The sequence below is a fragment of the Paracoccus aestuarii genome, assembly GCF_028553885.1.
GTDB lineage: Bacteria > Pseudomonadota > Alphaproteobacteria > Rhodobacterales > Rhodobacteraceae > Paracoccus > Paracoccus aestuarii.
In genome coordinates this window covers 887,501-1,110,620 of record NZ_CP067169.1, presented here as the reverse complement: position 1 = coordinate 1,110,620, position 223,120 = coordinate 887,501, and the positions used below count along the sequence as shown (strand labels likewise).

General features: G+C 66.4%; 225 protein-coding genes, 6 tRNA genes, 2 rRNA genes and 4 pseudogenes (2 of these 237 cut by a window edge). 134 read left to right on the top strand and 103 right to left on the bottom strand.

Annotated features, from left to right (window positions below):
* The 3 genes from JHW48_RS05720 to JHW48_RS05710 all read right to left on the bottom strand — a co-directional run.
* On the bottom strand, window positions 1-46 hold the 5' portion of the coding sequence (locus JHW48_RS05720; RefSeq protein ID WP_205961957.1) for an ATP-binding cassette domain-containing protein. Its footprint begins 728 nt before the window's first position; the window shows 46 of its 774 coding nt (coding positions 1-46); it begins with the start codon at window positions 44-46; its stop codon lies off the left edge, out of view.
* The gene (locus JHW48_RS05715; protein ID WP_119887160.1) at window positions 43-1,098 is read right to left on the bottom strand and encodes an ABC transporter permease; all 1,056 of its coding nucleotides are present in this window, start codon (window positions 1,096-1,098) and stop codon (window positions 43-45) included. The genes JHW48_RS05720 and JHW48_RS05715 overlap by 4 nt, the downstream gene beginning before the upstream one ends.
* A 77-nt stretch (window positions 1,099-1,175) precedes the next feature.
* Window positions 1,176-2,249 carry a sugar ABC transporter substrate-binding protein gene (locus JHW48_RS05710; RefSeq protein WP_119887161.1) on the bottom strand — a complete coding sequence of 358 codons (1,074 nt, stop codon included), beginning with the start codon at window positions 2,247-2,249 and terminating at the stop codon, window positions 1,176-1,178.
* A 74-nt stretch (window positions 2,250-2,323) separates the two neighbouring features.
* Between JHW48_RS05710 and JHW48_RS05705 the strand changes: the two genes are divergently transcribed.
* From JHW48_RS05705 to JHW48_RS05690, 4 genes are all read left to right on the top strand, one after another.
* A complete protein-coding gene (locus tag JHW48_RS05705; protein WP_119887162.1) occupies window positions 2,324-3,448 on the top strand; it encodes an ROK family transcriptional regulator in 1,125 nt (374 codons plus the stop codon).
* Window positions 3,449-3,569: 121 nt separating this feature from the next.
* On the top strand, window positions 3,570-4,190 hold the full coding sequence (rpsD, locus tag JHW48_RS05700; RefSeq protein ID WP_119887163.1) for a 30S ribosomal protein S4: 621 nt from the start codon (window positions 3,570-3,572) through the stop codon (window positions 4,188-4,190).
* Between the two features lie 196 nt (window positions 4,191-4,386).
* The gene (hisC, locus tag JHW48_RS05695) at window positions 4,387-5,472 is read left to right on the top strand and encodes a histidinol-phosphate transaminase (RefSeq protein ID WP_119887164.1); all 1,086 of its coding nucleotides are present in this window, start codon (window positions 4,387-4,389) and stop codon (window positions 5,470-5,472) included.
* A complete protein-coding gene (locus JHW48_RS05690) occupies window positions 5,469-6,395 on the top strand; it encodes a prephenate/arogenate dehydrogenase family protein (protein WP_119887165.1) in 927 nt (308 codons plus the stop codon). The genes hisC and JHW48_RS05690 overlap by 4 nt, the downstream gene beginning before the upstream one ends.
* A 26-nt stretch (window positions 6,396-6,421) precedes the next feature.
* On the opposite strand, the gene JHW48_RS05685 is transcribed toward JHW48_RS05690, so the two are convergent.
* A complete protein-coding gene (locus JHW48_RS05685) occupies window positions 6,422-7,435 on the bottom strand; it encodes a DUF2125 domain-containing protein (RefSeq protein ID WP_170152336.1) in 1,014 nt (337 codons plus the stop codon).
* 64 nt (window positions 7,436-7,499) lie between these two features.
* Here JHW48_RS05685 and JHW48_RS05680 point away from each other — a divergent pair, with 64 nt between their 5' ends.
* The 3 genes from JHW48_RS05680 (at window position 7,500) to JHW48_RS05670 (ending at window position 11,158) form a co-directional block, all read left to right on the top strand.
* Window positions 7,500-8,045 carry a gamma-glutamylcyclotransferase gene (locus JHW48_RS05680; RefSeq protein WP_119887172.1) on the top strand — a complete coding sequence of 182 codons (546 nt, stop codon included), beginning with the start codon at window positions 7,500-7,502 and terminating at the stop codon, window positions 8,043-8,045.
* Window positions 8,046-8,268: 223 nt separating this feature from the next.
* The gene (locus tag JHW48_RS05675; RefSeq protein ID WP_170152337.1) at window positions 8,269-9,432 is read left to right on the top strand and encodes a biopolymer transporter ExbB; all 1,164 of its coding nucleotides are present in this window, start codon (window positions 8,269-8,271) and stop codon (window positions 9,430-9,432) included.
* A 4-nt stretch (window positions 9,433-9,436) separates the two neighbouring features.
* Window positions 9,437-11,158, top strand: coding sequence for a peptidoglycan -binding protein (locus JHW48_RS05670; protein WP_119887168.1), 1,722 nt, complete (start codon window positions 9,437-9,439; stop codon window positions 11,156-11,158).
* Here JHW48_RS05670 and JHW48_RS05665 read toward each other — a convergent pair.
* From JHW48_RS05665 to JHW48_RS05655, 3 genes are read right to left on the bottom strand one after another with little or no spacing between them, the layout of a single operon-like run.
* The gene (locus JHW48_RS05665) at window positions 11,155-11,487 is read right to left on the bottom strand and encodes an SMR family transporter (RefSeq protein ID WP_119887169.1); all 333 of its coding nucleotides are present in this window, start codon (window positions 11,485-11,487) and stop codon (window positions 11,155-11,157) included. The two genes, JHW48_RS05670 and JHW48_RS05665, sit on opposite strands and share 4 nt — an antisense overlap.
* Before the next feature lies 1 nt (window position 11,488).
* A complete protein-coding gene (locus JHW48_RS05660; protein WP_119887170.1) occupies window positions 11,489-12,520 on the bottom strand; it encodes a YihY/virulence factor BrkB family protein in 1,032 nt (343 codons plus the stop codon).
* A 16-nt stretch (window positions 12,521-12,536) separates the two neighbouring features.
* Entirely contained in the window at window positions 12,537-13,220 is a 684-nt protein-coding gene (locus tag JHW48_RS05655; protein ID WP_119887171.1) for a hypothetical protein, read from the bottom strand.
* 146 nt (window positions 13,221-13,366) lie between these two features.
* On the opposite strand from JHW48_RS05655, the gene purB reads away from it, so the two are divergent.
* The 4 genes from purB (at window position 13,367) to gap (ending at window position 17,061) form a co-directional block, all read left to right on the top strand.
* Entirely contained in the window at window positions 13,367-14,680 is a 1,314-nt protein-coding gene (gene purB / locus JHW48_RS05650) for an adenylosuccinate lyase (protein ID WP_119887104.1), read from the top strand.
* A 73-nt stretch (window positions 14,681-14,753) separates the two neighbouring features.
* Window positions 14,754-15,755, top strand: a complete 1,002-nt coding sequence (locus tag JHW48_RS05645) for a FliG C-terminal domain-containing protein (protein ID WP_119887105.1) — start codon at window positions 14,754-14,756, stop codon at window positions 15,753-15,755.
* A gap of 67 nt (window positions 15,756-15,822) precedes the next feature.
* Entirely contained in the window at window positions 15,823-15,966 is a 144-nt protein-coding gene (locus JHW48_RS05640; protein ID WP_170152335.1) for a hypothetical protein, read from the top strand.
* 93 nt (window positions 15,967-16,059) lie between these two features.
* Window positions 16,060-17,061, top strand: coding sequence for a type I glyceraldehyde-3-phosphate dehydrogenase (gene gap / locus JHW48_RS05635; protein WP_119887106.1), 1,002 nt, complete (start codon window positions 16,060-16,062; stop codon window positions 17,059-17,061).
* Between the two features lie 54 nt (window positions 17,062-17,115).
* On the opposite strand, the gene JHW48_RS05630 is transcribed toward gap, so the two are convergent.
* On the bottom strand, window positions 17,116-17,868 hold the full coding sequence (locus JHW48_RS05630) for an SDR family NAD(P)-dependent oxidoreductase (RefSeq protein ID WP_119887107.1): 753 nt from the start codon (window positions 17,866-17,868) through the stop codon (window positions 17,116-17,118).
* 64 nt (window positions 17,869-17,932) lie between these two features.
* Window positions 17,933-18,253, bottom strand: a complete 321-nt coding sequence (locus tag JHW48_RS05625; protein WP_240637916.1) for an antibiotic ABC transporter — start codon at window positions 18,251-18,253, stop codon at window positions 17,933-17,935.
* Window positions 18,254-18,400: 147 nt separating this feature from the next.
* On the opposite strand from JHW48_RS05625, the gene pyrC reads away from it, so the two are divergent.
* From pyrC to JHW48_RS05605, 4 genes are all read left to right on the top strand, one after another.
* The gene (gene pyrC / locus JHW48_RS05620) at window positions 18,401-19,444 is read left to right on the top strand and encodes a dihydroorotase (RefSeq protein ID WP_119887108.1); all 1,044 of its coding nucleotides are present in this window, start codon (window positions 18,401-18,403) and stop codon (window positions 19,442-19,444) included.
* A complete protein-coding gene (locus JHW48_RS05615; RefSeq protein ID WP_119887109.1) occupies window positions 19,441-20,112 on the top strand; it encodes an orotate phosphoribosyltransferase in 672 nt (223 codons plus the stop codon). Before pyrC ends, JHW48_RS05615 begins: the two co-directional genes overlap by 4 nt.
* 134 nt (window positions 20,113-20,246) lie before the next feature.
* A complete protein-coding gene (locus tag JHW48_RS05610) occupies window positions 20,247-21,734 on the top strand; it encodes a replicative DNA helicase (RefSeq protein ID WP_119887110.1) in 1,488 nt (495 codons plus the stop codon).
* A 4-nt stretch (window positions 21,735-21,738) separates the two neighbouring features.
* On the top strand, window positions 21,739-22,092 hold the full coding sequence (locus JHW48_RS05605; protein WP_119887111.1) for a DMT family protein: 354 nt from the start codon (window positions 21,739-21,741) through the stop codon (window positions 22,090-22,092).
* A 256-nt stretch (window positions 22,093-22,348) separates the two neighbouring features.
* Here the strand turns inward: JHW48_RS05605 and JHW48_RS05600 are convergent.
* Window positions 22,349-23,825: pseudogene (locus tag JHW48_RS05600) on the bottom strand (IS1182 family transposase).
* A 151-nt stretch (window positions 23,826-23,976) separates the two neighbouring features.
* Here JHW48_RS05600 and JHW48_RS05595 point away from each other — a divergent pair.
* From JHW48_RS05595 to JHW48_RS05575, 5 genes are all read left to right on the top strand, one after another.
* Entirely contained in the window at window positions 23,977-25,161 is a 1,185-nt protein-coding gene (locus JHW48_RS05595; protein WP_119887112.1) for a multidrug effflux MFS transporter, read from the top strand.
* A 61-nt stretch (window positions 25,162-25,222) separates the two neighbouring features.
* Entirely contained in the window at window positions 25,223-26,620 is a 1,398-nt protein-coding gene (locus JHW48_RS05590; protein WP_119887113.1) for a helix-turn-helix domain-containing protein, read from the top strand.
* A 192-nt stretch (window positions 26,621-26,812) separates the two neighbouring features.
* Window positions 26,813-28,096, top strand: a complete 1,284-nt coding sequence (locus JHW48_RS05585) for a DUF5930 domain-containing protein (protein ID WP_336390901.1) — start codon at window positions 26,813-26,815, stop codon at window positions 28,094-28,096.
* On the top strand, window positions 28,086-28,589 hold the full coding sequence (locus JHW48_RS05580; protein ID WP_272835808.1) for a bactofilin family protein: 504 nt from the start codon (window positions 28,086-28,088) through the stop codon (window positions 28,587-28,589). The genes JHW48_RS05585 and JHW48_RS05580 overlap by 11 nt, the downstream gene beginning before the upstream one ends.
* 127 nt (window positions 28,590-28,716) lie before the next feature.
* Window positions 28,717-29,568 (top strand): fumarylacetoacetate hydrolase family protein, encoded by an 852-nt coding sequence (locus JHW48_RS05575; RefSeq protein WP_119887876.1) that lies wholly within the window; start codon window positions 28,717-28,719, stop codon window positions 29,566-29,568.
* On the opposite strand, the gene JHW48_RS05570 is transcribed toward JHW48_RS05575, so the two are convergent.
* The 5 genes from JHW48_RS05570 to JHW48_RS05550 form a co-directional block, all read right to left on the bottom strand.
* Entirely contained in the window at window positions 29,558-29,689 is a 132-nt protein-coding gene (locus tag JHW48_RS05570) for a hypothetical protein (protein ID WP_272835807.1), read from the bottom strand. The two genes, JHW48_RS05575 and JHW48_RS05570, sit on opposite strands and share 11 nt — an antisense overlap.
* The gene (locus tag JHW48_RS05565; protein WP_272835806.1) at window positions 29,689-30,192 is read right to left on the bottom strand and encodes a DUF2189 domain-containing protein; all 504 of its coding nucleotides are present in this window, start codon (window positions 30,190-30,192) and stop codon (window positions 29,689-29,691) included. The genes JHW48_RS05570 and JHW48_RS05565 overlap by 1 nt, the downstream gene beginning before the upstream one ends.
* On the bottom strand, window positions 30,185-30,676 hold the full coding sequence (gene coaD / locus JHW48_RS05560) for a pantetheine-phosphate adenylyltransferase (protein WP_119887874.1): 492 nt from the start codon (window positions 30,674-30,676) through the stop codon (window positions 30,185-30,187). Before coaD ends, JHW48_RS05565 begins: the two co-directional genes overlap by 8 nt.
* A gap of 91 nt (window positions 30,677-30,767) precedes the next feature.
* The gene (locus tag JHW48_RS05555; RefSeq protein WP_119887873.1) at window positions 30,768-31,229 is read right to left on the bottom strand and encodes a CBS domain-containing protein; all 462 of its coding nucleotides are present in this window, start codon (window positions 31,227-31,229) and stop codon (window positions 30,768-30,770) included.
* 54 nt (window positions 31,230-31,283) lie between these two features.
* Window positions 31,284-32,195: a LysR family transcriptional regulator gene (locus JHW48_RS05550; protein WP_272835804.1), complete on the bottom strand. Its 912-nt coding sequence runs from the start codon at window positions 32,193-32,195 to the stop codon at window positions 31,284-31,286.
* A 100-nt stretch (window positions 32,196-32,295) separates the two neighbouring features.
* Between JHW48_RS05550 and JHW48_RS05545 the strand changes: the two genes are divergently transcribed.
* The 7 genes from JHW48_RS05545 (at window position 32,296) to JHW48_RS05515 (ending at window position 38,888) form a co-directional block, all read left to right on the top strand.
* On the top strand, window positions 32,296-33,795 hold the full coding sequence (locus tag JHW48_RS05545) for a CoA-acylating methylmalonate-semialdehyde dehydrogenase (protein ID WP_119887943.1): 1,500 nt from the start codon (window positions 32,296-32,298) through the stop codon (window positions 33,793-33,795).
* A gap of 90 nt (window positions 33,796-33,885) precedes the next feature.
* Window positions 33,886-34,998, top strand: a complete 1,113-nt coding sequence (locus JHW48_RS05540) for a carboxylate-amine ligase (RefSeq protein WP_119885344.1) — start codon at window positions 33,886-33,888, stop codon at window positions 34,996-34,998.
* Between the two features lie 74 nt (window positions 34,999-35,072).
* The gene (locus tag JHW48_RS05535) at window positions 35,073-36,218 is read left to right on the top strand and encodes an acyl-CoA dehydrogenase family protein (protein ID WP_119885343.1); all 1,146 of its coding nucleotides are present in this window, start codon (window positions 35,073-35,075) and stop codon (window positions 36,216-36,218) included.
* 3 nt (window positions 36,219-36,221) lie between these two features.
* Entirely contained in the window at window positions 36,222-37,220 is a 999-nt protein-coding gene (locus tag JHW48_RS05530) for an enoyl-CoA hydratase/isomerase family protein (protein ID WP_119885342.1), read from the top strand.
* Entirely contained in the window at window positions 37,217-38,086 is an 870-nt protein-coding gene (mmsB, locus tag JHW48_RS05525; protein WP_119885341.1) for a 3-hydroxyisobutyrate dehydrogenase, read from the top strand. The genes JHW48_RS05530 and mmsB overlap by 4 nt, the downstream gene beginning before the upstream one ends.
* 81 nt (window positions 38,087-38,167) lie before the next feature.
* Complete coding sequence (locus tag JHW48_RS05520; RefSeq protein ID WP_119885340.1) at window positions 38,168-38,467, top strand: hypothetical protein; 300 nt, start codon at window positions 38,168-38,170, stop codon at window positions 38,465-38,467.
* Between the two features lie 97 nt (window positions 38,468-38,564).
* The gene (locus JHW48_RS05515; protein ID WP_119885339.1) at window positions 38,565-38,888 is read left to right on the top strand and encodes a hypothetical protein; all 324 of its coding nucleotides are present in this window, start codon (window positions 38,565-38,567) and stop codon (window positions 38,886-38,888) included.
* On the opposite strand, the gene recN is transcribed toward JHW48_RS05515, so the two are convergent.
* From recN to JHW48_RS05435, 16 genes are all read right to left on the bottom strand, one after another.
* Complete coding sequence (gene recN, locus JHW48_RS05510) at window positions 38,885-40,531, bottom strand: DNA repair protein RecN (RefSeq protein WP_119885338.1); 1,647 nt, start codon at window positions 40,529-40,531, stop codon at window positions 38,885-38,887. The genes JHW48_RS05515 and recN overlap by 4 nt on opposite strands.
* 13 nt (window positions 40,532-40,544) lie before the next feature.
* The gene (locus JHW48_RS05505; RefSeq protein WP_170152234.1) at window positions 40,545-41,396 is read right to left on the bottom strand and encodes an outer membrane protein assembly factor BamD; all 852 of its coding nucleotides are present in this window, start codon (window positions 41,394-41,396) and stop codon (window positions 40,545-40,547) included.
* 133 nt (window positions 41,397-41,529) lie between these two features.
* Window positions 41,530-42,465, bottom strand: coding sequence for a UDP-3-O-acyl-N-acetylglucosamine deacetylase (gene lpxC / locus JHW48_RS05500; RefSeq protein WP_119885337.1), 936 nt, complete (start codon window positions 42,463-42,465; stop codon window positions 41,530-41,532).
* Window positions 42,466-42,697: 232 nt separating this feature from the next.
* On the bottom strand, window positions 42,698-44,281 hold the full coding sequence (gene ftsZ, locus JHW48_RS05495; RefSeq protein WP_119885336.1) for a cell division protein FtsZ: 1,584 nt from the start codon (window positions 44,279-44,281) through the stop codon (window positions 42,698-42,700).
* Between the two features lie 226 nt (window positions 44,282-44,507).
* A complete protein-coding gene (gene ftsA / locus JHW48_RS05490) occupies window positions 44,508-45,842 on the bottom strand; it encodes a cell division protein FtsA (protein WP_119885335.1) in 1,335 nt (444 codons plus the stop codon).
* A gap of 25 nt (window positions 45,843-45,867) precedes the next feature.
* Window positions 45,868-46,812 (bottom strand): cell division protein FtsQ/DivIB, encoded by a 945-nt coding sequence (locus JHW48_RS05485; RefSeq protein WP_240637722.1) that lies wholly within the window; start codon window positions 46,810-46,812, stop codon window positions 45,868-45,870.
* A complete protein-coding gene (locus JHW48_RS05480; RefSeq protein WP_240637720.1) occupies window positions 46,800-47,690 on the bottom strand; it encodes a D-alanine--D-alanine ligase in 891 nt (296 codons plus the stop codon). Before JHW48_RS05480 ends, JHW48_RS05485 begins: the two co-directional genes overlap by 13 nt.
* A gap of 186 nt (window positions 47,691-47,876) precedes the next feature.
* On the bottom strand, window positions 47,877-48,812 hold the full coding sequence (gene murB / locus JHW48_RS05475; protein ID WP_119885333.1) for a UDP-N-acetylmuramate dehydrogenase: 936 nt from the start codon (window positions 48,810-48,812) through the stop codon (window positions 47,877-47,879).
* Window positions 48,813-48,880: 68 nt separating this feature from the next.
* Window positions 48,881-49,228 (bottom strand): hypothetical protein, encoded by a 348-nt coding sequence (locus tag JHW48_RS05470; RefSeq protein ID WP_119885332.1) that lies wholly within the window; start codon window positions 49,226-49,228, stop codon window positions 48,881-48,883.
* Window positions 49,225-49,491: a DUF2484 family protein gene (locus JHW48_RS05465; RefSeq protein WP_119885331.1), complete on the bottom strand. Its 267-nt coding sequence runs from the start codon at window positions 49,489-49,491 to the stop codon at window positions 49,225-49,227. The genes JHW48_RS05470 and JHW48_RS05465 overlap by 4 nt, the downstream gene beginning before the upstream one ends.
* Window positions 49,488-50,909 carry a UDP-N-acetylmuramate--L-alanine ligase gene (murC, locus tag JHW48_RS05460; RefSeq protein WP_119885330.1) on the bottom strand — a complete coding sequence of 474 codons (1,422 nt, stop codon included), beginning with the start codon at window positions 50,907-50,909 and terminating at the stop codon, window positions 49,488-49,490. The genes JHW48_RS05465 and murC overlap by 4 nt, the downstream gene beginning before the upstream one ends.
* Window positions 50,906-51,991, bottom strand: a complete 1,086-nt coding sequence (gene murG / locus JHW48_RS05455) for an undecaprenyldiphospho-muramoylpentapeptide beta-N-acetylglucosaminyltransferase (protein ID WP_119885329.1) — start codon at window positions 51,989-51,991, stop codon at window positions 50,906-50,908. Before murG ends, murC begins: the two co-directional genes overlap by 4 nt.
* Window positions 51,991-53,154: an FtsW/RodA/SpoVE family cell cycle protein gene (locus JHW48_RS05450; RefSeq protein ID WP_119885328.1), complete on the bottom strand. Its 1,164-nt coding sequence runs from the start codon at window positions 53,152-53,154 to the stop codon at window positions 51,991-51,993. Before JHW48_RS05450 ends, murG begins: the two co-directional genes overlap by 1 nt.
* Before the next feature lie 120 nt (window positions 53,155-53,274).
* Window positions 53,275-54,138 (bottom strand): urea carboxylase-associated family protein, encoded by an 864-nt coding sequence (locus tag JHW48_RS05445; protein ID WP_119885327.1) that lies wholly within the window; start codon window positions 54,136-54,138, stop codon window positions 53,275-53,277.
* A 62-nt stretch (window positions 54,139-54,200) separates the two neighbouring features.
* Window positions 54,201-54,944: a cytochrome c biogenesis CcdA family protein gene (locus tag JHW48_RS05440; protein ID WP_119885326.1), complete on the bottom strand. Its 744-nt coding sequence runs from the start codon at window positions 54,942-54,944 to the stop codon at window positions 54,201-54,203.
* Window positions 54,945-55,061: 117 nt separating this feature from the next.
* The gene (locus tag JHW48_RS05435; RefSeq protein WP_119885325.1) at window positions 55,062-57,593 is read right to left on the bottom strand and encodes a ribonuclease E/G; all 2,532 of its coding nucleotides are present in this window, start codon (window positions 57,591-57,593) and stop codon (window positions 55,062-55,064) included.
* A gap of 551 nt (window positions 57,594-58,144) precedes the next feature.
* Between JHW48_RS05435 and JHW48_RS05430 the strand changes: the two genes are divergently transcribed.
* Complete coding sequence (locus JHW48_RS05430; protein ID WP_170152233.1) at window positions 58,145-59,029, top strand: alpha/beta fold hydrolase; 885 nt, start codon at window positions 58,145-58,147, stop codon at window positions 59,027-59,029.
* Here the strand turns inward: JHW48_RS05430 and JHW48_RS05425 are convergent.
* The 3 genes from JHW48_RS05425 to JHW48_RS05415 form a co-directional block, all read right to left on the bottom strand.
* A complete protein-coding gene (locus JHW48_RS05425) occupies window positions 58,988-59,821 on the bottom strand; it encodes a glycosyltransferase family 25 protein (protein ID WP_119885323.1) in 834 nt (277 codons plus the stop codon). The two genes, JHW48_RS05430 and JHW48_RS05425, sit on opposite strands and share 42 nt — an antisense overlap.
* Window positions 59,802-60,419 carry an inner membrane-spanning protein YciB gene (locus JHW48_RS05420; protein ID WP_119885322.1) on the bottom strand — a complete coding sequence of 206 codons (618 nt, stop codon included), beginning with the start codon at window positions 60,417-60,419 and terminating at the stop codon, window positions 59,802-59,804. The genes JHW48_RS05425 and JHW48_RS05420 overlap by 20 nt, the downstream gene beginning before the upstream one ends.
* 85 nt (window positions 60,420-60,504) lie before the next feature.
* The gene (locus JHW48_RS05415; protein ID WP_119885321.1) at window positions 60,505-61,440 is read right to left on the bottom strand and encodes a DUF1223 domain-containing protein; all 936 of its coding nucleotides are present in this window, start codon (window positions 61,438-61,440) and stop codon (window positions 60,505-60,507) included.
* A 246-nt stretch (window positions 61,441-61,686) separates the two neighbouring features.
* Between JHW48_RS05415 and acnA the strand changes: the two genes are divergently transcribed.
* Window positions 61,687-64,467, top strand: coding sequence for an aconitate hydratase AcnA (acnA, locus tag JHW48_RS05410; RefSeq protein ID WP_119885320.1), 2,781 nt, complete (start codon window positions 61,687-61,689; stop codon window positions 64,465-64,467).
* Window positions 64,468-64,653: 186 nt separating this feature from the next.
* Here acnA and ggt read toward each other — a convergent pair whose 3' ends face one another.
* The 11 genes from ggt to JHW48_RS05355 form a co-directional block, all read right to left on the bottom strand.
* Complete coding sequence (gene ggt / locus JHW48_RS05405) at window positions 64,654-66,459, bottom strand: gamma-glutamyltransferase (RefSeq protein ID WP_119885319.1); 1,806 nt, start codon at window positions 66,457-66,459, stop codon at window positions 64,654-64,656.
* Window positions 66,460-66,520: 61 nt separating this feature from the next.
* Entirely contained in the window at window positions 66,521-67,042 is a 522-nt protein-coding gene (locus JHW48_RS05400; protein WP_119885318.1) for a DsbE family thiol:disulfide interchange protein, read from the bottom strand.
* A gap of 13 nt (window positions 67,043-67,055) precedes the next feature.
* Window positions 67,056-67,199, bottom strand: coding sequence for a heme exporter protein CcmD (gene ccmD / locus JHW48_RS05395; RefSeq protein WP_119885317.1), 144 nt, complete (start codon window positions 67,197-67,199; stop codon window positions 67,056-67,058).
* Window positions 67,196-67,921: a heme ABC transporter permease CcmC gene (gene ccmC, locus JHW48_RS05390; protein WP_119885316.1), complete on the bottom strand. Its 726-nt coding sequence runs from the start codon at window positions 67,919-67,921 to the stop codon at window positions 67,196-67,198. Before ccmC ends, ccmD begins: the two co-directional genes overlap by 4 nt.
* Before the next feature lie 52 nt (window positions 67,922-67,973).
* Window positions 67,974-68,630 (bottom strand): heme exporter protein CcmB, encoded by a 657-nt coding sequence (gene ccmB, locus JHW48_RS05385; protein ID WP_119885315.1) that lies wholly within the window; start codon window positions 68,628-68,630, stop codon window positions 67,974-67,976.
* Window positions 68,627-69,259 (bottom strand): heme ABC exporter ATP-binding protein CcmA, encoded by a 633-nt coding sequence (gene ccmA / locus JHW48_RS05380; RefSeq protein WP_119885314.1) that lies wholly within the window; start codon window positions 69,257-69,259, stop codon window positions 68,627-68,629. The genes ccmB and ccmA overlap by 4 nt, the downstream gene beginning before the upstream one ends.
* Window positions 69,256-69,606, bottom strand: a complete 351-nt coding sequence (locus JHW48_RS05375; protein WP_119885313.1) for an Mth938-like domain-containing protein — start codon at window positions 69,604-69,606, stop codon at window positions 69,256-69,258. The genes ccmA and JHW48_RS05375 overlap by 4 nt, the downstream gene beginning before the upstream one ends.
* Window positions 69,606-70,604, bottom strand: coding sequence for a protein translocase subunit SecF (gene secF, locus JHW48_RS05370; RefSeq protein ID WP_119885312.1), 999 nt, complete (start codon window positions 70,602-70,604; stop codon window positions 69,606-69,608). Before secF ends, JHW48_RS05375 begins: the two co-directional genes overlap by 1 nt.
* 1 nt (window position 70,605) lies before the next feature.
* Window positions 70,606-72,270: a protein translocase subunit SecD gene (gene secD / locus JHW48_RS05365; RefSeq protein ID WP_119885311.1), complete on the bottom strand. Its 1,665-nt coding sequence runs from the start codon at window positions 72,268-72,270 to the stop codon at window positions 70,606-70,608.
* Between the two features lie 18 nt (window positions 72,271-72,288).
* Entirely contained in the window at window positions 72,289-72,621 is a 333-nt protein-coding gene (gene yajC, locus JHW48_RS05360) for a preprotein translocase subunit YajC (RefSeq protein ID WP_119885310.1), read from the bottom strand.
* A 160-nt stretch (window positions 72,622-72,781) separates the two neighbouring features.
* On the bottom strand, window positions 72,782-73,942 hold the full coding sequence (locus tag JHW48_RS05355; RefSeq protein WP_119885309.1) for a M20 aminoacylase family protein: 1,161 nt from the start codon (window positions 73,940-73,942) through the stop codon (window positions 72,782-72,784).
* 66 nt (window positions 73,943-74,008) lie between these two features.
* Here JHW48_RS05355 and mazG point away from each other — a divergent pair, with 66 nt between their 5' ends.
* Window positions 74,009-74,818: a nucleoside triphosphate pyrophosphohydrolase gene (gene mazG, locus JHW48_RS05350; RefSeq protein ID WP_119885308.1), complete on the top strand. Its 810-nt coding sequence runs from the start codon at window positions 74,009-74,011 to the stop codon at window positions 74,816-74,818.
* On the opposite strand, the gene dusA is transcribed toward mazG, so the two are convergent.
* Window positions 74,815-75,801 (bottom strand): tRNA dihydrouridine(20/20a) synthase DusA, encoded by a 987-nt coding sequence (dusA, locus tag JHW48_RS05345; protein ID WP_272835799.1) that lies wholly within the window; start codon window positions 75,799-75,801, stop codon window positions 74,815-74,817. The genes mazG and dusA overlap by 4 nt on opposite strands.
* Window positions 75,802-76,149: 348 nt before the next feature.
* Here dusA and JHW48_RS05340 point away from each other — a divergent pair, with 348 nt between their 5' ends.
* Window positions 76,150-76,356 carry a hypothetical protein gene (locus JHW48_RS05340; RefSeq protein WP_147388053.1) on the top strand — a complete coding sequence of 69 codons (207 nt, stop codon included), beginning with the start codon at window positions 76,150-76,152 and terminating at the stop codon, window positions 76,354-76,356.
* 21 nt (window positions 76,357-76,377) lie between these two features.
* On the opposite strand, the gene JHW48_RS05335 is transcribed toward JHW48_RS05340, so the two are convergent.
* The 4 genes from JHW48_RS05335 to rlmB form a co-directional block, all read right to left on the bottom strand.
* Window positions 76,378-76,453, bottom strand: a tRNA-Trp gene (locus JHW48_RS05335).
* A 67-nt stretch (window positions 76,454-76,520) separates the two neighbouring features.
* A complete protein-coding gene (locus tag JHW48_RS05330; RefSeq protein ID WP_119885305.1) occupies window positions 76,521-76,952 on the bottom strand; it encodes a CoA-binding protein in 432 nt (143 codons plus the stop codon).
* Window positions 76,953-77,151: 199 nt separating this feature from the next.
* The gene (locus JHW48_RS05325) at window positions 77,152-77,559 is read right to left on the bottom strand and encodes a YHS domain-containing (seleno)protein (RefSeq protein WP_119885304.1); all 408 of its coding nucleotides are present in this window, start codon (window positions 77,557-77,559) and stop codon (window positions 77,152-77,154) included.
* Between the two features lie 92 nt (window positions 77,560-77,651).
* Window positions 77,652-78,455, bottom strand: a complete 804-nt coding sequence (gene rlmB / locus JHW48_RS05320; RefSeq protein WP_119885303.1) for a 23S rRNA (guanosine(2251)-2'-O)-methyltransferase RlmB — start codon at window positions 78,453-78,455, stop codon at window positions 77,652-77,654.
* Between the two features lie 122 nt (window positions 78,456-78,577).
* On the opposite strand from rlmB, the gene JHW48_RS05315 reads away from it, so the two are divergent.
* Both JHW48_RS05315 and JHW48_RS05310 read left to right on the top strand, forming a co-directional pair.
* Window positions 78,578-78,661, top strand: a tRNA-Tyr gene (locus JHW48_RS05315).
* A 146-nt stretch (window positions 78,662-78,807) separates the two neighbouring features.
* A complete protein-coding gene (locus JHW48_RS05310; RefSeq protein WP_336390900.1) occupies window positions 78,808-79,773 on the top strand; it encodes a hypothetical protein in 966 nt (321 codons plus the stop codon).
* On the opposite strand, the gene JHW48_RS05305 is transcribed toward JHW48_RS05310, so the two are convergent.
* The 3 genes from JHW48_RS05305 to queF form a co-directional block, all read right to left on the bottom strand.
* Window positions 79,770-80,006 (bottom strand): DUF3253 domain-containing protein, encoded by a 237-nt coding sequence (locus tag JHW48_RS05305; RefSeq protein WP_240637717.1) that lies wholly within the window; start codon window positions 80,004-80,006, stop codon window positions 79,770-79,772. The genes JHW48_RS05310 and JHW48_RS05305 overlap by 4 nt on opposite strands.
* A complete protein-coding gene (ileS, locus tag JHW48_RS05300; protein ID WP_119885300.1) occupies window positions 80,003-82,909 on the bottom strand; it encodes an isoleucine--tRNA ligase in 2,907 nt (968 codons plus the stop codon). The genes JHW48_RS05305 and ileS overlap by 4 nt, the downstream gene beginning before the upstream one ends.
* A 143-nt stretch (window positions 82,910-83,052) precedes the next feature.
* A complete protein-coding gene (gene queF, locus JHW48_RS05295) occupies window positions 83,053-83,514 on the bottom strand; it encodes a preQ(1) synthase (protein ID WP_119885299.1) in 462 nt (153 codons plus the stop codon).
* A gap of 102 nt (window positions 83,515-83,616) precedes the next feature.
* Here queF and JHW48_RS05290 point away from each other — a divergent pair, with 102 nt between their 5' ends.
* Window positions 83,617-84,015 carry a group III truncated hemoglobin gene (locus JHW48_RS05290; protein ID WP_119885298.1) on the top strand — a complete coding sequence of 133 codons (399 nt, stop codon included), beginning with the start codon at window positions 83,617-83,619 and terminating at the stop codon, window positions 84,013-84,015.
* Here JHW48_RS05290 and JHW48_RS05285 read toward each other — a convergent pair.
* From JHW48_RS05285 to JHW48_RS05265, 5 genes are all read right to left on the bottom strand, one after another.
* Window positions 84,012-84,644, bottom strand: coding sequence for a trimeric intracellular cation channel family protein (locus JHW48_RS05285; RefSeq protein WP_119885297.1), 633 nt, complete (start codon window positions 84,642-84,644; stop codon window positions 84,012-84,014). The two genes, JHW48_RS05290 and JHW48_RS05285, sit on opposite strands and share 4 nt — an antisense overlap.
* A complete protein-coding gene (gene rnhA / locus JHW48_RS05280) occupies window positions 84,641-85,090 on the bottom strand; it encodes a ribonuclease HI (RefSeq protein WP_119885296.1) in 450 nt (149 codons plus the stop codon). The genes JHW48_RS05285 and rnhA overlap by 4 nt, the downstream gene beginning before the upstream one ends.
* Window positions 85,083-85,688: a glutathione S-transferase family protein gene (locus JHW48_RS05275; RefSeq protein WP_119885295.1), complete on the bottom strand. Its 606-nt coding sequence runs from the start codon at window positions 85,686-85,688 to the stop codon at window positions 85,083-85,085. Before JHW48_RS05275 ends, rnhA begins: the two co-directional genes overlap by 8 nt.
* A gap of 57 nt (window positions 85,689-85,745) precedes the next feature.
* Window positions 85,746-86,702 carry a 4-hydroxy-3-methylbut-2-enyl diphosphate reductase gene (gene ispH, locus JHW48_RS05270; protein WP_119885294.1) on the bottom strand — a complete coding sequence of 319 codons (957 nt, stop codon included), beginning with the start codon at window positions 86,700-86,702 and terminating at the stop codon, window positions 85,746-85,748.
* A gap of 75 nt (window positions 86,703-86,777) precedes the next feature.
* The gene (locus tag JHW48_RS05265) at window positions 86,778-88,208 is read right to left on the bottom strand and encodes a cobyric acid synthase (protein ID WP_119885293.1); all 1,431 of its coding nucleotides are present in this window, start codon (window positions 88,206-88,208) and stop codon (window positions 86,778-86,780) included.
* A 72-nt stretch (window positions 88,209-88,280) separates the two neighbouring features.
* On the opposite strand from JHW48_RS05265, the gene secG reads away from it, so the two are divergent.
* From secG to katG, 4 genes are all read left to right on the top strand, one after another.
* Window positions 88,281-88,871: a preprotein translocase subunit SecG gene (secG, locus tag JHW48_RS05260; RefSeq protein WP_272835797.1), complete on the top strand. Its 591-nt coding sequence runs from the start codon at window positions 88,281-88,283 to the stop codon at window positions 88,869-88,871.
* Between the two features lie 153 nt (window positions 88,872-89,024).
* Window positions 89,025-90,668 (top strand): CTP synthase, encoded by a 1,644-nt coding sequence (locus JHW48_RS05255; RefSeq protein WP_119887454.1) that lies wholly within the window; start codon window positions 89,025-89,027, stop codon window positions 90,666-90,668.
* A 14-nt stretch (window positions 90,669-90,682) separates the two neighbouring features.
* The gene (locus JHW48_RS05250) at window positions 90,683-91,228 is read left to right on the top strand and encodes an MrcB family domain-containing protein (RefSeq protein ID WP_170152355.1); all 546 of its coding nucleotides are present in this window, start codon (window positions 90,683-90,685) and stop codon (window positions 91,226-91,228) included.
* A 115-nt stretch (window positions 91,229-91,343) separates the two neighbouring features.
* Entirely contained in the window at window positions 91,344-93,524 is a 2,181-nt protein-coding gene (katG, locus tag JHW48_RS05245) for a catalase/peroxidase HPI (protein WP_119887452.1), read from the top strand.
* Between the two features lie 112 nt (window positions 93,525-93,636).
* Here the strand turns inward: katG and JHW48_RS05240 are convergent, their stop codons facing one another.
* The 4 genes from JHW48_RS05240 to JHW48_RS05225 all read right to left on the bottom strand — a co-directional run bounded on the left by JHW48_RS05240 (window position 93,637) and on the right by JHW48_RS05225 (window position 96,367).
* Entirely contained in the window at window positions 93,637-93,765 is a 129-nt protein-coding gene (locus tag JHW48_RS05240) for a hypothetical protein (RefSeq protein WP_272835796.1), read from the bottom strand.
* A 123-nt stretch (window positions 93,766-93,888) separates the two neighbouring features.
* The gene (locus JHW48_RS05235; protein ID WP_119887451.1) at window positions 93,889-94,287 is read right to left on the bottom strand and encodes a (deoxy)nucleoside triphosphate pyrophosphohydrolase; all 399 of its coding nucleotides are present in this window, start codon (window positions 94,285-94,287) and stop codon (window positions 93,889-93,891) included.
* Complete coding sequence (gene argJ / locus JHW48_RS05230) at window positions 94,284-95,525, bottom strand: bifunctional glutamate N-acetyltransferase/amino-acid acetyltransferase ArgJ (protein WP_119887450.1); 1,242 nt, start codon at window positions 95,523-95,525, stop codon at window positions 94,284-94,286. Before argJ ends, JHW48_RS05235 begins: the two co-directional genes overlap by 4 nt.
* Window positions 95,525-96,367, bottom strand: a complete 843-nt coding sequence (locus tag JHW48_RS05225; protein ID WP_119887449.1) for a peptidylprolyl isomerase — start codon at window positions 96,365-96,367, stop codon at window positions 95,525-95,527. Before JHW48_RS05225 ends, argJ begins: the two co-directional genes overlap by 1 nt.
* Before the next feature lie 202 nt (window positions 96,368-96,569).
* Here JHW48_RS05225 and secA point away from each other — a divergent pair, with 202 nt between their 5' ends.
* A complete protein-coding gene (gene secA / locus JHW48_RS05220) occupies window positions 96,570-99,344 on the top strand; it encodes a preprotein translocase subunit SecA (RefSeq protein ID WP_473093026.1) in 2,775 nt (924 codons plus the stop codon).
* A 172-nt stretch (window positions 99,345-99,516) separates the two neighbouring features.
* Here the strand turns inward: secA and JHW48_RS18645 are convergent, their stop codons facing one another.
* A complete protein-coding gene (locus tag JHW48_RS18645) occupies window positions 99,517-99,960 on the bottom strand; it encodes a tetratricopeptide repeat protein (protein WP_119887969.1) in 444 nt (147 codons plus the stop codon).
* A 49-nt stretch (window positions 99,961-100,009) separates the two neighbouring features.
* Between JHW48_RS18645 and JHW48_RS05215 the strand changes: the two genes are divergently transcribed.
* Both JHW48_RS05215 and JHW48_RS05210 read left to right on the top strand, forming a co-directional pair.
* A protein-coding gene (locus JHW48_RS05215; RefSeq protein ID WP_119887976.1) for an IS5-like element ISPaes2 family transposase occupies window positions 100,010-100,767 on the top strand; the annotation gives its coding sequence in 2 pieces (ribosomal slippage) (window positions 100,010-100,334 and window positions 100,334-100,767; 759 coding nt in all).
* A gap of 522 nt (window positions 100,768-101,289) precedes the next feature.
* On the top strand, window positions 101,290-101,553 hold the full coding sequence (locus tag JHW48_RS05210) for a hypothetical protein (protein WP_119887750.1): 264 nt from the start codon (window positions 101,290-101,292) through the stop codon (window positions 101,551-101,553).
* Between the two features lie 561 nt (window positions 101,554-102,114).
* Here the strand turns inward: JHW48_RS05210 and JHW48_RS05205 are convergent.
* Window positions 102,115-102,189: transfer RNA gene (locus JHW48_RS05205), tRNA-Val, on the bottom strand.
* A gap of 86 nt (window positions 102,190-102,275) precedes the next feature.
* Window positions 102,276-103,631 carry an ATP-binding protein gene (locus JHW48_RS05200; RefSeq protein ID WP_119887752.1) on the bottom strand — a complete coding sequence of 452 codons (1,356 nt, stop codon included), beginning with the start codon at window positions 103,629-103,631 and terminating at the stop codon, window positions 102,276-102,278.
* A 34-nt stretch (window positions 103,632-103,665) separates the two neighbouring features.
* Between JHW48_RS05200 and JHW48_RS05195 the strand changes: the two genes are divergently transcribed.
* From JHW48_RS05195 to JHW48_RS05180, 4 genes are all read left to right on the top strand, one after another.
* Window positions 103,666-104,523 carry an MBL fold metallo-hydrolase gene (locus tag JHW48_RS05195; RefSeq protein WP_119887753.1) on the top strand — a complete coding sequence of 286 codons (858 nt, stop codon included), beginning with the start codon at window positions 103,666-103,668 and terminating at the stop codon, window positions 104,521-104,523.
* 60 nt (window positions 104,524-104,583) lie between these two features.
* Window positions 104,584-104,658, top strand: a tRNA-Asn gene (locus JHW48_RS05190).
* Window positions 104,659-105,306: 648 nt separating this feature from the next.
* Entirely contained in the window at window positions 105,307-105,525 is a 219-nt protein-coding gene (locus tag JHW48_RS05185) for a hypothetical protein (RefSeq protein ID WP_119887754.1), read from the top strand.
* Window positions 105,526-105,598: 73 nt separating this feature from the next.
* Window positions 105,599-105,985 carry a hypothetical protein gene (locus tag JHW48_RS05180; RefSeq protein WP_119887755.1) on the top strand — a complete coding sequence of 129 codons (387 nt, stop codon included), beginning with the start codon at window positions 105,599-105,601 and terminating at the stop codon, window positions 105,983-105,985.
* Here JHW48_RS05180 and JHW48_RS05175 read toward each other — a convergent pair.
* On the bottom strand, window positions 105,968-106,366 hold the full coding sequence (locus JHW48_RS05175; protein WP_272835795.1) for a hypothetical protein: 399 nt from the start codon (window positions 106,364-106,366) through the stop codon (window positions 105,968-105,970). The genes JHW48_RS05180 and JHW48_RS05175 overlap by 18 nt on opposite strands.
* A 111-nt stretch (window positions 106,367-106,477) precedes the next feature.
* Here JHW48_RS05175 and JHW48_RS05170 point away from each other — a divergent pair, with 111 nt between their 5' ends.
* On the top strand, window positions 106,478-107,437 hold the full coding sequence (locus tag JHW48_RS05170) for an IS481 family transposase (protein WP_272835848.1): 960 nt from the start codon (window positions 106,478-106,480) through the stop codon (window positions 107,435-107,437).
* Window positions 107,438-107,719: 282 nt separating this feature from the next.
* Here JHW48_RS05170 and JHW48_RS05165 read toward each other — a convergent pair whose 3' ends face one another.
* Window positions 107,720-108,946: an IS256-like element ISPaes3 family transposase gene (locus tag JHW48_RS05165; RefSeq protein WP_076611693.1), complete on the bottom strand. Its 1,227-nt coding sequence runs from the start codon at window positions 108,944-108,946 to the stop codon at window positions 107,720-107,722.
* A 200-nt stretch (window positions 108,947-109,146) separates the two neighbouring features.
* Between JHW48_RS05165 and JHW48_RS05160 the strand changes: the two genes are divergently transcribed.
* Both JHW48_RS05160 and JHW48_RS05155 read left to right on the top strand, forming a co-directional pair.
* On the top strand, window positions 109,147-109,584 hold the full coding sequence (locus tag JHW48_RS05160; protein WP_119884690.1) for a hypothetical protein: 438 nt from the start codon (window positions 109,147-109,149) through the stop codon (window positions 109,582-109,584).
* A gap of 226 nt (window positions 109,585-109,810) precedes the next feature.
* Window positions 109,811-109,900, top strand: a tRNA-Ser gene (locus JHW48_RS05155).
* A gap of 516 nt (window positions 109,901-110,416) precedes the next feature.
* Here the strand turns inward: JHW48_RS05155 and JHW48_RS05150 are convergent.
* Both JHW48_RS05150 and JHW48_RS05145 read right to left on the bottom strand, forming a co-directional pair.
* On the bottom strand, window positions 110,417-110,842 hold the full coding sequence (locus JHW48_RS05150; protein WP_119884691.1) for a hypothetical protein: 426 nt from the start codon (window positions 110,840-110,842) through the stop codon (window positions 110,417-110,419).
* Window positions 110,839-110,976: pseudogene (locus tag JHW48_RS05145) on the bottom strand (recombinase family protein); the annotation flags it as partial. The pseudogene JHW48_RS05145 and the gene JHW48_RS05150, both read right to left, overlap by 4 nt.
* A 222-nt stretch (window positions 110,977-111,198) precedes the next feature.
* On the opposite strand from JHW48_RS05145, the gene JHW48_RS05140 reads away from it, so the two are divergent.
* The 5 genes from JHW48_RS05140 to JHW48_RS05120 all read left to right on the top strand — a co-directional run bounded on the left by JHW48_RS05140 (window position 111,199) and on the right by JHW48_RS05120 (window position 122,975).
* Window positions 111,199-112,533, top strand: a complete 1,335-nt coding sequence (locus JHW48_RS05140) for a toll/interleukin-1 receptor domain-containing protein (protein WP_119884692.1) — start codon at window positions 111,199-111,201, stop codon at window positions 112,531-112,533.
* Between the two features lie 19 nt (window positions 112,534-112,552).
* Window positions 112,553-114,334 carry a tetratricopeptide repeat protein gene (locus JHW48_RS05135; protein WP_170152197.1) on the top strand — a complete coding sequence of 594 codons (1,782 nt, stop codon included), beginning with the start codon at window positions 112,553-112,555 and terminating at the stop codon, window positions 114,332-114,334.
* Window positions 114,331-117,063, top strand: a complete 2,733-nt coding sequence (locus tag JHW48_RS05130; RefSeq protein WP_119884694.1) for an NAD-binding protein — start codon at window positions 114,331-114,333, stop codon at window positions 117,061-117,063. The genes JHW48_RS05135 and JHW48_RS05130 overlap by 4 nt, the downstream gene beginning before the upstream one ends.
* 174 nt (window positions 117,064-117,237) lie before the next feature.
* Entirely contained in the window at window positions 117,238-120,471 is a 3,234-nt protein-coding gene (locus tag JHW48_RS05125) for a toll/interleukin-1 receptor domain-containing protein (RefSeq protein WP_170152198.1), read from the top strand.
* Window positions 120,472-121,259: 788 nt separating this feature from the next.
* Window positions 121,260-122,975 (top strand): recombinase family protein, encoded by a 1,716-nt coding sequence (locus tag JHW48_RS05120; protein WP_240637656.1) that lies wholly within the window; start codon window positions 121,260-121,262, stop codon window positions 122,973-122,975.
* Between the two features lie 182 nt (window positions 122,976-123,157).
* Here the strand turns inward: JHW48_RS05120 and JHW48_RS05115 are convergent, their stop codons facing one another.
* The 6 genes from JHW48_RS05115 to JHW48_RS05090 all read right to left on the bottom strand — a co-directional run bounded on the left by JHW48_RS05115 (window position 123,158) and on the right by JHW48_RS05090 (window position 130,737).
* The gene (locus JHW48_RS05115) at window positions 123,158-126,220 is read right to left on the bottom strand and encodes a TrlF family AAA-like ATPase (protein ID WP_240637657.1); all 3,063 of its coding nucleotides are present in this window, start codon (window positions 126,218-126,220) and stop codon (window positions 123,158-123,160) included.
* A 36-nt stretch (window positions 126,221-126,256) separates the two neighbouring features.
* On the bottom strand, window positions 126,257-126,466 hold the full coding sequence (locus JHW48_RS05110) for a hypothetical protein (protein ID WP_170152196.1): 210 nt from the start codon (window positions 126,464-126,466) through the stop codon (window positions 126,257-126,259).
* Between the two features lie 29 nt (window positions 126,467-126,495).
* Window positions 126,496-128,259, bottom strand: a complete 1,764-nt coding sequence (locus JHW48_RS05105; protein WP_240637658.1) for a type II toxin-antitoxin system HipA family toxin — start codon at window positions 128,257-128,259, stop codon at window positions 126,496-126,498.
* A 180-nt stretch (window positions 128,260-128,439) separates the two neighbouring features.
* The gene (locus JHW48_RS05100; protein ID WP_119884699.1) at window positions 128,440-129,846 is read right to left on the bottom strand and encodes an exodeoxyribonuclease I; all 1,407 of its coding nucleotides are present in this window, start codon (window positions 129,844-129,846) and stop codon (window positions 128,440-128,442) included.
* A gap of 7 nt (window positions 129,847-129,853) precedes the next feature.
* Complete coding sequence (locus JHW48_RS05095; RefSeq protein WP_119884700.1) at window positions 129,854-130,375, bottom strand: ImmA/IrrE family metallo-endopeptidase; 522 nt, start codon at window positions 130,373-130,375, stop codon at window positions 129,854-129,856.
* A gap of 2 nt (window positions 130,376-130,377) precedes the next feature.
* On the bottom strand, window positions 130,378-130,737 hold the full coding sequence (locus tag JHW48_RS05090) for a helix-turn-helix transcriptional regulator (protein WP_119884701.1): 360 nt from the start codon (window positions 130,735-130,737) through the stop codon (window positions 130,378-130,380).
* A 156-nt stretch (window positions 130,738-130,893) separates the two neighbouring features.
* Between JHW48_RS05090 and JHW48_RS05085 the strand changes: the two genes are divergently transcribed.
* The 4 genes from JHW48_RS05085 (at window position 130,894) to JHW48_RS05070 (ending at window position 134,121) form a co-directional block, all read left to right on the top strand.
* Window positions 130,894-131,115 (top strand): DUF2188 domain-containing protein, encoded by a 222-nt coding sequence (locus JHW48_RS05085; protein WP_119884702.1) that lies wholly within the window; start codon window positions 130,894-130,896, stop codon window positions 131,113-131,115.
* An 83-nt stretch (window positions 131,116-131,198) separates the two neighbouring features.
* The gene (locus tag JHW48_RS05080; RefSeq protein WP_119884703.1) at window positions 131,199-132,347 is read left to right on the top strand and encodes a patatin-like phospholipase family protein; all 1,149 of its coding nucleotides are present in this window, start codon (window positions 131,199-131,201) and stop codon (window positions 132,345-132,347) included.
* 3 nt (window positions 132,348-132,350) lie between these two features.
* The gene (locus JHW48_RS05075) at window positions 132,351-132,716 is read left to right on the top strand and encodes a cyclic GMP-AMP synthase DncV-like nucleotidyltransferase (protein WP_205961841.1); all 366 of its coding nucleotides are present in this window, start codon (window positions 132,351-132,353) and stop codon (window positions 132,714-132,716) included.
* 53 nt (window positions 132,717-132,769) lie between these two features.
* A protein-coding gene (locus tag JHW48_RS05070) for an IS3 family transposase (RefSeq protein WP_119884704.1) occupies window positions 132,770-134,121 on the top strand; the annotation gives its coding sequence in 2 pieces (ribosomal slippage) (window positions 132,770-133,106 and window positions 133,106-134,121; 1,353 coding nt in all).
* Window positions 134,122-134,157: 36 nt separating this feature from the next.
* Here the strand turns inward: JHW48_RS05070 and JHW48_RS05065 are convergent.
* Complete coding sequence (locus JHW48_RS05065) at window positions 134,158-134,655, bottom strand: hypothetical protein (RefSeq protein WP_205961842.1); 498 nt, start codon at window positions 134,653-134,655, stop codon at window positions 134,158-134,160.
* Complete coding sequence (locus JHW48_RS05060; protein ID WP_119884705.1) at window positions 134,648-135,502, bottom strand: hypothetical protein; 855 nt, start codon at window positions 135,500-135,502, stop codon at window positions 134,648-134,650. The genes JHW48_RS05065 and JHW48_RS05060 overlap by 8 nt, the downstream gene beginning before the upstream one ends.
* 240 nt (window positions 135,503-135,742) lie before the next feature.
* Between JHW48_RS05060 and JHW48_RS05055 the strand changes: the two genes are divergently transcribed.
* From JHW48_RS05055 to JHW48_RS04995, 13 genes are all read left to right on the top strand, one after another.
* Window positions 135,743-136,711: an ArdC family protein gene (locus tag JHW48_RS05055; RefSeq protein ID WP_119884706.1), complete on the top strand. Its 969-nt coding sequence runs from the start codon at window positions 135,743-135,745 to the stop codon at window positions 136,709-136,711.
* Window positions 136,708-137,079 carry a DUF2958 domain-containing protein gene (locus JHW48_RS05050; RefSeq protein ID WP_119884707.1) on the top strand — a complete coding sequence of 124 codons (372 nt, stop codon included), beginning with the start codon at window positions 136,708-136,710 and terminating at the stop codon, window positions 137,077-137,079. The genes JHW48_RS05055 and JHW48_RS05050 overlap by 4 nt, the downstream gene beginning before the upstream one ends.
* Window positions 137,079-137,855 (top strand): hypothetical protein, encoded by a 777-nt coding sequence (locus tag JHW48_RS05045; RefSeq protein WP_119884708.1) that lies wholly within the window; start codon window positions 137,079-137,081, stop codon window positions 137,853-137,855. The genes JHW48_RS05050 and JHW48_RS05045 overlap by 1 nt, the downstream gene beginning before the upstream one ends.
* A complete protein-coding gene (locus JHW48_RS05040; protein ID WP_119884709.1) occupies window positions 137,852-138,265 on the top strand; it encodes a hypothetical protein in 414 nt (137 codons plus the stop codon). The genes JHW48_RS05045 and JHW48_RS05040 overlap by 4 nt, the downstream gene beginning before the upstream one ends.
* A 162-nt stretch (window positions 138,266-138,427) precedes the next feature.
* Complete coding sequence (locus JHW48_RS05035; protein ID WP_119884710.1) at window positions 138,428-140,581, top strand: ParB/RepB/Spo0J family partition protein; 2,154 nt, start codon at window positions 138,428-138,430, stop codon at window positions 140,579-140,581.
* Window positions 140,578-141,159: a hypothetical protein gene (locus JHW48_RS05030; RefSeq protein ID WP_240637659.1), complete on the top strand. Its 582-nt coding sequence runs from the start codon at window positions 140,578-140,580 to the stop codon at window positions 141,157-141,159. The genes JHW48_RS05035 and JHW48_RS05030 overlap by 4 nt, the downstream gene beginning before the upstream one ends.
* 73 nt (window positions 141,160-141,232) lie before the next feature.
* On the top strand, window positions 141,233-141,571 hold the full coding sequence (locus JHW48_RS05025; protein ID WP_119884712.1) for a hypothetical protein: 339 nt from the start codon (window positions 141,233-141,235) through the stop codon (window positions 141,569-141,571).
* A 124-nt stretch (window positions 141,572-141,695) separates the two neighbouring features.
* On the top strand, window positions 141,696-141,863 hold the full coding sequence (locus tag JHW48_RS18640; protein ID WP_240637660.1) for a hypothetical protein: 168 nt from the start codon (window positions 141,696-141,698) through the stop codon (window positions 141,861-141,863).
* Between the two features lie 423 nt (window positions 141,864-142,286).
* The gene (locus JHW48_RS05015; RefSeq protein WP_170152199.1) at window positions 142,287-142,451 is read left to right on the top strand and encodes a hypothetical protein; all 165 of its coding nucleotides are present in this window, start codon (window positions 142,287-142,289) and stop codon (window positions 142,449-142,451) included.
* A gap of 225 nt (window positions 142,452-142,676) precedes the next feature.
* Entirely contained in the window at window positions 142,677-143,447 is a 771-nt protein-coding gene (locus JHW48_RS05010; protein WP_119884714.1) for a DUF1281 family ferredoxin-like fold protein, read from the top strand.
* A 112-nt stretch (window positions 143,448-143,559) separates the two neighbouring features.
* Window positions 143,560-144,042 carry a DUF6878 family protein gene (locus JHW48_RS05005; protein WP_119884715.1) on the top strand — a complete coding sequence of 161 codons (483 nt, stop codon included), beginning with the start codon at window positions 143,560-143,562 and terminating at the stop codon, window positions 144,040-144,042.
* Between the two features lie 11 nt (window positions 144,043-144,053).
* Entirely contained in the window at window positions 144,054-144,434 is a 381-nt protein-coding gene (locus JHW48_RS05000) for a DUF6915 family protein (protein ID WP_119884716.1), read from the top strand.
* Between the two features lies 1 nt (window position 144,435).
* Entirely contained in the window at window positions 144,436-144,630 is a 195-nt protein-coding gene (locus JHW48_RS04995) for a hypothetical protein (RefSeq protein ID WP_119884717.1), read from the top strand.
* An 80-nt stretch (window positions 144,631-144,710) separates the two neighbouring features.
* Here JHW48_RS04995 and JHW48_RS04990 read toward each other — a convergent pair whose 3' ends face one another.
* Window positions 144,711-145,028 (bottom strand): H-NS histone family protein, encoded by a 318-nt coding sequence (locus JHW48_RS04990; protein ID WP_119884718.1) that lies wholly within the window; start codon window positions 145,026-145,028, stop codon window positions 144,711-144,713.
* A 229-nt stretch (window positions 145,029-145,257) separates the two neighbouring features.
* On the opposite strand from JHW48_RS04990, the gene JHW48_RS04985 reads away from it, so the two are divergent.
* The 6 genes from JHW48_RS04985 (at window position 145,258) to JHW48_RS04960 (ending at window position 148,401) form a co-directional block, all read left to right on the top strand.
* Entirely contained in the window at window positions 145,258-145,803 is a 546-nt protein-coding gene (locus JHW48_RS04985; RefSeq protein WP_147388032.1) for a hypothetical protein, read from the top strand.
* 8 nt (window positions 145,804-145,811) lie between these two features.
* Window positions 145,812-146,045: a hypothetical protein gene (locus tag JHW48_RS04980; protein ID WP_119884720.1), complete on the top strand. Its 234-nt coding sequence runs from the start codon at window positions 145,812-145,814 to the stop codon at window positions 146,043-146,045.
* Window positions 146,046-146,113: 68 nt separating this feature from the next.
* Window positions 146,114-146,770 (top strand): hypothetical protein, encoded by a 657-nt coding sequence (locus JHW48_RS04975; RefSeq protein WP_119884721.1) that lies wholly within the window; start codon window positions 146,114-146,116, stop codon window positions 146,768-146,770.
* 64 nt (window positions 146,771-146,834) lie between these two features.
* Window positions 146,835-147,254: a hypothetical protein gene (locus JHW48_RS04970; protein WP_119884722.1), complete on the top strand. Its 420-nt coding sequence runs from the start codon at window positions 146,835-146,837 to the stop codon at window positions 147,252-147,254.
* Between the two features lie 93 nt (window positions 147,255-147,347).
* Window positions 147,348-147,713: a hypothetical protein gene (locus JHW48_RS04965; RefSeq protein ID WP_119884723.1), complete on the top strand. Its 366-nt coding sequence runs from the start codon at window positions 147,348-147,350 to the stop codon at window positions 147,711-147,713.
* 43 nt (window positions 147,714-147,756) lie between these two features.
* A complete protein-coding gene (locus JHW48_RS04960) occupies window positions 147,757-148,401 on the top strand; it encodes an antitoxin of toxin-antitoxin stability system (RefSeq protein WP_119884724.1) in 645 nt (214 codons plus the stop codon).
* Between the two features lie 17 nt (window positions 148,402-148,418).
* On the opposite strand, the gene JHW48_RS04955 is transcribed toward JHW48_RS04960, so the two are convergent.
* Both JHW48_RS04955 and JHW48_RS04950 read right to left on the bottom strand, forming a co-directional pair.
* The gene (locus tag JHW48_RS04955) at window positions 148,419-148,802 is read right to left on the bottom strand and encodes a type II toxin-antitoxin system VapC family toxin (protein ID WP_119884725.1); all 384 of its coding nucleotides are present in this window, start codon (window positions 148,800-148,802) and stop codon (window positions 148,419-148,421) included.
* Window positions 148,799-149,104 carry a type II toxin-antitoxin system Phd/YefM family antitoxin gene (locus JHW48_RS04950; RefSeq protein WP_240637661.1) on the bottom strand — a complete coding sequence of 102 codons (306 nt, stop codon included), beginning with the start codon at window positions 149,102-149,104 and terminating at the stop codon, window positions 148,799-148,801. Before JHW48_RS04950 ends, JHW48_RS04955 begins: the two co-directional genes overlap by 4 nt.
* 116 nt (window positions 149,105-149,220) lie before the next feature.
* Here JHW48_RS04950 and JHW48_RS04945 point away from each other — a divergent pair, with 116 nt between their 5' ends.
* The 22 genes and pseudogenes from JHW48_RS04945 to JHW48_RS04845 all read left to right on the top strand — a co-directional run bounded on the left by JHW48_RS04945 (window position 149,221) and on the right by JHW48_RS04845 (window position 170,242).
* On the top strand, window positions 149,221-149,643 hold the full coding sequence (locus tag JHW48_RS04945; protein WP_119884727.1) for an antirestriction protein: 423 nt from the start codon (window positions 149,221-149,223) through the stop codon (window positions 149,641-149,643).
* A 154-nt stretch (window positions 149,644-149,797) separates the two neighbouring features.
* Entirely contained in the window at window positions 149,798-154,141 is a 4,344-nt protein-coding gene (locus JHW48_RS04940; protein ID WP_119884728.1) for a bifunctional class I SAM-dependent methyltransferase/DEAD/DEAH box helicase, read from the top strand.
* Window positions 154,141-155,178: a DUF7146 domain-containing protein gene (locus JHW48_RS04935; RefSeq protein ID WP_119884729.1), complete on the top strand. Its 1,038-nt coding sequence runs from the start codon at window positions 154,141-154,143 to the stop codon at window positions 155,176-155,178. The genes JHW48_RS04940 and JHW48_RS04935 overlap by 1 nt, the downstream gene beginning before the upstream one ends.
* A gap of 324 nt (window positions 155,179-155,502) precedes the next feature.
* Window positions 155,503-156,438, top strand: coding sequence for a DUF2493 domain-containing protein (locus tag JHW48_RS04930; protein WP_119884730.1), 936 nt, complete (start codon window positions 155,503-155,505; stop codon window positions 156,436-156,438).
* Window positions 156,439-156,604: 166 nt separating this feature from the next.
* A complete protein-coding gene (locus tag JHW48_RS04925; RefSeq protein ID WP_119884731.1) occupies window positions 156,605-157,021 on the top strand; it encodes a hypothetical protein in 417 nt (138 codons plus the stop codon).
* 566 nt (window positions 157,022-157,587) lie between these two features.
* Window positions 157,588-157,833 carry a helix-turn-helix domain-containing protein gene (locus JHW48_RS04920; protein WP_119884732.1) on the top strand — a complete coding sequence of 82 codons (246 nt, stop codon included), beginning with the start codon at window positions 157,588-157,590 and terminating at the stop codon, window positions 157,831-157,833.
* 47 nt (window positions 157,834-157,880) lie between these two features.
* The gene (locus JHW48_RS04915; RefSeq protein WP_119884733.1) at window positions 157,881-158,186 is read left to right on the top strand and encodes a DNA -binding domain-containing protein; all 306 of its coding nucleotides are present in this window, start codon (window positions 157,881-157,883) and stop codon (window positions 158,184-158,186) included.
* Between the two features lie 118 nt (window positions 158,187-158,304).
* Window positions 158,305-158,487 (top strand): annotated as a pseudogene (locus JHW48_RS18635) (transcriptional regulator domain-containing protein); the annotation flags it as partial.
* A gap of 34 nt (window positions 158,488-158,521) precedes the next feature.
* Window positions 158,522-159,073, top strand: coding sequence for a DUF2285 domain-containing protein (locus JHW48_RS04910; RefSeq protein WP_272835794.1), 552 nt, complete (start codon window positions 158,522-158,524; stop codon window positions 159,071-159,073).
* 666 nt (window positions 159,074-159,739) lie between these two features.
* On the top strand, window positions 159,740-160,144 hold the full coding sequence (locus JHW48_RS04905; RefSeq protein ID WP_119884734.1) for a single-stranded DNA-binding protein: 405 nt from the start codon (window positions 159,740-159,742) through the stop codon (window positions 160,142-160,144).
* 401 nt (window positions 160,145-160,545) lie between these two features.
* On the top strand, window positions 160,546-160,824 hold the full coding sequence (locus tag JHW48_RS04900; protein ID WP_119884735.1) for a helix-turn-helix transcriptional regulator: 279 nt from the start codon (window positions 160,546-160,548) through the stop codon (window positions 160,822-160,824).
* A 9-nt stretch (window positions 160,825-160,833) separates the two neighbouring features.
* Complete coding sequence (locus tag JHW48_RS04895) at window positions 160,834-161,955, top strand: replication initiator protein A (protein WP_119884736.1); 1,122 nt, start codon at window positions 160,834-160,836, stop codon at window positions 161,953-161,955.
* Window positions 161,952-162,605, top strand: a complete 654-nt coding sequence (parA, locus tag JHW48_RS04890; RefSeq protein WP_119884737.1) for a ParA family partition ATPase — start codon at window positions 161,952-161,954, stop codon at window positions 162,603-162,605. The genes JHW48_RS04895 and parA overlap by 4 nt, the downstream gene beginning before the upstream one ends.
* On the top strand, window positions 162,602-163,345 hold the full coding sequence (locus JHW48_RS04885; protein ID WP_119884738.1) for a DNA-methyltransferase: 744 nt from the start codon (window positions 162,602-162,604) through the stop codon (window positions 163,343-163,345). Before parA ends, JHW48_RS04885 begins: the two co-directional genes overlap by 4 nt.
* Window positions 163,342-163,596 carry a hypothetical protein gene (locus JHW48_RS04880; RefSeq protein WP_119884739.1) on the top strand — a complete coding sequence of 85 codons (255 nt, stop codon included), beginning with the start codon at window positions 163,342-163,344 and terminating at the stop codon, window positions 163,594-163,596. The genes JHW48_RS04885 and JHW48_RS04880 overlap by 4 nt, the downstream gene beginning before the upstream one ends.
* Window positions 163,593-164,111, top strand: coding sequence for a DUF2840 domain-containing protein (locus JHW48_RS04875; protein WP_240637662.1), 519 nt, complete (start codon window positions 163,593-163,595; stop codon window positions 164,109-164,111). Before JHW48_RS04880 ends, JHW48_RS04875 begins: the two co-directional genes overlap by 4 nt.
* On the top strand, window positions 164,108-164,665 hold the full coding sequence (locus JHW48_RS04870; protein ID WP_119884741.1) for a S26 family signal peptidase: 558 nt from the start codon (window positions 164,108-164,110) through the stop codon (window positions 164,663-164,665). Before JHW48_RS04875 ends, JHW48_RS04870 begins: the two co-directional genes overlap by 4 nt.
* 35 nt (window positions 164,666-164,700) lie before the next feature.
* Window positions 164,701-165,036: a DUF736 domain-containing protein gene (locus JHW48_RS04865; protein WP_119884742.1), complete on the top strand. Its 336-nt coding sequence runs from the start codon at window positions 164,701-164,703 to the stop codon at window positions 165,034-165,036.
* Between the two features lie 3 nt (window positions 165,037-165,039).
* Window positions 165,040-165,804, top strand: a complete 765-nt coding sequence (locus JHW48_RS04860; protein WP_119884743.1) for a lytic transglycosylase domain-containing protein — start codon at window positions 165,040-165,042, stop codon at window positions 165,802-165,804.
* 244 nt (window positions 165,805-166,048) lie between these two features.
* Window positions 166,049-167,794, top strand: a complete 1,746-nt coding sequence (locus tag JHW48_RS04855; protein WP_119884795.1) for a relaxase/mobilization nuclease domain-containing protein — start codon at window positions 166,049-166,051, stop codon at window positions 167,792-167,794.
* A gap of 21 nt (window positions 167,795-167,815) precedes the next feature.
* Window positions 167,816-169,630: a conjugal transfer protein TraG gene (locus tag JHW48_RS04850; protein ID WP_473093025.1), complete on the top strand. Its 1,815-nt coding sequence runs from the start codon at window positions 167,816-167,818 to the stop codon at window positions 169,628-169,630.
* Between the two features lie 183 nt (window positions 169,631-169,813).
* Window positions 169,814-170,242, top strand: a complete 429-nt coding sequence (locus JHW48_RS04845; protein WP_119884744.1) for a CopG family transcriptional regulator — start codon at window positions 169,814-169,816, stop codon at window positions 170,240-170,242.
* A 43-nt stretch (window positions 170,243-170,285) separates the two neighbouring features.
* On the opposite strand, the gene JHW48_RS04840 is transcribed toward JHW48_RS04845, so the two are convergent.
* Entirely contained in the window at window positions 170,286-170,678 is a 393-nt protein-coding gene (locus JHW48_RS04840; RefSeq protein WP_119884745.1) for a hypothetical protein, read from the bottom strand.
* Between the two features lie 318 nt (window positions 170,679-170,996).
* On the opposite strand from JHW48_RS04840, the gene trbB reads away from it, so the two are divergent.
* The 11 genes from trbB to JHW48_RS04785 are packed head-to-tail and all read left to right on the top strand — an operon-like array spanning window position 170,997 to window position 180,597.
* Entirely contained in the window at window positions 170,997-171,932 is a 936-nt protein-coding gene (gene trbB, locus JHW48_RS04835; protein ID WP_473093027.1) for a P-type conjugative transfer ATPase TrbB, read from the top strand.
* Window positions 171,929-172,261, top strand: coding sequence for a TrbC/VirB2 family type IV secretion system protein (locus tag JHW48_RS04830; RefSeq protein WP_119884747.1), 333 nt, complete (start codon window positions 171,929-171,931; stop codon window positions 172,259-172,261). Before trbB ends, JHW48_RS04830 begins: the two co-directional genes overlap by 4 nt.
* Entirely contained in the window at window positions 172,261-172,542 is a 282-nt protein-coding gene (locus JHW48_RS04825; RefSeq protein WP_119884748.1) for a VirB3 family type IV secretion system protein, read from the top strand. Before JHW48_RS04830 ends, JHW48_RS04825 begins: the two co-directional genes overlap by 1 nt.
* A 12-nt stretch (window positions 172,543-172,554) precedes the next feature.
* Window positions 172,555-175,062 carry a conjugal transfer protein TrbE gene (trbE, locus tag JHW48_RS04820; RefSeq protein WP_119884749.1) on the top strand — a complete coding sequence of 836 codons (2,508 nt, stop codon included), beginning with the start codon at window positions 172,555-172,557 and terminating at the stop codon, window positions 175,060-175,062.
* The gene (trbJ, locus tag JHW48_RS04815) at window positions 175,059-175,844 is read left to right on the top strand and encodes a P-type conjugative transfer protein TrbJ (protein ID WP_205961844.1); all 786 of its coding nucleotides are present in this window, start codon (window positions 175,059-175,061) and stop codon (window positions 175,842-175,844) included. The genes trbE and trbJ overlap by 4 nt, the downstream gene beginning before the upstream one ends.
* A 16-nt stretch (window positions 175,845-175,860) precedes the next feature.
* Window positions 175,861-176,139 carry a putative entry exclusion protein TrbK-alt gene (gene trbK-alt / locus JHW48_RS04810; RefSeq protein ID WP_119884751.1) on the top strand — a complete coding sequence of 93 codons (279 nt, stop codon included), beginning with the start codon at window positions 175,861-175,863 and terminating at the stop codon, window positions 176,137-176,139.
* 6 nt (window positions 176,140-176,145) lie between these two features.
* Complete coding sequence (gene trbL, locus JHW48_RS04805; protein WP_119884752.1) at window positions 176,146-177,492, top strand: P-type conjugative transfer protein TrbL; 1,347 nt, start codon at window positions 176,146-176,148, stop codon at window positions 177,490-177,492.
* 6 nt (window positions 177,493-177,498) lie between these two features.
* Entirely contained in the window at window positions 177,499-178,188 is a 690-nt protein-coding gene (gene trbF / locus JHW48_RS04800; protein ID WP_119884753.1) for a conjugal transfer protein TrbF, read from the top strand.
* Entirely contained in the window at window positions 178,185-179,204 is a 1,020-nt protein-coding gene (gene trbG, locus JHW48_RS04795; protein WP_119884754.1) for a P-type conjugative transfer protein TrbG, read from the top strand. Before trbF ends, trbG begins: the two co-directional genes overlap by 4 nt.
* Entirely contained in the window at window positions 179,201-180,349 is a 1,149-nt protein-coding gene (locus JHW48_RS04790) for a TraB/TrbI/VirB10 family type IV secretion system protein (RefSeq protein ID WP_119884755.1), read from the top strand. The genes trbG and JHW48_RS04790 overlap by 4 nt, the downstream gene beginning before the upstream one ends.
* A gap of 2 nt (window positions 180,350-180,351) precedes the next feature.
* Window positions 180,352-180,597, top strand: coding sequence for a DUF2274 domain-containing protein (locus JHW48_RS04785; RefSeq protein ID WP_119884756.1), 246 nt, complete (start codon window positions 180,352-180,354; stop codon window positions 180,595-180,597).
* 78 nt (window positions 180,598-180,675) lie between these two features.
* Here the strand turns inward: JHW48_RS04785 and JHW48_RS04780 are convergent, their stop codons facing one another.
* The 4 genes from JHW48_RS04780 to JHW48_RS04765 form a co-directional block, all read right to left on the bottom strand.
* Complete coding sequence (locus tag JHW48_RS04780; protein ID WP_119884757.1) at window positions 180,676-181,575, bottom strand: LysR family transcriptional regulator; 900 nt, start codon at window positions 181,573-181,575, stop codon at window positions 180,676-180,678.
* Window positions 181,568-181,807: a hypothetical protein gene (locus JHW48_RS04775; RefSeq protein WP_147388033.1), complete on the bottom strand. Its 240-nt coding sequence runs from the start codon at window positions 181,805-181,807 to the stop codon at window positions 181,568-181,570. The genes JHW48_RS04780 and JHW48_RS04775 overlap by 8 nt, the downstream gene beginning before the upstream one ends.
* Window positions 181,808-182,098: 291 nt before the next feature.
* On the bottom strand, window positions 182,099-182,752 hold the full coding sequence (locus tag JHW48_RS04770) for an RNA polymerase sigma factor (RefSeq protein WP_240637663.1): 654 nt from the start codon (window positions 182,750-182,752) through the stop codon (window positions 182,099-182,101).
* Between the two features lie 235 nt (window positions 182,753-182,987).
* Window positions 182,988-183,890: a Crp/Fnr family transcriptional regulator gene (locus JHW48_RS04765; RefSeq protein ID WP_205961845.1), complete on the bottom strand. Its 903-nt coding sequence runs from the start codon at window positions 183,888-183,890 to the stop codon at window positions 182,988-182,990.
* Between the two features lie 981 nt (window positions 183,891-184,871).
* Between JHW48_RS04765 and JHW48_RS04760 the strand changes: the two genes are divergently transcribed.
* Complete coding sequence (locus JHW48_RS04760; RefSeq protein WP_119884760.1) at window positions 184,872-185,219, top strand: hypothetical protein; 348 nt, start codon at window positions 184,872-184,874, stop codon at window positions 185,217-185,219.
* A 77-nt stretch (window positions 185,220-185,296) separates the two neighbouring features.
* Here the strand turns inward: JHW48_RS04760 and copM (JHW48_RS04755) are convergent, their stop codons facing one another.
* The 4 genes from copM (JHW48_RS04755) to JHW48_RS04740 all read right to left on the bottom strand — a co-directional run bounded on the left by copM (JHW48_RS04755) (window position 185,297) and on the right by JHW48_RS04740 (window position 189,687).
* Entirely contained in the window at window positions 185,297-185,665 is a 369-nt protein-coding gene (gene copM / locus JHW48_RS04755) for a CopM family metallochaperone (RefSeq protein ID WP_240637664.1), read from the bottom strand.
* 439 nt (window positions 185,666-186,104) lie between these two features.
* Complete coding sequence (locus JHW48_RS04750) at window positions 186,105-187,931, bottom strand: DUF3141 domain-containing protein (RefSeq protein ID WP_240637665.1); 1,827 nt, start codon at window positions 187,929-187,931, stop codon at window positions 186,105-186,107.
* Window positions 187,932-187,999: 68 nt separating this feature from the next.
* Window positions 188,000-188,428, bottom strand: coding sequence for a hypothetical protein (locus JHW48_RS04745; protein WP_147388034.1), 429 nt, complete (start codon window positions 188,426-188,428; stop codon window positions 188,000-188,002).
* 71 nt (window positions 188,429-188,499) lie between these two features.
* Entirely contained in the window at window positions 188,500-189,687 is a 1,188-nt protein-coding gene (locus JHW48_RS04740; RefSeq protein ID WP_119884764.1) for a thiolase family protein, read from the bottom strand.
* A gap of 373 nt (window positions 189,688-190,060) precedes the next feature.
* Between JHW48_RS04740 and JHW48_RS04735 the strand changes: the two genes are divergently transcribed.
* Together JHW48_RS04735 and JHW48_RS04730 are read left to right on the top strand one after the other, a co-directional pair.
* Complete coding sequence (locus JHW48_RS04735) at window positions 190,061-190,327, top strand: DUF2933 domain-containing protein (RefSeq protein ID WP_119884765.1); 267 nt, start codon at window positions 190,061-190,063, stop codon at window positions 190,325-190,327.
* A gap of 22 nt (window positions 190,328-190,349) precedes the next feature.
* On the top strand, window positions 190,350-190,994 hold the full coding sequence (locus tag JHW48_RS04730; protein WP_119884766.1) for a methyltransferase family protein: 645 nt from the start codon (window positions 190,350-190,352) through the stop codon (window positions 190,992-190,994).
* Window positions 190,995-191,289: 295 nt separating this feature from the next.
* On the opposite strand, the gene JHW48_RS04725 is transcribed toward JHW48_RS04730, so the two are convergent.
* Together JHW48_RS04725 and copM (JHW48_RS04720) are read right to left on the bottom strand one after the other, a co-directional pair.
* Window positions 191,290-191,781, bottom strand: coding sequence for a hypothetical protein (locus tag JHW48_RS04725; protein ID WP_119884767.1), 492 nt, complete (start codon window positions 191,779-191,781; stop codon window positions 191,290-191,292).
* 32 nt (window positions 191,782-191,813) lie between these two features.
* Window positions 191,814-192,293 carry a CopM family metallochaperone gene (gene copM, locus JHW48_RS04720; protein WP_240637666.1) on the bottom strand — a complete coding sequence of 160 codons (480 nt, stop codon included), beginning with the start codon at window positions 192,291-192,293 and terminating at the stop codon, window positions 191,814-191,816.
* A gap of 274 nt (window positions 192,294-192,567) precedes the next feature.
* On the opposite strand from copM (JHW48_RS04720), the gene JHW48_RS04715 reads away from it, so the two are divergent.
* The 6 genes from JHW48_RS04715 to JHW48_RS04690 all read left to right on the top strand — a co-directional run bounded on the left by JHW48_RS04715 (window position 192,568) and on the right by JHW48_RS04690 (window position 202,343).
* Window positions 192,568-194,670, top strand: a complete 2,103-nt coding sequence (locus JHW48_RS04715; RefSeq protein ID WP_205961846.1) for a heavy metal translocating P-type ATPase — start codon at window positions 192,568-192,570, stop codon at window positions 194,668-194,670.
* Window positions 194,667-195,683, top strand: coding sequence for a ribose-phosphate pyrophosphokinase (locus JHW48_RS04710; RefSeq protein WP_119884768.1), 1,017 nt, complete (start codon window positions 194,667-194,669; stop codon window positions 195,681-195,683). The genes JHW48_RS04715 and JHW48_RS04710 overlap by 4 nt, the downstream gene beginning before the upstream one ends.
* A 34-nt stretch (window positions 195,684-195,717) precedes the next feature.
* Window positions 195,718-198,087: a phosphoketolase family protein gene (locus tag JHW48_RS04705; RefSeq protein WP_119884769.1), complete on the top strand. Its 2,370-nt coding sequence runs from the start codon at window positions 195,718-195,720 to the stop codon at window positions 198,085-198,087.
* A gap of 8 nt (window positions 198,088-198,095) precedes the next feature.
* Window positions 198,096-199,454, top strand: a complete 1,359-nt coding sequence (locus tag JHW48_RS04700; protein ID WP_119884770.1) for an MBL fold metallo-hydrolase RNA specificity domain-containing protein — start codon at window positions 198,096-198,098, stop codon at window positions 199,452-199,454.
* On the top strand, window positions 199,451-200,980 hold the full coding sequence (locus JHW48_RS04695) for a thymidine phosphorylase family protein (RefSeq protein ID WP_119884771.1): 1,530 nt from the start codon (window positions 199,451-199,453) through the stop codon (window positions 200,978-200,980). Before JHW48_RS04700 ends, JHW48_RS04695 begins: the two co-directional genes overlap by 4 nt.
* A gap of 79 nt (window positions 200,981-201,059) precedes the next feature.
* Entirely contained in the window at window positions 201,060-202,343 is a 1,284-nt protein-coding gene (locus tag JHW48_RS04690; RefSeq protein ID WP_119884772.1) for an MgtC/SapB family protein, read from the top strand.
* A 24-nt stretch (window positions 202,344-202,367) separates the two neighbouring features.
* Here the strand turns inward: JHW48_RS04690 and JHW48_RS04685 are convergent, their stop codons facing one another.
* From JHW48_RS04685 to JHW48_RS04670, 4 genes are all read right to left on the bottom strand, one after another.
* Window positions 202,368-202,862: a DUF305 domain-containing protein gene (locus JHW48_RS04685; protein WP_119884773.1), complete on the bottom strand. Its 495-nt coding sequence runs from the start codon at window positions 202,860-202,862 to the stop codon at window positions 202,368-202,370.
* A 14-nt stretch (window positions 202,863-202,876) separates the two neighbouring features.
* Complete coding sequence (locus JHW48_RS04680) at window positions 202,877-203,644, bottom strand: MauE/DoxX family redox-associated membrane protein (RefSeq protein ID WP_119884774.1); 768 nt, start codon at window positions 203,642-203,644, stop codon at window positions 202,877-202,879.
* 118 nt (window positions 203,645-203,762) lie between these two features.
* Window positions 203,763-204,086, bottom strand: coding sequence for a CopM family metallochaperone (gene copM, locus JHW48_RS04675; protein ID WP_205961850.1), 324 nt, complete (start codon window positions 204,084-204,086; stop codon window positions 203,763-203,765).
* Between the two features lie 88 nt (window positions 204,087-204,174).
* Entirely contained in the window at window positions 204,175-204,369 is a 195-nt protein-coding gene (locus JHW48_RS04670) for a heavy-metal-associated domain-containing protein (RefSeq protein WP_119884776.1), read from the bottom strand.
* 433 nt (window positions 204,370-204,802) lie between these two features.
* Between JHW48_RS04670 and JHW48_RS04665 the strand changes: the two genes are divergently transcribed.
* From JHW48_RS04665 to JHW48_RS04655, 3 genes are read left to right on the top strand one after another with little or no spacing between them, the layout of a single operon-like run.
* The gene (locus JHW48_RS04665; RefSeq protein WP_119884777.1) at window positions 204,803-207,346 is read left to right on the top strand and encodes a heavy metal translocating P-type ATPase; all 2,544 of its coding nucleotides are present in this window, start codon (window positions 204,803-204,805) and stop codon (window positions 207,344-207,346) included.
* Window positions 207,343-207,831 carry a Cu(I)-responsive transcriptional regulator gene (gene cueR / locus JHW48_RS04660; protein ID WP_119884778.1) on the top strand — a complete coding sequence of 163 codons (489 nt, stop codon included), beginning with the start codon at window positions 207,343-207,345 and terminating at the stop codon, window positions 207,829-207,831. The genes JHW48_RS04665 and cueR overlap by 4 nt, the downstream gene beginning before the upstream one ends.
* Window positions 207,828-208,292 (top strand): DUF411 domain-containing protein, encoded by a 465-nt coding sequence (locus JHW48_RS04655; protein WP_240637667.1) that lies wholly within the window; start codon window positions 207,828-207,830, stop codon window positions 208,290-208,292. Before cueR ends, JHW48_RS04655 begins: the two co-directional genes overlap by 4 nt.
* 201 nt (window positions 208,293-208,493) lie before the next feature.
* Here JHW48_RS04655 and JHW48_RS04650 read toward each other — a convergent pair whose 3' ends face one another.
* The 4 genes from JHW48_RS04650 to JHW48_RS04635 form a co-directional block, all read right to left on the bottom strand.
* Window positions 208,494-208,667: a hypothetical protein gene (locus JHW48_RS04650; RefSeq protein ID WP_170152200.1), complete on the bottom strand. Its 174-nt coding sequence runs from the start codon at window positions 208,665-208,667 to the stop codon at window positions 208,494-208,496.
* A gap of 16 nt (window positions 208,668-208,683) precedes the next feature.
* Window positions 208,684-210,324 carry a cbb3-type cytochrome c oxidase subunit I gene (locus JHW48_RS04645; RefSeq protein ID WP_170152201.1) on the bottom strand — a complete coding sequence of 547 codons (1,641 nt, stop codon included), beginning with the start codon at window positions 210,322-210,324 and terminating at the stop codon, window positions 208,684-208,686.
* Window positions 210,325-210,350: 26 nt separating this feature from the next.
* Window positions 210,351-211,025 (bottom strand): cupredoxin domain-containing protein, encoded by a 675-nt coding sequence (locus tag JHW48_RS04640; RefSeq protein WP_119884780.1) that lies wholly within the window; start codon window positions 211,023-211,025, stop codon window positions 210,351-210,353.
* A gap of 124 nt (window positions 211,026-211,149) precedes the next feature.
* Entirely contained in the window at window positions 211,150-211,470 is a 321-nt protein-coding gene (locus JHW48_RS04635) for a hypothetical protein (RefSeq protein ID WP_147388035.1), read from the bottom strand.
* Between the two features lie 316 nt (window positions 211,471-211,786).
* On the opposite strand from JHW48_RS04635, the gene JHW48_RS04630 reads away from it, so the two are divergent.
* The 13 genes and pseudogenes from JHW48_RS04630 to JHW48_RS04570 form a co-directional block, all read left to right on the top strand.
* On the top strand, window positions 211,787-212,218 hold the full coding sequence (locus JHW48_RS04630; RefSeq protein ID WP_119884782.1) for a c-type cytochrome: 432 nt from the start codon (window positions 211,787-211,789) through the stop codon (window positions 212,216-212,218).
* Between the two features lie 61 nt (window positions 212,219-212,279).
* Window positions 212,280-212,939 carry a hypothetical protein gene (locus tag JHW48_RS04625; protein WP_119884783.1) on the top strand — a complete coding sequence of 220 codons (660 nt, stop codon included), beginning with the start codon at window positions 212,280-212,282 and terminating at the stop codon, window positions 212,937-212,939.
* Window positions 212,940-213,203: 264 nt separating this feature from the next.
* Window positions 213,204-213,638, top strand: coding sequence for a hypothetical protein (locus JHW48_RS04620; RefSeq protein WP_147388036.1), 435 nt, complete (start codon window positions 213,204-213,206; stop codon window positions 213,636-213,638).
* A 75-nt stretch (window positions 213,639-213,713) separates the two neighbouring features.
* Window positions 213,714-215,180 (top strand): multicopper oxidase family protein, encoded by a 1,467-nt coding sequence (locus JHW48_RS04615; protein WP_119884785.1) that lies wholly within the window; start codon window positions 213,714-213,716, stop codon window positions 215,178-215,180.
* 99 nt (window positions 215,181-215,279) lie between these two features.
* Entirely contained in the window at window positions 215,280-215,741 is a 462-nt protein-coding gene (locus tag JHW48_RS04610; RefSeq protein WP_119884786.1) for a c-type cytochrome, read from the top strand.
* A 46-nt stretch (window positions 215,742-215,787) separates the two neighbouring features.
* Window positions 215,788-216,381 (top strand): L,D-transpeptidase, encoded by a 594-nt coding sequence (locus JHW48_RS04605; protein ID WP_119884787.1) that lies wholly within the window; start codon window positions 215,788-215,790, stop codon window positions 216,379-216,381.
* 25 nt (window positions 216,382-216,406) lie between these two features.
* Window positions 216,407-216,814: a hypothetical protein gene (locus JHW48_RS04600; RefSeq protein WP_119884788.1), complete on the top strand. Its 408-nt coding sequence runs from the start codon at window positions 216,407-216,409 to the stop codon at window positions 216,812-216,814.
* Between the two features lie 48 nt (window positions 216,815-216,862).
* Window positions 216,863-217,261, top strand: a complete 399-nt coding sequence (locus JHW48_RS04595; protein ID WP_147388037.1) for a hypothetical protein — start codon at window positions 216,863-216,865, stop codon at window positions 217,259-217,261.
* A 157-nt stretch (window positions 217,262-217,418) separates the two neighbouring features.
* Window positions 217,419-218,012, top strand: coding sequence for a ferric reductase-like transmembrane domain-containing protein (locus tag JHW48_RS04590; protein ID WP_272835789.1), 594 nt, complete (start codon window positions 217,419-217,421; stop codon window positions 218,010-218,012).
* 268 nt (window positions 218,013-218,280) lie between these two features.
* Entirely contained in the window at window positions 218,281-218,487 is a 207-nt protein-coding gene (locus JHW48_RS04585) for a hypothetical protein (protein ID WP_119884790.1), read from the top strand.
* 65 nt (window positions 218,488-218,552) lie between these two features.
* The gene (locus JHW48_RS04580) at window positions 218,553-218,807 is read left to right on the top strand and encodes a type II toxin-antitoxin system prevent-host-death family antitoxin (RefSeq protein ID WP_119884791.1); all 255 of its coding nucleotides are present in this window, start codon (window positions 218,553-218,555) and stop codon (window positions 218,805-218,807) included.
* 9 nt (window positions 218,808-218,816) lie between these two features.
* Entirely contained in the window at window positions 218,817-219,242 is a 426-nt protein-coding gene (locus JHW48_RS04575; protein ID WP_119884792.1) for a hypothetical protein, read from the top strand.
* 16 nt (window positions 219,243-219,258) lie between these two features.
* Window positions 219,259-220,317, top strand: a pseudogene (locus JHW48_RS04570) (recombinase family protein); the annotation flags it as partial.
* Between the two features lie 342 nt (window positions 220,318-220,659).
* On the opposite strand, the gene JHW48_RS04565 reads toward JHW48_RS04570, so the two are convergent.
* The 4 genes from JHW48_RS04565 to JHW48_RS04550 all read right to left on the bottom strand — a co-directional run.
* Window positions 220,660-220,848 carry a hypothetical protein gene (locus JHW48_RS04565; protein WP_272835788.1) on the bottom strand — a complete coding sequence of 63 codons (189 nt, stop codon included), beginning with the start codon at window positions 220,846-220,848 and terminating at the stop codon, window positions 220,660-220,662.
* 64 nt (window positions 220,849-220,912) lie between these two features.
* Window positions 220,913-220,989 (bottom strand) — tRNA-Met (locus JHW48_RS04560).
* A gap of 59 nt (window positions 220,990-221,048) precedes the next feature.
* Window positions 221,049-221,163, bottom strand: a 5S ribosomal RNA gene (gene rrf / locus JHW48_RS04555).
* A gap of 96 nt (window positions 221,164-221,259) precedes the next feature.
* Window positions 221,260-223,120 (bottom strand): 23S ribosomal RNA (locus tag JHW48_RS04550); it runs 975 nt beyond the window's last position.

Sequence of the window (223,120 nt, the reverse complement as noted above, 5' to 3'; positions counted from 1 at the left end):
CATAGCGCTTGACCAGGTTGCGGGCGGAAAGCAGCGGCTCGGTCATGACGACACCTTTCTGATCCATTGGTCGATGGCCACGGCAAAGATGATCAGCCAGCCGGTCGCGAACAGCTGCCACAGCACGTCCACCCCCGCCAGCCGCAGGCCCGAATTGAAGACGCCCACGATCAGCGCCCCGATCAGCGGCCCGATGATGGATCCGCGCCCGCCGAACAGCGATATCCCCCCGATCACCACCGCGGTGATGGATTCCAGGTTCGCCTCGAAGAAGGATGTCGGGCTGATCGACCCCACGCGGCCGATCGACGACCATGCCGCCAACCCGCAGATCACCCCCGCCACCAGATAGACCGACAGCAGCACGCGCTTGGTCTGGATCCCGGCCAGCGCCGCCGATTCCGGGTCGTCGCCCACCGCATAGACCCGCCGCCCCCAGGCCGTGTAATAGAGCGCGTAATAGAGCACCGCAAAGACGACCAGCATCAGCACGACGCCATAGGTCAGCACCGCGCCGCCGATCTCGAACCGGGTGCCGAAGAATTTCAGCAGCGGCGCCTCGGCATCCAAGGTCTGGCTGCGGATCGTCTCGCGCCCCGACAAATAATAGTTCAGCGCCAGAAAGATGTTCCAGGTGCCCAATGTGGTGATGAAGGGCGGCAGCTTCAGCCGCGTCACCAGAAACCCGTTCAGCGCGCCGGTGGCCGCCCCGCAGGCCAGGCCCAGCAGGATCGCGATGGGCACGGGCACGCCCATGTTCACCGCCAGCTGTCCCATCACGACCGAGATCAGCACCATCACCGCGCCGACCGACAGGTCGATCCCCGCGGTCAGGATGACCAGCGACTGCGCCGCGGCCAGCGTGCCCACGACCGCGACCTGCTGCAGGATCAGCGACAGGTTGAAGGCCGAGAAGAAGTTCGGAGAGATCAGCCCGAAGGCGATCAGCGACAGGACCAGCACGATGACCGGCACCATGGTGGGATACTGGTGCAGGAAATGCTGCACCCGGTCCAGCGCGCTGCGGTGATGGCGGTCGAACTGGGCGACCGTCTCGGCAGGGTTTCGCTCGACCACGGGATCGGGGGTATCGGACATCGCACGCTCCGGCAAAAGGGGGCACGATGGCGGTCCTGCCGCCATCGGCCCGTCATGTCAGGACAGGTGGGGGGCGATCAGCCCCAGCACCGCTCCAAGCCTTCCTCGACGCTGATCGATTCGACCCCGTCCACGGCATCGCCCGTCACCAGGTTCACCCCGGTATTGGTGAATTCCAGCCCCTCGGAGGTCTCGGGCAGGGTGCCGTCGGCGGCAAAGGCGGCGATGGCCTCGATCCCCATCGACGCCATCAGCAGCGGATATTGCTGCGAGGTGGCGCCGATCACGCCCTCGGCCACGTTCTGCACGCCCGGGCAGCCGCCATCGACCGACACGATGGTCACGTCGCCCTCGCGCCCGAAGGAGCGCAGCGCCTCATAGGCGCCGGCCGCTGCGGGTTCGTTGATCGTATAGACCAGGTTGATGCCCGGATCGCGCTGCAGCAGCGATTCCATCGCCTGGCGGCCGCCCTCCTCGTTGCCCGAGGTCACGTCGCCGCCGACGATGCGGGGATCGGTCTCGTCACCCATCACGTCGGGATTGCCCACGTCGATGCCGAACCCCTCCAGGAAGCCCTGGTTGCGCAGCACGTCGACCGAGGGCGCGCTGGCCGACAGGTTCAGCAGCGCGATGCGCGCATCGGCCGCGGCATCGCCCATCTTGCCGGCGGCCCAGGCCCCGATCAGGCGGCCCGCCTCGCGGTTGTCGGTGGCGAAGGTCGCATCGGCCGCGTCGATCGGGTCCAGCGGCGTGTCCAGCGCGATGACCAGGATGCCCGCGTCGCGCGCCTGGCTCAGCGGATCGACGATGGCCTTGGTGTCGGATGCGGTGATCAGGATCCCCGAGACGCCCGCCGCGATGCAGCTTTCCACCGCCTGCTGCTGGGTCTCGTGATCGCCGTCCACGCGGCCGGCAAAGGTCATCAGCTCGATCCCCAGCTCATTGGCCTTGGCGGTCGCGCCCTCCTTCATCTTCACGAAGAAGGGGTTGATGTCGGTCTTGGTGATCAGGCAGGCGCGGGTGGTGTCCTGGGCCTGGGCGATGCCGGTCGTCAGAACCAGCGCGGACAGCGCGGCGGATGCGCGCAAAACGGTCTTGATCGTCACTTTACTTATCTCCCTCCGAATGGCGGTTCCTCGGCCGCCCTGCATCAAGAAAGCACTATCGAAAAGCACTTGTCAATAAATCAATCATGTTGATTAATACCGGACAGGAGGAGGACGCGATGCCCAATGACCACGCCGCGGCCGGGCTGAGCCGGAACGAAAGGCTGATCCTGTCGCTGATCCGGCGCCACGGGCCGATGCCGCGCGCGGCCCTGTCCCAGCCCACGGGGCTGTCGGCGCAATCCATCACCAACCTGACGCGCAAGCTGATCCAGGCGGGATATCTGGATGCGGGCGAGGTGGTGCGCGGCAAGGTCGGCCAACCCTCGACCCCGCTGGCCCTGGCCCCCGACGGCGCGCTGTTTCTGGGGCTGAAGATCGGGCGGCGGCTGGCCGAGCTGGCGCTGGTCGATTTCGCGGGCCGGGTGCGGATGCACCGCCAGGAGGTCCATGCCCATCCCGATCCCGACCGCATCCTGGCCTTCGCGCGCCAAGGCCTGGCCACGCTGACCGGCAGCCTGACGCCCGCCCATCGCGCCCGGATCGCGGGCTTGGGCGTCGCCACCCCCTATCGTCTGTGGGACTGGGGGGCCGAGATGGCCGACTGGCTGGGCCGCGACCTGCGCGGGGAATTGGCGCGCGATCTGCGCTATCCGGTCTTTCTGGACAATGACGCGACCACCGCCTGCGGGGCCGAGCTGATCTTTGGCCGGTCGGCCCTGCCGCGCGATTTCATCCATATCTATGTCGCGCATTTCGCGGGCGGGGGGATCGTGCTGGACGGGGCGCTGCGCCACGGGCCGTCGCGCAATGCCGGCGCGCTCGGCTCGATGCCCATTCCGGAGGGGGGGCAGCTGCTGGACCGGGCCTCGGTCTCGGCGCTGGAGCAGCGGATCGGGCGGTCGCTGCCGCCCGATGACGAGGGCTGGGACGTGCCCGAGGCGGTCGAGCGGGCCTGGGCGCGCGATGCGGGCCGGGCGCTGGCCTTCGTGGCGATGTCGGCGGTGGCGCTGGCGGACCTGCCCTTGGTGGTGATCGACGGGGCGGTGCCGACGGCCACGCGGGCGCGGCTGGCGGCGGCCACCCGCGCGGCCTTGGCCGACATGCCGGCGGCGGGCATCGACCGGCCGCAGGTGATCGAGGGCAGCATGGGCCGCATGGCGCGCATCCTGGGCGCGGCGGCCCTGCCGCTGTCGCATCACTTCCAGCCGGACGGGGCGCTGGATCAGGGCGTTTGTGCTTGACCGCGGGGCAAAGCGGCTGTATGCGGCGCCCTTCACTGGTGTTGGTGGGCCCCGCGAGGGGAACCCTGTCAGGCGCAAGCCAGAGGACAACGCCCTTCGAAACGTCAGAAGGAGATCAGCCGTGACCAAACGCACGTCTGCCAAGTACAAGATCGACCGCCGCATGGGCGAGAACATCTGGGGCCGCGCCAAATCGCCGGTCAACCGCCGCGAATACGGCCCGGGCCAGCACGGCCAGCGCCGCAAGAACAAGCTGTCGGATTTCGGCACCCAGCTGCGCGCCAAGCAGAAGCTCAAGGGCTACTATGGCGACCTGACCGAAAAGCAGTTCCGCCGCATCTATGCCGAGGCCGAGCGTCTGCGCGGCGATACCGGCGAGATGCTGGTCGGCCTGCTGGAGCGCCGCCTGGACGCGATCGTCTATCGCGCCAAGTTCGTGCCGACCATCTTTGCCGCCCGCCAGTTCGTGAACCACGGCCATGTGGAAGTGAACGGCAAGCGCGTCAACATCCCGTCCTACCGCGTCAAGGAAGGCGACGTCATCTCGATCCGCGAACGGTCGCGCCAGCTGGCCATCGTGCTGGAAGCGGTGTCGCTGACCGAGCGTGACGTGCCCGATTACCTGGACACGGACCACAACAAGATGACCGCGACCTTCGTGCGCACCCCGGCCCTGGGCGACATCCCCTATGCCGTGCAGATGGAACCGAACCTGGTCGTCGAATTCTACGCGAAGAACTGATCCTCGCATCAGGACCGACCGCCTTGGGGGCCGCATCATCCGATGCGGCCCTTTTGCGTCCCGCGATGCAGCGGGGGGCCGGCTGCCCCCCGCACCCCCCGCGCGCCGGCGGCGGGGCCCGGCCATGGGCATGGGCATGGGGGCTTTCCTATCGGCGCGGCGGGGCATAAACGGGGGCCGGACAAAGGATGGACCCATGACCCAGACACCCGTGCAGCCCGGCATCATGGATATCGCGCTTTATGTCAGCGGCGAAAGCGCGCTGGCGGGGCGCGAGGACGTGCTGAAACTGTCCTCGAACGAGAACCCGCTCGGCTCCAGTGCTGCGGCGCGGGCGGCCTTTGCCGCGGCGGCGGGGGATCTGCACCGCTATCCGGCGACGGACCATGCGGGGCTGCGCGCGGCCATCGGCGAGGTCCATGGCCTCGACCCCGACCGGATCATCTGCGGCGTCGGATCGGACGAGGTGCTGCAATTCGTCGTGCAGTGCTTTGCGGGGCCGGGTGACGAGGTCATCACGACCCAGCACGGATTCTCGATGTATCCGATCCTGGCGCGGATGGTCGGCGCCACCCCCGTCACCGTCCCCGAGGCCGGGCGCCGCGTCGACGTCGAGGCGATCCTGGCCGCCGTCACCGACCGCACCCGCGTGGTCTTCGTGGCCAATCCCGCGAACCCCACCGGCACCATGCTGACCGAGGCCGAGCTGGAGCGCCTGGCCTCCGGCCTGCCCGCGCATGTGCTGTTCGTCCATGACGGCGCCTATGCGGAATTCGTCGATGGCTTCGACGGCGGCGCGGGGCTGGTCGACCGCCATCCCAATGTCATCATGACGCGCACCTTCTCCAAGATCCACGGGCTGGGGGGGCTGCGGATCGGATGGGGCTATGCGGCGCGGTCGATCATCGACGTGCTGAACCGGGTGCGCCAGCCCTTCAACCTGTCCAACGCCCAGATGGCGGCGGCCGAGGCCGCGATCCGCGACCGCGACTTCACCCGTCATTGCGCCGATCTGAACGCCCGGCTGCGGGCACGGATGCGCGACACGCTGGTCCAGATCGGCATCGCCTGCGACGAGAGCTTCGCCAATTTCGTGCTGGCCCGGTTCGACAGCCCCGAGACCGCAGCCGCGGCCGATGCGGCCCTGCGCGCGGACGGCATCCTGGTGCGGCGCGTGGCGGGCTATGGCCTGCCCGAGGCGCTGCGCATCACCGTGGGCGACGAGGCGGGGGTGAACCGCGTCCTCGCCTGCCTGGGCCGGTTCATGGAGGGGCGGGCATGACGGCGATCTATCGCCAGGTCGCGCTGATCGGGCTGGGGCTGATCGCGGGGTCCATGGCCCATGCCATGCGCGAGGCGGGGCTAGCCGGGCGCATCACCGGCCATGCCCGCAGCGCCGCCACCCGCGACACCGCGCGCGAGATCGGCCTCTGCGAGGTCTTCGACACGGCGGCCGAGGCGGTCCGAGGCGCCGATCTGGTCGTGCTGGCGGTGCCCGTCGGCGCCATGGGCCCGGTGATGGAGGAGATCGCCCCCCATCTGGCGCCGGGCGCCACGATCACGGATGTCGGATCGGTCAAGCAATCGGTCATCGACGCGGTCATGCCGCATCTGCCGGAGGGCGCGCATTTCATCCCCGGCCACCCGCTGGCGGGGACCGAACATTCCGGGCCGCGCGCCGGATTCGCGACGCTCTTCCGCAACCGCTGGTGGCTGCTGACGCCGCTGCCCGACACGGATCCGCAGGCGCTGGCGCGGCTCGAATCGCTGATCACCGCGATGGGGGCCAAGACCGACCGGATGGGGGCGCCGCATCACGACCTGGTCCTGGCGGTCACCAGCCACGCGCCGCATCTGATCGCCTATACGATGGTGGGGGTGGCCGACCATCTGCGCCGCGTGTCCGGCGAGGAGGTGATCCAGTATTCCGCCGCCGGCTTCCGCGACTTCACCCGGATCGCGGCCAGCGATCCGACCATGTGGCGCGACGTGTTCCTGCACAACAAGGAGGCGACGCTGGACATCCTGGGCCGCTTCACCGAGGAGCTGTTCGTGCTGCAGCGCGCGATCCGCATGGGCGACGGCCAGCAGCTGCATGATTACTTCACCCGCACCCGCGCGATCCGCCGCGGCATCATCGAGGCGGGCCAGGATACCGGCGCCCCCGATTTCGGCCGCACCCCCGGCGCCAATCCGGCGGAATAGATCGCAGAGCCCCAGAGCACGGGGCCCTAGATCGCGGGCGCGGGCCCCACGGGCAGCCCGCCCAGGATCAGCTGGCCGTCGCGCATGATGACGGGCAGGCGCAGCTCGCCCGGCGCGGGTTCGGGAAAGGCGGGGCCGGGCAGGGTCGCGTCCAGCGGCGCCTGCGCCAGCTGCGCCAGCCCCGCGCGCAGCAGCAGCCGGCCCTGCGGCGGGATCAGGCCCAGCCCCGCGGCCAGCCCGATCATCGCATCCGCATCCGGGGAATAGAGCGCGACCTGCCCCTCGGCCCGGCCTTGGGCGTCGCGCGACAGCCGACCGACCAGCCGCAGGCCGATATCGCCGGCCTGCATGTCCAGCCCGGCGGTCTGCCAGCCGACGACTTGGGGACCGGGCGCCGCATCGGCCCCGAGCGAGGGCGTCGCATCCAGCCAGACCCGCAGCGGCCCCCGGACCGAGATCGGCCCCGGCAGCGGCCCGGCATCCAGCCCCAGCATGGCCAGGGCCTGGGTCTGCACCCCCTCCAGCGCGATCGCGATGTCATAGGCGGCGCGGGCCGGGCGCGGCGCATCCGACCCCAAGGCGCCCAGATCGGCCCGCAGGCTCAGCCCCTGTGCCAAGGGCAGGCCGTCCAGCGTCACCGCCCGGGCCTGCAGGTCCAGCGCATCGGGCGCCATGCGGTTCAGGGGCGCCAGCGCGACGCTGGCCCGCGGGTCCTGCCATGCCAGATCCATCGCCTGTCCGGCCTGGATCACGCGGACCGCATCCGGCAGGTCCAGCCGCGCGGTCAGCGGCGACAGGGGCGACAGCGACAGCCGCGCCCAAGGCATCGCGACCGACAGCGCCGGGTCGCGCAGCTGCGGCTCGCTCAGCCGGATGCCGATCTGGCGCGGATCGCGCAGCGGCGCGACCGATGCGGCCTCCAGCCCCGGATCGTCGCGGATCAGCGCCGCGACATGGCGCGCGGCCATCGTCTCGGCCCCCAGCCAGCCCCCGGCCAGCACCGCCGCCACCAGTCCCACCGCAATGATCGTCCCGCGCATGCCACCCGGCCCTTTTGCCCGCCCTGTCCCTGCCCTAACTTGTGTCGGGAAAGGATGGAACGCAATGGAACGCATCGACTGGATCTTTGGCTATGGATCGCTGATCTGGGACCCGGGCTTCACGCCGCGCGAACAGGTCCGCGCCCGGCTGAGCGGCTATGCCCGCAGTTTCTGCCTGCGGTCGATCCAGCATCGCGGCACCCGCGCCCTGCCCGGCCTGGTCCTGGGCCTGGACCCCCACCCGGAGGCCGAATGCGAGGGGCTGGCCCTGCGCATCCCCGATGGTAACCATGACCAGGTGCTGGCCCAGCTGCGCGCGCGCGAGCTGGTGACCGACGCCTATCGCGAGACGACCCTGGCTCTGGCCTTGGCGGATGGGCGGCGGGTGACGGCGCTGGCCTATGTGATGCGGCGCGACCATTGGCAATATGCGGGCGGCCTGCCCGCCGAGGAACAGGCCCGCATCATCGCCGCAGCCCAGGGCGGGCGCGGCCCGAATGCCGATTACCTGTTCAACACGGCCGCCCATCTGGCGCGCATGGGCATGCCGGATGCGGGCCTGGACGCGCTGTCGGACGCGGTGCGGGCGCTCCGCGACGGGGCGCGCTGAAACCGGGCCGTTCGAATGCTTGGCAAGACGGGGGCCGCGCCCTACAGTCGGGCAAAAGCATCGAAGGGACGGGGTGTTACCGGTGAGCGACCAGACCAACGGCGATCCGCAGGCGCCCTCGCGGCTGACGCTGACCAACCGACGCCTGTCGGCGACCCGCGACCAGGCCCTGATCGGCGCCGGCAGCCCGCCGCGCTTTTCCCAGCCCGTCCGCCAGATCCTGATGATGCTGACCGTGCTGGCGCTGGTGCTGGCGGGGGGCTGGTTCGCCTATGGGCGCATCCTGCCGATCTTCATGGCGAACCGCTGGCTGAACGGGCTGATCCTGGGGGTCTTTGCCTTGGGCGTGCTGGCCTGCTTCTGGCAGGTGGGCCAGCTGGTCCGGTCGGTCAGCTGGATCGAGCGTTTCGCCGCCCGCCGCCGCGACAGCGACAAGGCCGCATCCGCCGATGACATCGCGCCGCGCCTGCTGGCGCCCCTGGCTGCGATGCTGGGCGTGCGCGGCCCGGCCAGCGGCGCGATTAGCGCCAGCTCGGCCCGGTCGATCCTGGATTCCGTCGCGACCCGCATCGACGAGATCCGCGACATCACCCGTTACATCGCCAACCTGCTGATCTTTCTTGGCCTTCTGGGGACGTTCTATGGCCTGGCCACCACCGTCCCCGCCGTGGTCGAGACGATCCGCGCCCTGGCCCCCCAGGACGGCCAGACCGGGCTGGAGGTGTTCGACCAGCTGATGACCGGGCTGGAGGCGCAGCTGGGCGGCATGGCCACGGCCTTCTCCTCGTCGCTGCTGGGGCTGGCGGGGTCGCTGGTCGTGGGGCTGCTGGAGCTGTTCGTGACCCATGGCCAGAACCGCTTCTATCGCGAGCTGGAGGAATGGATGTCCGGCTTCACCCGCCTGTCCATTGCCTCGGGCGATCAGGACGGGGTGGATCAGGCGGCGCTGGCGGGGTTTTTGGAACAGATGGCGGGACAGATGGACCGGCTGCAGGCCTATCACACCGATCGCGACGCGATGCGGGACGAGGCCGCGGTCATGGCCGATGAACGCGTGGTCGTCATGGCCCAGGCCGTCGAGGCGCTGGTGTCCCGGGTCGAGGCCGCCCAGACCGCCGCCGACGGCCAGACCGTCCGGCTGACCCAGGCCCTGACGCGGCTGGCCGATGCCCAGGACCGGCATGTGCCCGCCGCCCCCGACCTGTCGCGGCTGGAATCCGCGCTGGACCGGCTGTCGGCGGAGCTGACCGAGGGCCGGGACGAGATGCTGGCCGAGCTGCGCTCCGACATCCTGGTCCTGACCCGCGCGGTCCGGGCGGCGCGCTTCGGCGACCGCTTCGACGATGCGGTCCTGGGGCGCGACCCCATCCTGCGCAACGAGGTCTGAGGCCATGCGGCTGGCGCGGGGATCATCGGCGCAACGCTTCTCCTCCACGATCTGGCCGGGATTCGTGGATGCGATGACGGCACTGCTGATGGTGCTGATGTTCGTGCTGACGATCTTCATGGTCGTCCAATCGGTGCTGCGCGAACAGATCACCGATCAGGACCAGACGATCACCAGCCAGACCGTCCGCATCAGCCGCCAGCAGCAGCAGCTGGACGAGCTGGGCCAGACCGTCTCGGCGCTGAACCGGGCGCTGAACGCCGCCGAGGCGCGCGAGACCGCCCTGGCCCGCGACCTGCAGACCGAGGCCGAACGCGCGGCCCAGGCCCAGGCCGAGGCGCGCGACCGCGCCGCGATGATCACCCGCCTGACCATCCAAATGGATCAGCGCGAGGCCGATCTGGACGCCGCCCGCAGCCGTCTGACCGATTTCGAGGCCGAGGTCGCGGCCCTGCTGGCCGGCCGCGCCCAGGACGGCGAGCGCATCGCCGGGCTGCAGGACGAGGTTGCCCGGGCCGAGGACCGCGCCTCCGCCGCCGAGCTGGCCGTGGCCGCGGCCCGCAGCGAGATCGACGCCCAGGCCGAGGAGGCCCGCCTGGCCGCCGCCCGGCGCGAGGCGCTGGAGGCGCTGACCGCCAGCCTGCGCGCCGATCTGGAGGCCGGCGCCGACCGCCTGGCCGAGGCCGAGGCGGCGCGTGCCGCCGATGCCCAGACCGCTGCCGATCGCCTGGCCCAGGCCGAATCGCGCCTGACCGAGGCCGAGGCCGCGCGCCTGGCCGATGCCGAGGCCGCCGCCCTGCTGCGCCAGCGGCTGGAGGCCGCCGATACCGAGCTGACCGCCATGACCTTGGCGCTGGAGGAACGCCGCCGCGAGGCCGAGGAGGTGCTGACCCTGCTGGCCGCCGCCGAGGCCGCCCGCGACGGCGCGATCCAGGAGGCCGACGCCACCCTGACCGAGGCCGAGCGCCAGGCCGCCCTGCTGGCCACCGCCCAGGCCGAGCTGACCCGCCAGCAGGAGCTGTCCCAGGACGGCCAGCGCCGCGTCGCGCTGCTGAATGAACAGGTGGCGCAGCTGACCGCCCAGCTGGGCAGCCTGCAGGCGCTGCTGGATGCTGCGGGCGAGGATCAGCAGGACGCCCAGCTGCGCGTGTCGGAACTGGGCCAGCAGTTGAACGCCGCCTTGGTCCGCGCCGCCGAGGAGACCCGCCGCCGCCTGGCCCTGGAGGAGGAGGCCCGCCTGCGCGCCGAGGCCGAGGCGCAGGACCTGACCCGCTATCGTTCGGAATTCTTCGGGCGGCTGTCCCAGATCCTGTCGGGGCGCGAGGGGGTGCAGGTGGTGGGCGACCGCTTCGTCTTTCAGTCCGAGGTGCTGTTCGCGCCGGGCGAGGCGGACCTGTCCCCCGCCGGCCGCGATCAGGTGGCGGGCCTCGCGCGCCTGCTGACCGAGATCGCCTCCGAGATCCCGCCCGAGATCGACTGGATCATCCGCGTGGACGGCCATACCGACAGCCTGCCCTTGTCGGGCCTGGGCCGGTATCGCGACAATTGGGAACTGAGCCAGGGCCGCGCCTTGGCGGTGGTGCGCCATCTGGCCGATGACCTGGGCTTTCCCGCGGCCCGGCTGGCCCCCACGGGCTTTGCCGATACCCGCCCCATCGCCCCCGAGGACAGCCCGGAAAGCCGCGCCCTGAACCGACGGATCGAGCTGAAGCTGACCGAGCGCTAATGCCCGACGCTGCGGGAAAAGACGTTGATGACGACCACCCCCGCCACGATCAGCCCCAGCCCCAGCACCGCGGGCAGGTCCAGCCGCTGGCCGAAGACGACCAGCCCGATCATCGCGACCAGGGCGACGCCGCAGGCGCTCCAGATCGCATAGGCGATGCCGAGCGGCAGGACCTTCAGGCTGACCGCCAGCAGATAGAAGCTGGCCAGATAGCAGACCGCCATGCCCAGGGTCGGGGCAAGGCGGGTGAACTGTTCGGACCGCTGCAACAGGGACGTGCCCACGACCTCCAGGACGATGGCGGCGCCCAAGGGGACAAAGGGCGACATCTCAGCGCTTTTCGCCCAAGGTGCGGGTGTCCTGCAGGCCGGCCATCTCCTTCAGCTGGCGTTCGACCTCGGAATTGATCTCGGCGCCGATCAGCACGATGGTCGCGTTCAGCCACAGCCAGGTCATCAGCGCCACGACCGCGCCGAGCGTGCCGTAGGTCTCGTTGTAATCGCCGAAATTCGCCGCATACCACGAGAACAGCATCGATGTGGCCAGCAGCGCGAAGGCCGCGATGATCGCCCCGGGCGACACCCACCGCCAGCGCGATTGCGGCGCGGCGGGGCCCCACCGATAGACCGCCGCCAGCCCGATGATCAGCAGGCCCATCATCAGGGGCCAGCGGATGATCGACAGGGCCGTCTCGACCCCCCAGCTTACGGGCAGCATGCGCAGCACGATGGGCACGACCGCGATCACCGCCAGCATCAGCGCGATCATCGCCAAGGCCCCCAAGGTGAAGCACATGGCGACCAAGTTCAGGCGGATGAAGCTGCGGGTCTCGCGCTGGAACTCGGCGACGTTCAGCGCGGAAAGCAGCGCCTTCATCCCGCCATTGGCCGACCAGAAGGCGATCATCAGCGCCATGATCCCTGCCAGGGACAGCACCCCGGTCGAGGCCGAGGCGATGGTGACCACCTGGCTTTCGACGATGGCCAGCGTGCCCTCGGGCAGGACCGGCTCCAGCATGTCCAGATGCCCCTGGATGGTCAGCGGATCCGCCCAGAGCCCATAGAGCGACACGAAGGCCGAGATCGCCGGAAACAGCGACAAGAGCCCGAAGAAGGTGACGCCCCCGGAAACCGAGGTGACCCGATCCTCGCCGATGGCGGTGAAGGTGCGGCGGGCCACCGTGATCAGGTCCTGGCGCGACATGTCGCGCAGGCCCGGCACCGGCACCGAGGGGGCGGGGTCGACGGCCTGGGCCTCCGGCCCCGGGGCGCGGGCCTCGGGGTCGGTCAGGCCGAAGCGCTGGCGGGTCTCGCCGTCCAGATCGCCGAAAAGGGCGTCGCTGATGCCGGTTGTTCGGGTCATGCCTTCGTCCGTCCGGTCACTGCGGGCGCCGGGGCGCGTCGGCGCGCGGCTCGGGCGCGCCGGGACGGGGGCCGGGCGTGCCGTGCAGGATCGACCGCAGCTGATCGGCCGCCGCCACGAATTCGCCCACGATCGAGGTCGCCTGATGCGACACGCCGCGGAAGGACTGGAAGGCGCTGACCAGCGACTGCGCGACGCCGTTCAGCCCTTGGGACAGGTCGGTGGCGGTGCGGGTCAGGTTCTGGGCGGTGTTGCCCTTGCGCCGCCCGCGCGAGGCGCGCGCGCGCAGCTGCGCGGCGTGGCGGGCATCGTCCTGGGCCTGTGCGCGGACGCGGCGGCGCATCGCCTCGCGGTCGTCATCGTCCATCTGGGCAAAGCGCGGCGCGGCGGCGGGGGTGGCGCGATGCGTGGGGCGCGGCTCGTCATCGTCGCCGGTCAGCTTGCGCACGACGACGGCGGTGGCCGCGGTCAGGCCCGCAAAGCCCAAGGCGACGCCGCCCCAGACGATGACCTTGGCGGTGGTCGACGGCTCGACGAAGGACTGGCGGCCATCGGTGATGATGCGACGGTCCGGCTGGCCCTTGGCATGCCGCACGACGCCTTTCGCATCGGGTTGGGGGACGGGCCGGGGACCAAAGCGGGTCTGGCTGGTGACATCTGCCGCGGTCGGGCGGGAATGGCGGTCATGGGGAGGGCGCATGGTCTTCTCCGGGTCGGTTTCGGGTCTCGTTGCGACCGAACCCGCTGATTGCGGGGAATGTTCCCCGGCGGCTGACCTGTTTGTGATGAAAACTTGCCCCCGCCCCCCTGCCCCGCTATGCCCCGGCCAAGCGAAAGGAGCCCGCCATGATCCCGCGTTACAGCCGCCCCGAAATGGTCGCCATCTGGTCGCCCGAGACCAAGTTCAAGATCTGGTTCGAGATCGAGGCCCATGCCTGCGACGCGCAGGCCGATCTGGGCGTCATCCCGCGCGAGAATGCCGAGGCCGTCTGGAAGGCCCGCGACGTCGAATTCGACGTGGCCCGCATCGACGAGATCGAGGCCGTCACCAAGCATGACGTGATCGCCTTCCTGACCCATCTGGCCGAACATGTGGGCGCCGATCAGGCCCGCTTCGTCCATCAGGGCATGACCAGCTCCGATGTGCTGGACACCACGCTGAACGTCCAGCTGGTCCGCGCATCCGATCTGCTGCTGGTGGGAATGGACCGCGTCCTGGCCGCACTGAAGGCCCGCGCCATGGAACACAAGGACACCGTCCGCATCGGCCGCAGCCACGGCATCCATGCGGAACCGACCACGATGGGCCTGACCTTCGCCCGCTTCCATGCCGAAATGGCCCGCGGCCGCGAGCGCCTGCTGCGCGCCCGCGACGAGATCGCCACCGGCGCGATCAGCGGCGCGGTCGGCACCTTCGCCAATATCGACCCCGCGGTCGAGGAGCATGTCTGCGCCAAGCTGGGCCTGCGCCCAGAACCGATCAGCACCCAGGTCATCCCGCGCGACCGCCATGCGATGTTCTTTGCGACCCTGGGCGTCATCGCGTCGTCGATCGAGAATGTCGCGACCGAGATCCGCCACATGCAGCGCACCGAGGTGCTGGAGGCCGAGGAATTCTTCAGCCCCGGCCAGAAGGGATCATCGGCGATGCCGCACAAGCGCAACCCCGTCCTGACCGAGAACCTGACCGGCCTGGCCCGCCTGGTGCGCATGTCCGTCACCCCCGCGCTGGAGAACGTGGCCCTGTGGCATGAACGCGACATCAGCCATTCCTCGGTCGAACGCGCGATCGGGCCGGACACCACGATCACGCTGGATTTCGCGCTGCACCGCCTGGCAGGCGTCGTCGAAAAGCTGGTGATCTATCCCGATACGATGCTGGCCAACATGAACAAGTTCCGCGGCCTCGTGATGTCGCAGCGGGTGCTTCTGGCACTGACCCAGGCGGGCGTGTCGCGCGAGGACAGCTATCGCCTGGTCCAGCGCAACGCGATGAAGGTCTGGGAACAGGGCGCGGATTTCAAAACCGAGCTCTTGGCCGACCCGGAGGTGACCGCCGCCCTGTCGCCCGCCGAGATCGAGGAGAAGTTCGATCTGGCCTATCACACCAAGCATGTGGACACGATCTTCGCCCGGGTCTTCGGCGCCGAACCGCGCTGAAATCCCGCGCCCGTCAACCTTCGGTTAGGGTTGTCATGCGACACTGCCCGCATCGAAGACGACGGAGGCGGGCATGACGGGGCTGAACCAGCGGCAGAAGGCGGCGGTGATCGTGCGGCTTCTGCTCGATGACGACGAGGTGGCGGGGCTGGACCGTCTGAACAGCGACGCCCAGACCCTGCTGGCGCAGGAAATGGCGGGGATGGAGGTGATCGACCGCCAGACCCGCGACGCCGTCATCACCGAATTCTGCGACCGGCTGGAATCGGTGGGCGTCACCTTTCCGGGCGGGCTGGACGGCACGCTGGCCATGCTGGGCCAGCGCCTGTCCGATGACAGCACCGAATCCCTGCGCCGCGCCGCCGCCATCAGCGGCCAGACCGACCCTTGGGCGCGGCTCTGCGCCCTGCCCCGCGAATCGCTGATCGCGCTGGCCAATGCGGAATCGGTCGAACTGGTCGCGCTGATGCTGTCCAAGCTGCCGGTCGAGGCCGCATCCGCCACCTTCATCGCCCTGCCGCGCGAACGGGCGCGGGTGGTGGCGCAGGCCATGTCGATGACCTCGGGCGTGACGCCCGCGGCGCTGCGGCGCGTGGGCCTGGTGCTGCTGCACGCGGCCGAGGCGCTGCCGAAACCCGCCATCCCCACCCCCGCCTGCGACCGGATGGGGGCGATCCTGAATTTCGCCGCCGCCGATCTGCGCGACGACGTGCTGGGCGCGCTGGACGAACGCGACGTGGAATTCGCCGACGGGGTGCGCAAGGCGATCTTCATCTTCGCCCATATCCCCACCCGGATCGAACCGCGCGAGGTGCCGCGCATCGTGCGCGAACTGGACCAGTCCACCTTGGTCCGCGCCTTGGCCGCCACGGCCGAAGGCGACGCGGCCGCCGCCGATTTCATCCTGACCAACCTGTCGCAGCGCATGGCCGACGGCCTGCGCGAGGAACGCGAGGCCTTGGGCAAGCCCCGCACCAAGGAGGTCGAGGAGGCCATGACCGAGGTCGTCAGCACCATCCGCCGCCTGCAGGAGGAAGGCCAGCTGACCCTGCTGATGCCCCAGGACGACGAATGACGCGCCCCGCCGCGCGGGCTTGCCGCGGCGCATCCGCCGCGCGATAAACCCGCGACCGGAGGCGCCGATGACCAACCAGATCGCCATTGCCCTGCTGCTGCTGATCGCCGCGGCCTTTGCCATCGACCTGATCTGGCTGGGCGGCAGCCTGCCGCTGCTGGCGGCGCGGACGCTGGATCAGTTCATCGAATATCTCAGCTTCTGGCGCTGAGCGACCGTTAGCGGCGGACAGCCCTTCGGCGTTTGCATCGCCGCCGGTGCCACGCTAGAGGAAGGCAACCGTCACCTGTTCAAGAGGGATATCATGGCAGTCAAGGTCGCCATCAACGGCTTCGGCCGGATCGGTCGCAACGTCCTGCGCGCAATCATCGAATCGGGCCGCACCGATATCGAGGTCGTCGCCATCAACGACCTGGGCCCGGTCGAGACGAACGCCCACCTGCTGCGCTATGACAGCGTGCATGGCCGCTTCCCGGCCAAGGTGACCGTCGACGGAGCGACCATCGACGTGGGCCGCGGCCCGATCAAGGTGACCGACATCCGCAACCCCGCCGACCTGCCTTGGGGCGATGTCGACGTGGTCATGGAATGCACCGGCATCTTCGCCAGCAAGGACAAGGTCCAGCCGCATCTGTCGACCGGCGCGAAGCGCGTGCTGATCTCGGCGCCCGGCGACAATGCCGACAAGACCATCGTCTATGGCGTGAACCACGACACGCTGACGGCCGATGACCTGGTCGTGTCCAATGCCAGCTGCACGACGAACTGCCTGTCGCCGGTGGCCAAGGTGCTGAACGACACGATCGGCATCACCCGCGGCTTCATGACCACCATCCACAGCTATACCGGCGATCAGCCGACGCTGGACACGATGCACAAGGACCTCTACCGCGCCCGCGCCGCGGCGCTGTCGATGATCCCGACCTCGACCGGCGCCGCCAAGGCCGTGGGCCTGGTCCTGCCGGAACTGAAGGGCAAGCTGGACGGCGTCGCGATCCGCGTGCCGACGCCCAATGTCTCGGTCGTGGACCTGGTCTTCGAGGCCGCCCGCGACACCTCGGTCGAGGAGATCAACGCCGCGATCAAGGCCGCGGCCGACGGCCCGCTGAAGGGCGTGCTGGGCTATACCGAGGAGCCGCTGGTCTCGACCGACTTCAACCACGACCCGCATTCGTCGATCTTCCATATGGACCAGACCAAGGTCATGGAGGGGCGCATGGTCCGCATCCTGACCTGGTACGACAATGAATGGGGCTTCTCGAACCGCATGGCCGACACGGCCGTGGCGATGGGCAAGCTGATCTGATCCGACCCGCGCCCGACGGATGACGCGGCGGGGCCAAAGCCCCGCCGTTTTCCGTCAGTCCTGATAGATCATCCGGACGCCCATCCCGCCATCGACGACGAAGCGCTGGCCGGTGACGAACCCCGCATCATCCGAGGCGAGCCAGGCGACGGTCCCTGCGATATCCTCAGGCCGGCCGACGCGGCCCACCGGGTGCTGGTCGCGGTCGCTATCGGAATGCTGGGCTTCCCGCCGGGCCGAGGCCTTCTGCCACGGGCCGGTCTCGATCCAGCCGGGCAGAACGCAGTTCACCCGGATTGCCGGGCCCAGGCTGACCGCCAGCGCATGGGTCATCGCGACCAGCGCGCCCTTGGCCGCGGCATAGGCCTCAGTCTGCGGTTCCGATTGCAGCGCGCGGGTCGATGCCATCAGCACGATGCCGCCCCCCGACCGCCGCAGCAGCGGCACCGCGCCCCTGACCGACAGGAAGGCCCCGGTCACATGGCTGTCCTGCCAGCGCCGCCAATCGGCCAGGGACAGGTCCTCGATCGGGCCGCTGACCGGATCGGCGATGCCCGCATTCGACACCAGAAGGTCCAGCCCCGCATCGCCCGCCCAGTCGCGCAGCGCATCAAAGCCGCGCTGCACCTGCGATTCCACGCCCATGTCGACGGGCATGCACAGCATCGCGGGATCGGCCTCGCGCATCTCCTCCAAGGCCTCGGGGTCGATGTCGAAGATCGCCACCCGCCAGCCGTCATGGCGCAGCCGTTGCGCGACGGCACGGCCGATGCCCTGCGCGCCGCCGGTGATCAATGCGGTTTTCATGCTTGCCTCATGTCCCGTTGAACGCGGGATCAACGGGTCGGAGCGGCGCTTGTTCCGCCGCGAATCAGCGGGATTTCTTGACCGTGGTCAGGCGGCGCGAATTGGCACGGGTGCGGCGGCCATAGGGGCGCAGCCCCGCGGCCAGCAGCCGTTCGGTCGAATGGCCGCGCATCCCGGCGCTGGCCATGGCCATCATGGATTCCGACAGGGCGGCCTGCTTTTCGGCAACCATTCGAAAGGGTTCCCCGGGGGCCTGGGTCATCAGGCCCATCATCCCGGCCATGCGCAAGCCGATGACCATGTTCGCCTCGATCGCCATGCGGGCGAATTGCGACATCAGGCGCATCTGCGCGGCGGGAAGGATCATCGGCGTCATCGGGGTCATGGGTCGTCCTTTCGGGGTGTCGGTGGTCCGACCATGCGACACTGCGCCTTGCGGGCCAGGCTTACAACCAAGACTTTGGGACAGGGTTCCCGGATTATGAACGCGCCCGCTTGGCAAGGCCCCCCTGCCGTGGTTAGAGGCAGCCTCATGACACAGACGCTGACCCTTCGCCGCCCGGACGACTGGCACCTGCATCTGCGCGACGGCGCGATGCTGGCCGCGGTCGCGCCGCATTCCGCAGGCTTCGGCCGCGCGATCATCATGCCCAACCTGGTGCCGCCGGTCACGACCGGCGCGCAGGCCGCCGCCTATCGCGACCGCATCCGCGCGGCCCTGCCGCCGGGTGCCGCGCTGGACCCGCAGATGGTGCTCTATCTGACCGACACGACGGATGCCGCCGATGTGGTGGCCGCGTTTCGGGACGGGATCATCCGGGCGGTCAAGCTCTATCCGGCGGGGGCCACGACGAACAGCGCCTCGGGGGTCACCGATTTCGACCGCGTCCAGCCCGTGCTGGAGGCGATGGCCGAGGCGGGCGTGACCCTGTGCGTCCACGGAGAGGTCACCGACCCGTCGGTCGACATCTTCGACCGCGAGGCGGTGTTCATCGACACCGTCCTGGACCCGCTGCGCCGCCGCACGCCGGGCCTGCGCGTGGTGATGGAGCACATCACCACCTCGCAGGGCGTCGATTACGCCCGCGCAGGCGGCGACAACCTGGGCGCGACGATCACCACGCATCACCTGGTCATCAACCGCAACGCCATCCTGGCGGGCGGCATCAGGCCGCATTACTACTGCCTGCCGGTCGCGAAACGCGAATCCCACCGCCTGGCGCTGCGCGAGGCCGCGACCTCGGGCGATGCGCGGTTCTTCCTCGGCACCGACAGCGCACCGCATACCGATGCGGCCAAGCTGCAGCCCTGCGGCTGCGCAGGCTGCTTCACTGCGCCCAACACCATGTCGATCCTGGCCCAGGTCTTCGAGGATGAGGGCGCGGTGGACCGGTTGGAGGCCTTCACCAGCCTGAACGGCGCGGCCTTCTATCGCATGGCGCCGAACGCCGACCGCATCACCCTGACCCGCCGCGACACCCCTGCCGAATACCCCACGCAGATCACCGCAGGCGCGGAGACGGTGACCGTCTTCGACCCCGGCTTTCCGCTTTACTGGCATCTGGAGGACCAATGAGCCTGACCTTCCCCGCCCGCGAGGAGATCGCCCGCCTGACCGCCCGGATGCTGTTGGAGATCAAGGCCGTCGATTTCAACGCGGCCCAGCCCTTCACCTATGCCTCGGGTCTCAAGGGCCCGACCTATGTCGATTGCCGCCGCATTATCAGCTTTCCGCGCGTCCGCAGCACGCTGATGGATTTCATGGCCGCGACCGTCATGCGCGATGCGGGCTTCGAAGCCTTCGACAACGTGGCGGGCGGTGAAACCGCAGGCATCCCCTTCGGCGCGCTGGTGGCCGAGCGTCTCGGCCTGCCGATGACCTATGTGCGGAAAAAGCCGAAAGGTTACGGCCGCAACGCGCGGATCGAGGGCGTGATGACCGAAGGGAGCCGCGTCCTGCTGGTCGAGGATCTGACCACCGATGGCGGCAGCAAGCTGTCCTTCGTCGACGCAATCCGCGAGACGGGGGCGAGTTGCGCCCATACGGCGGTGATCTTCTATTACGGCATCTTCCCCGAGACCACGCAGCGCCTGGCCGATCACGGCGTCCAGCTGCATCACCTCTGCACCTGGTGGGACGTTCTGGCCGAGGCCCGCGCCCAAGGCGCCTTCGACGAGGCGACCCTGACCGAGGTCGAGGCCTTCCTGACCGATCCGCGCGCCTGGCAGGCGGCAAACGGCTGAGCCGCGACTTATCCACAGGCTGTCCACAGCTTCATGCACCGAAAACCGGGGCCAGGCAATTTCAACGCCCGGCCTCTTGCGCTAGGCTGGCCCCCGGCCCCGAGGCCCGAACCCAATGAAAGACAGGCACGACCATGACCGGCTTGCGCGTGATCACCCCCGGACAGACCGAAGGCCAGGACGACAAGCAGGCCGTCCCCTATTCGCTGGAGGCCGAACAGCAGCTGCTGGGCGCGCTGCTGACGAATAACGACGTCTTCGACCGGGTCAGCCAGATCATCAAGTCGGACCATTTCTACCACCCGGTCCATGCCCGCATCTTCGACATCTGCGCCGAACGCATCCGCAGGAACGCGCTGGCCAGCCCGGTCACGATCAAGGCATTCCTTGAGAATGACGAGGGGCTGAAGGAACTGGGCGGCCCCGCCTATCTGGCCCGCATGGCCGCGGCGGCGATCAGCGCCTATGCCGCGCGCGACTATGCCCAGATGATCCGCGAATTCGCCCTGCGGCGCGAGCTGATGCAGCTGGGCCAGGACATCGCCGCCCGCGCCCAGTCCGTGGAGGTCGGCGACGATGCCGAGGAGCAGATCAAGGCCGCCGAACAGACGCTCTACAAGCTGGGCGAGGCCGGCACCGCCGAACGCGGATTCCAGAGCTTCCTCAAGGCGGTGACCGGCGCCGTGCAGGTCGCCAATGCCGCCTATCAGCGCGACGGCAAGCTGTCGGGGATCTCGACCGGGCTGATCGACCTGGATGCCAAGATGGGGGGTCTGAACAATTCGGACCTGATCATCCTGGCCGGGCGCCCGTCGATGGGCAAGACCTCGCTGGCCACAAACATCGCCTTCAACATCGCCAAGGCCCATAAGCTGGGCGAAAAGCCCGACGGCACCCAAGGCGCGATCGAAGGCGGCGTCGTGGGCTTCTTCAGCCTCGAGATGTCCGCCGAACAGCTGGCCGCGCGCATCCTGTCCGAGGCCGCCGAGGTGCCCTCGGAACGCATCCGCTCGGGCAACATGGACGAGGGCGAGTTCCGCCGCTTCGTCGAGGCGGCGCATGCGCTGCAGAACTGCCCGCTCTTCATCGACGACACGCCCGCTTTGCCGATCAACCAGCTGGCCGCCCGGGCGCGGAAACTCAAGCGGACCCACGGTCTGGACGTGCTGATGGTCGACTACCTGCAGCTTTTGAAGGCCGCGACCGCCAAGGACAGCCGCGTGAACGAGGTCTCCGAGATCACCCAAGGCCTCAAGGCCATCGCCAAGGAGCTGAACATCCCCGTCATCGCCCTGTCGCAGCTGTCGCGCCAGGTCGAGAACCGCGAGGACAAGCGCCCCCAGCTGTCCGACCTGCGCGAATCCGGCTCGATCGAACAGGACGCCGACATCGTGATGTTCGTCTTCCGCGAGGAATATTACAAGGAACGCGAAAAGCCCTCGGACAGCGACCTGGACGCCATGGCCAAATGGCAGCAGGTGATGGAGGCCGTCCACGGCAAGGCCGAGGTGATCCTCGGCAAGCAGCGCCACGGCCCCATCGGCACGGTCGAACTGGCCTTCGAGGGCCAGTTCACCCGCTTCGGCAACCTTGCCCGCGACCGTCAGAGCCAGTGGGACTGATCCCATGACCCTGCCGATCCCGGTCGCCACGATCGGCCTGCTGCTGCTGCTGTCGAACGTCTTCATGACGGTCGCGTGGTACGGCCACCTGAAGTTCAAGACCGCGCCGCTGGTGACGGTGATCTTCATCAGCTGGGGCATCGCCTTCTTCGAATATCTGGCGCAGGTGCCCGCCAACCGCATCGGCCACGGTCATTTCAGCGCCGCCCAGCTCAAGACCATCCAGGAGGTCATCAGCCTCTCGGTCTTCGCGATCTTCTCCTGGGTCTATCTGGACGAAAAGCTGGGCTGGCAGCATGGCGTCGGCTTCTCGCTGATCTGCCTCGGCGCCTGGTTCATCTTCCACGACTTCAGCTGATCCCCTCAACGGATCGGGGGCGGCCCGGAGGGGGCACCGCCCCCACCGGCGGGGGGCCCGGGGGGCGGCGCCCCCCGCTGCGCCGCGGGACGCAAACGGCCGATCCCGTGTCAAAACTCGGCCAGCGCGGCGGCGCGGCGTGACGCTTCCGGGTGGTTTGAGTTGCTCCACCGGTTTCCGGCAGATGAGCTGGTCGTTCAGCCGAATGGCTGGCATGAGTGCCCCGGAGGCACCGCAAGGGGCTACGGAGCGGCAATCATTCCTTGATGGCCTGCATCAGCCGCCGGATGCCGATCAGCGCCACCATCCGCTTGATGTTGTAGGCCAGCACCTGCAGCGCCATCTCGCTGCGCACATTTTTCAGCCGCCGCGTCAGGAGGTGGGTGTGGCCCATCCAGGCCTTGATCGCGCCGAAGGGGTGTTCGACCGTGCAGCGGCGCAGGGTCATTGGATCGGGATCACGGCCGCGCCTCTGGATGGCCGCATCGACCAGGCCCTCGTGCTCCCACCGGGGGATTCTGCGCTCGGTGCCGGTGGTGCATCGGCTCTGGATGGGGCAGGTCTGGCAACCGTTGACCCAATATCGTCGGATTTGAACGCCGCGCTCTTCGCGGGTGCTGCGATAGGTCAACTCCTCGCCGGCCGGGCAGATATAGACATCGCGCTCGGCGTCGTAGGTGAAGTCGGCCTTCACATACATTCCTTTGGCAGCATTGCCCGAGGTGGCCGGGCGCGGCACGGTCGTGGTGATGCCCGCATCGTGGCAGGCCAGGATCTCGGGGCCGCTGAAATAGCCCTTGTCAGCAATGGCGTGCAGCGCATCGCGCCGTAACGCCTCCGTGGCCGCGACCGCCATCGGGCTGAGCTGGTCGCGGTCGAAGCCCTGGTTGGTGACCTCGTGCGCGACGATCAGGTGGGTGTCCGTGTCAACCGCGCTCTAGACGTTGTAGCCGACCATGCCGCTGTGCCGGGCGCTGGTCGCAATTCGCGCGGGAGTCCGGGTCGGTCAGGGAGATCTGTCCGTCCGGGGCATCGGCCAAAGCCTTGTCCATCTCCTTCAGCCGGGCGATTTCCTGCCGGATACGGCCATAGCGGCGGCCGAGGTGCTGCACCCGCTCGGCCCGCGCCTCGCCTTCCTGCTGACGGTCGATGCGCACCATCTCGTCGATGTAGCGTTAGACATCGGCCTCCAAATGGGCCAAGCGGCTGGCGATCCTGTTTCTGGTGAGGTTCCTGTCATTCGGCCGCTCTCTCGGACCAGTGGCGTTCGCGGCCTCATTGTTCACCGCCTTGAACTTGCTGCCGCCGATGGCAACGCAGTCGCCCTTCAGCACGCCGATCCGGCGGCATAGCTCCACGAACTGCGCGCAGGTCTTGCGGATGGCACTGCCGTTCGTGCGCCGGAACTCCGCGATCGTCTTGTGGTCGGGCACAAGACGCCCCGTCAGCCACATCACCTCGACATTGCGCCCGGCCTCGCGCTCGAGCCGCCGGCTGGAGGGGATGCGGTTCAGATAGCCGTAGATGAAGAGCTTCAAGAGCGTCGCCGGATGATAACCCAGCCGCCCCGTTCTTGCAGCCACGGCGCGACCGAACCCGAGAGCGGCCAAATCAAGCTCATCGACGAACAAATCAACGACGCGGACAAGATCATCCTCGCCGATCCAGTCATCGAGCCGATCCAGGAACAGCGATGTCTGGCTGCGCTGCACGCCTTCAATGAAACCGGTCATGGACTGCCCTCCCGACGTCAGGAAAGCATAGCACAGCGACGGGTTTTGACACAGGCTCGGCCCCGCCCCTCTGGCGCCGTGCCGAACGGCGGGCTATGCATCGGAACGGATTTGCAGATCATGCATCCGCCCACCCGAAGGTTTCCCGCCCATGCGCACCGCTCCGCACCTGCTGACCCTCGTCGCCCTGTCCGGCGTCTCGGCCTTGTCGATGAACGTCTTTTTGCCCTCGCTGCCCGGCATGGCGCGGGATTTCGACGTGGATTACGGGGTGATGCAGCTCTCCGTTTCGGCCTATATCGGGGCCAGCGCTGTGCTCCAGCTGCTGGGCGGCCCGCTCAGCGACCGCTTCGGGCGCAGGCCCATCGTCCTCTGGGGCCTGGCGGGCTTCCTCTTGGCGACGATCGGCACACTTCTGGCCACCACCGCCACGACCTTCCTGATCTTCCGCCTGCTGCAATCGGTGATCACCGTCTGCATGCTGGTCCCGCGCGCGGTGATCCGCGATCTCTATGACGGCGACCGGGCGGCCTCGATGCTGGGCTATGTCACCATGGGCATGGCGGTGGTGCCGATGATGGCGCCTGTCTTTGGCGGCGTTCTGGACGAACTGTTCGGCTGGCAGGCCAATTTCGCGGTCATGGGCCTGCTGGGCATCGCCGTCCTGATCCTGGCCTTCCGCGACATGGGCGAGACCGTCCGCGGCGGCGGGATGAGCCTGCGCACCCAGATGGTGAACTATCCCATCCTGGCGCGGTCCCACAGGTTCTGGGGCTATTGCCTGGCCGCGACCCTCTCCTCCGGGGCGTTCTTCGCCTATCTGGGCGGGGCGCCCTTCGTGGGCGACCAGGTCTTCGGCCTGACGCCCGCCCAGGTCGGATACTGGTTCGCCGCCCCCTCGATCGGATACATCCTGGGCAATTTCGCCTCGGCGCGGCTGTCCCAGGGACTGGGGCTGAACCGCATGATCCTGATCGGCGCGGTGATCTGCCTCGCCGCGCTCGGCGTGGCGCTGGCGGTCGACCTGCTGGGCCGGACCCGGCCCGCGATCTTCTTCGGCGCCATCGCCCTGATGGGGCTGGGCAACGGCATGGTCCTGCCCAATGCCAATGCCGGGATGATGAGCGTGCGCCCCGAACTGGCGGGCACCGCATCGGGCCTGGGCGGGGCCTTGGCCGTCGCGGGGGGTGCCGCGCTGTCGGCCTTGGCCGGGGCGCTGCTGCAGCCGGGCAGCGGTGCGACCCCGCTGCTGGCGATCATGGCCGGATCGGCCTTCGGATCGCTGCTGGCCATAGGCTGGGTCTATCGCAGGCAGGCCCGGCTGGACCCCGCCTGATCCCTTGCCGCCCCCCGTTTGCAGCGGCTAGAGGTGGTTTGCAAACCGGGGGGACGCGATCATGGCCACGCAGAAGATCTATGCCGGCAGCGCGCTCCGCGAGACCCGCGCCCGCGCCGCCCTGACCCAACGCCGCTTTTCCGAAAAGCTGGGCGTCTCCCTGCCCTATCTGTCCCAGATGGAGAACAACCACCGCCCCATCAGCGCGGGCGTCCTGCTGCGGCTGGCGCAGGAATTCGGCGTGGACCTGACCACCCTGGCCGCGGGCGATGCCGAACGCATGGTCATCGACATGCAGGAGGCCTTGGCCGACCCGCTCTTCGACAGCGCGCCGCCCTTGGCCGATCTGCGCCTGGCCGCGACCAACGCCCCCGTCCTGGCCCGCGCCTTCCTCGACCTCTACCGCGCCCATCGCGAGGGGCAGGAGCGCTTGGCCGCCCTGGACGAGGCCATCGGCGCCGCCGGCCAGAACAGCCTGACCACCCCTTGGGAGGAGGTGCGCGACTTCTTCCATTACTGCGACAACTACATCGACGCCGTGGACCGGGCGGCGGAACGCTTCGCCTGTCCCGACGGGCCGCGCCAGGACCTCTGGGCGCTGGCGGTCGCGGCCTTGGCCGCCAAGGGCATCCGCGTCCAGCTGACCGAGCTGCCCGCCAATTCCGTCTTTCGCCGCGACCGCGACCGGCTGCTGGTCAATGCCGCCGCCGAGGCGCCCACGCGGCTGTTCCAGATCCTTCATCTGGTCGCGCTGGAACGCCAATCCGATCTGCTGGAGGCGACGCTGGACCTGGCGCGGTTCCGCAGCCCCACGGCGCGCCAGATCGCGCGGCTCGGCATGGCGAACTATTTCGCGGGGGCGGCGATGATGCCCTATCGCGCCTTCCTGGCCGCCGCCCAGACCGAACGCCACGACCTGGAGCGGCTGTCCCACCTGTTCGGCGCCTCGCTGGAACAGGTGGCCCACCGGCTGTCCACGATGCAGCGGCCGGGCGCCAAGGGGGTGCCGTTCTTCTTCGTCCGGGTCGATCAGGCGGGCACGATCACCAAGCGCCACTCCGCCACCCGGCTGCAATTCGCGCGCTTCGGCGGAGCCTGCCCGCTGTGGAACGTGCATCAGGCCTTCGAACAGCCCGGCCGATTCCTGCGCCAGCTGGCCGAGACGCCGGACGGGGTGCGCTATCTGCTGCTGGCGCGCGACGTGTCGAAACATGCGGGCGCCTTCAACGCGCCCGTCCGCCGCTTCGCCATCGGCCTGGGGGTCGAGGTCGCCCATGCCGCGGCCCTGGTCTATGCCGACGGGCTGGACGTGACCAAGCCGCGCGCCTATCAGCCGATCGGGATTTCCTGCCGGATCTGCCCGCGCCCGGATTGCCACCAGCGATCCGTGCCGCCCATCGACCGGCCCCTGCGCATCCCGCAGGATCGTGATGGCCCGCTGCCCTATGAAATCACTTGATGATTTTCGGCGGCCCACAACCCATAGGCGATGATCCGCCGATGGGGGCGGGGTTCCGCCATTCGACGGAACCCGGTTCCGGCGCGCTGTTGCCAAGCCGCCACAGGTGCTGTTTACCACTCCCCGAACGGAACCAACGCGCCGCGGTTTTCGACAAGGCGCGCTTTCGGGGGACAGTGACTGACCATGCCGATGATGGATCGATTGAACGCGTCGCTTGCAAAGTGGCTTCCCGAGCAGCGGCTTTTCCTTCGCTCCGATGACAGCGCCCGCTATATCCGCCTGCGTCCCGTGACGCAGCTGGCGGGGATCAGCGGGATCACCCTGGTCTTTGGCTGGACGCTGGTCGCCAGCTCGTTCCTGGTGATCGACGCGATCAGCACCGGCCAGTCGCGCGACAGCATCCAGCAGGGCAACATCGCCTTCGAGGAACGCCTGACCCAGCTGCAGGCCGAACGCGATGCGCGCGCCGCCGAGGCGCTGGCGGCCCAGGCCCGCTTCAATGCCGCGCTGGACCAGGTCTCGTCCATGCAGAGCCAGCTGATGGCATCCGAGGAACGCCGCCGCGAGGTCGAGAAGGGCCTGTCCACCGTTCAGGCCACCCTGCGCGACAGCGCCGCCGAACGCCTGACGGTCACCGCCGATGCGGCCGATGCCGACGCCCAGACCCCCGATCGCAGCGCCGAATTCTCGGTCGCGCTGGACATCCTGTCGGGCGAGCTGCGCCAGGCCGCCGACCAGCGCCACAGCGCCGTCGAGGAGGCCGAGGCCGCCCGCCTGGCCGCCCAGGAACTGACCGCCGAGCGCGACCAGATCCTGGCCCGCAACGACGAGATCCTGTCCCAGCTGGAAAGCGCCGTCACCGTCTCGGTCGCGCCGCTGGACCAGGTCTTCCGCAATGTCGGCATGAATCCCGACGACGTGCTGCGCACGATCCGCCGCGGCTATTCGGGCCAGGGCGGTCCGCTGACGCCGATGGCCTATTCCTCGCGCGGCAATGCCGCCCTGACCGACACCGAGGAGAAGGCCCGTCAGATCATCGTGACGCTGGACCAGATGAACACCTATCGCATCGCCATGGAGAAGCTGCCGCTGGCGATGCCGGTCACCGCGAATTTCCGCTTCACCTCGGGCTTCGGCCGCCGGTGGGGGCGCATGCATGAAGGCATCGACATGGCCGGCCCGGTGGGCACGCCGATCTATGCCACGGGCGACGGCGTGGTGACCTATGCCGGCCGGATGGGCGCCTATGGCAACCTGATCAAGATCCGCCACGAGCTGGGGACCGAGACCCGCTATGCCCACCTGCACCGCATCGGGGTGAAAGTCGGCCAAAGGGTGTCGCAAGGCGAGCGGATCGGTGATATGGGGAATACCGGACGCTCGACCGGGCCGCATCTGCATTACGAGGTGCGCATGAACGGTCGCGCCGTGGACCCGATGAGCTTCATCAAGGCAGCAGAAAATGTTCAGTAAGACCCGCGTGACCGAAACCCGCCCGACGCCGACCGCCGCCCCCGCAGGCCAGGACACGGCCCCCGCCGCCGCGCCCGAACGCGGCCAGGACGGCCCCGCCGCGCCCGCCGCCGCCGCGGCACCCCGCGCCCGCGTGGCGCCGTCGGTCCTGTCATCGGACCTGACGGTGACGGGCAACATCAAGACCCAGGGCGACATCCAGATCGAGGGCACGGTCGAGGGCGACATCCGCGCCCATCAGCTGACCATCGGCGAATCCGCGACCATCAAGGGCGAGATCGTCGGCGACGACATCATCGTCAACGGCCGCGTCATCGGCCGCGTGCGCGGGCTGAAGGTGCGCCTGACCGCCTCGGCCCGGGTCGAGGGCGACATCATCCACAAGACCATCGCGATCGAATCCGGCGCCCATTTCGAAGGCTCGGTCCAGCGCCAGGAGGATCCGCTGAACAATGGCGGGACCAAGAAGCTGGCCCCCCCGGCCGCCGAATAAGCCGCCGCCCCATCCGACGCGAAAAGGCCCGCCTCCCAAGGCGGGCCTTTTTCGTTCGCTTCCCCGGCATCTTGCGATCGGCGGCCATTTGCGGTCCAGTCGGCCCATCACGTCGGAGGATCACCCCATGAAGCTGCTGCGCCACGGACCGATCGGGTCGGAACGCCCCGGAATGCTGGATGCGGAGGGGCGGGTGCGCGACCTGTCCGCCCATGTCCCCGACATCGCGGGCGCGGTCCTGACGCGCGCGGGCCTCGACGCGCTGCGGGCGCTGGACCCGGGCGCCCTGCCCGTGGTCGAGGGCCAGCCGCAGGAGGATCTGCGCCTCGGGGCCTGCGTGGCGGGGGTGGGCAAGTTCATCGGCGTGGGCCTGAACTATGCCGATCATGCCGCGGAATCCGGCATGGACGTGCCGACCGAGCCGGTACTGTTCACCAAATGGACCAGCTGCATCGCCGGCCCCGATGACGATCTGGCCATCCCGCCCGGATCGACCATGCTGGATTGGGAGGTCGAGCTGGGCATCGTCATCGGCGATGGCGGCCGCCACATCCCCGAGGCCTCGGCCCTGGATCACGTCGCGGGATATTGCGTGGTGAACGACATCAGCGAACGCGACTGGCAGATCCATCGCGGCGGCAGCTGGGACAAGGGCAAGGGGCATGACGGCTTCGGCCCGATCGGCCCCTGGCTGGTCACCACGGACGAGGTTCCCGACCCCCAGGCCCTGCGCCTGTGGCTGGAGGTGGACGGCCAAATGCGCCAGGACGGCAGCACCGCCACGATGGTCTTTGGCGTGGCGGCGCTAGTCGCCTATTGCTCGCGCTTTGCGACGCTGATGCCGGGGGACATCATCACCACCGGCACCCCGCCGGGCGTGGGCATGGGGCAGAAGCCGCCGGTCTTTCTGCGGGCCGGTCAGGTGATGCGCTTGGGGATCGACGGGCTGGGGCGGCAATGCCAGCGGGTCACCGGCTGATCCGCCGGTAAAGGTGCCAGCTGGCATGGCCCAGGATCGGCAGGATCAAGGGCAGGCCCAGAAAACCGGGCAGGATCGCCAGACCCATGCCCACAGCCAGCAGCACCGCCCAGATCGCCATCACCCCGGGCTGTGCCGCCACCGCCCGGACCGAGGCCGCGGCCGCCCGCCCCAGCCCCCCTGCCGGTCCAGCAGCATGGGCCAGCCGACCACCGTCGCCGCAAAGGCCCCGCCCGCCAGCAGGCCCAGAGCCGCGATCCGGGGCGCGCCCTCCAGCGCCTGCCACAGACCCAGCCAGACCAGCAGCGCCAGCACCATCAGCCCCCCCGCCACCGGCAGCGCCGCGCCCCGCCGGCGCAGCACCCGGATGATGGCGGGCCAGTCCAGCGGCTCGGCGGCCTCGATCCGGCGGCTGACCTCGTAGAGCGACACGGCCACCACGGGGGCGATCAGCGCAAAGCCCAAGGCCAGCGCCACGGCCAGGTCCGGCGCGGCCCATGTCAGGGCCAGGCCCGTCAGCGCGTAGGGGGCAGTCAGCAACAGGCCGAAGGCCGGGGCGCGGCGGAAATCATGCCAGCCCATCGCCAGGGCCCAGCACAGATCCCCGGGCGCGATCCTAGCCATAGCGCCGGGTCAGGGCCTCGGCGATGGGCGGGGTGACGAATTTCGTCACGTCCCCGCCAAGGCGCGCGATCTCCTTGACCAGCTTCGAGGCGATGGCCTGGCGGCGGGCATCGGCCATCATGAAGACGGTCTCGATGCTGCTGTCCAGGGCGCGGTTCATGCCGACCATCTGGAATTCATATTCGAAATCGGCCACGGCGCGCAGGCCGCGCACGATGATGCTGGCCCCCACGTCGCGGGCGCAGTCGATCAGCAGGTTCTCGAAGGGATGAACGACGATCTCGCCGCCGGTTCGGGCCACGATGGCGTCGCATTCGGCGCCCACCATCGCCACGCGTTCCTCCAGGTCGAACAGCGGGCCCTTGTCGCGATTGATCGCGACCCCGATCACCAGACGGTCCACCAGCGCCATCGCGCGCTGGATGATGTCGACATGACCCAAGGTGATCGGGTCGAAAGTGCCGGGATAAAGGCCGATGCGCATCAGATCGCGTCCTTGGGTCTGGGTCCTGCAGCACAGGCAAAACCGATTTGCCCCGCGATTGCAAGAATGTGATCGGCCCGGCGACCCCGCGTCACGATCCCATGATCATGCCGGTCAGGGCCTCCTTCTCGGCCGCCAACTCCTTCAGGCGGCCGCTGACCGCGTCGCCGATCGAGATCACGCCCAGCATCATCCCGTCATCATCCACGACCGGCATGTGGCGAAAGCGCCCCGCGGTCATGCGTTCCAGGATGGTCAGCGCATCCTCGCCGGTGGTGCAGGTCTGGACCCCGCGGGTCATCACGCCGCTGATGGGCTGGGACAGGACGTCGGTGCCGTGCTTGCCCAGCTGGCGCACGATGTCGCGTTCCGACAGGATCCCCTCCGGCCGGCGCCCGTCGCCCGAGACGACGACCGCGCCGATGCGCTTTTCGGCCAGCAGGGTCGCGGCCTCGCCCAGGGTCGTCTCGGGCGTGATCGTCACGATCGTGGCCGAATCGATCCATGGCTTGGCGGTGTCCGATTTCATCGACAGCAATTGCTTGACCAGCATGGGCGCCTCCTCCGGCTTTGGTTGGGTTCATCTTTTTCGCCGAATCGCCCGGCGTCAAGTGCGACCGTCGCCCGTCGCGGAAAGCTGCTGTTCCAGCCGGGCCAGTTCGGCGCGCAGCCCCTGGGCCACCGCCTCTGCCAACAGCGTCAGCCGGCGCGAGGCCCGGTCGTCGGCATGGCGGATCATCCAGAAGCTGCGCTTCAGCGCCACGCGGTCGGTCAGCACCCGTTCGACGCCGGGCGCGAAGGGGATGGCGAAATCATGCACGATCCCCAAGCCCGCCCCCGCGCGCACCGCCTGCATCTGCACGGCGACCGAATTGCTGCTGATCTGCGCGGTCTCGACCCCGGTGGCCGACAGGTAGTCCAGCTCGCGGTCGAAGATCATGTCGGGGATATAGCCGATCATCCGATGCCCGCGCAGATCCTCCAGCCCGCGCAGGGGCGGATGGCGGGCAAGGTAGTCGCGATGCCCCGCCAGATGCAGGCGGTAATCGGCCAGCCGCTGCACGACCAGCCGCCCGGTATCGGGGGGCGACACGGCGATGGCCATGTCCGCCTCGCGCCGGGTCAGGTTCACGACGCGCGGCAGGGCGACGATCTGCACCTCCAGCCCCGGATGGGCGGCGCACAGGTCGCGCGCCACCTGCGGCAGCAGATAGTTCGCGCAGCCATCCGGCGCCCCGATCCGCAGCTGCCCGGTCAGCCCCGCCTCTCGCGTGACGGCCTCGGCGGCGGCGCTGGCGGCCTGTTCGGCGGCCTCGGCGGGGGCGATCAGGCGCGCGCCCTCGGGCGTGATCTGATATCCCTGCGGCGTCTTCAGAAACAGTGCGGCGCCCATCGCCGCCTCCAGCCGGGCCACGCGGCGGCCGATGGTGGATGCGTCCACCCCCAGCCTGCGCCCCGCCCCCGACAGGCTTTCCGCCCGCGCCACCGCCAGAAAGATGCGCAGATCGTCCCAGTCCATCGCCGCCCCTTTGCGAAATCGCAAAACCCTTTTGCCAGCCTGCCCCTTCCCGCGGCAAATTCGCAAGGCTAACCTGCGTCCCAAAGGCATGGAGGATGCGATGAAAGAGATTCACCACTGGATCGACGGCAAGGAAACCAAAGGCACGTCGGGCCGCTTCAGCGACGTCTTCAACCCCGCCACGGGCGAGGTTCAGGCCCGCCTGTCGCTGATCACCAAGGCGGAGATGGACCACGCCATCGCCCGCGCCGCCGAGGCGCAGGTGAAATGGGGCGCCACCAACCCGCAGCGCCGCGCCCGCGTGATGATGGCCTTTGTCGGCCTGATCAACCGCGACATGGACAAGCTGGCCGAGGCGCTGTCCTCGGAACATGGCAAGACCTTTGCCGATGCCAAGGGCGACGTGCAGCGCGGGCTGGAGGTGATCGAGTTCTGCATCGGCGCGCCGCATCTGCTGAAGGGCGACTTCACCGACAGCGCCGGCCCAGGCATCGACATGTATTCCATGCGCCAGCCGCTCGGCGTGGTGGCGGGCATCACCCCCTTCAACTTCCCTGCCATGATCCCGCTGTGGAAGATGGGCCCCGCCCTCTCCGCCGGCAACGCGATGATCCTGAAACCGTCCGAGCGTGACCCCTCGGTGCCCCTGATGCTGGCGAAACTGCTGCAAGAGGCCGGGCTGCCCGACGGCGTGCTGCAGGTCGTGAACGGCGACAAGGACGCGGTCGACGCGATCCTCGACAGCGAGGTGATCCAGGCCGTGGGCTTCGTGGGCTCGACCCCCATCGCGCAATACATCTATGAACGTGCCGCCGCGACCGGCAAGCGCGCGCAATGCTTCGGCGGCGCCAAGAACCACATGATCATCATGCCCGACGCGGACCTGGACCAGGCCGCCGACGCGCTGGTGGGCGCGGGCTTCGGGGCTGCGGGCGAACGCTGCATGGCGATCTCGGTCGCGGTGCCGGTGGGCGAAAAGACCGCCGACGCGCTGATCGAAAAGCTGATCCCCCGGATCGAGAAGCTGAAAGTCGGCCCCTGGACCGCGGGCGACGACATCGACTACGGCCCCGTCGTGACCCGCGCCGCCAAGGACAACATCCTGCGCCTGATCGAATCAGGCGTCGACCAAGGCGCCGATCTGGTCGTCGACAGCCGCGACTTCAGCCTGCAGGGATACGAGGACGGCTTCTTCGTCGGCCCCCACCTCTTCGACCGCGTGACGCCCGACATGGACATCTACAAGACCGAGATCTTCGGCCCCGTCCTGTCGACCGTCCGCGCCGGCAGCTACGAGGAGGCGATCAAGCTGGCCATGGACCACGAATACGGCAACGGCACCGCGATCTTCACCCGCGACGGCGACACGGCCCGCGACTTCGCCAGCCGCATCAATATCGGCATGGTGGGCATCAACGTGCCGATCCCGGTGCCCTTGGCCTATCACACCTTCGGCGGCTGGAAGAAATCCGGCTTCGGCGACCTGAACCAGCACGGCCCGGACGCGTTCCGCTTCTATACGCGGACCAAGACCGTGACCGCCCGCTGGCCCTCGGGCATCAAGGAGGGCGGAGAGTTCAACTTCAAGGCAATGGACTGATCCTCTCCGTTGCCGAAATACCCGCGGGGGGTCCGGGGGGCGGCAAGCCCCCCGGCCATCGCGGGACGCAACAGGGCACAGGGCCGGACCATGACACAGACCCCCGATTTCACGCTCGGCATCGAAGAAGAATACCTGCTCGTCGATGCCGATACAGGCCGGCTGGCCGCCGCCCCCGAGGCGCTGATGAAGGCCTGCAAGCAGGCCCTGGGCGATCAGGTCAGCCCCGAATTCCTGCGCTGCCAGATCGAGATCGGCACCCCCGTCTGCCCCGACATCCGCACCGCCCGCGACCATCTGCGCCGCCTGCGCGCGACCATCGCCGACAAGGCTGCCGAACACGGGCTGGCGCCCATCTCGGCCGCCTGCCACCCCTCGGCCGACTGGCGCGATCAGGACCATACCGACAAGGATCGCTACAACCAGCTGTCGCGCGACATGCGCGGGGTCGCCCGGCGCATGGTCATCTGCGGCATGCATGTCCATGTCGGCATCGACGATCCCGCGCAGCGTATCGACCTGATGAACCAGCTGACCTATTTCCTGCCGCATCTGCTGGCGCTCTCGGCCTCCAGCCCGTTCTGGATGGGCGAGGATACGGGGCTGGCCTCCTATCGCACCACGGTCTTCGGCGACATGCCGCGCACCGGCCTGCCTCCGGCCTTCGCCTCCTGGGCGGAATACGAACGCTCGGTCACCGCGCTCAGCGACCTGGGCCTGATCGAGGACAGCAGCAAGATCTGGTGGGACCTGCGCCCCTCGGGCAAGTTCCCGACGCTGGAGACGCGGATCTGCGATGCCAGCCCGCGGCTGGACGATGCGATCACCTTGGCCGCCCTGACCCAAGCCACGATGCGCATGCTGTGGCGCCTGTCGCGCAAAAACATCCGCTGGCGGCAATACGACCCCTTCCTGATCAACGAGAACCGCTGGCGCGCCGCCCGCTACGGCACGACCGAAGGCCTGATCGATTTCGGCGCGGGCGCGATCCTGCCCTTCGATCAGATCGCCGAGGATTGGCTGTCGCTGATCGCCGAGGATGCCGATGCGCTGGACAGCCAGCCCTTCGTCGCCCGCCTGCGCGACATGGTGGCCCAAGGCACCGCCGCCGAGGCGCAGCGCCGCGTCGCGGCCCAGGCCCCCGCCGATCCGCTGCGCGCCGTCACCCGTCACCTGACCGAGGAATTCCGCCGCGACCTTTGATCCCTTGCCAGAATCACCCGATCCGGGGCAATTAAACATCTGTTCAATTCATGCCGTCCGGGGAGGGACTGCCGATGGATTTCGCACTGACCGAGGAACAGCAGGCCATCTTCGACATGGCACAGGAATTCGGCCAGGACCGGATCGCCCCCCATGCCCGCGAATGGGAGGCGGCAGGCACCATCCCCCGCGATCTCTGGCCCGATGTGGCGGGTTTGGGTCTGGGCGGCATCTTCGTCTCCGAGGAACACGGCGGCACGGGGCTGTCGCGCCTGGACGGCACGCTGGTCTTCGAGGCGCTGTCCATGGCCTGCCCCTCGGTCGCGTCCTTCCTGTCGATCCACAACATGTGCGGCGGCATGATCGACCGCTTCGGCGGCGACGAGGCCCGCGCCCGCTGGCTGCCCGACCTCTGCGCGATGAAGACGATCTTCAGCTATTGCCTGACCGAACCGGGCAGCGGATCGGACGCCGCCGCCCTGCGCACGCGGGCCGCGCGCGACGATCAAGGCTGGCGGCTGGACGGGACCAAGGCCTTCATCTCGGGCGGGGGCTATTCGGACGCCTATATCGTCATGGCACGGTCGGGCGGCGACGGCCCGCGCGGCATCAGCGCGCTGATCGTCGAGGGCGGCACGCCCGGCCTGTCCTTCGGGGGGCTGGAGGACAAGATGGGCTGGCGGTCCCAGCCCACCGCCCAGGTCCAGTTCGACGATTGCGCCATCCCCGCCGCGAACCTGCTGGGCGAGGAGGGCCACGGCTTCCGCTATGCCATGGCGGGCCTCGACGGCGGCCGGTTGAACATCGCCGCCGCGGCCCTTGGCGGCGCGCAGGCGGCGCTGGACGCGACGCTGGCCTATATGGGCGAACGCCGTGCCTTCGGCCAAAGCCTCGATCAGTTCCAGGCCCTGCAATTCCGCCTGGCCGAGATGGAGACCGCCCTGCAATCAGCCCGCATCCTGCTGCGCCAGGCCGCGTGGAAGCTGGACCACAAGACCCCCGACGCCACCAAATACTGCGCCATGGCCAAGCTGCATGTCACCGACCGCGCCTTCGAGGTCGCCAATCAATGCCTGCAGCTGCATGGCGGATACGGCTATCTGGCCGATTACGGGATCGAGAAGATCGTCCGCGACCTGCGCGTCCACCAGATCCTGGAGGGCACGAACGAGATCATGCGCCTGATCATCAGCCGCGCCCTGTTGGCCGAAAGGGGCTGAGCCATGGACGACCTGACCATCCGCATCATCGGCCAGGCGGGCCGCATCACCTTCACCCGCCCCAAGGCGCTGAATGCGCTGTCCCATGACATGGCGCTCGCCCTTCATCGCGCGCTGGAGGACTGGCGCGACGATCCGTCCGTGGCGCTGGTCATCATCGACGCCGAAGGGGACCGCGCCTTCTGCGCGGGCGGCGACATCGCGGCGGTCTATCACGCGGGGCAGGCGGGCGATCACGGCGTCGGGCGGCGGTTCTTCCGCGACGAATACCGCATGAACGCGGCGATCGCGGATTACCCCAAACCCGTCGCGGCCTTCATGCAGGGCTTCGTGATGGGCGGCGGCGTGGGGGTGGGCGGCCATGCCAGCCACCGCATCGTGGGCGACACGACGCGCATCGCCATGCCCGAAAGCGGCATCGGCCTGATCCCCGATGTGGGCGGCAGCTGGCTTCTGGGTCGCGCCCCGGGGCGGATCGGCGAATATCTGGCCCTGACCGGGGCGCGGATGGGTCCGGGCGACGCGATCCATGCGGGCTTTGCCGATCTCTATCTCCCCGAGGCCGAATGGCCGACCCTGATCGCCCAGCTGGAGGCCGGGGGCGACATCGCCGATCTGCGCGGCCACCCGGTCCCCGCATCGCCCTTGGCCCGTGCCGATCTGCAGGCCTGGGGCGGGCGCGACCTGGCCGAGATCCGCGCCGCCCTGAACGATGATGATGCCATCAAGGCGCTGGACCGCAACTCGCCCCTGTCGATGGCGGCGGGGCTGGCCCTGATCCGGGCGGCGCGCGGCGATGACCGGGTGCAGGACTCGCTGGCCCGCGAATACCGCTTCACCGCCCGCGCCACCGAGCGGGCCGATTTCCTGGAGGGCGTGCGCGCCCAGATCATCGACAAGGACCGCCAGCCCCGCTGGCAGGCCCCGGCCGATGCCGATGCCGTGGCGGCCATGCTGGCCCCCCTCGGCCCCGACGAGCTGGACTGGAGGACAGACGCATGAAGATCGCATTCATCGGTCTTGGCAATATGGGCGCGCCAATGGCCGCCAATCTGGCCCGCGCGGGCCATCAGGTGGCGGGCTTCGACACGGCCGCCCCCATGCCCGAGGGCGTGACCGCCACCGACAGCGCCGCCGATGCGGCACGGGGGGCGGATGTGGTCGTGACCATGCTGCCCAATGGCCAGATCCTGCGCGCCGTGGCCGATCAGGTCATCCCGGCGATGACGCCGGGGGCGATCCTCTGCGATTGCTCGACGGTGGATGTGGACAGCGCCCGCGCGGTGGCGGGTCAGGCCCGCGCGGCGGGGCTGGGGGCGCTGGATGCGCCGGTCTCGGGCGGGATCGGGGGGGCGCAGGGCGGCACGCTGACCTTCATGGTCGGCGGCGATGCGGGGGATTTCGCCCGTGCGGCGCCCCTCTTCGACATCATGGGCCAGAAGGCCGTCCATTGCGGCGACAGCGGCGCGGGTCAGGCGGCCAAGATCTGCAACAACATGATCCTGGGCGTCACCATGATCGCCACCTGCGAGGCCTTCGCCTTGGCCGACAAGCTGGGGCTGGACCGGCAGAAGATGTTCGACGTGGTCTCGACCTCATCGGGCTATAGCTGGTCGATGAACGCCTATTGCCCGGCGCCGGGCGTGGGGCCCGTCAGCCCCGCCGATAACGGCTACAAGCCGGGCTTTGCGGCCGAGCTGATGCTGAAGGACCTGACCCTGTCCCAGCAGGCCGCCGAATCGGCGGATGCCGACACGCCCATGGGGGCCTTGGCGCGCGAGCTCTATGCCCGCTTCGTCGATGACGAGGACGGCCGGGGGCGTGACTTTTCCGCCATGCTGCCCCGTTTCGAGGCGCGGCGGCGATAGGACCTCGCGGCTCTGTGCAGGAACTGTTAACGGCCCCTGTGGTTTGATCAGAAACGACAAGACGATTCCGGGGCAGAGACTATGGGCCGTTTCAAGCAGAGCGCGATCATGGCGCTGGCCGCCATCGCGGTGACGCTGCCCATCGCCTTGGGTCCCCAGCCCACCATCGCCACCATGGCCGAGGCACCGCCTTTGCCGGTGGTGGGCGACGCCCCGCCCCCCGAACAGGTCCAGGTCATCCGCAACTTGGGCGCCTATGGCCTGGGCCCGGAACTGCCGGGCAGCTATTACGCGGTAGTGGCGCATCACCTGGTCCGCATCGATCGCGCATCCGGACGCATCCAGTCGATCCTGCGCCCCCTGCCCCATCTGAAGCGGTGATGCGCAATGGCCGCATGGCGGCCTTGCGTTCCGTCGCCCGGAACCTGCCGCAGTGCAGCGGGTTCACCCTACATGACAGGATGACAAAGGAACGACGATGACGCCACTGCACCCCTTGGCCGCTGTGGCGGCGGGAACCGTGCTTGGCCTCGCCGCCCTGACCGCACCCAATACCGTCCCGGTCCGCGGGCTGGACCCGGAACCGGTGCGCCATTGCCAGCCGTATTGCCCCCAGCCCGTGGTGGGATCCCGGCCCGGCCCCGACCGGATCCAGCCCATCGACAGCCCCGGCCAGTTCGGCCTGGGCCAGCCGCCCGAGGGCGATACCTATGCCGTGATCGACGATCAGATCGTGCGGATCGGCCCTGATGGGCGCATCCGGTCGGTCCTGCGCCCCGCGCCCCAGATGGCGGCGCGCTAGCCGTCCAGCAGCACGCGCGCGGCCTCGGTCGCAGCATCGGTCACACGGTCGCCGGCCAGCATGCGCGCGATCTCTCCCACCCGCTCGCCCGCGTCCAAGGGCGCCACGGTCGAGGTCGTCATTCCGTCCGTCACCGATTTCGACACGCGGAAATGCGTCTGGCCCAAGGCCGCGACCTGCGGCGAATGGGTGATGACCAGAACCTGCGCGCTGTCGGCCAGCACCTTCAGCCGCCGCCCCACCGCATCGGCGGTGGCCCCGCCCACGCCGCGGTCGATCTCGTCAAAGATCATCACCAGCGCGTCATTGCCGCGCGCCAGACAGACCTTCAAGGCCAGCAGAAAGCGCGACAGCTCGCCGCCCGAGGCGATCTTGTCCAATGGGCCGGAGGGCGCGCCGGGATTGGTCGCGACGGTGAAGGCCACCGCGTCCCGCCCCTCGGGGCCCGCATCGCCATCCGAGACGACAGTGCGGAACACCGCCCGCTCCATCCGCAGCGGCGTCAGCTCGGCCGTGACGGCCTGATCCAGACGGCCCGCAGCCTCGCGCCGGTCGCGGCCGATCGCGGCGGCGGTGGCGTCATAGGCGGCCTCGGCCTCGCGCGCGGCCTGGCGCAGCGCGATCACCTGCGCCTCGCCCGCATCCAGCCGGCCAAGCCGGTCGCGCAGCTGATCGCCCAAGCCCGCCAGGTCATCGGCCAGCACGTCATGCTTGCGCGCCAAGGCACGCAGCGCGAACAGCCGCTCCTCGGTGGATTCCAGCGCCGAGGGGTCGAAATCCAGCGCGGCCAAGGTATCCTCGACCCCGCGCGTGGCCTCGCCCAGCTCGATCAGGGCGCGGGACAGCGCGGCCAGAGGTTCGTCCAGGCGCCCATCGGCGCGGTCCGACGCCCCCTCCAGCCAGCGGGCGGCATCGACCATCGCGCCCTCGGCCCCGTCGCCGCCCAGCATCTGCAGCGCGCGGGCCACGTCATCGCGGATGCGCTCGGCCCCCTGCATGGCGCGGCGGGCGATGTCTAGGCGCTGTTCCTCGCCGGGTTCGGGGGCCAGCTTGTCCAGTTCGGCCACGGCATGGCGCAGGAAATCCTCCTCCTGCCGGGCGGCCTCCAGCGTGGCCTCGGCCTCGGCCAGGGCGCGGGCGGCCTCGCGGCGCGCCCCCCAGGCCGCGCGGACGGGGCCCAGATCCAGCCCGGCAAAGGCGTCCAGCAGCGCGCGGTGCCCGCGCGGGTTCAACAGGCCCCGGTCGTCATGCTGGCCATGCAGTTCCACCAGAACCTCGGACAGTCGGCGCAGCACCTCGCCCGAGACGCGGCGGTCGTTGATCCAGCCCGTCTTGCGCCCGTCCAGCCCGTTGGTGCGGCGCAGGATCAGCTCGTCATCGTCGATGGTAATGCCCGCCTCGGCCAGCAGGTCGCGCGCCGGATGGGCGGGCGGCAGGTCGAAGACGGCCTGAACCTCGCCCTGGCTTGCGCCTTGGCGCACCAGATCGGCCCGCGACCGCCAGCCCAGCACGAAGCCCAGGCAGTCCAGCAGGATGGACTTGCCTGCCCCGGTCTCGCCGGTCAGCACGTTCAGACCGGGGCCGAAGCTCAGCTCCAGCCGGTCGATCAGCAGCATGTCGCGGATGTCCAGCGTTCTCAGCATTCCGCCCCGCTGGTCAGAGCCATTGGCCCTGGATCGTCTGACGATAGAGCGCGGTCAGCCAGCTGTCGCCCTGGGCCTCGGCCCGCAGCCCGCGCCCGCGCAGCTGGCGGAAGGCGTCCTGATAGAAGGGCGAGGACTGGAAATTGTGCCCCAGGATGGCGCCCGCGGTCTGGGCCTCGTTCAGCAGGCCAAGGGCCAGATAGGCCTCGACCAGGCGCAGCAGGGCCTCCGGGGTCTGGGTGGTGGTCTGAAATTCCTCGACCACGACGCGGAAGCGGTTGACCGATGCGGCATAATGCCCCTGACGCAGGTAATAGCGCCCGATCTCCATCTCCTTGGCGGCCAGGTGGTCGAAGGCCAGATCGAATTTCAGGATCGAGCTGCGGGCATATTCGCTGTCGGGGTAATCCTCGATCACCCGGCGCAGGCCCTGCAGCGCCTGGAAGGTCAGGCCCTGGTCGCGGCCCACATCGTCGATCTGGTCGTAATAGGACAGGGCCAGCAGATATTGCGCATAGGCGGCCTCGTCATCGCCGGGGAAATTGTCGAGGAAACGCTGCGCCGCGCCGCGGGCCTCCTCGTAATTGCCGGCCTTGTGATGGCCATAGGCCTGCATGATCAGCGCCCGGCGGGCCCATTCGGAATAGGGATAGAGCCGCTCGATCTCCGAGAAATAGATGACGGCATCGGCGGGGCGGCGGGAATTCTCCAGCTCGAATTCGCCGCGCTTGTAGATTTCTTCGGCCGTGAAGCGTTCCAGGTTCTGACGCTGTGCCGCATCCCGGTTGCCGCAGCCCGTCAGCACCAGACCCGCGACCAGGGCTGCCATCACCGAAGCCGAGATTTTCGCGCCCGCCATCTTCATCCTGCCTTGCGATTGAACCGTAGCGCCGACCCCGGGGGGTCGGCGGTGCCGGCATCCTCTAGCACAGAACATCAGGGGGCGCAAAATGGCAATCCGCTGATTTCCGCCCGTCCGGCCGGCAGGGGGCGCGCCCCTATTCCGCCGCGAAGATCGCGGGCTGCACGGGCCGGGCATAGTCGGCCACGCCCGCGCCGGGCAGGCGCCCCTCCAGCTCCGGGGAACAGTCGACCCATTCCCAGGCCGCCGGATCGGCAAAGAGCGCGCGCAGCAGCCGGTTGGTCATCGCATGCCCCGCCCGGTGGCCGGTATAGCGCGCCAGCAGCGGCGCCCCGGCCAAGGCCAGATCGCCGGTGGCGTCCAGCATCTTGTGGCGCACGGCCTCGTCGCGGTGACGCAGGCCGCCCGGCGACAGGACGCGCCCGCCATCCACCACGACCGCGTTCAGATAGGTCCCGCCCAAGGCCAGCCCGTTGCGGCGCATCGCCTCGACATCCGAGGCGCGGCAGAAGGTGCGGCTGTCGGCCAGTTCGCGCAGGAAGGCGCCATTGGCCATGTCCAGGACCTTTTCCTGATGCCCGATCGCGGCATCGGTGAAATCGATCTGAAAATCGATCTCCAGATGGTCGGCCGGGGTCAGGCGGGCGAAGGCCTCGCCCTCGCGCACCTCGACGGGGCGCAAGACGCGGATGGCGCGCAGGGGGGCGGCCTGGATACGGATGCCCGTCTCCAGGATGCCCTGCACGAAGGGGGCCGAGGATCCGTCCAGGATCGGGATCTCGGGGCCGTCGACGGTGACCAGCGCGTTGTGGATGCCGGTCCCGGCCAGCGCGGCCATGACATGTTCGACCGTGGACAGGGTCACGCCCCGGCCATTGTCCAGCAGCGTGCAGAGGCGCGACGGCGTCACGCGGTCCCACAAGGCGGGGATGTCCACGGCGGTGGTCAGGTCGATGCGGCGGAACACGATCCCATGGCCCGCCGGCGCAGGGTGCATCACCAGTTCGGCGGCGGCGCCGGAATGCAGCCCAACCCCCGAAAATGTCACCATGTCGTTCAGCGTCGCCTGCATGATCTGCCTGCCTTCCAAGTCCGTTCGTGAAGGGGCCGAACCCCTTCGTCTTGCATTCCAGCTAGGACCGGGCCGCGACCCGTTCAATTAACGTTTTGTAACGGGGTGAAACAATCGCGCCCGACCGGGCTGCAACCGGGGGGTGTGGGGCGCCAAGCCCCTGAAAAGAAAATAAAAAGGGCCGCGCGGGGCGGCCCTTTCATCGGTCGGGACTGTCGCTTTCGTGAAGCGGTCAGTTCGCCTGACGACGCAGGAAGGCGGGGATCTCGACATTGTCCTTGCCGCTTTCCGGGCTGGCCAGATCGTCGAAATCGGTGTCCTGCTGGCGGGCGCGCACGGCCACGCGCTCGCTGACGCGCTCGGCGATCGAGGATGCCGCGGGCTTCTGGGCCGAGGACTGGTCGCCGCCATGGCCGGCCATCCGCTCCAGCATCCGGCCCAGGCCGCTCATGCGGCTGGCGGTGGATTGCGCCGGGCTCTGCTGGGGCTGGGGCTGCTGGGGGGCGTTGCCCCGGCCGTGATTGTCCACGGCGCGGCGCAGGCGGTCCATGACCTCCGGGGTGGGCTGACCGGCGCGGCTGCCCTGCGGCGCGCGGGGCGCGACGAAGGCGGATGCGTCATCCTCGATCCGCACGGCGGTCTGGCGGCCGGCCTCCTTGGGCTGGTAGGCGGGCTGAGGCATGTCATCCTCGGCGCGCGCGGCGTCCTGGCGCAGGGACGCGGTCTCGGGCGCGGGGCTGCGGCGGGCGGGGATCTGCGGCTCCTCGGCGGCGGCGGCGGCCACGGGCGGGTTCTGGGTCAGGGGCGCGGCCATGGTGCGGCGCGGCGCGGGGACCTCGGCCACGCCGGCATTGGCGTCGATGCCGGTCGCCACGACCGACACGCGGATCGCGCCGTCCATGTCCGGGTCGAGCGTCGAGCCGACGATGATGTTCGCGTCGCTGTCCACCTTGTCGCGGATGACATTGGCGGCCTCGTCCAGCTCGAACAGGGTCATGTCATAGCCGCCGGTGATGTTGATCAGCACGCCGCGCGCGCCGTTCAGGCTGATCTCGTCCAGCAGCGGGTTGGCGATGGCACGCTCGGCGGCCTCCTGGGCGCGGTTCTCGCCCGAGGCCTCGCCGGTGCCCATCATGGCCTTGCCCATCTCGTCCATGACCGCGCGGACGTCGGCGAAATCCAGGTTGATCAGGCCCGGGCGCACCATCAGGTCGGTCACACCCTTGACGCCCTGATAGAGCACGTCGTCGGCCATCGCGAAGGCCTCGGTGAAGGTGGTCTTTTCGTTGGCCAGCCGGAACAGGTTCTGGTTCGGGATGATGATCAGCGTGTCCACGACCTTCTGGAGCGCCTCGACGCCCTCCTCGGCCTGACGCATCCGCTTGGTGCCCTCGAACTGGAAGGGCTTGGTCACGACGCCGACGGTCAGGATGCCCATCTCGCGCGCGGCCTGGGCGATGATCGGGGCCGCACCCGTGCCGGTGCCGCCGCCCATGCCGGCGGTGATGAAGCACATATGCGCGCCCATCAGGTGATCGACGATATCCTCGATCGTCTCCTCGGCGGCCTTGGCGCCGATGGTGGGCTTGGCGCCCGCGCCCAGGCCCTCGGTGACCTTGGGACCCATCTGGATGCGCGCCGTCGCCCGGTTCTGCTGCAGGGCCTGGGCGTCGGTATTGGCGACCACGAACTCGACACCGTCAAGCTGCTTCTGAATCATGTTGTTGACGGCGTTGCCGCCCGCGCCACCGACACCGAAGACGGTGATCCGCGGCTTCAGCTCTTCTTCGTCGTTCATCATCAGATTGAGGTTCATGGTTTCCGCCTGTTTTTTCGCTGCTTCGCTGTCGGGCGCGGTAGGCCCGCTCGAATCCCCCGCAATTCCTGCCTATCGTAACGATCACGCCCGCTTGCGTCACCCGAAAAACACAGGTTCCGCGCAAAATCTGGCTGGGTGACGGGGGTGTTTCGGCGGTATCTTGCCATGGGCGCAGAATGTGGTGGGGAAAGCCCCACCACCCCACTACGCGCGGGAAACGGGCTTACCAGTTGTGTTTGAACCACCGGTAGGCACGGCGCAGGCTGCGCCCGGGATAGCTGTCGGCCGGCATCTCGAAATCCCACCATTCGTCCTGGGGATGGGCCGCGAACAGCGCCAGCCCGACGGCGCTGGAAAAGCTAGGATCGGTCAGCTGATGGGCCAGCCCGTCGATGCGCAGCGGCCGCCCGCAGCGCACATTGGGGCCCAGGATCCGCGCGGCCAGCCCGTCGAGGCCGGGGATCTGGCTGCCGCCCCCGGTCAGCACGATCTGCTGGCTGGGCATGCAGTCGAAGCCGGCCGCGTCCAGCACCTCGCGGACATGTTCCAGGATCTCCTCGACGCGGGGGCGCATGACGCCGATCACATCGGCGCGGCTGACCTGGCGGCGGTCGCTGTCCCAATCGCCGGTGCCGCCGCCCACGTCGATCATGTCGCGGTCGTCGCGGCCCGTCGCCTCGACCCCGCCGTTCAGGGTCTTCAGCCGTTCGGCCATGGGCAGGCCCACGCGCAGCCCCTGGGCGATGTCCTGGGTGATCAGGTTGCCGCCGATGGGCACATGATCGGAGAAGATCATGTGCTTCTTGACGAAGATCGACACGCCCGTGCCGCCGCCCCCGAAATCGATGCAGGCCGCGCCCAGCTCCTGTTCATCCTCGACCAGAGAGGCGCGGGCCGAGGCATAGGGGGCCGATGCGATGCCCGCCAGTTCCAGGTCGCAGCGGCGGATGCATTGCACCAGATTGCCGATCACGTCGCCATCCACGGTCAGCACATGCATGTCGCAGAACAGCTTGTTGCCCAGATGGTCGCGCGGATCGGCCAGGCTGGTGCGGTTGTCCACGGCGAAATTCACGGGCTGGGCGTGCAGCACCTCGCGGCCGCGGCCGAAATCGGGCACCTCGCAGGCCGCCAGGACCGAGGCCACGTCATGTTCGCCCACCTTGCCCGAGGCCAGCACGATCTCCCCCGCCAGGCCATAGGAGGCCGGCTGGCCGCCCGACAGGCAGGCGATGACGTGATCGACGCGCACGCCCGCGACCTTCTGGGCGGCGGCGACGACGGTGCGGATGGCGCGCTCGGTCTCGGCCATGGTCTCGATCTCGCCCCGGCGCATGCCGCGCGACCGGGTCGAGGCGGCGCCGATCACCCGGAAATTCGCCTGGCCCGCCATGGGCCCCACCCCGTCGGTTTCCCGGAACGTGCCGGTTCCGTCGAAGCGCAGCACCAGGCATGCGATCTTGGACGTGCCGATATCCAGGATGCCGATCACGCCGCGCTGCAGGGCGGCACGGCGGATGTTCCGCATCGCGCGCTGCGTCTGATACAGGTCTGCCATTCGCCGTTCCCTCCCTTGTGTTTCGTCAGCCTTCGGTCTGTTCGGGCAGCACGCTGCCATCGGGCGCCAGCATCGGCAGGCCGCGTGCCGTGCGGATCGTGTTGCGCGCGTCGATCCCCAGGCGCAGGACCGGCCGCGACGGGTCGCGCAGATCGACCGCGACGATGTCGCGGCCCAGCATGTCCTCGGCCCGGTCCAGCGCGATCGCGGCCTCCAGCGCGATCACGGCGCCGGTCTCGGGCAGCATGATCCGCTGGCCGTGATCCAGCACCAGGTCCCACCGCCGTTCGCCCCGCCGCACCAGCCCGCGTACGCGGGGCAGGATGGGACCGGCCGCGTCGAACAGCGCCAGCGCCTCCTCGGTGACCAGATCCGCCCCCTCGCCCGAGATCAGCGGCAGTTCGGGCCGCACCTCGCGCGAGGTGACGGAGGCGACGCGATGGCCGCCCGCATCCAGCATGTCGATGCCGCGCGCATGGCGCCACAGGATCGCGGGCACGCGTTCCACCACCACCGCCGACAGGATGCCGCCCGGCTTGATGCGCAGGTCGATCGTGTCCACCGCATCCAGCTGCATCACCTGCAGGCGCAAGGCCGCCAGGTCGATGTCGAAGCTGGAGGCCGGCAGGTCCACCGGCAGCATCGCGCGCAGCGCCCGGTCGACGACCGGGCTGGCACCCTCGATCGTCATGACGCGGACCTGGAATTCGTCGCGGCTCTGGACCTTGGTGACGACCTCGGTGACGTTCTGGGTCAGGGCGGCGCGGCGATCCTCGTCGGCCAGCCACAGCCCCGCCACCATGGCCAGCACGAAGGCAGGCACCCCCACCCGCAGCACCCGGCGATAGAGCGGCGTCAGCCACATCCGCTCCAACCGGTATTTCAGGCGCGAGGGCGCGGGGTCGCGCCGCTGCCGCGCGGGGGGCGGGGTGATCTGTTTTCCGGGGCGGTGATCGATCACGACCGGCACAGCGCGTCCTCCACCATCCAGCGCATCAGCGCCGGGAAATCGATGCCCGCATGGGCGGCCTGTTCGGGGGCCAGGCTGGTGGGCGTCATGCCGGGCTGGGTGTTCACCTCCAGGATGACCAGCCCGGCGATGCCGCGCGCCTCGTCCCACCGGAAATCGGTCCGCGACAACCCCGCGCAGCCAAGCGCCCGATGCGCGCGGCAGGCCATGTCCAGGCAGGCTTGGCGGATCTCGTCGGGGATGGCGGCGGGGATGACGTGGCGCGACCCGCCGACCGTGTATTTCGCGGCATAGTCGTACCAGCCATCGGTCAGGATCTCGGTCACGTCCAGCGCGCGGTCGCCCATCACCGTGGTCGTCAGCTCGCGCCCCGGCGCATAGGTCTCGACCATCACCCGGGCGGGCATCTCGGGGCCGAGCGCGGGGGGCTGGTTCGCGCCGTCATGCACGATATAGACCCCGACGGAGGATCCCTCGTCATTGGGCTTGACGACATAGGGGGGCGGAATGACGTGGCGGCGGCGGACCTCGTCCGCATCGGCGATGACGCTTTCCACGACCGGCAGGCCCGCGGCGCGGAATGCCTCCTTGGCGCGGGTCTTGTCCATGGCCAGGGCCGATGCCAGCACGCCCGAATGGGTATAGGGCAGGCCCATCCATTCCAGCAGGCCCTGGACGCAGCCATCCTCGCCCCATCGGCCATGCAGGGCGTTGAAGACGACATCGGGGCGCGCATCGCTCAGGCGGCGGACGATTTCGTCCCCCCGCCCGGTCCCGAGATCGATCTCGGTCACGTCATATCCCGCCACCCGCAGCGCATCCGCGCATTCCCGCCCCGATGACAGGGACACCTCGCGTTCCGCCGAGGGTCCGCCCATCAGGACGGCGACCGAGTGGGCTGTCCTGCTCGACCTGCCCGCCACGTTGTTCGCCTTTCGCCCGGTTGATCCGGGGCTTTGCCATGCCGCGCCGTCCTTGGTGGCGGCGTCGGTTCAGGGCAGGATACAAGCAAAGCGCGAACCGCAAAAGCCGAAATTCGGCAGGCGGCGCAGAATGTTGCGCGATCAGGCGGCGTCCGGCGCCGGATCGCCGATGCGGATGACCTCCCATTGCAGGTCGTGGCCGGTCTCCTCCAGGACGCGGCGGCGGACCAGCTCGCCCAGGGTCTCCAGCTCATGCGCGGTGGCGCCGCCGGTATTGACCAGGAAATTGGGGTGCTTTTCCGACATCTGCGCGCCGCCCCAGCTGTGCCCGCGCAGGCCCGCCCGGTCGATCAGCGCCCAGGCCTTCAGGTCGTGGACATCGTCGGCCCGCCCGGTCGAGCTGTACCCGGCGGGGTTGCGGAAGGTCGATCCGGCGCTGCGGTCCTGGGTGGGCTGGCTGGCATCGCGCCGCGCCAGCTGATCGGCCATGCGCGCATGCAGCGCGTCCGGATCGCCCGGCGCCGCGCGCAGCCGCGCGCCGGTCAGCACCCAGCCCTCGGGCAGATGCGACTGGCGATAGCCAAAGCGCAGGTCGTCGGGCGTCAGCGTGACGCGGCGGCCGTCGCGCGTGACCGCCTGCGCGTCGATCAGGTGATCGGCCAGATAGCTGCCGTAGCAGCCCGCATTCATCCGCACCGCGCCGCCGATGCTGCCCGGGATGGTGCGCAGGAAGGTCAGGTCCAGCCCCGCCTCCGCCGCGCGGCGGGCGACCTGCGCATCCAGGCAGGCGGCGCCGACGGTGACCACGCCACCCTCGATCTCGACGCTGTTGAAGGCCCGGCCGAGCCGGATGACCACGCCCCGGATGCCGCCGTCGCGCACGATCAGGTTGCTGCCCACGCCCATGGGAAAGACCGGCATGGCGGGGTCCAGCGCGGCCAGGAAATCGGCCAGGTCATCCTCGTCCGCGGGTTGGAACAGCCAGTCGGCGGGGCCTCCGACGCGCAGCCAGGTCAGGCCGTCCAAGGGTCGATCGGGGATCAGGGCGCCGCGGGGGGTGGGAAGGTCAATGCTCATGATGCCCCGGTGGTAGCCAGCGGCGGGCGGACCGTCAACCGCATGCCCCCGCGCGGGGGATGGGGGGATCACAGCAGCAGCGTCCCCGCAGCCGCCGCCGCGGCGGCGGCCAGCCCCGCCAGGATCACCGCGCCGGGCAGGCTGCGCCAAGCCAGCCTGTGGCCACGCAGCCGCGCCACCCCCAGGCCCAGCCCAATGCCCGCCAGGGCGGGCAGCACCGTGAAGACCTGGGCGATGGCGGCGGCCAGATCGTGAAAGCCCCCCTGCCCGCGCGCCGCCAGGAACAGCTGACCCGATATGGCCGCCAGCAGCCCGGCCAGGATCACCAAGGGCCAGCGCAGCCCAAGCCGCGCCGTGCCCCAGGACAGGAACCCCGCCCCCGCCAGGCAGGCCGCGGCGATCAGCCAGGGGTTCATGACGGCCCGCCCGTCACCGGCCGCACCCCCTGGCGCCAGACCAGCAGCGCCAGCCCGATGCCCAGCCCCGCCACCCCGAGGCCCGGGCCCCAGTTCAGCGTCAGCAGCCCCAGGACCGGCACGCCCGCCAAGGCCAGCCCCCAGCCAAGGCGGCGCCGCATCCGGCCCGGCAGGCGCGGCAGCGGCCAGGCCATCGCCACCCACAGGACCGCCGCCACCAGCGGCAAGGCCGGCGACAGCGCCCATTGGGCGGCCTGGGTCATGCGGCGCGGCCCTGCAGGCGCATCGGCAGCGCATTCGCCCAGGCCGAGATCGTCCCCGCCCCCAGGCAGACCACCATGTCGCCGGGCCGGGCCTGTTCGCGGACCAGCCGTTCCAGGTCATCCTCGGACAGGATCGCGCGGGCATGGCGGTGGCCATGGGCGATCAGCCCCGCCACCAGATCGTCGCGCGACGCACCCGGAATGGGCTCCTCGCCCGCGCCATAGACATCGGCGATGGCGACCACATCGGCCTCGTTGAAGCAGGTGCAGAAATCCTCGAACAGCGAGGACAGGCGCGAATAGCGATGCGGCTGATGGACCGCGATGACGCGCCCCTGCCCCGCCTGGCGCGCGGCCTTGAGAACGGCGGCGATTTCCACCGGGTGGTGGCCGTAATCGTCGATGATGGTGACGCCCCCCACCTCGCCCACGCGGGTGAAGCGGCGGCCGACGCCGGCGAACTTGGCCAAGGCCTCGCGGATCTCGGCGCGCTTGATGCCCAGATGGCGCGCGACCGCCACCGCCGACAGCGCGTTCGAAACGTTGTGATCGCCCGGCATGGGCAGGGTGCAGCCCTCGATCACGGGGATGTCGCCATCGCGGCCCTCGCCCTGCAGGGCGATGTCGAAATGCGCGATGCCGCGGTCATAGCGCAGGTTGATCGCGCGCACATCGGCCTGGGCGTTGAAGCCGAAGGTCACCACGCGGCGGTCGGTCAGGCGACCGACCAGGGCCTGCACCTCGGGGTGGTCGGTGCAGCAGACCGCCAGCCCGTAGAAGGGGATCCCCGAGGCGAAATTGTAGAACCCTTGGCGCAGCGCGTCGAAGCTGCCCCAATGTTCCATATGCTCGGGGTCGATATTCGTCACGATGGCGATGTCGGCGGGCAGGCGGTTGAAGCTGCCGTCGCTCTCGTCGGCCTCGACCACCATCCATTCGCCCGCACCCGCCCGCGCGTTGGACCCATAGGCGTGGATCACGCCGCCATTGATCACCGTCGGGTCCAGCCCGCCCGCATCCAGCAGGGTCGCGACCATGGTGGTGGTCGTCGTCTTGCCATGGGTGCCGGCAATGGCGATGTTGGATTTCATGCGCATCAGCTCGGCCAGCATCTCGGCGCGGCGCACGACGGGCAGGCCGCGCAGACGCGCCTCCTCCAGTTCCGGATTGCCCTTCTTGATCGCGGTCGAGATGACCACGACGCCCGCGCCCTCGATATTCTCGGCGCGCTGGCCTTCGAAGACGGTGGCGCCCAGGGTCTCCAGCCGGTCGGTGATCTTGGAACGCTTGGCATCGCTGCCCTGCACGCGATAGCCCAAGGTCAGCAGCACCTCGGCGATGCCCGACATGCCGATGCCGCCGATGCCCACGAAATGGATGGGGCCCAGCTCGCCGGGCAGTTTGGTGGCTGCGTTCATCGTGTCATCTCCTCGACGAGGTCGTACAGGCGGCGCGCCGCATCGGGGCGCGCCAGGTCCAGCGCGGCCTGCGCCATGGCGCTGGCCTGGGCCGGGTCGGTCAGGATCGCGCGGATGTCGCGCGCCAGGCTTTCGGCGTCAAGGACGGATTCGGGATGGACATGCGCCGCGCCCGCATCGGCCAAAGCCTGCGCATTGGCGGTCTGGTGATCGCCCGTCGCCGCCGCAAAGGGGATCAGGATCGAAGGCCGCCCGATCACCGTGATATCGGCCAGCGAGGATGCGCCGGATCGCGACACGACCAGATGCGCATCCGCGATCCGGTCGGGCACATCGTCGAAAAAGGGCCGCACGACGGCCTGGATGCCCGCATCGCCATAGGCGCGGGCGACGCGGTCCACATCCTCGGCCCGGGCCTGATGGCTGACGCGCAGCCGCGCGCGCAGATCGTCCGGCAGGGACAGGATCGCCGCGGGGACGACCTGGGACAGGACGCGCGCACCTTGGCTGCCGCCGATGACCAGCAGGTTCAGCGGCCCGTCCCCGGGGGGCGCATAGGGGCTGGCCGCGCGGTCCAGGACGGCGCTGCGGACCGGGTTGCCGACATGCGCGCCCGTCACCCCCGGCGGCAGGTCGGTGGGCCAGGTGCCGCAGGCGATGCGGTGGACGCGGGATGCGAACAGCCGGTTCACCCGGCCCATCACCCCGTTCTGTTCATGGATGATGCGCGGCAGGCCCATGATCCGCGCCGCCGACATGGCCGGGATGGTCGGATAGCCGCCAAAGCCGATCACCACCGCCGGGCGGTCGCGGCGAAAGGCGCGGCGCGCGGCCATCACGCCCTGCGCGATGCGGAAGGGCGCGGCCAGCTTGCCGATGGCCCCGCCCCGCGCGGTGGTGGCCGATGCCACGACCTGCCGCGTCACCGCATCGGGAAAGCCGCCCGCATAGCGCGCGCCCCGGTCGTCGGTGGACAGGGTGACCCGCCAGCCGCGCTCCAGCAACAGCTCGGCCAGGGCCTGGGCGGGAAACATGTGGCCGCCGGTGCCCCCGGCGGCGATCAGGGCATGTCTGGCGGTCATCAGCGGCCCCGACGCAGGATTTCGGCGAATTCGCCCTGGGGGCGCGTGCGCGTCAGCGCCAGCAGCATGCCCAAGGCGATGCCCGAGGCGATGACCGACGAGCCGCCATAGCTGACGAAGGGCAGCGTCATCCCCTTGGCCGGCAGCAGCCGCACGGCCACGCCCATGTTGATCAGCGCCTGCACCCCGAAGGCGCAGGCCAGGCCCGTGCCCGCGATCCGCGCGAAGGCGTCGCGTTCGCGCACCAGCCGCAGCAGCGACCGCAGCACGATCGCGGCGTAAAGACAGATGATCGCCAGCACCATGACGAAGCCGTATTCCTCGGCCGCCACGGCGATGATGAAATCGGTATGCGCGTCGGGCAGCGACCATTTCACCGACCCCTCGCCCACGCCCACGCCGAAGAAGCGGCCCTCCTGGATGGCGTTGGTGGCGAAATAGATCTGGGTGTTGGCGTCGATCTCGGATGACAGGAAGCTGTCGATGCGGCGGGCGAAATGCTCGGACCCGTTATAGGCCACCAGCCCGCCCGCGCCCGCCAAGCCCAGCACCACCACAAGGATCGTGACCGGAGAGCCTGCGACGAAATACATCACCAGCCAGGAAAACAGCACCAGCGAGGCCTGCCCGAAATCCGGCTGCAGCGCCAGCAGCACGACGACCACCACCGCGATCACGAAGGACAGCATCCGGCCCGGCGGCCCGCCGACCTGCTGGCCGGCGGCGATGAACCAGGCGCAGATCGCGACGAAGCCGGGCTTCAGGAATTCCGAGGGCTGCAGCGACACGAAGCCCAAGGACAGCCAGCGCGTGGCCCCCTTGCCGAAATCCGTGCCGATCACCGGCAGGGCCAGGATCATCAGGAAGGACACCGCAAAGCCCAGCACCCCGATCCGCCGGATCTGGCGCGGCGACATCATCGAGATGACCAGCATCGTGACCAGGCCCATGGCCCCGAACACCGCCTGGCGCTGGACATAGTAGAACCGCGGCAGGTTGTTCTTTTCCGCCAAGGGAACCGAGGCCGCCAACCCCAAGAGCAACCCGATCGCGAACAGGCCCAGGACGCAGGTCAGCGACCATTTGTCCAAGGTCCGCCACCAGCGGGGGAAAATCGGGTCGCCCGCGCGCACGGGCGCCGTGCCGAAGACCATCTCGGTCATGGGAATACCGCCGTCACTGCCTCTGTCCTGTCCGGTTTTCCCGGATCTGAGGGGAAGGATAGCCCGAAACCCCCGCTTGCGCCACCACAGATTGCGCGGTTTGGCCGCAGCGCGGACGCTCTAGACGGGATCGTGACCGCCATGGCTCTGGTCATAGCCGTTCGGCGCGGGCGGCGCCCAGCCCTCGGGCGCGGCTTGGGGCCGGAAGACCTGGACCAGCAGCGGGTGGCAGGCGGCCGCATCCGAGGAATGTTCCCCCCCGCAATCGCCGCCCGGACAGGCCGACAGCGCGCCGAAGAGGTCGATCTCGGCCCAGAATTCCAGGAAATCGCCGGGGCGCACGGGGCTGGCCTTCATGAAATACTGGCCCGTGTCGCGGGTGAAACCCGTGCACATGAAGACGTTCAGCACGTCATGGACCAGCGCCTCGGCCCGGGGCAGCGACAGGTCGCGGGCGGCGGCCACCGCGCGGGTCAGGTTGGAATGGCAGCAGCGGTGATACTGGCCCCCCGACAGCAGGTTATGGGTATAGGGATCGCAGCGCGTGCCGATCACGTCATGGACCGATCCGCCATCCGCGTCGATGCCGTACCAGCCCAGGCTGTCATCGGTGATCGTGGCCATGGGCCGCAGGCCGGGAAAGCCCGACCACAGCCGGTCGCCGGTGGTCAGGTGACTGCCATGCAGCGCCCGGGTCTTGCCGGAATAGAACCGTTCGGACAGGTCCTGTGACCACAGGTTCAGATCGCCGACCTGCGGCCCCTCGACGCTGGTGATGCGAAAGAAATGCCCGGCGGGGACGGAAAAGCCCCGCGCCGCGCGGGGCGGCACGGTCACCTCGTCCACCATGCGCCAGCCCGCCCGCGCGGCCTGGAACGCGGCGATGTCGGGGCGCGGCAGGCTGTCCACCGGATAGCAGATCACCGGGCGCACGCTGCGGCGCGCATCGGCATCGGGCGGAGGCAGGGCGGTCGGTCGGGCCATGGGTCACCTTTGGGCAAAGCGTCATGCTGGCCCGAAACCGGCCCGCATGCCAGCCCCCGGCATCACCCCAGGGCGGCCAGCGCCGGAAAGGTCTCCAACAGCCAGAAGCTGAAGGCCGAGAAGGCCCCCGTCAGCAGCATCACCCCCACCACGACCAGCAGCGCGCCCATCACCCGCTCGATCGTCTTCAGCCAGGGCTTGATGCGGTTCATGAGCCCGATCGCCCGGTTGATGAAGATCGCGGCCAGCAGGAAGGGGATGCCCAGGCCCAAGGCATAGACCGCCAGCAGCGCGGTGCCGCGCGACAATTCCCCCCCCGTCGCGGCCAGGGACAGGATCATCCCCAGCTGCGGGCCGATGCAGGGCGTCCAGCCGAAGGCGAAGGCCAGGCCCAGCACATAGGCCCCCAAGGCCCCGCCCCCTTGGCGGTCGGTCTGCAGCCGCGCCTCCTGATCCAGGATGGGGATGCGGATGACATGCAGGAAATGCAGGCCCATGATGACCACCATCACCCCCGCGATCCGCGCCAGCATGTCCTGATATTGCAGAAAGGCCCGCCCGAAGGCCGATGCCGCGAAACCCATCACCAGAAAGACCGTCGACAGCCCCATCACGAAGAACAGCGCGGGCATGACCGCGCTGCGTTCCCGCTGCTTCAGACCGTTGACGCCCACCCCGGTCATATAGGCCAGATAAGGCGGCACGATCGGCAGCACGCAGGGCGACAGGAAGGACAGAAACCCCGCCAGCAGCGCCACGAAGGCGGCGGGCAGAAAGGCGGCGGTGGCGAGTTCGATTCCCAGCATGGCGGCCACCTTAGTCGGCAGGCCCGGAATTGACAGGGGGCAAGGCGTCACGGCTGCGTCATGCAAAAGGGGCGCGGCATTCCTGCCGCGCCCCCTGCTTTCCGATGTCCGCGGAACCTAGCGGCCCGACCACCAGCCGCGGCGCTTGGAGGGCGCGGCGGCCTCGGGCTGATTGGCCGGGACGGGGGCCTCGGCGGCGACCTCGGCGGCGGGCTCGGGCCGCGCGGGCGCCTCAGCCTGTGCATCCGCCGCGGCGGCCGGTTCGGGCTGGGCCACAGGGACTTCCGTCGCGGCCACCTCCTGCACGGGGGCCTCCGTCGCAGGGGCCTCCTGGGCGGGGGCTTCCTGAGCGGGCGCCTCGGGGGCGGCGTTCAGGCCCGGCAGGGCTTCGGCGCGATCATCGGCCTCGGCGTCCAGATCGACGACCTCCGGCAGGGGCGCCGCCTCGGCGGGCTTGCGCGACCGGGACCGGCTGCGCGAGCGGCTGCGGCCGCGCGATTGCGGCGCCTCGACCGCCTCGGCGGGTTCGGCATCGGCGGGGATCGCATCGGCGACGGCCTCGGCCGGGGTGGCGACGGGCGCCTCCTCGGCGGCACGGTCCGAAGTCGCATCGGCCTCGGCAGGCTGGACCTCGGCGGGCTGGGCCTCGGCGGCCTGGCCCTCCGAATTCTGACCCTCGTCCCCCTCGCTCCGGTCGCCGTTCTTGCGCCGACGACGGCGGCGACGGCGGCGCGAGCGGCCCTCGCCATCAGCGTCACCCTCCTCGGCATCCGATGCCTCGGCGCGGTCCTGCGGGGCGGCGTCCTCGGAGGCCTCCGCCGTCGGGGTCTCGGTCTCGGGGGTCTCGGCCTCGGGCGCGTCGTGATCGGCCTCCTCGGCGATGTCGTCCAGGTCCTCCTCCTCATCGATGCTGGCCATCAGGTCGGCATTGACGCCCAAGGGGACATGGCCCGGTTCGGGAACCACGCGGGTGGCGGTCTTGAACTTCTCGATCGCGTAATCGGGCGAGACCAGAGCCGGGTCGGCCTCGACCCGCACGGACATGCCATAGCGCGCCTCGATGCCCGCCACATGCTCGCGTTTGGCGTTCATCAGGAAATTGGCCACCGCGATCGGCGCGCGCACCAGAACCTCGCGCGAGCGCTTGCGGGTGCCCTCCTCCTCGATGGCGCGCAGGATGGTCAGCGCCAAGCTGTCATCGCTGCGGATCAGGCCGGTGCCGTGGCAATGCGCGCAGGGTTGGGTGGTGGATTCCAGCATGCCCGGGCGCAGGCGCTGGCGCGACATCTCCATCAGGCCAAAGCCCGAGATGCGGCCCACCTGGATGCGGGCACGGTCGGATTTCAGCCGCTCCTTCATGCGCTTTTCCACGGCGGCGTTGTTGCGACGCTCGTCCATGTCGATGAAGTCGATCACGATCAGGCCTGCCAGGTCGCGCAGGCGCAGCTGGCGGGCGACCTCGTCGGCGGCCTCCAGGTTGGTCTTGAGCGCGGTCTCCTCGATCGAGCCCTCCTTGGTGGCCCGGCCCGAGTTCACGTCGATGGCCACCAGCGCCTCGGTCACGCCGATGACGATGTAGCCGCCCGATTTCAGCTGAACGACCGGGTTGAACATGCCCGAGAGATAGCTTTCCACCTGGTAGCGGGCGAAAAGCGGCATCTGGTCCTGGTAATGGACGACGTTGCGCGCATGGGTCGGCATGATCATGCGCATGAAGTCCTTGGCCAGGCGATAGCCGCGCTCTCCCTCGACCAGCACCTCGTCGATCTCCTTGGAATAGAGGTCGCGGATGTTGCGCTTGATCAGGTCGCCTTCCTCGTAGATCGCGGCGGGGGCGATCGACTTGAAGGTCAGGTCGCGGATCTGCTCCCACAGCCGCAGCAGGTATTCGTAGTCGCGGCGGATCTCGGTCCGGGTGCGCTGGCTGCCGGCGGTGCGGATGATCAGGCCCGCGCCCTTGGGCACGTCCAGCTCGTTCGCGATGTCCTTCAGCTTCTTGCGGTCCACGGCGTTCGTGATCTTGCGGCTGATGCCGCCGCCGCGCGCGGTGTTGGGCATCAGCACGCAATAGCGGCCGGGCAGCGACAGATAGGTGGTCAGCGCCGCACCCTTGTTGCCGCGTTCCTCCTTGACGACCTGGACCAGCATGATCTGGCGGACCTTGATCACCTCCTGGATCTTGTAGCGGCGGGCGCGGGGCTTTCTGGGGGCGCGGACCTCCTCGGTCACGTCCTCGTCGGCGACCGATTCGATGTCGTCGTCATCCGAGGTCGCCTCGTCGGCGTCGCCGGCCTCGGCGGCTTCGGCGCGGGGCTTGCGGCGCGACCGGCTACGCTCCTCCTCGGCCTCCTGGGCCTCGGCATCGGCGCGTTCCTCGGCCTTCAGGGCCTCGCGGTCGGCGGCGGGGATCTGGTAGTAATCCGGGTGAATCTCGGCAAATGCCAGAAATCCGTGGCGGTTCCCGCCGTAATCCACGAAGGCCGCCTGCAGCGAGGGTTCGACCCGCGTCACCTTGGCCAGGTAGATGTTTCCCGACAGCTGCCGCCGGTTGGCGGTCTCGAAATCAAATTCCTCGACCTTGGTTCCATCGACCACGACCACCCGAGTTTCCTCGGAATGGGTGGCGTCGATCAGCATTTTCTTTGCCATTGATATGTCTTTCGCGCAGCCGAAGGCCGGGCGGCGCGTCAGGCGCCCCCGCTGCGGTTCTGCGGTGTGATGGGGACACGGGCGCGTCACCGTGACGGACATCCGGTCCGGCGGCGCCCGAGGCCCGTCCGTTCCGTTCTCTGCCGTCCAAAGCGCGCGTCATCGCGTCTGTTCCTTAGGATGGCCGCTAGCCTGAAAGGCCGGGCCGCTATGCGTCTGACCCCTGCGCCGCGCCGTCTGGCGGCGCCACGGGGCCGGGGTTTTCCGCGGGACACTGGCCTACCCGGTCTTCGGGATCAGAGAGGTGCCGCGCTGCGAAACTGTCGGCGCGTGACGGACCCTGCGGGCCGCCGCTGCGCGTGGGGTCCAGCATAGCGGCGGGACGGGGGAAAATTCAATGCAGAAAACGCCCCCCCCCTTGGATGTGGCCCCGGATGCGTGCCGCAAAGGGGGTGCACCGGCAACGTCACGGGGGATTAACGCTTCCTTCACCGCCCTGTCGCAGCCTTGCGTCAAGGTCCGCGGGAACGCGGCGGCGCAAGGGGGCCAGCATGGCGGTGATCGGGGTGAATGCCGGTGCGGAATGGCCCGATGCGCTGGCGCGCGCGGCGCGCGACCTGCCGCCCGGCGCGCCGATCCTGGTGATGCTGCACGGCTATCGCTATTCCCCGGCGCGCCCCGCCCATGACCCGCATCGCCACATCCTGTCGCCGCTGGACCGGCCGGGCCATGTGTCCTGGCCCCGCGGCCTGGGCTTCGACGGCAGCCCGGGCGAGGGGCTGGCCATCGGCTTTGGCTGGGAGGCGCGCGGCCGCCTGCGCCACGCCTATGACCGGGCCGAGGGCGCGGGGGTCGCGGTGGCCCGGCTGATGGACCGGCTGGCGCAGGCGGGCGGGCGGCCCGTGGGGCTGATCGGCCATTCCCTGGGCGGGCGCGTCGCGCTGCAGGCGCTGGCCCATGCGGGGGCCGGCACGGCGGGGCGCGTCGTGCTGCTGAACGCCGCCGAATTCCAGGACCGCGCCCAGGCCGCGCTGGACGCCCCCGGCGCCCAGGGGGCCGAGGTGCTGAACGTCACCGCGCGCGAGAACGACCCCTTCGACTTCGCGCTGGAGCAGCTGTTGTCACGGGGCCGCAGCCGGGCCTTGGGCGCGGGCTTGGCGCAGCGGCGGGCGAACTGGGTCGATCTGCAGATCGACGATCCGGCGACGCTGGACGGGCTGGCCGATCTGGGCTTTCCGACGGCGCGGGGGGCGCGGCTGATGTCGCATTGGACGCCCTATCTGCGCCAAGGGCTGTTCCCGTTCTATCGTGCGGCGCTGTGCCACCCCTGGGCGCTGCCCCTGGGGCTGCTGCGCCACCACCTGCCGGTCAGCGGCCAGCCGCGCTGGTCACGCCTACTGCCCGGCCCCGCCGTCCTGGCTGGGCTGCGCGCGTGATCCCCGCCGCGCCCCCGCCAGCCGCCAGCCGCGGCAGGCGACGCGCGCCAGCTCCAGCCAGGCGCGATAGGGCAGCACGGTCAGGTATCGCGACCGCCCCAGCTTGTAGGCCGCCAGCCCCGACTGGATCTGGGTCGGATGGTCCGAGATCTGCGAGGCCGGCAGCGGGTCGATGAAGGCCGCCCGCAGCCCCGCCAGGTATTCCAGGTCGAAGGCGATGTCCCAAGCCAGGCGCATCGGCATCAGCCGGTCCAGGATCCAGGCGGCGGCGATCCGGTCGATCACATAGGCCCCCGCCCCCTTTTCCCGCGTCAGCGCCACGGCCAGCCGCCGCCCCTGCCCCAGGTCCCGCATCGCGTATTTCCGCCCGCAATTGACCGAGGTCAGCCGCAGCAGGTTCCACAGCCGCCCCTGGGTCGCGGCGCGGTCCAGCGCGGTCAGGAAATCGGGCGCGAAGGTGACGTCATCCTCCAGGATCAGGGCCAGGTCGGCATCGCCGTCCAGAAAGGCCCGCACCGCCGCGACATGGCTGAGATAGCATCCCACCTCGGGCGGGGTGGTGCGGCGGCCATGCAGGATGCGATAGGCGCGTTCGTCGAAATCGGGATGGGGAAAGCTCAGGGCGCGGCCGTCCACGCCCTCGATCCGGGTGAAGGGCAGGTGCAGGGCATCCAGCCGCGCCGTCATGGCCGCCAGACGCTCGGTCGCGCCGGCCATGTTGATCAGAAAGACCGCCAGCCGTCGTTCCGACAGCGGCAGCCGGGCGACCGCGTCAGAGGGCGCGGTCGTCATCGGCGACGTCCTTGGGCGGCAGGGCATGCGCGCGATAGAGCCCGGCATTGCCCAGAAGGAAGACGAACAGCAGGACCGGCAGGCCGAAGGTCTTGAACCAGACCCAGCTGGATTCCGACATGTTGCGCCAGACGACCTCGTTCAGCATCGCCAAGAAGACGAAGAACAGCGCCATGCGCAGGGTCAGCTTGCGCCAGCCCTCGGCATCCATGGGCAGGGCCTCGGACAGGACGGCGCCCAGCCAGTTGCGGCGCAGCATCAGCCCCGTGCCCAGGATCGCCGCGAACATCAGATAGATGATCGTGGGCTTCAGCGTGAAGAAGCGCGGATCGTTCAGCCAGACCGACAGCCCGCCGAAGACGACGACCAGGACCAGCGTGGCCACCTGCATGGGTGCCAGCTTGCCGGTCATGCGCCACTGGATCGCGGTCGTGGCCATCAGCGCGGGGATGAAGGCCAGCGTCGCCAGGATGAAGCCGCCATAGGGCCGCCCCGCGATCAGGACCGTGTCGGTGCGATAGAGCATGAAGACCGCGAAGAACAGGATCAGGGGTCCGAATTCCAGCGCGGGCTTCAGCCAGGGTTTCGAGTTTTCCATCGGTTTGCCTTCCTGTGGCCACCTGCGGGGGCGGCTGATTCGGCGGTGCCGGTCCTTGTCGCGCAGCTTGGCGCGCCCCGCAAGCTCAGTCCAGGCGGATGGCGGTCAGGATCGGGCCGGGCATCGCGGGTTGTCCCTGCATCTTCTGGACCAGCAGCGCATGGCGCGCATCGGCCGGAAAGGCGGGGTCGGCGACCAGTTCGGACCGCACCGACAGGCGCAGGGGCTGGCGCCCGTCCCACCGGGTCAGGTGCTGCACCTGCACCACGACATTGCTGTAGGTCACGCTGCGGCCGCGGTTCTCGCCCGCCCGCATCTCGACCCGGCGTTCGGGGACATAGCGGATGAAGACCACATCCACCGCCCCGCCCAGATCGGACAGGGGTTGCAGCTCGATCCGCTCGCCCTCCGGGGTGGGGTCGCGGCGCACGGTCAGCATGGCGGGCGAATAGCGGTGCACGTCGATCAGGGCCATCAGCTCGGCCGGGCCGGGCGACAGGGCGGTGTCCTGCCCGTCGACGATCATCTGCGGGGTATAGACGGCGCGTTCCCCCGCCGCGCGGGCGTAATCATGCTGGCGCGCGGTGAATTCGGGCCGCGCGAAACTGTCCGGCCAACCCAGATAGTCCCAGTAATCGACATGATAGGACAGGGCCAGCACATCGCCCTGCCCCGCCAGCATGGTCAGCATCGCATCCGCCGGCGGGCAGGACGAACAGCCCTGCGAGGTGAACAGCTCGACCACGACCGGGCTGGCCTGGGCCGACAGGGCCACGGCGGGGGGCGCACCCTCGCCCGACAGGGGCGCGGGCGCGCCCCCCGATCCCAGCAGGTTCGATGTCATGGCCTGCGGCGCCATCCGCCCCGGATCGTCGGGGGCCGAGATCAGCGGCGCATCCAGCCCCGCATCGGGCAGCATGTCGGGCGCAGCCTGGCCCCAGGCCATCGGCGCCGCGACGACCAAGGCCGTCAGCCCCCCCGCCAGCATCCGCCAGAACCCCGGCCCCCGTTCTGCGGGCATGATCTGTTTCCCATCGCTTGTCACAGCCGGGGTGATACCGGCTCTGCGCCCCAAAGGCCAAATCAACGCTTCGTCAGCGGACCCGCAGGGCAGGACAGGTGCCCGAACGTGCCTCTTGAGCAACAGGGGCGGACATGGTATGCAATCGCATACAATCTTTCCACCTCGCCCTTGAACGTGTCCCGGCGATGGGGCACATCAGGGGCACGCCGGACCCATCCATATTCGCAGACAGGGAGGCCCTTGATGCCCATCCAGACCGGAACCGACACCGCCAAGACGCGCCGCACGCTGAGCGCGGGCGCGCAAAGCGTCGATTACTATTCGATCGCCGCCGCCACCGAGGCGGGGCTTGGCGATTTCTCGAAACTGCCGGCCGCGCTGAAGGTCGTGCTGGAGAACATGCTGCGCTTCGAGGATGACGGCCGCACCGTCAGCACCGACGACATCAAGGCCTTTGCCCAATGGGCCGCCGATGGCGGCAAATCCGCGCGCGAGATCGCCTATCGCCCGGCCCGCGTGCTGATGCAGGACTTCACCGGCGTTCCGGCCGTGGTCGACCTGGCCGCGATGCGCGACGGCATCAAGGCGCTCGGCGGCGACGCGCAGAAGATCAATCCGCTGAACCCGGTCGATCTGGTCATCGACCACTCGGTGATGATCGACGAATTCGGCACCCCCCGCGCCTTCCAGCGCAATGTCGAGCTGGAATACGAGCGCAACATGGAGCGTTATACGTTCCTGAAATGGGGCCAGAAGGCGTTCAACAACTTCCGCGTGGTCCCGCCCGGCACCGGCATCTGCCACCAGGTGAACCTGGAATACCTGGCCCAGACCGTCTGGACCGACACCGACCAGGACGGCAAGACCGTCGCCTATCCCGACACGCTGGTGGGCACCGACAGCCACACTACCATGGTCAACGGCCTGGCCGTCCTGGGCTGGGGCGTGGGCGGCATCGAGGCCGAGGCCGCGATGCTGGGCCAGCCGATCTCGATGCTGATCCCGGAAGTCGTGGGCTTCAAGGTCACCGGCGCGCTGCGCGAGGGCGTCACCGCCACCGACCTGGTGCTGAAGGTCACCCAGATGCTGCGCGCCCATGGCGTCGTCGGCAAGTTCGTCGAATTCTACGGCGAAGGCCTGGACCACATGCCGCTGGCCGACCGCGCGACCATCGCCAACATGGCCCCCGAATACGGCGCGACCTGCGGCTTCTTCCCGATCGACGACGAGACTCTGCGCTATCTGCGCCAGACCGGCCGCGAAGAGGACCGCATCGCCCTGGTCGAGGCCTATGCCAAGGAAAACGGCTTCTGGCGCACGGCGGATTATGCGCCCGTCTACTCCTCGACGCTGGAGCTGGACCAGAGCACGGTCGTCCCGGCGATCTCGGGCCCCAAGCGCCCGCAGGACCACGTTCCCCTGACCGACGCCTCGCGCGTCTTCGGCGAATACATCAAGGGGATGCGCAAGGCCCCCTCGGTGCCCGCCGACGAAAAGGAGAAGATGACCGCCGAGGCCGGATCCCCCGACCCCGCCCCGCAGGAGATCCCGGGCGGCAGCCACGGTCACCTGAACACCGCCAAGGTGGACGGCGAGGATTACGAGCTGCGTGACGGCTCGGTCGTGATCGCCTCGATCACTTCCTGCACCAACACCTCGAACCCCTATGTGCTGATGGCCGCCGGCCTCGTCGCCCGCAAGGCGCGCGAGCTGGGCCTGACCCGCAAGCCCTGGGTCAAGACCTCGCTGGCCCCCGGCTCGCAGGTGGTCGAGGAATACCTGAAGGCAGCGAACCTGCAGGACGACCTGGACGCGCTCGGCTTCAACCTGGTGGGCTTCGGCTGCACCACCTGCATCGGCAATTCCGGCCCGCTGCAGCCCGAAATCTCGAAGGCCGTGAATGACAACGACCTGGTCGCCGTGTCGGTCCTGTCGGGCAACCGCAACTTCGAGGGCCGCATCTCGCCCGACGTGCGCGCGAACTACCTGGCCTCGCCGCCGCTGGTCGTGGCCTATGCCATCGCGGGCGACATGAACATCGACGTGACCAAGGATCCGCTGGCCCATACGCCGGACGGCAAGCCGGTCTATCTGAAGGACATCTGGCCGACCTCGAAGGAGGTCTCGGACCTCGTCGACACGATCGTGACGCGCGAGATGTTCCAGAAGAAATACGCCGACGTGTTCAAGGGCGACGAACGCTGGCAGGGCGTCGAGGTCACCGACAGCGAGACCTATGACTGGCCGGCTTCCTCGACCTACATCCAGAACCCGCCCTATTTCCAGGGCATGTCGCAAGAGCCGGGCACGATCAGCGACGTCAAGGGCGCCCGCGTCCTGGCGCTTCTGGGCGACATGATCACCACGGACCACATCTCGCCCGCGGGCTCGTTCAAGCCGACCACCCCGGCCGGGAAATACCTGACCGAACGCCAGGTCGCACCTCGTGATTTCAACAGCTACGGCTCGCGCCGCGGCAACCACGAGATCATGATGCGCGGCACCTTCGCCAATATACGCATCAAGAACGAGATGCTGGACGGAGTCGAAGGCGGCTATTCCAAGGACGCGGAGGGCAACCAGGCCGCGATCTACGACGCCGCGATGTCCTATGTCGAACAGGACACCCCGCTGGTGATCTTCGGCGGCAAGGAATACGGCGCGGGCTCGTCGCGTGACTGGGCGGCCAAGGGCACCAACCTGCTGGGCGTCAAGGCCGTGGTCGCGGAAAGCTTCGAGCGCATCCACCGTTCGAACCTGGTCGGCATGGGCGTCGTCCCGTTCGAGTTCACCAATGGCGACACCCGCCATTCGCTGAACCTGACCGGCGACGAGACCATCACGATCGAGGGCCTGTCGGGCGAATTCAAGCCGCTGTCGCTGGTGCCCTGCACCATCAAATACGCCGACGGCACCGAGAAGACGATCCAGCTGAAGGCCCGCGTCGATACCGAGGTCGAGATCGACTATCTCAAGAACGGCGGTGTGCTGCATTACGTGCTGCGCAACCTGGCCGCCGCCTGATCAGGCGCCTTTGACACCGAAAACCCCCGGCAGACCGCCGGGGGTTTTTTGTTGCGCGGTCGACAAGATGGGTATTTGGACAACGAAGAAGACCGGGCGCCCCGCGCTTGATTTCTCCGTTGTTTCAATACCCGCGGGGGGGCCTGCGCAGCAGGCGGGGGCGGCAGCCCCCTGCCCCGTTTCCCGTCAGCCGCCCAAGGCGATCCCTTCGCGCCGGGGGTCGGCGCCACCTTCCAGACCCTCCGGCGTCAGGACGATGCCCTGCAGGCCGGATGTCAGCGCGGTCTCGTTCAATTCGAACCCCGCGGCGGTCAGGCCCTCGGTTAGCACCTCGGGCAGGCCGGCCTCGATGTCCATCGGGCCGAAGCGGTTCACGATATTGGGCAGGTCGATGGCCTGCTGGACATCCATTCCCCAATCCAGATGCGCGATGACCGCCTTGGCGACATAGCCGATAATGCGGCTGCCGCCCGGCGATCCGATCACCATGACCGGCATGTCGTCCTGCAGCACGATGGTCGGCGCCATGGACGACCGCGGGCGCTTGCCCGGCGCGATGGCGTTGGCGATGGGCCAGCCGTCGGCGTCATGGGTCTCGAAGCTGAAATCGGTCAGCTCGTTGTTCAGCAGGAAACCGCCCGCCATCACGCGCGAGCCGAAGCCGTTCTCGATCGTCGTGGTCATCGACAGGGCGTTGCCGTCCCCGTCCACGATCGAGATATGGGTCGTCGAGGGCAGTTCCAGCGCGCTGTCCTGACCCCAGAGCATCGCATGGCTCCAGCCGGGCTGGCCGGGGGCGACCTCGGGCAGGCTGTCGTCGCCTGACAGCAGCGTGGCCCGTTCGTCCAGATAGGCGCGGTCGATCAGCCCCTCGGTGGGCATGGGCACGAAGTCGACATCGGCCATGTAGCGGCCGCGATCCGCGAAGGCCAGGCGCGAGGCGTCGCCGATCAGGCGCCAGGCCTCGGGGCTGTCGGCGCCCATGCCGGGCAGGTCATAGCCCTCCAGCATGCCCAGGATCTGGCCCAGGGTCAGGCCGCCGGACGAGGGCGGGCCCATCCCGCATACGTCATGGGCGCGGTATTCCACGCAGACCGCCGGGCGTTCCACCACGCGATAGGATTCCAGATCGCGCAGGCTCAGCAGGCCGGGATTGTCCTCGGCGCCGCGGACCGCCTCGACGATCTGCTGGGCGATGGGGCCGCGATAGAAGGCGTCGGCCCCCTCGGCCGCCAGCGCGCGCAGCGTCTCGGCATAGGCGGGGTTCTGCAGCGTGGCACCCTCGGCCACCGGCGCGCCATCGGGGAAGAAATACTCGGTCGTGGCGGGATAGCGGGCCAGCGCGTCGCCCTCGCCCGCGACCAGCGTGGCCAGGCGCGGCGAGACGGCAAAGCCGTCCTCGGCCAGGCGGATGCCGTCCTGGAAGAGGCCCGACCAGTTGGCGCGGCCCCATTTGCGGTGCGCGACCTCCATCAGGCGGGGCGTGCCGGGGGTGCCGACCGACCGACCGCCGACCACGGCATCCATGAAGCCCAGGGGCTGGCCTTCGTCATCCTGGAACAGCGTGGGCGTGGCGGCGAAGGGCGCGGTCTCGCGGCCATCCAGCGTGGTCACCTCGCCTGTTTCCGCGTCATACCAGACCAGGAAGGCGCCGCCGCCCAGGCCCGAGCTCTGCGGTTCAACCAGGCCCAGAACGACCTGGACCGCGACCATCGCATCGGCCGCGTTGCCGCCGGCCTCCAGCACGCGGGCGCCCGCCTCGACGGCCAGGGGATGGGCGGCCGAGACCATCCAGTCCGACCCCGTCACCGGGCGGCCATCGGCCTTGGCGGCCAGCGCGTCGCGGGCGGGTTCGGTCAGATCGCCGAACGCCTCGAGCTGGACCTGGTCGCCGGATTCGCCCTCTGGGGCGATCGCGTCGGCGGCCTGTTGGGCGAAGGCCCATGTAGTGCTGCCCATCAGCAATGCCAAAGCCAATCCTGTCCGGGTCATCGTCCTGCCTCCATGATTGCACATGATGCAGGATGACCCGGGACGGCGCGGCGCACAACCGTCAGTTATCGGCGGCCAAGGCCTCGTCCAGATGGGGGCGGAACCGCGCCAGGTAATCGGCGTCGATCAGCGGGCCCGCATGGCGGTGCAGGACGCGGCCCTCGCCGTCCAGGATGAAGGTCTCGGGCGGGGCGGTCACGCCCCAATCGATCGCGGTGCGGCCGCGCGGATCGGTGGCGATGGCGGCGAAGGGGTCGCCATCCTCGGCCAGGAAGGACAGCGCGTTCTGGTCGATGTCGCGCAGGTCCACGCCATAGACGGGCAGCTCATTGGCCAGCTCCATCAGGGTGGGATGTTCGACCCGGCAGGGCGGGCACCAGCTGGCCCAGAAATTGACCAGCTTGACGCCGGGCTGGCGCAGCATCTCGTCGGTCAGCTGGGTCTTGCCGGGCAGGGTCGTGTCGGGGATGGGCGGCGCCTCGCGCCCGATCATGGCCGAGGGCACGGCGCCCGGATCGTCGCGGTTCATGCCCCAGAGGAACATCCCGGCAAGCCCCGCGAACACCACGGGCGGCAACACCATCAGGGGCGGGATCCTAACCATTACGCTCGTACTCCTCCAGCGCGCGGCGGGCGCGGGCATTGGCGGCGACGGTGTGCCAGACCAGCCCCGCGATCAGCACCAAGCTGACCCCATAGGCGGCCAGGACCGTGGTGGCATAGCGTCCAAGATCGATCATGCGCGCATCTCCCTCGCTTGCAGGGCGGCCAGTCGGCGGCGGCGGATTTCGGTTCGGGTGCGGATCAAGAGCAGCGCCAGGAACAGCAGGAAGAAGCCCAGCATCGCCAGGTACAGCGGATAGCGATAGACATGGCTCATCCGTTCGCCCGACTGCACCGACAGGCTGGCCCCCTGATGCAGGCCCTGGTTCCAGAACAGCACCGCATAGCGCGACAGCAGCGCGAAGACCGACCCCACCAGGCACAGAACGCCCGTCAGGTCGGCGGCGCTGTCGGGATCCTCGACCGCCGACCACAGCGCCATATAGCCGATATAGAACAGAAACAGGATCAGGAAGGATGTCAGCCGCGGGTCCCATTCCCACCAGGTCCCCCACATAGGCTGACCCCAGATCGCGCCGGTGGCCAACGCGATCAGCGTCATCACCGCTCCGATGGGGGCCGCGGCCTTGGCGGCCAGCGCGCTGACATGGTGGCGGCGGATGATCCAGATCAGCGACGCGACCAGCATCATCACCCAGATGTTGATGGCCATCATCGCGGCAGGGACATGCAGAAAGACGATCTTGACCGTTGATCCCTGGCGGAAATCGTCGGGCGTCAGAAAGCCCCAGACCACCCCCACGACGCAGCAGATCGCAGCAGCGCCGACCAGCCAAGGCAGGGCCCCGTCGGTCACGCGCATGAACTTGGTCGGGTTTGCATATTCCCAGATCGACATATGTGCCTCTATCCCCCGTTTCGGCCCGCCCCTCAAGGGGCGGCGGGCCCGTTCACCGCAGATTGACCCGCAGGGCGGCGGCCGCGGCAAGGGGAATCAGCGCGACGACCCCCAAGGTGATCCCCGCCAGAAACAGCAGCGGCGTGGCGATGGGCGCGCCCTCGGCCCCGCGGCGGGTGATCTCGGCCCCGAAGATCAGCGTCGGGATGTAGAGCGGCAGGACCAGCAGCGACAGAAGCAGCCCGCCGCGCCGCAGCCCCACCGTGATCGCCGCGCCAAAGGCCCCCAGCATCGAGAGCGCCGGCGTGCCCAGGGCCAGGGACAGGACCAGCCAGGGCATCGCCTGGCCGGGCAGCTGCAACAGCAGGCCAAAGACCGGCGCGGCCAGGACCAGCGGCAGGCCGGTGGTGATCCAATGGGCCAGGGCCTTGATCGCCACGGCCCCCTCCAGCGGCAGGGGGGCGGTGGCCAGCAGGTCCAGGCTGCCATCCTCGTGATCCAGCGCGAAGATGCGGTCCAGCGACAGAAGGCAGGCCAGCAGCGCGCCGACCCACAGGATGCCGGGCGCGACCGGGGCCAGGGTGGCGCGGTCGGGCCCCACGCCGAAGGGCACCAGCGCGGACAGGATCAGGAAGAAGGCGACGCCCAGGCCAAAGCCCCCGCCCGCCCGCGTGGCCAGCCGCAGATCGCGGATGAGCAGGGCGATCACGCGAAGGCCTCGTTGAAGCCCGAGGGACGCGCAGAGCGCGTGCCGGGCCGGGCGCGGAACGGGGTCAGGTCCTGGACGCGGGCCTGCGGCAGGCCCAGGTCGATATGGGTGGCGATCAGCGCCGCCCCCCCTTGGGCCAGGTGATCGCCGATCACGCCTGCGAATCGTGCGACCGAGGCCGCGTCCAGCGACACGGTCGGCTCGTCCAGCACCCAGATCGGGCGACGCGCGACCAGCAGGCGGGCCAGGCCCAAGCGCCGCTTCTGCCCCGCCGACAGTGCGCCTGCGGGGCGGTGGGCCAAGGCCTGCAGATCCATCGCGGCCAAGGCCGCCGCCACATCGCCGCCGCCGAAGACGCGGGCCCAGAAATCCATGTTCTCGGCCACGGTCAGGGCGGATTTCAGCCCGTCGGCATGGGCGGCATAGGCCAGGCTGTCCTCCTCGATCACGATGCGGCCGGCGGCGGGGGGCTGGAGGCCCGCGATGCAGCGCAGCAGCGTCGTCTTGCCCAGACCGTTCGGCCCGCGCAGGATCAGCGCCTGTCCTGCATCGAGGGAAAAGCCGACCCCCTCGACCGTCCGCAGCCCGCCGCGCGACACGGCCAGGTCCTGGACGACCAGCAGCGTCACAGCGCGATCAGCGCACAGGCGACGCGGCGACCCTCGGACAGGGTGACGTTGTAGCTGCGCGCCGCGGTGGGGGTGGCCATGGGCTCGGCCGCGATCCCCAGATCGCGCAGGCGCTGCGCCAAGGGCGCGGGGATGGGCGCCATCTGCGCGCCCGTCCCGATGAAAAGGACATCGACCCGGCCCGAAAGCGCATCGAACGGGGCGGCGTCGTCCAACCCGCCCCAAGGCTGGCTGCCTTGGGCCTGGACCAGCACATGGCCGTGGACGACGTGGCCAGCGACCCGGAAGAATCCCGGGCCGTAGCCGTCCACCGCATGCGCGCCGCCGAATTCGGTGGGGGTCAGCATCAGACCTCCTCGGCGCCCTCGAAGGGCGAGACGTTCTTGCGCTTGGCCTTGGGATCCTTGGGGTCGGTGCCGCCCCAGTCCCGCCGCACGCCCAGCCACAGCACGAAGTTCTTGGCCACATAGACCGAGGAATAGGTGCCGATGAAGATGCCGAAGGTGATCGCGAAGACGAAACCGCGGATCACGTCGCCGCCCAAGACCAGCAGCGCGATCAGCGCCAGCAGCGTGGTGCCCGAGGTCATGACCGTCCGCGACAGGGTCTCGTTCACCGACAGGTTCATCACCTCGCGCAGGGCGCGTTTCTTGTACTTGATCAGGTTCTCGCGCAGGCGATCGAAGACCACGACCGTGTCGTTGATCGAATAGCCCACGATGGTCAGCAGCGCCGCGATGGTGGTCAGGTCGAACCGGATCTGGAACAGCGCGAAGATGCCCATGGTGATGATCACGTCATGGAACAGCGACACGATCGCCCCCACCGAGAACTGCCATTCGAACCGCAGCCAGATATAGATCGAGATCGCCACCAGCGAGGCCAGCACCGCATAGATCGCCGTCTGGATCAGTTCGGCCGAGACCTTGGGGCCGACCGATTCGACGGCAGGAAAGGTCATCTCCGGGTCGATCTGGCGCAGGGCGGTCTCGACCGCGGCGATGGTGTCGGGGGTGACGGCCTCGGTCCCGTCCTGGGCGCTGATGCGGACCATGGCCACGTTCTGGTCGGCGCGGAAGCCGGGGTCGAAGACCTCGGTGATGGCCACGTCGCCCAGGTCCAGGCCCGACAGCGCGCCGCGATAGGCCGCGACATCGACGGGCTGGGCGGATTCCGTGCGGATCGTCGTGCCGCCGCGGAAATCGATGCCGAAATTCAGGCCGTTGACGAACAGCACCACCAACGATGCCACGATCATCACCGCGGACAGGCCGAAGGTGACGGCCTGCCAGCGGAAGAAGTCGAAATTGGTCTGGTCGGGGATCAGTTTCAGACGAAAGGCCATGTCACACCTCGATCTTCTTGGGACGGGCGCGCTCGAACCACATCACGGTCAGCAGGCGCGTGACGAACAGCGCCGTGAAGACCGAGGTGACGATCCCGATGGTCAGCGTCACGGCAAAGCCCTTGACCGGGCCGGAACCCAGCACGAACAGGATCGCGGCGACGATCAGCGTGGTGATGTTGGCATCCACGATGGCCGACATCGCCTTCTCGTAGCCCAGCTCGATCGCACGGGCGGGGCCGCGGGCGGTGCGCAATTCCTCGCGGATGCGCTCGAAGACCAGGACGTTGGCATCGACCGCCATGCCGATGGTCAGTACGATCCCCGCGATGCCGGGCAGGGTCAGCGTGGCCCCGATCAGCGACAGGATCGCGAACAGCAGCACCATGTTCATCGCCAGCGCGACGGTGGCGAACAGGCCGAAACGGCCATAGGACAGGATCATCAGCGCGATCACTGCGACAAATCCCACGCTGGCCGCGACCTTGCCCGCATCGATGCTGTCCTGGCCCAGTTCGGGGCCGACGGTGCGTTCCTCCAGGAACTCCATCTCGGCGGGCAGGGCGCCGGCACGCAGCAGGATCGACAGCTGGTTGGCCTCGTCGAAATTCATCGAGCCCGAGATCTGGCCCGAGCCGGTGGTGATGGCCGAGCGGATCACCGGAGCCGAGATCACCTCGTTATCCAGCACGATGGCGAAGGGCTGGCCGATATTGGCCGAGGTATAGGCCCCAAAGGCGCGTGCGCCGGTGGGGTTGAAGCGGAAATTGACCGAGGGCTGGCCGTTCTCGTCGCTGCCGGGCATGGCGTCGACCAGGTCCTCGCCGGTGACGACGGGGCTGCCCTCCAGGATGTAGAACAGGCCCGGATTGTCGACCGAGGGCGCCAGGAACTGGCCCGCCCCGGGCTGGGTCGCGGGGTCCGAGGTATTGCCCAGGACCGGGTTGAAGGTCAGCTGGGCGGTGGTGCCGATCAGCTCCTTCAGTTCGGCGGCCGATCCGATGCCGGGGACCTGGATCAGAATGCGGTCCTCGCCCTGGCGCATGATGGTGGGTTCGCGGGTGCCGACCTCGTCGACGCGGCGGCGCACGATCTCCAGCGACTGCTGGATGGTGCGGTCGTCGGTCAGGGCCTTTTCGGCATCCGACAGCTGGATGGTCATCCGCGCCCCTTGGGCGCTGATGGCCAGCGATTGCTGGCCCGCGCCGGTCAGGGTGGTGATGGGGGTGGAAAAGCCGCGCGCGATCTCGGTCGCGCGGGCCATCTGGTCGGGATTGCCGATCTCGATCGTCAGCAGGCCGTCGGCGGCCTCGACCCGGCGGACGGCGCCCACCGTGTCGCGTTCGGCCGCCAGGGCGCGGCGCAGTTCCGGCCACAGCGCGTCCATGCGCGACTTGTAGACCTGTTCGACCTGCACCTCGCCCAGCAGATGGGCGCCGCCGCGCAGGTCCAGACCCAGATTGACCAGGTTCGAGGGCATCCATGACGGCCAGCCGTCCCGCGCCGCGACCAGTTCGGGCGTCTCGACGCCGGTGGCCTCGATCTGGGCCACGGCATCGTTATGCGCCTCGACGCGGCTGTAGAAGGCATTGGGCAGTGCATAGAGCAGCCCCAGAAGGCAGATCCCGAAGATCAGGACGCGCTTCCATCGGTCAATCTGAAGCATGGTGGCTTGAGCCCCTTATCAGCTGTTGGCGGCGACCGGCTCGGTCTTGTTGACGACCTGGGCCAGGGTCGAACGGACCAGGCGGACGCGCACGCCCTGCGAGATCTCGACTTCCAGTTCCTCGTCGCGGACGCTGGTGACGCGGCCCAGGATGCCGCCCTGGGTGACGACATGGTCGCCTTTCTTGACGGCGGCGACCATCTCGCGATGCGCCTTCAGGCGCTTCTGCTGGGGGCGGATCATCAGGAAATACATGATCGCGAAGATCAGGATCAGCGGGATGAACTGCGCGAAGGCAGCACCGGCACCGGCGCCGCCGGCGGCCTGGGCATAGGCGGGGGTCACGAACATCAGGGGTCCTTTCCATCAGGTGTCGCAAGGGGTCCGGTCCAGCCGCCCCCTGTCTGGATTGGCGCGCAACCTATCCGCGCCGCCCGCCCTTGGCAAGAAAGCGCCCGCGCGCCCCCGCGCAAGGCCGCCCTACGGCTTCGTGACCGCCCGTCAGGCGATGTCAGCGCGGCTGGCCCGTCTCGACCAGGCGGGCCAGAAAGCTGGCGCCGACCGGCGCCACCGCATCGTTGAAATCATAGCGCGGATTGTGCACCCCCGGCCCGTCCCCCTGCCCCAGAAACAGATAGCATCCCGGCCGCGCGTTCAGCATGTAGCTGAAATCCTCGGCCCCCATCTCGCGCCCGGCATCGGGGATGACGGCATGATCGCCCGCCACATCGCGCGCGACGCGCACGGCGAAACCGGTCTGCTCGGGGTCGTTGATCGTGGCGGGATAGCCCTCCTGATAATCCAGGCGGATCTGCACGTCATAGGCCTGGGCATGGCCGTCGCAGATCTGGGTCATGCGGCGGCGCACCATGTCGCGCACATGCGGCGCGAAGGTCCGCACCGTGCCGCAGATCCAGGCGGTGTCGGGGACGATGTTGTCGGCGCTGCCGGTGTGGATCTGGGTCACCGACAGGGCCAGGTCGTCGGCGGTGTGGTGGTTGCGGCTGCTGATGGTCTGGATGGCACCGACGACGCCCACCGCCGCCACGACCGGATCGGCGGTCAGATGCGGCATCGCGCCATGGCCGCCCCGGCCCGCCACATGGATCTCGAACGTGTCCACGGCGGCCATGATCGGGCCGGGCGTGGTCTGGAAGGTCCCCATCGCCTGGCCCGGATTGTTGTGCATGGCAAAGACGCGGGTGATGCCGAACCGCTCCATCATCCCGTCCTGCACCATGGCGTCGCCGCCGCCGCCATTCTCCTCGGCGGGCTGAAAGATCAGCGCGACGCGGCCCGCGAAATTGCGCGTCTCGGCCAGGTATTTCGCGGCGCCCAGCAGCATGGTCGTATGCCCGTCATGGCCGCAGGCATGCATCCGCCCCGGCACGGTCGAGGCATGGGGCAGGCCCGTCTCCTCGGTCATGGGCAGGGCGTCCATGTCGGCGCGCAGCCCCATCGTGGGGCCGGGCCCCTGCCCCTCGATGATCGCCACGATGCCGGTCTGGCCGATCCCCTCGTGGATCTCGTCCACGCCGAATTCGCGCAGCCTCTCGGCCACGAAGGCAGCCGTCCCGTGACAGTCGAAGCCCAGTTCGGGATGCTGGTGCAGGTGGCGGCGCCAGGCGGTCATCTGGTCGGCGTAATCGGCGATGCGGTTCAGGACGGGCATTGTGGACTTGGGCCTTCGGCTGTGGCAGTCGGAGGCTGCATCATCCGCCTGACGAAGGGAATTGCAATGGCCGACCCCCGCGACCCCTCAGCCGAGATCACGCGCCTGCTGGGCATCATGGCCGCCCTGCGCGACCCGCAGACGGGCTGTCCCTGGGATATCGAGCAGACCTTCGCCACCATCGCCCCCTACACGATCGAGGAGGCCCATGAGGTCGAGGACGCGATCCAGCGCGAGGCCTGGGACGAGTTGCCGGGCGAGCTGGGCGATCTGCTGCTGCAGGTGGTGTTCCAGGCCCAGATCGCGGCCGAGGCCGGGATGTTCGATTTCGCCGATTGCGCGGCGGCGATCAGCGACAAGCTGATCTTTCGCCACCCGCATGTCTTTGGCGACGAATCCCGCGACAAGTCCGCCGAACAGCAGGTCGCGGATTGGGAGGCGATCAAGGCCGTCGAACGCGCCGGCAAGGCCGAACGCGGTACATTGGACGGGGTGGCGATGGGCCTGCCCGCGCTGACGCGGGCGGTCAAGCTGCAGAACCGCGCGGCGCGGGTGGGCTTCGACTGGCCGGGTGCCGCGGATGTGCTGGAGAAGATCACCGAGGAGACGGCCGAGCTGGTCGAGGCCCGCGACAGCCTGGGTCCCGAGGCGCTGGAGGAGGAGTTCGGCGATCTGATCTTCGTGATGGCGAACCTGGCCCGGCATCTGAAGATCGACCCCGAGCTGGCGCTGCGCCGCGCCAATGCCAAGTTCACCCGCCGCTTTGGCGCGGTCGAGGCCGCGCTGGCAGCCGATGGCCGCCGCCCCGAGGACAGCGACCTGGCCGAGATGGACCGGCTGTGGGATGCTGCCAAGGCCGCCGAGCGGGCGGGCTAGGCGGCCTCGGTCACCTGGGCCAAGGCTGCGTCATAGACCTCGATCCCGCCCTTCGACGCGCCCTCGGACAAAGTGCGCTTCCAGCCCCGCGCGCCGGGCATGCCGTGAAACAGCCCCAACATGTGCCGCGTGACCTGATGCAGCCTGCCGCCCTGCGCGATATGGTCCAAAATCAGCGGCCGCATGGCGCGCGCCACATCGGCCGGGCCCTCGAAGGGCGGGCGGTCGCCCCAGATCGCGTCGGCCCCGCCCAGGATGTTCCACGGCTCGTGATAGGCGGCGCGGCCGATCATCGCACCATCCATCACCGCCAGCTGGTCGCGGGCCTGGTCCAGCGTCGCGATGCCGCCATTGACCGACAGGTGCAGGTCGGGAAACGCTGCTTTCATCGCATGGACCAGCGGGTAATCGAGGGGCGGGATCTCGCGGTTCTCCTTGGGGCTGAGGCCCTTCAGCCAGGCCTTGCGCGCATGGATGGTGACGCGCCGCACGCCCGCATCGCGCAGCATGGCCAGAAACCCCGGCAGGACCGCCGCCGAATCCTGGTCGTCCACGCCGATGCGGCATTTGACGGTGACGGGGACCGGGCTGACCGCCGCCATGGCCGTGACGCAATCGGCCACCAGGCCCGGCGTGGTCATCAGGATCGCCCCGAAGGCGCCGGACTGGACGCGATCACTGGGACAGCCGCAGTTCAGGTTCACCTCGTCATAGGGCCAGTCGGCGGCGATGCGCGTGGCCTCGCGCAGCTCGGCCGGGTCCGACCCACCCAGCTGCAGCGCCACCGGCCCCTCGGCCGCGTCGTGATCCAGAAGCCGCGCCCGGTCGCCATGGATGACCGCCGGGGCGGTGACCATTTCCGTATAGAGCAGCGCCCGGCGCGACATCAGCCGGTGAAAGCGGCGGCAGTTGCGGTCGGTCCAGTCCATCATCGGGGCGACGGACAGGCGGGCGGCGTCTCGGATCGGGTCGGTCTGGGTCACGGGGAAACCTCGGGCCTTCGGGTCAGCGGCCCCCATAGCGCATCCGGGGGCGGATTGACAAACCCGCAGCCCGGGCACGCGAGGCGAACGTTCGATGGACCATCTTTCCCCTCGCGGTCCGGCCCCCGCCCTGCGGGATCGCCGGAACCGACCCATGATCGAGCGCCCCTCGGGCCCGGCAGGAGGCATGGCGCGGATCGTATCGGCAATGAGCCATGACGGACGCGACCGCATCCGCTGCCCGGGCGCCTGCCCCGGTTCGCGGCGCCGCCGCCATCGGCGGGCCGCACGAACCTGCGCGAATCGGTTTTTTGCCAGGTGATGCGGGTGCGGAGTTTCTGGACGGCGATGCCAGTGTTCTTCGGGGTCATCGCAGCACCGGAAGACCTGCTGGCCGAGGCGATCATCCTGGCGGCCTGCACCGCCCCCATCGTGGACATCGGCGGTTACCGGCAGCCGGTCGGAGACGCTGCCCTCGCCATGATCATGAACCAGCTGGAGCGTGGACATCCAGTCCCCGCTGGCACACGCCACCCGGGGCATCTGCTGACATGACTGCAAATCGCGGAAGGGACCTGGCAGGGGCAGGGGGACTCGAACCCACGACCCTCGGTTTTGGAGACCGATGCTCTACCAACTGAGCTATACCCCTGAGGTCGGGGCCTGATTAGAACCGCCCCGGCCCGCCGTCAAGCAGATATCCGGCCCGCCGGGGGCGGTCACAGAAAGCGGGGAAACTCGATCTTGGGGCAGCGGTCCTGGATCACGGTGACGCCGCGGGCGCGGGCGCGGTCGGCGGCGCGGTCGTCCTGGACGCCCAGCTGGGTCCAGATGACCTGCAGATCGGGCAGATGGGCCAGCGCCTCTTCGACGATCTGCGCCACCGCGTCCGAGCGGCGGAAGACATCGACCATCTGCACCCCGGCATCCGACGGGATGTCGGCCAAGGCGGCATGGACGACCTCGTCCAGGATGACCTTGCCCGCATGGCCGGGATTGATGGGAATCACCCTGATCCCCTGCGCCTGCAGATAGCGCGCCACGCCCCAGCTGGGCCGCGATTCGTTCGGCGACAGGCCGACGATGGCGACAACCTTGGTCTCGCGGGCGATGCGCGCGATGTCGCGATCCTCGTCAGTCAGGATGTCCATGATCTCTCCTCCACGCTTGCGACCGCAGGTTGCGCGATCCTTGCAAAGAAAAGGCGCCCGGTCCAGAACGGCCGGGCGCAAGTCGCGGAACGAGGGACAGTGATCTGAACATGACCGTTCCGGGGTCATGTCCTGTGATGTAAATGGGCATCAGAACCGAAAGTTCCAGTGCGGTCGCGTTTTCGTGATTTCTCCGCGCCTATTGCCCGCGCCAGATGCGGCGCGCGGCATCGGTGATGCCCCCCGGATCGGCCCGCAGGCGCTGTTCGGCGGATCCCGACTGCAGCAGATAAAGGCGCCCGCCCACCATCGCGAAATGCCGCGGATCGCCGGCGCGCGGTGCGCCGTCCACGATCGAGACCGGGCACATCCCGTCCAGCGCGGGGGCAAAGCTGCGCGGGTCGGATTCGAACCGGGCGCGGTTCTCCTCCGAGGCGAAATGCCACAGCTGGCCCCGCCACATGGTCGAGATGTCGCTGCGCCCCGGCTGCGCCCGGCCGTCGCTGGCATAGGCCACGGGGTCGTATCCGCCCACCGCCCAGTCCTGCGCCAGGGCGGGCGCGACCGGGCCGAAGGCCAGCATCAGGGACAGGACAAGGCTTCGCATGGGGGACTCGGGGGCTGTTGCTTGGCTTCTACTTGACAGCCCGGGGCGCGAATCTCAACGCAGGTGGCATAATCGTCGCAGTGATGTGATATTCAGGCACGCCCCGCGGCATAGAGCGCGACCGCCGCCGCGTTCGATACGTTCAGCGACCCGAAATCCGCCGCGAAGGGAATCCGCGCCAGGTGATCGCAGCTTTTCTGCGTCAGCTCGCGCATGCCCGGCCCCTCGGCCCCCATCACCAGGCAGACCGCCCGCCCCGACAGCCCGTCCAGCACCTGCGGCAGTTCCGCATCACCCGTCCCGTCCAGCCCGACCAGCACGAAGCCCATGTTCTTCAGCTGGGCCAGCGCCTCGGCCAGGTTCGGCACGCGCAGATAGGGCTGGCGTTCCAGCGCGCCCGAAGCGGTCTTGGCCAAGGCCCCGGTCTCGGGGGCGGAATGGCGGGCCGGGGCGATCACGGCGCGGGCGCCGAAGACCTCGGCCGATCGCAGGATGGCGCCGACGTTATGCGGATCGGTCACCCGGTCCAGCGCGACCAGCAGCGGGCGCGTCTCGCCCGGGGCCTCGCGCAGGGCGACCTCGGACAGGCTGCCCCATTTCAGCGGCTTGACCTCCAGCGCGGCGCCCTGATGGACGCTGTCGGGGGCCAGGGGCACGGCCTTGTCGAAGACGCGGGGATCGGTGACCTCGGCCTCCATCCCGTGCAGATCGCCCAAGCGCGCCAGGGCGTTCTGGGTGACGACCAGGCGCTGCTTTTCCCGCGCGGGATTGGCCAGGGCGTCGCGCACCGCGTGCAGGCCGAACAGCCACACGGTTTCGGCCGCGGATGCGCGGCGGGCGCGTTCCTTGTCGATCACCCAGCTGGGCTTCTTGGGGTGACGGGGTTTTTCGGCCATCCGGGGCCTCCTTTCCTGCCCCCTCTCTCTGCGCGGCGGGGCGTCGTCGCGCAAGCCCCGGAAATCCGCTTGACGCCCCCCTGCGGGCCAGTTAATCACCCCGCACGCCGAAAGCGTTCGGCGGGCGACGTGCTGCAAGGTGCGGCAGCGGACTGTAACTCCGCCGGGGAGACCCACGCCTGGTTCGATTCCAGGGTCGCCCACCACTTCCCCCCGTTTCATCCGATGATTGCGTTGACCCGGGTCGGGAAAACCCGTGGTGGAAGAGCGCCGCCTACGCGGTTAGGCTGGCCCCGGATCAGGCCGCACGGGGGTCATCGTGGCGACGAAGCGAAAAGCGCAACCGAATCTGTTGATCGTCGCCCAGGCCGGACGCCTGCAATACGAGGCCGTGATCTTCATGGCCAGCCTGCGCGCCCATGCGCCCGATTGGGCGGGCCGCGTCACCATCGCCGAACCCGCCCCCGAGGGCGCATGGGCGGGCCATTCCACCGCCATCGCCGATGATTGCCGGGGCCTGCTGACGGATCTGGGCGCGCGGATCGAACCCTTCGTCGCGCGCGAATTCGGCGCGGCCTATCCCCAAGGCAACAAGATCGAGGCGCTGTCGCTGCTGCCCCCCGATCAGCCCTTCCTGTTCTTCGACACGGATACGCTGATCTGCGGGGCGCTGGACAAGGTCGGTTTCGATTACGCCCGCCCCGCCGCCTCGATGCAGCGCGAGGGGACATGGCCCAAGCCGCCGCTCTATGGTCCGGGCTATGCGGCGATCTGGCGGTCGATCTACGACCGCTTCGATGTGCCCTTCGACGACACGCTGGACCTGTCCCAGCCCGACGAGCATTGGGAACGCTATCTCTATTTCAACGCGGGCTGGTTCTTCGGGGCCGATCCGGCGGAATTCGGGCGCCGCTATCTGGCCTGGGCCAAGGCCCTGCGCGACGATCCGCATGACGAGCTGGCCTGCCAGGTCATGGACCCCTGGCTGGACCAGGTCGTGCTGCCGGTGGTGATTCGCAGCCTGGGCGGCGGGCGTCCGGGCCCCAGGCTGGCCGGGCTGGACGGCGACGTGACCTGCCATTACCGCAAGCTGCCGCTGCTCTATGCCCGCCATTCCGACCGCGCCGTCGACGCGCTGGAAACCGCCACCGCCCCCAAGGAGATCAAGCGCGTGCTGCGGGAATGGGAACCGGCGCGCAAGCTGATCTATCAGCAGAAGGGCCGCAGCAAGGTCCGCCCGATCCGCGACGAACGCCCCGGCGCGCCCGAGCGGGTGATCCGCAACCAGATCCGCGCCCGCGGCTGGTGGCTGGTCTAGACCCGCCCCAGGCGAATCGGTCCGCGCGGATCGGGGCCCGCCGGTCGGCCCTTCTGGGTGACGGCGATCCGCCCCTGCCCCGCCATTTCCAGCGCGACGCGCCGCAGGGGCGTCATCAGCGGGCGCCAATCCTCGGCCAGATCGCGGGCGACCTGGCTGGGGCAGAGGCTCGTCCCCGCCCGCAGCCCCGCGACCCGCGCGAGGATCGCCCCGCGCAGGTCGTCGTCATTCACCCCAGGACCGCGTCGCAGCGCGCGCAGGTGCCGGGATGGCTGTGCGTGCCGACATCGGGCAGGATCTTCCAGCAGCGCTGGCATTTCTGACCCTCGGCCGTCTCGAAGACGACGCCGATGCCGGGCGCCTCGGCCATGCGGAAGGCCTCGGACGGGACGGGATCGGCGGTCAGCACCAGATCCGAGGTGATGCAGATATCCGCGAAGGCCACCGATTTCAGCGCGGCCAGCATGCCCGCATCCTCGACATGAACGACCGGCGCGGCCTCCAGGCTGGCGCCGATGGTCTTGTCGGACCGCTTCACCTCCAGCGCGGCGGTGACGACGCGGCGGGCGCGGCGGACATGGTCCCATTTCGCGGCCAAGGGCTCGTTCAGCCAATCGGCGGGGGTCTGCGCGAAATCATGCAGATGCACGCTGTCATCCTCGGACGGGAAGCGCGACAGCCAGACATCCTCCATCGTGAAGGGCAGGATCGGCGCCAGCCAGGTCACCAGCCGGTGGAACAGCAGGTCCAGCACCGTCCGCGTCGCACGCCGCCGGTCGCTCTGCGCCGCGTCGCAATAGAGCGCGTCCTTCCGCACATCGAAATAGAAGGCCGACAGATCGACCGTGCAGAACTGGAACAGGGTCTGGAACACGCCCTGGAAATCAAACGCCGCATAGCCCTTGCGGACCTGGTGATCCAGCTGCGCCAGCCGGTGCAGCACCCATTGCTCCAGCTCGGGCATCCGGGCGGGCTCGACGCGCTCGGCCTCGTCCCAATCGGCCAGCGCCCCCAGCAGAAAGCGCAGCGTGTTGCGCAGCCGGCGATAGCTGTCGGCGGTGCCCTTCAGGATCTCGGGGCCAATGCGCTGGTCGGCGGTGTAATCCGCCTGCGCCACCCACAGGCGCAGGATATCGGCGCCGTATTGCTCGATCACCTTGGCGGGGACGATGGTGTTGCCAAGCGATTTGGACATCTTCATGCCCTTCTCGTCCAGCGTAAAGCCATGCGTGACCACGTTGCGATAGGGCGCGCGGCCCTTGGTGGCCGATGCCTGCAGCAGCGAGGACTGAAACCAGCCGCGATGCTGGTCGGTGCCCTCCAGATAGACATCGGCGATCCCGTCCGGCGCGCCATCCTCGCGGTCGCGCAGAACGAAGCTGTGGGTCGAGCCCGAATCGAACCACACGTCCAGCACGTCCATGACCTGGTCATAGGCCTCGGGGTCCGCGATCCCCTCCAGCATCCGCGCCTTGAAGCCCGCGCTGTACCAGACATCCGCGCCCTCGGCCTCGAATGCCTCGGCGATACGCTGATTCACACGCTCGTCGCGCAGCAGGAAGTCGTCATCGGTGGGCTTGGCGCCGCGACGCACGAAACAGGTCAGCGGCACGCCCCAGGCCCGCTGGCGCGACAGGACCCAATCGGGGCGGTTCTCGACCATGGAATGGATGCGGTTGCGCCCGGACTGGGGCCACCATCTCACCAGCTTGTCGATCGAGGTCAGCGCCCGCGTGCGGATCGTGTCGCCATGCTGGCCCATGCCGTCATCCAGCGGCTTGTCGATGGCCGCGAACCATTGCGGCGTGTTGCGATAGATCAGCGGTGCCTTGGAGCGCCAGCTGTGGGGATAGGAGTGCTTGATCTTGCCCTTGGCCAACAGCGCCTTGGCCCAGGCCAGCTGCTTGATGACGCTGACATTGGCGGGACCGTCCTTGCCATCGGGCGCCACGATCGCCTGACCGCCGAAGATCGGCAGATCCTGGCGATAGCTGCCATCCGGCTCGACATTGTAGGTCATGGGCAGCTTAAAGCGCAGCCCCAGCTGATAGTCGTCATCGCCATGGCTGGGCGCAGTATGGACAAAGCCCGTCCCAGCCTCGTCGGTGACATGATCGCCGGGCAGCATGGGGACGTCATAATCCCACTCGCCCGCGCCCTCCTCGACCCCGCGCAGGGGATGGGCCAGAACCAACCCGTCCAGATCGCCGGCGGTCACATCGGCCACCCGGCTGAAGCCCGTGACCTTGGCCTGCGCCATGACGCCCTCGGCCAGCGCATCGGCCAGCACCAGGCGCTCGCCCACCGCGGCGGTGGATCCCTCGGCCACGCCATCGACCTGATAGAGACCATAGGCGATCCCGGGATTGAACGCGACCGCGCGGTTCTGCGGGATGGTCCACGGAGTCGTGGTCCAGATCACCACCGTCGCGGATTTCTCCGTTGCAAAAATACCCGCTCCGCTGACCACCGCGAACCGCACCCAGATCGTGTGACTGGTATGGTCGTGATATTCGACCTCGGCCTCGGCCAGCGCGGTCTTCTCGACCGGCGACCACATCACGGGCTTGGACCCCTGATAGAGCGACCCGTTCATCACCAGCTTCATGAACTCGGCGGCGATCACGGCCTCAGCGTGATAGTCCATCGTCAGATAGGGCCGGTCCCAGGCCCCGGTCACGCCGAGGCGCTTGAACTCCTCGCGCTGGATGCCCACCCATTCATCGGCGAACCGGCGGCATTCCTGACGGAACTCGACCAGGTCGACCGCGTCCTTGTCGCGGCCCTCCTTGCGATACTTCTCCTCGATCTTCCACTCGATGGGCAGGCCGTGGCAATCCCAGCCAGGCACATAGCGCGCATCGAACCCCATCATCTGATGGGACCGCACCACGATGTCCTTGATCGTCTTGTTCAGCGCGTGGCCGATATGCAGATGCCCGTTCGCATAGGGCGGGCCGTCATGCAGCATGAAGGGGGTGCGCCCCGCCGCCGACGACCGCAGCCGGTCATAGACGCCGATGCGCGCCCACCGCTCCAGCCATTCGGGCTCGCGGGCGGGCAGACCCGCACGCATGGGGAAATCGGTGCGGGGCAGAAAGACGGTGTCGCGGTAATCGGGGGTCGCATCGCTCATGGGGCGGTCCTTTGTCGGTCGTTCGGGCACAGGCAAACCCGGCGGCGCGAAACCTCACGCCGCCGGGCTGCTAATTCGGATGCCGAACGCCCTGAAAATCATGGCCCCTCTATAGAAACTGGCCCGCCGCGCCGCAAGCCGCCTCAGCCGCGCCCGCGATAGGTCGGCACGCCCTGATCGGGCAGCCACAGGCCCGCAGGCGCGGCGCCCGTCTGCCAGAAGACATCGATCGGCATGCCGCCGCGGGGATACCAGTATCCGCCGATGCGCAGCCATTGCGGCTCCAGCAGGTCGGCGATACGGCGCCCGATGCCCACGGTGCAATCCTCGTGGAAAGCGCCGTGATTGCGGAACGCCCCCAGGAACAGCTTCAGCGATTTCGATTCGACCAGCCAGTCGCCGGGGACATAATCGATCACCAGATGCGCGAAATCGGGCTGGCCGGTCAGCGGGCAGAGGCTGGTGAATTCGGGCTGGGTGAAGCGCACGGCATAGGTCTGGCCGGGCTGGGGGTTCGGGACCCGCTCCAGCACGGCCTCGTCGGGATGCTGCGGCAGGGTGGTGGCGCTGCCCAGCTGGGTCAGCGCGTCGGTGTAATGGGCCATGGGTTGCTCCTGTTTTGTCCGGGTGGGCTGCGACCGGGTGCGTCCGCATAGCGCCGCGCGGCCCCCCTTGCAACCATCCCCCCGCCGGTCCATCTGCGCCGGATGGAGCCGCGTTTCGACATCACCGAACCCGAAATCGCCCGCACGGTCGCCGTCTTCTACGGCGCCGTGCGCCGGCACGAGGTGCTGGGCCCGATCTTCGCCGAGCATGTCGGCGACTGGCCCGCGCATGAGGCACGCATCACCGCCTTCTGGGCGGGCGCGATCCTGAACAAGGCGGGCTATAACGGCAGCCCGATGCGCGCGCATCTCTCGGCGGGCAATGTCCGCCCCGAACATTTCGAGATCTGGCTGGCGCTCTTCGACGAGGCCCTGCGCCGCACCCTGCCCCCTTGGTCCGCGCGGGCCTGGTCGCAGCTGGCGCATCGGATCGGCCAAGGGCTGCGCGGCGGGGTCCAGAACATGCAGCCGGGCCGCACAGGCCCGCCGGTCCCGCGCTAGCGCCGCGGCGGGCGCGGCCGATAAAGCGGCAGCGCCCAACCAAAGGCCAGGCTGCCCGCCCGCAGCACCCAGACCACGACCGCGCCCGCGATCAGCGCCTCGGCCCGGTTCAGCCCCAGCCAGACCAGCACCACCGCGGCCACGGCGCCGCCGAAGGCTGCGGTCAGATACAGCTCGCCCTGCTTGAAGACCAGCGGCACCTCGTTGCCCACCACATCGCGCATCAGCCCGCCGAAGGTGCCGGTGGCGATGCCCATGATGACCACGATGACCGGGGGCGATCCCATCTCCATCGCCACGCCCGCCCCTGCGGCCACCGCCACGGCCAAGGCCACGCTGTCCAGCCAGACCAGCCAGCGCTGGCGGCTCTCCAGCAGATGCGCGGTCCAGAACACGACCAGCGCAGCCCCCGCCGCCATCAGCACATAGGAGGGATTGGCGACCCAGAACACCGCCTCGCGGTTCAGGATCAGGTCGCGCAGCGTGCCGCCCCCGACCGCCGTCAGCGCCGCCATGAAGACGAAGCCCACCGGGTCCAGCTGCGCCCGGCTGGCCACCAGCGCCCCGGTCAGCGCAAAGATCAGCACCGATCCGTAATCCAGCACCGTGACCAAGGCGGCCAGCGTCATTTGAAGGGCGCCATCCCGGCGCGCGCCAGCTCATCGGCGCGCTCGTTCTCGGCATGGCCGGCATGGCCCTTGATCCAGCGCCACTCGACCTTATGCGCGGCCTGCGCGGCATCCAGCCGCTGCCACAGCTCGACATTCTTGACGGGCTTTCGGTCAGCGGTCTTCCAGCCGTTGCGCTTCCAGCCATGGATCCACTGGGTCACGCCGTTCTTGACGTAATTGCTGTCGGTCACGATCACGATCTGGCTGGGTCGCCTCAGCGCCTCCAGCGCGCTGATCGCGGCCATCAGCTCCATGCGGTTGTTGGTGGTCTGCGCCTCGCCGCCCTGCAGCTCACGCTGCTTTACGACGGTCGCGCCGTCCAGCGCGCGCATCAGCACGCCCCAGCCCCCGGGGCCGGGATTGCCGCTGCAGGCGCCATCGGTCCAGGCATAAAGATCAGTCATCCAGCCCCACATATCCCGGCAGACCGGCAACCCGGTCCAGCCATGCCCCGATCGCGGGGAAACGGTCCATCGCAAACCCGCCCCGGCATCCCGCCTTATGCGTATAGGCATAAAGACAGATGTCGGCCAGGCTCGGCCCCGCGCCCACCAGCCAGTCTCGCCCGTCCAGATGCGCCTCCATCACCCCCAGCAGGCGATGCCCCGCCTCCAGCAGCGCCGCCATCCGCTCGGGCGTGGCCTCGGCCGCTCGATGGGGATAGGTGACCAGCGCCGCCCGCACGGCGATCACGCCCTCATGCTGGTTCTGCTCCCAAAACATCCAGGCCATCATCCGCGCCCGCTCCAGCGGATCCGCGGGCCAGAACGGCCCGCCCTCGCCCAGCCAGCACAGGATCGCGTTCGATTCCGCCAGCATCACGCCCGGCTCGACCTCCAGCACCGGCGCCTTGCCGAAAGGCAGCCGCCCCTCGCGATGCGCGGCCTCCAAGGCCGGGCTGCCATATTCGACATCGACCCGCGGGCAGTCCCGCCCGGTCAGCGCCAGCAGCAGCCGCACCTTGTAGCTGTTGCCCGACGAAGGCATGGAATAGAGCCGCACCCCAGAACCTCTTCTTCGTTGTCCAAATACCCCGGGGGTCCGGGGGCTGGCCCCCGGTCAGGCGGTCTCGCGCAGGACCCGCGGCACCTTGAACTCGACCCGCTCGACCGCGGTCTCGACGATCTCGACGGTGACGGCATAGCGGTCATGGAAGGCGTCGATCACCTCGTTGATCAGCACCTCGGGCGCGCTGGCCCCCGCGGTCACGCCGATGCTGGCGATGCCGTCCAGCGCGCGCCAGTCGATCTCGGCCGCGCGCATGACCAGCTGGGCATAGCCACAGCCCGCGGCGCGCCCCACCTCGACCAGCCGCTTCGAGTTGCTGGAATTCTCGGCCCCGATCACCAGCAGCGCGTCGATATGGGGCGCGATCGCCTTGACCGCCGCCTGGCGGTTGGTGGTGGCATAGCAGATGTCTTCCTTGGCCGGGCCGATGATCGCAGGAAACCGCGCCTGCAGGGCCGCCACGACCGCGGCCGTGTCATCGACCGACAGGGTGGTCTGGGTGATGAAGGCCAGACGCTCGGGGTCGCGGACCGCGATCCGGGCGACATCGGCCGCATCCTCGACCAGGATCACCTCGCCCTCGGGCAGCTGGCCCATGGTGCCCAGAACCTCCGGGTGACCGGCATGGCCGATCATCACCATCTGCAGGCCCGCCGCGTGGTGCCGCTCGGCCTCGATATGGACCTTGCTGACCAGCGGGCAGGTCGCGTCGACATAGACCATCTCGCGCCGCCGCGCCTCGGCGGGGACGGCCTTGGGCACGCCATGGGCGGAAAAGATCACCGGACGGTCATCGGGACATTCGTCCAGCTCCTCGACAAAGACCGCCCCCTGGTCGCGCAGCTGGTCCACGACATATTTGTTGTGCACGATCTCGTGGCGGACATAGACGGGCGCGCCCCATTTCCGGATCGCCATCTCGACGATCTTGATGGCGCGATCCACGCCCGCGCAGAAACCGCGCGGCGCGGCGAGATACAGCTTCAGGGGCGGCTTTGCATGTTCCATGCCCCTCAGGTAGCGCGCCCGCCCCGCTTCGTCCAGCACCACGAGGTCACATCTGCGCCGGATCGGCGCCGCGCGTCACCGGGCCACCGCCAGCAGGGCCGCCACGTCCAGATGCGCCTCAAGGTGATCGGCCAGATCGTCCAGCACGGCATCCACCCCGGCCTCGTATCCCGGGCGCGACGGCGCGCCCATCCGCGCCAGAAAGGCCGCGCGGAAGGCATCGTCCGAAAACAGCCCGTGCAGATAGCTGCCCATGACCCGCCCGTCGGGGCTGATCGCGCCATCCGGCCCGGGGATCATCGCGAAGGGGCGCGCGCAGTCGGGGCCGGCGGTCCGGCCCATATGGATCTCGTATCCGGTGACGGTCCGGCCCATCGCGGTGCCGGTCGCGCGGATCACGCGCTTCTCCGGCGCCATCACGGTCGTCACGTCCAGAAGGCCCAGGCCCGGCACCTGACCGGCCACCCCGTCCGCGCCAGAGGGATCGTCGATCACCCGGCCCAGCATCTGGTATCCGCCGCAGATGCCCAGCACATGCCCCCCGCGCCTGCGATGGGCGGCCAGGTCGATGTCCCAGCCCTGGTCGCGCAGAAAGGCCAGATCGCCAAGCGTCGATTTCGTGCCGGGCAGGATCACCAGATCGGCATCGCCCGGAATGGCCCGGCCCGGACCCAGCATGGTCAGCCGCACCCCCGGCTCGGCCGCCAAGGGGTCCAGGTCGTCGAAATTGGCGATCCGCGACAGGGTCAGGCAGACCACATGCAGCCCCGAGCTGCCGCCCCCGCGCAGGTCCACAGCATCCTCGGCCGGCAGGCGGTGGGCGCCCGGAAACCAAGGCACCATGCCGAATCCCGGCCATCCGGTCCGCGCCCGGATCAGGTCGTAGCCGTCATCGAACAGCCGCGGATCGCCCCGGAACTTGTTGATCAGGAATCCCCGGATCATCGCCGCATCGGCGGGATCGATCACGGCCTGGGTGCCCACGATCTGGGCGATCACGCCGCCCCGGTCGATATCGCCCGCCAGCACCACGGGCACCCCGGCGGCGCGGGCGAATCCCATATTGGCGATGTCGCGGGGGCGCAGGTTGACCTCGGCCGGGCTGCCCGCGCCCTCGACGATCACCATGTCATGGGCGGCCGACAGGCGCGCGAAGCTCTCCAGCACGCCGGCCAGCAGGCGCGGCTTCAGACCCTGATAGTCGCGCGCCTCAGCCCGGGCGATGGCGCGGCCCTGCAGGATGACCTGCGCGCCGCGATCGGTCTCGGGCTTCAGCAGGACGGGGTTCATGTCGGTCGCAGGCTCCAGCCCGCAGGCGCGGGCCTGCAGGGCCTGGGCGCGGCCGATCTCGCCCCCGTCCGCGGTGACGGCGGCGTTGTTGGACATGTTCTGCGGCTTGAAGGGCGCGACCGCGATGCCGCGCCTGCGCGCAGCCCGGCACAGCCCCGCCACCAGCAGCGACTTGCCCACGTTCGAGCCCGTGCCTTGGATCATCACCGCAACCATCGGACACTCTTGCTTGCCATCACCCCGACAGGTGACTAGATAGGCGCGTCCGCAAATGAAAGGCCGAAAGCCGTGGAAAACGTCATCCTGACCGTCCATCTGATCCTGGCCGTGGTGCTGACCGGGGTCGTCCTGCTGCAGCGTTCCGAAGGGGGCGGGCTGGGCATGGGCGGCGGTGGCGGCGCCGGCGGCGGCGTGATGTCGGGACGGCAGGCGGCCAATGCGCTGACGCGGCTGACCTGGATCCTGGGCGTGGCGATCTTCTGCACCTCGCTGATCCTAACGGTCCTGGCCGCGCGCAGCGTCAGCACCGGGTCGATCATGGACCAGTTCGGCGGCACCGCGACCGAACAGCCCTCGGCCCCGGGCCTGCCCGGCCTGCTAACCTATACGCCCCCGCCCACGACCGAGGGCAACCCGCTGGTCCCGCCCAGCCCCGCGACCGACGCGCCCCAGGCCCCTGCCGCCGAAGCGCCCGCCCAGCCGGTGACCCCCGCAGCGCCCCCGGCCGCCGAGGCGCCCGCCGATGCGGTGACCCCGCCCGCGGCCCCGGCGACCGAAGCACCGGCGCCCGAGGCACCCGCCACCGAGGCCCCGGCCACCGAGGCACCGGCCGCACCCGACACGGATCAGCCCCTGACGCCGCCCGCGCCGGCCAACTGATCACCGACACCACTGCCACGGGGCGATCGCAAGGATCGCCCCGATCCACTTGCGGTCCGTTGCGACCTCGGGGCGAATCGGTTATTTCGCAGGCCCCGTGGATATCCGCATCCGGACCGCACGATCTGAGAATTCTGCATCACGGGGGCCTTCATGGCGCGTTACATCTTCATCACCGGCGGCGTCGTGTCGAGCCTGGGCAAGGGTCTGGCATCGGCGGCCCTGGGCGCGCTGCTGCAGGCCCGCGGCTTCACCGTCCGCCTGCGCAAGCTGGACCCCTATCTAAACGTCGATCCCGGCACGATGAGCCCGTTCGAGCATGGCGAGGTCTTCGTCACCGATGACGGCGCGGAAACCGACCTGGATCTGGGCCATTACGAACGCTTCACCGGCGTCAGCGCGCGCAAGACCGACAGCATCAGCAGCGGCCGCGTCTATTCCAACGTGCTGGAAAAGGAACGCCGCGGCGAATATCTGGGCAAGACCATCCAGGTCATTCCCCACGTCACCAACGAGATCAAGGACTTCCTGTCGATCGGCGGGGACGAGGTCGATTTCATGCTCTGCGAGATCGGCGGCACGGTCGGCGATATCGAGGGCCTGCCCTTCTTCGAAGCCATCCGCCAGTTCATCCATGAACGCCCGCGCGGCGAATGCATCCTGATGCACCTGACGCTGCTGCCCTATCTGGCGGCCTCGGGCGAATTGAAGACCAAGCCGACCCAGCACTCCGTCAAGGAACTGCAATCCATCGGCCTTGCGCCCGACGTGCTGGTCTGCCGGTCCGAACATCCGATCCCGGAAAAGGAACGCGCCAAGATCGCGCTCTTCTGCAACGTGCGGCCCGATGCGGTGATCCCGGCCTATGACCTCAAGACCATCTACGAGGCGCCCTTGGCCTATCACCGGGCGGGCCTCGACCGCGCGGTGCTGGACGCCTTCGCGATCAGCCCCGCGCCGCGTCCCGACCTGTCGAAATGGGAGGACGTGATGGACCGGCTGGAACATGCCGAGGGCGAGGTCCGCGTGGCCATCGTCGGCAAGTACACCCAGCTGGAGGATGCCTATAAATCCATCGCCGAGGCGTTGACCCATGGCGGCATGGCCAACCGCGTCCGCGTCAAGGCCGAATGGGTGGACAGCGAGGCGCTGGAGGGCGAGGGCGCGCACCGGCTGGACGGCTATCACGGCATCATCGTGCCCGGCGGCTTCGGCGAGCGCGGGACCGAGGGCATGGTCACCGCCGCCCGCTATGCGCGCGAGAAGAAGGTCCCCTATCTGGGCATCTGCCTGGGGATGCAGATGGCCGTGATCGAGGCCGCCCGCAACCTGGCCGACATGCCCGATGCGGGATCCGAGGAATTCGACCACGAGGCCGGCAAGACCCGCTTCACCCCCGTCGTCTATCACCTGAAGGAATGGGTGCAGGGCAATTACACCGTCAGTCGCAAGGTCGGCGACGACAAGGGCGGCACGATGCGGCTTGGCGCCTATACGGCGGTGCTGACCGAGGGCTCGCGCATCTCCGAGGTCTATGGCGGCGCGACCGAGATCGAGGACCGCCACCGGCACCGCTACGAGGTCGACGCCACCTATCGCGAAAAGCTGGAACAGGCGGGCCTGCGCTTTTCGGGCATGTCGCCCGACGGCAAGCTGCCCGAGGTCGTGGAATATGCCGACCATCCGTGGTTCATCGGCGTGCAGTCCCACCCGGAGCTGAAATCCAAGCCCTTCGACCCCGCGCCGCTGTTTGCGGGCTTCGTGCGCGCGGCGATGGAGGAAGGGCGGCTGGTCTGACCCCCCTCGGCCCTGTGCTGCACCAGGCGGCACGGAACTATGTCCATGCGCGCCGCCGCCCCGTGGGGGGCAGCGCCTTCGCGCGTCATTTCCGCCGCGACATGGCGCAGATGCTGCGCGATGCGGTGGCCCACAGGCCCGAGCGGCTGATGGTGCGCGCCTCGGTCGGCGCGCCGGGCTGGGCGGCGGTGCCGTGGCTGGCCTGCTTTGCCCCCCATGTCACCCGGTCGATGCGCCACGGCCTCTATGTCGCGATCCTGATCGACGCCCCGGCCGAGGCGGTCATCCTGTCCCTGCAGCATGGCGCGGCCGAGGCGCTGACCCGGCACGGGCCCATCGCGGGGCCCGCGATGCTGCGCGCCATGGCGGAGGAGACTCGCGCCCGGCTGGACCGCCCTGCCCCGCCGCCCCTGACCTTGGCCGCCGCGGGCGATCTGGCGCGCGGCTACGAGGCAGGCTCTGCGCTGTGGCGGTCATGGCGCGGCGACATGGGCGGCTTCGGTCCCGCGCTGCAGGCGATGCTGGATGATTACCGCGCCTTGGTTGGGGGCGCGTCATAAGCGCGCCTTTGCATGATCATCAGGGAAATCAAATTCCCCTTATTGCCCGATAGGGGTAGGTTCTGCCCATACGATTCGCCCGTCCCGCAAGGGACCAGCCTTGAAGGAGACTGACATGGACGGTAACGCGATCCCCACCGGCAAATGCCCGGTGATGCATGGCAGCCATACCTCGACCCAGGCCTCGAACACCGATTGGTGGCCGAGCGCGCTGAATTTCGACATCCTCCACCAGCAGGACAGCAAGACGAACCCGCTCGGCCCCGATTTCGATTATCGCGAGGCGCTGAAATCGCTGGATGTCGAGGCGCTGAAGGCCGATGTCCGCGCGCTGATGACGGACAGCCAGGACTGGTGGCCCGCCGATTGGGGCAGCTATGTCGGCATGTTCGCCCGCGTGGCCTGGCATGCGGCGGGCTCCTATCGCCTGTCGGACGGGCGCGGCGGGGCCGGGACCGGCAACCAGCGCTTCGCGCCGCTGAACAGCTGGCCCGACAACAACAACACCGACAAGGGCCGCCGCCTGCTGTGGCCGATCAAGAAGAAATACGGCAACAAGATCAGCTGGGCCGACCTGATGATCCTGGCCGGGACCATCGCCTATGAACAGGCGGGCCTGAAGACCTTCGGCTTCGCCTTCGGGCGCGAGGATATCTGGCACCCCGAAAAGGACATCTACTGGGGCGCGGAAAAGGAATGGCTGGCGCCGTCCGACGAACGCTATGCCGCGGTGGACAAGCCCGACACGATGGAGAACCCGCTGGCCGCCGTGCAGATGGGCCTGATCTACGTGAACCCCGAGGGCGTGAACGGCAAGCCCGACCCGATGGCCACCGCCGCCCAGGTGCGCGAGACCTTCGCCCGCATGGCCATGAACGACGAGGAGACCGTCGCCCTGACCGCCGGCGGCCACACCATCGGCAAGAGCCATGGCAACGGCCGGGCCGAGGATATGGGTGCCGAACCCGAGGCCTCGGACCTGACCGATCAGGGCATGGGCTGGATGGCACGCGGCCGCCGCGGCATCGGCCGCGACCAGATGGTCAGCGGCATCGAGGGCGCCTGGACCTCGAACCCGACAAAATGGGACATGGGCTATTTCGACATGCTCTTCGGCCATGAATGGGAGCTGCGGAAATCCCCCGCCGGCGCTTGGCAGTGGGAGCCCGTGGACATCAAGCCCGAGGACATGCCCGCCGATGTCGAGGATCCGTCCATCAAGACCATGCCCATCATGACCGATGCGGATATGGCGATGAAGGTCGACCCCGCCTATCGCGCCATCTGCGAGAAGTTCATGGCCGACCCGGCCAGCTTCGACGACGCCTTCGCCCGCGCCTGGTTCAAGCTGACCCATCGCGACATGGGCCCCAAGGCGCGCTATGTCGGCCCGGACGTCCCGTCCGAGGACCTGATCTGGCAGGACCCGGTTCCCGCCGGCCGCACCGACTATGACGTCGCCGGTCTGAAGGCCCGGATCGCCCAGACCGACCTGACCGTGGCCGAACTGGTCGCCACGGCCTGGGACAGCGCGCGGACCTATCGCGGGTCCGACATGCGCGGCGGCGCCAATGGCGCGCGCATCCGCCTGGCCCCCCAGAAGGACTGGGTCGGCAATGAGCCCGAGCGCCTGCAGAAGGTCCTGTCGGTCCTGCAGCCCATCGCGCAGGAGGCAGGCGTGCCCTTGGCCGACGTGATCGTGCTGGCCGGCAATGTCGGCATCGAGAAGGCCGCCCAGGCGGCCGGCGCGCAGGTCGAGGTGCCCTTCTCGCCCGGTCGCGGCGATGCGACGGCCGAACAGACCGACGCGGAATCCTTCGAGCCGATGGAGCCGATCCATGACGGCTTCCGCAACTGGCTGAAGGCCGATTTCCGCGTCAATGCCGAGGAACTGCTGCTGGACCGCGCGCAGCTGATGGGCCTGACCGCGCCCGAGATGGTCGTCCTGCTGGGCGGTCTGCGGGTGATCGGGGCCAATCATGGCGGCTCCAAGCTGGGCGTGCTGACCGATCGCGAAGGTGCGCTGACGCAGGACTTCTTCGTCAACCTGACGGATATGGCCAACCGCTGGACCAAGGCCGAGGGCGATGCCGAGATCTACGAGATCCGCGATCGCCGCACGGATGCGGTCAAGTGGCAGGCCTCGCGCGTGGATGTGACCGTGGGCTCGAATTCGATCCTGCGCAGCTATGCCGAGGTCTATGCCCAGGATGACAGCCGCCAGAAGTTCCTGGACGACTTCGTCGCGGCCTGGGTCAAGGTCATGGATGCCGACCGGTTCGACCTGGCGGCATGATCGGGTGGCGCGGCCTGCGGGTCGCGCCCCTTTCCTTCAGGAATGACAAAAGGGGCGGTCCCGTTGGGACCGCCCCTTTCTGATGTTCCGGTCCGACCCCTGGCGGGTCGGGTCAGCAGCCGATCGGCTTGCCTTCGAAGGTGCGGTTGCCCACGCGCACCAGCATGGTGCCACTGGGGGTCACGCCCTCGAACAGGCCTTGGATCGAAATGTAGCTGCCGATCGAGATGGTGCGGATCATGTCAAGCCTCCTCTGCGCCCATGGGGAAAGGTAGTCATGAAATGGTTAAAAACTAGCTAATGATAATCACAGTCTACGACTTTTAGGGCGGAGTTGCCAAGCAGTTCCATCACATTTGCGACATTATAGCCACATTTCCAGCATGGGAATCAGTGGGATATCCGCCGCAGGCATGGGGTAATCGCGCAAATCGCGGGCCCGGACCCAGGCCAGCGCCTGCCCCTCGCGCGGCTGGACGATTCCCTGCCAGCGGCGGCAGGCAAAGACCGGCATCAGCAGGTGGAAATCGTCATAGCTGTGGCTGGCGAAGGTCAGGGGCGCCAAGCAGCTGTTCCAGGTCTGGATGCCCAGCTCCTCGTCCAGCTCGCGGATCAGGGCGGCCTCGGGGGTCTCGCCCGGTTCGACCTTGCCGCCGGGAAATTCCCACAGGCCGGCCATCGCCTTGCCCTCCGGGCGCTGTGCCAGCAGCACCCGCCCGTCGGGATCGATCAGCGCCACGGCCGAGACGAGGACCGTCCTCAAGACCGGTAATCCGCGTTGATGTCGATATAGCCATGCGTCAGATCGCAGGTCCAGACGGTGCGCGCCCCCTGCCCCAGCCCCAGATCGACGCCGATGCGCAGGTCCTCGTTCTTCATGTAGGCGCTGGCCGCGGCCTCGTCATAGCCGGGATCGCGCCAGCCGTCGCGGGCCAGGACCATGTCCCCGAAGCGGATGGTCAGCCGGTCGCGATCGGCCTGCGCGCCGGACTTGCCCACGGCCATGACGATGCGGCCCCAATTGGCGTCCTCGCCCGCGATGGCGGTCTTGACCAAGGGCGAATTGGCGATGGCCATAGCGACGCGATGCGCATCAGCATCGTCGGCGGCGCCGGTCACGGCGATCTCGACGAATTTCGTGGCGCCTTCGCCGTCGCGGACGACCTGATGGGCCAGATCGCGCATCACCCCATGCAGGGCGGTCACGAAATCACGGCCCGCGGGGCTGTCCAGATCGGTGATCGGCGCGGCATCCGCCCGGCCCGTCGCCGCCAGGATCAGCGCGTCCGAGGTCGAGGTGTCGCTGTCCACCGTGATCGCGTTGAAGGTCCCATCCATCCCCGCCGACAGCGCCTGTTGCAGGAGCGCCGCGGGGATCGCGGCATCGGTGAAGACATAGACCAGCATCGTCGCCATGTCAGGCGCGATCATCCCCGAACCCTTGGCGATGCCCGCGATGCGGATGCCCCCCGCCTCGGCGCAGGCGCCCTTGGGGAAGGTGTCGGTCGTCATGATCGCGCGGGCGGCCCCGGCCGCGCCGCCGGCATCCAGACCACGCGCCAGATCGTCCACGACGCCCACGATCCGGTCATGCGGCAAGGGTTCCCCGATCACCCCGGTCGAGGAGGTGAAGACCCGCCCCTGCGGCAGCTCCAGCGCGCCCGCCACGGCGGCGCAGACGGCATCGACCGATTGCTGGCCGCGCGCGCCGGTGAAGGCATTGGCATTGCCGGAATTGATCAGGATCGCCGCGCCCTCGGGGGCGTCGCCGCCTTGGGCCAGCTTGGCTTGGTTGTCCAGCACGCAGGCCGCGCGGGTCGATGACCGGGTGAAGGCCCCGGCCAAAGTGCTGCCCGGCGCGATGCGGATCAGGGTTACATCCGCGCGGCCCTGATATTTCACGCCCGCCGCGGCGCTGGCGAAATCGATGCCCGCGATCACCGGCAGGTCGGGAAACCGCGCCGGTGCCAAGGGCGATACGGGAAGTCCGGCCTTGCCCATCACTCGGCCCCCAGCAGATCGGTGGCGTTCAGCCGCGCGGGGTCCAGGCCTTCGGTCTTGTCGATTTCGGCCTCGTCGACCAAGCGCTGGATCTCGGCCTCGACCTTCTCGCGCAGGACCATCTGCGAGATCTGGTCGCGCACCTCGGCCAGGGCGGGGGCCTCGCGCAGGCGGGTCTCGTTCAGCTGGATCACGTGCCAGCCGAATTCCGTCTGCACCGGGTCCGAGATCGTGCCCGGCTGCATCGCGGCCACGGCCTCGGCAAAGGGCGGGACCATCTGATCGGCGGCGAACCAGCCCAGATCGCCGCGGTTCGGGCCCGAGGGACCGGTCGAGGCGGTTTCCGCCAGCTCGCCGAAATCGGCGCCGTCATCCAGCTGGGCCTTGATCTCGGCGGCCTCCTCCTCGGTTTCCACCAGGATATGGGCGGCGTTGTATTCCGTGACGTTTCCGGCCTCGGCGAACAGCCGGTCATAGGCGGTCTGCAGCTCGGCCTCGGCAGGCTCGGTCTCGGCGATCTGGCTGACGGTGGCCGATGCCAGGGTGTTGCGGCGCTGCAGTTCCAGCTGGGCGCGCACGCCGGCATCCTGCTGGGCGGCATCGGCCACGGCGGCCTGGCGGATCAGCTGGTCCAGCATCATGTCCCACAGCGCCTGGTCGGGCAGGTTCGCCATGGCCGGGTCCTGGATCGACTGCTTCATGACGATCATCTGGCCCAGGGTGATGTCCTGGCCGTTGACGGTCGCCACGACCTGGTCGGCCCCGCCATCCTGGGCCAGCACGGGGGTGGCGAGGACGGGCGCCGCGATCAGGGCGGCGGCCAGCAGGAACGGTCGGGTCATGGGCTTTCCTTTGAGCATCGGGCGGCCCCTCGCGGGGCGGGCCAACATTGACAGTCAGGCGGGCGGGGCCTACATCCGCAGACAACTCCGTGGAAGGCTTTGCCGCCGCGTTCGTTCAGGCCCCTGATACGGCAATGCGGCCGGTACGGGCAAGTGGGCGCCCGGTGACGCGCCTTCCCGACAACGTGATGGCGAAGGTAACATGATCGGCAATCTGGCGAAGATGGTCTTTGGCACGCCCAATGACCGCAAGGTGAAGGGCACGCGCCCTCTGGTGGCACGCATCAACGCCCTGGAGGACGAGTTCAAGACCCTGTCCGACCAGGGCCTGATCGACAAGACCCGCGAATTCCAGTCCCGCGTGGCGGGGGGCGAGGATCTGGACGACATCCTGCCCGAGGCCTTTGCGAACTGTCGCGAAGGGGCCCGGCGCGCCCTGGGCCTGCGCGCCTTCGATGTGCAGCTGATGGGCGGGATCTTCCTGCATCAGGGCAATATCGCGGAAATGAAGACCGGCGAGGGCAAGACCCTGGTCGCGACCTTCCCCGCCTATCTGAACGCGCTGTCGGGCAAGGGCGTGCATGTCGTCACCGTCAACGATTACCTGGCCAAGCGCGACGCCGAATGGATGTCCAAGGTCTATGCCCAGCTGGGCATGACCTGCGGCGTCGTCGTCCCCTTCCAGCCCGAGGCCGAGAAGCGCGAGGCCTATGCCTGCGACGTGACCTATGCCACCAACAACGAGCTGGGCTTCGACTATCTGCGCGACAACATGAAGGGCAGCGTGGCCGAGATGGTCCAGCGCGGCCACAACTTCGCCATCGTGGACGAGGTCGACAGCATCCTGATCGACGAGGCCCGCACGCCGCTGATCATCAGCGGCCCGTCCCAGGACCGGTCCGAGCTCTATAAGGTGCTGGACGCCTATGTGCCCCTGCTGACGGATGAGCATTACAAGCTGGACGAGAAGGCGCGCAACGCGACCTTCACCGAGGAGGGCAACGAGTTCCTGGAACAGCGGCTGACCGCGGATGGCGTCCTGCCCGAGGGTCAGACCCTATATGACCCGGAATCCACCACCATCGTCCATCATGCCAGCCAGGCGCTGCGGGCCCACAAGCTGTTCCTGCGCGACCAGCATTACATGGTCCGCGACGGCGAGGTGCAGCTGATCGACGAATTCACCGGCCGGATGATGAAGGGCCGCCGCCTGTCCGACGGTCTGCATCAGGCGATCGAGGCCAAGGAGGGCGTGGACATCCAGCCCGAGAACGTCACCTTGGCATCGGTGACCTTCCAGAACTATTTCCGTCTTTACGACAAGCTGGGCGGCATGACCGGCACGGCATCGACCGAGGCCGAGGAATTCGCCGAGATCTACAAGCTGGGCGTGGTCGAGGTGCCCACCAATCGCGGCATCGCCCGGATCGACGAACATGACCGCGTCTATCGCACCGCGGCCGAGAAATACGCCGCCGTGGTCGAGGCCATCAAGGAAGCCCATGCCAAGGGCCAGCCCACCTTGGTCGGCACCACCAGCATCGAGAAGTCCGAGATGCTGTCCGAGATGCTGAAGCGCGACGGCATCCCGCATAACGTCCTGAACGCCCGCCAGCACGAGGCCGAGGCGCAGATCGTCGCCGATGCGGGCAAGCTGGGCGCGGTGACCATCGCCACCAACATGGCCGGCCGCGGCACCGACATCCAGCTGGGCGGCAATGTCGAGATGAAGGTGATGGAGGCGCTGAACGCCGATCCCGATGCCGATCCCGACGCGCTGCGCGCCCGGATCGAGGCCGAGCATGCCGATGCCAAGGCCCGGGTGCTGGAGGCCGGGGGCCTGTTCGTCCTTGGCACGGAACGTCACGAATCGCGGCGCATCGACAACCAGCTGCGCGGCCGGTCGGGCCGTCAGGGCGATCCGGGGCGGTCGCTGTTCTTCCTGTCGCTGGATGACGATCTGATGCGGATCTTCGGCTCGGACCGTCTGGACAAGGTGCTGTCCACCTTGGGCATGAAGGAAGGCGAGGCGATCGTGCACCCGTGGGTGAACAAGTCGCTGGAACGCGCCCAGGCCAAGGTCGAGGGCCGCAACTTCGACATCCGCAAGCAACTCCTGAAATTCGACGACGTGATGAACGACCAGCGCAAGGCCATCTTCGGCCAGCGCCGCGAGATCATGGACAGCGAGGAAGTGGGCGAGATCACCGCCGACATGCGCCACCAGGTCATCGACGACATGGTCGAGGATCACATGCCCGCCCGGTCCTATGCCGATCAGTGGGATCCCGAGGGGCTGAAGACCGCCGTGCGGGAACGCCTGAACATGAACCTGCCCATCCCGGACTGGGCCGAGGAGGAGGGCGTCGACCAGGAGGTCATGCGCGAGCGCATCACCGAGGCCAGCGACCGCTACATGGCCGACAAGGCCGCGGCCTTCGGGCCCGAGACGATGGTCCAGGTCGAAAAGCAGGTCCTGCTGCAGATGATCGACCAGAAATGGCGCGACCACCTGCTGACGCTGGATCATCTGCGGTCGGTCGTGGGGTTCCGCGGCTATGCGCAGCGCGACCCGCTGTCGGAATACAAGACCGAGGCCTTCCAGCTGTTCGAGAGCCTGCTGGACGGGCTGCGCTTTGACGTGACGCAGCGCCTGTGCCAGATCCGCCCGCTGACCGAGGCCGAGCGCGAGGAGATGCTGCGCCAGATGGCCGACCAGCAGCGCGCCATGCAGGCCCCCGAACAGACCCCCGAGCCCGATCAGGCCCCCAGCCCGCCCCGAACCCGGGCGCGCGTCCGGGCTTCGTCGAGGCCGACCCCACGACCTGGGGCAACCCCTCGCGCAACGACCTCTGCCCCTGCGGGTCCGGGAAGAAGTTCAAGCACTGCCACGGCGCCATCTGACGCCCGATGCCGCCCGCATCCCCTGGATGCGGGCGGACGCATATCAAACAGGCCGCGCCAAGGTGGTTCGTGATGCTGCTGGCCGAAATGGGGATGGTGGGTGATGAGGGATTACCCACCATCCTCTTAAAGCCTTGATCTTGTTGGCGTTGCTATGTGCGCGGGTTGTTGTTGTGCCTCACTCTCGTGTCGCACTTTGATGGCGCGACTGCAAGACCCTCCTTGATGAGCATTTGTTGCGGCACTCACGACTGACTCTGCATTATCATCGCTTTGATCCTTGCTAGTCGTTTCGGAGCGGTTACAGCATCAGGCTTGATTTCGATTGCCTTCTCCATAGCGTTAGCTGCGGCTTCAAGGTCTCCGGCTCGTATAAACCACTCCCCTAGCCGTACGTAGTACTCAGGCCGATGAGGGCTAAGTGAGATAGCTTGCTTCACTGCAGCTACAGAGTTAGTAAAATCTCCTCGCTTTGCGTATACATAACTGAGTCGAACCAACGGCCAAGGTTGCTTCGCGAGGCTAATGGAGTGCTTCAGGTGGTGCTCGGCAAGATCCAGTTCATCAGTGCTTAGATACAAATCTCCAAGTTGGGCGTGAAGAGTTGGTGCACCCTCTTTATAACTAATGGCTTTTCTGAGGTGCTCGATAGCTTCACTATAACGGCCCTCTCTAGGCTCCAGACCCATTGATCTTACGGTCTTTGCATGATTCAGGCTCCTCAAGGAGACCTGATCGATGAGTAATCTTTACTGGCTGAGCGACGCCCAAATGGAGCGTCTGAAACCGTTCTTTCCCAAGAGCCATGGCAAGCCCCGGGTCGATGATCGTCGCGTTCTCAGCGGCATAATTTTCATCAATCGTAATGGGTTGCGGTGGTGTGACGCGCCGAAGGAATACGGCCCGGCCAAAACCCTCTACAACCGCTGGAAGCGCTGGAGCGATAACGGGGTTTTTGCCCGGATCATTGTCGGCCTTGCCGCCGAGAGCGCCGAGCACAAGACGATCATGAATGACGCGACCTATCTCACGGCACACCGCACGGCCTCGAGCCTTGGGGTGAAAAAGGGGGGCGCGGGCGCCAGATCGGGCGCACCAAAGGCGGTATGAACACCAAGTTGCACGCTGTCGCCGATGCGAAGGGGCGGCCGATCGGGTTCTTCATGTCGGCCGGCCAGGTTAGCGATTACACCGGCGCGGCGGCGCTGCTGGGCAGCCTGCCGAAGGCTGAGTGGCTTCTGGCCGACAGGGGCTACGATGCTGACTGGTTCAGAGACGCTTTGAAAGACAAGGGGATAAAGGTTTGCATCCCCGGACGGAGGTCCCGCAAGAAGGTCGTCAAATACGACAAGCGGCGTTACAAAAGGCGTAACCGCATCGAAATCATGTTCGGACGTCTGAAGGACTGGAGGCGCGTCGCAACCCGTTATGACCGCTGCCCGGAAACGTTCTTCTCAGCGATCATGCTCGCCGCAACCGTCTTGTTCTGGCTGTGAAACTTAATGAGTCTGGAGCCTAAATGGGAGTTCCGATATCAATCTTCCCGAATGAAGCAGGCTCTCCGCATCGCTTTGCCAGATAACGCAATCGAACCTTGGTATTCCCCGGCCTATTTGACCGCGCTGACACGTACCCCACTGCGGTCGGGGAAAATCCGGGAGGTACTGCAAAGCCTCCCGTTCAGCCTTGCCCGCTGCATAGGGCTATATAAGACCTTGGGCGAACTCGCCCGGCGCACTCCTGCGTACCAGATGCTATTCGACCGTGCAGCCGAGATGCTGTGCATGCGGTTCGGGTGGGTTGACGTGCGAGAGATGACGCCTGGGGCGGCAGCCTTCCTGACATCCAGAAGCGACAGGCCGCAGGATGTTGGGGCAGTCTTGAGCACAGTGCTCACCCATGCAGCGAGGCAAGGCATCGGAACATGGACCGGCAGACGGCGCGTCCTGCCTGAGCAACCACGTGTGTCAGCCGGTCTATGTTCTGCCGAACATCCTCCCAGCCACAAAGTTATCATCATGCCCGGCAGATCGAACGGCAGCAGGAAGCGCTTCCCCGGAGCACAGCGGGCAATCCAGTTCGCAGAGGTTGTGGACCTCGGCGCAGATCACGGTTGGCAGGAACTCACCGTGCCGCAGATCATGGCTGCGGCGTTCCGCCTTGGGATTAATCTGCCCTCGGAACGGGTGGTGCGGATCAGCTTGGACGCGGCCGTGGGGGCGGGGTTGATCGCCAGTTCGTCCCGCGGCACGTACGGCAAGAGTAGGCAGCGGGCAGCATGAGCGGCACCTGTGCCCAGAGCTGCCGTGCGGCGCGCATGATCGCCATCGCCGGGTTCTTCCTGCCATGCTCAACCCCGCCCGAAAAGGCCGCTGTACGGCTCGGCCAGAGCCTCCGAGAGCCATACGAGCATGCAACAGCAGCACAGAGAGCCGCGGCGCTTCACGGCCCTTTCCGACAAGCTAGCCGCGATGGGTTCGCGACGTGCGGTACAGGATGCCTTCTTCTGCCGGTTCTGCGGATACCGTGTTAGCACGTCCTTGACTTGGCGTGCATCGGCCTTGGTCAAGTCAGCAAACGGCTTCTGTTCGGTGATCTCGCCTAGCAGTGCCAGAACTTCCTGCTTCTGACTTGCTGTCTTAGGTGCGAGGCCAACGTGTCCGCAGCGACAGAAGTACGTGACTGCGCTTCTGGTCAGGATGAAGGGAGGCCGGGATGGGCCAGCGGAAGTAAAAGACCCCGTGCCGGGACCGACTCAAATAGGCAGCTAAACGCATGCTGTGGCTCACCAATGTGGCGCACCAGCGGAGCAGCAGCATCTAAGTCTTTGACTTTAGAGGAAATGGTGGGTGATGAGGGATTTGAACCCCCGACATCTTCGATGTGAACGAAGCGCTCTACCACTGAGCTAATCACCCGTCGCGCTGGCTTCTAGCGCCAGCGGCAGCGAGTTGCAAGAGGGCTTTGCGTCTTTTCCGCCCTGCCCCCGCACCACCCCTTGCGATCAGCGGGGGATGACGATTTCCGCCCTCAGCCCGCCCAAGCGCGGCCCGCGGCCAAGCCGCAGCTGGCCGCCATGGGCGCGCGCCACATCGGCCGCGATGGCCAGGCCCAGCCCCGCCCCCTGGGCGCTGCTGCGCCTGCGGGACGGGTCCAGGCGGGTGAAGGGGCGCATGGCGGCGTCCAGGCTGTCCTCGGGGATGCCGGGGCCGTCATCCTCGATCCCGATGCGCAGGCTGCGGGGGCCCAAGGCCGCGTCCAGCTCGGCCCGGCTGCCATAGCGGACGGCATTGCCGATCAGGTTCTCCAAGGCGCGGCGCAGCATGGCGGGGCGGAAGGTCGCGACCCCGCGCCTGTCGCCCTCGAACTGGACGAAACGGGCCTGCTGGCCTGCACGCTGCGCATCGGCGATCACGGAATCCAGGAAATCGCAGGCCGGCAGGGTCTCGGCCGGAACCTCGCGCGCATCCTCGCGGGCATAGTCCAGGAAGCCGTCCACCATGCGGTTCATCTCGGCGATGTCGGCTTCCAGCGCGGCGATATCCTCAGGCTCGGGGGGCATGTCGGGGCCCATCATCGACAGGCCCAGCCTCAGCCGCGTCAGGGGCGTGCGCAGGTCGTGGCTGATCCCCGAGATCATCACCTTGCGCTGTTCGTTCTGGCGTTCCAGCCGGTTGCGCATGTCCAGAAAGGCGGTGCCCGCGCTGCGGATCTCGACCGCGCCCGAGGGGCGGTAGGGCAGGATCCGGCCCTTGCCGTATTCCTCGGCCGCATGGGCAAGGCGGCGGATCGGCCGCAGCTGGTTGCGCAGAAAGATTGTGGCGATGCCGCTCATCAGCAGGGATGTCGCGATCATCAGGACCAGCAGCTGATGCGGGTTGGAGGCGCTGACCCGCCGCCGCTCGAAGCTGAGCTGATAGGGGCCGAAGGGGCCGTCCAGCGCCACCGCGACGCGCTTGTCGTCGGTGGCCAGGTCGATGGCCAGCACCTGGGGCAGCGCGTCGCGCAGCACCTCGATCACCACCCGGCCGGAGAAATCGTAGAACAGCCGCTGATCGCCCGGCGGCACCGGCGCGGGCAAGGCCAGGTCCAGCTCCAGCGGGCGGGCCACGGACACGCCCGCGCGCCGCGCCGCCGCCATGTCGGGGGCGGCATCGACCAGCTTGGCGACGAAGGCCACCTCATGCGACATGCTGGTGGTCATCTGGCGGGTGACGCCCTCGAAATGGCGCTGCAGGAACATGACGCTGACGACCAGCGTCACGACGACCACCGGCAGGAACAGGATCAGCGCCGCCCGCGCGTAGAGACCGCGCGGCACCAGCTTGCGCGCGATGGCGCCTTCGGGATGGTTGGACATGGCGGCCTCCGATCTGTCGCGCTAGGCTAGCGCCATGAGCATCTGCGTGAAAGAGCCCCGGCGGATCCTGGCGCCGAACCCCTCGGCCTTGACCGGGCCGGGCACCACCACCTTCCTGATCGGCAGGGCGGATGTCGCGGTGATCGACCCCGGCCCCGACGATCCCGCCCATATCGAGGCCGTGGCCCGGGCCGGGCAGGGGCGCATCGGCCATATCCTGGTGACCCATGCCCATCGCGACCACAGCGCGGGGGCTTGGCGGCTGGCGCGGCTGACCGGCGCGCAGGTCCTGGCCTTCGGCCGCGCGCGCGACGGCCGGTCCCCGATCATGGCGCGCCTGGCCGAGGCCGTCGCCGGGGGCGAGGGGCTGGACGAGGATTTCACCCCCGACCGCACCCTGCGCGACGGCGAGGTGGTCACCGGCACCGATTGGAGCCTGCGGGCCCTGCACATGCCGGGCCATGCCGCCGGTCATCTGTGTTTCGAATGGGGGGACCAGGTCTTTTGCGGCGATCTGGTGATGGGCTGGTCCTCGACGCTGATCTCGCCCCCGGACGGGGACCTGGCGGATTACATGCGGTCCCTGGACCGGCTGGCCGCCTTGGCGCCGCGCCGCCTGCTGCCGACCCATGGCCCCGCGATCGAGGCGCCCCTGCCGCGCCTGGCCGAGCTTGCCGCCCATCGCCGCGCCCGCAGCGCCCAGATCCTGGCCGACCTGCGCGAGCGCCCCGATTCCGCCGAGGCGCTGGCCCGCCGCATCTACGACATCCCCGCGCCGCTGCTGCCGGCCGCGACGCGCAACGTTCTGGCCCATCTGATCGCCCTGTCCCAGCTGGGTGCCGTTGATTTCCCTGACGAAATCGGACCCGACACAGTTTTTTCACCCGGCTGACAAAAAAACCCCTTCCGCCACTGGACGCCCCCGAAGCAGGTTGCTATATCCGCCCCGTGTTCCGGCGTAGCTCAGCGGTAGAGCAGTTGACTGTTAATCAATTGGTCGTAGGTTCGATCCCTACCGCCGGAGCCATAAACAACTGAATTTATAATGATTTCAGTAATGTGTTTCCCTAACGGGATGACACCAATTTGGCAGAATAGGTGATGTCACCCAGGTGACACGTGGGGCCCTCGAAATGAGGACGCTCTATCCCTATCGCAACACACCTCATCCGCCGCGGTCGCTATTACAGTTGGAGACGCAAAGCTGGGGGGCTGGTCGTCCAGCTTGCATTGAATACGGATAGTCCGACAGCCGCCCGCCGCCTTGCCGTCGCTTTAACAGCTGCCAGCGAAGGGGTGTGGGACGATATGATCAACCTGAAAATCAGCAAAGAAGACGCGATCGCTGCTATGCGGGCGTCTTTGACCGGCCCGGCGCCCGTCTTCGCGCAGCCTATGGCAGCGCCTGTTCTGGAAGACGAAGAAAAGCCCAGCCACACCGACCCCATGATCCGTGCAGCCGCCGACCGTCTGGTGCGCGAACTACTGCGCGATGGGCTGGCAAACAGAGAAACCTGCGACGCGATTATCAAAACGGCCGCGCTTATCGAAGAAGCCACCGGCGTCTCGGATCTCCGGAAAATGCGGCAGCATCATGTTGTGGCCTTGCGCGACATGCTGGACCGGCTGCCCCCGTCATCCCGCGACTGTAGGCCAGGAAATCACGATCGCTGGCATGCTGATCGACAACGAAACCGGAAATTCAGTCAATTTCGGCGATTTCGAGTCGATCACCGCCGTCCTGAATGGGATCGATGTTACCGATTTGCTGATGGGTTCAGGCACTTCCAGATCGTTCACGCCTCAAGAGTCTGGCGGGCTCCAGATCGACGGCTGGGTCACGGTCAATGGGCAGACGGTCTACGCGATGCAGACCTATGTGACGGTCGAGTGATAGTCAGAGGTCTGATAAACCATAGGCGGTCGGCTCATCCCGGCCGCCTTCTTCATGAAGAACGGAGACGATCATGCGCGCCGATGTTCAAGCCATGTATGCCGCGATGGGTCGAGCCTTCGCGGGCGTCTGGGCCGAGATCGGAATTCTGACGCTCGCGGACGGTCGCCAGATCCGCCTTCATATGATCTACCGCCCAGGCCGCCAAGTTTTCAGCGTTGACGGAGACAGCGAATATTCCTGGTCCGCGCCGACGATCTCTTTCCGGCGCGACCAGCTGATTTTTGCGGGGCTGCGCGATCTCGAGGGCGAGCTTGTCGGCGCTACTTTCGTGAAAGACGGGAAGGCTCTAGGGTTGGATGACATCCGTGATGACGAGACGGCGATGGTCAGTGCGAAGGTGGCCGATAGGGCTTCGACTGAACGAATTCACATATCAAGGTCACCTCTGACCAGCTGAAGTTTCACGGTAAGTGTCGCACCAGTGCTCGATCGCGTTCGCCAAAATCATTGTTATATGAACGTAAGCTTGTTGAAGTTCCCTGTATCGTTCCGGATCAGTGTCATTGTCGACCGGGTTCATTGTTACACCTTCGAGCTTTAATGCACCGTCGACCGTCATTTCAGTTGACGTTGCCTGTCCGAGCATCTGCTTAATGTGAAAATCTGAAAAGTGTATGGCTCCAGAAGTGTTCGTATAGACTGACTGCACCCATCTTCCATGGCCTTCTATCTTTTTAATAAGCCATCGATCAGTCGCAAACTTATCACTACCTTGAAATTTGAATTTGTTAATTTGCTTTCCAAAATAAACCTCTCTGCAAAATGTCTCAGCTGTCATCCCGTCCGTGTCGTCGGCCCAATACAGCGCATAGAAACGAGCTGTTGTATCTAGGTGTTTGATCCCATGGTTTGATGGTGCAATCCTTTCGCAGGAATGGAAGGAAGCATTATGGGACAAGTTCGTCACGGGAGCGCCACGACCACGCACGCTGTCAGAGCTGCAATACAGCGATCGCAAGCTTCGCTCGCGCAGCTGAGCCGGGAGCTCGGCATCAACCCAAAGACTGTCGCGAAGTGGCGCAAGCGCGAGACAGTTGAGGACCGTAAGACTGGGCCGAAGGAGCCACGCTCCACGGTCTTGAGTGAGGCCGAGGAAGCAACAATCGTCGCGTTTCGGCGCCATACGCTGCTGCCGTTGGACGACTGCCTCTACGCTCTTCAGCCCTCTATCCCACATCTGACGCGCTCGGCGCTGCACCGATGCCTGCAGCGGAATGGCATTTCGCGACTGCCGGACGTGGGCGGGGACAAGCCCAAGCGTGCGAAGTTCAAGCGCTACCCGATAGGTTTCTTCCATATCGACATCGCCGAGGTGCAGACGGCCGAAGGCAAGCTCTTCCTCTTCGTAGCCATTGATCGCACCAGCAAATTTGCTGTCGTTCAATTGGCGGAAAAGGCCAACAGGAAAACCGCTTGGGAGTTCCTGGAGCACCTTCTGGACGTCGTGCCCTACCGCATCCACACGATCCTGACCGATAATGGCATCCAGTTCGCAGAGCAGCCTCGAAACCGTAACACTCCTTACTCTCGGCAAATGCGGTTCGACATGATTTGCGAGGCAAACGGGATCGAGCATCGGCTGACCAAGCCCAACCACCCGTGGACGAATGGCCAAGTCGAGCGGATGAACAGGACGATCAAGGACGCGACCGTCAAGCGCTACCACTACGACAGCCACAGCCAGCTGCGCACGCACCTCGCCGATTTCATCGCCGCCTACAATTTCGCACGCAGGCTCAAGACGCTGAGCGGTGTCACACCCTACGAATACATCTGCAAGGTCTGGACTTCAGAGCCAGACAGATTCATCGTCAATCCGATCCACCAGATGCCGGGACTGAACACCTAGATTGAGCCTGATTAACGTCACAGCCATCTGTCCGTTTCTGGATCCGATAGCCTGCTTGAATGCAAGTGATATTGAATTCGTTCTTCTTATAGCAGCAAGTATATAATGCCGTTGGAATTCGGCATTATCGGGTAAGCTTACTAGCTTCAAGGGAAGTAAATTAAGCTCATCCTCAACTCGCTTTAGGTCACTGTAGTCGCCAAAGCGACTTTCATCGGTCGTGTCGCGAATGCTGTGGAAACTCCCTGGCAGCGTGCTCCGAGCATGTGAAGCTTCGGCCTGTTAGGCGGCGAGGTCAAGGGGCATGGGCTCGAGGGGCTGAGAGAGGGTTTCCCAGCCATCGACCTTGCGCATCTGGATCTGGCCGGAGGCGAGCAGCGCCCAGAGCAGCATGGGCACGGTCTCTGCGGAGGGCAGCACGGTCTGGGTCTTGATGCGGCGGCGGAACTCCCCGTTCAGGCGCTCGATGGCGTTGGTGGTCCGGGCCGATTTCCATTGCGAGGGGTCGAGCCGTGTGAAGGTGAAGAGCCGGTCGCCTGCTTCCTCCAGGCTGTCGGCCACCGCTCGGCACTTCAGGCGCCATTTGCGGAGGAAGGCCTTGCGGCGCGTCTCAATCCCGGCGGCGGTGTCGGCGTAAATCATGTCGCGGTAGTCCTCGGTCAACTCGTCTTGGAGGTGCTTCGGCGCGTGGGCCAGGAGGTTGCGGTGCTTGTGAACCGTGCAGCGCTGGATCGGCAGGTCCTCGCCCCACAGCGCCACGAGCGCGGCCTCCAACCCCGGGGCACCGTCAACGATCACGAATTCAGGCCACTTCAAACCGCGGGCATCAAGGTCATCCAGGAACTGACGCCAGGCGGCCGTGCTCTCGCCACCCATGTTCCTGATGGATAACAGCACCTTCTGTCCGTCGCGGCGCACACCGATGGCGGCCAGAACAGAAATGTTCGTGGCTTTCCGGTCCAGTCGGGTCTTGATCACGGTGCCGTCGAGGATCAGGCGGACAATGTCTTCATCGGCCAGACTGCGCGCACACCAGGCGTCCCAGTCCACCTTGACCTTGCGCCAGGCGCGGCTGACCACGTCCTTGCTGACCGCGCCCTCGAAAAGCCCGAACAGCGCCCGCTTGACCCGGCGCGTGTTGGTTCCGGAGAGGTAGACTGCCGCGATCAGGGCCTCGGCCTTCTTCGTCAGCCGCTGGTAACGGGGCAGCGCCTTCGAGCGCCACTCCGTCACCTTGCCAGCATCATCCTCAATCCGGGCGCGCGGCACCCGCACTGTCTCGGTACCGAAGGTGCCAGTGAGTTGCCGCTCCCGGTGCCCGTGGCGATACCCTTTCGCCGAGCCGCCGCTCCGGTCGTAACGAAGGCGGCCGAGAAAGCTCGCGAGTTCTTCTTCGAAAACGGCTTCGATGGTCGCGCGGACGTGGCTCCGCAGCCGCTCCTCGATCGGATCGAAACCGGCCTCTCCGGCCAGTAGCGCAAAGCTCGCGGTGTCGGTAATCTGGTTCATGGCGTGATCTCCCTGGCGGTTGCCGCCGCCGGTTGGGTGGGTGTCAGTTCACCCGGAGATTACGCCGCCCTCAAATTTCCACCAACTCCCCGACACGACCCTTTCATCGTCTGTCATCTTCCCACCTAAGTGTTTCAAACAACTCCACAAGCTGCATTGATCCTGCCCGGTATCCTTCCTGAAGGAAAGGAGACCGACATATGCATCCGCGCGAGGCGCTTCGGCGCGAAATTAAGAGTCAGATCCGCGAAGCGCTGCCCGCGCACGCGTATGTCGCGTCAAGCCTCGCGCGTGACATCCCTGCCAGCGCCACCCTGGCTGCGGTCGTCTACTCTCAACCCGAAAATATCGAGAAGATCTCGCGAAACGGCGAGGCCCGATCAGGCATTCCGATCAGGCGTAATATGAGCATCACCGTGGTGGTGATGGCCATCGATTCCGGCGACGGCGAGACGGCCATGGCCGCCGCTGATGACGCTTCTCGGCTGATCGAAATTCAGCTCGCCAATTCTTTCTCGAACCTCGACCTTACAGGCGCCGTGCCCTCCGTCCTTTCTGGCGAACGCACCGGCGCTCAGATCGAGATGAGCTACAGCATCACTCATAAAGACGATCTGAGAGGAGATCAGAACAGATGACCAATTCGATCCTTAAACAAGTAGAAAGCGGCACTTATACGAACGGCAAGGGCGTCGGAACCTTCGCCGCACACGACGTTTATCCCGGCGCCAACGCGCCGGCGCGCAGAGGCGTCAGGGTCGGCGACACGAACGGGATTTCTGTTCAGGTTACGTCAGTGTCCCGTTTTCGGGAACCACCTCAAATCCCTTGGAATTGTCTTGGACGACGGCTATTATTGACCTTGGAGCAGTGGCCGAGAGGTCTAAGGCAACCGACTTGAAATCGGTCGAACTGGAAACAGTTCCGTGGGTTCGAATCCCACTTGCTCCGCCACTTGCCCCCGCAAAAGCGTTCTCCCGATCCGGCTGCGGCCGGATTTTTCCGTTGTTTTCGGGGGTTATGCGGCAAGGGCTGAGCACCGGCCCACGCCCCGAAGGACGCATCCGCGTTCTCTCGGGGCCGATATTCTACGAACCTCTCGACTGCCCTAGTTTGGTGCAAAGCATGTAGGTAACTGAAACTAAGTATGATTTTCTGGTGCAGCCTCGACATTTCGACATCAGGGGCGTTGTGGAAGATGCAACTGGAAACAAACTCTTTCTGCCCTAAGCCACGATGAGATCCGGGATGCGCTGTTGCCACGCTAGGACAGCATCGCTCGCGCGTTTCTCGCACTATGCACCCACATGTGGTCAGCTGGCGTTTCTGGTGGCACACGGTGCTGCCGTTTGGTCGCACCCTAGCAGGTTGCTGAATTAGTTGGTGTGGTGCTGGGCCTCATCTGAATAGCTGCGCATTTGCGCGCAAGCAATTCGCAATGATGCCGCCGATGTCGGATGATGATGGGTCTCATCTGGGCGTGCTTTTCATTCGCGAAGACCTTGACCCTTCGTTGATCCATTGTGAGTGTTGCTTACTCCAATCCTGCGGGAAAGGTTCCATCAGCTTTGCCAGAGTAAGCCCCGTCGGCTGACCGCCAATCATGATGGCATCGACGATTGTCGGGGACAGCAACGACAGGCGCATAAGCCTTGCCATGTAGGTAAAAGCTATGCCCTCCTTCTCGGCCAACTCGGAAATCGACGAGAACTCGCCCGACTCTAGCATCCGCTTCCAGCGGAAGGCGCGGGCTAGCGCTTTGACGAGCGTGCTGTCCGTGCGACGCAGTTGCGCGGCGCCGTCCGGCAACTGCATCTCCTTCCGCCCGCCACGCTTCACGATCCGGAACGGGACGTGGAGCATCACTGTATCCGGGATCGAAGCCCCGCGGGTCATGCTGCGGCCTCGATGCCACCGGCCAGCATCTCGCAAGCGAGGCTGCTGAGTCCGTCGACGCGGAGTCCGACGTTGAGTCCGTCCTTGCCGATGTAGACACGCTCGACCAGCAGCGCCACGATGCGCGCCTGTTCATCGCCGTTGCGCTCGGGGGCATCGCAGTCACGATCTACGCACGGCTCGACGACTGGAAGCGGGGGCGTCGGTGATCGCCGCCCTGTGCAGCTTGATAGTGTGAAGTCTGTCGGAAGGAGAATTTCAACAGGGTCGGAGCGGATGGACAACGTTTTAGGGTTTGGTCGAAATCGAGAGGAGCCGATAGACTAGTCCCAAAGTCAGTAAGCTGAACGGGCGCAATGGGTCATGTTTTCATAAGCTATTCCTCTCGCCACCGCGACCTCACCCGCTCTTTCGCGGAGCGGTTGGAGGAAGAGGGTTACCGGGTCTGGTGGGACCGCGAACTGGAAGCCTGGGGCGGGTACGAGCCCCAGATACGCGAGGCGCTCAGCACCACGTCTGCCGTCGTGGTGATCTGGAGCCCCGGGGCAGCCGCTTCCGACTACGTAAGAGCCGAGGTGAGGGCGGCTTTGCGGCTGGGGCGGCTTGTTAACCTGAGAGCGCCGGATTTCCCCGTAGATGAGGTGCCGCTGGATTTTCGAGAGAACCACATGCTCCCGCTGGACATCGACGATATGGGGCCCATCCTGAAGACCATGCGTACGGTTTGGGAGGGGCGGGTACCGCAAGGCCAGACGCCGGCCTATAGCACCTACGCGGAGGATTTTGGTGAGAATCTCTTCGATCCGAGACATCGTGCTTTGCCTCAGGATATCGCGATGGTCACGCCTTCGGTGCTGCTGCAGGCGCCATTCGAAGTGTCGGAGTTCGTTGACGCGACCGGCATTCTCGCCGATCTGATGGACTGGTGCCGAGGCGCCGGGGCACATGCCGAGACCCCCAGGCCAACAGCGGGCCGCCTCCTGCATGGGCCCGGCGGGCTCGGCAAGACCCGCACAATGATCGAGGCAGTCCGCAGGCTGCGGGCCGAGGGCTGGCTGGCTGGCTTCCTGCCGACCCCGATCATTGGCGACCTGCCACGCGCCAAGCTGCGCCACCGCGCACTGGAACAGGCAATGGCGGCAACAGACACACCCGGCACGATGATGGTGCTCGATTACGCCGAAGCCCGGGGCACGGAGGTGATCGAGCTTGCCCGCATGGCCCGGCGCCACGACCGGGCCGGCCTTCCTCAGCTGCGGATCGTGCTGTTGTCCCGCGGCGCGGGCTGGTGGCAGGAAATCTACCGTACCGAACCCGAGATTCAGGTTGTTTTCAACCGGCGCGGGGCACCTCAGGGCGACGTCATCGCTGTCGAACCGCTGCCCTCGGGTGAGTGTCGCCTTGCGGTCTTCGACGCGATGCGCGATGCGCTCAAACCGGTGCTGGCAAAGCAGGCCGAAGCCGGGCGATTTCCGCCCCTGTCCGAGCAGCCCGTTGCGCCGGATCGCCGGGCGCGGCTGGCACAGGACTCAGCCTATGCCCGCCCCTTGGCGCTGCAGATGGAGGCGCTGCTCTCGCTCGGCGGCGAGGACGGGGGGGGCGATCGCCGATCTCCTCGAGAGCATTCTCGGGCTCGAACGGCGGCACTGGCGCCAGGTTCTCGAGGGCCTCGCCCCAGGCGACCGGCGTGAGACGGCAATGCGCCGTGGAATGAGCCAAGTCACCGCGCTCGGGGGGGTGGCGGATCAGCGCGGACTCCGGCGCCTGTTGCAGGCCGATGGGCATTTCGGCGTCCGCGCGCCGGTGGACCTGCCGCTCGACGATCTGCGCCGCCTTTACGGTGCCGCGCCTGACGGGGTGGCGCCGCTGGAACCCGACCTGATCGGCGAGCACGAGATTCTGCTGTCGGGCGACGAGGACATGATAGCTGCCTGCCGCGCCTGGATCGCAAGTCTGCCCGAACAGGACCGCAGTCTGCGCCGTCGTACACTCTTCACCGTCCTGCAACGCGCGGCTCGACCGGACCACGGGGTGAGGGCGGCCGAGGCCGAGGCGTTCCTGTCCGATCTGCTTGCCACCCTGTATCCGGACGAAGTGCCAGACCTCATTGCCGTCGCGGTCGAGACTCCGGGGCCCTTGCCGCGCCTGCTGTCCGATGCCGTGCCGCGTGTGTCGGCGGAGATGATCGAGGCGATCTTTCAGGCCTTGCCAGAGCAGAGCGTGGCGATTGCAGAGCTTGCCGACCGTGTGGCGGAGCGGCGCCTATTGGACATGCGCAAACGCATCGGCAACGGAGCGTCGCAGGAGGATGAGGCCGCGTTTGCCGTTCTGCTCATCAACGGGGGCTTCTCTCTGGGGGAACTGGGCCGGCGGGAGGCGGCGCTAGCCGCAACCGAGGAGGGCTTGGCGATCTGCCGCCGCCTCACCGAAGCACGACCCGAAGCCTTCGAGCAGTACCTGGGAGCAAGCCTGCACAACCTCAGTGGCCAGCTCTCCGACCTGGGGCAGCTAGAGGCGGCGCTAGCCGCCAGTGAGGAGGCTGTGGCGATCCGCTGTCGCCTCGCCGAAGCGCGACCCGATGCCTTTAAGCCGGGCTTGGCCGGAAGCCTCGGTGACCTCAGTAGAAAGCTCTCAGACCTCGGACGGTGTGAGTCGGCTCTAGCCGCGATCCAGCAGGCGGTGGCAATCAACCGCCTCCTCGCCGAAGCGCGCCCCGACGCCTTCGAACCCAACCTGTCCCATACCCTGACCAACCTCGGTGCCCAGCTCTCGCACCTTGGGCAGTGGGAGGCCGCGCTGGCCGCGACCGAGGAGGCGGTGATGATCAACCGCCGACTCGCAGAAGCGCGACCTGACAAATTCGAGCCGAGCCTCGCCGTGAGCCTGCACAACCTCGGTGACCAGCTCTTCGCACTTGGGCGGCGGGAGGCGGCGCTGGCCGCGAGTGAGGAAGCGGTAGCTATCACTCGCCGCCTCAGCAAAGTGTGGCCCGACGCCTTCGAACCGAATTTGGCATCAAGCTTGGGCAACCTCGGCAACCTGCACTCCAACCTCGGGCATCGGGAGGCCGCGCTGGCCGCGAGTGAGGAGGCGAGGGCAATCTACAGCCGTCTCGCCGACGCGCGACCTGATGCATTCGAGCCGCTCCTGGCCAAATCTCTTAGCAACCTGAGTGTCATACTTTACATGCTTGGGCAGGGGGAAGCGGCACTGACCGCGGGCGAGGAGGCCGTAGGGATACGCCGTCGCCTCGTCGAAGCACGGCGTGAAGTATTCGAGCCGGACTTGGCCGCGAGCCTCGACAACCTTTCCGGATGCCTGTTCGCCCTAGGACGTGTGACCGAGGCCATCGCTGCCGCCTCCGAAGGCATTGCTTTGCTGACCCCGTACCATGCTCGCCTACCCGCAGCGCATCAGGCCCTTATGAATGAACTCACCGCCGTGCTGGCCAAGGCGAAAGCGGTCGAAACCGACACGGGAGACGCCCCATGAGCCAGCGCCCACTTCGCCGCCGCCTGCCGCGCGATTGGAGCGGAGTGCTTCTGATTGCGCTCGCACTGGTCAGCTTCACCCTCGGCGTCATCGGGTTTCGCGAGTATCTGGGTCCCGGCGAAGATTGGTCGGAAGTGATCTATCAGTCGCTGCAATTGTTCTTCCTGAACTTCGACAAAGCACCCGACGAGGACGTAAACCTCCCGCTGCAGGTGGCCCGCTTTGGTGCCTTCGTCACGGCGGTCTGGGCGATCCTCAAGGCCTTCTTCCCGCAACTTCGCCAAAGGATCCGCCGCTGGCTGCGCCTGCGGGGCAAGGCCTGCGCGGTGATCCTTGGCTACGGTCCCTCAGGACAGGCCATTGGCGCGGCGCTCTGGCAGCGAGATTGCGGCATCCGGCGCGTCACCGCCGTACATCGCACCGTGACCCCCGAACTTGCCGCGCGCGCGCGCCTGGACGGCGTGCTGCTGATCGAGGGCGATCCTTCTGATCCGCGGATAATGGACCGCGCCTATGCGGCAAAGGCAGAGCGCATCTATGTCAGCGACCCCGACGACTTGCGCGCAATCGACACGGCGGTCGCTGTCCGGCAGCATATCCCAGAGCCGGCGAAGGACATCCGCGTGGTCCTGAACGACAGCGCCGTGGCGGCGCAGATGGCCGAGGCGTCGGCCGCGGGGTTCCTCGGCGCGCCCGGCCTCCGCTGGTTCTCGGTCGCCGACGAGACGGCGCGGCTCCTCATCGCCGACGCGCGGTTCGACCGCTTTGCGCTCGAAAGCGGTGCAGAGCGGATGCACCTCGTCATCGTGGGCGGGGGCAGCCAGGGAGAGGCGGTGGCGGTCGAGGCGCTTCTCACGGCCTGGCGCACCGGCCTCGGGCCGCCGAAGATCACCTTCCTCGACCGCGAGATCGGCTCCGTTGAGGCGCGGATGCGCAAGCGCCTGCCGGCCTGGTTCGCCGAGTCCGGCGGCGCCGCCCTCTACACCGGGGCGCGACCCGACCTGGAGTTCCGGGAATGCGACGCCGGAACGATCGACATCGCGCGCGATTTGTGTTTCGACGGACTGCGCGAACGTGTCTCCGGCTGGGTCTTCGCAATGGGCGACGATGGACTGAATCTGCGGGCCAGCGTCGTGCTGCACCGCGCCGTCATGGCGCGCCATGTCGATCCGGCCCCGATCTACGTCCGCATTCCGACTGGCCATGTTGAAGACGCGCCCGATCTTTCGGCGAGTCCGCTCGGGCTCGCGCATACGTTCGGGTCCATCGACAGCGTGATCGCCCGTTCCGCCCTGCTGGCCGAGGATCCCGACTCGGTGCCGAAGATCCTGCATGAGGCGTACCGGAAGGCGGAGCAGGAGATGTTCGGGCGCCTGTCGGAAGTCTGGTCGGCTCTGCCCGAGACCAAGCGCGAGGCGAACCGGGCGCTGTTCCGCCACGCCGTCTTGAAGATCGAGGATTTCGGCGCGGTGGCCGCCATCCGCCGGGACGGCGTTCCCGTGACGGAACAGGGCCTGGCCGAAACCCTGCGCCGGGTCGACGAAATCCTCGCCTACGACCGGATCGACCGGGGCGCGGACGCGCGCGCCTGGCTGAAGGATGGAGCAACGCTAGCCGAGGAGGACCTCCGGACCGCGGTCCTGATCCGCGACGCGGCACTCTGCGAGCACAACCGCTGGACCGTGGAACGCGCGCTGGCGCAGTTCGTGCCGACTGCGCGCCCGGACCGGGCCCTGCGCGACGACGTGCGACGCCGCCACAACAACATGCACGACTGGTTCGACCTCGGCGATGCCGAGACCCGTCGCTACGACCTCGTCATGCTCCGCGTCCTGCTCTCCCAGAAACCCGCTGCCGGGCAGGTCCTCCACAAGGCGGCCCGGGTGCGGACGGTGTTCCTTGCGGTCGATGGCACGGCGAAGACCTGCATCGCCCATGTTTCGGGGTCAGGGGCGGCAGCGGGGGTCGATGCCTCGGAACTGCACCTGCACTTGAACGCGCGCGATGACCCTGCGTCCGCGACCACCCTCGTCCCGGCGGTCATGAGGTGCCTCGCGCCCCACATCGACCGCCGGAAACAGCGGCCGCCCGCCCGTATCCGCTTCGACTTCCCCCGCCAGCCGGGGGAACGGGTGCTGGCGCTTGCCAATCTCGTGGCCGAGGAACTGCGCGGAAAGCTACCCGAGACGACGCGGATCGACGCCTTCTGGAACTGGCGGGCGGCGGGCAGTCCGGTCGTGGGCGTCGTGGGACACCGCGACCTGACGCGTTTCGGCGGGATCGGGCCGGTGACGGAGCGGCTGCGCCAGTGCTTCATGGACCTCGTGATGAAGCGAGGCGTCGAAGCAATGGTCACCGGGTACGCCCCCGGCGCCGACCGGGCGGCGATTGAGGCGTGGGCCTCGCTCGGCCTGCCGAACCCTTCGCTCCTATTCCCTTTCGCGGGTCACTGCAGCGAGGGCAAACGGGTTTTCTTTACAGAAAACCCTTCGGATGCGACAGCCGAGACCACTATTGAAGAGGAGGACATCAAGAAAATCGCGGATCGATCTATGCTAACGATCTGCGACGGCCACATCGGGCAGGCTGGCGAACTGCTGCGCCGGACAAATTTTTTGGTGTTCGTGATCGAACACGGGGGATCGACTCGTGAAGGAGGCACTTTGGACACATTGAGGCGCGCAGAAGACATTCAGCGCGAGGTTATTTTGATTGAGCCGCGCCTTTGAACCGAAGGTCTCGTTTTCGATGATATCGCATGCAGGCGCGTGGTCAGTCGAGGTGACAGTTACCCTCTTTCCACGACGCGAGCCGAAGCGCCGCAGATATACAGCGGAGGTCGGGTCGCGGCGAACACGGGGCGTCTGGACCGTCCCAGCATCGGAGTGATTTAAGGATTGCGCTTGTTCATCAGCTACTCTCGTGCGGATGCCGCGACTGCCGACGCGCTTTCGGAGCGCCTACTTGCCGAGGGACACGACATCGCCATCGACCGCCGCGACTTGCCATTCGGAGAAGAGTGGCAGAGGGAACTTAGCGAACTGATCCGCGGCGCCGACTCCACCATTTGGTTGGTGAGCACGGCATCGGTTGCCTCGTCGTGGTGCAAGTGGGAGCTGGGTGAGGCGCAGCGGCTCAAGAAGCGAATCCTTCCGGTGCGGATCGACGCGGTCGACCCGGCCTCGCTCCCTGAGGCGCTGGGCAAGCTGCACCTTTTGCCGGCGGTCGGAACCTTCGAGCCGCAGCGGGACATGCGCCTCCTTCTTGACGCCATTGCCACCGACCACGAGTGGCTGCGCCATCACACCCGTCTTGCCGATCGCGCCCGTGAGTGGAAGGCGCGAGGGCAGCCCGGCGACCTGCTCCTGCGCGGCTCGGCGCTTGACCGCGCTGAGGCCTGGTCGGCCGGCACGCCGTCGCCGGGACTGGAGCCAACGCATGAGACGATGGAACTACTGCTACAAAGCCGAGACGCCTCGAACCGGTCTCTCCGACGCCAGCGCGGAATAGCGGTCGCGATCTCGGTCGCCGCGGTGGCGTTGACGGGGGCGGCGGTCTACGGTGCCCTGTCCGCCAGCCGTCAGTCGCAGATCAGCGACGGCCTCCGGATCGCGGCCGAGGATCGCGCCATCGCGACCGCCGAACAGCGCGCCGTCCTATTGGCCGGGCTCGCGGACCAAGAGCAGAACCCGACGGAAAAAGTTCTCCTGGCGCTTGAGGGCTGGTACGGGCCGGGTGGCGGGTTCTCGGGCTTCGCCCGCATCCGCGCCTTCCAGCGCACCCTCGAAGACGGGACGGTCTCGGGTGCCGAGATCCCAGTCCTCGGCCCGAACGAAGCGCCAGACTTCCCGGCGCTTTCCGCCCTCATCGCCGCGAACCTCGACAACCTGACCGAACGGCGCCGGTTCGGAAGCTGGGATCAGGGCAAGTACTGGGACGTCCGCGCCGGCCGGCTGGCACTTGTCCACGAGTCGGGAGAGGTGACGATTTGGCGGCTGGATGCGGGAGACCCCGTCGTCGAACGCAGGATCGAGACGTCGGAGGGGGCTGACGTCCAATCCATCGCCTTGTCGCCTGACGGGGAATTTCTTGTGGTCATCTCGGCGGAGGGTGATCTCGTCACCCTCGACACGGCATCGGGCGAGATCCACGCAACCTTGCGCATCGGAAGGCGCGCCCTTTCCCCCCTTGTCTTCTCGGACGACGGCCGATCACTTGCCGTGACGGCGTCCGACGGGCGCATCGGAATCGTGGAATTCGCACGATTGCGAAGCTCCTCCAACCCGCAGGATTATCCGATCTCGGCGATTTTCGCCGGCCACGCGGGGGGAACCTACGGCCTCGCCTTGGCCCCGGGCGGCGACCGCATCTTCTCCAGCGGCCAGGATGGCAGGGTCGCCGCTTGGACGCTCGCAGACCCAGCCCCCCTCTGGACGACCGACCTCGGGACGCCTGTCACCAGTGTGGCGGTCTCGGCTGGCGGTTCCCGGCTCGTCGCCCAACTCCGTTACGGCCTCGATGGGTTCCGGGTGATCGAGGCCGCGACCGGAGAGATCGTCTTCGCTTCGCCCGAGCGAACCGAAGTCGCCGCAGCCGGCAACGCGGTTGCAGCGTCCGCCGACGGCCAGCGGCTCCTCTGGGGCGACAGGCGCGGTCGCGTCTTCGAGACCCCGCTCGCGGGCGGTCCGACGCTCGAGACGGGATGTGGCAATGCCGAGATCCTGCAAGTGCGCCATCTGGATGCCCAGAGCTTCGCCGCTTCGAACCGCGACGGTTCCCTCTGCGTATTCGATCGGGAACGGCCGCTCCATCCCGTCCTGTCGGCCGACTTCGGCACCCGCGGCGCGATCGACGATCTGCACCCTCTCGATGACGGCAACATCCTGGCCACGTCGTATTGGGGCCCTGCGCGCATCCTGAAGATGCCGGATCCCGCGGCTGACCCTGCCCCGGTCGCGGTCTGCCGCGCGCCTTTGGGTCTCGGGTCCCTCGCTCTCTCGCCGTCGGAGCGCCATGCTGTGGCCTATTCCGACCACACCGTCTGCATCGTCGACCTGGACACCGGCCGCGTGGTATTCCGGTCCGACGATGCCCGGGTCGGACAGGATGGCTTCTTCTTCACCCGCGACCAGACCTTCCTGCTTGCGACGCTCGACGGAGCGGTCGTCCTTGTGTCGCTCGAGACAGGCGAAGTCGCGCCGGTCGAAGGGATCGCCGGAAGGGTTCGAGACCCGCTTTCCCTGTCCTTCGAAGGGGACCTCGCCTATGCCAACGCTCGCTCTGGTGCGCGGCTCTGGTCCTTCGCGGATGCAACCCTGACGCCCTTCGACCTCTCCGATCCCCCGGCATCCATCGCCTACCTGTCATCCGCGGTTGATCTCGTCGTCGCCACCTCGCCAGAGGGGGAAGTCACCTTCCACGACCGCGAGACGGGCCGCCGTCTGGACCTGACCGCGACCGATTTTCCGTTCGAGGCCGCCAGTTTCGCTGCGTTTAGCTTCACGGTGGAAGGCGCGGTCCTCGGCGTGGTGGGGCTGGACCAGGTGACCTCCTACTGGTCCCACTCTCGGGATGCCGAGGGTCGCCTCGTCCTTGCGCCGCGGGCAGATCCGTTGGGCGGCGGAGGACGTTGGGAGGGCCTCGTCGCTTTCGCGCAGTCTGGCGTCACGATCGCTGACATTGCGTCACGGCGCCCCGTGGCGAGCGTCGCTTCGAGGTATGGCGACCTGACCGCGCTGAGGGTCTCGCGCGGCGACGTGGTGATCCTACGTCGAAGCCATGCGCAGGACGGGCACTACGCGTTCCACTTAGCCCCGTTGCCTCCGGCGGTGGTGGAAATGACGCCGAGATACGCCTGGGACGCGATGCTCTCGGCATCAAGCGACCGGGTTCCGCTGGACCCCGCAAGGCTTCGCTTCCTGAGGATCGAGCGGCAGGTGAACCTCGCGCTGCGTGCCGTCGACACTCTTGAAATCTGCCTGGCGCCCTGGCAACGGCAGCGGCTGGGTCTCGGGGCCGAACCGCCGTGCTGGTGCGCGGACATGACCTATCCTCGTCGCGACGACTGGATAGCGTCGTTGGGCGCCGACCCGTTTGCCGAGGACAGCTCAAGACGCTGTCTGTCGAGCGACTTCTGACATGCCAGCTTCCTTCTCACGAACGCCACTGGCGTCGGAGAGTTCAGGTGGGACGTCGACAAAACCAATATAATTCTGATAGTTACAAGTTATTCACCAAATCGGCACAGTCATGAGGTCCGGAGAATATCGGTCCTGAGAGACCGCTTCCGGGCCTTCTGGCACCAAGGGCAGTGTTCAGCCCCTCCCGCATAACCCTCAAAAACAACGGAAAAATCCGGCCGCAGCCGGACCGGGAGAACGCTTTTGCGAGGGCAAGTGGCGGAGGGGATGGGCCTGAAATCCAACCTTCTCTGCCCTTAAGTCATTGTTATCGTTGAGACAAAAACCGCATCTTCATCTTTGGCCAATTGCCGCCAGCTCCGCCAAGTTGGATATTTTCGGACGGTCACAGGGACAAGCTACACGTGATTGGGAAGAGATTACCCATGGGCAGATGGATCCGGCAACCCGTTATGACCGCTGCCCGGAAACGTTCTTCTCAGCGATCATGCTCGCCGCAACAGTCTTGTTCTGGCTGTGAAACTTAATGAGTCTGGAGCCTAAATAACGAGGTCAAGTCATATGCGCAGACAAGACAAGGCAACCCACGTTTCAACCTATGCACGGCCTCAGGTGAATGCCTTCGACGCGACTCTTGACGCAGCGGCAGGCGGTTCCCATTCTCGGGCTCACCCTTCGCTCGTGGCCCTCGCCCAGGCACTTGGCCGCGGAGCGGCAGAGGCCGACATCGCCAGACAGAGCCCGACGCTTTCCGGAGCCCCCGCATGAACCGCCCTCTCCGCGCCTTGATCTACGCCCGCTATTCCAGCGACCTGCAATCGGCCAGCTCGATCGAGGATCAGATCCGGGTCTGCCGGCAGCTTTGCGCGAAGCAGGGCTGGGTGGTGGTCGATACGGTGGAGGACCGCGCGATCAGCGGCGCCTCGCATCTGCGGCCCGGATTTCAGCGGCTGCACGAGGCGGCGCGGGACGGGGTCTGCGATGTCATCGTGGCCGAGGCGCTGGACCGGCTGTCACGGGACCAAGAGCATCTGGCGGGCCTCTACAAGCGGCTGGCTTATCACGGGGTCAAGATCGTCACGCGGTCGGAAGGCGAGATCGACGAGATGAGGATCAGCTTTGGCGGGCTGATGTCGTCGCAATTCCTCAAGCAGCTGGCCGAGAAGACGCGACGCGGGCTGGAGGGCCGGGTGACGGCGGGCAAGTCGGGCGGCGGCAATTGCTTCGGCTACCGGGTGCGCCGCGGCTTCGACGCGGGCGGCGCAGTGATCACCGGCGAGCGGGACATCGACGATGCCGAGGCCTCCGTGGTGCGCCGGATCTTCCCGGATTACGACAGCGGCCTCTCGGCGCGGTCGATCGCGGCGGCGCTGAACGCGGAGGGCGTGGCCCCGCCCCGCAGCGGCGGCAAGGGCTCGGGCAGCTGGGGATCATCAACCATTCAGGGCAATTGGCGGCGCGGGACGGGGATCCTGAACAACGAGCTCTATGTCGGGGTCCGGGTCTGGCAGCGACAGAGCTTCGTGAAGGATCCCGACACGGGCAAGCGCCAGGCGCGGCTGAACCCGCCGGAGATATGGGTGACGACCGAGGTGCCGGAGCTACGGATCATCGACGCCGCGCTCTGGGATCGGGTAAAGGTCGGGCAGGCGGGGATCCGAGAGGCGATGAACCCGGCCGGGGTCGATGACCCCCGCCCGCGGCCGGAACGGGCGCGGCGGCCGGATTACCTGCTGTCGGGGCTGGTGCGCTGCGAGTGCTGCGGGTCGGGATACTCGATGATCAACCGGACGCGCCTCGGCTGCAGCGGCGCGCGCAATCGCGGTTCGACGGCCTGCACCAACCGGGCGACGATCCGACGCGAGGATCTGGAGGAGCGGGTGCTGGGCGGGCTGCGTGAGCGGCTGATGCATCCGGAGCTGGTCACGGCCTTCGTCGAGGCCTATCGCCAGGCCTTCAACGAGTCGGCCGGGCGGCGCAGCAGCGATCGCGATACCGCCCGCAGGGAGCTGGCAAAGATCGAAGGGAAGATCACCGGCATTCTGACAGCGATCGAAGACAACATGTATCACCCGTCGATGAAGGCGAAGATGGAGGCACTGGACGGACGCAAGGCGGAGCTGAACGCAAAGCTTGCGGACGCCCCCGAGCCCCCTGCCCTGCGGCTGCACCCGGCCTTGGGCGATCGCTACCGCCAGGAAATAGGGCGGCTGGCCGAGGCGCTGCAAGCCACCTCTACGCGGCCTGCGGCGACGGGGATCCTCCGCAGTTTGATCCAAGAGATCCGGATGATGCCTGAGGCGGATGCGCCGGGCGGGCACCATGTGGAGCTGGTGGGCGAGCTTGCCGGGATCCTTGGTCTTGCTGAGGGCCGGGCCGGGATCAGCCGTCCTGACATGCGAAAACCCCGGCGTTTAGCCGGGGCTGATGATGAGTCTTTGACGGTGGTTGCGGGGGCTCGCAACCACCGATACCAACACTCGCTGCAAGTTCCTGTTTAGAAAGGGGAAATATCCGTTTCCAGCATCTCATCTACAAGGTCAGGAGTGCGGTTAGGTCAGGTACCCCTCGAACCAAAGACCTCCAAATTTCAAAAGAAACTAACTGGTCATTTCTGTCAATACTGGTGCTCGAACCTGCGATCGGTTGCGGAGCCTGCCCCCTCTATGATCGCGCCCCCGCTCTACATCTGAACACGCAGGCGCCGAGCGCGCTCGCGGAAGGCGGCCTCGCCGCCTTCAAGAATTTCGCATACCAACCGGCGAATCGTCGGATTCTCCAAACCGCCGCTTCTATAGGTGATTTCGGGAAGCATTCCGGGGCGATGCGGGCCGCAGGTTGCGACAATCACCTGATCAGCGTCTGTATTGACGACGAGGTTCGCGTTGTGTGTGACGATGATTATCTGCCGGCGCTGCTTCGCTTTGCGGAACCGTTGGACCAGCTCGTCGAAGATAGACTTGGGATCGAGGTTCTCTTCCGGCTGGTCGATGATCAACGGCCGATCATCATCGCGATCGATCGCAAGATAGAGCAGGAGTAAGACGATGCCTCGTGTGCCAGGTGACAGCTGCTCGATACCGACACCCTCATATTGGACGCCATAGCTGACCGTGATGTGGTCGGTGCCGTACAGCCAACTTGAAATACGCCCTGCCCATTCGCGGAACGCCTGCGCGTTGGTGCGTTCGACCGGAGCGTGTTCGACAAGATTGCGCTCATGTGCTTCGCGGAATCGCGACATTGCCTCGGCGACGTCCGCGCTCGATCCAGATTCCCAAGCACTTTGCAGCTCGGATTTTGCGGCAGCCAGCAGTGTTCCCCGGCCTTTGAACGGCCCCGATTTGCGCAAGTCTAGGAGATCCTCGCCTTGCTGCGCCCACATCGCGATATCAACTACGCGCCGAATGGAGAACGAAAGCTTACCGAGCGCACCCTCCTCTGCTTCCAGACGGGCCTTCAAAGGTGCATAGAGGGCTGCCAGTTCCTTCTCTTCATCGATGATGCCATCAAATACGGACGCATAGCTGTTCCGGCGCGACTGGATTAGCTCTTTGATCCGCTGATCAGCCTTTTCGGCTGCCTCAATGTCTCGATCGAGCTTGGCGAGTGCGGCTTCGTCTCGGGAGATCTTTTCCGACAGTCTCGCGAAAGCCTTGGCGTTCTCTGTGTCGATCCCGATCAAGGCGCGCAGCCGAGCCACCTCCTTGTTGAGGAGGCTCAGTGTATGCTGAGATAACTCGGCACCGTCCGGCAGGAGGGACGTTGCTAGCGGTGGCGCGTCCGCAGCGACCGACACCTCGCCGTGTGCCGGACCAGACAACATACGTATGCGAGCGTCGATCGCCTTGATTGCAGTGTCCAGGATCGTGTCGACGTCTCCGGAGAACTCCAGCAGGAAGGCCTTCCAATGATCAGAGGTCAGGCCTGCTTCGGAATGAGCCTGTTGTAGCTGCCGAAGCCGGACCGGTGACTTGTTCGAGCGCGTGTCCGCAACCTCGTCTTTGAGTGCAAGCAGCGCCTGCCGTCGCCGTTGCGCCTGCTCGACCTGGAAACGCACGGACTCGGCCGCCGTAGACACTTCGTCGAGACGCTTGGCACGCTCCTCGCCTCCCTTGCCAAGCAGACTGCTGCGGTCGCGCTTATCCTTGGCTATCGAGGCAGCCTTCTCCGCACGTTGCTTCTGGATACCTGGCAGGCTCGCCTTTCGGCCACGCTGTAGATTGAGCTCCAATGCAGCTTCGGCGAGCGCCTTCTCATGGCTCCGGCGAAGCGCACGCCCCCGTGCGGCGCGAAGATCAAGGAGTTCACGAAAAGTCGTGGTGCCCATCCGCTCCTCAGCGGGGTGAGCCTGGTAAATGACCCGCTCGACCTCGGCGAGGAGATCGTCCGTGACGCCTTCTGCGGAGCAGAGGCTGTCGACGAATTGCTGCGAAAGATATTGTACCCTCGGCGTGTCGAGAAAGTCTTCCATCTCGACATGCCGGAGTTCATTCGACGTCGGATCGCCATCTTCCCAGATCAGTCGAGCCGACGCTTCGCCGAGGTGATTTTGGGCACGACGAATGAAAGAACGCTCGCTGAGATGTGGCGACAGGGCATAGCCGCCTGCGGCAATAATGTCCGCCAATGCGGTCTTTCCTGAGCCTCGGGCGCCAATGATGCCAACAAGCCCCGCGTTCAGCGGTGAGGTAGGTGTCACCAGCCATGGCGCGTTGCTGACCTCGACCTTTGTCACGACCTGAGACGGAAGGGCACCCCGCGGCGGGATCAGACCGATGAATACTCGTGTCTCAGGCTCAAGGCACGTCTGTCGGAGGGACTCGAAGGCGAGATCACCCTTAATCCAGCAATACCGGTCTTGCTCAACCACACCGACGCCATCCGCCCCATGGGCATCACTGCCGTGCAAACAGGGCTTGCTCCCATTCCAGTCGGAGGCAAGCTTCTCGAGGGACGCCGCGCCTTGGCCCAACCAAAATGCCCGCTGCTTCGGATGGGACGAGAAAATTATGTGAGCGCTACGCTCAATTTCCTTTCGGAGAGTCGCGAGCGACGGGTCTCCTTGAAGGCCGGAGGTGCCATCATTGCTGCCAGCCGCGACAGCGATGAGGACGTTTTCCTGCACCCATGTGCTCTTCTTCCACTCCGCGCGCAGCTCGTCAGGATTCACTTTGAATTGATTGGCACCAACCGCGAAGGCGGCACGTTCATCAGTGAGCGTCTTGTCATGTGCACGACCGAGTCGGATTAGGTCAGACCGGTCGCAGCGAAACGACTCGCCATGGGCGGTGAAAGTCAGAGCGCGCAAGAATCGGCGTATCTGGTCCACATGCTCGGGATCGTCGGGCGAGACGAGGAGGTGAAAGTTGATCGGCGACCCTTTGCCCGTCCCGATCCCATAGCGCAGCTCCACATTGGGAAAGATGAGGTCCACCTCGGCGAGACGACCGGCCTTCCGGTAGGTCAGAACCTCTTCATAGACATCGACGCTATAGTAGTCAGTCACCCCCAGAGCGCGGATCCGGGGCGACGAGATTTCAATGCGAGAGAGAAACTCTTCCCAAGGATCGGACCCGCGATACTGATTGTTCAGAACGGTGCCCGGAGCGTGGATATGTGGATCCCACCGATGCCACCTTGATCCCACAGGATCGTGAGCCCCCGCCACGACATCAGTCACAGACGGCCCCATGGTGAACAAGTCACTCGCATTCCATCCCCCTAATTTCTTCGAGCTGATCAACAAAATCTATAGGTCGAGGTACGCTTCCGACAATATTTAATGACGAACATCGAAGAGCCAACGCTGTAGTTCGAGCGCCTTCACGCCCTCTATCTCGACCGGAAGAACCGTCTCATCTCCAACGAATGCCTCGCCATCGGCACCCGGCTGAAGCGCCCGAAACTGCGATCTGCCACCCGGCTGCCAGAAATTGACCTCATCCGGGTTTCGCGTGGACAGATACTCGAACCAGTCGAGATCGGTCACGCCAACGTAGATCTTGATCGACCCCGTACTCATTCGAACGTGCCGACCCGCTCGACGACGAGGCCCTTCACCCGCTCAATCGCGGTTCGACCGCTTTCTCGATCGAGGACCATGTCAGGCAGCGCTATCGCATCTACGGCGTCTCGTAGGGCGGCGGGGATGCTCGCTATCGCTTCTTCAGCGCGCGCGATCGGCAGCTCGATCGTCCGCGCGAGCGCGAGGAAATCCCGCGGTGTCAGCCGGTCGTCCTTTCCAGTCAGCTTCAAAGCCATACGATCGCCGCCGAGGCCCGGAAACACACGCGTGGTGACCGCGTCGTAGAGCGGGGCGAACCGGACGCTGTCGAACCTCCGCCTGCCTGGCGCGGCAGTCTTTATCAGTGCAAGGTTCTTGAGGTGCATGTCGCCGTCAGCAATCAGCCATGCGAACACCGTCCGTTGGAAAAGGATCTCAAGATCTTCTTCCGGATTGGTCGAGAGTGGTCGGAGTCCTCGCGCCACACGCTCGATCGTCCCATCGTATTTGGCGGCCGCCGGCAGATCGAGGACCGAACAGAAATCCTCAAGCGCGAGGCGGCGATCGTCGTCGGGCGCAACCCGAATATCGAAGCGCTCCACGACCAACGCGGGCGCCATGCCGTCGGGCATGCCGATGAGCGCTGCGTCGGGCACGACGAACCCAGCTGCTCGACCGAATTCCAGGCACAGCCATTCGACGACAGGCAAAGCCTCGAAGCCGGCAGTGCCAGCAGGCTTGAGGATGTGGGTGAATGGCGCGCCGATAGCGGTGATCAGCGTCCCTTCCGCAGTCAGGCACATCGGCGCTTTGATTTGCACGCCGGACAAACGCGGCGTCTCTACACGCTCGAATAGCTGCGCGAGATTCTCCTCGAAGCTGTGCTCCAGCTCACCCCGCGATGGGCCGACATAGCGGCCAATGAACTCCCCGCCTTTCGCGTACTTTGCGAGTGGCACTTGGAGAACGTCGAGTGGCAGCGCTTCGAGCTCCTTCTTATCGGCGACAACCGCGACGTTCGACATGAACCGCTTGCCACGCCGAATGGCATCGCGATCGTCCCGTTCGTGAAGCACTTGGGCGAGCCAGCCTTCCGGCAAGAGCGACTCTACAAAAGCGGGGAGCTTGCCGGGCGCTGTCTGGCGAACGAGCGCTGGCGCCGTATCCGCCGTCGCCTTCCAACGCCATTCGAAGCCGTCATGCGTTAGGCGACCGATGGGTTCGCCATGCCAGGCGACGATCCGCTCGAGCGCCGCCTTGTTCGCGGTCGCCTTGCCGGCAGGGGGGCGTGTGGTCAGATAGCGCTCCGCCCCTTCCCCCTCACGATACCAGCCGTTCTCACGAGCCAGAGCCCAAACGGCGTCCGCCGCCGCTTGCGGCGATCCAAACTCTTCGATCAGCCGAGCCGCCATCTCCGCCCGAAGCTCGTCGGTAATGGCGCTGGCATGCTCGCTCCGGAGCCGGAAGGCTTCCAGGAATCGCTGGCGCGGTGACGACACCTCGATCCTGATCTCACCTTGATCGTCGCCCACGATTGCCGGTGCCGTCGACGGATGGGCCGGCGCTTCGTTCTGGACGATTTCAAGCGTGCGAATCCGGGTACGCTGGTTGCGGCGCCCACTCAGGAACAGGCGGCCGTCAGGGGTTGGTCCCAGAAGTACGGCCGAAGCAGAGGAGAGATAGGCAGCCGGATAGAGATACTGCGCGATGCGCACCCCGTGCGAGAGCACCGCTGCGTCGATGTCGACGTTCGCCTGCGCGTAGACCCCGCGGACCAACTGGATTAGTCCGCCCGACGCAGCTCGCGCGTGCGCGCGTCTTCGGTCGATGGTTTCACCAACAAGTACTATCGCCACGGACGTTCTCGCATTTCAGATGCGGGAAAGTCCGCCCTGTCGCGATCGATGTCAAGGACTTTCGCGCATTTCAGATGCGGGAAAGTCCGATATCAATGCAGTTCAAACGACCATCTGCGCCCTGAAGGCAGCAGCCCGCGCGCTACGATCCTGCAAATAGATGCGGTATCGAGAGAGAATACCGTCGTGATCTGCTCCTTCCCCCAGCAGCTTATCCGTTTCGGCCAAAGCCAGCTCGTATGTGAGACAGCCGGACCCATCACCCGCCAGCTGGTCCGCCAAGCGACGCTCGATCTCGGCTCTTACCATTACGGGAAGAACTGCGCGGGCTTCGAAGTACATCAGGCGCAAGCCAAACCACTTAAGGCGCTCATCCTCGAAGCTTTGCACGATAGCGAGACGATCCGGCCATGAGGCCTGGTGGAACGCGCTCGCACGCCCTTCGTCATCCGGCCCTGGGAAACCGTTATAGATTCGGTCCTCGAGATGAGGCGGCAGCGGGTATGGATCGCGAGCGGCGATGTAAGCGGCCACAAGCCGCGTGCACAGATCAGCGTCCGCTTTCACGCGACGAGCCTGGTCTTCGATTTGGCCGATCGACCCGCCATCCAACATATGTTCAGGAGCATCGAAAAATGCGGTCAGCGTCGGTGCGGCATTGATCCTGAAGTGACGGATCGGACTAGGCTTCTGCGCCAGATGGGCCTGCAGTTCGACGTCACTCATCCCAGCAAGCTGGCCGACGTCGTGATTAAGGCTGAGACAAAGCCGGCCGTTGGCTTGGTCGGGATCGACACCGATACAGACGACCGGCGCGTGATAAGCCTGCTCGCCGAAGAACTCGGTCAGCACGAAGCCATCTTCGGCGTCAACGAAATCCGCAACGGTGGCCTTGTTCGAGAAGCGAACGAACCGCTGCCACAGCTCCGGAGACCGCTGATAGACCAGTCGGCATAGTTCGACCGTCGCAAGCACATCAGACATGGCGTCGTGCGCGCGGGCATGGGAGACATCATTCGCCGCCGCAAGATGCTGCAAACGAAATGTCCTTCGCCCCTCATCGTTGATCGGCACAACAAGCGGCGCGGGCGATACGGCATCGGCCGCCATCACCAGACTGAGCGCATCAGCGCGGCAGTTGCGGTGGCTACTCGTCAGATAGGCTGGATACAGGCACTGAAAGAGTGCGTGGCGCAGCATCTCTTCGTCGAAGCGGATGGAGTTGAAGCCGACGAAGATGGCCGGACTCCAAGACATAAGGGTCCGGCGAATATCTCCTACCATCGCGTAGTGCGACGGCAGGCTGCTGTCGGTCAGCCGTTCGATCGGCAGCCCGTTGGTGCGCAGCGCCGAGGGATGGGGAAGCACGTGAGGCTGCAAGCGCGAGCGCGCTTCGAAGCGCGCCACCTCGTTCAAGCTCGCGTCGGTGCGAACAGCCGCGAAATGGAGAATCTGATCGAAACCGCGCTTGAGCCCTGTCGTCTCGGTATCGAAGAAGACGAAGCTCATGGGCGCGCTACCAACGAGTTAGCCGAAAGCGCATTGCGGCCGGACTTACTCTGAACCGGCGCGCTAACGCTTCGATCGCTGCCTCGTCCTCAAGGTCGACTCCTCCCCCCTCCAACGCGGCGGCCAGGAGATCGCCGGGGATCAACAGCTCCGAAGCGAAGGCATTGGCCTCGATTTCCATCGGCTCGGTCCCGAGAGCCGAAACATCGTCGCGGAACAAGACGCGGATCCCCTTGTCGACATGCACGGCTTGGCTGATCTCAGAAGCATGGAGCATGTGATGGGCCAGCTCGTGGGCAGCCGAGAATCGCTGTCGGTTCGGATGGTGCAGCGCGTTCACGCCAATGATGCCCACGCCATCCTTGATATATGCCATGCCGGAGAGGTCCTCATCGAGCGGTGCATACTGAAGGACGATCTTTCGCGACTTGATTATCCGCTCGACCGGGACCGGTGGCGCCGATACGCCATACTCCCGGAGGATCGAACGCGCAGATGCACGCGCCCGCTCAGGATCGGCATCGGCCATGATCAGGCCTTACCGCGTCGGGGCTGCAACGCGGTTGTGATCAGGTCGGCGACTTGAGCTTCAGCATGTTGCGACAGCGTCTGCTTCGATAGCGCCTGATTGGAAAGCATCATCTTCAGCCCCTCCCCTAAAGGCTTTTGCGGCATCGGTGGCAGGAGCTCTGCCACCTTGGTGAAATCGAGTGCGGCGGCAAGCGCGTAAACGTGATGCAAAAGGATGTTCTGCCGGCCGCTTTCGATGTTTGCGATCGACGCACGCGACATCTTCACCTTACCCGCCAGTTCCGCCTGCGTGAGGCCGAGCGCTTTCCTGCGGGTTGAGACCGCGCTGCCAAAAGATTTGTAGAGCGCTTCGCCTGCCATGAATCATGTTTGCGCTCTGTTCTTGAAGATGTCAACCTCGCAAACGTTTTGTGCTTATAAAAAACATACTAATGTGTCTAATAGTTGACATTAGAAGCTGGATCGGGAATCCATTGCGCTAGGGCGCGGTGCCCAAGATGAGTCGGAGGACCAACAATGTCGAAGCGGATTCACGTAGTGCCCCACGGGTCGGGCTGGGCGACACGTCGCGAAGGCGCCACCCGCGTTGGGTCGACCCACAACACGCAGGCCGATGCAACGCAGGCTGCGCGCGGTACTGCCGTTCGCGAACGCGGCGAAGTCATCATCCACCGTCCGGACGGTCGCATCCGAGACGCCAATTCTTATGGCAACGACCCCTTCCCGCCGAAGGGCTGACTGGACCGGGCCGCTTCTTGGAGGGGTCCGGCTCGGCTGCATGGGTGAGGCAGCCAGGTCATCAGAGAGGAAACATCACGCAAATGACGGAAGGTGAGCAAGATCAGGGTGCTGAGCGGCCATATCGAGTGCTCAGCCTGGACGGCGGAGGCATGCGGGGCATCTATACGGCGGCGTTTCTCGCGCGCCTGACCGACCAATTCGCACGCATCCGAGGAGAATCTGCCCTCGATTTGGGCCGCGGCTTCGACTTGATCACCGGAACCAGCACCGGCGCGATCGTCGGCTGCGCGCTGGCCATCGGGCGGCCGATGACGGAAGTGGTGGCGCTCTATCGCGAGCACGGCCCCAAGATCTTCCCGCATCGGATCGCGGGGAAGCGTAGTGCGATCTACCGAGCGACCCAAGGCAGCCGTTTCGTGCGCGAGGGCGACAAGGCGCTGCGCGAAGCGCTGCGTGGCGTGCTCCACGACGTCACTATGATCGACGTATTCGAAGGTCGCGGCATCTCGCTCGCGATCCCGACGGTGCTGATGAGCGAGCACCGGGCCTGGGTCTTCAAGAAGACTCCCAAGAGCGGGGTACGCGACGATCGCTATCCGCTGGTGGACGTCTGCATGGCAACAAGCGCCGCGCCAATCTATCGCTCACTCGCCGCCATCGACGACCCGAACGCTCCGGGCGGGCCCAAGCAAGTGTTCGCCGACGGGGGGCTTTGGGCCAATAATCCGATTATGGTTGGGCTCGTCGATGCGCTAACGGTGGCATCACCCGAGCGCCCGATCGAGATCTATTCGCTGGGCACCTGCCCGCGGCCCGAAGGCGATCACCTCGACGCTGAAAGCGCACACCGCTCCATGCTGGACTGGTCGCTCGGCGCCGATGTCGCGCCGCTTAGCATCTCCGCCCAAGAGTTTGCGTTCGACCACATGGCGCGGCTCCTGACCAACGCTATCAGCAGCTGCGGTCGCTCGATCCGGCGCGTGCGCTTCCCCAACAAGCCGGTGCCGGCGAGCATGATGCCGTATCTCGCCCTCGACGACACGCGGTCCGAGGCGATGGATCGGCTGGTCGGTCAGGCGCACACCGACGCCGACCTGACCAAGAGCGCCTGCGACGACCTCAATAGCGATGACGGCCGAATGATCCGACGCTTGATGCACGACCTGCCGCCAATGCCGGCTACCGGCGCCGTCTGGAGCTGCGCCGCCACCCACAACCAGAAAGGATAGGTGATGTTCGACTGCGCCAAAGATGTGCGTGCGTACCACGACCAGGATGTGACCCTGCCCAAGAGCGAGCAGGATGCAATGCGCGCCCGCCGCGACTCCAACCGGACGCGGCTGCGGAACGGCCTGGAGAAGGCCGGCAAGCCCAAGCCGATCGAGTTCGTCAAACAGGGCAGCTACGCCATGAAGACGATGTGCCGCGACCCCGACAACGACTATGACATCGACGACGGGGTCTACTTCCACAAAAAGGATCTGGTCGGCGATCGCGGGGCTGAGATGACATCCCTACAGGCGCGCTGGATGGTGCGCGACGCTGTCGACGACGGCAAGTTCAAACTGTCTGACGTCAGCGCCCATGGAACAGATTAGGCCGATTGCGTGACGGAGGGTTTCTGGCTCATCGTAGCCTTCATGGAGCGAAGATGAGCAAGAAACCCGTGACGATGAAAGCCGAGGCTGACAGGTCTGTCAAAGACATCCGCCGGGCGACGCGCAAGATCCACAGCGCCGAAGAGAAGATCAGGATTGTCCTGGCCGGCCTGCGGGGCGAGGACAGCATTGCCGAGCTGTGCCGGCGCGAGGGGATTGCCCAAAGCCTGTATTACAGCTGGTCGAAGGAATTCCTCGAAGCTGGCAAGAAACGCCTCGCCGGTGACACGGCGCGTCAGGCGACCAGTGGCGAGGTCAAGGATTTGCGGGCCGAGGCACTGGCGCTCAAGGAGATTGTAGCCGACCTGACCCTCGAGAACCGCCTCCTCAAAAAAAACACGACCGGGGCTGGGGGCGAGCACGCATGAGATACCCTGCCTCCGAGAAGCTTGAGATCATCCGCATCGTCGAGCAATCCCACCAGCCGGTCCGCCGAACCCTGGCCCAGATCGGGGTGCCGCCGACAACCTTTTACCGGTGGTATGATCGATATGTCGAACACGGCCCGGAAGGCTTGGAAGACCGCCCCTCACGGCCGTCCAGGGTCTGGAACCGCATCCCCGACGCTGTGCGTGATCGGATCGTGGAACTGGCGCTGAGCGAGCCGGACCTTTCGCCGCGGGAGTTGGCCGTTCGCTTCACGGATACAGAAAAGTATTTCGTGTCAGAAGCGTCCGTGTATCGGCTGCTGAAGTCCTATGACCTGATCACCAGCCCGGCCTATGTGGTGATCAAGGCCGGGGACGCGTTCAGGGACAAGACCACTCGGCCAAACGAGATGTGGCAAACCGACTTCACCTATCTCAAGGTGACAGGCTGGGGATGGTTCTACCTGTCCACCGTGTTGGATGACTTCTCGCGCTATATCGTTGGCTGGAAGCTGTGCACTACCATGAACGCGGACGATGTCAGCGCGACGCTTGACATCGCCCTTGCTGCATCCGGATGTGACAGCGTCACCGTGCTGCACAAGCCGCGGCTGCTGAGCGACAACGGCCCATGTTACATCGCCGGTGACCTGGCCGAATACCTCGAAGAACATGGTATGGATCACGTTCGCGGCGCCCCCAGTCATCCCCAGACGCAGGGCAAGATCGAGCGCTGGCACCAAACCCTCAAGAACTGCATTCTGCTGGAAAACTACTATCTGCAGGGCGAACTCGAGGCGGCCATCGCGGCCTTTGTCGAGCATTACAACAACCACCGCTATCACGAGAGCATCGGCAACCTCACGCCCGCTGATGTCTACTTCGGGCGCGGCCTAGCCATCCTGGCAGAAAGGAAGAAGATCAAGAAACTGACCATCCAGAACCGGCGCTTGATCCATCAGCGCCAGGCCGCATAACCTCAACCCACGGAGCCAGGACCCTCCAGACCAACATCAGGCCGAATGTTCCAAATCATTCGACGACGGACACCTTATGCTCAGGATCAAAGAGCGCCGAACGGCCCTGGGCTCCCCTCTCGCCCTGAGCTGGGTTGCCACTTCCGCTGCATCCGCGGCCCGATCGGCGATCAGAAACAGAAGCGTCGCCGAAATTATCGAACTGATCGCATCACTTGATACAATCGTGGGCCGATCCGCCGCCGATTCACGCACACGAGACAGTATCTGATGGGCGCTCGCCGCAACGAAGGCAGCCGCGCGTGTCTGCTCGGGCCGTAGATTGAGCGCGACGTATGCCTCGAAAGTCGATGCCAAACGACGCACACGGTCGACCACATCACTTATCGATCCCGTTCCGTCCTCCCGTGACCGGAGGCGCACCGTTGCCAGTTCGATGTGAGCAGCGGTTAAAAGCTCGTCCAGCGTTTCCGGGTCCAGACCAGGAAGATCCGGAGCCTCTCGCAGAAGAGCACGGGAGCTCGGATCAAACACCTGCAATCTCCTTGACTTTGGCGATCACCTCGTCTGCAAGCAACGCAAGTCCCTCACGAACATCCTCGAAGGGCAAGACGCCAGCAGTGCGGGTTTCAAGAGGTCCGCCAGCCACTGCCTCAAAGCCCGCGACAATATGCAGGAAACTTCCTGATTTTCGCCGGTTCTCGCCAGTCGCTACCGCAACCCGAAACTGCCGCGCGCCTTCCCAGAACATCTCGTCAACCGCTGCCTCCGCATCGATGTCCGGAACGCTCTTGAGTAAGGTCACGAGGTCTGCAAGAATTTCGTCGTCCCGGTCGCCACGAAGGATCATCCTGATCTCAGGCCACACGCTCGAGTTGACAAGCTTGCGAGGTGTCGTGGAAGCCTTGTCCTCACACATGACGATCCGCTTGATCCCGCTTTCCAGTTCGTCCAGTTCAATGATGAATCCGTCAAATCCCTTGTCCGCCTGACGCACATGAGGCGAGGTCATGTAGGCATGCGGAATGGCCTGCCTCGCCACGATCCAGGATATGTGCTGAAATAGAAGTCCGTCTCGATGGAAGATCGACGTCCTGATCCGGTTCTCTGCTGCTTCCTTTTCCGCCTTAGTACCCGACGTGGTGAGTTCAACATCCTCTGGACGGGCAGCTGTTAGCTTCCTCACCACATTCTCGACAACCCTGCCCTTCGGCGTTCGCCGCCTTGGCTCCAGCGCGTTGATGACGCGCTGAGCATTTTCTTCTTGGCGCAGATAAAGATAGGCTAAAATCTCGATCAGCTTGTTCCTATCCTTTGCGACAATGGACCACTCCGCAAAACTGCATTCGGCCGACGGAGCGGGTTTCAAAGAAAGTGGCATGACATGCCTTTAGCTGGAGGTGCCGATCAAGATCCGGGCGACTTGAACAGTTTATCAAACGAAAGTCATGCGAAGAGTGAAGGGGAAGGTCTTCCCCCTGGCCGGCACTTCGTTGCCGGCGCACCCCCTTCTGCGGGGAGACCCCGCAACGCCCCCTTCTAGAGTGAGAGTGCGGACGGGTTCGCCGTGACGGGTTGAGGGCTGGAGAAGGGTCTCCGGCACCCGTCGCGGAGAACCGCGATGTCCAGACAAGATCGCAGCGCGCCCCCGGCCTCGGACCGGGCGAACCTTTACGACGAAATCACCGGCAAGATCATCGCCGAGCTGGAGGCCGGGCAGTTTCCCTGGGTCCAGCCCTGGGGCTCGTCCACGGCGCAGGCCCCGCTCGGCCTGCCGAGGAACGCCGCTACCTCCCGCGCCTATAGCGGCATCAACATCCTGATCCTCTGGGGCGCGGTGATCCAGCATGGCTTCCCCGGCCAGGGCTGGCTCACCTACCGCCAGGCAGCCGCCCTCGGCGGCAATGTGCGCAAGGGCGAACGCGGCACCACTGTCGTCTATGCCGACCGCTTCACGCCTGAGGATGAGAAGCGCCGTGCCCGTGAGACCGGCGAGGAGCCGGGGAAAATCCCGTTCCTGAAACGCTTCACGGTCTTCAATGCCGCCCAATGCGAGGGACTGCCCGAGGAGATCGCCACCGTCGCACCGCCGCCCCCGCCGGGCCTGATCGAGCCGCAGGTCGAGGCGCTGATCCGGGCCACCGGCATCGACTTCCGCATCGGCGGCAATCGCGCCTTCTATGTCCCGTCGCAGGACTTCGTGATGGTGCCGCCGCCGCAAGCCTATTTCGAGCCGATCAACTGGCACCGGACGGCGCTGCACGAGATGGGCCACGCGACGGGCCATCCATCGCGCCTTGCCCGTGACTTCTCCGGCTCCTTCGGCACGAAGAAATACGCTTTCGAGGAACTGGTGGCCGAGATCACCGCCGCCTTCTGCTGCGCGTCGCTCGGCATCGTGCCGACCGTCCGCCATGCCGACTATATCGGCTCCTGGCTGGAGGTGCTGCGCGAGGACAACCGCGCCATCGTGCGCGCAGCCTCCCAGGCCAGCAAGGCGGCCGACTGGCTGCTCGCCTTCCTGCCGGATACCGGCGAAACCGACGATACCGATACCGGCGCGGTCGAGATCGACAGGAGGGCGGCATGATCCTCCTGACCGACGAACTGCGCGCGCAGCTTCTCGTCAATGGACGCCAGCGCGACGTTGATCATGTCCCCGTCGTGAAGTTCTTCAATCCCTTCGGCGCGGGCGTCTGGCTCGCCACCGAATTGGACGAGGATGGCGACATAATGTTCGGCTTGGCCGACATCGGCTATCCCGAGCCTGGCAGCTTCTCGCTGGAGGACCTGTCCTCTCTGCGGCTGCCGTTCGGCATGGGCATCGAGCGCGACATCCTGTTCACCGGCGATTTCCCGATCTCGATCTGGGCGGAAGCCGCGCGCGAGGCAGGCAGCATCCGGGCGGCCGAGCGGATCATCCGCACGGCGCGGCAGTCGCGATGGGAGGGTGTGTGATGCGCTTCCGTCGCTGGCACAGGCCCGAGCCCTACCGGGACACGTCGCGCAAGCGCGCGGCATTCCACCGCAAGCAGCGCCTCGAACGGGAGGCGCTGCCCCTTTTCGCCGACCAGATTGCTGCCGGCCAGCACGGCGTCGAGGAGGAAATGGCCCGCCGCGTGGTGTGGTGGGACGAACTGGAACGCGACCGGCGCAGGGAACGCGCGGCCTGGTGGCGTCGGGGGCGCGCGCGGCTCTTCTCCTTCCCCGACGAGCTGCGCCAGACGATCCGAAAAGTCTGGTGGACCTGTCCTTATCCGGCGGACCCGGCGAGCTTTGCCGATTTCCTGCATCAGATCGCGGTCGGCCGGCTCGACCCGCACCGGCCGCCGTGGGTTTTCCATGCGGCGACGCAGGCGCGGATCACACCCGACCCGTCGAGCTTCGACGCGGCCTTCCGCCAGATCGGCCACCGCAAGATCGGCGGCGGGCCGAAGGCCACGGAAGCCGACGAGTTCCTGTTCTGCGGCAATCTCGGCTCGGGCCTTCTCTTCCTGCGCTCGCGCGTCCGTCTCATCGAGCGGCACGAGAGCTTCTACACCTCGTCGGGCCACCGGCTGCGCGATTCCAAGATCGGCAGCGGCGGGCATTACGTCGAGATCGAGGTGACGGGCGATTGCCCGGACGCGGACCTAGCCACCATCGAAAGGCTCGCCCAGGCGGCCGACACGCGGCCGGTCCTCGTCTCGCGCGTCGCCCGTCGCTTGCGCGCACGGGCGGGAGATGAGCCATGAGCGACCGACCTGCTCCGCCGGGCCACAATGCCGGCCCGCCGCTCGACGACCCCGCATCCGACCGACCGGGCCGCTGCCGCGACTGCCGCCATTGGACGCCGCCGCCCGATGGCCTGGAGCGCGACTATGAGGCGTTCCGGCTCGGCCTTTCCCGCCGCCGCGTCAAGCGCCCGACCGGCTTCTGCGACCGCGTGCTTCTCGGCAACAGCAAGATTCCCGCCTTCTCGGGGACGGCGGGGAATTTCAGTTGCCGCAACTTCGAGCCGGCGCCGCCAAAGCCGGCACCCAGGGGGCGTGGCTTCGTCACCATCTGGGTCGGCAACCGCGTCGTCTGGAAAGGACCGGAGGACGAGATTCCAGCTCGCTTCCGCGACGGCGAGCCCGATCTTCCTGAGCCAGACGCGCCCTAGAAGCGTGCCGGCTCGCCTGTTTCTGGCCGTCGCCGGTCACGCGGGTTTCCGGTTCTCCGGCTCCGTGGCGCTGCCCTCCTAGAGTGAGAGGGCGGCGCTTCGCTTCGTGACGGGTTTAGGGTCGAGAGAGAGGCTCTCGGCGCCCGTCGCGGAGATACCACGATGGCCAAAGCTGCCAAGAAGAAACCCGCTGTCCCGATGATCGTCTTTTCGCGGGCGCGGGACATTCCGTTCAACCGGATCAGGCTGTCGGACAGCAATGTCCGCGAGATCGACATCGAGGCCGGTCTGGACGAACTCACCCATGACATCGACCGGCGCGAGGATCTCGTGCAGGGCCTCAATGTCCGCGCCATCCTCGACGAGGACGGCAACGAGACCGGCGATTTCGAGACCCCGGCGGGCGGCCGCCGCTACAGGTCCATCGCGCGCCTCGTGGAAGCCGGTCGCTTCCCGGCCGAAGGGCTCGTGCCCTGCATCGTCAAGAAGGCCGACGCCAAGACCTCGGCCGTCGACGACTCGCTGGCCGAGAACCTGCTGCGCCTCGCCCTGCATCCGCTCGACCAGTTCAAGGCGTTCAAGCGCATGTTCGACATGGGCATGTCGAAGGAGGAGATCGCCGATGCCTGGCGGACCACACCGCGCTACATCATGCAGCGTCTTCGCCTCGCCACCGTCGCGCCGACGCTGCACGACGCCTATGCGCGCAACGAGATGACCCTGGCGATGCTGGAAGCCTTCACGGTCAACCCCGATCACGAGCGCCAGCAACAGGTCTGGGAGCGCATCAGCACGTCGTGGCAGAAAGAGCCCTGGCAGATCCGTGGCCTGCTGACCGAGACCACGGTTCCCGCCGCCGACAAGCGCGCCCGTTTCATCGGTGTCGAAGCCTATGAGGCGGCGGGCGGCCCGGTGCTGCGCGATCTCTTCTCCGACGAGAACGGCGGCTGGTTGCAGGACGTCACGCTCCTCGACCGTTTGGTCGACGAGAAGCTGCGCACCGTCGCAGACGAGATCGCCGGTCAGGGCTGGAAGTGGATCGACGCGGCGGTCGAGCTGCCCTACGGCCACACCAACGGCCTGCGCAGGCTGGTCGGCGTGACCCAGGAGCTGACCGACGAGGAGCGCGCCGCCCGCGAGGCGCTGCGCGACGAGTATGACGAACTCGAAGCGAAGTATGCCGAAACCGAAGACCTGCCCGATGAGGTCGATCAGCGGCTCGCCGAAATCGAAGCCGAGCTGGACGCCTTCGAGGAACGACCCACCACCTTCGCACCGGAAGACATCGCCCGTGCCGGCGTCTTCGTCAGCATCGGCCGCGAGGGCGAGTTGATCATCAGCAGCGGCTATGTTCGCCCCGAGGACGAACACCCCGAGACCGACGATGGCGAGGATGCCGGCGAAGGTGCCGACCCGTCCGATCCTGATGCCGTGCAGCGCGCCGTCATCACCGTCGGCGGCGAGCCGGTTCCGGACGCAGACGAGGAGGAGGACGATGCCGTCAAGCCGCTTCCCGAGCGGCTGGTGACGGACCTGACCGCCTGGCGGACGCTCGCGCTGCGCAATGCGTTTGCCGAGAATCCGCATGTTGCCATGACGGCCCTGCTGCACAAGCTGGTCCTCGACACCTTCGAGCGCACCTCCACCTCGGGAACCAGCCTCTACGCCGCGGTGCGTCACATCTATCTCCCCACTGACGCGACCGGGCTCGCGGACAGTGCCGCCGCGAAGATGATCGACGAGCGCGCGGACGCCTGGCGGGGCGACATCCCCTCCGGTGATGACGACCGGCTCTGGGGCTGGATCGACGGTCTCGACGATGCCAGCCGCCTGGCGCTGCTCGCCCATTGCGTCAGCTTCGGCGTTAACGCGCTCTACGAGCGGCCCAACCCCTATTCGGGGAATGGCATCTCGCAGCACGGTCTCGACCGCCGCATGGCCGAGGCCGAACGGCTCGCACAGGCCACCTGCCTCGATCTCGTCGAAGCGGGCTGGAAACCCACGGTGGAAAACTATCTCGGCCGCGTGACCAAGACCCGCATCCTCGAAGCGGTGCGCGAAGGTGCCGGAGATCGTGCCGCCGATCTCATCGCACATCTCAAGAAGGGCGACATGGCGAAGGAGGCCGAACGGCTTCTGGCCGATACCGGCTGGCTGCCGGAACCGCTGCGCTCCACCATCGAAGCGCAGGCCGTGGATGGCGCGACCGATCAGGACGAGGATGGTGTGGCGCTGCCCGACTTCCTCGCCGCCGACGACGAGGAGGCCGCCCCCGAGACCGCCGGCGATCCGGCCGCTCTCGTCGCCGCCGAGTGACCTGCACCCGCGGGGCGGCTTCGGTCGCCCCGCTTTCCATCCCCTTCCGCCTCAAGGCCCGGCATCTCGCCGGGCCGTTTTCGTTTCAGGAGACCAGATTCATGTCCGCTTCCCTCATCTTCGACATTGCGCCGCTCGGCTCGCTCGTCGCCTACAGCGATGGCCAACCGAAGCCGCCATCTCGCTTCACCAGAAAGCTCGCCGCGTGGAAATCCCGCAACGGGGTCGGCCGCCTCGTGCGCAAGGAGCCGGGCCGCGAGCGTCCGACCTATACGACACCACCGTCCTTCACCCTGCATGAAGGCAATTTCGGCGAAGGCGGCATCATTCTTATCACCGTCTTGCGCAGCTACGGCATCGACAGCGATCTGAGCTTCCGGGTGATCGAGCGCCCGAAGATCGGTCAGGTCCGCGTCGTGCAGGATGTCGGCGGGAACGTCGAGTTGCTTCACCTCGCGGAGGACCGCGAGGCGGCCGAACTCTGGCTCGCCGGGAAAGGATACAGCCGCGCCCGTCTCGAGGGGATCGCGGCCGACGAGGTAGGTGCCTATGCCATCGAGGGCCGTACCGCCGCGTGATCCTCGCACATCCCCGTCCATCCGGCCCGCCGTCCAGCGACGGCGGGCCATTTTGTTTCAGGAGACAAGTAAAATGACCGTTCCATCCGAGACCAAGACCGCACCAGACCGACCCGTTCCGCAGACTGTCCATCTCGCCATCTATGAACACCGTCATGGCACGGATGTGCGCGTATTCCTCGACGCGGACCAAGCCTTCGCATGGCGCACAGACATCGCCAAGGCTTGGTGGAGCGACGCCTTCGAGGACGATCCCCCGCCCGACGACGAAATCGGCGCGGAGTATTTCGAGCGGATGCTGGAGCGCGACGAGTATTTCTCGACGATGCCGCGCGACATCGAAACCGGCGATCACTCCCCCGCCGATCCGGCGGGCCTCGGTCCGAGCGCCGACACGGAAAGTTCGGCATGATGACGGTCGATGAAATCTTCTCCGACGACGGCCGCAATCTTCCCTCGGAGCGATCGCTTCCGTGGGAGGAAACCCGCGGTGGCGTCACCGTGTCGTGGAGCCGAAGCCGCATTGGGCCGAGGACATGCGCGCCTTCCGGCTTGGTTCCCACGAATACTGCCGCTATGCCGACTGGACGGCATATGGTGCCCGGACGCGCTTTTACGGGCATATCGACACCTCTGGCGACGATGTGATGATGAAGGCCCGCGCCATGATCGCCCGTGAAATTGCCGATGGGTTCTGGGACTGACCGGCCCTCAAAGCTGTGCCTGCACACCGGGGCCGCCGGGGATCGCTGCTCACGCAGCGATGGAACGAGATCCAGCTTCACCATTGCGTCACCCTTTCGTCGTCACGATGCAGCGGGTTCCGTCCCCGGCCTGAAACACGTCCTGGAACCTGCCCGGCAACGAGGCTGGCGCGGCGGAGCATCTGCGACGGGCTTCCGGCCCCTGTCGGAGGCAAAACACCACCCCCGCTTCCATTCGCGAACCTTGGTCCGACCGTCTCTTCGTCAATCAACCCGCAAGGGGTCGGCTTACGCGAGCGTGCCGCCCTCGGGGATTCGGAAAGAGTCCGAACGCCCGAGGGTGATTGCAGATCCGGTCGGACACTTCGGGCGCCTGTCGCGCGGGGGATGGTCCCCCGCCTCCCAAAACAGGAGCCGGAACCGATGTCCTACGCAGATGCCACCGCCTTCGCCGCCAGCCTCGCCACCACCTTGATGGTCTCGATCATCGTGTTTCAGGCCGGGGATGGCACCCACGGCGCCATGCCCGCCGACGAGTTCGACGGAGACGAGGAGATGGTGAAGCTGGAGCTCGATCCCTTCGGCTGAGGCGCGAGAAGCGCCTCACCCCGACGGCCCGGCTTGCGCCCGGGCCGTTTCCGTCTCGCCGCCCCGCGCCTCTCCGGAGGCATGCCATCCCGTCGGGGATGACGATGGATGTGCGCCACGCTGCGCGCGGTGAAGAGGGAGAGATCGGCCGGGACCGGGTGGTCCGGGCCGTGCAGAGAGCGCCGCCAGCCCGGGCTTCCCATACCGGCGCTCGGGAGACCTTCCATGCCCAACCATGTCACCAACCGGGTCGTCGTGACCGGCCCGTCCGCAGCCATCGCGGCTTTCCGCGCCGCGTTTCTCGTCGAGAATGTCGAAGCCGATGAAGACGGAAAGGAGCATCCTTTCACCCGCTTCGACTTCAATCGCATCATTCCGCGTCCGACGATCCTCGAGCAGACCGAAAGCAGCACCGCCGTCAGCATGGGCCTTCTGGTGCTCGGTCGTCCCGAGATCATAAAGGATGGCTTCGGAACCCCCTCGATCGAGGCCGAGGTGGCTCGCTATCTCGGCTTGCCCTGGGTGCAAGAGGTTGGCGTCACCGACTATGAGAGTCTCAAGACCCTGCTGACCCAACGTGATCCGGGTTGCGTCGCCAAGGCCGAGATCGCGATCAGGGCCTATGAGGAATGCGGCCATGCCTCCTGGTATTCCTGGTCGATCAGCAACTGGGGTACCAAATGGAACGCCTATTCTTTCGAGGTGATTGAGGAGCGCGAGGGCCGGCTCGAATTCCGTTTCGACACGGCCTGGTCGCCGCCGGAGCCGGTCTTCGCTGCCCTCGCCGATCACCCGGAATGCGAAGACCTTCGCATCGATATCCAGGGCTTTGACGAAGGCTGGCTCTTCGCCTACCGGGCGGAAATCTCCTGCGGAATCTATGACATCGAAAGCATCACCCCGACGCCCGAGCTCTACGCGGAAATCTATGGAGAGCCCTGCGTCGATGAAGACGGCGAGGCCGAGGACCCGGTACCAGGCGCGGCCATGATCTGAGCGTGCCCGCCCGCTCGGCCCCAGAGGCAGAGAGGGGGCGGGTGAGGGCGAACCGGGATGGGCAGAGAGAGCGCCGCCCGGTTCGTCCTTCCAGCTCTCCCGGAGACCTCTCATGACCGACAAACCCGATCCCCAGGTGATCGACATCAATGCGATCGTCGCCCGCCACTTCGCCGAGCAGGCGGAGCACAACCTTCGCGCCGAGGCACCGCGCCGGGCCAACAAAGCGGCGCTCTTCGATACGCTGGCCGCCGCCGGCATCACCCAGGTCATCGTGACCTTCGATGGCAGCGGTGACAGCGGCCAGGTCGAGGAGATCGACGCCCGCGCCGGCGGCGAGGTGGCCGATCTTCCTGAGGCCGAGATCGCGATCTGCTCCCCCGTCTGGGGGTCCGACAAGATCAAGCGCAGCACGATGTGCGTCGAAGCTGCCATCGAGCAATTCGCCTACGACCTCTTGGCCGAAACCCATGGTGGCTGGGAAAACAACGACGGTGCCTTTGGCGAGTTCACCTTCGACGTCGCCACGCGAAGCATCTCGCTCGACTACAACGAGCGCTTCACCAGCAGCGAATACTACAGCCACGAGTTCTGAGGGAGGCGAGCATGGCACATCCGTATCATCACGCCCTCTCCTCTGTGAAAAAGTGGGGCGGCACGGTCGATGACTACCTGCCCATCCACTCCTGGTTCGATGCCTCGAAGGAAATCCTGGCCGATTTCCGGCATCGCGCGCTTCGGCATCATGCGGAGGGCATCTTCATGGCCGAAACGATCTTCGGCCCGACCATCACGCTTTCGACCGGGCGGGTGATCCCGACCCGGTGGATCGGCGAGCAGCATGTGCGCGAGGATCTCGGCCATATCCCGTCCTTCGCCGATTGGGCGCGGGCGATCCGTCCCGAACCCTGGATGGGGCGAACGCAGCGCATCGAGCCGGAGGTCGATCCGCATTGCGCGTCGGCGGCCACGGCGGCCGGAGGCTGAGATGTTCAGCCAGTATCTCCGGCTCGGCCTCAGCATCCATGCCTCTGGCTGTGCCGTCGTTCGTGCTGCGGCACGTCTTCTGCACCCGGACGTCCGGCGCGAGCGCCGCTTCCGGCAGTCGCGGAAGAATTTCTATCGCGAAATGCTGGGCTATCACGCGAAGGCGCGGAAGCTCGCCCGTGACTGGCGGCTCTGACGTCGGAACGTCTCGCCACAAACAGCACCGGGGCTGGCCGTTTCGGCCTCCCCCGGACTTTTCCTTTACCCCGGGCGCCGTCAGGCGATCTTCAGATCGTCCGCCGATTTTCCAGCGTTCAGCCATTCGCCGAACCATTGCGGCTTGCGCCCGCGCCCCGACCAGGTGAGCGAGGGGTTTTCCGGATGGCGGTATTTCGCCTCCGAGACGCGCTTCGCTTTGCGGGGTAGGTCGAAAAGATCGGCCACGTCGTAGCCGAGTTCCTTCGCCAGAGCCTCCACCTTGGCGCGCGCCGCGGCTTTTTCCCGCTCAGCGAAGCTGGCGATCGCCTTTTCCACTGCCTTCTGGTGCGCCTTGAGTTCCTTGAGCGACAGGTCATCGAGATTGGGGCTGGTCATTGGACCCTCGTGATTGCGATGCAACGCAGAGTATTCATGGTTTTGCGCCCAGACAACCAAGTAGAAAGCCGGAAAATCGTAGATCCGGATGCGCGTATATCAGGCCGTTGAAGGTGCGGCGGCGGAGTATTTCCTGAAGATCAAGGTCAGAGGAAGAGGAGGGTCGGGTTCTTCGTGACGGGTTCAGGGCTGGGGGAGAGTCCCCCGGCGCCCGTCGTGGAGATACCCGATGAAGAACGTCGTGCCCATTTCGACCACCACGATGGTCGCACAGGTGGTTTCCGGTCTCGCCAAGGCCAGCAGATTTCCGCTGTTGGTCTCATGCCTCGGCGATCTCGAATTCGGGGGCGGACTTGCCCATGGAGGCTATTCCATCGAGCAGATGGCAATCCTCACCCGGACTACCTGCCTGGAAGAGGCCATCGTCCATGCCGAAACCCGTATCGAGGACGACGCCATCGCGGACCTCCCCGAAGACGCCAGCGGCTTCGTTGCAAAGCTGATCGTCATTCAGGATGACGAGAAATGTCTCGCCCTCGCAGGCAAGGTCCATGCACGGAGCGTCAGCTGGTGCCCGCCCGTCATTTCCGATGGCGAGGCCCGGCTGGTGGTCCAGAAAGCGAGCGGGATCCGCGCCGGTGCGGCTTTCGAGGCAGGCCGGAACAATCAGATCGCCGCGCATCGGCTGCGCTTCCGGGCCAGCGTGCTCGAGGGACGCCTGGTCGATCCATTCTGGCGCGCGACGGCCCACGCGGCCGTGCTTCTCGCCGCATGAGCCCCGCCATGGCCGAATACACCGTCAAGGTCGGATTCTGGGTCTGGGCCTTCGACGGCTTCACCGTCGAAGCCGACAGCGACGAAGCGGCAATCGAGAAGGCCAAAGCGGCCGCCCACGAGACGATGGAATCCAGGGCCTGGCCCGAACACATCGACCATGTCACGCCGGGCGATCATCGCGTCGTGGCGGAGGATGTCGCCTTCGAGAGCGACCGCATCCATCCCGCGCCAGAGGCATGACCCCGGACATCGTCCACCGACAGCACCCGGCCATCGTGCCGGGCCTTTGCGTTTCAAGGAGCAAACCCATGCCCGACTACACGGTCGAAGTCACCTATCATCTGCCCGTCTATCGACAGCGCAGCTATTCGGCGGACACACCCGCGCAAGCCTGCCGCCTTGCCATTGAGGACGATGGCTGGGGGGACGCCCGGGAGGACGCGGACAGCTCCGGCGAAAGCCACGTCACCGGCATCTGGGAGGGCGCAGACGCGGCCTATTCCGGCCAGGAGATCCCCGTCCCATCGCATTTCGCAGAGACGGTGCAGCGAAAGGCCGGGCATTTCGACATGCTGCTCGACGCGCTGCGTATCCTGTCGGCGGATGCGCGGGCCAAGCGGATCCCGAGCCCGGAGGTGCAGGCGAAGGCGGCCTGGGCCATCGTGCGGGGAGAGGCGATCCTTGCCGGCGCCCGCGATCCCGATGACCCCATGCGGTTGCCGCCTGCGACCTTCACCCTTGCGGTGCTGGACGAGGACCGGGTGCGGCGGCGCATCGCCACGCTTCTCGCCACGGACCGGCGCTTCCAAAGTCTGACGCCGCAATCGGTCCATGACGCCGATATCCAGGCGGCCTTTGCCGCGGTCACTGCCGATGCCGATCTCTCGCGGCAGGTCACCTACCACGAGTTTCAGGCGGCCTATGCCGCGCTGACGGCGGCAAGCCAGCGCATCAGCCAGTCCTGACCCGTCCCGACATCCCCCCTCAATCCTGGCCACTCGCCGGGACCCAACCGCTCAGGAGGCGACCATGGCCGACTACTACACGCATTTTTCCTGCCTGCTCGACGTGGGAGCGCCGGAGATTGCCGCGCGCGCGGTCGATCTCTACCTGCACCTGCAGGACGAAGATCAAGAGAGCGCCGAACCCCAGTGGCACGGCTTCGACGTATCGCGCATCAATGAACCGGGACGCTCCCTCCTCTGGATCCACAGCGAGGATTCCGGCGACGTCGAAAACGTCGTCGCCTTCGTCCTGCGCTGCGCCGAGGAGTTCGATCTGACCGGACTCTGGGGCTTCACCTACAGCCATAGCTGCTCGCGCCCCCGCATCGACGCCTTCGGTGGTGGCGCCCAGGTCCTCGACCTTGGCGCCCGCAAATCCATCGGTTGGATGGACGCAGCGCACTGGCTCCAGGCCGCCCTGCAAGGCATCGACCCCGACGAATGACCCCGCCGCCGCAGCGGCGGAGCCTGTAGCCCATCCCAGCTTTTCCTCACGGCCCGGCCATGGCGTCGGGCTTAGTCATGTCAGGAGACCATCATGACAAGCTTTCTCACCCATTTCGCCTGCCTCCTTGATGTCGGCACCCCCGACAATGCCGCGCGGGCCCTCGACATCTACAACACGCTTGCGGAAGAAAATGCTGGGGAGGACCCTCCCTCCGATTTCTTCGCCCTCTCGATCCAGCCTGAACATGGCGGCACCCATCTCTGGATGCATGACGACGGCAACGGCGATCCGGAGGCGCTCATCCAGTTCGTGAAGCGCTGCGCCGCCGCGTTCGGCCTGACCGGCAGATGGGGCTTCCAATACGCGACCACCGCCACGAGGCCGCGGTCGGATGCCTTCGGCGGTGGCGCGCATGTGCTCGATCTCGCCAGCGGCAAGACCGTGGACTGGATCTAAACCGATGGCTGGCTCGCCGGCGTCCTGGCCGAGGGCGACGCCGGTGCCTGAGGTTCTGGAAATCACCGTCTTTCGCTTCGACGAACTCACGGAGGACGCCAAGGACCGGGCGCGCGCCTGGTATCGCGACGGCGAGTTCGACTACGACTGGTATGATGCCGTCTATGAGGATTTCCAGCATATCGCGGAAATCCTCGGCATCCGCTTCAAGACCCGCACCGTGCGCCTCATGGGCGGCGGCACACGCCAAGACCCCTGCATCTGGTTCACCGGCTTCTGGTCGCAGGGCGATGGTGCCGCGTTCGAAGGTCATTATTCTTACCGCAAGGGTGCGGCGGCGGAAATCCGTGCCTATGCGCCGAAGGATGCGCAACTGCACCGCATCGCGGATGTCCTGCAAGAAGTGCAGCGGCGCAACTTCTACCAGTTGACCGCCGAGGCGACCCACCGGGGTCGATACTATCACGAATACAGCATGGCGATCGCCGTTACCCGCGACAGTCCTACCTGGCAGGATATGACCGCCGATGCCGAAGAGACCGTGACGGAGGCGCTGCGCGATCTCGCCCGCTGGCTCTACCGGCAGCTCGAGCAGGAATACGACGCCATCTCCTCGGACGAGGCCGTGGCCGAGACGATCCGGGCCAATGACTATACCTTCACGGGAGCGGGAAACCGCTTCGGCTGAAACCCGGCTTTCAGGTTCTACAGAGCCGATCGCACATCCGTCTGCGAGAAATCATCCCCGACATAGAGCAGCGGACAGCCGCGCTCGGCGGCGACCTCATAGGCGAAGCAATCGCCATAGTTGAGACTGGCGGGATGGATGCCCTTGCCCCAGCGGGCATAGGCTTCCGCGATCCGGCGCGCCGAGCCTTCCGTGACGGAGACGATCTCGAACCCCAGGCCCTCGACCAGCGCGGCGATCTCTTCGCCGACATTGCGGCGCCCGGCGACGATCAGCGTCTCGGCCACGGTCCCGGCCGAGATCAGCAGGCCGTCTGCCGCCTCGATCGCCGCCATGCAGGCTTCGGCCTGCGGCTCGTCCAGCACGATGGCCATCAGCGCCGAAGTGTCGACGGCGATCACGCCGGCATCCCGTCATCCCCGTAGAGGAAATCCTGGCTGCGCGCGGCATCGGTGCCGGGCAGCACCTTGCCCCGCGCCGTGGCGCGGACCCGCTCCATCAGCGCGCGCCGGCCTTTCGGGCTCGCCGCGACAGCAACCGGCACGAGGCGGACGACCTCGTGGCCCCGCCGGGTCAGGATGACCTCGTCGCCGGCTTCCGCCCGCTTCACCAGCTCAGTGAGCTGCCCTTTCGCCTCGGTGACAGAAACCCTCATCGCACATCGCTCCAAGTGCCATCCGCTCTCATGCTGAAGATGGACCATGGAATGGTCCAGTTCAAGCCCGAAGAGAGCGAGAGGAGGGCCGGGAGGGGGCGCCTCCGGACGGGCTGAGAGAGGGTCGTCCGGCTGGTGTCCCTTTCCCCTCCCGGAGACCGATCATGGCCCTGCCCGAACTTGCTTCCCAATCCGCAACCCGCGTCCCCGAGGACCGCCGCATGGACTTCCTGCCGCGTCTCTTCGGCCTGCACCTGCTCATCATCGGCGAGCACACCGTCTTCCGCTTCATGGAGACCCTCAGCCCCGGCGACTACGGCGGCGGCCTCTGGGATTTCTACGAACGCGCCGGTCAACCGCTCTATCTCGTGCCGACCTCGAAGCCCCGCTACCGCCTCTTCTGCGAAGGCAACGGCTTCGAGGGCGAGGTTTCGGCGGATGCTGCCGGGATCATCGCCACGCTCTTCGCCTTCTCGCATCTCTCCTTCCGCTACGATGACGACGAACTCGCGGAAGGCTATGGCCGCCTCTACGACTACGCCACCGATCACCCGGAGGCGGCGGAGATCTTCCAGGCCATCGACTGACTGCTTGATGGGTCCCGGCCTGAGGTCGGGGCGCGTTCCCCTCCCTGGCAGTCCTCGCCCGAGAGCGAGAGATGGGCTGGGGAGGGCGCGGATCCGTGCGGCGGAGAGAGCGCCGTGCGGAGTCCATTCCCAGAACTCAACCGAGGACTCCCCGATGAACATGATTTCCGCATCCGCGGCGGAATCCGCCACCGCGCCGCTTTCGCTCGCCCGTGACGCCGAGACCGCCGCCGCCGTCTTTGCTGCCGCCGGGCTCATTCTTCCGCATCTTGAGAAAGGCCAGCGCATCGACGCGACCTTGCTGCGCCAGGCTATGGAAACCGCCTTCGGCGCCTCCGACACCACCGGCGCCTGGGACTGGAAGGCGGCCTACGAAGCCTGCGAAGCCGTCATGGTTCTCATGCTGCGCAAATACGGAAAGACGCTGATCCGTAAAGCCGGGTCTCCGGCAGCGGCGCTCCCCCTGCTCGCCAGGATCGTCTCCCTCCTGCCGACGCAGACCCGCCGCTCGGAGGAAATGCAGAGCTACCAGCAGTTCTCGACCCCTGCTCCCCTCGCCTTCGCCGCCGCCACGGCCGCGGCGATCACGGCCGCGGATCGTGTCCTCGAACCTTCCGCCGGGACGGGACTGCTCGCCATCCTCGCCGAAATCGCGGGTGGCAGACTGATCCTCAACGAACTGGCCGACATGCGCGCCGGCCTCCTCGACCTTCTTTTTCCGGGCGTCACCGTGTCGCGCTTCGATGCCGCACAGATCGACGATCACCTCGATCTCCCGGTGGTGCCCTCCGTCATCCTGATGAACCCGCCCTTTTCGGTCCTGGCGAATGTCCAGGGGCGCGTTGCCGATGCCGCCTTCCGCCATGTCGCTTCGGCGCTGGCGCGGCTCGCGCCCGGCGGGCGTCTCGTGACCATCACCGGCGCGAGCTTCAACCCGGAAAACCCGACCTGGGATCGGCATTTCCGGCGGCTTCAGGAGCGCGGCCGCATTGTCTTCTCCGCCGCGATCGATGGGGCGGTCTATGCGAAACATGGCACGACGATCGACACGCGCCTGATGGTGATCGACAAGCTGCCCGCCGACCACCCGGAGCACTTCCCCGCCAGCCCCGGCATCGCGCCGGATGTCGCGACGCTGATTAGCTGGATCACCGAACATGTCCCGCCGCGCCAGCCTGTCGATCCCGCCGTCGCCGTTCCGGTTGCCGCGCCACGTTCCGTGCGCGGCTATCTGGCTCGTGCCGCCGGCCCGGCAGCCCGGTCTGCCGGCACCTCCGATCCAGAGGGCATCGAGCTCGTCTATGAGACGCTCGACTGGAAACCTGTGGAGGGCGCGGCCCGGCTCACGGATGCGATTTATGAGGAATACGGATTGCAGGCGATCCGTATTCCCGGCGCGCAGCCGCATCCGACCAAGCTTGTCCAGTCGACGGCCATGGCCTCGGTCGCACCGCCGAAGCCGAGCTATCGGCCACGCCTGCCCGCTGACATCTGCGAGCACCTCTCCGACGCGCAACTCGAAACCGTGATCTATGCCGGCGAGGCCCATTCCGACCACATCGCCGGGGCCTGGACCGTGGATGAGACCTTCGACACCCTCGCCGCCGCCTCCGAAGGCGCAGCAGGTGCCGTCCGCTTCCGCCGCGGCTACTTCCTCGGCGACGGCACCGGCGCCGGCAAGGGCCGCCAGTCCGCCGGCATCATCCTCGACAGCTGGATGCGCGGGCGCCGCAAGGCTGTCTGGATCAGCAAGTCGGACAAGCTGATCGAGGATGCCCAACGCGACTGGTCGGCTCTCGGGATGGAACGCCTGCTGGTCACGCCGCTCTCACGATTCCCCCAAGGCAAGCCGATCACGCTCGCGGAGGGTATCCTTTTTCTTACCTATGCTACGCTACGGTCTGACGATCGCGGCGAAAGGGTTTCGCGGGTCAGGCAAATCGTCGAATGGTTGGGCTCCGACTTCGATGGAGTGATCATTTTCGACGAAAGCCATGCTATGGCCAATGCCGCTGGTGGAAAGGGAGAACGCGGCGACGTCGCCGCCTCGCAGCAGGGCCGTGCGGGCCTTCGCCTGCAGCACGCCGTGCCGGATGCCCGCGTCGTCTACGTCTCGGCCACCGGCGCGACGACGGTCCACAACCTTGCCTACGCGCAAAGGCTGGGCCTCTGGGGTGCTGAGGACTTTCCGTTCGCCACCCGTGCCGAGTTCGTCGAGGCCATCGAAGCTGGCGGCGTTGCGGCCATGGAGGTCCTGGCGCGCGACCTGCGCTCGCTCGGTCTCTACAGCGCCCGGTCGCTCTCCTACGACGGTGTCGAATACGAGCTGGTCGAGCACCAGCTGACCGACGAACAGCGTCGCATCTACGATGCCTACGCCGGGGCTTTTGCGATCATTCACAACAACCTCGACGCCGCCATGCAGGCTGCCAATATCACCGGCGACAGCGGCACCTTGAACAGGCAGGCCAAGTCCGCCGCTCGGAGCGCCTTCGAAAGCACCAAGCAACGCTTCTTCGGCCATCTCTTGACCAGCATGAAGACGCCGACCCTGATCCGCTCCATCGCCCGCGATCTGGACGACGGACATGCGGCCGTGGTCCAGATCGTCTCGACAGGCGAAGCCTTGATGGAACGCCGGCTCGCTGAACTGCCGACCGAGGAGTGGGCCGACATCCGCGTAGACATCACGCCCCGCGAGTATGTCCTGGACTACCTCGCCCATTCGTTCCCTGTGCAACTCTACGAGCCCTTCACAGACAGCGAGGGCAACACGACCTCGCGGCCGGTTTTTCGCGATGGCCAGCCGGTCGAGAGCCGCGAGGCCGTCGCCCGCCGCGATGACCTGATCGCGAAGCTGGCAAGCCTGCCGCCCGTCCCCGGTGCGCTCGACCAGTTGATCCAGCAATTCGGGACCGAGATGGTCGCCGAAGTCACGGGCCGGTCCCGCCGCATCATCCGCAAGCGCGGCTCCGGCACGACAGCCGACCGGCTTGTCGTCGAGACCCGCGCTGGTGCGGCAAATCTCGCCGAGACCCAGGCCTTCATGGACGACCAGAAGCGAGTTCTTGTCTTCTCGGACGCCGGCGGCACCGGGCGCAGCTATCACGCCGAACTCTCGGCGCGAAACCAGCGCCTCCGCGTCCACTACCTGTTGGAGCCGGGTTGGAAGGCGGATGCCGCGATTCAGGGCCTTGGCCGAACCAACCGCACCAATCAGGCACAGCCACCCCTCTTCCGGCCGATCTCGACCGACGTGAAAGCCGAGAAGCGCTTCCTCAGCACGATCGCCCGGCGTCTCGACACGCTCGGCGCGATCACGCGGGGACAGAGGCAGACGGGTGGCCAGGGGCTGTTCCGCCCCGAGGACAATCTGGAGAGCTTCTATGCCCGCGATGCCTTGCGCCAGCTCTATCTCCTGCTGGTGCGGGGGCGGGTCGAAGGCTGCTCGCTGGAACGCTTCGAGGAAGCCACCGGCCTGAAACTGATGGACTCGAATGGCATCAAGGACGAGTTGCCGGGCATCACCACCTTTCTCAATCGCATGCTCGCACTGACCATCGAGCTTCAGGGTCTCCTCTTCACCGCCTTCGAGCAGTTGCTGACGGCTAAGATCGAAGGGGCGATCGCAGCCGGCACCTATGACCTCGGCCTCGAGACGTTGCGCGCCGAGTCCTTCATCGTCGCCGACCGGAAGGTGATCTATACGCATCCGGGCACGAGCGCCGAAACCCGGCTGCTCACGATCACCCAGCGCGAGCGCAACCGTCCACTGAAGCTTGAAGCGGCACTGGCTCAGCTTGACGATCCGCGCTCCCTGCTGCTGATCAACGAGCGGTCTGGCCGCGCGGCTGTCCAGATCCCGACCAGCAGCGTCATGCTCGACGACGGCGAGATCGAGCGGCGCGTCCGTCTGGTCCGACCGATGGAAGCTCAGAACGTCCCGATCAGAATGATGGGCGACACCCATTGGATCGCGGCAGACCGGGACGCCTTCGCGCCCGCATGGAATGCCGAGGTCACCGAGGTGCCGGAATTTTCCGACAGCACCATCCATGTCGTCACGGGCTTGCTGCTGCCGATCTGGAAGCGCCTGCCCAACGAGTCGACACGAGTCTATCGGCTCCAGACCGACGCGGGGGAGAGGATCATCGGCCGCCGCGTGTCCCCTGCATGGGTCGCGAACGCCACCGCCACCGAGAAGCCTTCTCTAACAGCAACAGACGCCTTCACCGCACTCATGGACGGGCGCACGATCCTCGATCTCGCCGAAGGTCTGCAATTGCGCCGGGTCCGGGTGATGGGCGCCTCGCGCATCGAATTGTCCGGCTTCACCGACACGATGCGCCAGCGCCTCACAGCCTATGGCCTCTTCCACGAGATCATCTCCTGGAAGCTGAGGATGTTCGTTCCCGCAGACTCCAGCGGAGTCGAGGTTCTTGGCAAGCTCCTCGACCGTTGGCCGGTCGCCCGCGTCAGCGAGCGGGAGGCCGCCTGATGCTGCGTCACGAGGCCACCGAACTGGCGATCCGTCTCGGCCAGGTGGCCGAGGCGGTTTGCCGCCACTATCTGTCCTCCGGGCAGAAAGCTGGTCGCTACTGGCTTGTCGGTGACGTGCACAACACGCCGGGCCGATCGATGTTCGTCCGCCTCACCGGGCCCGAACGCGGCAGGGGCGCGGCTGGTAAATGGACCGACGCAGCCACGGGCCAGCATGGTGACATGCTCGACGTCATCCGCGAATCCTTGCGCCTCGTGGATTTCAAGGACGTCGCGGAGGAAGCGCGCCGCTTTCTGAGCTTCCCGCATCCCCTGCCGGAGGTCGAACCCCGAAGGTGGCATGCGATCCCAGCGCCGTCGGGCTCGACCGAGGCGTCGCGGCGCCTCTTCGCCATGTCGCAGCCGATCACCGGGACACTTGCGGAAACGTATCTGCGCGGACGCGGCATCACGGCTTTGCACGATACCGCCGCTCTGCGATTCCACCCGCGGTGCTACTATAGCCCGGACCGGGGTCCCACCGAGATCTGGGCGGCGCTGATCGCATCCGTCACCGACCTGGCCGACCATCAGACCGGCGCGCATCGCACCTGGCTCGCCCCGGACGGTCGCGGCAAGGCGCCTGTCGAAACGCCGCGGCGGGCGATGGGCGATCTGCTCGGCCATGGGGTGCGTTTTGGTCGCTCGGGTGACGTTCTCGCTGCGGGAGAGGGGATTGAGACCGTGCTGTCGGTTCGCTCGGCCCTGCCCTTCCTGCCGGCGATGTCGGCGCTTTCGGCGGGACATCTCTCCGCCATCCTGTTCCCGGAGGCGTTGCGCCGGCTCTATGTTATCCACGACCGCGACCCGGCCGGGATCGGCGCGCGGGACAGCTTGGTCGCCAGAGCCTTCGAGGCCGGGATCGAGGTGGTCGGGCTGACGCCAGTACGCGGCGATCACAACGACGATCTCCGGGCCTTCGGCCTCCATGCGCTTCGGGCGGCCTTGAAGGATCAGCTTCATCCTGAGGACGTCAGCCGGTTTCTGGTGGTCTGAGCGGCCGCGACTGGCAGGTGATCGGCCCGGCGGCTCCTTCACCTGTCGACGCGGGACATCTCGCAGAGCACTTCGCCCGGGAGAGCCGCTGCCCACGGCCTTCTGAGAGGGCGAGCGGCCCACAAACGGTCCGGTCAGGCAATGGCCGCGACCGGCTAATTTCCGCCGGCGGGGACGAGCCCCGCCTTTGCATCGCGAAACAAATTAGCCGGACCCGGCCATCAAGGCCCTCGCGCGCGAGGGCTGCCAGACCGGCCCGTCCGTGGGCTTTCGTCGCCACGAAGGCCGCGATGGGCGCGGCTTACCCGGCGAAGGATGCCCGAGATGACCGACCACGACGACAAAGCAGGTTCTGAACCGTCCCAAACCACCTCCCAGACCGCTCACGCGCTCGCCGAACTCCAGCTCTATGGCTGGCGTCCATTCCAGGATGAACCCGATCCCCGGCCGCTTCCCGAAGGCAACATGGTGGCCTCGGCCGTCACGGATATCTTCGACGCGCTGGTCGCCACACTCAGCGACACCCGCCTCGAGCCCGATCTCGAAGAACTGCTCTGGGCGACGGTCAATCTGTTCCAGCGCGCCACCGACCGGATCGAGCGGTCCCTCGATGACAACGAACAGGCCCAGCGCCGCCTCCAGCGCGAACAGGACGGCAGCGAGGTAAAGAGCGTCGAACTCGAGCGCCTCACTGCAGAGGGGCAGACCCTGATCGAGCGCCGCAACAGCATGGAGCTCTTCCGCGACCTCTCCTCCGAAGCGTTCACGGTCCACACCCACTCGCCCTGGCATCCCCGGACCGGCTCGAAGGTCAGCCATCGCAACCTCACCTCGGCGATGATCGACAGCCGCGACTTCATCGCCGCGAAGCGCCGGGCCGAAGCGGAGCTGCTGCTGCCCGCCGGTCCGAAGGTCGCCGTCACGGGCGGGGCGGATTTCAACGACCATCGCCTGATCTGGGCGCGCCTCGATCAGGTCCATGCGAAGCACAGCGACATGGTCCTGCTGCACGGCGGCTCGCCCAAAGGCGCCGAACTGATCGCCGCCCGCTGGGCCGATCACCGCAAGGTGCCCCAAGTCGCCTTCCGGCCCGACTGGAACAAGCACGCCAAGGCAGCACCCTTCAAGCGCAACGATCTGATGCTGGATGCGCTGCCCATCGGGGTCCTCGTATTCCCGGGCACGGGGATCCAGGAAAATCTCGCCGACAAGGCCCGCAAGCTCGGCATCCCGGTCATGAAATTCGACGGCGGGGCGTAAGCCCCGCCTGCCCGGGCGGCACGCGGCCCGGGTTCCCTTGACGAAACTCAACCCTGGAGTGCATAATGAAGCTCACTCGAAGAACCGGCGAAGCAATCTCAGTCGCAGGCGGTGCGTATCCTCAGGCAGCCTGTCGTGATCCCCATCCGTTCACGTGGAGGCTCCGATGTTCCTGATCCTGCTTGCCATCTCGCTCGCTTTCGCCGCTTGCGTAATCGCCTTCAATTTCGCGATCTACGCTCTGCCCTTCATGGTCGGTCTGACGGCCTTCCAATATGTCTGGGCGTCTGAAGCCGGTTTCTTCATGTCGGCTCTCGCTGCCCTCGGTGCGGCGATCCTCTCGGTCGGCTTCGTCATCGCTGTTCTGGGCTTCGCCAAGAACCCGTACTTCCGTCTCTTTGCTCTCGCTCTGTTCGCCATCCCCGCGACGATTGCCGGCTATGCCCTCGTCTATGGCATCACCAAGAACGCCATCGACTCGACCATCGCACTGAACATCCTCGGCGGGATCGGCGGGGTTGCCATTGGCGGTGCCGCCATGGCGCACCTCAGTGCGCTCGGACAGTCGGTTCTATCCCGCTGAAGCCACCTGCTTTGCGCTCCGACCTGAACCCCGCGGCAAGCCTGTTGCTGCGTCCTTCGGAAAATTCTCTGAAGATTCGGTCTGCAGCCAGCGGCGAACTGGCCAGGGGAATGCTCGATCGCAAGCAACCCTCTCGGGCCGGAGTTGATAGCGATCAGAGCGCAAGCGGTCACGTGGGACGTCGACTCTCGACCATTCTTAACGAGATTCCACCCGTCGCTTCCTCACCTGTGCGACACCTGCCGGGCTTGGTGACTCTACGACATCCAGTTTGGCCTTCCAGGATGGCCGCACCGCCCCTACGCTCTTATGCACTCCGGGCGCAACTATCCGCCCTGGGACTGCATCATCGCGCTTTCTTTCGCCGGCTGCCCCCCAGTATCCGCGCGCAGAGCGCCGTGCCGCCATCGCGCTCCCCGGCCATCGACGCCGCAACCGAATCAGTTCGGCGAAAAATACCTATACCCGGCTAGATCAACGCATTACTTCTGGCCATCGAGGCGCAAAGCGACTAAATTAGTCGTAGTTCTGGCGCGGGCGTCTGCCGGCATGGGAGGTGATCATGCATGATCACCGCCCGACAGTCGCGGGCCGCACGCGCGTTGCTTGGATGGACGCAGGAGACGCTCGCTGACAAGGCCCGGATATCATTGACCGCGCTCAAGCGCCTTGAATCCGAAAGCGGGCTCGGGGTCCACGAAACCACGCGCGATGAAGTCAGACGGACCCTTGAAGCGCACGGCATCGTTCTTCTGGTGTCAGATCGCGGGATAGGAGTGATGCTGATGGACGATACCGCCCATGGGAGTTAGTCGCGAACTAACGCGATGCATTCACGGGCACTCACAACTTCGTTAACATGGCGCAGCGACAGGGGCCCCAAGATTACGACGACAAATCCGTGACAAAACACAGCTATCAGGATATTCCGCCGCCGGGCGACGAGCCTACAAGTTACGACAGGGCGCAACTTCGGCTTTATCTGCGCCTTCTGGACGCAGACGCCGAAGGCGCCGATTGGCGGGAAGTCGTTGATATTCTTTTTAAGATTGATTCGAATACCGAACTTGAACGCGCCAAGCAGGTCCATGCCTCCCATCTTCGCCGCGCAAAATGGCTCTCTGACAGCGGCTATCTGACAATCCTGCGTTCAGACCAGGGTTGATTGATGGCGATGCAGATTCAGCATCAGGTTGTGCAACCTTCGTTGTTCCCAAGCCCAGCCTGAGTCGGTTCTCCTTCTTATCAGCGCCTTGGCCGGCGCCGAGTAAGGAGGTGAGGCGATGTCCCAGAGTTCTGATTGGCGGCCTCCATCGGCCTACGACTACATTGAAAATCTCAGCGCACCTGAAATCGCCTGGGAGTTCCTGCGCAGGAACCCAGAGTACCAAAAGGGGTACCTCGACCTTTCGGCAGCCGGCCAGCTCGACACTGATGCAGGCCGTGCGTTCGCCGAAAGGTGGGGATTGTGCTTTCGCCGCGGATCCCACGAAAACAGCCTTGGAGCAGGACGTCATCTGGTCGCCCGCAATCGATCCAGGAAGTATCCTTCTCCAGCCAAGCCCGTGCAACCTGTCTGGCCCGGAGATCTCGGAGCACGAGGACGGATCCGACCCGACCGGAACCATGCGACGCGCCAGTTTCATCGAATTCGGCGGCACCGGATTCTCAATCTGCTTCCCTTCCGGCCCACGAGATGGCCCGTTGTCAGCAACCATCCTTCTGGACGCGATGACGCTTGATCGACTGGAGGCAGTCCATCGGTTGTGGGCCGCGCTCTTCAACAAGGCCATTCCTCCCGACATGCGCATCACGCGCCAAAAGCTGTCGCGCGCACGCCAGTCGCTTCGTGCCGTTGATGGCTGGGCTGTGGGGGCCAGCTATCGGGAGATCGCGCAGGCGCTTTTCCCCAGGCACAGAACATCGTCGGCGAGTTGGAATGGAGACGCCATTCGGGAAACCACGATCCGGCTTGTCCGCGACGGGAAAAAACTGGTACAAGGCGGCTACAAGGCGCTGCTGCACCGCACCCGACGCGGCCGCATGAAGTGAACGGTCACCAAAGCCGCAAGCCACCGTCACGGCTTATTCGATGGTGAGGCGCTATCGATGGCCTGTTCGCCGTCCCGAGTCTGCTTGGCCCTGCGCGTGAAGTCCCTTGGCCGGTGTCCGGCTCTCTCGCGACCGTAGCGTTCGCTCTGGAGCGCGGCCCATCGAGATGCATGGTGACGCCCGCAGCACACCCTTCATGCCCCTCCCGCATCCCGGACCGGTCAGCGTCCCTTGAAGGCGATGCAGGTGCCCATGTCCCAAACCCGGCGGCCCCGCGTTCCCGGCGCGGGCCGGACCTTCCGGCGGGTGCAGGAGAGGTGGCCGGGAAGATGTGATCGGCTAAGTGGTTCGCCGCGGTGGCGCAAGCTTCAGGGGTCTGATCGGTCGATGACGGCGCCGGCGAGGACGGCGCCCTGCTTCCCGTTTCCGAACCCGCTTCCCCGATGGACCTGCCCCTCCTCCGGACTGATCCCCTAAGACCGTGCGGTTTCCGCCAGCAACCCCCGCGTTCGGCACCCGAGTTGGCGCGCAAGCGCGCCTGCCCGCGCCAGTCCCGACTTGGGGACAAGCGACCGGCAGGCCGGCCGTTGCAGGCGTCTCCCGACGATCTTTTTCCGGGTCTCATCGGAGGGGCGGTCCCTCCGGTTGAAGCAACGGAGAACGGAAATGCAGAACATCGTCATCCTCGCCGGCAACATCGGCCAGACCCCCGAAACCCGCACCACCCAGGGCGGCACCACGATCACCCACTTCACCCTAGCCACCTCCCGCCCCCGCTACTCGGAAGGCCGCGTCCTGCGCGACGAGAACGGCTATCGGGTCCAGGACACCGAATGGCACCGCATCACCGCCTTCAACGGCCTCGGCAAGACGGTCCAGGAATATTGCGAGAAGGGCATGAAGGTTCTGGTGCGCGGCCGCATCCACTACACCAAATGGACCGATGCCGCCGGGGTCGAACGCTACGGAACCGAGATCATCGCCGATTCCGTGGACTTCCTCTCCCGGGCCAAACAGACCCAGAACGACGACGAAGGCAAGTTCATCGACGACGACGACATCCCCTTCTGAGCCGAGCAACGGGGCCCGGCGGCATCAGCCGCCGGGCCTTCATCCTGTTCCTGGGCGCAGAAAGAGGACGCACGGCCGGATCGACCACCCGCGCGTTCCTCATGAGAGGAGGCAAGCCGCCCTCTCAAGCTCTCCCCGATGGCAAGTACAAGCCCCGCCATGGTTTCCCGTTGCGTCGAATACCCTCCGCATCCTGTCCCGTCATTACCAAAGCGACATCCAGCCTCCAGCCACAGACTGACGCTCCCGTAAAGTTGTTGCTCCCAGTAGGGCTGGAGCCGGGGGTGTCGAAATTGCCCGACAATCTTCGACATCCATACTCTACCCTTTTCTGCGCCACGGTGTCCCCGAACCGCCCACTGCTATCCAGCAGTGCGCTTCGAGAACACGGAACTGCGCACATGTCTTCTTCTCTGTCCGATTTCCCTCTTCGCTATCTGCGGACGCCCGAAGCCGCCCAATTCCTCGGCCTGTCCGACCGCACACTCGAGAAGCATCGCGTCTATGGCACCGGACCCACCTACAAGAAACTCGGCGGCCGCGTCGTCTATGCGATCGAAGACCTGCAGGCCTGGGCCAACTGCGGAACGGTCAAATCGACATCTGACACCGGCAATCCGCCGCGCCCGGCCCATCCGAAATACCGGCTGACCCAGCCCCGTGCCGCCCGCCACGGGTGACAACCGATCATGACCTCCAGACGCAGAAAACTCCTCGCGAGCGAGCGCTCGCGCCTCGATCCCTTCGTCGTTGCCAGCGGCGACGCGAGCCCCCGCGATCAGCGTGATCTCATGGAACGCCCGTTCTTCTCTCTCGCCAAGGCCAAGCGCATCGTCCCGATCCTCTACGAGGCGGGGGATGTCCGCGTCGAGGTCTTCGCCGTCCCCGAGCACGGCATGGCCACGATCTGGGACGCCGATATCCTGATCTGGGCCGCGAGCCAGATCGTCGAGGCGGAGAATGCCGGCGTGCGCACCTCGCGATTCCTGCGTTTCACCCCCTATCAGCTCCTCTCCGCCATCGGTCGCAAGACCGGGTCGCGCGACTACAAGCTCCTGAAGGGCGCGCTCACGCGCCTTCAGGCCACGGTGATCCGCACCACGATCCGCAACAGCGAGAACTGGCGGCGCCACCAATTCTCCTGGATCAACGAATGGGAAGAATGCGCCACCCGCGACGGCCGCATCGAGGGCATGGAATTCGTCCTGCCCGACTGGTTCTATCGCGGCGTCATCGACCGCACACTGGTCCTAACCATTGACCCGGCCTACTTTGGCCTTTCCGGCGGTATCGAACGCTGGCTCTACCGCGTCGCGCGCAAGCACGCCGGCCGCCAGGCTGCGGGATGGTGCTTCGAGGTCCCGCATCTCCATCAGAAATCTGGCAGCCAGGCGCGGATCTCGGACTTCGCACTGGATATCCGGCGCATCGCCGCCCGCCAGCCGCTGCCGGGCTATCGCCTCGACATCGAACGCGAGGGGCGGCGCGAATTGCTGCGCATCCGCCCCCTGAAGTTATCCACAGATTCCGTGGACAGAAATGTGGATGGCCTCGGGACTTCGGGCGCATCGGGTGTCGGGACTTCGGGCGCAGCACTATCGGGACTTCAGGCGCAAAACACCCAGCTAACCCTCTGGCCTGAAACGCTGATTCCGGGCCTTAACTTAGACTCTAACTTGGAGTCTAACTTTGATGTAGCGCCGGGAAAGCGTGGAAAACCGCCGTCGCCGGGCGAGGTTTCGCGAAATGGCGCCGGGTTTCGCGAACCCGAACCACCGCAACCTGCCCGGAAACGCGGGGTGCGGTCATGATCGTCGCGCTCCTCAATCAAAAGGGCGGTGTCGGCAAGACCACCCTCGCGCTCCACCTCGCCGGACAATGGGCCGCGAAGGGCTGCAGCGTCACGCTGATCGACGCCGACCCGCAGGGATCCGCCCTCGACTGGTCCGAGCAGAGGAGTCGCGAGGGCCTGCCGCGCCTGTTCGGCACGGTCGGCCTGGCCCGCGACACCCTGCATCGCGAAGCGCCGGAACTCGCCCGCAACTGCGACCATGTCGTCATCGACGGCCCGCCCCGGGTGGCCGGCCTCATGCGCTCGGCGCTTCTCGCCGCCGATCTCGTCCTCATCCCTGTCCAGCCTTCACCCCTTGATGGGTGGGCCTCGGCAGAGATGCTGGCGCTTCTCACTGAAGCGCGCATCTATCGGCCGGGGCTGCAGGCCCGCTTCATCCTCAATCGCTGCGGCGCGCGCACGGTCATTGCCCGCGACACGGCGGACGCGCTCGCCGATCACGATCCGCCGGTGCTACGCACGGCGATCGGCCAGCGTGTCGTCTTCGCCGACGCCGCCCGGACGGGCCGGCTTGCGGCCGAGATCGACAGCGCCTGCCCCGCAGCACGCGAAATCGCCGCTCTGACGGATGAGATCGACGGCCTCGGGATCGGGAGGGTCACGCCATGACCATCCTGACCGGCGACTGCCGCGCCGAAATGATCTGGCACGGTCCCTATGACATGATCCTCGCCGATCCGCCCTATGGCGATACCTCGCTCGACTGGGATCGGCGCGTCGCGGGCTGGCTCTCGCTGGCGCGAGACGCCCTCAAGCCGACCGGATCGATCTGGGTCTTCGGCTCCCTGCGCAGCTTCATGGCCACCGCCGATCAATTCGATGAGGCAGGCTTTCGCTATGCCCAGGAAATCGTCTGGGAGAAGCAGAACGGCACCAACTTCCACGCCGACCGCTTCCGGCGCGTTCACGAACTGGCCGTGCAGTTCTATCGCGCCGAAGTGCCCTGGCGCGACATCCACAACACGGTTCAAACCACCTCGGATGCCACCGCCCGCACCGTGCGCCGCAAGCGGCGGCCCGCCCATACCGGCCATATCGGCGCGGCGCAATACACGAGCCAGGATGGCGGGCCACGCCTCATGCGCTCGGTCCTCTACCTGCGCAACTGCCATGGCCGCGCCATCCACCCGACGGAAAAGCCGGTCGCGCTACTGGAAACCCTGATCCGGACCAGCTGCCCCGAGGGCGGCCTTGTCGGCGACTGGTTCGCCGGTTCGGGCGCGGCCGGCGAAGCCTGCCGCATGGCGAACCGCCGCTACATCGGCTGCGAAATCGACCCTGCGATGGCCGAGCTGGCGCGGGCGCGCCTCGCCGGCCTCCTGCCTTTCGGCGACGGAGGCACGTCATGACCGACCGTCCCTCACGCCACACCTTCGCAGCGCGCCCCGCCGATCCCGAGAGCTGGGTGAAATCGGCCGAACGCACTTCCCCACAGCGCGCGGAAAGCTCCGCTTTCACCGCGCGGCTGACGATCGACGTCGCGCCCGAACTGCGAGGGCGGATCAAGATCGCCGCCTTCGGCCGCGGCATCACGGTCGCGGATATGCTGCGCACGCTTCTCGAACGCGAGTTCCCGCCCGGCTCGGGCGAGCGGTCATGACCATGTCTACGCCCCGCCAGATCGAGAACAGCGCTGCCGCCACCGGGACGAAACCGCATATCACCCGCGTCGAACTGATCTGGCAAGAAAAGGAAATCGAGTTCTGGCTTCGCTTCGGCCACCCCCGCGCCGAGCAGATCGTCGACGCGCATCGACGCGTTGTCGGCTTCGCACCTGGAGCGATCTTCGCCTTCGTGCGCTGGCACGCGAACGAATACGGGACGATCGCCTCGCATCTGACGATCGCGTGCGCTGTGCGCACCTGCGATCCGTGCCAGTCGCATCCGTTCATCGACCCGGGTGCGGAGATCCTGCTCAAGCTCGATGGCTGGCCGCGCGTCACGCGCGCGCTCGAAGCCATCGATGTGATCGAGGCCATGGACATCTCCCCCGAAGATGTCGCGCCCGATCACTGGCGCCATCTGCACCACCGTCTCGCCGCGCGTGAAGCACCGCGTGGCTACAGCAGGCTGCGCCACGCCGCCTGGCTCAAGCGCCGGGAGTTGGAGCGATGAGGCGGCGCGTAACCCTGCTCGCGATGCTCGCGGGACTCGCACTCGTCGCGGCGCCGCCCCTTACCCGACACGCGCCACGACTGATCTGGAATACCTCGGCAAGTGTCCCCGTCGGCCTCTATCGCGTCGCGCCGCCGACACCGATCGCCGTCGGCGATCTGGTCGCCATCAGCGCACCCGAACCGCTTACGGCCTTCCTGGACGAGCGCCGGTATCTGCCGCGCGGCGTGCCGCTCCTGAAGCACGTTCTCGCGCTCCCGGGCGCCACCGTCTGCCGCGAGGGCCTGACCATCACTGCCTACGACCATGCCTACGGCGCGGCGCGCGACCGCGACCGCCTCGGCCGTCCTCTGCCCGACTGGCAGGGCTGCCGCGTCATCGCCGAGGGCGAGGTCTTCCTCATGAACTGGGACGCCGAAGACAGCTTCGATGGTCGTTACTTCGGCCCGCTCCCGGTCACCAGCGTCACCGCCCGCATCCTGCCCATCTGGACTGATGCGGATGGCGACGGCCGCTTCCGCTGGCATGGCGCCAGCGCCGAAGACGGCCCCTGATCCGACCACCAACCGGCAAATCAAGGAGCCTTTCCATGCCACAGATCGGACAATTCATCCGCACCCAATCGGGCTATTCCGGGCGCTTCCGCACCCTAACTCTCGACCTCGAACTGGTCTTTGTGCCGACCGGCAGCAGCGGTGTCGAGAACGCCCCCGACTACCGCATCCATATCGAAAGCGACGAAGGTCCAGATGTCGGCGCGGGCTGGACCCATACCGGCGACAAGGCGGGCACCTTCATCTCGGTCGCGCTCGACGATCCCGTCTTCGCGCAGCCAATCCGCGCCCGCCTGTTCCAGTCCGACGAGGACGGACGGGACTGGGGCCTGCACTGGACGCGCCTGAAGAAGCGCGAAGAGCAGGACTGAGCCATGCGTCTTTCTCGCATCCTGTGTGCGAGCGCGCGATACGGCGGTCCCCGCCGCATCGCTGCTCTTCTCCTTTCCGGCCTCACCTTCGCCGTGCCGCCGGGTGCCGGTCTGCTGGCGCAGAGCCTGCCACCGGCGACGCAGGATGCGCGCGATCTCCATGCGGCACATATCGCGGAAGCCTCGCTGCGCTTCGGCATTCCTGCCGACTGGATCCGCGCGGTTCTGACCGTCGAAAGTGCGGGCAACATCGGGGCAATCTCCCCGGCCGGCGCGATGGGGTTGATGCAGGTCATGCCCGAGACCTGGGCGGAGCTCCGGCTCCGCCATCGGCTCGGCAATGACCCGTTCGACCCGCGCGACAACATCCTCGCAGGCACCGCCTACCTGCGCGAGATGTTCGACCGCTACGGCGAGATCGGCGCAATGCTGGCAGCCTACAATGCTGGACCTGGGCGCCTGGACGCCTTCCTTCTTTCCGGCCAGGCGCTGCCTGCCGAGACGCGCGCCTACGTCGCCCTTCTCGCGCCCGCGCTCGGCGGCGCTCCGCTTCCCGGCGCTGATATCGCGCCCGCTGCGCGGCGCGACTGGCGCGAGGCTCCTCTCTTTGCCGGCAGCATCGTGGCTGTGCCCGATGCAGCGCGACTGCATTCCGACGACATGCCGGACGTCGCATCGACCGCGCCCGAAACGCGCATCGACGGACTCGCTCCTGCGTCTGCGCAGGAGCTCTTCGTCGTGCGGTCAGAGAGAGACCTCGCCCCATGACCACCTGGCAGGCCGATCGCACCATGGCAAGCTCCAGCGTAGAAAAGGGAGCGGTGGGACGGGGTCCCGTCACCACGACCGAAAGATGGCAGGATAAAAGGCCGCGATGTGCGGCTCCGGGCGGTCGTGGGATTTCAAGGGGTTATGGCGCGTTTCCGCGATGTGCGCCGCTTCGGCGCGATGTGCATTCGCTGCGGTTCTTCTTTGAAAGCATGGCCTTGGCGCGATGTGCGGGATGCCGGCCATGAACAAGGACAACGAAATCCGCATCCGGCCCGGCCGCATCCGCTCGACCCGCGTTCAGCACGCCCGGCCCTTCATCGCCCAGGCCCTGGCCGCCACCCAGAAGGCCGGCGGCACGATCTCGCGGCGGGGCACGATCAGCACCGGCACGCCATCGCGCTCGCGGTTCGGCCGCGGCCAGCGCGCGACCGTCCAGGCCAATCGCCTGATCACCTCGCGCTCGCGGGGAGCGGTGATCAAGGCCCGCGTCGTCCGCCACGGCAAACGGGGCGCGCCGCTCGGCGCGCATCTCGCCTATCTGAGCCGCGACGGGGTCACCCGGGACGGGGGAAAGGGACAGTTGTTCGGCGCCGATCTGGACCATGAAGACCAGAAGGGTTTCGCCGAGCGTTGCGAAGGCGACCGGCACCATTTCCGCTTCATCATCTCGCCGGATGACGCGTCCGACATGTCCGACCTGCGCGGTTTCACCCGCGACCTGGTGGACCAGATGGAAAAGGATCTCGGGACCCGGCTCGACTGGGTCGCCGTCGATCACTGGAACACCGAACATCCGCATGTCCATCTCATCGTTCGCGGCGTGCGCGACGATGGCGCCGACCTCGTCATCGCGCGCGACTACATCAAGGACGGCATGCGCGACCGGGCGCGCGATCTCATCACCCAGGAGCTCGGACCGCGCAGCGAGCTCGAAATCCGCACGAAACTCCTCCACCAGATCGACGCCGAGCGCTGGACCAATCTCGACCGGCAGCTCGCCCGCGACGCCGCCCGCACCGGGATCATCGACCTGGCGCCCGACCCCGAACGCCCGGCGGACGACTATTCCGGCTTCAAGGTCGGCCGCCTGCGCAAGCTCGAAACCCTCGGTCTGGCCGAGCATCTGGGCCCGGGCCAATGGGCGATCTCGGAGAATGCCGAATCCACGTTGCGCGAGATGGGTGAGCGTGGCGACATCATCAAGCGCATCCATCGCGGTCTGAGCGAACACGGCATCGAGCGCGGTTCGGCGAGCTACGTCCTCGCCGCCGAGAGCATTGACGAACCGATCATCGGCCGACTTGTCGAACGCGGACTGGACGACGAACTCAAGGGCACCGCCTATGCCGTCGTCGATGGCGTCGACGGCCGCACCCATCATATCCGCCTCGGCAGCCTGGAGGCCGCCGGTGACAGCCCGCCTGGCTCGATCGTCGAGCTGCGCAGATACGACGATGCCCAGGGCCAGCGCCGCGTCGCGCTGGCCGTGCGCTCGGACCTCTCGATCGAGGGCCAGATCAAGGCGGAGGGCGCAACCTGGCTCGACCGACAGGCCATCGCACGCGAACCCCTCGCGTTCGGCGCCGGAGGCTTCGGCGCCGAGGTCCGCGATGCCATGAACCAGCGTGCCGAGCATCTGATCGAGCAGGGCCTCGCCGAACGGCGCGGCCGTTCTGTGATCTTTGCCCGCAATCTTCTCAGGACCCTGCGGACGCGGGACGTCCAGGCCCTCGGCGAACGGCTCGCCAGCGAGACCAACACCATCTTCGAGCAGGCCGAGAGCCGGGACTATGTCGCCGGCACCTATCGTCAGCGGTTCGCCCTCGCCTCGGGACGCTTCGCGATGATCGACGAGGGGCTCGGCTTCAAGCTCGTGCCCTGGACGCCCTCGATGGACAGCAAACTCGGCCAGCATGTCTCCGGCGTGGCCCGCACCGATGGCGGCGTCGACTGGAGCTTCGGACGCAAGCGCGGGCTTGGGCTTTGAAACGCAAGAAAGGAACCGACCATGACGGGTACGAAAATCCTCTGGGGCCAGATCCTCACCGTCTTCACGATCATCCTGACCTTCATCTGGGCGGCAACCCAATACGTCGCCTGGAGCCTCGGGTTTCAACCGCAGCTCGGCCCGGCCTGGTTCCAGCTATGGGGCGTTCCGATTTATTATCCGCCGACCTTCTTCTGGTGGTGGTACTTCTACGACGCCTATGCCCCGAACACCTTCATGATCGGTGGCGTCATCGCGGCTTCCGGCGGCTTCATCGCCATTGCCATTGCCATTGTGATGTCGGTCTATCGCGCCCGCGAGGCGGAAGACATCGAGACCTACGGATCGGCACGATGGGCAAAGCCCTCCGAAGTCAGGGCCGCCGGCTTGCTAGACGCCGACGGGGTCGTCCTGGGAAAACTCAACGACGACTATCTTCGCCACGACGGCCCCGAGCATGTGCTCTGCTTTGCGCCAACCCGCTCCGGCAAAGGCGTCGGTTTGGTTATTCCGTCTCTCCTCACGTGGCCCGGCTCGGCGATCGTTCACGACATCAAAGGCGAGAACTGGACCTTGACCTCGGGCTTTCGCGCCCGTCATGGTCGGGTCCTTCTCTTCGACCCGACCAATTCCGGCTCCTCGGCCTACAATCCTCTTCTTGAGGTGCGCCGCGGCGAATGGGAAGTGCGCGACGTCCAGAACATCGCCGACATACTCGTCGATCCGGAAGGCTCGCTCGAGAAGCGCAACCACTGGGAGAAGACAAGCCACGCGCTCCTCGTCGGCGCGATCCTCCATGTGCTCTATGCCGAGAAGGACAAGACGCTTGCCGGCGTCGCCGCCTTCCTCTCGGATCCGCGCCGGACGATTGAGGCCACTCTCGATGCGATGATGAAAACCGCGCATCTCGGCGAGGCTGGCCCCCACCCGGTCGTCGCCAGCGCCGCGCGCGAGTTGCTGAACAAGAGCGACAATGAGAGGTCCGGCGTGCTTTCGACCGCGATGTCCTTCCTCGGCCTGTACCGCGATCCCGTCGTGGCGCAGGTCACGCGGAGGTGCGATTGGCGCATTGCCGATATCGTTGGCGGGCGGGCGCCGGTCACGCTCTACCTCGTCGTCCCGCCCTCGGACATCAATCGCACGAAACCCCTGATCCGCCTGATCCTCAATCAGATCGGTCGCCGCCTGACGGAAGATCTGCGTAGCAAGGGGGATCGCCATCGCCTGCTGCTGATGCTCGACGAGTTCCCCGCGCTGGGAAGACTGGATTTCTTCGAGGGGTCGCTGGCCTTCATGGCAGGCTACGGGCTGAAGGGCTTTCTGATCGCCCAATCCCTGAACCAGATCGAGAAGGCCTACGGTCCCAACAACAGTATCCTGGACAACTGCCATGTCCGGGTGAGCTTTGCGACGAACGACGAAAGGACCGCGAAACGTGTGAGCGATGCCCTTGGCACCGCCACCGAAATGCGCGCCATGAAAAACTACGCGGGCCACCGGCTCGCACCCTGGCTGGGGCACATCATGGTCTCGCGCTCGGAAACCGCGCGTCCGCTTCTGACCCCGGGCGAGGTGATGCAACTCCCGCCTGCGGACGAGATCGTCATGGTCGCCGGCATCCCGCCGATCCGCGCGAAAAAGGCACGCTACTTCGAGGACCCGCGGCTCCAGGAGCGCATTGTCGAGCCGCCGAAACCCTCGCATGACCACATCGCCGGAGTTGACGACTGGAGTTCGCTGCCAATCCCCACGCCGCCCAAGCTCAGCAGGGCGCACAGACCGGACCTGACCGACAAGGAGGACACCACAGACTCCGAGCGGCGCCATCAACCCTAACTCAGCCGGGCGAAGGTCGTCGATCGCAAGCAGCCGATCGAGGACGAGTTCAACCTTGGTGCCCCGGCCGAGGAGATCGACGAGGACGTCGCCCAGACCACCCGGATGACACGGACCATGCAATCGGTCGCGCGGCAGGCCTCCATGAACCCCAATGACGGGATCGAGATCTAGGAGGCAGCCATGGCAAGACCCTCACGCAAGCAACGGCTGTCCATCTATCTCGAGCCCGAGATCATGAAAGCCCTGAGCGCCTATGCAGCGCGAAGGAACCAATCCCTCTCCCTCATCGCCGAAGCCGGGATCGCGTCCTTCCTTTCGCCCGACGCTGCCGAGCAGCATGAGGCGGCCACGATCAAGCGCCTCGATCAGCTCGACCGACGCATGACCCGGCTCGAACGGGATGTCGGGATCGCGGTGGAAACCATGGCGATCTTCGTGCGCTTCTGGCTCACGACCACTCCGCCGCTACCGGAACCTGCGCAGCAGGCGGCCCGCGCCAGCGCCGCGAAGCGGTATGAGGCTTTCGTCACGGCACTTGGAAGACGCCTCGCACAAGGCCCGATGCTCAGGCAGGAGATTTCGGAAGATATCGGGGGGGAAAAGCCATAGCAGTCCATGCCTTGACGACATGCGCAGCCGACCCGCGAGATCCTCAATCCGGTGTTTCAAATCGTGGCGGGTACTCTGTGCCAAGACCGGCGAGTCCCCTGTCGAGCTCCGGCTCGTCCCATTTGGCGGCGATCCGCAGCCAGCGATCGACCGTCCTTTGAAAGTCGGGATCGCCGAACCGCATCTGAAAGGTGTAGAGCCGGTTGACGACCTGTCGCATCAAGTCCCGCATCTCGTCATCATCAAGACGGGACACCTCGGCCCAAGGGATGCGATTGCCTTCGGCATCGACGACAAAGACATCGGAGAAGTCACCCGTTCGCGTGACTGGCACCCGACCCGCATGCAGGTTCTCCAGCATGCTGTTGCGGACGCAGATCATCGCCATCGCCTTGGCGAGCTGCGCTGCGATCCGCGCCTCCTCCTTGCGGTTCATCGGGTCTGTCCTTCCACAGGTCACAGGCCAGGTAGCCCAGACACAACTGCCACTCACCAGCCGGTTCCATCCCGCGGGCATCCGACGACGATAGCGTGACCCCAGGGCACCACACAGGCATTTCCATCCAACCCTCCCTTTTCTTTCTTTTTCTACGATCCTGTACGACGCCCCCATTTCCCTTGTTGCCAGCCCATATTTTCTGTCTCTTCTACTTATCCCCGATCCAGGGCCGCCCGTTGTGCGGACCCGCAGGAGAACGGGGACGACATGGCCACCACTCAGCAGAAGCCGGAAGCGATCCAGCGCGGGGCGCGCATGCTCCGCACCGCGCTAGGACCTGCCATTGCCCGGTTTCTGGAAGACCCCGCCATCGTCGAGGTGATGCTCAACCCCGATGGGAAGCTCTGGATCGACCGACTTGCTGGAGGCCTGACCGACACAGGTGAACGCCTGTCACCCGCCGATGGTGAGCGGATCGTGCGCCTTGTCGCCCACCACGTCGGCGCGGAAGTTCATGTCAGGAACCCGCGCATCTCGGCAGAGCTGCCCGAGACGGGGGAGCGGTTCGAGGGGCTGCTCCCCCCCGTGGTCACGGCACCTGCCTTCGCGATCCGTAAGCCGGCAATCGCGGTCTTCACTCTCGACGACTATGTGGCCTCCGCGATCATGTCGGCCGAACAGGCCGGCCTGCTGCGTGAAGCCGTTGCGAGTCGGGCCAATATCCTCGTCGCTGGCGGCACCTCGACCGGCAAGACGACATTGATCAATGCCCTGCTGGCCGAGGTCGCAGGCACCTCCGACCGTGTCGTCATCATCGAGGACACGCGCGAACTGCAATGCGCGGCACCCAATCTCGTCGCCATGCGGACCAAGGATGGCGTCGCCACGCTCTCCGATCTGGTCCGCTCTTCCCTGCGTCTTCGCCCCGATCGCATCCCCGTGGGCGAGGTTCGCGGCGCCGAGGCGCTCGACCTGCTCAAGGCGTGGGGAACCGGACATCCGGGAGGGATCGGAACGATTCACGCCGGATCAGGGATCGGCGCGCTGCGACGACTTGAGCAGCTGATCCAGGAAGCCGTCGTCACAGTGCCCCGCGCCCTGATTGCCGAAACGATCGATCTCGTCGCCGTTCTCGCTGGACGTGGTGCCTCCCGCCGTCTGGTCGAACTCGCCCGCGTCGAGGGGCTGGGTCCCGACGGGGACTACCGCATTGCCCAAGCCACCCCCACAACGACAGGAGACACCGCATGATCCCCAACGCCCTTCGTATCCGCCGCCATGTCGCGACGGCCGCAACCTTCACCTATGTCAGTATCTTCCTGACACCCGCCGCCTATGCCGCCGGCTCCTCCATGCCCTGGGAAGCGCCGCTGACGAGCATCCTGCAATCGGTCGAAGGTCCGGTTGCCCGCATCGTCGCCGTGATCATCATCATCGTCACCGGCCTGACGCTCGCCTTCGGCGATACCGGTGGGGGCTTTCGGCGATTGATTCAGATTGTGTTCGGCATCTCGATCGCCTTCGCGGCCAGTTCCTTCTTCCTGTCGTTCTTCAGCTTCGGTGGTGGGGCCCTCGCCTGATGGCCGTCAGCCTCGAAGACCTCACCGAGGTGCCGGGCTTTTCCGTGCCCGTCCACCGCGCGCTGACCGAGCAGATCCTGCTCGGCGGCGCGCCGCGCTCCATCGCGATCCTGAACGGCACGCTGGCCGGGGCTGTTGGCCTCGGCCTTCAGCTCTGGCTCGCCGGGATCGTGATCTGGGCTGTCGGGCATTTCGCGGCCGTCTGGGCAGCAAAGCGCGATCCCCAATTCGTGGAGGTTGGCCGTCGGCATCTGCGCCTCCCCGGTCATCTCTCGGTCTGACGGAGGCGCCAAATGATGAACCTCGCCGAATACCGCCGCACCGCCGCCCGGCTGGCCGACTACCTGCCATGGGCAGCGCTTGTCGCGCCCGGCGTCGTGCTGAACAAGGACGGATCGCTCCAGCGCACCGCACGGTTTCGCGGACCCGATCTCGATTCCGCGGTTGCCGCCGAGTTGGTCGCGGTCGCCGCCCGCCTCAATGGCGCGTTCCGTCGTCTGGGATCGGGCTGGAGCATCTTCGTCGAGGCGCAGCGCCAGGAAGCCGCGATATATCCGGACAGCCTTTTCCCCGACCCCGCCTCCGCCCTGCTCGACGCCGAACGCAAGGCAGCTTTCGAGGAGCAAGGCACACATTTCGTATCAGCCTACTACTTGACCCTTCTCTATCTGCCGCCCGCCGAAGAGGCCGCCAGAACCGAGGCCTGGCTCTATGAAGGGCGCGACACATCCGGCGTCAACGCCAGGGACGCTCTGAACGGCTTCATCGACCGCACCGACCGCGTGATCGCCCTGCTCGACGGCTTCATGCCGGAATCCGTCTGGCTGGACGATGGAGAGACGCTGACCTATCTCCATTCGACGATCTCCACGAAACACCATCGCGTCCGGGTTCCCGAGACCCCGATGTATCTCGATGCGCTGCTCGCCGACCAGCCGCTGGCAGGAGGGCTGGAACCGAGGCTGGGAGACCAGCATCTGAGGATCCTCACCCTCACTGGTTTTCCGACGGCGACCACGCCCGGAATCCTCGACGATCTGAACCGGCTCGCCTTCCCCTACCGCTGGTCCACCCGCGCGATTCTGCTCGACAAGACGGACGCCACGAAACTCCTCACCAAAATCCGCCGACAATGGTTCGCGAAGCGGAAGTCGATCGCGGCGATCCTCAAGGAGGTGATGACCAACGAGCAATCCGCCCTGGTCGATACCGATGCCGCGAACAAGGCGCTCGATGCCGACATGGCCCTGCAGGAACTCGGCGCGGACATGGCCGGCATGGCCTATGTCACCGCGACCATCGTGGTCTGGGATGCAGATCCCCGCATCGCCGATGAAAAACTCCGCTTGATCGAGAAGGTCATTCAGGGCCGAGACTTCACCGCGATGATCGAGACGGTGAACGCGGTCGACGCCTGGCTCGGGAGCCTGCCCGGCCACGCCTATGCCAATGTTCGTCAGCCGCCGATCTCCACCCTGAACCTCGCCCATATGATCCCCCTCTCCGCCGTCTGGGCGGGCGAGGTGCGAGACGAACATTTCGAGGCACCGCCCCTGCTTTATGGGCGAACCGAGGGCTCCACCCCCTTCCGCTTTTCAATGCATGTCGGCGATGTCGGCCACACCCTCGTCGTCGGCCCCACCGGCGCCGGGAAATCCGTCCTCCTTGCACTAATGGCACTTCAGTTCCGCCGTTACCCGGGCAGCCAGATCTTCGCGTTCGATTTCGGAGGCTCGATCCGCGCCGCCGCGCTCGCTATGGCGGGCGACTGGCACGATCTCGGCGGCAGCCTGACCGAGGGAGATGCCTTTTCTGTGGCACTGCAACCGCTCGCCCGGATCGACGATCCCACCGAACGGGCATGGGCCGCAGACTGGATCGCCGCCATCCTCAAGCGCGAAAGCATCGCGATCACCCCCGAGGTCAAGGACTATCTCTGGACCGCGCTCACATCGCTCGCCTCGGCCCCGGAGAGCGAACGCACCATCACCGGCCTCGCCGTCCTGCTGCAATCGACCGACCTGAAGCAGGCACTCCGCCCTTACTGTGTCGGCGGTTCCCACGGCCGGCTACTGGACGCCGAAGCCGAACATCTCGGCTCGGCTTCGGTCCAGGCTTTCGAGATCGAAGGACTGGTCGGCACCGGCGCCGCACCTGCGGTCCTGTTCTACCTATTCCACCGGATCGGCGACCGCCTCGATGGTCGGCCTACGCTCCTGATCATCGACGAGGGCTGGCTCGCGCTCGATGACGAGGGCTTTGCTGGCCAGCTCCGCGAATGGCTCAAGACGCTGCGAAAGAAGAACGCCAGCGTGATCTTCGCCACTCAATCGCTCAGCGACATCGACAATTCCGCGATCGCGCCGGCGATCATCGAAAGCTGCCCGACCCGGCTCCTGCTGCCGAATGAGCGCGCGATCGAACCGCAAATCACGGCGATCTATCGCCGTTTCGGCCTCAACGACCGCCAGATCGAGATACTCGCAAGGGCAACCCCCAAGCGCGACTACTACTGCCAGTCGCGACGGGGCAACCGGCTGTTCGAACTCGGACTTTCCGAAGTCGGCCTCGCGCTCTGCGCCGCCTCGTCAAAATCCGACCAAGCGCGCATCGCTCGCATCCTCGGAGCGGCAGGCCGCGACGGCTTCCTCGCCGCCTGGCTGCGCGAGCGCGGAGTCGACTGGGCCGCCGATCTGATCCCCGACCTCGACAACCTTCTGATCGAGCCGGAGCCGACAACCGTGACCACACCGCCCGACAGCCCCGACCTTCAGCCCCCAGAAGAGGAGTTCATCCCATGACACGACCTGTTTTCCGACTGACCCGAATGGTGAGCGCCCCGGCGCTCGCCCTCGCGCTAGCCGCACCCCTTGCCGTGGCGCCAATCTTTGTTGCCCCCGCGCAGGCCTTTTTCGGCGGCTTTGGCCGGATCGTGTACGACCCGCGCAACCACGCCGAGAACCTGGTGACTGCGGCGCGAACGCTGGAGCAGATCAACAACCAGATCGCCTCGCTCCAGAACGAGGCGCAGATGCTCATCAACCAGGCCCGCAATCTCGCCAGCCTGCCGCATTCCTCGCTGCAACAGCTCCAGCAAAACGTCAGCCGCACCCAGCAATTGCTGAATCAGGCGCAGAACATCGCCTTCGAGGTCCAGCAGGTCGACCAGATCTTCCAGCAGGAATACGGCGCGCTCGACCTCTCCATTCCCCAACAGCAACTCGTGGCCGACGCTCGTGCCCGCTGGACCAACACGATGGGCGGGTTGCAGGACGCCATGCGCGTTCAGGCCGGGGTCGTGGGAAATATCGAGGCACAGCGCGTCGAGATGGCAGCGCTCGTCGGCCAGAGCCAGAATGCGGTCGGCGCACTTCAAGCGACCCAGGCCGGAAATCAGCTCCTGGCACTGCAATCCCAACAACTTGCCGATCTCACCGCGCTCCTCGCCGCCACCGGCCGCGCCGAAGCGCTGGTAGAGGCGGAGCAGGCCGCAGCCGCCGAACAGGGCCGCATCCAGCGCCAGCGATTCCTGACCCCGGGCACCGGCTACCAGCCCGGGAATGCCCGGATGTTCAACAACTAGGGGCCGGGAGGAGACGATGGAGAGCAAGGTGCTGGCCCGGATCGGAGCGATCGTTTTCGTCGCCTTCGCGATCACCGCCGCGATCGTGGAATACGCGCGGGAGGACGCCCCCACCCCGACCGCCACGGCACCTTCCCTCCAGCTTCCGCCCGACCCGCTGCGCGAACAGCAGCGCCGCTGCCAGCAAATGGGCGAGGCGGCGGCCAAAGATGCCGCCTGCCTCGCAGTCTGGGCCGAGACCCGCGACCGTTTCCTCGGCCGCGCGCCTGCACCGGCCCAACCTCACGCGGAGTGACGGGTCATGGGCGGTGCCGGCGTTATCGACAACTTCCTCGCAGTCTTTACCTCCTACATCGACTCCGGCTTCGGTCTCCTGGGCGGCGAGGTCGCCTTCATTGCGACCACGCTCATCGTCATCGACGTCACCCTGGCCGCCCTTTTTTGGGCCTGGGGCGCTGATGACGATGTGATGGCGCGGCTCGTCAAGAAGACATTGTTTGTCGGGGTATTCGCCTACCTAATCACCAACTGGAACTCGCTCGCCCAGATCGTCTTCAACAGTTTCGCCGGACTCGGGCTGCTGGGTTCGGGCACCGGCTTTTCGGCCGCCGACCTCATGCGCCCCGGCCGCGTTGCCCAGACCGGCCTCGATGCAGGCCGTCCCCTGCTCGAGTCGATCTCGGACCTCATGGGCTGGATCGCTTTCTTCGAGAATTTCATTCAGATCGCCTGCCTCCTCTTCGCCTGGGCGCTGGTCATCCTGGCGTTCTTCATCCTCGCCGTTCAGCTCTTCGTCACATTGATCGAATTCAAGCTGACCACGCTCGCGGGCTTCGTGCTCATCCCGTTCGGCCTCTTCGGAAAAACGGCATTCATGGCCGAGCGCGTCCTGGGGAACGTGATCTCTTCGGGGATCAAGGTTCTCGTCCTGGCGGTGATCATCGGCATCGGCTCGACCCTGTTCGGCCAATTCACGGCCGGTTTTGGAGGGGTCACGCCCACAATCGACGACGCCATGGCCGTGGTGCTCGCGGCCCTTTCTCTGCTCGGTTTGGGGATCTTCGGTCCCGGAATAGCGAACGGGCTGGTTTCCGGCGGCCCGCAACTCGGCGCCGGTGCGGCTGTCGGAACCGGCCTCGCCATCGGCGGAGCGGCCATGGCCGCGGGCGGGGGCGCCATGCTTGCCGCCCGCGCCGGCGGCGCGGCGCTCTCGGGAGGAGCAGCGGCCGTTCGTGGCGGCGCCACCGCAGCCGGGGCCGCCTCGACAGCCTATACGCTCGGGTCGATGGGCCATTCCGGCGCGGCCGGGGTCGCCTCCGGCATGGGCGGCGTTGCGCGCGCGGCAGGCAGCAGCGCCCTCTCACCGCTCCGCAGCGCGACCAACCGCGCAAAAGAACGCGTCGGCTCCAGCTACAGCGGCGGCGTCAAGGGCGGGTTTGCAGCCACGGGTGGCACCTCTTCCATGGGCACCGTCGGGGGCAACCCCGCGCCTGATCCTGCTTCCACCGCCACCGACGGCCCGCCAGCCTGGGCGCAGAAGATGCGCCGAGGGCAGGCCATGAGCCGCGGCGTCACCCTCGCCTCACATGCGATCCGCTCCGGCGACAGCCATGGCGGGGGAGCTTCAATCAATCTCTCCGACAGGTAGTCCGACATGAACCTCTTCAAGCGCCCGGCAACCCATTACGGCCGAACCCCCGAACCCGAGACACCTTACCAGAAGGCCGCCCAGGTCTGGGACGAGCGCATCGGCTCCTCCCGGGTCCAGGCGAGAAACTGGCGGATCATGGCCTTCGGCTGCCTCTTCGTCGCGGCAGGTTTTGCGGGCGCGCTGGTCTGGCAGTCGGCCCGCGGCACCGTCGTTCCCTGGGTGGTGCAAGTGGACAATCTCGGCCAGGCCCAAGCCGTGGCGCAGGCCACAGCCGACTACCGCCCGACCGATCCCCAGATCGCCTGGCATCTCGGGCGATTCATCGAACAGGTCCGCGGCATCTCGGCCGACCCGATCATCGTTCGCGAGAACTGGCTTCGGTCCTATGAATTCACCACGGATCGCGGTGCCACGGCGCTCAACGAGTTCGCCCGGACGAACGATCCTTTCACGCGGGTCGGGCGGCAGCAGGTCGCAATCGAAGTCTCTTCGGTCATCCGCGCCTCGCCCGACAGCTTCAGGGTTGCGTGGACCGAGCGCCACTACGAAGGCGGTGCCCTTGCCGCCACCGAGCGCTGGACCGCCATCCTGACCATCGTCCTGCAAACCCCTCGTACCGCAGAACGCCTCAGGGCGAACCCGCTCGGCATCTATGTCAACGCCATCAACTGGTCGCGGGAGATGAGCCAATGACCAACCCGACGATCCGCACAACCGCCGATCCGGTTTTCCGTAAACCCGCAATCGTGGCTCTGCTGCTTTCCGTGACATTGCTCGCCGGCTGCGCCACGAACCGCGCGCCCCAATTCAGCTACGACGACAATGTGCCGCCTCTGCCCGCGGTCCCCACGGCAACCGCGAGCGACCAACCCCGTCCACTCCATACGCCGCCGGGCTGGACGCCAGCGCGAGGCGGCGCGGCCGCAGGAACACCCGAGGCCCGGGTCACCAACGCCAATGCCGCAGCCCGGATCGAGCCGCGCCGCGAAGGCTACTACAACTCCGTTCAGATCTACCCCTGGAGCGAAGGCGCCCTCTATCAAGTCTATACGTCGCCCGGCCAGATCACCAATATCTCGCTCGAGCCGGGTGAGAGCCTGACCGGCGCCGGCCCGATTGCCGCCGGCGATACCGCGCGCTGGATCATCGGCGACACCGAGAGCGGTGCCGGGCCGAACCGCCGCGTCCATATCCTCGTCAAACCGACGCGCGAAGACATTTCCACCAACCTGATCGTCACTACCGATCGCCGGGTCTATCTCATCGAACTGCGCGCGACCGAAGCGCCCTACATGCCCGCGGTGGCCTGGGCCTATCCCGCCCCGCCGCCTGGCCAGCGTCAGCCGGCGGTCGCCGCGCCCATCATCCCGCACGAGGCGGCGCGCAACTATCGTTACGGCCTCACTGGCGACACGCCGCCCTGGCGGCCGGTCGGGATCTTCGACGATGGACGCCGCAGCTACATTGTCTTCCCGCGCGGCATCGCGCAGGGAGAAATGCCACCGCTGTTCGTCCTCGGGGCCGACGGCGAGCCGCAGATCGTCAACAGCCGCGTCTATCAGAACGTCCTGATCGTGGACCGGATTTTCGGAGCGGCGGAACTGCGCCTCGGGAGCGGCGACCGTCAGCAGGTGGTCAGGATCGTCCGCATCGAGCCGCAGCCGCCTACTCGGGCCCAGACGACCACACCCGGAGACTCCCCGACATGACCGACGCAAGCAATCCGAATGATGCGACGGCGCCGATGCGGCTCCGCGCTGACCCGCCGCGGGTGACGCGCCTGTCACGCCGGGTTGTCGCCGGCGCAGGTGCGATCGCCTGCCTCGGCATCGCCGGCGCGCTCATCTATGCACTGCAGACACGCGGCCCCGCGCCGGGAGCGGAGGAACTCTACTCGGTGGAGAACCGTCCGACTGCCGACGGCCTCATCGGACTACCTTCAGACTACACCGGGCCTGTTCTCGGCCCGCCCCTTCCGGGGGACTGGGGCCGACCGATCCTCGACGCGCAGAACCGCGGCGAGCCCATCGTCCCGCCGATGATGACGCCGCCCGCCGTCGATCCCGACGCGCAGCGCCGCCTCGCAGAGGAAGAAGCGGCAAGGCTGAGCCAGGTATTCTTTCAGACCAGACCCTCCACTGCGACACCCGACACGCCGGTTGTCCCGCCGCTTTCAGGCTACGACCTCGCCGGTGCCGCTGGAGCACAAAGCCCGCAGGACAGGCAACTCGCATTCCTCAACGCCTCTCCTGATCGCCAGCCGGTTGCTCCGGATCGGATCATGGCACCGGCATCGCCTTTCGTTCTTCAGGCGGGTGCGGTGATCCCGGCAGCACTCATCACCGGCATTCGCTCCGATCTCCCGGGTCAGATCACGGCGCAGGTCACCGAAAACGTCTATGACAGCCCGTCCGGGCGCTATCTCCTCATCCCGCAAGGCACCCGCATCATCGGCGAATACAGCAACGAGGTCACCTTCGGCCAGCGCCGTGTGCTGCTCGTCTGGTCCCGCCTGATCCTGCCCAATGGCCGTTCCATTGTTCTGGAACGCCTGCCCGGCGCCGATGCACGGGGTTATGCCGGTCTCGAGGATGGGGTCGACCATCACTGGTGGGATGTCGCAAGAGCCGCCGGCCTCTCTACCCTTCTCGCCATCGGCACCGAACTCCTTGCCGATGGCGAAGACCGGCTGATTCAGGCGATCCGGGAAGGAGCCGGCGCAACAATCAACGATGCCGGTCAGCAGATCATCCAGCGGCAGCTCCAGGTCGCCCCGACCTTGACGATCCGGCCCGGCTTCCCGCTCCGGATCATCGTCACCCGCGACCTCGTGCTCGAACCACAGGGAGGCTAGCGATGGTGAAGCTTAAACTTGGTCCCATCACCGACGACAAGCCCGTCAAGGTAGCGGTGGAGCTGCCCGCGCAGCTGCAACGCGATCTCGCCACATATGCCGAGATTCTCGCCCGAGAAACCGCGCAACCGATCCCCGATCCGGTGAAGTTGATCGTCCCAATGCTCGAACGCTTCATCGCCACAGATCGCGGCTTCGCCAAGGCACGCCGTACGTCTCCCGCCACCTCGCGCGTTACAAATCCGTGATCTTGGACACCCACATCTTACCACACCTGTATTGAGCCGACCTACCCGATCCCGGTTGCATCAGCAGCAGGCCGAAAATTACCGTGCCAGTTTACGGGCGATATCGACGAATTTCTTCCTAGCCGGATTCTCACTCATCGCCGACCAAACGAGACTAAACTCTATCTTCTTCGCCGTTCCATACAGGCGCAAGAACGCGACGTCACGTCTTGCCATTCCTGCGGCGGTCGATGCGAGCACTAGTGCCACCCCACAATCTCGTGCGACGAGATTCAGCAAGTTTTCTCTACCTACATATTGAATCGAGATCCGCGGAGCCGACCTGCCGATAGAAAGCTGGCGTAGTAGAAACTCATCAAGTTCCCCTCCCGCGCTCCCAGACGGTAAGATAAACTTTTCGCTTTTGATATCCTCCCATGCCACCATGCCTGCAGACGCAAGACGGTGTTCACTTGAAACAGCCAAACATAACTCTTCTTCATAAAGCTGTAGAGACTCGCAGCCGGGGAAATTCAATACGTTCGGCAAGAAAGCTGCATCCAGCCGTCGACATAGCAGCCCCACAATTGCACCATCGCTTGCCGTCTCCTCAAACGTAAGTTCGATCCTTGGGTTCAGTCTGTGAAAGTCTCCGATGATATCGGCCATTGGACCCGCAGCCAACGAGGTCATAAGCCCGATCCGAAGTTGCCCAATCTCGCCTTTGACCGTCTCCCGAACCTCTCGTATCACCTCCCGCAATCGCTCTGCACTATAGGCTGCCGTTTGAACAAACCGCTCACCAGCGACGGTAAGGCGCGCACCATTGTGGCTCCGTTCGAATAGCCTCACACCTACCTTGCGCTCCAAGATACTGACACGTCGACTTATGGTCGATTGGGTCATGTTCTCACTCTCGGCCGCGGCGCGGAAACTTCCGAACTGAGCCACCAGAAGAACGTAGCGAAGATATCGGAAGTCCAGAGAAACATCAGGCATGACTACTCCAACTCGGCATGGAGCTAAACAACAAACGCAACGACAGATGAGGATGGAACACTAAATCGCGGCGGCGGCCGAGACTACGGGCATCAACCTCGCCTTCTCCGAGCTGTGCGTTCTCGCGATAGGGCTCGACGAACTCAAAGAAAACTCGCTGGAAAATGCCGCCGATAAGCCCAAAATTCCCTGTGGCATCCTCAGAGCCGCTCATAATGTCGATTCCGATCATCTGACCGCAAATACAACCGAAGAAATCATATGTATGAATTTCATGATACTGAACTGTGTTGCTGTAGAATCTAGCTGGGTGCAGCAATTTCCCCCATATCCTTCCTGGTCATTCGTCATTTAGCTTTGTCTTGAGAGGCATCGAATTGATATGCCTTCTCGAGTAAATTACGAGCATGTTTTGTCCTCATGGAAATGATCGAATGAACGGCCCATGGGTGAACTCATTGGTCGCTCTGAGTTCAGTGGGTTTGAAATCTTCGCGTGCTGACATGATTGAAACATTGGCATCTTACTTCTGCTCGCGAGAGATGGCTTCATGTTGCGCTCTGATGCGTTCGGCCTTCTCACAATGGCAATCGAGGAAGCCATGGATCGGACAGGTCCAGCACATCTGCTCGAGGCGCTTGCGAAGTGCGCGACGCCCGCGATGCAGGCGCACGGTGACATTGTTCAACGACGTGCCTAGACTTGCTGCGAGCCGGTCACGCGGCTCGCCCAGGATATCCGCGCGCCAGATGATGTCCGCATACTCATCCTTGAGTGTCGGCAGCAGCCGGTAAAGACAGTTGCAAATGGCCACGTCTAGATCAGGGTCCGGTTCAGCCATATAGTCCTCCAGGCTTTCCGGGTCCAAATCAGCCTCGCGGCGCCGCCGCCTGATCATGTCTCGCTGATGATCGACAATCGTCGTCGCTAGAATCTTGCCCAACCAACCGCGCATGGTTCGAACGTCACGGAGCTGCGATGCCCGCTCCAGCGCGCGCACCGAGAAGCGTTGAAGCACATCCTCCGCCTCGTCATGATCCCGAAGCCGATTCCGAAGAAAGTTCAGCATTTCCTGCCGCGCCTCAACTATTGCGCGTTGAACGGCGGCGTCATGCGGCTTGGCAGCGCCGCCTTCCCACCTTTCGTCACCCGTTCCGTGATCGTCATCACGAGACACTTCGTACTCCTTTCAAGCAACAGGTCCACCGGCGCCGGATCACCAATAGTCTCTGAATATTACCCACACCGATGATCACCCAATCTTTAATACAGATTAAGAATTTCTCGCCAGCCGAGCCACAACCTGCGTTGAGATGTCACCATCGTCGTGCCGATCAGTCGGGATCCAATCAATCCAGGCACGTCGTTCGACCGCCATGTCAGGGGTCATTCATGCGCCGGTTTCACACTGATCATCGTTGAAACCACGACATCGCAGTCTGCGGATCGACGCCGGCGACCTCGATCAGCCGGTCGGGGTCCAGAATCCGAAGCCGGCGATAGTGGAAGTGGACGATCCCCTCCTTGCGCAGCGCGCCGAGCACCCGGTTCACATGCACGTAGGTCAGGCCCGTCGCATCGCCGATCTGCTCCTGCGTCAGCGGGATCGTCATCTCCTCGATGCGCTCGCCCGGCCACTGGGCGCGATAGCGGGTGAAGAGCTCCAGCAGCAGGTGCGCCACCCGCTCGCGCGCCGTCCGGCGGCCGATGCTCGTCATGTGGTCATAGGCCATGCTGGTGTCGCGGGCCAGCGTCCCCGCCAGCCGCATGGCCATCCCCGGATCGTCCCTCGACGAGGCCGCCAGCACGGTGTCGGGGATGACCGAAACGATCACATCCGTCAGGGCCTCGGCGCCATGGCTGGCCTGGGCATCCTTGGACGTCGGCATACCCATGACCGCGCCGGGCAGGGCGAAATGGACGATCTGCCGCCGGCCGTCCTCCAGCAGAGTATAGATCGCCACCCAGCCGGACAGCAGGTTGAAGACCGATGTATTGGTCTCGCCGATGCTGAACAGATCGCGCCCGGCCACCAGCTTGCGGTCACCCGTCCGGTAGCGCGGAAGAAGGCGGCAAGCATCCGCCGACCGCGGCAGGCCCGTGGCCGGAGCCCATTTTTCCCCGTCGTATCCGTCGCCCCGGCGCTTGGAGCGCTTGCTCAAATCATTGGCCGGTGCGCCGCGCGGGCGCTCCGCTTCCTGTATCGCCTGTCCTCGAAAGCATGGTCTGCTCCATCCGCGTTCGAAATCGTCCCATTCGTCGCGGAAGAGCGACCGGGCTGCCTCTACTGATAAGGACGCTCGATCCCAGCTCATATTACACCTCCTGGGCGCATCGCCCGTGCCGCGCGGCTGCGTCCGCAGCCAGCTGACTGTCCTGAAGAAGAACCTCGCTCCGCCGCAGCGGCACCTTCGCCGCGTCCCGCGCCGCTGGCCGTGTTCATGAACGCAACAGCGACGCGAACGGCCGTGCCGTGGTCAGGTAGGCGAGGAAACGACCTGGAGGAAGCGAGGTCGCGGGACCGGAGGGTCGCGGCCTAGGATGATCGACCGGAGGCATTCGTCGCGGAACGCCGGTACGACTGACGCTTCGACCGGTTTCCAGAGAAATCCGGTGCGATGCGACGCCAGCGGCGCTTGGCAGGGCGCGCACATCATGGTGCAGCATGCCAAGGGAGACGAACAGTCGTTGGCGGGTGACAACTCGGTCGATACGGCACCCGCGACGGTCTCAGATTCAGGGATTGATTGAAGCAGGACGAGCCTGTTCTCGTGCGCGGTCGCCGGCTCCCCTTGCATGAGAAAGGAAACCGTGCAGATGATCAGCAATGCCAATAGTCTGAGCATGTGCTTGAACGGATCCCTTGCCGCCCGTGTGCTTCTCGACGCACCAAGCCGAAGGCAGAGTCTACTCCCTCGCACTTCTCACGCAAGATCACACGCTTGCACTATTCGGCAATGCCGCTCGTGGCGCATTGATCGAGATCAAGATGGCTGCCCGCAATGCGTGTCGGCCGTTCTGCATCGGCGGATATCCCCTACGCAGCACTCCAGCGCCACTATAGCAGATGGCCACCAATCCGGGCCGCATCCCCTTGGACTGCTCGTGAGCAGGTGATCGTGGTCGACCAGCACCTCGGGCTAGGTCGAAGGCCGCTCGCACGGTCCGCGCAGCGATGGGGAGCACATTGCATGGGCCTTTGGGCACACACTTGATCGAGATTAAAGTGCGTCGCTACCGGAGTGGTGATAGTAACAGTCGAGTGACAAATCTGACTGGTGTTTCAAGGCCCGGGAATGGCATCGACAGCCTCGACCACGCCTGATCGCACGAACTGCATCGCGGTGCTCGTCGCCCGCCACCGGCGAAGGTTCGTGCTGAGTCCGTTTTTCGGCAAGAGCGACGGGCTTCTCGTCATCGATCCGGTGGCGCGGCGGCGGCGGTATCGCGCCAACGCGGCCAGAACGAACGAGGCCATCTGCGAGCTGATCCTGGCCAGCGGCGCCACGCGCCTGATCTGCGGATTCGTCGGCGCGCCCGAGCGCGACGGGCTTCGTGCTGCCGGGACCGACATCCGCCTTGCCTCCTGCGCGCATTCGGTTGCCGATCTCGTGTCCGCGTTCGAGACGCTGCCCTCCGCCTGACGCCCTTCCGAGTATGGCGAAACCGACAAGGGAGGCGCCCCGCCGGGCGCCTCCCCTTCATCGGTGCAGCGGGGTGCCTATTCGGGCGCGTTCACGCGGAGCCATTCTTCCAGCTGGGCGATCTCCGCCTCCTGCGCCGAGATGACGTCTTCGGCCAGCTTGCGGATCTCCGGATCGGACCCGTGTTCAAGGACGACGCGGGCCATATCGATCGCGGCCTGGTGATGCGGGATCATGCCCCGCGCGAAATCCACATCCGGGTTGCCGCTATAGCCCATGGTCGACATGGCTGCGTGCATCCGCTCCATCGCATCGACATAGTCACGAACCGCGGGATCATCCTCGGGCAAGACCGAGGTCTGGCCGGCGGCCGGTCCGCCGTGCATCGCGCCGTGATCCACCTGCGACCACGCCGGAACCGCATTGGCAAGGCCGAGGCCGGTCACCACGAGCGAGGCGAGCAAGAGTTTTCGCGTAGTCATAGGGCATTCCTTTCAGTCTGTGGTTTTTCCACTCTGCGGAACTCGCTCAGGATCGCCTGCTGCGAGCTGTCGAGCTTGTTACTCAACGGGATGTCTAGATGGGTGCCGACACCAGGAAGACCGACGGCATCGCCACCGATTTTGCCAGGAGCTGCATCTTGGAGTGGCGGTCGGCGGCCCCCACCACCATGCTCCTTGTCGTCATACGATCGCGCGACACCTGCCTTCCTGCAACTCGACCGATCGAAGGCGACCGCCCGGCTGCGGGATCATTTTCCACGTCGACCCGATCGACTCTTTAACCGAGATCAAGAACCGCCCCATCGGTCGGATTTTCTTCCGATGACGCTTCCATTGCTGCGCGGAAAGCCCGCCCGGGGAACTACCATGGCTAAAAGGAGGATCAAGATATTCGGACGCCCACGTGATCATCGGGGTCCGACGTCCGATGAAAGCCCGCGCCATAAATCTGGGCAAATATCTGCTCCACCAGTTCGTCACGCCGCTTGCGGCCCTGTTCGATAGATTCAAAAATCCGTTCGTTGAGGTCTCCCTCGTATGGGGCAAACGGATTATCCTCCGGCAATGGTGCTCGACGGTGCTCGACGATCCGCGCGAGATCGGCGATGCCGCGCATCCACGGATTGAATTGCGCCGAGAAGAAATGACGACTTGTCCGCATCGGGTGCAGCCATTCGAGAAGCGCGGCGGTTGACGGGGTGCTGAAAAGACGTACCCAAGGGCTGACGAATGCCCTGTAAATCTGCTCGTTCGCCTCTGAAGTGTGCCGCACCCTCTCGAACGCCCGGATCGGTGCTTCGAATTCGATGTCCGAGACATCGCGCTCCTCGAAGCGCACCGAATATTCCGACCGAGGGGATGCCCGGTCGTCTGAGGGCTTGTCGATGATTATCTCGTAAAGTCCTGGAGGCAGAGCCGAAATGCTCTCCACACTTTCAAGGATCGCCCGATGCTCAAGACGCGCCACCTTGGCGGAGACGAAGATGCCCAGATGGCCGACATGGTCGTTGGTCAGGTAGACGATGCGCTGGCCCGCGGCCTTCAGATCCCCGGTGGTCCGGTAGACGATGGGTATCCAGCCAAGCGCCTGATGCGGCGGCGTGATATTGTCGCCATAGGAGGCGAAAATGACGAGCGGATTCTGTATACGCCGCAGATCGACGGTGCAGCCGTCGCAGATCCGCACCTCGCCCTGCTCAAGCTTGTTGCCGATGAAGAGATTCTCAACGATCGCGACGATTTCTTCGCGACTGAGAAAGTACCAGGCGTTCCACCAACGCTCGAACTCCAGAAATCGGTCGCGTTCGCTGTCGATATGCATGAACAGGTTGGCGTATTTCTCCCATACGGATTCCGGCTTCAAGTTCTCGAAGTTCATAACAAGCCAGGCGCCGTCGAACCGTCCGTCTCCCAGGTCGGCAAGCGCGTGCGTGAGCCATGTGCCACCGACGAAGCCGCCGGCGATCCGCATCGGATTGACACCCGATTCACCGGCCCAGTACGACAGCGGCGAGCCATTGAGAACCGCCGGCCCGACCAACCCCTCGCAATCGGCGGAGAGCAACGTGATCGCCCAACCGGCCTGACAGTTGCCGTAAAGGATCGGCGCGGTCCCGCCATGGCGCCTCGCGACTTCTTCGACGAAATGGCGCAGGGCATGCAGGACATCGTCAAGCGTCTGGCCCGGGAGGGGTTCCGGGAAGAATGACACGAAGTAGACCGGGTGACCCTGCTGCATGGCGATCCCGACTTCGGACTCCCGCTTGAAGCCGCCAATTCCGGGGCCGTGTCCGGCCCGCGGGTCCACCACGAGGACGGGCGGCTTGGCCGGGTCGAGGCAGTCCTCGATGCAGGTCTCGCCGATGCGCGTTATGCGCAGCAGGGCGTAGTTCGCCGGCTGCGCCAGGTGCCGGGCGTCGATCAGCAACTCATAGTCGAAATCCAGCAGCGGCGGCTTTCCGGCACGCTCGTGTGCCATCATGTTGTCCGCGCGCTGGCGGAGCGTATCCCAGAAAAGGATCGATCGTTCCCAAACATCGCGCTGATACGCCGCGAGTTCCTGAATGCGGCTCGCCGCGTCCGGGTTGAACCCATTGTTCCCTGGCACCAGAACATTCGCAGCGGCGGGAGGTGGTTCAGTGCGCATGTGGACATCAGGAAATGGCGTTACTTCTGCCGCCGCAGACTTGCCATGGTCGATCTTCTTCATGCTCGCTCCATCAGCTTCCGCGCACGATTGAGAACCGCATCACTACGCCCGACCGCACAACATCAGGCTTAGTTGGCTTGCCGCCGTCCTGGCTTGGTCGCCTGTTGTTCTTTTTCGGAGACCTGCGCATTCAGATCATTCGCCGCATCCTGGGCGATTGAGGCGCAGCAGTCGTGCAGTCTTTCCGACAACTCAGACCAGCGCTTTGCGCGAAGGGAAGCACCTTCGTGGATAACCGCGACCATCTGGGCCTGAGCTGAGAGAAGATCGTTCGGATTTCTGCATTGCATAAGCGCCTGAAACGACTGTCCGAGGCGCCCGGTGCGATCGGAGACCGCGTTGACCTCTGCGTCATAGGCGTCAGCACAGATTTTCTGCAGCTTCACGGCAAAGCCCTGCCATAGCCGCAAGTTGTGATCGATAGCGCCAGAATTGCCTGCGAAAGGCAAACCCCACCAGGCAGTGATGGCGTTCAGCCGCTCGGTTTCCGTCGTCATGGCCTCTTTCATCTCCAAAGCCGTTCTCCTGTCTCATGATTGCTTGCGTGGTTGGTTGGGACGGGCAGTCGTCAGCCCGTGGCCTCGAGTGCCAGCGCGATGCCTTGTCCGCCGCCGATGCAGAGTGTCACCAAGCCCCGCCTTACACCGTCCCGCCGCATCGCATGCAGCAGGCGCGTCGTAAGAACCGCGCCGGTCGCGCCAATCGGATGCCCATGGGCGATGGCCCCGCCCTCGACATTGACGATGTCCTCCGGCAAGCCGAGTTCGTCCATCAAGGCCAGCGTGATCGCGGCGAACGCTTCGTTGATCTCCACTCGCTCCAGGTCGCCGATCGACCAGCCCGCGCGGTCCAGAGCACGATGCACGGCCGGAACTGGCCCGAGGCCGAACATGCCGGGCTCAACCGCACCGATGCCGAACCCGGCCAGCCGCGCCATAGGCTCGACGCCGCTCTTTTCGGCCCATGCCTCTTGCGCCACGATCATTGCCGCCGCACCGGTGTTGAGACCCGGAGCATTCCCGGCCGTGATCGTGCCGCCCTCGCGAAATGCCGGCTTCAGCTTCGCGAGATCCTCCATCGTCGCGTCCAGTCGATTGTGCTCGTCCTTTCGAAAGATGGTCGGACCCTTACGACCGGGAACCTCGACCGGCGCGATCTCGGCGTCGAACTTGCCGGCGGCTTGAGCCTCACTGAAGCGTTGCTGGCTTCTCAGAGACCATCGATCCTGTGCCTCGCGCGTGACTTGAAATCTGGTGACCAGATCCTCAGTCACCCAGCCGGAATGCCGATCGGAGAACGCATCGTTGAGCCCATCCCGCAGCATGGAGTCGTAGATCCGACCTTCGCCCATGCGATAGCCCCACCGACCGTGGGGCAGCAGATACGGTGATTGATCCATGTTCTCCATGCCGCCGGCGATGGCGGCTTTGGCAATTCCCAGCATGAGCTCCTGTGCCGCCGTCGCGATCGCCTGAGCACCAGAGCCGCAGACGCGGTTGACCGTCATTGCGGGCACCGCGCTGGGCAGGCCTGCCGCAACGGCAGCCTGCCGAGCCGGATTCATCTTGGCCCCCGCCTGCACGACCTGACCCAGGACGACCGTTTCGATGGCATCGTGCTCCACCCCCGCCCGCGAAAGGCTCGTGCTGATTGCGATGCCGCCGAGATCAGGCGCCGGCATATCCTTCAGCGTACCGTTGTAGGTTCCGATCGGCGTCCGCACCGCAGCGCACAGTACGACATTGGATTGCGTCATCGCGAAATTCCCTTCTCGCTCGGTGCCTGCTTTCGTGCTGGCCACCATTCCCGGCAGCAGACGGACACAGCATAGAGAGCGCGCCGGGCAGCGGTCTTTAATCCAGATTAAGCCCCGAACCGGAGCCTAAATGGGTCCGGAGGCCGGGGCGACATCACTGTCGCGCGATCATCAGAGCGGGACCGACGCATTGCGGGATTTCGTCTGGGGCAGGTAGCGAAAATCGCCAAGATCCGCAGAAACTATAACCGAGATCAAAGTTTTCATCCGCCCTCACGATCATCGTGGGCCGAACCGAGAGCCACGCGGGCAGCTCCAATGCGTGGCCCGATTCCGAACGCAAATGTCTTCAATGCAGAGAGGTCGAAGGACCATGGCGCCCAGCGACAGACAGCCCGACCACCATGACCGGCCTCCCCGGCGATACCCTGCCGCGACCATCGCGCTGTGGGGTTTCCTCGCGATCGGCGTGTTCTTTCTGATCGCCGAACATCGGGCCCACCTGCTCGGCTGGCTGCCGTGGCTGATCATCCTGGCCTGTCCTCTGCTCCACATCTTCATGCACAGGAGTCACGGCGGACACGACCATGGCGGAAGCCCGCCTTCAAAGGGTTCGGACCGAACTCCCCACCAACATTGAGACGTCCAGGGAGCCCAAAGACATGCACGAAGACGTTCAGGCTTATGGCCTCTGGTCCCTGGTGTTTCTGAACTCCGCTGTATTCATCTTCTTCGCGTTCAGTTTCTTCAAACCGACGACACCGCGCGACTGGCGTTCCTTCGGCGCCTACAGCGCGTTCATCGTCGCGCTGTTCACGGAAATGTATGGGTTTCCGCTGACCATCTACCTCCTCTCGGGTTGGTTGCAGACGCGCTATCCGGGGATCGACTGGCTGTCCCACGACGCCGGACATCTTCTGGAGACGCTCTTCGGGTGGCGGCTCAACCCACATTTCGGACCGTTCCACCTTCTGAGCTTCGTCTTCATCGGGGGCGGGTTCATGCTTATCGCCACGGCATGGAGGATTCTCTACGACGCGCAGAAAAAAGGGGGGCTTGCCACGACCGGAGTCTATGCGCGGATCCGTCACCCCCAATACGTGGGCTTCGTCCTCGTGATGTTCGGGTTCCTGCTCCAGTGGCCGACCCTGCTCACCGCCGCGATGTTTCCGATCCTCACCGTCATGTACTGGCGGCTCGCAAGGCGCGAGGAGCGGGATACGCTCGACCGGCACGGAGAAGCATATGCGCGCTATATGCAAGATGTGCCTGCTTGGTTTCCACGCTTGACCACAAGTCCAGCGTGAGTCGAGGCGATGCAGCCAACGGAAGAGCGCCTGACGGCGAAGATCAGAGTACGTAACTGCCTGTGGCAGGTCGACACGCTCTACTCATTGGCCCGCCTTTTATCGTATGTATTTGATTTCTATCCAATATCGCGTTGTACGGGTGTTCCTGCAACGCGCGGTATCGGCATGTGGACACACTTCTGTTCGGAACGCTTGATAGGCTGCTCAAGACGGGCATAGGTCAACGTCCGATGGCTCGGGAACACACAAAGAAGCCGGGCACGGCGGGGGCCCGCCCAACCGATTATCGCAATCACGGATGATCGCTGGAGAATGTGAGGTGGGACGAGCCGGGGCTGTCCGGCAACGAAATCGCTAGCTCGATCTCGTAGCGGCCGCGCCCGGGAAAGTTGGCGAACCCGCCATAGGTGATCGTGTCGGCGATCGACATCGGTTCCAGCACGATATGCTCGTGGCTGACATGGCCGAGCGAGGAGACCGTCGCCACGACCTCGGCGTTCTCGATCCTGTCACTCGTCTGGCTATCGAAGACCGCCACGACGATGTGTTGCGGATGTTGCCCCGATGGCACCCCGCCGTGCATCGTGCCCTCCTGGTGACCGGAGGGGTGGCCGCGTACGACCGAAGCCGGCATGATCCCGAGATAGACCGAAAGCCCATCAACCGATTGGAAGCCGTCATCTGCGGACACGAGGCTCGTCGACACGAGAAACGCGCCGAGCGCAACGGACAACGCGCGCCCGGCGATGAGCCTGCTCCACCTTGATGTTGTGCGATTCAACATATCCCTTTCCCCCCGTGACTGCGACCGCAGGCTCACTCGCCGCGATTGCCCAGCCAATCCTGCATGGCGTCGATCTCGGCCTGCTGGGCGTCGATGATCTCCTGCGCCCATTGACGGCTCTGTGGCTCCTGGCCGAACTCGAGCGCGGCCTGCGCCATCCTGATCGCCGCCTCGTGATGGGCGATCATGCCCTTCACGAACGCGACGTCGGCATCGGGTTCCTGCATCGCCTCCATCATCGGCGCGTGCATGTCCATCATGGCGCCCATATAGGCGCGGGACGCCTCGGGCAGCGCCTCCATGCGCTGCGCCATCTGCTGCCCCATCATGCCGTCCATCATCTGCATCATCGGCGCGCCTTGCTGAACCGGGGCCGGTTCGGCGTGTTCGCCTTCCCCGCCTGGATGATGCGGATCGGCCTGGGACAGCGCCATGACCGGAAGTACGGTCAGCGCGAGAACCAGCCAAAATCGTGCAATGCGTGCCATATCGAGACTCCCTTCCTCCTGCACATTCAGGACCGCTTCCGTAAGATCACAGCCCGACCACTTCGCTTCAGGCTACATGGCCGTCACGGCGAAGGACTTAACCTGGATTAAAGAACGAGAATTGCCCCAGACAACCACTGTGAAAACTCCGGCAGCGGGTTTGGTCCGCTGTCCCATCCATCGTCAAACACTTTAACCTCGATCAAGGATTCAGCGCCCGGATCGCGTGAGATTTCCGACGAAACAACACGCCAGTGGCTGCCGCAGCATTGCCTCGGCCAGATCAAGGAAAGTCCTGATGAGTTCACCCCACTCCCACCACGGCCATCAGAACCATCAGACGCACGCGACCGGGCATCGCGGCGGCGAGGACCACTACGGCAACCCGAAGGTCATCGCCGCGGCCGGTTCCAGCCATTCCGGGCATGCCGGCCACGACCATGGCGCGATGGTCGCCGACTTCCGCCGCCGCTTCTGGGTGACCCTGATCCTGACGCCGCCGATCCTGCTGCTGTCGCCGATGATCCAGCACTGGTTCGGCATCGCCGAGGCGATGGCGTTTCCGGGCGACCGCTATGTGCTCTTCGTCCTCTCGACCATCGCCTATGTCTACGGCGGGTGGCCCTTCCTGACCGGCTTCACCTCCGAGCTGCGCAAGGGCCAGCCCGGCATGATGACGCTGATCGCGCTGGCGATCTCTGCGGCCTATTTCTTCTCGGCGGCCGTCACCTTCGGCTTTCCAGGCGAGGAATTCTACTGGGAACTGGTGACGCTGATCGCCATCATGCTGCTCGGCCACTGGGTCGAGATGCGCTCGGTCATGGGCGCCTCGCGCGCGCTGGAGGAGCTGGTCCGGCTGCTGCCCGACAGCGCCACCCGGATCGCAGCGGACGGCACGATGCAGGAGGTGGCGATCTCGGCGCTCAGCCCCGGCGACAGGGTGCTGATCCGGCCGGGCGCCAAGGTGCCGGTCGACGGCGCCATCGTCGAGGGATCGTCCGGGTTCAACGAGGCGATGCTGACCGGCGAATCCCGCCCGGTTTCCAAGGGCGTCGGCGCGACCGCCATCGGCGGGGCGATCAACGGCGCCAATGCCGTGACTATCGAGGTGACCGCCACCGGCGACGCGACCTACCTCGCCCAGGTCATCGAACTGGTGCGGAAGGCACAGGAGACGCGCTCGCGCACGCAGGACCTCGCCAATCGCGCGGCCTCGTTGCTGACCTATATCGCGCTCACGGTCGGCTTCGGCACGCTCTTCGTCTGGTGGCTGCTGCTGGACGCGCCGCTGGCCTTCGCGATGGAGCGGATGGTGACGGTGATGGTCGTCGCCTGTCCGCATGCGCTCGGCCTCGCGGTGCCGCTGGTCGTCGCGGTCAGCACCTCGCTCTCGGCGCGCAACGGCCTGCTGATCCGCGACCGCGCCGCGTTCGAGCGGGCGCGTAACCTCGATGCCGTCGTGTTCGACAAGACCGGCACGCTGACGGAGGGCCGCTTCGGAGTCAGCGATATCGTGCTGCTGGCGGGCGGCGACGAGGCCGAGGAACTGGCCTATGCCGCCGCGGCCGAGAGCCAGTCCGAACACCCCATCGCCCATGGCATCGTCGCCGAGGCGAAGGCGCGGGGACTGACTGTCCCGAGGGCGAGCGAGGTCAGCAACATCACCGGCGAAGGCATCCTGGCCAAGGTCGATGGCCAGGACATCCGCATCGTCAGCCCCGGCCACCTAGCCCGTCAGGGCAAGGCCATTGCCCATGAAAGCCTCAAGCGGCTGGAGGGTCAGGGCAAGACCGTCGTCGTTCTGGTCCGCGACGGCGCGCCGCGCGCGCTGCTGGCGCTGGCCGACATCGTGCGCCCGGAATCGAAGGAGGCCATTGCGGAACTTAAGTCGCTCGGCATCAACTCGATCATGCTGACCGGCGACGCCGAGGGCGTGGCCAAGGCGGTGTCGGAGGAGCTTGGCATCACCGAGTATTTCGCCGAGGTGCTGCCCGACCAGAAGTCGCAGAAGATCGAGGAGTTGCAGGCGCGCGGCCTCTCCGTCGCGATGGTCGGCGACGGGGTGAACGACGCGCCGGCGCTGGTGGTGGCCGATCTCGGCATCGCCATCGGCGCGGGGACCGACGTGGCGGTCGAATCCGCCGATGTGGTGCTGGTGCGCAGCGATCCGCGCGACGTCGGCGCGATCCTCGGCCTCTCGCGCGCCACCTATCGCAAGATGGTGCAGAACCTGATCTGGGCCACCGGCTACAACGCCGTCGCCATCCCCATGGCGGCCGGCATAACCTTCGGCACCGGCTTCATGATGACGCCGGCCGTGGCCGCGGTGTTCATGTCGGCCAGCACCGTTATCGTCGCGATCAACGCCCAGTTCCTGCGCAACTACCGGCGGCACAAATGACGAGGGCCGGCGCGGGGCGCCTGATCCTTCCATTGCCGGGCAACGAGACTTTCGCCCGGCAGCTTGCCGATGCCGGCGGGTGGGAGGCCGGCGCGCTGGAAACGCGCCGCTTCCCGGACGGCGAAACCTATCTGCGCATCCTGTCGGATGTGAAGGACAAGGCGGTCGATCTCGTCGCCACGCTGGCCCGGCCCGACGATGGCTTCCTGCGCCTGATCTTCGCCGCCGATGCCGCCCGGTCGCTCGGCGCGCGCGAGGTCAATCTCATCGCGCCCTATCTTTCCTATATGCGGCAGGACCGCCGCTTCCAGCCCGGCGAGGCCGTGACGTCGAAGAGCTTCGCCCGCCTTGTCTCATCGAGCTTCGACCGGCTGATAACCGTCGATCCGCACCTTCATCGCTACCCGGCGCTGTCGGCGCTCTACACGATCCCGACCAATACCCTGCACGCCGCGCCGCTGCTGGCAGACTGGATCGCCGCCAATGTCGATAGTCCCCTGATCATCGGCCCGGACGAGGAAAGCGAGCAATGGGTCTCGGCCATCGCCGCGCGCATCGGGGCGCCGCATGCAGTGCTGCGCAAGGTCCGGCACGGCGACCGCGATGTCGATATCGCGCTGCCGGATCTTTCCGAGTGGCGTGGCTGCCAGCCTGTGCTTGCCGACGATATCGCATCGTCCGGACATACGCTCATCGAGGCCGCCCGCCAGCTTCCGCTTCAGGGTTTTGCCCGGCCGGTCGTCGCGGTGGTGCATGGGATCTTCGCGGAGGAGTCCTTCCAGCGCCTCGCCCCGCTCTGCGACCGGATCGTCTCGTCCGACGCGGTGCCTCATGACAGCAATGCCGTCGGGCTCGCCTCCATAATCGCCGAGGCGATTGCTTCCGCAGCCGGTGACGATGGCGATCTCGTCCGGCACCGCCGCCCGCCGGAACCGCTGGATGAAATCGAACAGGCGGGTTTCGATTCCTTCCCCGCCAGCGATCCGCCGCCCTGGACCGGCGGTGTGACCTGATGAACCAGAACAATGAGCTGAAAGCGTCGACGACATGAGTGAACCTGCAAAGGAAACATCCGAGACCTGGCGCAAGGGATACGGCCCGATTGTCCACAACGACCAGACGGCCGAGCGCGTACGCGCCCTGGCAACGTCAGGCCACATCGACCCGGAATCCCTCTACCGAATCCTCGCCGCCGCCGACCGCCTGACCTCGGCCGCCATGTGGACCGTCGTCCACATGACCTATGCCAGCCGCGTCGATCTTTCCGGTGCGCCGCTGCCAGCCGAGGCGTTCAAGCCGACACCCGAAGGCCATACCGGCGGATCGCTCAACATGGTCCCGGCTTTCGTGGGCTATCTCGCCGCGAACGCGATCACCGCGAAGACCCGCTCATGGCTGATGGGCCAAGGCCATTGCGTCGCCGCGATCGAGGCGGTGAATGCACTCACCGGGGACGTTTCCCCCGCTCAGAAAGGCCGCTACGACCGCAGTGAGAAAGGTCTCTCGCAGCTCGCGGCCGATTTCTATTCCTATGCGATCGACGCCGGCGGCAACGCCGCCGTGCCGCTCGGCAGCCATGCGGGCCCAAACACCGCCGGCGCGATCTCGGAGGGCGGCTATCTCGGCTTCGCCGAGGTCCAGTATGTCCACGCGCCGCTGCCTGGCGAAAGCCTCGTCGCCTTCCTGAGCGACGGCGCCTTCGAGGAACAACGCGGATCGGACTGGACGCCGCGCTGGTGGCGCGCCGAGGATTGCGGCCTTGCCGTGCCGGTCATGATCCTCAACGGCCGCCGTATCGAGGAACGCGTCCAGATCGCCCAGCAGGGCGGCGCCGAATGGCTCGCCGACCATCTGAAGCTCAACGGCTTCGATCCGGTCATCGTCGACGGCCGCGATCCCGCCGCCATCGCCTGCGCGATCATCGAGGCCGAAACCCGCCTCGGAGGCTTTGCCGCCGATCCCGGGCGCACCTATCCCGCGCCGATCCCCTATGTCATCGCCGAGACGGTGAAGGGCTTCGGCTTCCCCGGCGCCGGCACCAACGCCGCGCACAATCTGCCGCTCGGCGGCAACCCCGCGCGCGACGAGCACGCGAGAGCCGCCTTCAACGCCGCCGCCCGGGCGTTGTTCGTTCCGCCCGGGGAGATCGAGCGCGCCGTCGCCCGGATCGCCGTCCATGACAGGCAGGGCCGCGAACCCGAAAGCCGGCATCCGCTCGCGCTCCGCAACCTGCCGGACCCGGACTTGCCCGAGCCAGACTGGACCACCCCCGGCGATCCGCCCGACTGCGCCATGCACGCGCTCGACCGCTGGTTCGTCCGCGTGGTGGACGCCAACCCCGGCCTTCGTCCGCGTGTCGGCAATCCCGACGAGTTGCGCTCCAACCATATGGGCGCGACGCTCGACAGGCTGCGCCATCGCGTCAACACGTCCGAGCCGGGCGTCGCCGACGCGATCGACGGCGCGGTGATCACCGCGCTCAACGAGGAGGCCGTGGCGGGCGCGGCACTCGCCAACAAGGGCGGGATCAACCTGATCGTCAGCTACGAAGCCTTCGCGATGAAGATGCTCGGCGGATTGCGGCAGGAGATCGTCTTTTCCCGGCGCCAACGCGAAAGCGGGCAAGACCCGCGCTGGATCTCCGTGCCCCTCGTCGTCACCTCCCATACCTGGGAAAACGCCAAGAACGAGCAGTCGCATCAGGACCCGACCATCGGCGAGGCGCTGCTCGGCGAGATGTCCGACACGGCGCGCGTGCTGTTTCCGGTCGACGCCAACAGCGCGACGGCCGCGCTGCGATCCGTTTACGAGGGTCGCGGCCAGGTCGCGTGCCTGATCGTGTCCAAGCGCGACATGCCGCACCGCTTCGCCGCCGAGGCGGCGACACGCTTCGTCCGCGAGGGGGCGGCGCACGTCGACGGGGAAGTGACAGGCGCTGAACTTCAGATCGTCGCTCTCGGCGCCTATCAGCTCGAGGAGGCGCTGAAGGCCGCGCACCGCCTCAGGACCCATGGCCGACGCGTTCTGGTCACGGCCATGTCAGAGCCCGGCCGCTTCCGCATCCCCCGCGACCCTATCGAGGCGGCCTTTACGGCGAAGGACGATGAACTGGCCGCCCTGTTCCCGCCGGACCTGCCGCGCCTGATCGTTTCCCACACAAGGCCCGAACCGATGCTCGGCCTCCTGCGGCGACTGGATTCCGGCCCGCAAGCGACGGCGGCGCGCGGCTATGTCAGCCGTGGCGGCACGCTCGACGTCGCCGGCATGCTGTTCGCCAACCGCTGCTCCTGGGCGCATCTGGTCGACGCCGCCGCCCCTCTTGCCGGCTGGAGCCGCGACGACCTCCTCGCGCCCGCCGAGTGCGACGCCGTGGACGGACGCGGCCATCCCGGCGACATCGCCGCATTCAACGACTGAAGGATGCCATGCTCACGCTGACCTCTCTCGGCGGTGCCGGCACCGTCACCGGCTCGAAACACCTTCTTGCCCATGGCGACAAACGCCTCCTGATCGACTGCGGTCTGTTCCAGGGCCTCAAGAACCTGCGCGACCTGAACTGGGAGCCGCTGCCCGTTGCCCCGTCCAGCATCGACGCGGTCGTCCTGACCCATGCCCATCTCGACCATTCCGGCTACCTTCCCAAGCTCGTCCGCGACGGCTTCCGGGGCCGCATCTACGCCACGGCCGCGACCCGGGACGTGGCCGAGTTGATCCTCAAGGACAGCGGCTTTCTCAACGAGAAGGATGCCGACTACGCCAACCGCAAGGGTTTTTCGAAACACAAGCCGGCCCTGCCGCTCTACGGTGTGCGCGATGCCGAACGCGCGATGGAGTTCTTCTCCACCGTGCCCTTCGATACGCCTGTTCAGCTTTCGGGCGGCGCGACCCTGACCTTTCGACATGCAGGCCATATTCTGGGGGCGGCCAGCGCCGACATCGAATGGGTCGGCCGTCGCATCGCCTTCTCGGGCGACCTCGGACGCTACGGCGATCCGGTGCTTCATGATCCGGATCCCGTGCCGGAAGCCGACTACATCGTCATCGAATCCACCTACGGCAACCGCCTTCATGGTCCCGCCGATACGACCGAGGTGCTGGGCGGGATTGTCGAACGCACGGCCGGGCGCGGCGGCACCGTCGTAATTCCGGCATTCGCTGTCGGCCGCGCACAGTCCTTGCTCTATCACTTCTGGAACCTGAAGACCGCAGGCCGCCTTGCCAACATCCCGATCTATCTCGACAGCCCGATGGCGATCGACGCGACCGACCTCCTTCACGCGCACAGCGACGATCATCGCCTGACACATGACGAATGCACCGCGATCTGCAAGATCGCGACCTATACGCGTGATGTGGACGCTTCAAAGGAGATCACCGCCAGCCCATGGCCGAAGGTGGTGATCTCGGCCAGCGGAATGGCGACGGGGGGCCGCGTGCTGCATCATCTCAAATCCTTCGCGACCGATCCGAAGCACACGATCCTGTTTTCCGGCTATCAGTCCGCCGGAACGCGGGGCCGCGCCATGGTCCAGGGCGCGCGGGAGATCAAGATACACGGTCAGTGGGTCCCGGTGCGCGCGGAGATCGACGATCTGTCGATGCTCTCGGCTCATGCCGACGCCGACGATCTGATGCGCTGGCTCGCGGGCTTCCAGCGCGGGCCATCCCGCGTATTCATCGTCCATGGCGAGGCCGAGGCTTCGGAGGCCCTGCGCGTCCGGATCGGCCGCGAGCTGGACTGGAACGCCACCGTGCCCCGACAGGGCCAGGTATTCGACCTATGACCGCGCTCGTCTCTTCCGCTGAACCTGCCCAGCCGACGCTTCGTGCGCGTCGTCTCGGCTTGCACACCCAGCACCAGCCGGTCGTGGTTATGCACAAGGATTGTCATGTCTGCCACTCCGAAGGCCTCGCCGCGCGCGCGCAGGTTCTCGTCACCAGCGGCGGCCGGGAGGTCCAGGCCACGCTGTTTCAGGTCGACAGCGACGCTATGGTGAAGCACGACGAAGTCGGCCTCTCGGAAACCGCCTGGAATCTCCTCGGCGTCTCGGAGGGGGAAGAGCTGCGCGTGAGCCATCCTCCCGCGCTGGAATCGCTGGCCAGTGTGCGTCGGCGCATCTATGGCCATCGCCTCGACGCCCAGGCCCTTTCGGACATCGTAAGGGACGTAACAGCCGGCCGGTACACGGATGTGCATCTCGCCGCCTTCCTGACCGCAAGCGCGGCCCTGCCGCTCGACGAGAACGAGACTGCCGACCTTACCGGAGCCATGATCGCGGTAGGCGACCGGATGCGTTGGGATGCCCCCATCGTCGTCGACAAGCATTGTGTCGGCGGCCTGCCCGGCAACCGCACCACGCCGATCGTGGTGGCGATCGTCGCGGCCAACGGGCTCGTCATGCCCAAGACCTCGTCGCGCGCCATCACCTCGCCCGCCGGCACCGCCGACACGATGGAAACGCTGGCCCCGGTCGATCTCGATCTCGCCACGCTGAGGCGCGTGGTCGAGGCGGAGGGCGGCTGCATCGCCTGGGGTGGCGGTGTCCATCTGAGCCCGGCCGACGACATTTTCGTGCGGGTCGAGCGTGAACTCGACGTCGATACCGAGGGCCAGCTCATCGCCTCCGTGCTGTCCAAGAAGATCTCCGCCGGCTCCACCCACGTCGTGATCGACATCCCGGTAGGCCCCACGGCCAAGGTGCGCGGAGAGGATGCTGCATCGCATCTCGCCGCACGGATCACGGCGGTGGCGGCGCGCTTCGGCCTCGCCGCCACATGCGTGCAAACCGACGGCTCGCAGCCGGTCGGTCGCGGCATCGGCCCCGCGCTGGAGGCGTTCGACGTACTCGCCGTGCTGCGAAACGCCCCCGACGCGCCGGACGATCTGCGCCGGCGCGCCGCCATGCTGGCGGGCGCGGCGCTGGAGATCGGCGGCAAGGCCGGCAAGGGAGCAGGTCTGGCCCTCGCATTGGACACATTGTCCGATGGCCGGGCATGGAAGAAGTTCGAGGCGATCTGTGCGGCGCAGGGCGGGCTGCGCACACCGCCCAGGGCGGCTCACCTCCATCCCCTTGTCGCCCCGCGCGCCGGGCGGGTCGTGCATATCAACAACCGAAAGCTGGCCCGCCTCGCCAAGCTCGCGGGCGCGCCCGACGCCAAGGCCGCCGGCGTCCACATGGAGGTGCGGCTTGGCGACGAGATCGACCGGGGGCAACCGCTTGTCCACATCCACGCGGAAACGCCGGGCGAACTAGCCTACGCGCTCGATTATGCGGCGCAAGCCGGCGACATGATCGAGGTCGAGCCGTGAGCGGCATCCCGGTCGTGGCAGCCGCTATCTCTCCGCCGGCGGCAGGCGAAGTCCGGTCCCGCCGGGATCCAGGCCGGCGGTGGACGCGCTGATCCCCCGGCTTGCCCTCGCGCTGGCGATCGGTCTGCTTGTCGGGCTCGAACGCGGCTGGCGCGAGCGCGATGCGCCTGCCGGCGACCGGACGGCCGGCATCCGGACCTATGGGATTTCGGGGCTGCTGGGCGGTGTCGTCGCGGCACTCGCCCTCGCGTTCGACGCGCCCGCGATCCTGATCGGCGAATTCCTCGCGTTCACCGCGGTCTTCACCCTCTACAAGCTGCGCGAGGACATTCACGACGACAGCTTCAGCGTGACCGGCACCGTCGCCGGCCTCGCCGTCTTCGCGCTCGGCGCGCTGGCCGTGGCGGGCGATCAGCGCGCCGCGGCGGCTGGCGGCACGGCGCTGGCCGCAATTCTGGCCAGCCGCGACCTTCTCCACAGCCTGGTCAGGCGCATCTCCTGGATCGAGCTGCGCTCCGCGCTGGTGCTGGCGGTGATGACGGCCATCATATTGCCGGTCCTGCCCGCCCGTGCCATCGACCCCTGGGGCGGCTTCAACCCGCATCAGGTCTGGCTCTTCACGGTGCTGACCGCGGCGATTTCCTATCTGGGCTATGTTGCCGTGCGCATGTTCGGCACCACGCGCGGTGTTCTGGTCGGCGGGCTCGCCGGAGCCGTGGTGTCGTCGACGGCGGTCACCGTCGCGCTGGCCCGCACCGCCGCCGGGGGCGCGAACCCCTGGCCGCTCGCAGGCGCCGCCACGCTTGCCGCAGGGGTCTCGGTGCTGCGTGTCACCGGCATCGTGGTCATCGTGGCGCCGGCGGTGCTCGGGGTCACGGCGCTGGCGATCCTGGCGGCCGTCGCCGGTTTTGCCGCCTGCGGGGCGTTCTTTCTCATGCGCGGCCGGCTGGAAGGCGACGGACCGCAGATCCTGCGCAATCCGTTCGACCTACCGGCGGTGATGATCTTCGCCCTGTTCTTCGGCGTCGTCTCGACGATCAGCGCCGCGCTCGCCATGGGGAACACCAGCGGCATGGTGGCGACCTCCGCCATCTCGGGGATCTTCGACGTGGACGTCGCGGTGCTGAGCGCCCTGCGCCTGCTCGGCCAGGCCGCACATCTGGAGGCCGTCGGCCACGCAGTCCTGCTTGCGCTCACGACCAATGCCCTCGGGCGCTTGGTGGTCGCCGCCGCGACCGGGCCTGTCCGGTTCTGGCTGCCGATCGCCGCCGCGACGCTGGTGGCGGGCGCCCTTGGCCTCGCGGCGTTCCTGACGCTGCCGCATTTCGAGTGGCCGGGCACTCCGAGCGTACTCGGCTCGTAGAACTTCCGCGTCCCGGCAGGGCGATCAGCCGTCCCGGTCGAGCCGCGCCCGGATCCGTTCCATCTGGTCGATCTCGGCACGCTGGCCGCCGCTGATGTCGGCGCAGAGGGCGACAAGCTCGGGATCGCTGAGCGTCGCCTCGCGGCACATCAGAATCGCGCCGGAATGGTGGGGGATCATCGACTCGATGAACTGGCGGTCCCCGATCAGCGCCTGCGCGCGGGTCGCCGCGAAGGAGCCGAGCGTCAGCGCGATGAACACCACGTAAAGGGCGATGTTCAGGGACCGTCGCGGATACATGCCTGGCATGGTCGCCAGCATGAAGATCCCCATCGGCGCCCACATGGACAGGGCCATGTAGAACATGTTGAGGTTGTTGCGGAAGTCGCGGATGCCGTCGATCATCGAGAACATCACGACATACATGACGGCCAGCCCCAGCGCCATGTTGATCCAGAACATCAGATAGGGTCGGCCCTCGCCGTTATGCTCATGCCCTGCATGCGAACCATGGCTCATGTCCAAGCCCCCTCTCAATGCCCGACGCCGACGCCCGCCGGCTTGAGCAGCATCCAGACAGCCATGCCGACCATCATCAGGTTTTCAGTCAGCGAGACGAAGCCCAGCGGCACGTTGCTGTCGCCGCCGACGCAGGCGCATTTCAGCTCGCGCCGGTCGATATAGACCGCCTTGAACACCGAGACCGCGCCGATGGTGCCGATGAACAGCGCGACGGGAATGGAGACCCACATCAGCGCCCCCGCGAACATCAGTACGCCGGCCAGCGCCTCGGCGAAGGGATAGACATGGGCATATGGAACCCAACGCTGGGCCAGCAGGTCGTAATTCAGGAACATGGTGGCGAAGCCGTCCACGTCCTTCAGCTTCTGCAGCGCCAGCAGGCACATGGCGATGGCGATGAGCCATTCGGCGGCGTGGACCGTCAGCACGCTCCGGTGCATCGCCCAGCTTGCGGCGCCGGCCATCAGCGCCGCCATGGCGAAGAGCGCGATGACCGGCGTGTAGGTCACCGCGCCCTTGTCCCTGACCGTCTTGCCGAGGAAGCGCCGCAGATCGTCGTAGCCGCCGATCCTCTCGCCGCCGATGAAGGTCTGCGGGGTGGTCTCGACATCGTGCTTCGCCTTGAAGGCGTCGATCTCGGCCCGCGAGGTCAGCTTGTAGTCGGCGACTGCGTAACCCTCGCGCTTGAGCAGATCGAGAGACTTCAGGCCCCAGGGGCACATATGCCCCGGCATCACCATCCGGTGCAGTTCGGCGCGTTTGGCTGAGGCGTTCGGCATGGGTCGGTCATTCGCTTCGGGCCGTCGCCGCGAGAAAACAGGGCGCCGCCGCCGTCCTTGCCTTGGCGGCCCGAAGCGGACAGGGATAGCGGGCGGATCGGCATCCGCCCGCTTCGATTCAATGGCCCCGCTCGGCGAGCCAGGCGCGCATCATCGCGATCTCGGCCTCCTGCGCCGAAATGACTTCCTCGGCCAACGCGCGAACCTCGGGGTCCGTTCCGTGTTCCAGCACGACGCGGGCCATGTCGATGGCGCCCTGGTGATGCGGGATCATGCCGCGCATGAAATCGACATCGGCATCGCCGGTGTAGTCGATCGCCATGTCGCCGTGCATCCGGTCGTTGGCATCCCTGTACGCGCGGATCGCGGGATTGTCGGATGCGGTGCCCTGCACCGCGTGCCCGCCGTGATCCATATGCGCGCCGTGATCGGCCCCGCCCATGCGCGATTCGGCGATCGCCAGCCCGGCGGCCGCCGCGATCGCACCCGCGATGAAGATCGGTGTGAGCTTGTTCACCTGGCGTCTCCCCTCACGTCTGGCCCGCCGGAAACCCGGCCTTGACCAGCGCGCTTTCCAGGATCGCGCGCGGCTGGTCGGACGCGACCTCGATGGTCCGCTTCGTCAGGTCCGGCGTGACCTTGGCGGCCGGATCGACGGACTGGATCGCCCTGGTGACGCCGCGGACACAACCGCCGCAGGACATGTTCTGGATGTGGAACTGCATGAGACCCTCCTGTGCGTTTCTCTCATGCCTTACCAGATGGGGCTTCCCAGCGTTGGAAGGTCAAGGGCGGGTGAGAAGAAAAAAGTGTCCGAAGTTTCGACCTGACTGGCATCCGGCCTACACAAGTGTCAGGTTGGTTGGAACGATATCGGCTATGCGGGCGGCCGCGGTCAGAACAATGATCTTGCCAAAGCATAGAGCATGAGAGCTATCGTCGGGTGGAACGTAGCGGCGAAGCCGGCTGCCTTCATCGCGTTCGCCTCCTAGGATACCGACCAGATGCAGCGCGCGTGAACCTCCGCAAGGAGCGCCTCGCCTCCATGCGTCCGCCGATCCGGTGGGAAATTCCGGCTGCCATGATACGGCCCCCCCTTGACCTTCCCACCGTTGGAAGCCCCATCTGGGGGCAGATGCTGCATCCCGAGGATCTGCGATGAACGCGCCGTTGAAGAACCCGCCCGACTCACATCAGGCCATCAGCCTTCCGATCGAGGGCATGAGTTGCGCCTCATGCGTGGGCCGGGTCGAGAAGGCGTTGAAATCCGTGCCCGGCGTGAAGGACGCCAGCGTCAATCTCGCCACGGAAAAGGCTGAGGTTTCCTTCGAGGCGCCGACCGACCGCCGCGCGCTTGTCGCGGCCATCGAGGATGCGGGCTATTCCGTGCCCTCGGCCACGGTCCAGCTTGCCGTCGAGGGTATGACCTGCGCGTCCTGCGTCGGCAATGTGGAACACGCGCTCAAGGCCATCCCCGGCGTCGCCGAGGCCACCGTCAACCTCGCCACCGAGCGCGCCAGTGTGCGCGGCACCGCTGCCACCGCCGATCTGGTCGAGGCCATCGAGCGCGCCGGCTATGCGGCGCGGCTGTTGGATGGCGGCGCGGCGCAGGACGACACCGACGCCCGCAAGGACCGCGAGCAGGCGGAGCTGAAGCGCGACGTGATCCTGGCCGCCGCACTGACCCTGCCGGTCTTGGTGATGGAGATGGGCTCGCATCTCATTCCCGGCATGCACGACCTCATCATGCGCACCATCGGCATGCAGGGAAACTGGTATTTCCAGTTCGCGCTGACGACCGTCATACTCTTCGTGCCCAGCATCCGCTTCTACGAAAAGGGCTTTCCGGCGCTGGCGCGGCTGGCGCCCGACATGAACTCGCTGGTGGCGGTCGGCACGATGGCCGCCTATGCCTATTCGATGGTCGCGACCTTCGCGCCTTCGCTGCTGCCGGCCGGCACCATCAACGTCTACTACGAGGCCGCGGCGGTCATCGTCACGCTGATCCTGCTCGGCCGCTGGCTGGAGGCGCGAGCGAGGGGCCGCACCTCGGAGGCCATCAAACGCCTCGTCGGCTTGCAGGCCAAGGTCGCGCGGGTGCGCCGCGACGGCGGAACGGTCGAGATCGCCATCGGCGAGGTCGCGCCGGGCGACGTGGTGGAGGTCCGGCCCGGCGAGCGGGTGCCGGTCGATGGCGAGGTGGTCGAGGGCGACAGCTACATCGACGAATCCATGATCACCGGCGAGCCGATCCCGGTCGCCAAGGCGGCAGGCAGCCAGGTAGTCGGCGGCACGGTCAACCAGAAGGGCGCGCTCGCCTTCCGGGCCACCGCCGTCGGCGGCGCGACGGTGCTGTCGCAGATCATCCGCATGGTGGAGGAGGCGCAGGGGTCGAAGCTGCCGATCCAGGCGCTGGTCGACCGGGTGACGATGTATTTCGTGCCGGCGGTGATCGGCGTGGCGATCCTGACCTTCCTCGCCTGGCTCGTCTTCGGGCCGGAACCCGCGCTGACCTTCGCGCTGGTGAACGCGGTCGCGGTCCTCATCATCGCCTGCCCCTGCGCGATGGGTCTCGCCACGCCGACCTCGATCATGGTCGGCACCGGGCGCGGCGCGGAGATGGGCGTGCTGTTCCGCAAGGGCGAGGCGCTGCAACTGCTGAAGGACGCAAAGGTCGTGGCGCTCGACAAGACCGGGACGCTGACCGAGGGGCGGCCGGCTCTGACCGATCTGGAGGTGGCCGAGGGGTTCGACCGGGCCGAGGTTCTGGCACGGATCGCGGCAGTGGAGACGAAATCGGAACATCCCATCGCCCGGGCCATCGTCGAGGCGGCCGAGGTCGAGGGGCTGGCGCTTCCCGAAATCTCGGGCTTCGAGTCGGTGACCGGCTTCGGCGTCAAGGCCGAGGCGGGCGGCGCGCGGATCGAAGTCGGCGCCGACCGCTACATGAGAAAGCTCGGCCTCGATCCCGGCCTTTTCGCGCGCACCGCCGAACGGCTGGGCGGCGAGGGCAAGACACCGCTCTATGCGGCCATCGGCGGCAGGCTCGCCGCGATCGTCGCGGTCGCCGATCCCGTCAAGGAAACCACGCCGGAGGCCATCGCCGCGCTGCACCGGCTGGGCCTCAGGGTCGCGATGATCACCGGCGACAACCGCCGCACGGCCGAGGCCATAGCGCGGCCGCTCGGCATCGACCATGTGATCGCCGAGGTGCTTCCCGACGGCAAGGTCGAGACGGTGAAGGCGCTGAAGGCCGAACACGGCAAGGTCGCTTTCGTCGGCGACGGCATCAACGACGCGCCGGCGCTGGCCGAGGCCGATGTCGGCATCGCCATCGGCACGGGCACCGACATCGCCATCGAGGCGGCCGACGTGGTGCTGATGTCGGGCAGCCTCAAGGGCGTTCCGAACGCCATCGCGCTGTCGAAAGCGACGATCCGCAACATCCGGCAGAACCTGTTCTGGGCCTTCGCCTACAACACGGCGCTGATCCCGGTGGCGGCGGGGGTGCTTTATCCCGCCTTCGGCATCCTGCTCTCACCGGTGCTGGCGGCGGGGGCGATGGCGCTGTCCTCGGTGTTCGTGCTGGGCAACGCCCTGCGCCTGCGCCAGTGGGGGCCGCCGATGGAGACTGGCCGCCCGGACCCGGCCGCGCATCAGGCCCCCCAGGAACCCTCAAGGATCGAAAGGACCGCGACATGAACATCGGCGAAGCGGCCAGCGCCTCGGGCGTCAGCGCGAAGATGATCCGCTATTACGAGCAAATCGGGCTTATCCCCCGAGCCGATCGCACCGCCTCGGGCTATCGCGACTATGCGTCCAGCGACGTTCACATGCTGCGCTTCATCCGCCGCGCCCGCGATCTCGGCTTTTCGGTCGCGGAGATCGACGAGCTTCTCGGGCTCTGGCGCGACCGCAGCCGCCAGAGCGCCGATGTCAAGCGCGTCGCGCTGGCCCGGATCGACGACCTGCGCCGCAGGATTGACGAGATGGAGCAGATGGCGGACACGCTCCAGACGCTTGCCTCGTGCTGCTCGGGCGACGACCGGCCCGATTGCCCGATCCTTGCCGACCTCGAAAGCCCGGCCGGCGAGGGTCCCGGCCGACCGGGGCGGCGGCGGGGTGCGATCGGCAGCCCCCATCAATCGCCAATTGGCGACAGGAACAGGAAAGGAGAACCCGCGTGACCGAACTGCCTCGCCGAAAGATCCTCGTTCTATTCTCGGCCGGCGCCGTCGCGTCAGCGGCCGGTGGCTTTCCCGGCCTTGCCGTGGCCGGCGCGCCGGTCATGGAGGTCGCGCGTTCGCCGGACTGCGGCTGTTGCGGTGGCTGGATCGAGCACATGCGCGCGGCCGGGTTCACGGTCAACGTCCGGATGACCGACGATCTCGGTCCCCTCAAGGCGCAGCTCGGCGTCCCGCCCGAGCTCCACTCCTGTCACACCGGCGCCGTCGGGGGCTACGCCATCGAAGGCCATGTCCCGGCCGGGGACGTGCTTCGTCTCCTGCGCGAGCAGCCCTTGGCCATAGGCCTTGCAGTTCCCGGCATGCCGCTTGGCTCTCCCGGCATGGAGGTGGGGGGGGAGACAGAACCCTACGAGGTGATCCTGTTCACGGCTTCCGGCCGGGAGGTCTTCGCCCGCCATTGAGCTTGCCTTCGCCGGGTTGTCCTTCCTCGCCGGCCGCACCTATTTGCATCCCTTCGTCGCCCAGATCCGGGCGCTGATCGGGACCGGGCCGATCACGGTGGCGCTCGGGATGCCGAGCGTCCCGATCCTCTCCGCATCGGCCACCCCGCAGTCGAGCGTGACTGCGGGGTGGCCAACCGATCGTGCCGGTTTCCCGACACCTCAGCGGGCAGCCCGTTTCGCAAGCAACCCTGCAAGCACCAGGAACAGCAGCGAGCCGAAGCCCCAGACCCGCGCGTAGCCGATCATGTCGCCCCAGGGGGCGAGCGCGTAGACTGCGGCAAGCAGCGCCCAGATCACGGCCACGGGCAGGATGAGCCAGAAATCCTCGTTCATCGTCAGTCTCCTCGGTTCAATGGGCGCCGCCGCCGGTGGCGGTGACGGGAAGGGCCTGCATCAGTTCAAAGCCAAGCGCGGTGAAGGCATACATCGCCACCACGATGAGCAGCACCGAGACCGGTCCCACCCAGGCGGCGGCCCCGGGCCGGACCGCGACGCCGCCCCAAGGGACGACCGCCAGTTCCGCAGACGCGGTGTGGCGCGGCAAAAGGGCCGCCGCGACGCCCAGGGCGAAAACGGCCAGCGCTAGCGCCATCACCGCGCCGCCGACGCCGACCGCCGCCATCAGCTCCTGCCACAGTGCCGGTGCCTCGCCGCCATAGGTGCTGTCGATCACCCGGCGCGGCACGCCGAGATAGCCCGCCGCCACCCCGGCCCCGCCGAAGACCAGCAGCCCGGCGCTCGCCAGCCATGGCATCAGCCGCATCAGCCCCGGCAGGGCCAGCCTGCCGCCCGATAGCGCCGGCATCATCACGGCAAGCGCCGCAAGCAGGGTGAGGCTGACCGTGCCGACTGTGAAGAAGTGGAAATAGCCCGGCACGAAGAAGGTGTCCGACAAGAGCGGCGCCAGCCTCTCCTGGATCAGCACGAAGGCGAAGACGATGCCGAAGCCCATGTTGACCACCGCAAGCCCGACCGCCGCCATCGCCGGATGCCGCCAAGGCAGCCTTCCCAGCCAACCGAACAGCCCGCGCGCGCCCTGGGAACGGGCATGGACCTCGAGCGAGGCGACGATGATCAGGAACGCGGTCAGCGTCGGCACACTGACGAACAGCGACAGGAGCGAGCCAGTGACCCGCACCGCCCCCGGCAGATCGGGCTCCAGGAACATGTGGTAGAGCGAGGTCGGCGGCACGAAGATCAGATAGGCGGAAAAGACGATCTTTGAGAACCGCTCGCCGAACACCGACTTCACCCCGGTCAGTGCCTGCACCAGCACATACCACATCAGCACAGTCGCCATCAGCGGCAGATAATGCATGTTGTGGAACAGGATATGCCAGTTGGTGCCGTGCGACGCCGGGAACGGCCCCCATCCCAGCGCCCAGAGCGCGGTGGGCACGAAGGCATGGAGCGCCGCGAACCCGCTGACGATCAGGAACCCGGCCCAGGCGAACAGGGCGAATCCGACGGCGCTCATCCTCTCTTGCCTACCCTCGCGGCGCGGCCGCAGCAGCGTGGCGAGCGCCGAGGTCGGCGCGGCCATCAGGCCGAGGCCGAGCAGCAGGTAGCCCAGGCTGAACACCAGCATCGCCGCGGGCTCCTCGGTGGCAAGCTCCGGCGCGCCGTCATAAAGCAGCGGCGTGCCCATGAGGCTCCCCGCCACGCTGAGAATGAGCCCGGCGAGGATCGCCGCGAACCCCGCGCGGGCGAGCCCGCGCGCGGCAAGCCCCACCCGCGTGTCCTCGATGGCCGCGAACCCGAGCAGCAGCGCGACCTGCGCCAGATAGAGCCAGTAGAAGAAGATCGCGACGCCGTGGACGGTCAGGAAGCGATAGGCCGACTCTGGCAGGATGTCGATCATCCCGCCGCGGGCGAGCGCGGTCATGAGGCCGCCGAGGATGCCGAGCAGAAGCGCCACTAGCGAGGCCGCCGACAGGGCGAGCAGCAGGCGGCGGTCAGAGGTGGGCAGCGCGGTGAGACGTTCGTTCACGAGATTGGTCGTTGTCGTTCCCCCCTTCAGACCACATCGATGCGGGCTTGCATGTAGTCATGCGCCGCGCCGCAATAGACGGTGCAATAGACGAGGAAGCTGCCGGGTCGCGCGAACACGGCCTCCATCTCGGCTACCGCATTGGGTCGCAGCCGGATCATCCGTCCGCCGCGACCGAACTGGATCGAGGCCCCGTGCGAGACATCGGTCGCCATCATCCGGAAGCGGTAGCGGGTGCCGGCGTCGAGGCGCAGGTGGGTCGGCTCATAGAACCATTTCTCCGCCAGCATGTAGACCTCGACCGGCTCGTCACCGCCGTCGTGGTCCTGCGCGGTGGCCTCGTCGTGCCCGCCATGGGCGCCGTGGCTGGGGGCGGGGGCGGCGTCGGCATGCCCATCCTGAGCAGGACGGCGGGGATGGACGACACCGTCTTCCGCGCGGTGGCGCTCGACGAATTCCGCCACCGTGCGGCGGAAATCGTCGGCGCTCGGGCCGCCGGAGGTCGCGCCATGGGCGTGGCCGCCCGTGGCCTGGTCGTCGGTGCCGTGACGGTCCGCATCTGCGGGGGCGGCGCGGCCGAACAGCGCCAGCGGGCCGGGGGCCGCGCCATAGGCCGCCCAAAGCGCATAGAGGCTGACGCCGCCGAAGCCGAACGCGGCGATGAAGCCGCGACGGGTGGTCGGGTGTCGGGTTTCGGACATGGTGATCGTTCCTCACGGATTGCCGGGAGCGCAGCACCTTGCGCGCTCTGGAAGGCATCGGGATCGGGCCGGCCCAGAAGGAGCCGGTCGGTTTGCTCCGGCACGCCGACTACGGCGCGCCGGTTCAGGCGATCGCGAGGAACTTGGGAGGGCGCAGAGAAGGGGGAAGGGTCAGTCCGGCCCGGGTCGCGTCCGGTGGGATCCCGGCATTGTTCGGGTCGGGGTTCGCCCATGCGGCCGCAGTGGCGGCCGGTGCGCAGAAGGCGCAGCCGCCGACCATGCCGCATTCCGCGCCGTGGTGCCGGGCATGGTGATCCGCGCAACACGCTTCATCGGCGCTGGCGCTGGCCGTGACTGTCATGTGCGGATGCAGGGCCGCCTGAACCTCATGGCCGCCGCCGGAACCAGAAGAAAGCCCCGGGGTGGAGACAGCGAATGCGGCCATCAACAGGAGCACAAGCCAGCACCGCATCCACCCCTTGGCGGGGCGCGCGCGCTGCCTCTGCTGTCCTTGTCCGGTCTGCCGCATGGTTGGCCTGTTGGCACGAAACCAGGATATCATGCCCGTGCAACGCGCTGCGATCCTTGATTTGCGTCAAGTCCCGCAATGCCCGCAGGTCATTCCCTTCACCATGAGGTTCGTCATATCCTCTAGAGCGCCCAGAAACGGGCATATGGGTTTCTAGCGACTGCCAGTCCAAGGCGTGGACACATCTCCTGTTGGTCCCGGACCCCCGAAAGCATTGAGGAAGGACGATGGCATGCGCTTTCAGTCATTCTGGGCAACCAGCGCCTTGATCGCAGCCCTTTCGGGCGCGGGCGCGTTTGCGGCGGATACCCGCCTCGGGCGCATCCTTTACGCCGAGCATTGCGCGGCCTGTCACGGCGCGGAGCTGGAGGGCGCGACCGACTGGCAAAGCCCCGGACCCGACGGCCGCCTTCCCGCGCCGCCCCATGACGAGACGGGCCATACCTGGCATCACGGCGACGCGATGCTCTTCGACTATACGCGCCGCGGCGGGCAGGCGGTGCTCGACGATCTGGGGGTCCGCTTCACCTCCGGCATGCCGGCCTTCGGTGACCTGCTGAGCGACATAGAAATCGAGGCGATCCTCGCCTTCATCCGCTCGACCTGGCCGGACCGGATGCGCGACTATCAGGCGGCGCGCACGGCCGCGGAACGACCGGAATAGGCGACCCCGGCAGCGGGATCGGCCAGCGCGGCATCGGGGCCGCATGCGGGACCGGAACGATATGGTAGCGGATGCCTCGACCACCATACTGTCCTGGCTCGACCGGCATTTTTCGGTCGAACTTCCCTTCACGCGCTTCGGCCGCAATATCCTTCTGCTCAGCCTGATCGGCCTCGTGCCGGTGCTCGCGCTCTACATCGCACTGACGCCAGGCTTCTGGTCGCATCTGATCGCCACCGACGCGGCGCTGGCCCGCTTCGTCCGCCAGATCGCGACCAACGGTCTGCCGGTGGTCGCTGTCGTGAATGCGCTGGGCCTTGTCCTGTTCGCGCGGCTGCGGGCCGACCTGTTGCGCCCCGGGATCGCCCTGGCCATCGACATTCCGGCCCGTATCGGCGGGTTCCTCGGCCTGCATGCGGTGATCTATCCGGCCTCGGCGTTGATGTTCGGCTCTTTCGGTGGCGACCCGCTCCAGGCGCTGCGCGTCGTCGGCCCGACGCTGGCGCGGGCGGCGGCTTTCGACAATCTGTCGGGCGTCTATCTCTATGCCACGCTCGTCGGTGCCATCCCGCTCCACATGGCCCTCGCGGGCGTGGCGGCTCGGCGTCATGGCAACGGAAATGCGTCCCTTCTGGTCCTGTCGGTCGCGGCGCTGGCGCTGTTCGGGCTGCAAGCGGCGATCCTGACGGGCTCCGCGCTCCTGCTCGGCGCGCCCCGCTGAGACTGCCGCCGCCGAACGATCTGACGGTGATGGAGCGGATATCACCGCGGAAGTCGCGCCGAGTCGAGGATGTGCTGCGTCAAACCGCTGGACCAGCACCTGCCCGACGCACCAGCCGGCGGGCAGCTTCGGGCGCACGGAAACCGATCAAGCGCGCCCCAACCGCCCCATGATAGGCGTAAAACCTGCAATAGCTGGAAGATCGGGGCAGGCGGGAACGCGATACCGCGATACGATCGAGGACCACCCGCACTCACGTCTTTGTTGGTCTCGCTCGAACCTATCTGGCTGGACGACGGAGAAAAGCGCGAATACCATGAAAAAATGAAGTCTCTTTGTGCCCACAGCCTCTGGAGGTCTTTGCTCGCGGCGGTTCTGGTCGCGATGCTTGCTCTTTTGCCGACCCACCAGGGTCACGCCTCGGCGGCGCATTCGGACCATTTCGCCGTTCAGTCGAGTCAGAACCCCTCCGACGCGCAGCGCGCCGATTGCTGCATCGACGCCGAAGACGCGGATCACGCACTGAAGGCCGCCTGCGCCAGTTGCGTCCTTCCCTGCATGTCGGCGCTGCATGCGCTCATTCCGAGCCCGCTCGTGACGTCGTTTTCCGGTGACCTTTCCTATCTTCTCCCTGACGGACAGGTCGTTGGCGGCCTAGCCGCGGCGCCGGATCCGAGACCTCCGAAAACCCACTCCTGACATCGTTGCAGTCCCCGGCAGACGCGCCGGGACCACCGATCGCCGACAGTCCAGTCGGCCAAAGGAGCATACTCCATGAGTTTTCGCTACACCCGTCGCCGGTTCATGGCGACAACCGCCGCGTCGGTCGCGGCGATGTCCCTGCCTGCCGGATCTCCAGCCCAGACCACCAGCGCAATCCGGACCCTCAGCGCCACACGCCGCTCGCTCGACATAGATGGCCGAGCCGCGACCGTGTTCGGGCTGGAGAACGCGCTTGGAGGTCAGGGATTGATCCTCGATCCGGGAGAACGGTTCAATGTCCGCCTGGTGAACGATCTCGGTATCGAGACGATCATCCACTGGCACGGTCAGATCCCGCCCAACGATCAGGACGGGGTGCCCGACGCGCCCATGCCAGCTTTGCGCCCGGGCGAGATGCGCGACTACGACTTTGCCCCGCTCGCGGGCACGCACTGGATGCACAGCCACCTTCCCGTTCAGGAAATGCAGCTGCTTGCCGCCCCCCTCATCGTCCGCTCGGGCGAGGATCTTGCAGCGGACCGTCAGGAAATCGTCCTGATCCTGCAGGACTTCTCCTTCACCTCGCCCGAAGAACTGATGGCCAATATCGGGCACGGTCCCGGTGGCGGCGCGATGGATCACGGCGCGATGGATCATGGTTCGGGCGGCGGCATGATGGACCGGATGATGGCGGGCGATCACGGCGCCATGCCCGGCATGGAGATGGACCTCAACGACATCGACTTCGATGCCTACCTTGCGAATGACCGGACCCTTTCCGATCCGGAAGTCGTAAGGATCGAAAAGGGCGGCCGGATCAAGCTGCGTATCATCAACGCTGCGGCCGCGACCGTGTTCTGGATCGACACGGGCGGCCTCGAGGGCCGGCTTGTGGCGGTCGATGGCCATGCCATCGCGCCGATCTCCGGCCGGCGCTTCGGGTTCGCAATGGGACAACGGCTGGATATCGAGCTCGATCTGCCGGCAGAGGAAGGTGCCTGGCCGATCCTCGCATTGCGCGAGGGTGCGCGGGAACGGACCGGGATCATCCTTGCCACCCCCTCGGGTCGGGTCTCCATGATCGACGCCATGGCAGACGACGCAGCACCTGCATTCGACCTCGATCTTGCGCAAGAGGCCGGGTTGCGTGCCCGGGGACCGCTATCGCAGCGCGCCCCCGCGCGCCGTGAGATGATCATGCTGGGCGGCACCATGTCCCCCTATCGCTGGACCATCAACGACCGCACCTGGGGCGACCATGTACCGATCAGCGCAAGTGCCGGCGAGCGTATCGAGTTGATGTTCCACAACATGTCGATGATGGCCCATCCCATGCATCTGCACGGCCACGTCTTTCAGGTTGTCGGCATCGGCGGCCAGCGCATTGACGGCGCGCTCCGGGACACGGTCTATATCCCGCCCATGTCGATGGTCACGATCGCATTCGATGCGGGTGAGGCGGCGCGCTGGATGCTGCATTGCCATCACATGCCGCATCTCATCACCGGCATGATGACCGAACTCGTCGTCTCGTCCTGAAAACAGCCGCAGCGGCAGGGATGCCGTTGCGGTTCACCCCGCCCCCGACGCTTCAGGACGTGCCGACGCTTCGGGGGCGGGCCGGAATGGAAACCGAACATGACTCAATCCACCCGGCGCCTCGGTCTCGCGGCTGTCATCGCCGCAGCAGGCATCATCGCCTGGACTCTCCTGGGCGATCGAGGCGAGCCCCCTATCGCAATAGACGCACGGCCGGATCTGCCTGCGGAATTCACCCCGGCCCCCTTGGCCGAGGTCCTGGTCCCCGCCAGCCTATCCGAAACGGAAGCCATGGGTGAACGCGCTTTCGCTGCTCTCTGCGCGGTGTGCCATGGAACGAATGCGGCGGGTCGGGACGGTATCGCCCCGCCGCTTGTGCATCGCATCTACCATCCCGGTCACCACTCCGATGCCGCCTTCCACATAGCCGTTCAGAACGGCGTTCGCGCCCACCATTGGTCATTCGGCAACATGCCACCGATCGAAGGGGTCACACGGGCCGAGGCCGAAACCATTGTCGCCTATGTCCGCGCGCTTCAGCGCGAGAACGGAATCGAATGACACAGATCGAACCCACATCGAGCATCAAACACAAGGGAGCAATGGAATGACGAATGTCATCTTCAACCGGCGTCAAATGCTGACTATGACAGGAGGCGGCCTTGTTTCGGTGGCCGCCAGCGCATCTCTGGCCCAAAGCCTGGTCGGCGAGATCGAAGCCGACAGCGGTCAGCGCGTCCGCCACAATACCGCATCGTTCAGAGCTGTACAGTGGCGCGATCATTTCGACAACTTGCGGCATGGCGCGATCATCTGCGACAGCGCATCGCGCGCTGTCCACTTCTGGTCAGAGAATGAAAGCACCTATCTGATTTATCCCTGCTCCGTGCCGATGACCGAGGAATTCACGCGCCGCGGCCGAACTGAAATCGTCCTGAAGCGTCTGAACCCAACCTGGATTCCGACCCCGAACATGCGCCAACGCGATCCGACTCTGCCAGCTGTCGTTCCTCCGGGCCCGAGTAACCCGCTCGGAACGCGCGCCCTGAACCTGTCCTGGCAATACTATCGGGTTCACGGAATAGACGACGAACGCAAGATCGGGCGCAGGGCTTCGAACGGATGCTTCGGTCTCTTTAATCACCATGTCGAGCAGCTCTACGAGATGGTTCGGATCGGAACCCAGGTCGTGGTGCTGTAAGGCCATGAAAACTCTTCGCACAGTGATGATCGCAATCCCGCTTGTGCTGCTCGCAGCGACCGTCGGCGCATTCCTGATCTTCGGTCTCTCGGGTGGTCGGGACGTTGCGACCTCTACGGATTCCGCCGAGACGACCGTCGCAAGGAATATCTCCGACGGCCGCCTTTTGATCACGGTTCGACCTAGACAGGAGGGGGCGTTCGAAATCGTCTCACGGCTCGAACGAGACGATGGCGGCAATGACGCCACGCTCATTCAACCAGGCGTATCTATGACCATGATCGGCCACGATATGGGACGCACACCGATCCCCATGTATCGCCGATCGGATGGCTCCTGGAACGGAACGGGCAGCTTTCCGATGAGCGGGCGATGGCGTTTCCAGGTCAGCTTCGACGGCGAAATTTTCGAACTCGATCATACCGCAAGGTGAGAGCTCAGGATGTCAAATCTACGCCCGACCCTGGCATGGGCCAGGCCAATGCAGCCATTCTTCCGGGGCTGGATGACGGCAGTGCTCGCATTCATCGCGTTGGGCACGATATCCGCAGTCTGGTCCAATCCGTTCTTCGTCCGGATGACACCAGTCGGTGAGTGGGAGCTTCCCGCCGTATCGGTCCTCGCTGTCCTTACCGGAACATTCGCCGCGCTACCAAATGCCTGCGGGCTTCGTCGCGCCACCGTAGGCGGCACTGCCGGCTTCCTCGGAATCGCATGCCCGACATGCAACACGATCCTCATGCTGATCTTCGGCGGCGAAGCCCTGATGATCTGGTTTGATCCGATACGACCGTACATCACCGTAGCTGGAATGGGCCTTCTTTCTTTCGCAATATGGCGGCGATGGCATTCAGCGCGCTCTGCCAAAACGCGCATCTGAACGAGGAACACCTATGAGAACAACAACAGGCCTTGGTCAGAAGCCATCCCGTCTTGCCTTGTTTCAGGGTCGGACGCGCACGCGACATATCGTTGTCTTGGTGGCAACTGTCATACTTGTCTACGCCTTCGGGTCGGTACATGGCCAATGGAGCCCGATGCACCGATGGAATCGAGCTTTCGCGGACGCGTCAGTCCTGCTGCTCGGGTTGACGATGACACTCGGAGCCATACCACGCTTGTTCCGGCAGAGTGCCAAATGGCTTCCCTGGCGGCGGGAGTTGGGAATCTACTCTGTTCTCCTTGCTCTGGTTCACACGACAATCATTCTTGAGGGTTGGGTAGAGTGGAACTTCCCCCGCCTGTTCGGTTTCGAGTTTCACCCTGTCGATCTGGAATACGTTATGCTGCAGCACGGTTTCGGACTTGCCAACGCAATCGGCATTCTTGCGCTCGGCATCGGGTTTATCCTCATGCTTACCTCAAGCGATCGCGCCGTCCGCCTCCTTGGCTCGGCGACTTGGAAAACAGTTCAGATGACGGCACTTGTGTTCTGGGCGCTGGTTGTGGCGCATACCGCCTACTTTCTGTACGCTCATTTCCTAAGCTTTCATCGCGCGACCCCTGATCGAAACCCGCTGCAGCTGCCCTTTGCCGTCATGGTCGTTTCGGTACTGGCGATACGAACCGCCGCATTCTTCACAACGTTCAGGCGGCATACGCAGGAGTCGAAAATCAGGCAAAACGCATGAGTTGCGGCTTCCCTTCACTAATCGCTCAACGATAGGGGGGATCGCCCCATTTGCAGTGTACAAGCTCGCGCAGGTTTCTTTGCCATAGAACCGAATCAGACCTTCGCGCCTGAGTGATTTCGGCGAGATGCTCCGCATCCCTGCCAGTCGGACCATCCCATTTCTACGCTCTGGTATCCGTTTCTACGCTACCCGCCGCCACGCTCTTTCCGCCTACCCCGATCACTGCTTCCCTTTCCACAAGGCGTTTCAGGAAGGGCGTGGAAGCATGACGGCCAAACCGGACATCCTGCGGATCGACGTGCTGCCGCCTGTCAGCAGACCGGGCTCGCCCGAGCGCGCCGAGCAGGCCATTCGCGCCCTGGCCCGGATCATCGGGCGGCAGATCGCCCGGGAACAGTTCCGCGAACAGGTTGCCAAAGAGGGCGTCGCCACGGAATCGCACTCCACGAGCCGCGATCCGGATAAGGCCTGAATACCGCTTGCCCTTGCCCATATTACACGTATAATGCAGGTATCGTTTCAGCAAGGTTGCCTGCCATGCCCACAGTCGGCTCCCTCGAGTTCCAGCGCAAGTTCGGCGAGTTCCAGCACCAGGCGCAGCGCGAGCCGGTGGAGATCACCCGGCACGGGCGGCGCGAGTTCGTGCTGATGTCCGCCGACCACTACGACTGGCTCCGCGCCGCCGCGCAGCGGACGCATCGCACGGCGGACACCGCCGATGTGGTGATCAACGCCGTTGAACGGGCCGAGATGGATGCCGAACACGCTCGCCTCGACGATCTGCTGAAGTGAGGTCACGGCGTGGCATTTCCTGAACCGAAGCCCGGCCTCGTCCTGCGCTACGATTACCTCTGGACGCATGAGGCGGCCGCTGGCCAGGATCAGGGCAAGACGCGTCCGACCTGCCTCGTCGCCGCGACGGATGCCTTCGTGCGCCCCCGCTATGTGGTCCTGCTGCCGATCACCCATGCGCCGCCCGCAGGCGATACGGTCGGCATCGAGATCCCGGCCAAGGTGAAGCAGGCCATCGGCCTTGATGAGGCGCCAAGTTGGGTGATCGTCTCGGAGCACAATATCGACGAATGGCCCAATGGCGGGCTGTCGCCAGTCCCCGGCACGCGGGGAGAGTTCAGCTACGGCTTCATTCCGCCGGGGCTGTTCGCGCAGATCAAGACCCGCTTCCTTGAGTTGGCCCGCGCGAAGAAGAGCAGCGCGGTGCGTCGTTGATTGTGGAGTTGACCTCATGACCCGAGTTGCCCTTTACGCCCGATATTCCGACGACAAGCAGCGTGACGCCTCGATCGAGGACCAGTTCCGCATCTGCCGGGAACACGCGCAGCGCGAGGGCTGGCAAATCGTCGGAACCTACAAGGACGCCGCCATATCGGGAGCCAGCATGATCCTGCGGCCCGGCATTCAGGCGCTCGTGCAGGACGCGCAGGCGGGCCAGTTCGACATGGTTCTGGCCGAGGCGCTGGACCGGATCAGCCGCGATCAGGCGGATGTGGCAACGCTGTTCAAGCACCTGCAATTCGCCGGCGTCCCGATCGTCACGCTGGCCGAAGGCGAGATCACCGAATTGCATGTCGGCCTGAAGGGCACGATGAACGCGCTCTTTCTCAAGGATCTTGCCGCGAAGACCCGCCGTGGATTGCGCGGCCGTGTCGTGGAAGGGAAATCCGGCGGCGGCATCTCCTTCGGCTATCGTGTCGTCAAGCAGCTCGATGCCCGCGGCGATCTGATCCGTGGCGACCGCGATGTCGACGAGGGACAGGCGATCATCGTCCGGCGCATCTTCCGCGAGTTCGCCGCCGGTATCGGCCCGCGCACCATCGCCCGCACCCTGAACGAGGAAGGCGTTCCCGGCCCCGGCGGCAAGCCATGGAACGACACGACCATCCGCGGCCATGTCAAACGCGGCACCGGCCTCATCAACAACGAACTCTACATCGGCCGCCTGGTCTGGAACCGGATGCGCTACATCAAGGATCCGCGCACCGGCAAGCGCGTGTCGCGGATGAACCCGGAAGCCGAATGGGTGGTCACTGAGGTTCCGGCGCTTCGCATCATTGATGACGAGCTTTGGGAGAGCGCGAAGGCGCGGCAGTCCGAGATTGCCGAGAAATATGCCAACGTCGTGGAAGCCGTCCGCGAACACCACAGAAACAACAAGCTGAACACCGCCCGAAGACCGAAGTCTCTTTTGTCCGGTCTGGTCTTCTGCGGCTGCTGCAGCGGCCCCTACTCGCTTCGCGGGGCCGGACGCTTCGCCTGTTCGAACCACATCAGCAAGGGCAACTGCACCAACAAGGCCACTATCCGACAGGATGAACTGGAGACCCGTGTTCTCGCAGGCATCAGGAACAAGCTCATGGCCCCTGAGATCGCAGCGGACGCGATGCGAGCCTATGCCGAGGAGATGAACCGCCTCAATCGGGAGCGCCGCGCGAACAGCGATGCCTGGCGAACCGAGCTTGCGAAGGTCGAGAAGGATATTCGCGGCATGATCGAGGCGATCAAGGCGGGCATGTTCCACGAAAGCATGAAGGGTGAGATGACCGCGCTCGAAGCTCGCAAAGCGGAACTAACCTCCCTGCTCGCCGATGTGCCGCAGGACATGCCCGACATTCTGCCCGCCGCCTCGTCAATCTATGCCCGGAAGGTCCAGGAATTGACCGACGCCCTGGGCGACCCCGAGAACCAGCAGGAAGCTGCGGATCAGCTGCGCGCGCTCATCGACAGGATCGTTCTCACCCCCGGCGACACGCGGGGCGAAATCTTCGCCACCCTGCACGGCGATCTGCGGACGATTCTGGAGTGGACGGCGCGACAAGAGGGCAAGGCTGGTGCCAAACGCAACACTCCCGCAGGCGAAACTGCGGGAGTGTTGGAATCGGTGGTTGCGGGGGTAGGATTTGAACCTACGACCTTCAGGTTATGAGCCTGACGAGCTACCGGGCTGCTCTACCCCGCGCCAATTTTGTCCTGATCGGGTGTTTTGATCGTTTCAGAGAGATATGCGTTTCTTTCCAGGTCTGGCGGTGACCTACTCTCCCACGTCTTGAGACGCAGTACCATCGGCGCAGCGGCACTTAACGGCCGAGTTCGGGATGGGATCGGGTGTTTTGCTCGCGCTAGGGCCACCAGACCAGGAAAGAAACGCTCAGCGTCGGATCCCTTGCGGGATCTGATATTGTCCAAGGATGCTTTGGAGGAAGCGGGGGTAATCCTGCTTCTTCCGGATCAAATCAAGCCTATCGAGCCATTAGTACCGGTCAACTGAATGCATTGCTGCACTTACATCTCCGGCCTATCGACGTGGTGGTCTTCCACGGCTCTCAAGGGAGACCTTGTTTTGAGGGGGGCTTCACGCTTAGATGCCTTCAGCGTTTATCCTGTCCGTTCATAGCTACCCTGCACTGCCGTTGGCACGACAACAGGTCCACCAGTGGAACGTTCACCCCGGTCCTCTCGTACTAGGGGCAACTCCTCTCAAGTCTCCAACACCCACGGCAGATAGGGACCGAACTGTCTCACGACGTTCTAAACCCAGCTCACGTACCTCTTTAAACGGCGAACAGCCGTACCCTTGGGACCTGCTCCAGCCCCAGGATGAGATGAGCCGACATCGAGGTGCCAAACGATGCCGTCGATATGGACTCTTGGGCATCATCAGCCTGTTATCCCCAGCGTACCTTTTATCCGTTGAGCGATGGCCCTTCCACTCGGGACCACCGGATCACTATGGCCGTCTTTCGACTCTGCTCGACTTGTCAGTCTTGCAGTCAGGCTGGCTTCTGCCATTGCACTCAACGAGCGATTTCCGACCGCTCTGAGCCAACCTTCGCGCGCCTCCGTTACTGTTTGGGAGGCGACCGCCCCAGTCAAACTACCCACCACGCAGGGTCCCGGACCCGGATAACGGGCCGCGGTTAGACATCAAGAGTGCGAAGGGCGGTATCTCAAGGGTGGCTCCACGGGAACTGGCGTCCCCGCTTCAAAGCCTACCGCCTATCCTGCACATCGCAATCCTGATGCCAGTGCGAAGTTGTAGTAAAGGTGCATGGGGTCTTTCCGTCTAACCGCGGGAAGTCTGCATCTTCACAGACAATTCAATTTCGCTGAGTCCACGTTTGAGACAGCGGGGAAGTCGTTACGCCATTCGTGCAGGTCGGAACTTACCCGACAAGGAATTTCGCTACCTTAGGACCGTTATAGTTACGGCCGCCGTTTACCGGGGCTTCAATTCAAGGCTTGCACCTCTCCTTTTAACCTTCCGGCACCGGGCAGGCGTCAGACCCTATACGTCGTCTTGCGACTTCGCAGAGCCCTGTGTTTTTAGTAAACAGTCGCCACCCCCTGGTTTGTGCCCCCGGCCTTCACTTGCGTAAAAACCGGGCCTCCTTCTCGCGAACTTACGGAGGTATTTTGCCGAGTTCCTTAAACGTGGTTCTCTCAAGCGCCTTGGTATTCTCTACCAGTCCACCTGTGTCGGTTTCGGGTACGGTCTTGTGGAGGGCTATTTCCAGGAACCGCTCAGCAGCCCCTCCAATCCGATAAGGAGGAACTACACCTGCGATCCGTCACCATCTCCTGGCCCAGGAATATTAACCTGGTTCCCATCGACTACGCCTTTCGGCCTCGCCTTAGGGGCCGGCTTACCCTGCTCAGATTAGCTTTAAGCAGGAACCCTTGGACTTTCGGCGACAGGGTCTCTCACCCTGTTTGTCGCTACTCATGTCAACATTCTCACTTCTGATCACTCCACCGGTTGCCTCACGGCCCGGCTTCACAGTCAGAACATTGCCTCCGTCGCATCCGAGGATACGAAAGAGGCAGCGTTCTATATCACAGAACGCTCCGCTACCACGCACAACAAATGTGCATCCAAAGCTTCGGCTCGTGGCTTGAGCCCCGTTACATCTTCGCCGCAAGACCTCTTGATTAGACCAGTGAGCTGTTACGCTATCTTTAAAGGATGGCTGCTTCTAAGCCAACCTCCTGGTTGTTTTGGAAGTCTCACATGCTTTCCCACTTAGCCACGAATTGGGGGCCTTAGCTGTTGGTCAGGGTTGTTTCCCTCTCCACGACGGACGTTAGCACCC

Excerpts from the sequence above, each read along its gene's own strand:
- JHW48_RS05715 (WP_119887160.1), bottom strand. The coding sequence starts at position 1,098 with ATGTCCGATACCCCCGATCCCGTGGTCGAGCGAAACCCTGCCGAGACG.
- JHW48_RS05710 (WP_119887161.1), bottom strand. The coding sequence starts at position 2,249 with ATGCAGGGCGGCCGAGGAACCGCCATTCGGAGGGAGATAAGTAAAGTG.
- JHW48_RS05705 (WP_119887162.1), top strand. The coding sequence starts at position 2,324 with ATGCCCAATGACCACGCCGCGGCCGGGCTGAGCCGGAACGAAAGGCTG.
- hisC (WP_119887164.1), top strand. The coding sequence starts at position 4,387 with ATGACCCAGACACCCGTGCAGCCCGGCATCATGGATATCGCGCTTTAT.
- JHW48_RS05690 (WP_119887165.1), top strand. The coding sequence starts at position 5,469 with ATGACGGCGATCTATCGCCAGGTCGCGCTGATCGGGCTGGGGCTGATC.
- JHW48_RS05685 (WP_170152336.1), bottom strand. The coding sequence starts at position 7,435 with ATGCGCGGGACGATCATTGCGGTGGGACTGGTGGCGGCGGTGCTGGCC.
- JHW48_RS05680 (WP_119887172.1), top strand. The coding sequence starts at position 7,500 with ATGGAACGCATCGACTGGATCTTTGGCTATGGATCGCTGATCTGGGAC.
- JHW48_RS05675 (WP_170152337.1), top strand. The coding sequence starts at position 8,269 with ATGATGCTGACCGTGCTGGCGCTGGTGCTGGCGGGGGGCTGGTTCGCC.
- JHW48_RS05670 (WP_119887168.1), top strand. The coding sequence starts at position 9,437 with ATGCGGCTGGCGCGGGGATCATCGGCGCAACGCTTCTCCTCCACGATC.
- JHW48_RS05665 (WP_119887169.1), bottom strand. The coding sequence starts at position 11,487 with ATGTCGCCCTTTGTCCCCTTGGGCGCCGCCATCGTCCTGGAGGTCGTG.
- JHW48_RS05660 (WP_119887170.1), bottom strand. The coding sequence starts at position 12,520 with ATGACCCGAACAACCGGCATCAGCGACGCCCTTTTCGGCGATCTGGAC.
- JHW48_RS05655 (WP_119887171.1), bottom strand. The coding sequence starts at position 13,220 with ATGCGCCCTCCCCATGACCGCCATTCCCGCCCGACCGCGGCAGATGTC.
- purB (WP_119887104.1), top strand. The coding sequence starts at position 13,367 with ATGATCCCGCGTTACAGCCGCCCCGAAATGGTCGCCATCTGGTCGCCC.
- JHW48_RS05645 (WP_119887105.1), top strand. The coding sequence starts at position 14,754 with ATGACGGGGCTGAACCAGCGGCAGAAGGCGGCGGTGATCGTGCGGCTT.
- JHW48_RS05640 (WP_170152335.1), top strand. The coding sequence starts at position 15,823 with ATGACCAACCAGATCGCCATTGCCCTGCTGCTGCTGATCGCCGCGGCC.
- gap (WP_119887106.1), top strand. The coding sequence starts at position 16,060 with ATGGCAGTCAAGGTCGCCATCAACGGCTTCGGCCGGATCGGTCGCAAC.
- JHW48_RS05630 (WP_119887107.1), bottom strand. The coding sequence starts at position 17,868 with ATGAAAACCGCATTGATCACCGGCGGCGCGCAGGGCATCGGCCGTGCC.
- JHW48_RS05625 (WP_240637916.1), bottom strand. The coding sequence starts at position 18,253 with ATGACCCCGATGACGCCGATGATCCTTCCCGCCGCGCAGATGCGCCTG.
- pyrC (WP_119887108.1), top strand. The coding sequence starts at position 18,401 with ATGACACAGACGCTGACCCTTCGCCGCCCGGACGACTGGCACCTGCAT.
- JHW48_RS05615 (WP_119887109.1), top strand. The coding sequence starts at position 19,441 with ATGAGCCTGACCTTCCCCGCCCGCGAGGAGATCGCCCGCCTGACCGCC.
- JHW48_RS05610 (WP_119887110.1), top strand. The coding sequence starts at position 20,247 with ATGACCGGCTTGCGCGTGATCACCCCCGGACAGACCGAAGGCCAGGAC.
- JHW48_RS05605 (WP_119887111.1), top strand. The coding sequence starts at position 21,739 with ATGACCCTGCCGATCCCGGTCGCCACGATCGGCCTGCTGCTGCTGCTG.
- JHW48_RS05595 (WP_119887112.1), top strand. The coding sequence starts at position 23,977 with ATGCGCACCGCTCCGCACCTGCTGACCCTCGTCGCCCTGTCCGGCGTC.
- JHW48_RS05590 (WP_119887113.1), top strand. The coding sequence starts at position 25,223 with ATGGCCACGCAGAAGATCTATGCCGGCAGCGCGCTCCGCGAGACCCGC.
- JHW48_RS05585 (WP_336390901.1), top strand. The coding sequence starts at position 26,813 with ATGATGGATCGATTGAACGCGTCGCTTGCAAAGTGGCTTCCCGAGCAG.
- JHW48_RS05580 (WP_272835808.1), top strand. The coding sequence starts at position 28,086 with ATGTTCAGTAAGACCCGCGTGACCGAAACCCGCCCGACGCCGACCGCC.
- JHW48_RS05575 (WP_119887876.1), top strand. The coding sequence starts at position 28,717 with ATGAAGCTGCTGCGCCACGGACCGATCGGGTCGGAACGCCCCGGAATG.
- JHW48_RS05570 (WP_272835807.1), bottom strand. The coding sequence starts at position 29,689 with ATGGCGATCTGGGCGGTGCTGCTGGCTGTGGGCATGGGTCTGGCGATC.
- JHW48_RS05565 (WP_272835806.1), bottom strand. The coding sequence starts at position 30,192 with ATGGCTAGGATCGCGCCCGGGGATCTGTGCTGGGCCCTGGCGATGGGC.
- coaD (WP_119887874.1), bottom strand. The coding sequence starts at position 30,676 with ATGCGCATCGGCCTTTATCCCGGCACTTTCGACCCGATCACCTTGGGT.
- JHW48_RS05555 (WP_119887873.1), bottom strand. The coding sequence starts at position 31,229 with ATGCTGGTCAAGCAATTGCTGTCGATGAAATCGGACACCGCCAAGCCA.
- JHW48_RS05550 (WP_272835804.1), bottom strand. The coding sequence starts at position 32,195 with ATGGACTGGGACGATCTGCGCATCTTTCTGGCGGTGGCGCGGGCGGAA.
- JHW48_RS05545 (WP_119887943.1), top strand. The coding sequence starts at position 32,296 with ATGAAAGAGATTCACCACTGGATCGACGGCAAGGAAACCAAAGGCACG.
- JHW48_RS05540 (WP_119885344.1), top strand. The coding sequence starts at position 33,886 with ATGACACAGACCCCCGATTTCACGCTCGGCATCGAAGAAGAATACCTG.
- JHW48_RS05535 (WP_119885343.1), top strand. The coding sequence starts at position 35,073 with ATGGATTTCGCACTGACCGAGGAACAGCAGGCCATCTTCGACATGGCA.
- JHW48_RS05530 (WP_119885342.1), top strand. The coding sequence starts at position 36,222 with ATGGACGACCTGACCATCCGCATCATCGGCCAGGCGGGCCGCATCACC.
- mmsB (WP_119885341.1), top strand. The coding sequence starts at position 37,217 with ATGAAGATCGCATTCATCGGTCTTGGCAATATGGGCGCGCCAATGGCC.
- JHW48_RS05520 (WP_119885340.1), top strand. The coding sequence starts at position 38,168 with ATGGGCCGTTTCAAGCAGAGCGCGATCATGGCGCTGGCCGCCATCGCG.
- JHW48_RS05515 (WP_119885339.1), top strand. The coding sequence starts at position 38,565 with ATGACGCCACTGCACCCCTTGGCCGCTGTGGCGGCGGGAACCGTGCTT.
- recN (WP_119885338.1), bottom strand. The coding sequence starts at position 40,531 with ATGCTGAGAACGCTGGACATCCGCGACATGCTGCTGATCGACCGGCTG.
- JHW48_RS05505 (WP_170152234.1), bottom strand. The coding sequence starts at position 41,396 with ATGAAGATGGCGGGCGCGAAAATCTCGGCTTCGGTGATGGCAGCCCTG.
- lpxC (WP_119885337.1), bottom strand. The coding sequence starts at position 42,465 with ATGCAGGCGACGCTGAACGACATGGTGACATTTTCGGGGGTTGGGCTG.
- ftsZ (WP_119885336.1), bottom strand. The coding sequence starts at position 44,281 with ATGAACCTCAATCTGATGATGAACGACGAAGAAGAGCTGAAGCCGCGG.
- ftsA (WP_119885335.1), bottom strand. The coding sequence starts at position 45,842 with ATGGCAGACCTGTATCAGACGCAGCGCGCGATGCGGAACATCCGCCGT.
- JHW48_RS05480 (WP_240637720.1), bottom strand. The coding sequence starts at position 47,690 with ATGGGCGGACCCTCGGCGGAACGCGAGGTGTCCCTGTCATCGGGGCGG.
- murB (WP_119885333.1), bottom strand. The coding sequence starts at position 48,812 with ATGAGCATTGACCTTCCCACCCCCCGCGGCGCCCTGATCCCCGATCGA.
- JHW48_RS05470 (WP_119885332.1), bottom strand. The coding sequence starts at position 49,228 with ATGAACCCCTGGCTGATCGCCGCGGCCTGCCTGGCGGGGGCGGGGTTC.
- JHW48_RS05465 (WP_119885331.1), bottom strand. The coding sequence starts at position 49,491 with ATGACCCAGGCCGCCCAATGGGCGCTGTCGCCGGCCTTGCCGCTGGTG.
- murC (WP_119885330.1), bottom strand. The coding sequence starts at position 50,909 with ATGAACGCAGCCACCAAACTGCCCGGCGAGCTGGGCCCCATCCATTTC.
- murG (WP_119885329.1), bottom strand. The coding sequence starts at position 51,991 with ATGACCGCCAGACATGCCCTGATCGCCGCCGGGGGCACCGGCGGCCAC.
- JHW48_RS05450 (WP_119885328.1), bottom strand. The coding sequence starts at position 53,154 with ATGACCGAGATGGTCTTCGGCACGGCGCCCGTGCGCGCGGGCGACCCG.
- JHW48_RS05445 (WP_119885327.1), bottom strand. The coding sequence starts at position 54,138 with ATGGCCCGACCGACCGCCCTGCCTCCGCCCGATGCCGATGCGCGCCGC.
- JHW48_RS05440 (WP_119885326.1), bottom strand. The coding sequence starts at position 54,944 with ATGCTGGGAATCGAACTCGCCACCGCCGCCTTTCTGCCCGCCGCCTTC.
- JHW48_RS05435 (WP_119885325.1), bottom strand. The coding sequence starts at position 57,593 with ATGGCAAAGAAAATGCTGATCGACGCCACCCATTCCGAGGAAACTCGG.
- JHW48_RS05430 (WP_170152233.1), top strand. The coding sequence starts at position 58,145 with ATGGCGGTGATCGGGGTGAATGCCGGTGCGGAATGGCCCGATGCGCTG.
- JHW48_RS05425 (WP_119885323.1), bottom strand. The coding sequence starts at position 59,821 with ATGACGACCGCGCCCTCTGACGCGGTCGCCCGGCTGCCGCTGTCGGAA.
- JHW48_RS05420 (WP_119885322.1), bottom strand. The coding sequence starts at position 60,419 with ATGGAAAACTCGAAACCCTGGCTGAAGCCCGCGCTGGAATTCGGACCC.
- JHW48_RS05415 (WP_119885321.1), bottom strand. The coding sequence starts at position 61,440 with ATGCCCGCAGAACGGGGGCCGGGGTTCTGGCGGATGCTGGCGGGGGGG.
- acnA (WP_119885320.1), top strand. The coding sequence starts at position 61,687 with ATGCCCATCCAGACCGGAACCGACACCGCCAAGACGCGCCGCACGCTG.
- ggt (WP_119885319.1), bottom strand. The coding sequence starts at position 66,459 with ATGACCCGGACAGGATTGGCTTTGGCATTGCTGATGGGCAGCACTACA.
- JHW48_RS05400 (WP_119885318.1), bottom strand. The coding sequence starts at position 67,042 with ATGGTGTTGCCGCCCGTGGTGTTCGCGGGGCTTGCCGGGATGTTCCTC.
- ccmD (WP_119885317.1), bottom strand. The coding sequence starts at position 67,199 with ATGATCGATCTTGGACGCTATGCCACCACGGTCCTGGCCGCCTATGGG.
- ccmC (WP_119885316.1), bottom strand. The coding sequence starts at position 67,921 with ATGTCGATCTGGGAATATGCAAACCCGACCAAGTTCATGCGCGTGACC.
- JHW48_RS05375 (WP_119885313.1), bottom strand. The coding sequence starts at position 69,606 with ATGCTGACCCCCACCGAATTCGGCGGCGCGCATGCGGTGGACGGCTAC.
- secF (WP_119885312.1), bottom strand. The coding sequence starts at position 70,604 with ATGGCCTTTCGTCTGAAACTGATCCCCGACCAGACCAATTTCGACTTC.
- secD (WP_119885311.1), bottom strand. The coding sequence starts at position 72,270 with ATGCTTCAGATTGACCGATGGAAGCGCGTCCTGATCTTCGGGATCTGC.
- yajC (WP_119885310.1), bottom strand. The coding sequence starts at position 72,621 with ATGTTCGTGACCCCCGCCTATGCCCAGGCCGCCGGCGGCGCCGGTGCC.
- JHW48_RS05355 (WP_119885309.1), bottom strand. The coding sequence starts at position 73,942 with ATGCCCGTCCTGAACCGCATCGCCGATTACGCCGACCAGATGACCGCC.
- mazG (WP_119885308.1), top strand. The coding sequence starts at position 74,009 with ATGGCCGACCCCCGCGACCCCTCAGCCGAGATCACGCGCCTGCTGGGC.
- JHW48_RS05340 (WP_147388053.1), top strand. The coding sequence starts at position 76,150 with ATGCCAGTGTTCTTCGGGGTCATCGCAGCACCGGAAGACCTGCTGGCC.
- JHW48_RS05330 (WP_119885305.1), bottom strand. The coding sequence starts at position 76,952 with ATGGACATCCTGACTGACGAGGATCGCGACATCGCGCGCATCGCCCGC.
- JHW48_RS05325 (WP_119885304.1), bottom strand. The coding sequence starts at position 77,559 with ATGCGAAGCCTTGTCCTGTCCCTGATGCTGGCCTTCGGCCCGGTCGCG.
- rlmB (WP_119885303.1), bottom strand. The coding sequence starts at position 78,455 with ATGGCCGAAAAACCCCGTCACCCCAAGAAGCCCAGCTGGGTGATCGAC.
- ileS (WP_119885300.1), bottom strand. The coding sequence starts at position 82,909 with ATGAGCGATGCGACCCCCGATTACCGCGACACCGTCTTTCTGCCCCGC.
- queF (WP_119885299.1), bottom strand. The coding sequence starts at position 83,514 with ATGGCCCATTACACCGACGCGCTGACCCAGCTGGGCAGCGCCACCACC.
- JHW48_RS05290 (WP_119885298.1), top strand. The coding sequence starts at position 83,617 with ATGGAGCCGCGTTTCGACATCACCGAACCCGAAATCGCCCGCACGGTC.
- JHW48_RS05285 (WP_119885297.1), bottom strand. The coding sequence starts at position 84,644 with ATGACGCTGGCCGCCTTGGTCACGGTGCTGGATTACGGATCGGTGCTG.
- rnhA (WP_119885296.1), bottom strand. The coding sequence starts at position 85,090 with ATGACTGATCTTTATGCCTGGACCGATGGCGCCTGCAGCGGCAATCCC.
- ispH (WP_119885294.1), bottom strand. The coding sequence starts at position 86,702 with ATGGAACATGCAAAGCCGCCCCTGAAGCTGTATCTCGCCGCGCCGCGC.
- JHW48_RS05265 (WP_119885293.1), bottom strand. The coding sequence starts at position 88,208 with ATGGTTGCGGTGATGATCCAAGGCACGGGCTCGAACGTGGGCAAGTCG.
- JHW48_RS05255 (WP_119887454.1), top strand. The coding sequence starts at position 89,025 with ATGGCGCGTTACATCTTCATCACCGGCGGCGTCGTGTCGAGCCTGGGC.
- katG (WP_119887452.1), top strand. The coding sequence starts at position 91,344 with ATGGACGGTAACGCGATCCCCACCGGCAAATGCCCGGTGATGCATGGC.
- JHW48_RS05240 (WP_272835796.1), bottom strand. The coding sequence starts at position 93,765 with ATGATCCGCACCATCTCGATCGGCAGCTACATTTCGATCCAAGGCCTG.
- argJ (WP_119887450.1), bottom strand. The coding sequence starts at position 95,525 with ATGGGCAAGGCCGGACTTCCCGTATCGCCCTTGGCACCGGCGCGGTTT.
- JHW48_RS05225 (WP_119887449.1), bottom strand. The coding sequence starts at position 96,367 with ATGACCCGACCGTTCCTGCTGGCCGCCGCCCTGATCGCGGCGCCCGTC.
- secA (WP_473093026.1), top strand. The coding sequence starts at position 96,570 with ATGATCGGCAATCTGGCGAAGATGGTCTTTGGCACGCCCAATGACCGC.
- JHW48_RS18645 (WP_119887969.1), bottom strand. The coding sequence starts at position 99,960 with ATGGGTCTGGAGCCTAGAGAGGGCCGTTATAGTGAAGCTATCGAGCAC.
- JHW48_RS05210 (WP_119887750.1), top strand. The coding sequence starts at position 101,290 with ATGCCCGGCAGATCGAACGGCAGCAGGAAGCGCTTCCCCGGAGCACAG.
- JHW48_RS05200 (WP_119887752.1), bottom strand. The coding sequence starts at position 103,631 with ATGTCCAACCATCCCGAAGGCGCCATCGCGCGCAAGCTGGTGCCGCGC.
- JHW48_RS05195 (WP_119887753.1), top strand. The coding sequence starts at position 103,666 with ATGAGCATCTGCGTGAAAGAGCCCCGGCGGATCCTGGCGCCGAACCCC.
- JHW48_RS05185 (WP_119887754.1), top strand. The coding sequence starts at position 105,307 with ATGCTGATCGACAACGAAACCGGAAATTCAGTCAATTTCGGCGATTTC.
- JHW48_RS05180 (WP_119887755.1), top strand. The coding sequence starts at position 105,599 with ATGCGCGCCGATGTTCAAGCCATGTATGCCGCGATGGGTCGAGCCTTC.
- JHW48_RS05175 (WP_272835795.1), bottom strand. The coding sequence starts at position 106,366 with ATGACAGCTGAGACATTTTGCAGAGAGGTTTATTTTGGAAAGCAAATT.
- JHW48_RS05170 (WP_272835848.1), top strand. The coding sequence starts at position 106,478 with ATGGGACAAGTTCGTCACGGGAGCGCCACGACCACGCACGCTGTCAGA.
- JHW48_RS05165 (WP_076611693.1), bottom strand. The coding sequence starts at position 108,946 with ATGAACCAGATTACCGACACCGCGAGCTTTGCGCTACTGGCCGGAGAG.
- JHW48_RS05160 (WP_119884690.1), top strand. The coding sequence starts at position 109,147 with ATGCATCCGCGCGAGGCGCTTCGGCGCGAAATTAAGAGTCAGATCCGC.
- JHW48_RS05150 (WP_119884691.1), bottom strand. The coding sequence starts at position 110,842 with ATGACCCGCGGGGCTTCGATCCCGGATACAGTGATGCTCCACGTCCCG.
- JHW48_RS05140 (WP_119884692.1), top strand. The coding sequence starts at position 111,199 with ATGGGTCATGTTTTCATAAGCTATTCCTCTCGCCACCGCGACCTCACC.
- JHW48_RS05135 (WP_170152197.1), top strand. The coding sequence starts at position 112,553 with ATGAGCCAAGTCACCGCGCTCGGGGGGGTGGCGGATCAGCGCGGACTC.
- JHW48_RS05130 (WP_119884694.1), top strand. The coding sequence starts at position 114,331 with ATGAGCCAGCGCCCACTTCGCCGCCGCCTGCCGCGCGATTGGAGCGGA.
- JHW48_RS05100 (WP_119884699.1), bottom strand. The coding sequence starts at position 129,846 with ATGAGCTTCGTCTTCTTCGATACCGAGACGACAGGGCTCAAGCGCGGT.
- JHW48_RS05095 (WP_119884700.1), bottom strand. The coding sequence starts at position 130,375 with ATGGCCGATGCCGATCCTGAGCGGGCGCGTGCATCTGCGCGTTCGATC.
- JHW48_RS05090 (WP_119884701.1), bottom strand. The coding sequence starts at position 130,737 with ATGGCAGGCGAAGCGCTCTACAAATCTTTTGGCAGCGCGGTCTCAACC.
- JHW48_RS05085 (WP_119884702.1), top strand. The coding sequence starts at position 130,894 with ATGTCGAAGCGGATTCACGTAGTGCCCCACGGGTCGGGCTGGGCGACA.
- JHW48_RS05080 (WP_119884703.1), top strand. The coding sequence starts at position 131,199 with ATGACGGAAGGTGAGCAAGATCAGGGTGCTGAGCGGCCATATCGAGTG.
- JHW48_RS05075 (WP_205961841.1), top strand. The coding sequence starts at position 132,351 with ATGTTCGACTGCGCCAAAGATGTGCGTGCGTACCACGACCAGGATGTG.
- JHW48_RS05060 (WP_119884705.1), bottom strand. The coding sequence starts at position 135,502 with ATGCCACTTTCTTTGAAACCCGCTCCGTCGGCCGAATGCAGTTTTGCG.
- JHW48_RS05055 (WP_119884706.1), top strand. The coding sequence starts at position 135,743 with ATGTCCAGACAAGATCGCAGCGCGCCCCCGGCCTCGGACCGGGCGAAC.
- JHW48_RS05050 (WP_119884707.1), top strand. The coding sequence starts at position 136,708 with ATGATCCTCCTGACCGACGAACTGCGCGCGCAGCTTCTCGTCAATGGA.
- JHW48_RS05045 (WP_119884708.1), top strand. The coding sequence starts at position 137,079 with ATGCGCTTCCGTCGCTGGCACAGGCCCGAGCCCTACCGGGACACGTCG.
- JHW48_RS05040 (WP_119884709.1), top strand. The coding sequence starts at position 137,852 with ATGAGCGACCGACCTGCTCCGCCGGGCCACAATGCCGGCCCGCCGCTC.
- JHW48_RS05035 (WP_119884710.1), top strand. The coding sequence starts at position 138,428 with ATGGCCAAAGCTGCCAAGAAGAAACCCGCTGTCCCGATGATCGTCTTT.
- JHW48_RS05025 (WP_119884712.1), top strand. The coding sequence starts at position 141,233 with ATGACCGTTCCATCCGAGACCAAGACCGCACCAGACCGACCCGTTCCG.
- JHW48_RS18640 (WP_240637660.1), top strand. The coding sequence starts at position 141,696 with ATGCGCGCCTTCCGGCTTGGTTCCCACGAATACTGCCGCTATGCCGAC.
- JHW48_RS05015 (WP_170152199.1), top strand. The coding sequence starts at position 142,287 with ATGTCCTACGCAGATGCCACCGCCTTCGCCGCCAGCCTCGCCACCACC.
- JHW48_RS05010 (WP_119884714.1), top strand. The coding sequence starts at position 142,677 with ATGCCCAACCATGTCACCAACCGGGTCGTCGTGACCGGCCCGTCCGCA.
- JHW48_RS05005 (WP_119884715.1), top strand. The coding sequence starts at position 143,560 with ATGACCGACAAACCCGATCCCCAGGTGATCGACATCAATGCGATCGTC.
- JHW48_RS05000 (WP_119884716.1), top strand. The coding sequence starts at position 144,054 with ATGGCACATCCGTATCATCACGCCCTCTCCTCTGTGAAAAAGTGGGGC.
- JHW48_RS04995 (WP_119884717.1), top strand. The coding sequence starts at position 144,436 with ATGTTCAGCCAGTATCTCCGGCTCGGCCTCAGCATCCATGCCTCTGGC.
- JHW48_RS04990 (WP_119884718.1), bottom strand. The coding sequence starts at position 145,028 with ATGACCAGCCCCAATCTCGATGACCTGTCGCTCAAGGAACTCAAGGCG.
- JHW48_RS04985 (WP_147388032.1), top strand. The coding sequence starts at position 145,258 with ATGAAGAACGTCGTGCCCATTTCGACCACCACGATGGTCGCACAGGTG.
- JHW48_RS04980 (WP_119884720.1), top strand. The coding sequence starts at position 145,812 with ATGGCCGAATACACCGTCAAGGTCGGATTCTGGGTCTGGGCCTTCGAC.
- JHW48_RS04975 (WP_119884721.1), top strand. The coding sequence starts at position 146,114 with ATGCCCGACTACACGGTCGAAGTCACCTATCATCTGCCCGTCTATCGA.
- JHW48_RS04970 (WP_119884722.1), top strand. The coding sequence starts at position 146,835 with ATGGCCGACTACTACACGCATTTTTCCTGCCTGCTCGACGTGGGAGCG.
- JHW48_RS04965 (WP_119884723.1), top strand. The coding sequence starts at position 147,348 with ATGACAAGCTTTCTCACCCATTTCGCCTGCCTCCTTGATGTCGGCACC.
- JHW48_RS04950 (WP_240637661.1), bottom strand. The coding sequence starts at position 149,104 with ATGGTCCATCTTCAGCATGAGAGCGGATGGCACTTGGAGCGATGTGCG.
- JHW48_RS04945 (WP_119884727.1), top strand. The coding sequence starts at position 149,221 with ATGGCCCTGCCCGAACTTGCTTCCCAATCCGCAACCCGCGTCCCCGAG.
- JHW48_RS04940 (WP_119884728.1), top strand. The coding sequence starts at position 149,798 with ATGAACATGATTTCCGCATCCGCGGCGGAATCCGCCACCGCGCCGCTT.
- JHW48_RS04935 (WP_119884729.1), top strand. The coding sequence starts at position 154,141 with ATGCTGCGTCACGAGGCCACCGAACTGGCGATCCGTCTCGGCCAGGTG.
- JHW48_RS04930 (WP_119884730.1), top strand. The coding sequence starts at position 155,503 with ATGACCGACCACGACGACAAAGCAGGTTCTGAACCGTCCCAAACCACC.
- JHW48_RS04925 (WP_119884731.1), top strand. The coding sequence starts at position 156,605 with ATGTTCCTGATCCTGCTTGCCATCTCGCTCGCTTTCGCCGCTTGCGTA.
- JHW48_RS04920 (WP_119884732.1), top strand. The coding sequence starts at position 157,588 with ATGATCACCGCCCGACAGTCGCGGGCCGCACGCGCGTTGCTTGGATGG.
- JHW48_RS04915 (WP_119884733.1), top strand. The coding sequence starts at position 157,881 with ATGGCGCAGCGACAGGGGCCCCAAGATTACGACGACAAATCCGTGACA.
- JHW48_RS04905 (WP_119884734.1), top strand. The coding sequence starts at position 159,740 with ATGCAGAACATCGTCATCCTCGCCGGCAACATCGGCCAGACCCCCGAA.
- JHW48_RS04900 (WP_119884735.1), top strand. The coding sequence starts at position 160,546 with ATGTCTTCTTCTCTGTCCGATTTCCCTCTTCGCTATCTGCGGACGCCC.
- JHW48_RS04895 (WP_119884736.1), top strand. The coding sequence starts at position 160,834 with ATGACCTCCAGACGCAGAAAACTCCTCGCGAGCGAGCGCTCGCGCCTC.
- parA (WP_119884737.1), top strand. The coding sequence starts at position 161,952 with ATGATCGTCGCGCTCCTCAATCAAAAGGGCGGTGTCGGCAAGACCACC.
- JHW48_RS04885 (WP_119884738.1), top strand. The coding sequence starts at position 162,602 with ATGACCATCCTGACCGGCGACTGCCGCGCCGAAATGATCTGGCACGGT.
- JHW48_RS04880 (WP_119884739.1), top strand. The coding sequence starts at position 163,342 with ATGACCGACCGTCCCTCACGCCACACCTTCGCAGCGCGCCCCGCCGAT.
- JHW48_RS04875 (WP_240637662.1), top strand. The coding sequence starts at position 163,593 with ATGACCATGTCTACGCCCCGCCAGATCGAGAACAGCGCTGCCGCCACC.
- JHW48_RS04870 (WP_119884741.1), top strand. The coding sequence starts at position 164,108 with ATGAGGCGGCGCGTAACCCTGCTCGCGATGCTCGCGGGACTCGCACTC.
- JHW48_RS04865 (WP_119884742.1), top strand. The coding sequence starts at position 164,701 with ATGCCACAGATCGGACAATTCATCCGCACCCAATCGGGCTATTCCGGG.
- JHW48_RS04860 (WP_119884743.1), top strand. The coding sequence starts at position 165,040 with ATGCGTCTTTCTCGCATCCTGTGTGCGAGCGCGCGATACGGCGGTCCC.
- JHW48_RS04855 (WP_119884795.1), top strand. The coding sequence starts at position 166,049 with ATGAACAAGGACAACGAAATCCGCATCCGGCCCGGCCGCATCCGCTCG.
- JHW48_RS04850 (WP_473093025.1), top strand. The coding sequence starts at position 167,816 with ATGACGGGTACGAAAATCCTCTGGGGCCAGATCCTCACCGTCTTCACG.
- JHW48_RS04845 (WP_119884744.1), top strand. The coding sequence starts at position 169,814 with ATGGCAAGACCCTCACGCAAGCAACGGCTGTCCATCTATCTCGAGCCC.
- JHW48_RS04840 (WP_119884745.1), bottom strand. The coding sequence starts at position 170,678 with ATGAACCGCAAGGAGGAGGCGCGGATCGCAGCGCAGCTCGCCAAGGCG.
- trbB (WP_473093027.1), top strand. The coding sequence starts at position 170,997 with ATGCTCCGCACCGCGCTAGGACCTGCCATTGCCCGGTTTCTGGAAGAC.
- JHW48_RS04830 (WP_119884747.1), top strand. The coding sequence starts at position 171,929 with ATGATCCCCAACGCCCTTCGTATCCGCCGCCATGTCGCGACGGCCGCA.
- JHW48_RS04825 (WP_119884748.1), top strand. The coding sequence starts at position 172,261 with ATGGCCGTCAGCCTCGAAGACCTCACCGAGGTGCCGGGCTTTTCCGTG.
- trbE (WP_119884749.1), top strand. The coding sequence starts at position 172,555 with ATGATGAACCTCGCCGAATACCGCCGCACCGCCGCCCGGCTGGCCGAC.
- trbJ (WP_205961844.1), top strand. The coding sequence starts at position 175,059 with ATGACACGACCTGTTTTCCGACTGACCCGAATGGTGAGCGCCCCGGCG.
- trbK-alt (WP_119884751.1), top strand. The coding sequence starts at position 175,861 with ATGGAGAGCAAGGTGCTGGCCCGGATCGGAGCGATCGTTTTCGTCGCC.
- trbL (WP_119884752.1), top strand. The coding sequence starts at position 176,146 with ATGGGCGGTGCCGGCGTTATCGACAACTTCCTCGCAGTCTTTACCTCC.
- trbF (WP_119884753.1), top strand. The coding sequence starts at position 177,499 with ATGAACCTCTTCAAGCGCCCGGCAACCCATTACGGCCGAACCCCCGAA.
- trbG (WP_119884754.1), top strand. The coding sequence starts at position 178,185 with ATGACCAACCCGACGATCCGCACAACCGCCGATCCGGTTTTCCGTAAA.
- JHW48_RS04790 (WP_119884755.1), top strand. The coding sequence starts at position 179,201 with ATGACCGACGCAAGCAATCCGAATGATGCGACGGCGCCGATGCGGCTC.
- JHW48_RS04785 (WP_119884756.1), top strand. The coding sequence starts at position 180,352 with ATGGTGAAGCTTAAACTTGGTCCCATCACCGACGACAAGCCCGTCAAG.
- JHW48_RS04780 (WP_119884757.1), bottom strand. The coding sequence starts at position 181,575 with ATGCCTGATGTTTCTCTGGACTTCCGATATCTTCGCTACGTTCTTCTG.
- JHW48_RS04775 (WP_147388033.1), bottom strand. The coding sequence starts at position 181,807 with ATGATCGGAATCGACATTATGAGCGGCTCTGAGGATGCCACAGGGAAT.
- JHW48_RS04765 (WP_205961845.1), bottom strand. The coding sequence starts at position 183,890 with ATGAGCTGGGATCGAGCGTCCTTATCAGTAGAGGCAGCCCGGTCGCTC.
- JHW48_RS04760 (WP_119884760.1), top strand. The coding sequence starts at position 184,872 with ATGGCATCGACAGCCTCGACCACGCCTGATCGCACGAACTGCATCGCG.
- JHW48_RS04750 (WP_240637665.1), bottom strand. The coding sequence starts at position 187,931 with ATGAAGAAGATCGACCATGGCAAGTCTGCGGCGGCAGAAGTAACGCCA.
- JHW48_RS04745 (WP_147388034.1), bottom strand. The coding sequence starts at position 188,428 with ATGACGACGGAAACCGAGCGGCTGAACGCCATCACTGCCTGGTGGGGT.
- JHW48_RS04740 (WP_119884764.1), bottom strand. The coding sequence starts at position 189,687 with ATGACGCAATCCAATGTCGTACTGTGCGCTGCGGTGCGGACGCCGATC.
- JHW48_RS04735 (WP_119884765.1), top strand. The coding sequence starts at position 190,061 with ATGGCGCCCAGCGACAGACAGCCCGACCACCATGACCGGCCTCCCCGG.
- JHW48_RS04730 (WP_119884766.1), top strand. The coding sequence starts at position 190,350 with ATGCACGAAGACGTTCAGGCTTATGGCCTCTGGTCCCTGGTGTTTCTG.
- JHW48_RS04725 (WP_119884767.1), bottom strand. The coding sequence starts at position 191,781 with ATGTTGAATCGCACAACATCAAGGTGGAGCAGGCTCATCGCCGGGCGC.
- JHW48_RS04715 (WP_205961846.1), top strand. The coding sequence starts at position 192,568 with ATGAGTTCACCCCACTCCCACCACGGCCATCAGAACCATCAGACGCAC.
- JHW48_RS04710 (WP_119884768.1), top strand. The coding sequence starts at position 194,667 with ATGACGAGGGCCGGCGCGGGGCGCCTGATCCTTCCATTGCCGGGCAAC.
- JHW48_RS04705 (WP_119884769.1), top strand. The coding sequence starts at position 195,718 with ATGAGTGAACCTGCAAAGGAAACATCCGAGACCTGGCGCAAGGGATAC.
- JHW48_RS04700 (WP_119884770.1), top strand. The coding sequence starts at position 198,096 with ATGCTCACGCTGACCTCTCTCGGCGGTGCCGGCACCGTCACCGGCTCG.
- JHW48_RS04695 (WP_119884771.1), top strand. The coding sequence starts at position 199,451 with ATGACCGCGCTCGTCTCTTCCGCTGAACCTGCCCAGCCGACGCTTCGT.
- JHW48_RS04685 (WP_119884773.1), bottom strand. The coding sequence starts at position 202,862 with ATGAGCCATGGTTCGCATGCAGGGCATGAGCATAACGGCGAGGGCCGA.
- JHW48_RS04680 (WP_119884774.1), bottom strand. The coding sequence starts at position 203,644 with ATGCCGAACGCCTCAGCCAAACGCGCCGAACTGCACCGGATGGTGATG.
- copM (WP_205961850.1), bottom strand. The coding sequence starts at position 204,086 with ATGGGCGGGGCCGATCACGGCGCGCATATGGATCACGGCGGGCACGCG.
- JHW48_RS04670 (WP_119884776.1), bottom strand. The coding sequence starts at position 204,369 with ATGCAGTTCCACATCCAGAACATGTCCTGCGGCGGTTGTGTCCGCGGC.
- JHW48_RS04665 (WP_119884777.1), top strand. The coding sequence starts at position 204,803 with ATGAACGCGCCGTTGAAGAACCCGCCCGACTCACATCAGGCCATCAGC.
- cueR (WP_119884778.1), top strand. The coding sequence starts at position 207,343 with ATGAACATCGGCGAAGCGGCCAGCGCCTCGGGCGTCAGCGCGAAGATG.
- JHW48_RS04650 (WP_170152200.1), bottom strand. The coding sequence starts at position 208,667 with ATGAACGAGGATTTCTGGCTCATCCTGCCCGTGGCCGTGATCTGGGCG.
- JHW48_RS04640 (WP_119884780.1), bottom strand. The coding sequence starts at position 211,025 with ATGTCCGAAACCCGACACCCGACCACCCGTCGCGGCTTCATCGCCGCG.
- JHW48_RS04635 (WP_147388035.1), bottom strand. The coding sequence starts at position 211,470 with ATGGCCGCATTCGCTGTCTCCACCCCGGGGCTTTCTTCTGGTTCCGGC.
- JHW48_RS04630 (WP_119884782.1), top strand. The coding sequence starts at position 211,787 with ATGCGCTTTCAGTCATTCTGGGCAACCAGCGCCTTGATCGCAGCCCTT.
- JHW48_RS04625 (WP_119884783.1), top strand. The coding sequence starts at position 212,280 with ATGGTAGCGGATGCCTCGACCACCATACTGTCCTGGCTCGACCGGCAT.
- JHW48_RS04615 (WP_119884785.1), top strand. The coding sequence starts at position 213,714 with ATGAGTTTTCGCTACACCCGTCGCCGGTTCATGGCGACAACCGCCGCG.
- JHW48_RS04610 (WP_119884786.1), top strand. The coding sequence starts at position 215,280 with ATGACTCAATCCACCCGGCGCCTCGGTCTCGCGGCTGTCATCGCCGCA.
- JHW48_RS04605 (WP_119884787.1), top strand. The coding sequence starts at position 215,788 with ATGACGAATGTCATCTTCAACCGGCGTCAAATGCTGACTATGACAGGA.
- JHW48_RS04600 (WP_119884788.1), top strand. The coding sequence starts at position 216,407 with ATGATCGCAATCCCGCTTGTGCTGCTCGCAGCGACCGTCGGCGCATTC.
- JHW48_RS04595 (WP_147388037.1), top strand. The coding sequence starts at position 216,863 with ATGCAGCCATTCTTCCGGGGCTGGATGACGGCAGTGCTCGCATTCATC.
- JHW48_RS04590 (WP_272835789.1), top strand. The coding sequence starts at position 217,419 with ATGCACCGATGGAATCGAGCTTTCGCGGACGCGTCAGTCCTGCTGCTC.
- JHW48_RS04585 (WP_119884790.1), top strand. The coding sequence starts at position 218,281 with ATGACGGCCAAACCGGACATCCTGCGGATCGACGTGCTGCCGCCTGTC.
- JHW48_RS04580 (WP_119884791.1), top strand. The coding sequence starts at position 218,553 with ATGCCCACAGTCGGCTCCCTCGAGTTCCAGCGCAAGTTCGGCGAGTTC.